The organism is Pseudoneobacillus rhizolycopersici (assembly GCF_054786815.1).
Map to the genome: position 1 here is coordinate 173,015 of NZ_JBTOOE010000002.1, position 166,615 is coordinate 339,629.

General features: G+C 37.4%; 189 protein-coding genes, 1 pseudogene and 1 riboswitch (1 of these 191 only partly in view). Of the genes and pseudogenes, 163 read left to right on the forward strand and 27 right to left on the reverse strand.

The window, feature by feature from the left end; all coding sequences use genetic code 11:
* Positions 1-342, reverse strand: the 5' portion of a protein-coding gene (locus ACX9YW_RS03450) for an S-layer homology domain-containing protein (protein WP_460341793.1). Its footprint begins 2,532 nt before the window's first position; only the first 342 of its 2,874 coding nucleotides appear in the window; the start codon lies at positions 340-342; the stop codon falls past the left edge of the window.
* A gap of 69 nt (positions 343-411) precedes the next feature.
* Positions 412-1,212 (reverse strand): S1 family peptidase, encoded by an 801-nt coding sequence (locus ACX9YW_RS03455; protein ID WP_460341796.1) that lies wholly within the window; start codon positions 1,210-1,212, stop codon positions 412-414.
* A 192-nt stretch (positions 1,213-1,404) separates the two neighbouring features.
* Between ACX9YW_RS03455 and ACX9YW_RS03460 the strand changes: the two genes are divergently transcribed.
* The 13 genes from ACX9YW_RS03460 (at position 1,405) to ACX9YW_RS03520 (ending at position 11,087) form a co-directional block, all read left to right on the forward strand.
* A complete protein-coding gene (locus ACX9YW_RS03460; RefSeq protein WP_460341800.1) occupies positions 1,405-1,857 on the forward strand; it encodes a PCYCGC motif-containing (lipo)protein in 453 nt (150 codons plus the stop codon).
* 9 nt (positions 1,858-1,866) lie between these two features.
* Complete coding sequence (locus tag ACX9YW_RS03465; protein ID WP_460341802.1) at positions 1,867-2,517, forward strand: c-type cytochrome; 651 nt, start codon at positions 1,867-1,869, stop codon at positions 2,515-2,517.
* A 251-nt stretch (positions 2,518-2,768) separates the two neighbouring features.
* Positions 2,769-3,812: a hypothetical protein gene (locus ACX9YW_RS03470; protein ID WP_460341805.1), complete on the forward strand. Its 1,044-nt coding sequence runs from the start codon at positions 2,769-2,771 to the stop codon at positions 3,810-3,812.
* A gap of 13 nt (positions 3,813-3,825) precedes the next feature.
* The gene (locus ACX9YW_RS03475; protein ID WP_460341808.1) at positions 3,826-4,302 is read left to right on the forward strand and encodes a cytochrome c maturation protein CcmE; all 477 of its coding nucleotides are present in this window, start codon (positions 3,826-3,828) and stop codon (positions 4,300-4,302) included.
* A gap of 10 nt (positions 4,303-4,312) precedes the next feature.
* The gene (locus tag ACX9YW_RS03480; protein WP_460341811.1) at positions 4,313-6,295 is read left to right on the forward strand and encodes a heme lyase CcmF/NrfE family subunit; all 1,983 of its coding nucleotides are present in this window, start codon (positions 4,313-4,315) and stop codon (positions 6,293-6,295) included.
* A 1-nt stretch (position 6,296) separates the two neighbouring features.
* Complete coding sequence (locus tag ACX9YW_RS03485) at positions 6,297-6,848, forward strand: cytochrome c-type biogenesis protein (RefSeq protein WP_460341814.1); 552 nt, start codon at positions 6,297-6,299, stop codon at positions 6,846-6,848.
* A 12-nt stretch (positions 6,849-6,860) separates the two neighbouring features.
* Complete coding sequence (locus ACX9YW_RS03490) at positions 6,861-7,229, forward strand: hypothetical protein (RefSeq protein ID WP_460341817.1); 369 nt, start codon at positions 6,861-6,863, stop codon at positions 7,227-7,229.
* Between the two features lies 1 nt (position 7,230).
* A complete protein-coding gene (locus ACX9YW_RS03495) occupies positions 7,231-8,253 on the forward strand; it encodes a hypothetical protein (RefSeq protein ID WP_460341819.1) in 1,023 nt (340 codons plus the stop codon).
* A 13-nt stretch (positions 8,254-8,266) separates the two neighbouring features.
* Positions 8,267-8,971, forward strand: coding sequence for a heme ABC exporter ATP-binding protein CcmA (gene ccmA / locus ACX9YW_RS03500; protein WP_460341822.1), 705 nt, complete (start codon positions 8,267-8,269; stop codon positions 8,969-8,971).
* Positions 8,968-9,648 (forward strand): heme exporter protein CcmB, encoded by a 681-nt coding sequence (locus ACX9YW_RS03505; protein ID WP_460341825.1) that lies wholly within the window; start codon positions 8,968-8,970, stop codon positions 9,646-9,648. The genes ccmA and ACX9YW_RS03505 overlap by 4 nt, the downstream gene beginning before the upstream one ends.
* Positions 9,649-9,651: 3 nt before the next feature.
* Positions 9,652-10,398, forward strand: a complete 747-nt coding sequence (locus ACX9YW_RS03510; RefSeq protein ID WP_460341828.1) for a cytochrome c biogenesis protein — start codon at positions 9,652-9,654, stop codon at positions 10,396-10,398.
* Positions 10,399-10,411: 13 nt separating this feature from the next.
* Positions 10,412-10,537, forward strand: coding sequence for a CcmD family protein (locus ACX9YW_RS03515; RefSeq protein WP_460341831.1), 126 nt, complete (start codon positions 10,412-10,414; stop codon positions 10,535-10,537).
* Positions 10,538-10,574: 37 nt separating this feature from the next.
* Complete coding sequence (locus tag ACX9YW_RS03520) at positions 10,575-11,087, forward strand: TlpA family protein disulfide reductase (protein ID WP_460341834.1); 513 nt, start codon at positions 10,575-10,577, stop codon at positions 11,085-11,087.
* 84 nt (positions 11,088-11,171) lie between these two features.
* Here the strand turns inward: ACX9YW_RS03520 and ACX9YW_RS03525 are convergent, their stop codons facing one another.
* Positions 11,172-11,840: an SIMPL domain-containing protein gene (locus ACX9YW_RS03525; protein WP_460341837.1), complete on the reverse strand. Its 669-nt coding sequence runs from the start codon at positions 11,838-11,840 to the stop codon at positions 11,172-11,174.
* Between the two features lie 174 nt (positions 11,841-12,014).
* Here ACX9YW_RS03525 and spoIIIAA point away from each other — a divergent pair, with 174 nt between their 5' ends.
* The 23 genes from spoIIIAA to ACX9YW_RS03640 all read left to right on the forward strand — a co-directional run bounded on the left by spoIIIAA (position 12,015) and on the right by ACX9YW_RS03640 (position 32,322).
* The gene (gene spoIIIAA / locus ACX9YW_RS03530) at positions 12,015-12,938 is read left to right on the forward strand and encodes a stage III sporulation protein AA (protein WP_460341840.1); all 924 of its coding nucleotides are present in this window, start codon (positions 12,015-12,017) and stop codon (positions 12,936-12,938) included.
* A gap of 1 nt (position 12,939) precedes the next feature.
* Positions 12,940-13,455, forward strand: a complete 516-nt coding sequence (spoIIIAB, locus tag ACX9YW_RS03535) for a stage III sporulation protein SpoIIIAB (protein WP_460341843.1) — start codon at positions 12,940-12,942, stop codon at positions 13,453-13,455.
* Between the two features lie 18 nt (positions 13,456-13,473).
* A complete protein-coding gene (gene spoIIIAC, locus ACX9YW_RS03540; protein WP_460341846.1) occupies positions 13,474-13,680 on the forward strand; it encodes a stage III sporulation protein AC in 207 nt (68 codons plus the stop codon).
* Positions 13,681-13,694: 14 nt separating this feature from the next.
* Complete coding sequence (gene spoIIIAD / locus ACX9YW_RS03545; protein ID WP_460342330.1) at positions 13,695-14,084, forward strand: stage III sporulation protein AD; 390 nt, start codon at positions 13,695-13,697, stop codon at positions 14,082-14,084.
* A gap of 24 nt (positions 14,085-14,108) precedes the next feature.
* Positions 14,109-15,308, forward strand: coding sequence for a stage III sporulation protein AE (gene spoIIIAE, locus ACX9YW_RS03550; RefSeq protein ID WP_460341849.1), 1,200 nt, complete (start codon positions 14,109-14,111; stop codon positions 15,306-15,308).
* A 9-nt stretch (positions 15,309-15,317) separates the two neighbouring features.
* Positions 15,318-15,953: a stage III sporulation protein AF gene (spoIIIAF, locus tag ACX9YW_RS03555; protein ID WP_460341852.1), complete on the forward strand. Its 636-nt coding sequence runs from the start codon at positions 15,318-15,320 to the stop codon at positions 15,951-15,953.
* The gene (spoIIIAG, locus tag ACX9YW_RS03560) at positions 15,943-16,611 is read left to right on the forward strand and encodes a stage III sporulation protein AG (RefSeq protein ID WP_460341855.1); all 669 of its coding nucleotides are present in this window, start codon (positions 15,943-15,945) and stop codon (positions 16,609-16,611) included. Before spoIIIAF ends, spoIIIAG begins: the two co-directional genes overlap by 11 nt.
* Positions 16,612-17,154, forward strand: a complete 543-nt coding sequence (locus ACX9YW_RS03565) for a SpoIIIAH-like family protein (RefSeq protein ID WP_460341858.1) — start codon at positions 16,612-16,614, stop codon at positions 17,152-17,154.
* Between the two features lie 191 nt (positions 17,155-17,345).
* Complete coding sequence (gene accB, locus ACX9YW_RS03570) at positions 17,346-17,843, forward strand: acetyl-CoA carboxylase biotin carboxyl carrier protein (RefSeq protein ID WP_460341861.1); 498 nt, start codon at positions 17,346-17,348, stop codon at positions 17,841-17,843.
* Between the two features lie 14 nt (positions 17,844-17,857).
* Entirely contained in the window at positions 17,858-19,210 is a 1,353-nt protein-coding gene (accC, locus tag ACX9YW_RS03575; RefSeq protein ID WP_460341864.1) for an acetyl-CoA carboxylase biotin carboxylase subunit, read from the forward strand.
* Positions 19,211-19,231: 21 nt separating this feature from the next.
* Entirely contained in the window at positions 19,232-19,639 is a 408-nt protein-coding gene (locus tag ACX9YW_RS03580) for an Asp23/Gls24 family envelope stress response protein (protein ID WP_460341867.1), read from the forward strand.
* 135 nt (positions 19,640-19,774) lie between these two features.
* A complete protein-coding gene (gene nusB, locus ACX9YW_RS03585; protein WP_460341870.1) occupies positions 19,775-20,167 on the forward strand; it encodes a transcription antitermination factor NusB in 393 nt (130 codons plus the stop codon).
* A 65-nt stretch (positions 20,168-20,232) separates the two neighbouring features.
* On the forward strand, positions 20,233-21,102 hold the full coding sequence (gene folD / locus ACX9YW_RS03590) for a bifunctional methylenetetrahydrofolate dehydrogenase/methenyltetrahydrofolate cyclohydrolase FolD (RefSeq protein WP_460341873.1): 870 nt from the start codon (positions 20,233-20,235) through the stop codon (positions 21,100-21,102).
* A gap of 247 nt (positions 21,103-21,349) precedes the next feature.
* Entirely contained in the window at positions 21,350-22,705 is a 1,356-nt protein-coding gene (gene xseA / locus ACX9YW_RS03595; protein ID WP_460341876.1) for an exodeoxyribonuclease VII large subunit, read from the forward strand.
* Positions 22,698-22,931 carry an exodeoxyribonuclease VII small subunit gene (locus ACX9YW_RS03600; RefSeq protein WP_460341879.1) on the forward strand — a complete coding sequence of 78 codons (234 nt, stop codon included), beginning with the start codon at positions 22,698-22,700 and terminating at the stop codon, positions 22,929-22,931. The genes xseA and ACX9YW_RS03600 overlap by 8 nt, the downstream gene beginning before the upstream one ends.
* A 3-nt stretch (positions 22,932-22,934) precedes the next feature.
* The gene (locus ACX9YW_RS03605; RefSeq protein WP_460341881.1) at positions 22,935-23,822 is read left to right on the forward strand and encodes a polyprenyl synthetase family protein; all 888 of its coding nucleotides are present in this window, start codon (positions 22,935-22,937) and stop codon (positions 23,820-23,822) included.
* A 217-nt stretch (positions 23,823-24,039) separates the two neighbouring features.
* Positions 24,040-25,935 carry a 1-deoxy-D-xylulose-5-phosphate synthase gene (gene dxs, locus ACX9YW_RS03610; protein WP_460342333.1) on the forward strand — a complete coding sequence of 632 codons (1,896 nt, stop codon included), beginning with the start codon at positions 24,040-24,042 and terminating at the stop codon, positions 25,933-25,935.
* A gap of 2 nt (positions 25,936-25,937) precedes the next feature.
* Positions 25,938-26,777, forward strand: a complete 840-nt coding sequence (locus tag ACX9YW_RS03615) for a TlyA family RNA methyltransferase (protein WP_460341884.1) — start codon at positions 25,938-25,940, stop codon at positions 26,775-26,777.
* A 128-nt stretch (positions 26,778-26,905) separates the two neighbouring features.
* Complete coding sequence (ahrC, locus tag ACX9YW_RS03620; RefSeq protein WP_460341887.1) at positions 26,906-27,355, forward strand: transcriptional regulator AhrC/ArgR; 450 nt, start codon at positions 26,906-26,908, stop codon at positions 27,353-27,355.
* Positions 27,356-27,369: 14 nt separating this feature from the next.
* The gene (recN, locus tag ACX9YW_RS03625; protein ID WP_460341891.1) at positions 27,370-29,073 is read left to right on the forward strand and encodes a DNA repair protein RecN; all 1,704 of its coding nucleotides are present in this window, start codon (positions 27,370-27,372) and stop codon (positions 29,071-29,073) included.
* 144 nt (positions 29,074-29,217) lie between these two features.
* Positions 29,218-30,507 (forward strand): SpoIVB peptidase, encoded by a 1,290-nt coding sequence (gene spoIVB, locus ACX9YW_RS03630; protein ID WP_460341894.1) that lies wholly within the window; start codon positions 29,218-29,220, stop codon positions 30,505-30,507.
* A 286-nt stretch (positions 30,508-30,793) separates the two neighbouring features.
* Positions 30,794-31,588, forward strand: a complete 795-nt coding sequence (gene spo0A / locus ACX9YW_RS03635) for a sporulation transcription factor Spo0A (protein ID WP_460341897.1) — start codon at positions 30,794-30,796, stop codon at positions 31,586-31,588.
* Positions 31,585-32,322: a glycerophosphodiester phosphodiesterase gene (locus ACX9YW_RS03640; RefSeq protein ID WP_460341900.1), complete on the forward strand. Its 738-nt coding sequence runs from the start codon at positions 31,585-31,587 to the stop codon at positions 32,320-32,322. Before spo0A ends, ACX9YW_RS03640 begins: the two co-directional genes overlap by 4 nt.
* Here the strand turns inward: ACX9YW_RS03640 and ACX9YW_RS03645 are convergent.
* Positions 32,319-32,567 carry a DUF2627 domain-containing protein gene (locus tag ACX9YW_RS03645; protein ID WP_460341902.1) on the reverse strand — a complete coding sequence of 83 codons (249 nt, stop codon included), beginning with the start codon at positions 32,565-32,567 and terminating at the stop codon, positions 32,319-32,321. The two genes, ACX9YW_RS03640 and ACX9YW_RS03645, sit on opposite strands and share 4 nt — an antisense overlap.
* Before the next feature lie 152 nt (positions 32,568-32,719).
* Between ACX9YW_RS03645 and ACX9YW_RS03650 the strand changes: the two genes are divergently transcribed.
* The 14 genes from ACX9YW_RS03650 to ACX9YW_RS03715 all read left to right on the forward strand — a co-directional run bounded on the left by ACX9YW_RS03650 (position 32,720) and on the right by ACX9YW_RS03715 (position 50,399).
* Positions 32,720-34,783, forward strand: coding sequence for a sigma-54 interaction domain-containing protein (locus ACX9YW_RS03650; protein ID WP_460342335.1), 2,064 nt, complete (start codon positions 32,720-32,722; stop codon positions 34,781-34,783).
* A gap of 133 nt (positions 34,784-34,916) precedes the next feature.
* The gene (gene yqiS / locus ACX9YW_RS03655; protein ID WP_460341905.1) at positions 34,917-35,822 is read left to right on the forward strand and encodes a phosphate butyryltransferase; all 906 of its coding nucleotides are present in this window, start codon (positions 34,917-34,919) and stop codon (positions 35,820-35,822) included.
* Between the two features lie 28 nt (positions 35,823-35,850).
* Positions 35,851-36,948, forward strand: a complete 1,098-nt coding sequence (gene bcd, locus ACX9YW_RS03660) for a branched-chain amino acid dehydrogenase (protein WP_460341908.1) — start codon at positions 35,851-35,853, stop codon at positions 36,946-36,948.
* Positions 36,949-37,066: 118 nt separating this feature from the next.
* Positions 37,067-38,188, forward strand: coding sequence for a butyrate kinase (gene buk / locus ACX9YW_RS03665; protein ID WP_460341911.1), 1,122 nt, complete (start codon positions 37,067-37,069; stop codon positions 38,186-38,188).
* A gap of 15 nt (positions 38,189-38,203) precedes the next feature.
* Positions 38,204-39,625, forward strand: coding sequence for a dihydrolipoyl dehydrogenase (gene lpdA / locus ACX9YW_RS03670; protein WP_460341913.1), 1,422 nt, complete (start codon positions 38,204-38,206; stop codon positions 39,623-39,625).
* Between the two features lie 124 nt (positions 39,626-39,749).
* Complete coding sequence (locus ACX9YW_RS03675) at positions 39,750-40,742, forward strand: thiamine pyrophosphate-dependent dehydrogenase E1 component subunit alpha (protein ID WP_460341916.1); 993 nt, start codon at positions 39,750-39,752, stop codon at positions 40,740-40,742.
* A 15-nt stretch (positions 40,743-40,757) separates the two neighbouring features.
* Positions 40,758-41,741, forward strand: a complete 984-nt coding sequence (locus ACX9YW_RS03680) for an alpha-ketoacid dehydrogenase subunit beta (protein ID WP_460341919.1) — start codon at positions 40,758-40,760, stop codon at positions 41,739-41,741.
* 21 nt (positions 41,742-41,762) lie between these two features.
* On the forward strand, positions 41,763-43,070 hold the full coding sequence (locus tag ACX9YW_RS03685) for a dihydrolipoamide acetyltransferase family protein (RefSeq protein WP_460341921.1): 1,308 nt from the start codon (positions 41,763-41,765) through the stop codon (positions 43,068-43,070).
* Between the two features lie 168 nt (positions 43,071-43,238).
* A complete protein-coding gene (locus ACX9YW_RS03690; RefSeq protein WP_460341924.1) occupies positions 43,239-45,062 on the forward strand; it encodes a methylmalonyl-CoA mutase family protein in 1,824 nt (607 codons plus the stop codon).
* Positions 45,052-47,238, forward strand: coding sequence for a methylmalonyl-CoA mutase (gene scpA / locus ACX9YW_RS03695; RefSeq protein WP_460341926.1), 2,187 nt, complete (start codon positions 45,052-45,054; stop codon positions 47,236-47,238). Before ACX9YW_RS03690 ends, scpA begins: the two co-directional genes overlap by 11 nt.
* On the forward strand, positions 47,238-48,242 hold the full coding sequence (gene meaB, locus ACX9YW_RS03700) for a methylmalonyl Co-A mutase-associated GTPase MeaB (protein ID WP_460341928.1): 1,005 nt from the start codon (positions 47,238-47,240) through the stop codon (positions 48,240-48,242). The genes scpA and meaB overlap by 1 nt, the downstream gene beginning before the upstream one ends.
* Positions 48,243-48,351: 109 nt before the next feature.
* Complete coding sequence (locus ACX9YW_RS03705) at positions 48,352-48,789, forward strand: BrxA/BrxB family bacilliredoxin (RefSeq protein WP_460341931.1); 438 nt, start codon at positions 48,352-48,354, stop codon at positions 48,787-48,789.
* Between the two features lie 78 nt (positions 48,790-48,867).
* Positions 48,868-49,851, forward strand: a complete 984-nt coding sequence (locus ACX9YW_RS03710) for an aromatic acid exporter family protein (protein ID WP_460341934.1) — start codon at positions 48,868-48,870, stop codon at positions 49,849-49,851.
* Positions 49,852-49,880: 29 nt separating this feature from the next.
* Complete coding sequence (locus tag ACX9YW_RS03715) at positions 49,881-50,399, forward strand: L,D-transpeptidase (RefSeq protein ID WP_460341937.1); 519 nt, start codon at positions 49,881-49,883, stop codon at positions 50,397-50,399.
* A 37-nt stretch (positions 50,400-50,436) separates the two neighbouring features.
* Here ACX9YW_RS03715 and prli42 read toward each other — a convergent pair whose 3' ends face one another.
* Entirely contained in the window at positions 50,437-50,532 is a 96-nt protein-coding gene (prli42, locus tag ACX9YW_RS03720; protein ID WP_460341940.1) for a stressosome-associated protein Prli42, read from the reverse strand.
* Positions 50,533-50,678: 146 nt separating this feature from the next.
* Here prli42 and mce point away from each other — a divergent pair, with 146 nt between their 5' ends.
* From mce to ACX9YW_RS03735, 3 genes are all read left to right on the forward strand, one after another.
* Positions 50,679-51,092 carry a methylmalonyl-CoA epimerase gene (gene mce, locus ACX9YW_RS03725; RefSeq protein ID WP_460341943.1) on the forward strand — a complete coding sequence of 138 codons (414 nt, stop codon included), beginning with the start codon at positions 50,679-50,681 and terminating at the stop codon, positions 51,090-51,092.
* Positions 51,092-52,642, forward strand: coding sequence for an acyl-CoA carboxylase subunit beta (locus ACX9YW_RS03730; protein WP_460341946.1), 1,551 nt, complete (start codon positions 51,092-51,094; stop codon positions 52,640-52,642). The genes mce and ACX9YW_RS03730 overlap by 1 nt, the downstream gene beginning before the upstream one ends.
* Before the next feature lie 76 nt (positions 52,643-52,718).
* A complete protein-coding gene (locus ACX9YW_RS03735) occupies positions 52,719-53,840 on the forward strand; it encodes a tripeptidase T (RefSeq protein ID WP_460341949.1) in 1,122 nt (373 codons plus the stop codon).
* Between the two features lie 107 nt (positions 53,841-53,947).
* Here ACX9YW_RS03735 and ACX9YW_RS03740 read toward each other — a convergent pair whose 3' ends face one another.
* Entirely contained in the window at positions 53,948-54,202 is a 255-nt protein-coding gene (locus ACX9YW_RS03740) for a DUF2533 family protein (protein WP_460341951.1), read from the reverse strand.
* Between the two features lie 129 nt (positions 54,203-54,331).
* Here ACX9YW_RS03740 and ACX9YW_RS03745 point away from each other — a divergent pair, with 129 nt between their 5' ends.
* Both ACX9YW_RS03745 and ACX9YW_RS03750 read left to right on the forward strand, forming a co-directional pair.
* Positions 54,332-54,847 (forward strand): YbaK/EbsC family protein, encoded by a 516-nt coding sequence (locus ACX9YW_RS03745; protein WP_460341953.1) that lies wholly within the window; start codon positions 54,332-54,334, stop codon positions 54,845-54,847.
* A gap of 27 nt (positions 54,848-54,874) precedes the next feature.
* On the forward strand, positions 54,875-55,951 hold the full coding sequence (locus tag ACX9YW_RS03750; protein ID WP_460341956.1) for a DNA alkylation repair protein: 1,077 nt from the start codon (positions 54,875-54,877) through the stop codon (positions 55,949-55,951).
* 51 nt (positions 55,952-56,002) lie between these two features.
* Here the strand turns inward: ACX9YW_RS03750 and pepF are convergent, their stop codons facing one another.
* The gene (gene pepF / locus ACX9YW_RS03755) at positions 56,003-57,814 is read right to left on the reverse strand and encodes an oligoendopeptidase F (RefSeq protein ID WP_460341959.1); all 1,812 of its coding nucleotides are present in this window, start codon (positions 57,812-57,814) and stop codon (positions 56,003-56,005) included.
* Positions 57,815-57,985: 171 nt separating this feature from the next.
* Between pepF and ACX9YW_RS03760 the strand changes: the two genes are divergently transcribed.
* The gene (locus tag ACX9YW_RS03760; protein WP_460342338.1) at positions 57,986-59,251 is read left to right on the forward strand and encodes a DNA polymerase IV; all 1,266 of its coding nucleotides are present in this window, start codon (positions 57,986-57,988) and stop codon (positions 59,249-59,251) included.
* A gap of 24 nt (positions 59,252-59,275) precedes the next feature.
* Here the strand turns inward: ACX9YW_RS03760 and zwf are convergent, their stop codons facing one another.
* On the reverse strand, positions 59,276-60,745 hold the full coding sequence (zwf, locus tag ACX9YW_RS03765; RefSeq protein WP_460342341.1) for a glucose-6-phosphate dehydrogenase: 1,470 nt from the start codon (positions 60,743-60,745) through the stop codon (positions 59,276-59,278).
* Positions 60,746-60,970: 225 nt separating this feature from the next.
* On the opposite strand from zwf, the gene rnz reads away from it, so the two are divergent.
* A complete protein-coding gene (gene rnz, locus ACX9YW_RS03770; RefSeq protein WP_460342344.1) occupies positions 60,971-61,885 on the forward strand; it encodes a ribonuclease Z in 915 nt (304 codons plus the stop codon).
* Positions 61,886-61,897: 12 nt separating this feature from the next.
* On the forward strand, positions 61,898-62,446 hold the full coding sequence (locus ACX9YW_RS03775) for a histidine phosphatase family protein (RefSeq protein ID WP_460341962.1): 549 nt from the start codon (positions 61,898-61,900) through the stop codon (positions 62,444-62,446).
* 42 nt (positions 62,447-62,488) lie between these two features.
* On the opposite strand, the gene namA is transcribed toward ACX9YW_RS03775, so the two are convergent.
* Positions 62,489-63,508 (reverse strand): NADPH dehydrogenase NamA, encoded by a 1,020-nt coding sequence (namA, locus tag ACX9YW_RS03780; RefSeq protein WP_460342347.1) that lies wholly within the window; start codon positions 63,506-63,508, stop codon positions 62,489-62,491.
* Positions 63,509-63,716: 208 nt separating this feature from the next.
* Between namA and ACX9YW_RS03785 the strand changes: the two genes are divergently transcribed.
* The 3 genes from ACX9YW_RS03785 (at position 63,717) to ACX9YW_RS03795 (ending at position 66,329) form a co-directional block, all read left to right on the forward strand.
* On the forward strand, positions 63,717-64,679 hold the full coding sequence (locus tag ACX9YW_RS03785; protein WP_460341964.1) for an MBL fold metallo-hydrolase: 963 nt from the start codon (positions 63,717-63,719) through the stop codon (positions 64,677-64,679).
* Positions 64,680-64,689: 10 nt separating this feature from the next.
* Positions 64,690-65,481 (forward strand): SDR family NAD(P)-dependent oxidoreductase, encoded by a 792-nt coding sequence (locus ACX9YW_RS03790; protein ID WP_460341967.1) that lies wholly within the window; start codon positions 64,690-64,692, stop codon positions 65,479-65,481.
* A gap of 125 nt (positions 65,482-65,606) precedes the next feature.
* The gene (locus ACX9YW_RS03795) at positions 65,607-66,329 is read left to right on the forward strand and encodes a toast rack family protein (RefSeq protein WP_460341970.1); all 723 of its coding nucleotides are present in this window, start codon (positions 65,607-65,609) and stop codon (positions 66,327-66,329) included.
* On the opposite strand, the gene brfA is transcribed toward ACX9YW_RS03795, so the two are convergent.
* The 3 genes from brfA to ACX9YW_RS03810 form a co-directional block, all read right to left on the reverse strand.
* Entirely contained in the window at positions 66,251-66,520 is a 270-nt protein-coding gene (gene brfA, locus ACX9YW_RS03800) for a ribosome rescue factor BrfA (protein WP_460341973.1), read from the reverse strand. The two genes, ACX9YW_RS03795 and brfA, sit on opposite strands and share 79 nt — an antisense overlap.
* 89 nt (positions 66,521-66,609) lie before the next feature.
* Positions 66,610-67,281, reverse strand: a complete 672-nt coding sequence (locus ACX9YW_RS03805) for a DNA alkylation repair protein (RefSeq protein WP_460341976.1) — start codon at positions 67,279-67,281, stop codon at positions 66,610-66,612.
* A gap of 16 nt (positions 67,282-67,297) precedes the next feature.
* On the reverse strand, positions 67,298-67,489 hold the full coding sequence (locus tag ACX9YW_RS03810) for a YqzH family protein (protein ID WP_460341979.1): 192 nt from the start codon (positions 67,487-67,489) through the stop codon (positions 67,298-67,300).
* Between the two features lie 173 nt (positions 67,490-67,662).
* Here ACX9YW_RS03810 and ACX9YW_RS03815 point away from each other — a divergent pair, with 173 nt between their 5' ends.
* Entirely contained in the window at positions 67,663-68,922 is a 1,260-nt protein-coding gene (locus tag ACX9YW_RS03815) for a Y-family DNA polymerase (RefSeq protein WP_460341981.1), read from the forward strand.
* A 14-nt stretch (positions 68,923-68,936) separates the two neighbouring features.
* Positions 68,937-69,269 carry a YolD-like family protein gene (locus tag ACX9YW_RS03820; protein ID WP_460341984.1) on the forward strand — a complete coding sequence of 111 codons (333 nt, stop codon included), beginning with the start codon at positions 68,937-68,939 and terminating at the stop codon, positions 69,267-69,269.
* A gap of 100 nt (positions 69,270-69,369) precedes the next feature.
* On the opposite strand, the gene ACX9YW_RS03825 is transcribed toward ACX9YW_RS03820, so the two are convergent.
* Positions 69,370-69,576 carry a CDGSH iron-sulfur domain-containing protein gene (locus tag ACX9YW_RS03825; protein ID WP_460341987.1) on the reverse strand — a complete coding sequence of 69 codons (207 nt, stop codon included), beginning with the start codon at positions 69,574-69,576 and terminating at the stop codon, positions 69,370-69,372.
* Positions 69,577-69,720: 144 nt separating this feature from the next.
* Between ACX9YW_RS03825 and ACX9YW_RS03830 the strand changes: the two genes are divergently transcribed.
* The 4 genes from ACX9YW_RS03830 (at position 69,721) to ACX9YW_RS03845 (ending at position 72,644) form a co-directional block, all read left to right on the forward strand.
* Complete coding sequence (locus ACX9YW_RS03830) at positions 69,721-70,044, forward strand: iron-sulfur cluster biosynthesis family protein (protein WP_460341990.1); 324 nt, start codon at positions 69,721-69,723, stop codon at positions 70,042-70,044.
* Between the two features lie 151 nt (positions 70,045-70,195).
* Entirely contained in the window at positions 70,196-70,936 is a 741-nt protein-coding gene (locus ACX9YW_RS03835; protein ID WP_460341993.1) for a GTP cyclohydrolase II, read from the forward strand.
* A gap of 14 nt (positions 70,937-70,950) precedes the next feature.
* Positions 70,951-72,063: a bifunctional diaminohydroxyphosphoribosylaminopyrimidine deaminase/5-amino-6-(5-phosphoribosylamino)uracil reductase RibD gene (ribD, locus tag ACX9YW_RS03840; RefSeq protein WP_460341996.1), complete on the forward strand. Its 1,113-nt coding sequence runs from the start codon at positions 70,951-70,953 to the stop codon at positions 72,061-72,063.
* 14 nt (positions 72,064-72,077) lie between these two features.
* Positions 72,078-72,644 (forward strand): 5' nucleotidase, NT5C type, encoded by a 567-nt coding sequence (locus tag ACX9YW_RS03845; RefSeq protein ID WP_460341999.1) that lies wholly within the window; start codon positions 72,078-72,080, stop codon positions 72,642-72,644.
* 32 nt (positions 72,645-72,676) lie between these two features.
* On the opposite strand, the gene ACX9YW_RS03850 is transcribed toward ACX9YW_RS03845, so the two are convergent.
* From ACX9YW_RS03850 to ACX9YW_RS03860, 3 genes are all read right to left on the reverse strand, one after another.
* Positions 72,677-73,612: an alpha/beta hydrolase gene (locus ACX9YW_RS03850; protein ID WP_460342001.1), complete on the reverse strand. Its 936-nt coding sequence runs from the start codon at positions 73,610-73,612 to the stop codon at positions 72,677-72,679.
* 93 nt (positions 73,613-73,705) lie between these two features.
* Positions 73,706-73,837 carry a hypothetical protein gene (locus tag ACX9YW_RS03855; protein WP_460342004.1) on the reverse strand — a complete coding sequence of 44 codons (132 nt, stop codon included), beginning with the start codon at positions 73,835-73,837 and terminating at the stop codon, positions 73,706-73,708.
* Positions 73,838-73,893: 56 nt separating this feature from the next.
* Positions 73,894-74,796 (reverse strand): hydroxymethylglutaryl-CoA lyase, encoded by a 903-nt coding sequence (locus ACX9YW_RS03860; protein ID WP_460342007.1) that lies wholly within the window; start codon positions 74,794-74,796, stop codon positions 73,894-73,896.
* 150 nt (positions 74,797-74,946) lie between these two features.
* On the opposite strand from ACX9YW_RS03860, the gene ACX9YW_RS03865 reads away from it, so the two are divergent.
* From ACX9YW_RS03865 to ACX9YW_RS03880, 4 genes are all read left to right on the forward strand, one after another.
* Positions 74,947-76,128 (forward strand): acetyl-CoA C-acetyltransferase, encoded by a 1,182-nt coding sequence (locus ACX9YW_RS03865; RefSeq protein ID WP_460342010.1) that lies wholly within the window; start codon positions 74,947-74,949, stop codon positions 76,126-76,128.
* Between the two features lie 19 nt (positions 76,129-76,147).
* The gene (locus ACX9YW_RS03870) at positions 76,148-76,837 is read left to right on the forward strand and encodes a CoA transferase subunit A (protein ID WP_460342013.1); all 690 of its coding nucleotides are present in this window, start codon (positions 76,148-76,150) and stop codon (positions 76,835-76,837) included.
* 25 nt (positions 76,838-76,862) lie between these two features.
* Complete coding sequence (locus ACX9YW_RS03875; RefSeq protein WP_460342016.1) at positions 76,863-77,516, forward strand: CoA transferase subunit B; 654 nt, start codon at positions 76,863-76,865, stop codon at positions 77,514-77,516.
* A gap of 155 nt (positions 77,517-77,671) precedes the next feature.
* Positions 77,672-77,926: a YqkE family protein gene (locus ACX9YW_RS03880; RefSeq protein WP_460342019.1), complete on the forward strand. Its 255-nt coding sequence runs from the start codon at positions 77,672-77,674 to the stop codon at positions 77,924-77,926.
* A gap of 60 nt (positions 77,927-77,986) precedes the next feature.
* Here ACX9YW_RS03880 and ACX9YW_RS03885 read toward each other — a convergent pair whose 3' ends face one another.
* Together ACX9YW_RS03885 and mciZ are read right to left on the reverse strand one after the other, a co-directional pair.
* A complete protein-coding gene (locus ACX9YW_RS03885; RefSeq protein ID WP_460342022.1) occupies positions 77,987-78,910 on the reverse strand; it encodes an aldo/keto reductase in 924 nt (307 codons plus the stop codon).
* A gap of 71 nt (positions 78,911-78,981) precedes the next feature.
* On the reverse strand, positions 78,982-79,110 hold the full coding sequence (gene mciZ / locus ACX9YW_RS03890) for a Z-ring formation inhibitor MciZ (RefSeq protein WP_460342025.1): 129 nt from the start codon (positions 79,108-79,110) through the stop codon (positions 78,982-78,984).
* Between the two features lie 82 nt (positions 79,111-79,192).
* On the opposite strand from mciZ, the gene ACX9YW_RS03895 reads away from it, so the two are divergent.
* From ACX9YW_RS03895 to ACX9YW_RS03985, 19 genes are all read left to right on the forward strand, one after another.
* Positions 79,193-79,741, forward strand: a complete 549-nt coding sequence (locus ACX9YW_RS03895; protein WP_460342028.1) for an NUDIX hydrolase — start codon at positions 79,193-79,195, stop codon at positions 79,739-79,741.
* A 2-nt stretch (positions 79,742-79,743) separates the two neighbouring features.
* Positions 79,744-80,910 carry an endonuclease Q family protein gene (locus tag ACX9YW_RS03900; RefSeq protein WP_460342030.1) on the forward strand — a complete coding sequence of 389 codons (1,167 nt, stop codon included), beginning with the start codon at positions 79,744-79,746 and terminating at the stop codon, positions 80,908-80,910.
* Positions 80,911-81,025: 115 nt separating this feature from the next.
* Positions 81,026-81,676 carry a stage II sporulation protein M gene (gene spoIIM, locus ACX9YW_RS03905; RefSeq protein WP_460342033.1) on the forward strand — a complete coding sequence of 217 codons (651 nt, stop codon included), beginning with the start codon at positions 81,026-81,028 and terminating at the stop codon, positions 81,674-81,676.
* A 107-nt stretch (positions 81,677-81,783) separates the two neighbouring features.
* Entirely contained in the window at positions 81,784-82,254 is a 471-nt protein-coding gene (gene fur, locus ACX9YW_RS03910; RefSeq protein WP_460342036.1) for a ferric iron uptake transcriptional regulator, read from the forward strand.
* A gap of 153 nt (positions 82,255-82,407) precedes the next feature.
* Positions 82,408-82,638 (forward strand): YqzK family protein, encoded by a 231-nt coding sequence (locus tag ACX9YW_RS03915; protein ID WP_460342038.1) that lies wholly within the window; start codon positions 82,408-82,410, stop codon positions 82,636-82,638.
* 8 nt (positions 82,639-82,646) lie between these two features.
* Positions 82,647-83,540, forward strand: a complete 894-nt coding sequence (xerD, locus tag ACX9YW_RS03920; protein WP_460342350.1) for a site-specific tyrosine recombinase XerD — start codon at positions 82,647-82,649, stop codon at positions 83,538-83,540.
* A 195-nt stretch (positions 83,541-83,735) separates the two neighbouring features.
* A complete protein-coding gene (gene deoB, locus ACX9YW_RS03925; protein ID WP_460342041.1) occupies positions 83,736-84,920 on the forward strand; it encodes a phosphopentomutase in 1,185 nt (394 codons plus the stop codon).
* Positions 84,921-84,938: 18 nt separating this feature from the next.
* Positions 84,939-85,760, forward strand: coding sequence for a purine-nucleoside phosphorylase (locus tag ACX9YW_RS03930; protein ID WP_460342044.1), 822 nt, complete (start codon positions 84,939-84,941; stop codon positions 85,758-85,760).
* 39 nt (positions 85,761-85,799) lie between these two features.
* Positions 85,800-87,104: a pyrimidine-nucleoside phosphorylase gene (locus ACX9YW_RS03935; protein ID WP_460342047.1), complete on the forward strand. Its 1,305-nt coding sequence runs from the start codon at positions 85,800-85,802 to the stop codon at positions 87,102-87,104.
* 184 nt (positions 87,105-87,288) lie between these two features.
* Positions 87,289-88,434: a D-alanyl-D-alanine carboxypeptidase family protein gene (locus tag ACX9YW_RS03940; RefSeq protein ID WP_460342353.1), complete on the forward strand. Its 1,146-nt coding sequence runs from the start codon at positions 87,289-87,291 to the stop codon at positions 88,432-88,434.
* 133 nt (positions 88,435-88,567) lie between these two features.
* Complete coding sequence (spoIIAA, locus tag ACX9YW_RS03945) at positions 88,568-88,918, forward strand: anti-sigma F factor antagonist (protein WP_460342050.1); 351 nt, start codon at positions 88,568-88,570, stop codon at positions 88,916-88,918.
* Entirely contained in the window at positions 88,918-89,358 is a 441-nt protein-coding gene (gene spoIIAB, locus ACX9YW_RS03950; protein ID WP_460342053.1) for an anti-sigma F factor, read from the forward strand. Before spoIIAA ends, spoIIAB begins: the two co-directional genes overlap by 1 nt.
* Before the next feature lie 12 nt (positions 89,359-89,370).
* Positions 89,371-90,129: an RNA polymerase sporulation sigma factor SigF gene (gene sigF, locus ACX9YW_RS03955; RefSeq protein WP_460342056.1), complete on the forward strand. Its 759-nt coding sequence runs from the start codon at positions 89,371-89,373 to the stop codon at positions 90,127-90,129.
* Between the two features lie 111 nt (positions 90,130-90,240).
* Positions 90,241-90,861 (forward strand): stage V sporulation protein AA, encoded by a 621-nt coding sequence (locus tag ACX9YW_RS03960; protein ID WP_460342059.1) that lies wholly within the window; start codon positions 90,241-90,243, stop codon positions 90,859-90,861.
* On the forward strand, positions 90,851-91,273 hold the full coding sequence (locus ACX9YW_RS03965) for a stage V sporulation protein AB (protein ID WP_460342062.1): 423 nt from the start codon (positions 90,851-90,853) through the stop codon (positions 91,271-91,273). The genes ACX9YW_RS03960 and ACX9YW_RS03965 overlap by 11 nt, the downstream gene beginning before the upstream one ends.
* A 33-nt stretch (positions 91,274-91,306) precedes the next feature.
* On the forward strand, positions 91,307-91,879 hold the full coding sequence (gene spoVAEA, locus ACX9YW_RS03970; RefSeq protein WP_460342065.1) for a stage V sporulation protein SpoVABEA: 573 nt from the start codon (positions 91,307-91,309) through the stop codon (positions 91,877-91,879).
* Positions 91,869-93,347, forward strand: a complete 1,479-nt coding sequence (locus ACX9YW_RS03975; protein WP_460342068.1) for a spore germination protein — start codon at positions 91,869-91,871, stop codon at positions 93,345-93,347. Before spoVAEA ends, ACX9YW_RS03975 begins: the two co-directional genes overlap by 11 nt.
* Positions 93,348-93,496: 149 nt before the next feature.
* On the forward strand, positions 93,497-94,816 hold the full coding sequence (lysA, locus tag ACX9YW_RS03980; RefSeq protein ID WP_460342071.1) for a diaminopimelate decarboxylase: 1,320 nt from the start codon (positions 93,497-93,499) through the stop codon (positions 94,814-94,816).
* A 330-nt stretch (positions 94,817-95,146) separates the two neighbouring features.
* The gene (locus ACX9YW_RS03985) at positions 95,147-95,494 is read left to right on the forward strand and encodes a GNAT family N-acetyltransferase (RefSeq protein ID WP_460342074.1); all 348 of its coding nucleotides are present in this window, start codon (positions 95,147-95,149) and stop codon (positions 95,492-95,494) included.
* A 32-nt stretch (positions 95,495-95,526) separates the two neighbouring features.
* Here the strand turns inward: ACX9YW_RS03985 and ACX9YW_RS03990 are convergent, their stop codons facing one another.
* Positions 95,527-96,057, reverse strand: a complete 531-nt coding sequence (locus ACX9YW_RS03990) for a DUF309 domain-containing protein (protein WP_460342078.1) — start codon at positions 96,055-96,057, stop codon at positions 95,527-95,529.
* Between the two features lie 193 nt (positions 96,058-96,250).
* Here ACX9YW_RS03990 and ACX9YW_RS03995 point away from each other — a divergent pair, with 193 nt between their 5' ends.
* The 15 genes from ACX9YW_RS03995 (at position 96,251) to ACX9YW_RS04065 (ending at position 110,313) form a co-directional block, all read left to right on the forward strand.
* Complete coding sequence (locus ACX9YW_RS03995; protein WP_460342081.1) at positions 96,251-97,018, forward strand: segregation/condensation protein A; 768 nt, start codon at positions 96,251-96,253, stop codon at positions 97,016-97,018.
* Positions 97,005-97,595 carry an SMC-Scp complex subunit ScpB gene (gene scpB, locus ACX9YW_RS04000; protein WP_460342084.1) on the forward strand — a complete coding sequence of 197 codons (591 nt, stop codon included), beginning with the start codon at positions 97,005-97,007 and terminating at the stop codon, positions 97,593-97,595. The genes ACX9YW_RS03995 and scpB overlap by 14 nt, the downstream gene beginning before the upstream one ends.
* Before the next feature lie 55 nt (positions 97,596-97,650).
* Positions 97,651-98,070: a hypothetical protein gene (locus tag ACX9YW_RS04005; protein WP_460342087.1), complete on the forward strand. Its 420-nt coding sequence runs from the start codon at positions 97,651-97,653 to the stop codon at positions 98,068-98,070.
* A 104-nt stretch (positions 98,071-98,174) separates the two neighbouring features.
* Positions 98,175-99,068 (forward strand): superoxide dismutase, encoded by an 894-nt coding sequence (locus ACX9YW_RS04010; RefSeq protein ID WP_460342090.1) that lies wholly within the window; start codon positions 98,175-98,177, stop codon positions 99,066-99,068.
* Between the two features lie 86 nt (positions 99,069-99,154).
* On the forward strand, positions 99,155-100,306 hold the full coding sequence (locus tag ACX9YW_RS04015) for a D-alanyl-D-alanine carboxypeptidase family protein (RefSeq protein ID WP_460342093.1): 1,152 nt from the start codon (positions 99,155-99,157) through the stop codon (positions 100,304-100,306).
* On the forward strand, positions 100,299-100,886 hold the full coding sequence (locus ACX9YW_RS04020) for a nucleoside recognition domain-containing protein (protein ID WP_460342096.1): 588 nt from the start codon (positions 100,299-100,301) through the stop codon (positions 100,884-100,886). Before ACX9YW_RS04015 ends, ACX9YW_RS04020 begins: the two co-directional genes overlap by 8 nt.
* A 5-nt stretch (positions 100,887-100,891) precedes the next feature.
* The gene (locus ACX9YW_RS04025) at positions 100,892-101,428 is read left to right on the forward strand and encodes a spore maturation protein (RefSeq protein WP_460342098.1); all 537 of its coding nucleotides are present in this window, start codon (positions 100,892-100,894) and stop codon (positions 101,426-101,428) included.
* A gap of 145 nt (positions 101,429-101,573) precedes the next feature.
* Positions 101,574-102,299, forward strand: a complete 726-nt coding sequence (gene rluB, locus ACX9YW_RS04030; protein WP_460342101.1) for a 23S rRNA pseudouridine(2605) synthase RluB — start codon at positions 101,574-101,576, stop codon at positions 102,297-102,299.
* Positions 102,300-102,387: 88 nt separating this feature from the next.
* Positions 102,388-102,912 (forward strand): thiol-disulfide oxidoreductase ResA, encoded by a 525-nt coding sequence (gene resA / locus ACX9YW_RS04035; RefSeq protein ID WP_460342104.1) that lies wholly within the window; start codon positions 102,388-102,390, stop codon positions 102,910-102,912.
* Between the two features lie 42 nt (positions 102,913-102,954).
* Positions 102,955-104,583 carry a cytochrome c biogenesis ResB family protein gene (locus tag ACX9YW_RS04040; protein ID WP_460342107.1) on the forward strand — a complete coding sequence of 543 codons (1,629 nt, stop codon included), beginning with the start codon at positions 102,955-102,957 and terminating at the stop codon, positions 104,581-104,583.
* A 3-nt stretch (positions 104,584-104,586) separates the two neighbouring features.
* Positions 104,587-105,774, forward strand: a complete 1,188-nt coding sequence (gene ccsB, locus ACX9YW_RS04045) for a c-type cytochrome biogenesis protein CcsB (protein ID WP_460342110.1) — start codon at positions 104,587-104,589, stop codon at positions 105,772-105,774.
* A 140-nt stretch (positions 105,775-105,914) separates the two neighbouring features.
* On the forward strand, positions 105,915-106,631 hold the full coding sequence (locus ACX9YW_RS04050) for a response regulator transcription factor (protein WP_460342113.1): 717 nt from the start codon (positions 105,915-105,917) through the stop codon (positions 106,629-106,631).
* Positions 106,628-108,418: an ATP-binding protein gene (locus ACX9YW_RS04055; protein ID WP_460342116.1), complete on the forward strand. Its 1,791-nt coding sequence runs from the start codon at positions 106,628-106,630 to the stop codon at positions 108,416-108,418. The genes ACX9YW_RS04050 and ACX9YW_RS04055 overlap by 4 nt, the downstream gene beginning before the upstream one ends.
* 169 nt (positions 108,419-108,587) lie before the next feature.
* On the forward strand, positions 108,588-109,160 hold the full coding sequence (gene sigX / locus ACX9YW_RS04060; protein WP_460342119.1) for an RNA polymerase sigma factor SigX: 573 nt from the start codon (positions 108,588-108,590) through the stop codon (positions 109,158-109,160).
* Positions 109,135-110,313, forward strand: coding sequence for an RsiX family anti-sigma factor (locus ACX9YW_RS04065; RefSeq protein WP_460342122.1), 1,179 nt, complete (start codon positions 109,135-109,137; stop codon positions 110,311-110,313). Before sigX ends, ACX9YW_RS04065 begins: the two co-directional genes overlap by 26 nt.
* A gap of 277 nt (positions 110,314-110,590) precedes the next feature.
* On the opposite strand, the pseudogene ACX9YW_RS04070 reads toward ACX9YW_RS04065, so the two are convergent.
* A pseudogene (locus ACX9YW_RS04070) lies at positions 110,591-111,554 on the reverse strand (transposase).
* Positions 111,555-111,971: 417 nt separating this feature from the next.
* Between ACX9YW_RS04070 and ACX9YW_RS04075 the strand changes: the two are divergent.
* Positions 111,972-112,721, forward strand: a complete 750-nt coding sequence (locus ACX9YW_RS04075; RefSeq protein WP_460342125.1) for a peptidoglycan DD-metalloendopeptidase family protein — start codon at positions 111,972-111,974, stop codon at positions 112,719-112,721.
* Between the two features lie 122 nt (positions 112,722-112,843).
* A riboswitch (FMN riboswitch) is annotated at positions 112,844-112,973 on the forward strand.
* 158 nt (positions 112,974-113,131) lie between these two features.
* On the forward strand, positions 113,132-113,710 hold the full coding sequence (locus tag ACX9YW_RS04080) for an ECF transporter S component (protein ID WP_460342128.1): 579 nt from the start codon (positions 113,132-113,134) through the stop codon (positions 113,708-113,710).
* Positions 113,711-113,887: 177 nt separating this feature from the next.
* Here the strand turns inward: ACX9YW_RS04080 and ACX9YW_RS04085 are convergent, their stop codons facing one another.
* Positions 113,888-114,136 (reverse strand): 4Fe-4S domain-containing protein, encoded by a 249-nt coding sequence (locus tag ACX9YW_RS04085; protein ID WP_460342131.1) that lies wholly within the window; start codon positions 114,134-114,136, stop codon positions 113,888-113,890.
* A 282-nt stretch (positions 114,137-114,418) separates the two neighbouring features.
* On the opposite strand from ACX9YW_RS04085, the gene ACX9YW_RS04090 reads away from it, so the two are divergent.
* The 5 genes from ACX9YW_RS04090 (at position 114,419) to ACX9YW_RS04110 (ending at position 118,816) form a co-directional block, all read left to right on the forward strand.
* Entirely contained in the window at positions 114,419-115,477 is a 1,059-nt protein-coding gene (locus ACX9YW_RS04090) for a YpbB family protein (protein WP_460342135.1), read from the forward strand.
* Complete coding sequence (locus ACX9YW_RS04095) at positions 115,474-116,997, forward strand: RecQ family ATP-dependent DNA helicase (RefSeq protein WP_460342138.1); 1,524 nt, start codon at positions 115,474-115,476, stop codon at positions 116,995-116,997. Before ACX9YW_RS04090 ends, ACX9YW_RS04095 begins: the two co-directional genes overlap by 4 nt.
* Positions 116,990-117,580, forward strand: coding sequence for a CPBP family intramembrane glutamic endopeptidase (locus ACX9YW_RS04100; RefSeq protein ID WP_460342141.1), 591 nt, complete (start codon positions 116,990-116,992; stop codon positions 117,578-117,580). The genes ACX9YW_RS04095 and ACX9YW_RS04100 overlap by 8 nt, the downstream gene beginning before the upstream one ends.
* A 6-nt stretch (positions 117,581-117,586) precedes the next feature.
* Positions 117,587-118,273: a LysM peptidoglycan-binding domain-containing protein gene (locus tag ACX9YW_RS04105; protein WP_460342143.1), complete on the forward strand. Its 687-nt coding sequence runs from the start codon at positions 117,587-117,589 to the stop codon at positions 118,271-118,273.
* 84 nt (positions 118,274-118,357) lie between these two features.
* Entirely contained in the window at positions 118,358-118,816 is a 459-nt protein-coding gene (locus ACX9YW_RS04110; RefSeq protein WP_460342356.1) for a DUF2663 family protein, read from the forward strand.
* Between the two features lie 33 nt (positions 118,817-118,849).
* Here ACX9YW_RS04110 and ACX9YW_RS04115 read toward each other — a convergent pair whose 3' ends face one another.
* Genes ACX9YW_RS04115 through ACX9YW_RS04125 form a run of 3 tightly spaced genes read right to left on the reverse strand, consistent with a single transcriptional unit; the run spans position 118,850 to position 119,941 of the window.
* On the reverse strand, positions 118,850-119,419 hold the full coding sequence (locus ACX9YW_RS04115; RefSeq protein WP_460342146.1) for a manganese catalase family protein: 570 nt from the start codon (positions 119,417-119,419) through the stop codon (positions 118,850-118,852).
* Positions 119,420-119,453: 34 nt separating this feature from the next.
* Positions 119,454-119,714 carry a spore coat protein CotJB gene (locus ACX9YW_RS04120; RefSeq protein WP_460342148.1) on the reverse strand — a complete coding sequence of 87 codons (261 nt, stop codon included), beginning with the start codon at positions 119,712-119,714 and terminating at the stop codon, positions 119,454-119,456.
* On the reverse strand, positions 119,714-119,941 hold the full coding sequence (locus ACX9YW_RS04125; protein WP_460342151.1) for a spore coat associated protein CotJA: 228 nt from the start codon (positions 119,939-119,941) through the stop codon (positions 119,714-119,716). The genes ACX9YW_RS04120 and ACX9YW_RS04125 overlap by 1 nt, the downstream gene beginning before the upstream one ends.
* A gap of 149 nt (positions 119,942-120,090) precedes the next feature.
* Between ACX9YW_RS04125 and ACX9YW_RS04130 the strand changes: the two genes are divergently transcribed.
* The 6 genes from ACX9YW_RS04130 (at position 120,091) to ACX9YW_RS04155 (ending at position 125,217) form a co-directional block, all read left to right on the forward strand.
* Entirely contained in the window at positions 120,091-120,723 is a 633-nt protein-coding gene (locus tag ACX9YW_RS04130; RefSeq protein WP_460342154.1) for a CBS domain-containing protein, read from the forward strand.
* Between the two features lie 50 nt (positions 120,724-120,773).
* On the forward strand, positions 120,774-121,136 hold the full coding sequence (locus ACX9YW_RS04135) for a hypothetical protein (RefSeq protein ID WP_460342157.1): 363 nt from the start codon (positions 120,774-120,776) through the stop codon (positions 121,134-121,136).
* Between the two features lie 20 nt (positions 121,137-121,156).
* Positions 121,157-121,921, forward strand: coding sequence for a metallophosphoesterase (locus ACX9YW_RS04140; RefSeq protein ID WP_460342160.1), 765 nt, complete (start codon positions 121,157-121,159; stop codon positions 121,919-121,921).
* 162 nt (positions 121,922-122,083) lie between these two features.
* The gene (locus ACX9YW_RS04145) at positions 122,084-122,668 is read left to right on the forward strand and encodes a genetic competence negative regulator (RefSeq protein WP_460342163.1); all 585 of its coding nucleotides are present in this window, start codon (positions 122,084-122,086) and stop codon (positions 122,666-122,668) included.
* Positions 122,669-122,893: 225 nt separating this feature from the next.
* Positions 122,894-124,171, forward strand: coding sequence for a Glu/Leu/Phe/Val family dehydrogenase (locus tag ACX9YW_RS04150; RefSeq protein WP_460342166.1), 1,278 nt, complete (start codon positions 122,894-122,896; stop codon positions 124,169-124,171).
* 68 nt (positions 124,172-124,239) lie between these two features.
* Positions 124,240-125,217 carry a YpdA family putative bacillithiol disulfide reductase gene (locus tag ACX9YW_RS04155; RefSeq protein ID WP_460342360.1) on the forward strand — a complete coding sequence of 326 codons (978 nt, stop codon included), beginning with the start codon at positions 124,240-124,242 and terminating at the stop codon, positions 125,215-125,217.
* A gap of 11 nt (positions 125,218-125,228) precedes the next feature.
* On the opposite strand, the gene ACX9YW_RS04160 is transcribed toward ACX9YW_RS04155, so the two are convergent.
* Complete coding sequence (locus ACX9YW_RS04160; protein WP_460342169.1) at positions 125,229-126,200, reverse strand: asparaginase; 972 nt, start codon at positions 126,198-126,200, stop codon at positions 125,229-125,231.
* 99 nt (positions 126,201-126,299) lie between these two features.
* Here ACX9YW_RS04160 and prsW point away from each other — a divergent pair, with 99 nt between their 5' ends.
* The 8 genes from prsW (at position 126,300) to fni (ending at position 133,328) form a co-directional block, all read left to right on the forward strand.
* Entirely contained in the window at positions 126,300-126,989 is a 690-nt protein-coding gene (gene prsW, locus ACX9YW_RS04165) for a glutamic-type intramembrane protease PrsW (protein WP_460342172.1), read from the forward strand.
* 149 nt (positions 126,990-127,138) lie between these two features.
* On the forward strand, positions 127,139-127,969 hold the full coding sequence (sleB, locus tag ACX9YW_RS04170; RefSeq protein WP_460342363.1) for a spore cortex-lytic enzyme: 831 nt from the start codon (positions 127,139-127,141) through the stop codon (positions 127,967-127,969).
* 12 nt (positions 127,970-127,981) lie between these two features.
* Positions 127,982-129,328, forward strand: a complete 1,347-nt coding sequence (gene ypeB / locus ACX9YW_RS04175; RefSeq protein ID WP_460342175.1) for a germination protein YpeB — start codon at positions 127,982-127,984, stop codon at positions 129,326-129,328.
* 79 nt (positions 129,329-129,407) lie between these two features.
* Entirely contained in the window at positions 129,408-129,584 is a 177-nt protein-coding gene (locus ACX9YW_RS04180; RefSeq protein ID WP_460342177.1) for a YpfB family protein, read from the forward strand.
* Positions 129,585-129,736: 152 nt separating this feature from the next.
* Positions 129,737-130,417, forward strand: coding sequence for a (d)CMP kinase (gene cmk, locus ACX9YW_RS04185; RefSeq protein ID WP_460342180.1), 681 nt, complete (start codon positions 129,737-129,739; stop codon positions 130,415-130,417).
* Entirely contained in the window at positions 130,414-130,998 is a 585-nt protein-coding gene (locus tag ACX9YW_RS04190; RefSeq protein WP_460342183.1) for a lysophospholipid acyltransferase family protein, read from the forward strand. Before cmk ends, ACX9YW_RS04190 begins: the two co-directional genes overlap by 4 nt.
* A gap of 131 nt (positions 130,999-131,129) precedes the next feature.
* Positions 131,130-132,266 (forward strand): 30S ribosomal protein S1, encoded by a 1,137-nt coding sequence (rpsA, locus tag ACX9YW_RS04195; protein ID WP_460342186.1) that lies wholly within the window; start codon positions 131,130-131,132, stop codon positions 132,264-132,266.
* Positions 132,267-132,278: 12 nt separating this feature from the next.
* Positions 132,279-133,328 carry a type 2 isopentenyl-diphosphate Delta-isomerase gene (gene fni / locus ACX9YW_RS04200; protein ID WP_460342189.1) on the forward strand — a complete coding sequence of 350 codons (1,050 nt, stop codon included), beginning with the start codon at positions 132,279-132,281 and terminating at the stop codon, positions 133,326-133,328.
* A gap of 647 nt (positions 133,329-133,975) precedes the next feature.
* Here the strand turns inward: fni and ACX9YW_RS04205 are convergent.
* On the reverse strand, positions 133,976-134,122 hold the full coding sequence (locus ACX9YW_RS04205; RefSeq protein WP_460342192.1) for a YpzI family protein: 147 nt from the start codon (positions 134,120-134,122) through the stop codon (positions 133,976-133,978).
* A gap of 102 nt (positions 134,123-134,224) precedes the next feature.
* Here ACX9YW_RS04205 and ACX9YW_RS04210 point away from each other — a divergent pair, with 102 nt between their 5' ends.
* From ACX9YW_RS04210 to ypjB, 28 genes are all read left to right on the forward strand, one after another.
* On the forward strand, positions 134,225-134,833 hold the full coding sequence (locus tag ACX9YW_RS04210) for a YphA family membrane protein (RefSeq protein WP_460342195.1): 609 nt from the start codon (positions 134,225-134,227) through the stop codon (positions 134,831-134,833).
* Positions 134,830-135,732, forward strand: coding sequence for a YIEGIA family protein (locus ACX9YW_RS04215; protein ID WP_460342198.1), 903 nt, complete (start codon positions 134,830-134,832; stop codon positions 135,730-135,732). Before ACX9YW_RS04210 ends, ACX9YW_RS04215 begins: the two co-directional genes overlap by 4 nt.
* Positions 135,722-135,907, forward strand: a complete 186-nt coding sequence (locus ACX9YW_RS04220; RefSeq protein WP_460342201.1) for a capping complex subunit for YIEGIA — start codon at positions 135,722-135,724, stop codon at positions 135,905-135,907. The genes ACX9YW_RS04215 and ACX9YW_RS04220 overlap by 11 nt, the downstream gene beginning before the upstream one ends.
* 118 nt (positions 135,908-136,025) lie before the next feature.
* Positions 136,026-137,336, forward strand: a complete 1,311-nt coding sequence (der, locus tag ACX9YW_RS04225) for a ribosome biogenesis GTPase Der (protein ID WP_460342366.1) — start codon at positions 136,026-136,028, stop codon at positions 137,334-137,336.
* A gap of 38 nt (positions 137,337-137,374) precedes the next feature.
* On the forward strand, positions 137,375-138,433 hold the full coding sequence (locus ACX9YW_RS04230; RefSeq protein ID WP_460342204.1) for an NAD(P)H-dependent glycerol-3-phosphate dehydrogenase: 1,059 nt from the start codon (positions 137,375-137,377) through the stop codon (positions 138,431-138,433).
* A gap of 213 nt (positions 138,434-138,646) precedes the next feature.
* Positions 138,647-138,844 (forward strand): DUF2768 domain-containing protein, encoded by a 198-nt coding sequence (locus ACX9YW_RS04235; protein ID WP_460342207.1) that lies wholly within the window; start codon positions 138,647-138,649, stop codon positions 138,842-138,844.
* 23 nt (positions 138,845-138,867) lie between these two features.
* A complete protein-coding gene (locus ACX9YW_RS04240; protein WP_460342210.1) occupies positions 138,868-139,590 on the forward strand; it encodes a YphF family lipoprotein in 723 nt (240 codons plus the stop codon).
* 263 nt (positions 139,591-139,853) lie between these two features.
* The gene (gene spoIVA / locus ACX9YW_RS04245) at positions 139,854-141,332 is read left to right on the forward strand and encodes a stage IV sporulation protein A (protein WP_460342213.1); all 1,479 of its coding nucleotides are present in this window, start codon (positions 139,854-139,856) and stop codon (positions 141,330-141,332) included.
* Positions 141,333-141,685: 353 nt separating this feature from the next.
* Positions 141,686-141,958, forward strand: a complete 273-nt coding sequence (locus ACX9YW_RS04250; protein WP_460342216.1) for an HU family DNA-binding protein — start codon at positions 141,686-141,688, stop codon at positions 141,956-141,958.
* A 189-nt stretch (positions 141,959-142,147) separates the two neighbouring features.
* The gene (folE, locus tag ACX9YW_RS04255; RefSeq protein WP_460342219.1) at positions 142,148-142,714 is read left to right on the forward strand and encodes a GTP cyclohydrolase I FolE; all 567 of its coding nucleotides are present in this window, start codon (positions 142,148-142,150) and stop codon (positions 142,712-142,714) included.
* Between the two features lie 43 nt (positions 142,715-142,757).
* Positions 142,758-142,991 carry a trp RNA-binding attenuation protein MtrB gene (mtrB, locus tag ACX9YW_RS04260; RefSeq protein WP_460342222.1) on the forward strand — a complete coding sequence of 78 codons (234 nt, stop codon included), beginning with the start codon at positions 142,758-142,760 and terminating at the stop codon, positions 142,989-142,991.
* Positions 142,992-143,185: 194 nt separating this feature from the next.
* Positions 143,186-144,025: a heptaprenyl diphosphate synthase component 1 gene (locus ACX9YW_RS04265; protein WP_460342224.1), complete on the forward strand. Its 840-nt coding sequence runs from the start codon at positions 143,186-143,188 to the stop codon at positions 144,023-144,025.
* Positions 144,026-144,030: 5 nt separating this feature from the next.
* Complete coding sequence (locus tag ACX9YW_RS04270; protein ID WP_460342227.1) at positions 144,031-144,738, forward strand: demethylmenaquinone methyltransferase; 708 nt, start codon at positions 144,031-144,033, stop codon at positions 144,736-144,738.
* Between the two features lie 34 nt (positions 144,739-144,772).
* On the forward strand, positions 144,773-145,735 hold the full coding sequence (gene hepT / locus ACX9YW_RS04275; protein ID WP_460342229.1) for a heptaprenyl diphosphate synthase component II: 963 nt from the start codon (positions 144,773-144,775) through the stop codon (positions 145,733-145,735).
* A gap of 92 nt (positions 145,736-145,827) precedes the next feature.
* Positions 145,828-146,271 (forward strand): nucleoside-diphosphate kinase, encoded by a 444-nt coding sequence (ndk, locus tag ACX9YW_RS04280; RefSeq protein ID WP_460342232.1) that lies wholly within the window; start codon positions 145,828-145,830, stop codon positions 146,269-146,271.
* Positions 146,272-146,554: 283 nt separating this feature from the next.
* Positions 146,555-147,727, forward strand: coding sequence for a chorismate synthase (gene aroC / locus ACX9YW_RS04285; RefSeq protein ID WP_460342235.1), 1,173 nt, complete (start codon positions 146,555-146,557; stop codon positions 147,725-147,727).
* Positions 147,727-148,800: a 3-dehydroquinate synthase gene (aroB, locus tag ACX9YW_RS04290; RefSeq protein ID WP_460342238.1), complete on the forward strand. Its 1,074-nt coding sequence runs from the start codon at positions 147,727-147,729 to the stop codon at positions 148,798-148,800. Before aroC ends, aroB begins: the two co-directional genes overlap by 1 nt.
* Positions 148,801-148,823: 23 nt before the next feature.
* A complete protein-coding gene (gene aroH, locus ACX9YW_RS04295; RefSeq protein ID WP_460342241.1) occupies positions 148,824-149,186 on the forward strand; it encodes a chorismate mutase in 363 nt (120 codons plus the stop codon).
* Positions 149,187-149,230: 44 nt separating this feature from the next.
* Positions 149,231-150,529: a 3-phosphoshikimate 1-carboxyvinyltransferase gene (gene aroA, locus ACX9YW_RS04300; protein WP_460342244.1), complete on the forward strand. Its 1,299-nt coding sequence runs from the start codon at positions 149,231-149,233 to the stop codon at positions 150,527-150,529.
* Positions 150,530-150,616: 87 nt separating this feature from the next.
* Complete coding sequence (locus ACX9YW_RS04305; RefSeq protein ID WP_460342247.1) at positions 150,617-151,528, forward strand: hypothetical protein; 912 nt, start codon at positions 150,617-150,619, stop codon at positions 151,526-151,528.
* Positions 151,529-151,572: 44 nt separating this feature from the next.
* Positions 151,573-152,829: a tetratricopeptide repeat protein gene (locus tag ACX9YW_RS04310; protein ID WP_460342249.1), complete on the forward strand. Its 1,257-nt coding sequence runs from the start codon at positions 151,573-151,575 to the stop codon at positions 152,827-152,829.
* Positions 152,830-152,869: 40 nt separating this feature from the next.
* Positions 152,870-153,412 (forward strand): ReoY family proteolytic degradation factor, encoded by a 543-nt coding sequence (locus tag ACX9YW_RS04315; RefSeq protein ID WP_460342252.1) that lies wholly within the window; start codon positions 152,870-152,872, stop codon positions 153,410-153,412.
* Between the two features lie 245 nt (positions 153,413-153,657).
* A complete protein-coding gene (locus ACX9YW_RS04320; protein ID WP_460342255.1) occupies positions 153,658-154,122 on the forward strand; it encodes a YpiF family protein in 465 nt (154 codons plus the stop codon).
* Positions 154,123-154,243: 121 nt separating this feature from the next.
* The gene (locus ACX9YW_RS04325; RefSeq protein WP_460342258.1) at positions 154,244-154,750 is read left to right on the forward strand and encodes a QcrA and Rieske domain-containing protein; all 507 of its coding nucleotides are present in this window, start codon (positions 154,244-154,246) and stop codon (positions 154,748-154,750) included.
* Positions 154,751-154,753: 3 nt separating this feature from the next.
* Positions 154,754-155,428: a menaquinol-cytochrome c reductase cytochrome b subunit gene (qcrB, locus tag ACX9YW_RS04330; RefSeq protein WP_460342261.1), complete on the forward strand. Its 675-nt coding sequence runs from the start codon at positions 154,754-154,756 to the stop codon at positions 155,426-155,428.
* A gap of 40 nt (positions 155,429-155,468) precedes the next feature.
* Positions 155,469-156,233, forward strand: a complete 765-nt coding sequence (locus ACX9YW_RS04335; RefSeq protein WP_460342264.1) for a c-type cytochrome — start codon at positions 155,469-155,471, stop codon at positions 156,231-156,233.
* A gap of 62 nt (positions 156,234-156,295) precedes the next feature.
* Positions 156,296-156,883, forward strand: coding sequence for a lipoprotein heptaprenylglyceryl N-acetyltransferase LhaT (gene lhaT, locus ACX9YW_RS04340; RefSeq protein ID WP_460342267.1), 588 nt, complete (start codon positions 156,296-156,298; stop codon positions 156,881-156,883).
* A gap of 78 nt (positions 156,884-156,961) precedes the next feature.
* Positions 156,962-157,756, forward strand: a complete 795-nt coding sequence (gene ypjB / locus ACX9YW_RS04345) for a sporulation protein YpjB (RefSeq protein ID WP_460342270.1) — start codon at positions 156,962-156,964, stop codon at positions 157,754-157,756.
* Between the two features lie 36 nt (positions 157,757-157,792).
* Here ypjB and ACX9YW_RS04350 read toward each other — a convergent pair whose 3' ends face one another.
* On the reverse strand, positions 157,793-158,668 hold the full coding sequence (locus ACX9YW_RS04350; protein WP_460342273.1) for a YitT family protein: 876 nt from the start codon (positions 158,666-158,668) through the stop codon (positions 157,793-157,795).
* 180 nt (positions 158,669-158,848) lie between these two features.
* Between ACX9YW_RS04350 and dapB the strand changes: the two genes are divergently transcribed.
* The 9 genes from dapB to panD all read left to right on the forward strand — a co-directional run bounded on the left by dapB (position 158,849) and on the right by panD (position 166,518).
* Positions 158,849-159,649 (forward strand): 4-hydroxy-tetrahydrodipicolinate reductase, encoded by an 801-nt coding sequence (gene dapB / locus ACX9YW_RS04355; protein WP_460342276.1) that lies wholly within the window; start codon positions 158,849-158,851, stop codon positions 159,647-159,649.
* A gap of 11 nt (positions 159,650-159,660) precedes the next feature.
* Complete coding sequence (gene mgsA, locus ACX9YW_RS04360) at positions 159,661-160,080, forward strand: methylglyoxal synthase (protein ID WP_460342279.1); 420 nt, start codon at positions 159,661-159,663, stop codon at positions 160,078-160,080.
* Entirely contained in the window at positions 160,073-160,771 is a 699-nt protein-coding gene (bshB1, locus tag ACX9YW_RS04365) for a bacillithiol biosynthesis deacetylase BshB1 (protein ID WP_460342282.1), read from the forward strand. Before mgsA ends, bshB1 begins: the two co-directional genes overlap by 8 nt.
* Positions 160,772-160,789: 18 nt before the next feature.
* Positions 160,790-161,926, forward strand: coding sequence for an N-acetyl-alpha-D-glucosaminyl L-malate synthase BshA (bshA, locus tag ACX9YW_RS04370; RefSeq protein ID WP_460342369.1), 1,137 nt, complete (start codon positions 160,790-160,792; stop codon positions 161,924-161,926).
* Complete coding sequence (locus ACX9YW_RS04375; protein ID WP_460342285.1) at positions 161,923-163,116, forward strand: CCA tRNA nucleotidyltransferase; 1,194 nt, start codon at positions 161,923-161,925, stop codon at positions 163,114-163,116. The genes bshA and ACX9YW_RS04375 overlap by 4 nt, the downstream gene beginning before the upstream one ends.
* On the forward strand, positions 163,101-164,090 hold the full coding sequence (locus ACX9YW_RS04380) for a biotin--[acetyl-CoA-carboxylase] ligase (protein ID WP_460342288.1): 990 nt from the start codon (positions 163,101-163,103) through the stop codon (positions 164,088-164,090). The genes ACX9YW_RS04375 and ACX9YW_RS04380 overlap by 16 nt, the downstream gene beginning before the upstream one ends.
* Before the next feature lie 295 nt (positions 164,091-164,385).
* Complete coding sequence (gene panB, locus ACX9YW_RS04385; RefSeq protein ID WP_460342291.1) at positions 164,386-165,216, forward strand: 3-methyl-2-oxobutanoate hydroxymethyltransferase; 831 nt, start codon at positions 164,386-164,388, stop codon at positions 165,214-165,216.
* A gap of 1 nt (position 165,217) precedes the next feature.
* Positions 165,218-166,069 (forward strand): pantoate--beta-alanine ligase, encoded by an 852-nt coding sequence (gene panC, locus ACX9YW_RS04390; RefSeq protein WP_460342294.1) that lies wholly within the window; start codon positions 165,218-165,220, stop codon positions 166,067-166,069.
* A gap of 62 nt (positions 166,070-166,131) precedes the next feature.
* Entirely contained in the window at positions 166,132-166,518 is a 387-nt protein-coding gene (panD, locus tag ACX9YW_RS04395; protein WP_460342297.1) for an aspartate 1-decarboxylase, read from the forward strand.
* Positions 166,519-166,615: the final 97 nt, after the last annotated feature.

Below are 166,615 nucleotides of genomic sequence, written 5' to 3' on the forward strand. Positions count from 1 at the left end.
ACTTTCACGATTTGCCGCTACATCAGGGAATATTTGACTTTGATTTAATTCTGCTGCATAGGCCTTATTATCGGTACCTTTGAAAAGTCCTGTTACCGCTGGTGAGAAGGCAAAAGAAGTTAGTAGCATAGATCCTACCATTACTTTTACGGTTGCATTCTTAAGATTAGGTAGTTTGTGTTGTATGTAGCTACTAACACTATTATTTAATTCTTCCTTTGTTTCATTATCTGGGCTGCCTAATTCACGAGCAAATTCAGTTGAATGATGTTGAGCTAAATATACAATTAAAACATTCTCATTGCCTTGTTTTTGAAGTTCATGTCTAATAATTTGAACCATCTATATACCCTCCTTATTGTTGATTCTTTTGTATAATTTCCAAGATGATTAAAAATTATTTACCGTTTTTTATTTTTTATCAATTAATTCCAAAAGCTGCCTAACATTCTCAATTGGCACAGCTAGTCCAGAAGCCTTTTCATCTGCCGTCATTTTAGGGACTGTGGTAGCGTAAACCACAGCGACAACCTCATTTTTTTCAGTTAAGACAGGACTGCCACTGTTTCCACGATAGACAGGGGCGGAGATTTTCATAACAGGAGTCGTACGGTCAGCTATTAACCCAATTCCTTCAATTTCTCCTTCGTTGGCAATTTGCGAAAAGCTGAGAGGATTACCAATAACATAAATATGTTCCCCTTCTGTCCAGTTTCTTGATGGTTGTAACTTTAGTGTTGGTAAATTTTTACCATCAATTTCAAGAATGGCGATATCCAATTCAGGATTATTCGTTACAATATCACCTCTAAAAACCTTACCGTTTGGAAAATAAATTTCAATCGACTTCATGTTTTCAATCACATGCGAATTCGTTACGATTAATCCATCTTTCTCTATATTAAAACCAGTTCCTTTATAACCATCACCTTGAATCGTGACGACAGCTTGTTTTGCTAATTTGATGGTATCTCTTTGCGATAAACGATACGAAGTTTTAACAAACTCTAAAGCTGGAATGTTTATCACATTTGTCCAAATAGCTAAAACATTAATTAATAGAAGAAATGTCAAAAAAGTTATCCCAATTTTTAAAACTCTTTTTTTTCGTTTTTTTCTTTTTATGTCTTTTTCTGATTCTTCCTCAACAAGAAAAAAATCCTCTAATGGTGGGTCTTCGATATCATTTTTTTCATTTGGTTCTTGATTCATAACACTAGTCCTTTCCCAAACATCTTACGTTATTAATAAAGTTGGCCTCATCTCATTCAATTATGTAATGGATTATTTCTATTTACAATTTAAAAACGTCACTAATTAGTAATAATTCACATCATAAGAAGGCTATTTTATCTGCTAAAATGATTTTGAAAATACTATTTTTATTAGGAAGGGGTGACAGTAGTGAAAAAGTTAAAATTCACTTCACTCTTACTGACAGGGATTTTGACGGTAGGATTTGTTTCTGGGTGCAGTTCCAATAAAGAAGAGTTAAAGCTGGACCCAAAACATAAACCATTACCTGACTATGTGTTGAATTCATCAGCAAAAATTATTGAAACTTATACGATGGCAGCTACTTATCCGGAGGTAGTAGCGTCAGTCCCGTGTTACTGTGGTTGTTTCGAGCAAGATGGGCACGTTAGTAACTTAGATTGCTATATTGATCAACTTGGTCCAGATAATGCTGTAACTGAATGGGATTCCATGAGTATATCCTGAGACATCTGTATAGACATCGCCCGTGAGGCGGTAAAGATGCATCAGGATGGAAAAGATTTAAAGGATATTCATCGTTTAATAAAGATGAAGTACCAAGATTTTGGAGAGCCGACCCCAACACCTGAACCGAAGTAGGGGATAAATATGAAAAAATTATTAATTGGTATTTATATTCTTATCACTTTAGGAATCATTTTTCTACTTGTTCAAATAATTCCTAAAGAAGAGAAAGATTTTGAGGCAATCCAAGCAGGAGAAAAGCTGTATGTACAAATGTGTGCTGCCTGTCATGGAAATACTGGTTTTGGTGAAGGTGCCAAGGAAGGTACTGCCCTAAATAATCAACAGTTCCTAAATTCGGTATCAGATCAAGATTTGTTTAATTATGTAAAGTTTGGTCGAGAAGGAACACTTATGCCTAATTATATGCACCTAAAAGATGATCAAATTAACAAAATCGTTGCTTTTATGCGTAATTGGCAAACGGAAAATATTGAATTTGAAGTACCGGAAGCAATTGAAGGTGATATGGTAAACGGCGAAAAAATCTACGGGCTATATTGTTTAAGCTGCCACGGTGTTGAAGGAGTAGGGAAAAAGAAAATGGGGACAGCCCTTACAAATCCACAATACTTAAAATACACTACTGATCAGCAAATTTGGATTGGAACAGCCTATGGTCGGGATAAAACGAGAATGGCAGCATCTTTAGAAGGCTTAGAAGGAGTACGCCAATTAAGTAAGCAAGAAATATCGGATGTTATTACCTATATTAGATCGATAGAGAAGAAGTAAGGACCTTGTAACGATTACAAGGTCCCTATTTTTTTAGTTTGAAATTATTACTTTCAAATCCATCTTTGGGTAAATGTGAAATTTTTTTGAAAAATTTATGGCAAATTGGAAACGATTTCTCCCCTTTAACAAAATGTTCAATACTGGTTCAACTATGAATAGGTCTTTGAGATTATATTTATTTCAAAGAGGACTATAGTGAAAAGGTTAGAAGACCAATGTTGGGGAGTTTTCTAATGAGGAGGATTTACATGTTGAAAAAAATGATGGCTTTTCTATTAATGGCAGTACTTGTAACTAACATATCATTGCCAAATATTAATGCGGCTGAGAATTTTCCAGCCGAGAAATTTCCGTATCAGGAAATGCAGGTCCAAGTTATGCCTGAATTTGACTATCCGGAGAATTGGCCGAAAGATAAACCAGCACTGCTGATTGGGTACTTTGGAACCTTTGTTAATAAAAGTGGCGCGAAATATGATGGAGAGATTTCCTTTCCGCTTCCAGTTGATGAGCCGGATTTTGAAGTCTACTTAGCTGCAGAATTTCCAAAAGAAAATCAACCAGAAGTTCAAGTCGATTACCGGATTGATAAAGAACAAAAGATGATTTACTGGAAACCTACGAAACCTATTGAAAAAGATGCCATCTATAAATATGTCATTGAATATTATTCAAATCCGATAGATGTACAGGATCAAAAATCGTTTCGTTACTCCTTTAACTCACCTGCCGATATGGAGCAATTAGATATCGTCGTTTATGCACCAATTAATGCTAAGGATTTTAAGATGGAACCGAAAGCGACCAGTGAGACGAATAGTGAATATGGAGAAGAGATTCATTACTATCAACTAAAAAACATTAAAAAAGGTGCTGATTTGGCATACAAGGCCACCTACATTAAAAAAGATCATACATCATCAATGTCCGTTATTAAAACACAACAACCTCCAATAGATGAAAATCATCAAGGTGTAACCGCCACCGAGCAGGTACTTAAAAATAGTAGTGGTTCTAAAAATACGAACAATCGACCAATCATTGATACAACAGGGGCAATCATTATCGGGATATCTTTAATCATCATGGGTGTATTTATCTTCTTTGGCTTTAAGGGAAAAGGAACAGCACCTACACCAAAAGGGCGCAACACTCAACCTATTGTGAGAACTTCAAAGATAAATAATAAACAAGATCCGAAGCTTGAAGATAAAAAACAACTAAGAAAAATGCTATTGTCAGGTGAAATTGATCAACAAACGTACGATGAAAAAATAAAAAAATTAGGTTAGGAGAGATAGGAACATGAAAAAAAATACTATGGTTTCAATAGGTGGCTTGGTTATTACAGGTGCAATTGTATTTTTATTAATGGCTGCTACTCCTGGTTCGAGTGGTGTGGAAATTACGCTTAAGGAACTTACAGAAAATCAACAAAAATATGAAGATAATTTCGTCACTGTAGAAGGATTTTTAATCGAGGACTCAATCGAGTGGGATGCTGACAAAATTGAACTTCAATTTAAGGTAATAGATAACAATGGTAATACTCTCCACGTTATCCATAACGGAGTAAGACCTGATAATTTCACGGATGGTGTCATAACCATCCTTCAAGGAAATCCTTCGAAAGAAAAAGGTGAGTTTATCGCTGAAACGGTAAAGACTAGATGTCCATCTAAATATGAAGGTCAGGATATGGAAAATTATGATCCGGAAACTCATAAGGACAAATTAAATAAACCTTCTTCTGAGACTGAAGGAGAAAATACGTCAAAGTAGGTGACTCAAGATGTACTTAGTCGGGAATTTAGCGATATATTTCGGTTTTGCCATTGCCATTTACTCTTTATTGGTAATTATTGTTGGAATCTATAAGCAAAATCAAAAGTTAATTAATAGCGGTAAGGGTGGGGTATTAGCTGGTTTTATTTGCACAGCGGTCGCTTCGGCAGTCCTTTTGTACTTACTTGCTACGGAGCAGTTTCAATTTCAGTATGTACATGACTATACGAGTAGTGAATTACCACTAATTTATAAACTAACTGCATTTTGGGCGGGTAACTCTGGTTCACTGTTATTGTGGTCATTCTTTCTTAATATGTATACGGCCATGATTGTGTTTTCAAAGAAAATGAAAGGAAATCCGATGGTTCCTTACATTGCTGCTATTTTACTAACTAATATCATTTTCTTTTTCTTTATTTTAGGATTTGTAGCTAAACCGTTTGTGTTACTGGATGAGGTTCCAATTGAGGGGAAAGGCTTGAATCCAATGCTTCAAAACCCCGGAATGATCGTTCATCCGGTTACCCTATATCTGGGGTATGTTGGTTTAGCCGTACCATTTGCCTTTGCGATGGCTGCGCTAATTATGAAAAATATGGATGATTTTTGGATTAAGATGACTCGCCGCTGGACGATTCTAGCATGGTTATTCTTAAGCTTAGGGAATATTCTTGGTGGTCAATGGGCTTATGTGGAATTAGGATGGGGAGGCTACTGGGCCTGGGATCCAGTAGAAAATGCTTCATTTATGCCTTGGTTAACAGCAACTGCCTTTCTGCATTCTGTAATGATTCAAGAGCGCAAAAATATGTTAAAAGTGTGGAACGTTAGCTTAATTGTTGTTTCGTACGCCTTGACTCTTTTTGGAACTTTCCTTGTTCGAAGTGGAGTATTAACATCTGTTCACGCATTCGCAGATTCAAATCTTGGTTTATATTTCCTCATTTTCATGGCATTTGCCGTATTAGGCGGTCTTTATGTATTAATGAGTCGCTACAATTTAATTAAGCGCGAACAAGGGCAGTTTCATTCTTTCTTATCTAAGGAGAGTAGTTTTTTAGTTAATAACTTACTATTAGTCGGGGCAGCGTTTGCCGTTTTCTGGGGAACTATTTTCCCTCTAGTATCGGAAGCTGTTCGTGGAACGAAAGTTACTGTCGGTATTCCGTTTTTTAACGCAGTACAATCGCCGATCCTTTTATCTATGATGTTTGTAATGGCCGTTTGTCCATTAATTGCATGGCAACGCTCTAGTGCAAAAAATTTAAAGAGAAATTTCCTATATCCATCAATCGTTGCAGTAATCGCGATGGTTTTAATGGTTGTTTTAGGGATTAGAAAAACATGGGCAGTCATTGGTTACGGAGTTATTGCTTTCTTATTAATTACACACTACCTCGAGTTTTACCGTGGCGTGAAGGCTCGCAGAAAAATGACTTCTGAGAGTATCCCAGTAGCTTTATGGCGATTAATGGTTCGCAATCGTAGACGCTATGGTGGATATTTAGTACATTTAGGAATCGCCTGTATCGCCATGGGGATTATCGGTTCACAAAACTATGATCAAGAAACAATGAAAACAGTTGAGTTTGGAAGTTCAATTGAAATAAAGGATTATAAAATTGTCTATGAAAAATTAGACCAAAAAACCGAAGGTATCAATGACATCATTTATGCAGATTTAAGGGTATTCCGAAACGGGAAACCACAAGGAGTAATCCAACCAGAAAAGGTTTTTTATGGAAATTGGGATCAACCATCTTCAGAGCCTGCCATCATTAGTTCATGGAAAGAAGACCTTTATATTGTTCTAAGTGCTTGGGAAAATGATGGTCGTGCAACTTTTATCGTAAAGGTTAATCCAATGATGAACTGGTTATGGATTGGATCAATTATTTTAGTAATTGGTTCACTGTTTGCCATTTGGAACGGGAAGTATGGAAATATTACCCCAAGATATCTAGGTTCAAAAAGAGAGGTGTCTTAATATGAAGTGGCTCTATCAATCTATTACTCTTTTTGTATTACTGATATTACCTTTTACCACATGGCAGCAAGTTTTTGCTGAAGACCAAAGCAAGAACACGGAACAAACAAAGGCTAAAGCTGAATTTGATTACAAATCACCTGAATTCAAAGCGGTTGCATCCCAGTTTAAATGTACCTGTGGATGCGGCCAAGATCATTATGAATGTGATCCCAGTACATGTAATTTAACTACTGAATGGAAAGCTGACTTTGTTGAAATGATGAATCAAGGTATGGATAAGGATGAAATTCGGAAATATTACGTTGATATTTATGGTGAAGAAATCCTTACTGCTCCGGAAAAAAAGGGCTTTAGCTTAACAGCTTGGGTATTGCCATTTGCTGTATTAGCAGGAGCAGGTTCAGGCGTCTTCTTTGTAATCCGTAAGTGGGTAAAGAGAAGAAACATTGACGATGATTCTAACATTTTCGATGAAAGCTCAGTAAAAGATGAAACCGAAAACGAGATTCTTCAATCGATGATCGATGAGGAACGTAAAAAGTTCTTTTAGGATGTGAGTGAAATGGAAATTTCAGTGCTATCAATGATTACTTCAGCTGTTTTAGTGCTAGTTTGTATGTTTCTTGTCATTTCACCATTTTTTAGAAATGAAATGAACCTTTTTCATACGGCACCTGATTTAAAGGCACATGAGAATAAAGCAGCTTTAATGACAACCCTTAATGAAATTGAATTTGAACATAAAATGCAAAAAATATCAGATGAAGACTATAAAAAGCTAAAAAGACAATATGAGATTCTCATTTCTGATTTGATGAAACAAGATGAGCAGCTGGATAAAAATAATATTAACCACAGTGCTCTAAAAGAAGTAGAGGCGGAAATCGAGGAAGAGCTCAAACGAAGACAACTGGAGCAAAGGAGGAAATAAAATGAAGAAGTATTGGTTTAGTTTAATCATTTGCTTCCTTCTTGCTCCTTCATTGATGGTTTCTGCGTTTGGTAATTCATCAGTGTACGTAGAAATGGAATATGTCATCATTCGACCTGGGGATGATGGTAAGACGGCAGTCATGCATATGACAACTGTAAAAAACCTACTTGAAGAAGATTATATCGGAGAGAAAAACTCGAATAAGGTATTAACCGTCCATATCCCAAAAGGTGCTACTAGTTTACAAGTTCACGATAATTCCTTAGGAATGGCTGAAACCGATTTTGGCTTTACTACAACAAAGGCAATCCCAGCCAAGGAGTCTATCGTCATTCCTTATAGCTATTGGTTAGACAAACAACAGAAAGAAATTGAACTAAAGTATTCTTATCCAGTTCAGGGATTGCAACTACTCGTACCGGAGAATTCGGGCAGTTTAAATATCGAAGGTTTAGATTACACCATTGAAGGTTTATTTGAATTCGAAGGACAAAATTATTATGGCTATAATCTTAGTGGAATTGATGCAAACGAATTAGTAAAAGTTGTTTATGATTCAAGCAAGCAGCCTTCGCCTGATGAAATACAGCCATCTGTTGATAACGAAGCAACCAATGAAGGCACGGGAACAACAAATTCAGCTGTAGGAAATATTACTCATCAAGCACCGGTTTTCCATAATCCAGGCCATATTCGAATGTGGTATCAATCACCTTTAAGCGGATTTGAGCCGCATGTTTTAATGGGTGTTCTCGTAGCAATCCTTATTGGCGGAATTAGCTATTACTCTTATTTTAGATGGAAAAATAAATTGGCTGAGGATCAAAGGCTTTCGGATAAGGAAGAACAAGCTTTCTTACAATTAATTGCCAAGCGTAAGGCAATAATGGATAAGATCGTTGAATTAGAAGAGAACTATTCCGGAGGTCAAGTTTCGGATCATGATTATCAAACGAAATTAGAGGCATATAAGTATCACCTCCTACAGGTCAAATTGAACTTACAAAAATATACCGAGTAAGGAGGGAAATAAATTGATTCAAACAAATCAGCTTATCAAACGAGTTGGCGATAAAGTCATTCTTAGAGGAGTTAATTTATCAATCGAGCAAGGACAAACGGTTGGAATTTTAGGGCCCAATGGCGCTGGAAAAAGTACAATATTAAAAGTGTTGGCTACCTTAATAAAACCAACAAGTGGGGAAGTAATCATAAACAATAAGGATTTAAGGAAGAACCTGTTAGAAACTAGGTTTCTTATCGGTTACCTTCCCCATGCAAGTCTTTTGTATGATCATTTGACACCTTTAGAAAATCTAGTTTTCTTTGGAAAGCTCTATGATGTTAAAAATGTTGAGCAACGAGCTAAGGATTTAATTGAAAAGGTAGGTTTATCGTTTTTCATCCATGAACCTGTTAAAAGCTTTTCAAGGGGGATGATACAAAGGATTGCCATTGCACGGTCGATTATTCATCAACCGCAAATTTTATTGCTGGATGAACCACATACAGGTCTTGATCAACAGGCTATCGCTATTTTAAATAAGGTCATTTTAGAAATGAAAGGTCAGGGAACCACAACGGTTATGGTTACCCACGATTTTAAGCAAGCAGCTGAAATTTGTGACCGGATTATCATCGTGAAAAACGGTAAGATTGTTGATGATTTTATAATAGAAGAAAATAATATAGATTTTGTTTTTGAACAATATGCTCGACAAACGGAGGGGGTATCATGAGCCTTTTCAGGAATGCTTTCTCTATCGCATGGAAGGATTTATATTCGGAGTGGAAGACAAGGCAAGTCCTTACCACGATGATTATTTTTGCTGGGTTAGTCATAATTGTTTGCAGCTTTGCATTCGATCCCGCAAATAATACTACAAGAGCAGTAATCCCAGGGGCGATTTGGATCATCATTGTTTTTTCAGGCATTCTGGGGCTAAATCGCTCGTTTATATCTGAACAAAAAAATGATAACCTTCATGGTTTAATAACAGCACCATTAGACCCGGCAAGTATTTATTTGGGGAAATTTCTAGCGAATTTTATCATGTTATTGATAGTAGAAATAGTGGCAATCCCCTTCCTATTTTTACTATTCGATTTTAGGCAAATGGGAAGTTTTCCTTATTTTCTACTAGTTTTATTGATTGGTAGTTTCGGTTTTGTAGCGATTGGTACTTTTTTAGCAGCATTAGCTGCCAATTCCCGTAGTAGTGAAATGCTATTGCCAATTATGTTATTTCCGCTTGTAAGTCCCATTCTAATTGGTGCTGTTCAGGCAACAAAAATCATTTTGACGAGTATCGATAAGCTGCCAAATGCTATTTCCTGGATGCAATTAATCAGTGGATATAACGTGATATTCTTTGTTCTTTGTGTTTTATTATTTGAATACGTTTTGGAGGTGTAGAGGATGAAGATGGGGTCAAATTTAAGCCAAGAACCATTATCAAAGTTAAATGATTCAAATGTACACCGTTTCCTTGTTTGGGCTACAGTATTTTCCCTTTTTACTTCCCTTTATTTAATTTTTATTTATGCACCACTTGAGAAAACGATGCGTGAGGTACAAAAGATTTTTTACATCCATGTGAGCTCTGCTTGGGTAGCTTTCCTAGCGTTCTTCGTTGTATTTATTTTAAGTATTCTGTTTCTCGTTACTAGGAAAAGAATTTATGATATTTATGCAGGTGTTTCTGCTGAGATTGGGGTAGTTTTCACAACCATTGTAATGACTACAGGTCCCATTTGGGCGAGATCTTCTTGGAATACTTGGTGGGCATGGGAACCGCGACTGACAACATCTTTAATTCTTTGGTTCATTTATTTAGCGTATATCATGATCCGTCAAATGGATGGCGCATGGGATAAAAAAGCAAGACTATCAGCAGTCTTTGGGATTATTGGTTTCATCGATGTTCCAATCGTCTTTATGGCCATTCGTTGGTGGCAATCCAAATTCCATCCAATCGTTTTTGGTGACGGACCAAGCCAAAAAGGTGGAGGGGTTGAACCTGAAATGCTAGTGGCGCTAATTGCTATGACATTTACTTTTACATTATTTTATGTTGTTCTTTTACAAAAAGGAGTTACTATTCAAAAGGCAAAAATCAAAGTGGAAAATTGGAAAGAACAATTAAGAGAAAAATTGGTGAGCTAAGGAGGAGTTTGAAATGGCTTATATGTTAGCTGCTTATTCAGTTGCTTGGGTGATTATCTTTGTTTACTTGTTATCGATTGGGAAACGGCAAAGTAAGATTGTAAAAGAAATGGAATTTATAAAGGAAATGAATAAGTAAGGTTTATGTTAAAGCCCATTTATTTAGGGGGATGCGTATGAAGAAAGAAACAATTATTAAATTAGTTGTCTTAGCGGGAGTTATGGTCGTATTTATCTTCTTTTCCATAGGTTTACGCGAGCAAGGAGCCGCAAAAGCGGGAGTTGGAGACCCGGCTTTTAACTTTGAACTAGAAGATTTAGATGGAAACTTACAAAAATTGTCCGATTATAAAGGTCAAGTGGTTGTCGTAAATTACTTTGCCACCTGGTGTGCTCCTTGCGTTGAAGAGGCACCCGAATTAGAATCCTTTGAAAAGGAGTACGGGGATCAATATAAATTGCTAATCATTGACCGTGGTGAAACAAGAGACCGTGTCAAGAAATATGTGGATAAATATCAAACTACTTCCACCTATTTATTTGATTACAACCACAAGGTTTCCAAAGAATATAATGTAGTCGCACAACCTGAAACTTTTATTATCGATAAAGACGGTATTATCCGGGAGCATTATATCGGACCAATTAGTAAAGTTGACCTTTATGCATTAGCTTCTAAATATCATTAGATGAATCTAGTAAAAAAGCAAAAGATGCCTAAATCTTTTGCTTTTTTATTCGTTTTCATGTCATTTATCCTCGAAACATAAAAATTAAGTGTATCGGTACTTTACTAATACTTCCGCACTAAACCGAAGAATTCCTGGCTGAAATTGTTCTGTAGATGCTCCTTTTACAAAGGTCATTTGGGGTTCTATCAGGCCAAAGGATCTTTTAACCTCTTCCACACGCAGCGGTGTTGAATTCCATTTTACTTTTAATTCATTCACGATTGTTTCAGCCTTTTCATGAGCATTTCGTAATGCTTCTTTAAGGGCAAGTAAATTAAACTGTTCGGGTTCTAATACTTTAAATTGAACATTTGAAACATAATTGGCTCCAGCCTCTATAACTCTATTAATTATTTGCCCTAATTGATTGACATGATTAATCATCACCTTTAGCAGTGTTTGAACTCGATATCCTCGAAAAACTTGTTTCCCGTCAATATAATCGTATTCACTAGTTACTTGATAATCAAAAGTCTGAACACTTTTTGAAGGGACTTGAAATGAAGTTAACACAGAAATGATACGAGAAATTGTTTCCGAATTTTCATTTTGTACGGTATTTAAATCTTTTCCTTCTGAAATAACCCCGAAGGTCGCTGATACTACATTCGGAGTTGCCGTAACAGCTCCTTCTCCCATCACCTTTATAATCTTTTCTTTCTCGATGTTTTGATTTCGATAGACAGTTGAATATGGATAATCATAGTACATGTATCTTCCTCCCTATTTCTTCCTATTTAATATGTATTGTCATCTTCAAATAATCATTCAGGAAAACATAAACCTTTTAAAACTATTAACTTGAAGATAATTGTTACAATTGATAGTCATAATGTGGCCAAGCGTACCATACATTTTAAATAAAAGTACTGCAAGGAGGATCATATGGAAACTGTCCTATCCTTTTTACCAAAAATGATTGTCGAGCAATTAAAGCCGATTCCTCCTGATCAGCAAAGTCAAATTGAGGAAATTCGGATTAGGATTAATCGCCCGATTGAGGTAACGATGGGAGAAAAAACGATTTTTCTCCCTTATATTGTGAAGAACGAAGATGCTTCTCAATTATTAAACAAAATTAGTCACCATTCCATATATGCCTTAGAGGAGGAATTAAAAAGAGGCTATATTACCATACCAGGTGGCCACCGAGTTGGATTAGCGGGAAAAGTAATTTTGGATATGGGAAAGGTCAAAGCATTAAGAGATGTGTCATCGTTTAACTTTCGGATTGCTAAAGAGAAAATTGGTATTGCTGCCCCCCTTATCACAACTTTATTTGATCAACAGTGGCAGCATACGATGATTATTGGTCCGCCACAAACAGGAAAAACAACGCTTCTACGCGATATAGCTAGAATTATCTCAACTGGTGTTACATCTAAAGGCATACCCTCGCAAAAAGTTGGGATTGTTGATGAGAGGTCTGAAATTGCAGGATGTGTCCAAGGGGTTCCACAGCTAACTTTCGGCCCGAGGGTGGATGTATTGGACGCCTGTCCAAAGGCAGAAGGAATGATGATGATGATTCGTTCAATGAGTCCAGATGTATTAATTGTCGATGAAATAGGGCGCATAGAAGATACTGATGCCATATTGGAAGCTGTTAATGCCGGAATTAAATTAATCATGACTACTCACGGCGAAACATATACAGAGATTCAAAAGCGGCCAAGCCTAAATCAGATTCTGAAACTTGGAATATTCACCCGTTATATAGAATTAAGCCGAAGCAAAGGTCCAGGCACTATAACTACCATCAAGGATCAAAATGGCCAAGAGATTTCAAGAAAAGTGAGAGTGACATAAAATGATGAAAATCATCGGCGCGATATTCATTATTATCGCAACGACTTGGACAGGCTTCGAAGCATCAAGACATTTAAGTGAAAGACCTAGACAGTTAAGGCTATTAAAATCTGCCCTACAATCTTTAGAAGCAGAAATCATGTACGGACATACTCCACTTCATGAAGCAGCAAGGAGGCTAGCCTCGCAATTGGCCAAACCAATTTCTTGGTTTTTTGAGTCCTTCGCAAAAAAACTAACTGAAACGGATACTACAGTTAAGGCCGCATGGGAGGAAAGTCTTCAGGAAATTTGGAAATTAACGGCTTTTAAACAAGCAGAATATGAAATTATGAGGCAATTTGGTGAAACACTTGGACGTCACGATCGCATTTCCCAACAAAAGCATATTATGCTGACCCTCTCTCATTTAGAAAGGGAGGAAATGGAGGCTAGAGATAGGCAATCCAAATATGAAAAGATGGCAAAAAGTCTGGGTTTTCTATCGGGATTATTACTGATCATCTTGCTGATGTAGCACTTAGGAGGAGTAACGATGGGGTTAGAGGTTGATATCATTTTTAAAATTGCCGGTGTGGGAATTGTAGTAGCATTTTTACACACGATATTAGACCAAGTTGGAAAAAAAGAATACGCCCAATGGGTAACTTTATTCGGGTTTATATACATTTTGTTCATGGTCGCTTCCATTGTTGGCGATTTGTTTCAAAAGATTAAATCAGTCTTTTTATTTCAAGGATAAAGGGGGCAACTACCATTGAAATTTTACAAATTATTGGTATTGCATTAGTAGCCACCTTTTTAGCTTTAATCATTAAAGAGCAAAAACCAAATTTTGCGTTTCTTCTCATTTTATTTGTTGGATGTGCCATTTTTTTATTTTTAGTTGACCAAATTTATGCGATTATTCAGATGCTCCAAAGGATTGCTGCAAATGCCAATGTCAATCTTATTTATGTTGAAACCATCTTAAAAATCATAGGTATCGCGTATATAGCGGAGTTTGCCGCACAGATCACGAAAGATGCTGGACAGGGGGCTGTTGCCTCGAAGATTGAATTAGGTGGGAAAATTTTGATTTTAGCAATGGCGATACCGATTCTAACAGTCATGATTGAAACGATTATTCAGCTAATTCCAAATTAATTATTCCAAAACTTGAGGTGTACCATGAAACAAAGGCTACCTACCATCCTACTCTTACTAGTCCTAATTTCTTATTTTTTCACACCAGTTGTCCAAGCTACCGAAGAAACAAGCCCAGTGGAGTCACCCAAAACACCTCAGCAATTGGTGGAATCTCAATTAGATTCTTTAAACCTCGATGAACTAAAGCAGTATTGGGACGACGTTACCCATCAGTACGGGGGATTTTTACCTGAGAGTCAAAAAGGAAGCCTATATGATTTTATCAAAGGGGAAAAGGAATTTTCCTTCAAGCAATGGTTTTCTGGATTGACCAAGTTTGCCTTTCAAGAATTTATTATGAATGGGAAATTATTAGGATCTTTAATCCTGTTGACAATACTAAGTATGTTCTTGCAAACATTGCAAAACTCGTTTGAGCAAGGAACTATTAGTAAAGTTGCCTATGCGATTGTCTTTATGGTTCTAATGATTATTGCCTTAAACAGCTTTCATGTGGCGATTGACTACGCTATGGAAGCGATAAACACCATGATTTCATTTATTTTGGCATTAATCCCGTTACTTCTCGCATTGATTGCTTCATCTGGCGGGCTAATTTCAGCAGCATTCTTTCACCCAGTGATTCTATTTTTAATGAACATGAGCGGGGTGTTTATCCAGTATGTAGTTTTGCCAATGCTTTTCTTATCTGCACTTCTAAGTATCGTTAGTACCTTAACAGAGCATTACAAGGTTACCCAATTAGCTAATTTATTGCGAAATTGGAGTATTGGTTTACTTGGGTTGTTTTTAACGGTTTTTTTAGGAGTTATTTCAGTCCAGGGTGCCTCGACGGCAGTCACAGATGGAGTGACCATTCGAACAGCAAAGTTTATTACTGGAAATTTTATTCCGGTCATTGGACGGATGTTTACAGATGCCACCGACACGGTGATTAGTGCATCGGTTTTGCTTAAAAATACTGTCGGAATTGCTGGAGTTGCGATCCTTATTCTAATCTCTGCTTTTCCGGCAATTAAAATATTAATGATTGCCTTTATCTATAAGTTTGCAGCAGCAATTTTACAGCCGCTGGGTGGTGGTCCTGTCATTTCTTGTTTGGATATTATTAGTAAAAGTGTGATTTATGTGTTTGCCGCCTTAGCAATTGTCTCCTTAATGTTCTTTTTAAGTATTACTGTCATAATTGCAGCAGGTAACTTAACGATGATGATGAGGTAGGTGAAATAGATGCAATTTTTAATAGAATGGGTCACCAATATTATTATCTTTATCTTAATAGCAACAGTCATTGATATGCTTCTTCCGAACTCTAGTTTACAAAAATACACGAAAATGGTGACTGGACTATTACTAATCGCCATCATTCTTACACCTGTATTGAAGTTGATTTCGAAAGACTTTGAAACGACATTGCAATCAATTCCTATTTTTTCGAGTGCAAACGAAAAAAATATGGAAAATTTAATAGAAATGAAGAAAAAAGAAATACAAGCCTCCAATCGTGCATATATTTTAGAAACAATGGCTGTCCAACTAAAAGAGGGCACGAAAGAGGAGTTGATGAATCAATACGGCTTAGAGGTTGCAAATATTGAGATTCAGTTTGATGAGACAAACAACGAGTCTTTCCCTGATAACCTTCAAAAGGTCATCGTTCACATGAAACAGAGTGTAGAGGAAACGAATGTTGTTGAAGTCATCCAGCCTGTAGAAATCAACACGTATCAACCCCGTCAGGAAACAAAGCAATTACCAGCCGAAACGAAAGAAATCGCCTCGCTTCTAGCTGATAAATGGAATGTAACAGAAGACGCAATTGAAGTTTTGATTGAAGGGGAGGTGACAAGAAGCAATGGATCATAAAGGACCTTTTAACTGGATTAAGGAATGGCTATCCAAAAAAGAAAGTCATAACAAAAAGAATACAAAGTACCAATACTTACTGATCGTCGGGCTTTTCGGAGCAATGATCATGCTCATCAGTAATATGTTTCTATCAAATTACCCTAAACCAAATGACTCGATAACAACATTTCAAAGTCAAACTGTTCAAGGCGAAGATATAGAAACATTCGGTTCAAAATCAAATGGCGGTGGAAATTCATCCATTGTGGATTATGAAAATGCTTATGAGGCTGAATTAAAAGAAGCGCTAGAGCAGATGCTTGGCGTAAATAAGGTGGCAGTTGTAGTCAATGTTGACGCAACTGATCGAAAGATATTAGAAAAAAATAAAAACACCACACAGCAAACAACTGATGAAACTGATCGAGAAGGTGGAAAAAGAAAGGTTGAAGAAACCTCCATAAATGAGGAGTTGGTCATCGTTCGTGGTGGCGATAAGGAAGGACCAATCCTCATCGAAACGAAAAAACCGGCCATCCGTGGAGTTCTAGTTGTAGCTGAGGGTGCCGAAAATATTCAAGTAAAAAAATGGATTATTGAAGCAGTTACGAGAGTACTGGATGTACCAAGTCATCGAGTAGCTGTTATGCCAAAAAAATCTAAGGGGGATTCCTAAATGTTATTGAAAAAACAAACAGTCTGGTTATTAACAATGCTTAGCCTAGTGGTCGTATTATCGGTCTATTACATTACTTCTCCTGAGCAAAAGATGACGGAAATGACAACAGTTGAAGAAAATCAACAAGGTACTAAAAATGAGGACCTAAATAAGGCTGGAGAGGTAACATCTTCTACTACGACTGATGAAGCATTTGAAGTTATTCGCATGAATTTAGAAGATAAACGCAGTCAACGAAAAGAAGATTTAGAGAAAATAATGGCTTCTACTGATTTACCGGCAGAGCAACGTAATAAAGCCGTAGCCGAATACAATCAACTTGATGCGATTTCTAACAATGAGGAATTGTTAGAAACAATGATTACTGCGGCTTTAGGATATGAAGATGCTTTAGTTCGCTTTACCGATGATGATAAAGTTTTGATAACTGTAAAAGCCGAAGAAAAATCTGCTAAAGCTGCTAATGATATTATGAAACTAGTTCGAGATGAAGTAGGTTCACTACAGTATGTGACAGTTGATTTTAAAATTGTTCAATAAATGGATTAGGAAAGTCAGAGATGACTTTCCTTTTTTTGTTTCAGTAAGGCTAATTATGTGTATACATAAAATATCGAGTTCTTTATTGAACTTTGATAAGAAATTATCGTATAGTATTAGTAGCTAGTCATAAAATTTTACGATGAAAACAAATATGCATTTTGATTAACAGTAGATAAGGAGTGTTTTTCGTGTTAAAAGTTCAAGAAATTCGTGAGCTCATTAAATTAGTCGATCAATCAAGTATTGATGAATTTGTTTATGAAACTGAAGGTTCTAAAATAAAAATGAAGAAAAAGGGTACTGAGGTCGTAACAGTTAAAGAGACCCAGGCAGTAGTGGCACAGCCAGTTCCAGTCCAAAGGGTTGTTGAACCTGTTGCTAGTGAAACAGTTCAAGCTGCTTCGATTCAACCTGAAAAGGTAACTGTAAATGAAGATACAGCTAACCTACATAAAATTACTTCGCCAATGGTAGGAACGTTCTATCAAAAACCATCCCCGGATGCGGACAATTATGTGAAAGTTGGTTCTAAAGTTTCAAAGGATTCTGTCGTTTGTATAGTAGAGGCAATGAAACTGTTTAATGAAATAGAAGCTGAAGTAAATGGTGAAATTGTTGAAATACTTGTGAAAGACGGACAATTAGTTGAATACGGCCAACCACTTTTCTTAGTAAAGCCTGAATAAGGAGAAATCTGCGTATGATTAAAAAATTATTAATTGCTAATCGAGGAGAAATAGCTGTACGGGTCATTAGAGCATGTCGTGAATTAGGGATTGATTCGGTAGCCGTATTCTCTGAAGCCGACCGTGAATCATTGCATGTTCAATTAGCCGATGAAGCTTATTGTATTGGACCGACCTCTTCCAAAGATAGTTATTTAAACTTTACAAATATTATTAGTGTAGCAAAATTAACCGGTTGTGATGCCATTCACCCTGGTTATGGATTTCTAGCAGAAAATGCTGACTTTGCTGAGCTTTGTCGTGAAGTGAATATTACTTTTGTAGGTCCTAGCCCAGAAGCGATTACGAAAATGGGAACAAAGGATATTGCAAGAGAGACGATGGCAGAAGCTGGTGTGCCCATCGTTCCAGGTTCGAAAGGAATTATCAAAAATATCGAAGAAGCGATTGAACTATCTAATAAAATTGGATACCCTGTCATTATTAAGGCAACAGCCGGCGGTGGTGGTAAAGGGATCCGGGTTGCCAAAAATGAGCAAGAATTAATCAAAGGCATAAATATTACTCAACAAGAAGCGGCTACCGCATTTGGAAACCCTGGAGTGTATATTGAGAAATACATCGAGGACTTCCGCCATGTTGAAATTCAAGTGATGGCAGATTCCTTTGGTAATACCATTCACTTAGGTGAACGTGATTGCTCCATCCAGCGTCGTTTACAAAAGCTGTTGGAGGAAACTCCATCTCCTGCACTTGACGGGGAGACGCGTGAAGAAATGGGTAACGCAGCTGTTAAGGCTGCAAAAGCGGTTGAATATACAGGTGCAGGAACGGTAGAATTTATTTATGATTATCGTAATCGCAAATTCTACTTTATGGAAATGAATACCCGTATTCAGGTAGAACATCCTGTCACTGAAATGGTAACAGGTGTTGACCTGATAAAAGAACAAATCCGTGTTGCATCTGGTGAAAAGCTATCATTGACCCAAGATGAAGTAACATTCAATGGTTGGGCTATTGAATGTCGAATTAATGCTGAAAACCCTGAAAAGAATTTTATGCCATCACCAGGAAAGATACAGATGTATTTACCACCGGGTGGATTAGGGGTAAGAATTGATTCGGCTGCTTATCCAGGCTATTCGATTCCACCATATTATGATTCAATGATTGCAAAGGTCATTACTTATGGAAGTACTCGGGATGAAGCAATTGCAAGGATGAAACGTGCCTTAAGTGAGTTTATCGTCGAAGGAATTCATACGACCATTCCGTTCCATCTTAAGTTATTGGAGCATGATAAATTTGTTGAAGGTCAGTTTAATACAAAGTTTCTTGAATTATATGATGTCATGAAATCATAAAATTTAAAGGAGAGAACGAACATGAGTGAGAATCATATTTTAGAAATGGATCAAGAGAATGCAGGTCTTGGTAAGGTGGAAATCGCTCCTGAAGTTATTGAGGTAATTGCCGGAATTGCAGCATCTGAAGTAGAAGGAGTTGCCTCAATGCGTGGTAACTTTGCCTCTGGGGTTGTCGAAAGACTAGGGAAGAAAAATCATGGGAAAGGTGTTAAGGTAGAACTTTCCGATGAAGGAATTAAAATAGACGTCTATTGTTCAATGAAATTTGGAATTTCAATCCCTACTGTTGCTGGGAAAGTACAGGATAATATTCGCCAAGCTTTATTCAATATGACAGCTTTAGAAGTAGAAGAAGTAAATATTCACGTTGTTGGTGTTCAATTTGAAAACCAAAAGCCTGAGGTTGAAGTAGAACAAGAAATGTAAAAATGAGGTACCAAAGACAAATGTCTTTGGTCCTTTATTTTTAATGGGAAGTTTGTCATAATATATTAGAAAGAATGTGACAAAAATTATAGAAAAAATCTGCTATAGCTAGTAAGGTAAAGGAGTTATCACCTAATGAAACGTAGAACCGCAAGAGAAAAGGCATTACAGGCTTTATTTCAAATAGATATCAGTGATATTAATCCAAAGGATGCCATTGAACATGCCTTGGATGATTCACCGTCTGACCCTTATTTAGAAAAGTTAGTTTATGGTGTTTTAGAGCATCAAAACGAAATTGATGAAGCGATCAAAGGTCAACTTGAAAAATGGTCGCTCGAAAGATTAGCAAATGTCGATAGAAGTATATTAAGGATTGCCATCTTCGAGTTGAAATATTGTTCTACTGATGTACCAGTCAATGTCATACTCGATGAAGCGATAGAAATTTCAAAGGTATATGGAGACGAACAATCTAGTCGATTTATTAATGGGGTCCTCGCAAATATCAAACAACAATTAGCGTAATTCACCCTTTTTAGATTGGTTCCTCTCTATGGCAAAAACGGGAGAAGACTAGAGGAGGAAAAAGGATGACTGCAACAATTATTGATGGAAAACAGATTGCGAAAAAGAAGCATGAAGAAATTGCCCGAGAAGTGGAAAAGCTTAAAAGGGAAAACATTATTCCAGGATTAGTTGTTATTTTAATTGGCGATAATCCTGCCTCAAGAACCTACGTTAAAAGCAAAGAGAAAACCTGCAAGGATTTAGGTATGAACTCAATTCTTATTGAATTGCCAGAGACGGTAAGTGAAGCTGAGCTATTAATGAAAATTGAAGAATTAAACCAAGACTCCTCTATTCACGGAATTTTAATTCAATTACCTTTACCAAAACATATTAATGAAAAAAAGGTCATTGAAACGATTGTTCCAGAAAAAGACGTCGACGGTTTCCATCCCATTAATATTGGTAGAATGATGACTGGTCAAGATTCTTTTCTACCATGTACACCTTATGGAATTATGGTGATGCTCGAGGAAATGAATATCCCCATAGAGGGGAAACATGTAGTCGTAGTTGGAAGAAGTAATATCGTTGGAAAACCTTCAGGGCAGCTTTTCTTAAATGAAAATGCTACAGTTACATATTGTCACTCTAAGACAAAGGATTTAAAGGCTATCACAAAACAGGCTGATATATTAGTTGCTGCTGTTGGTAAGGTTGACTTTATTACCGCCGATCACATTCAAGAAGGTGCGATTGTGATTGATGTTGGTATCAATCGCAATCAAGAGGGGAAACTTTGTGGTGATGTAGCCTATAATGAGGTAAAAGAAAAGGCTGGATATATTACACCCGTTCCTGGTGGGGTCGGCCCGATGACGATTACCATGCTAATGTATAATACATTAAAATCGGCAAAAAACGTAAAACGCAGTCTCCAAAATTCACTCTAGATCTGAATGTATGTCAATGCCAATGACTAAAATGGATAATGGTCATTGGCTTGAATGTTTTTTAAGGTATGGCTATTTTCGCATAGATTTTTGCTTTCCGTATTCGTTTTTTATCCCGTATAACGTACTGTTTCGGGGCATCTTTTCGTAAGAACTTATGCGAAAATCGCCTATAGACCAAGCAAGTGACCTTTATTGTGCTCCGTAAGCTACTAGGTTTACGAAAAGAGCCTAAGGAGTTAAATAGATGAATAGTGACCGATATTTAACCGTTAATGCTTTAACTAAATACATAAAAAGAAAATTTGATGCAGACCCTCATTTACAAGATGTTTATGTCAAAGGGGAAATATCCAATTATAAACAGCATTCCAGTGGTCATATGTACTTTACATTGAAGGATGATAAAGCAAGGATATTAGCTGTGATGTTTGCTAGTAATAATCGTAGCATGAAGTTTTCTCCGGAAAATGGCATGAAGGTGCTTTTACGAGGTGAAATTTCTCTTTATGAACCGAGTGGGCAATACCAAATTTATATAAAGGAAATGCAGCCTGATGGTATTGGAGATCTGTTTCTTGCTTATGAACAATTAAAAAGGCGTCTGGAGGATGAAGGACTTTTTTTGGCGAAACACAAAAAAAAATTGCCGCTTTATCCCCAAAAAATTGGGATTATTACTTCACCTACCGGTGCTGCGATTCGCGATATTCTAACAACCATTAAACGTCGATATCCCATTGCTAAAGTTTTAATATTACCCGCTTTAGTCCAAGGTACCCAAGCAGCCCCTTCCATAGTAAAAGCTATCGAAAAAGCTAACCTGTTGTCAGACATGGACGTCTTAATAGTCGGCCGTGGAGGAGGATCGATTGAGGAATTATGGCCTTTTAATGAGGAAATGGTTGCGAGGGCGATTTTTCACTCGATGATTCCAATCATATCGGCTGTAGGTCATGAGACAGATTTTACGATAGCTGATTTTGTAGCAGATTTAAGAGCACCTACACCAACAGGAGCGGCGGAGTTAGCAGTCCCACATTTAGATGAATTACATGAAAGAGTATTGCAAAGACAGGCTCGCCTAATCAGAGCAATGCGTGAAAAATTAAGCACGCGTAAGGCAAAATTAGAAATAATAGAAAAATCATACGCTTTTCGATATCCTAAAAGGTTATACGAACAGAAACTTGAACACATTGATCGTTTATCAGAAAGACTGTCAAGAGGCGTTGTTTTTACTAATAAACAAAAACAAGAAAGCTTGTCGGCTGTAACAAAGCGATTAAACCGTGTGTCGCCTTATCAACTATTATTGAATGAGCAAGAAAGTTTAGTTCGTATCCAGAAACGGCTTAATCGGGCAACCATAAATATCCTTCAACAAAAACAAAGTGAATTTCGTAATAGATTATCTACTTTAGATGCACTTAGTCCATTAAAGATAATGGATCGTGGATATAGCCTTGTGTATTCGAAGGAAAAAACACTCATCAAAAATATTGACCAAATTGAATCAAATGATTTCCTGAAAATTCAACTCAGTAATGGAAAAATCGATTGCCAAGTAATCAATATAGAAAGAAGTGAACCACGTGACTGAAAACAGCACTTTAACATTTGAAGAAGCGATCCAAAAACTTGAGGTCATTGTCGAGCAATTGGAGGAGGGGGACGTTCCTCTTGAAGAGGCTATCGAGATCTACAAACAAGGAATGAATTTATCCAAACTGTGTCAGGATAAATTAAAATATATAGAAGAACAATTAGCAGAAATGTTAACGGAGGATGGACGGATGGTTCCTTTTTCAGTCCGTGAGGAGGAATAATTTTTGGAGAACCCTTTATTACCGCAATTTTCTCTCAAATATCGTACTCGATTAGAAGAAGAAATGCGAAAACAAATTAGCCTTTTACAGGCGCCAGTTATTATTAAAGAAGCGATGCTATATTCATTGGAAGCGGGTGGGAAACGGATTAGACCGTTATTAACCTTTGCTACAGTCGATGCTTTTGGAAAAGATGCCTTAATAGGTCTTCCAGTTGCTATGGCAGTAGAAATGATCCATACCTATTCTCTCATTCATGATGATCTTCCAAGCATGGATAATGATGATTTGCGCAGAGGTAAACCAACAAATCATAAGGTGTTTGGTGAGGCGATGGCAATATTAGCTGGAGATGCCTTGTTAACCTATAGTTTTCAATTAATAACCGCTGCTAATGAAGTGACAGCAGATAAAAAAATTGAAATAATCCGTGAACTTGCCAGAGCTGCTGGAGCAGACGGAATGGTTGGGGGGCAAGTAGCTGATATCGAAGCGGAAGGCAAAAAATTAGACTTATCTGAGTTAGAATATATTCATATTCACAAGACGGGAAAACTCCTTGAATTTAGTGTTCTTGCTGGAGCGATACTTTCAGATGCTAATGAAAAAACCAAAGCAGTTTTAGTGAAATTTGCCCAACATTTAGGTTTAGCCTTTCAGATTCAAGATGATATTCTTGATTTGGAAGGTGATCAAGAACTAATTGGTAAACCGGTTGGTAGCGATCAATCCAATCATAAAAGCACCTATCCTGCTCTTTTAAGTATGGAAGGAGCTAAAAAGGCTTTAGGATATCATATAAATGAAGCCAAACGAAACTTGGCAAATAGCGGCTTAGACACGAGAATTCTTGAAGAAATCACTGATTTAATTGCCTCAAGAAATCATTAATATTTTTTTTCAATAATTTCTCTATTTGAGGGAAAAAAATTAGTATGTTATAATTGGACTTATTACTTTGAAAGTAAATGTCACTTTTGGCCGTTATCACAATAGTGTTAGCGGCTATTTTTTCAATAAAAGTTACGTCTCATTAGGTCTAAACCGTATTATAATAATAAGTAATGATCGAGGAAATGAATAAGTGATGAAAGTGAGTGGTCCATACATGGATCTTTTAAAAATAAAAGACCCTTCTTTCTTAAAAGGAATGACAATTCCGGAATTAGAACAATTAAGTAGCGAAATCCGCCAATTTTTGATTGAGAAACTTTCTGTTACAGGAGGACATATCGGTCCTAATCTTGGGGTAGTCGAGCTAACCATTGCATTACATACTTGTTTTGAAAGCCCAAAGGATAAGCTCATTTGGGATGTCGGACATCAGTCTTATGTGCATAAAATCCTAACCGGAAGAGCATGTCAGTTTGATACGCTCCGGCAATTTAAAGGATTATGTGGCTTTCCGAAAATGATTGAAAGTAAACATGATGTTTGGGAGACAGGACATAGCTCAACCTCATTATCGGCGGCGATGGGAATGGCGATTGCCCGTGATTTAAAGAAAGAATCTTCTTACATTGTTCCCATTATCGGTGATGGCGCATTAACAGGGGGAATGGCGTTAGAAGCATTAAATCATATTGGTCACGAAAAGAAAAATATGATTGTTATTTTAAACGACAATGAGATGTCAATTGCTCCTAATGTAGGAGCCCTTCACTCTGTTTTAGGCAGACTTCGAACAGCTGGTAAATATAACTGGGTAAAAGATGAATTAGAATACATTTTAAAGAAAATCCCTGCTGTTGGTGGTAAATTAGCTTCCACGGCAGAAAGGGTTAAGGATAGTCTGAAATACCTTTTTGTATCGGGAATGTTTTTTGAGGAATTAGGATTTACCTATCTAGGTCCGGTTGATGGCCATAATTTTGAAGAACTTTTCGAGAATTTTAAGTATGCCAAAAAAACCGAAGGACCTGTTCTCCTTCATGTCATTACGAAAAAAGGTAAAGGGTACCATCCTGCGGAAAATGATAAGAAGGGTACATGGCATGGTACCGGGCCATATAAGATGGAAACAGGCGACTTTGTAAAACCAGTAGGAGCCACACCACCAGCCTGGAGCAGTTTAGTGAGTGAAACGGTCCGTAAATTAGCACGAAAAGATGATCGAATTGTTGCGATTACGCCTGCAATGCCGGTTGGGTCAAAACTAGAAGGTTTTGCAAGTGAATTTCCTGAACGAATGTATGATGTCGGAATTGCCGAACAGCATGCAGCAACTGTAGCAGCAGGATTGGCTACACAAGGAATGAAACCATTTTTGGCTATTTATTCCACCTTCCTACAGCGAGCTTATGATCAGGTTGTTCATGATATATGTCGTCAAAATTTAAACGTTTTTATTGGTATTGACCGCGCTGGTTTAGTTGGGGCTGATGGAGAAACCCATCAAGGTGTTTTTGATATTGCCTTTTTAAGACATATACCAAATATTGTACTTATGATGCCTAAAGATGAAAACGAAGGGCAGCATATGGTTTACACAGCAATTGAATATGATAAAGGTCCGATTGCGATGCGTTTCCCAAGAGGGAACGGTGTAGGGGTGCCATTGGATGGAATGATGAAGCAGATTCCATTAGGTACTTGGGAGGTATTAAGAGAAGGGGAAGATGCAGCGATTCTAACCTTTGGAACAACGATTCCGATGGCATTTGAAGCAGCAGCCATTTTAGAAAAGGAAGGAATCAGTGTTAAAATTGTCAATGCCCGTTTTATTAAACCACTTGATGAAAAAATGCTAATCGAAATATTCGATAACGAGATACCAGTTTTAACAATTGAAGAAGCAGTTCTCCAAGGTGGATTTGGTAGTTCTGTTTTAGAATTTGCATTAGACCATGGTTTTAAAGGTGCAAATATTGATCGAATGGGAATTCCCGACCAATTCATTGAACATGGAAATGTTGATAAACTCTTAAATGAAATTGGATTAACACCGGAAATGGCTGTTGAAAAAATTAAAAATCTTGCGAAGTTAAAAGTTAAAAGGATTTAATTATGAAAATAAAAAAAGAACGACTGGATGTTCTATTAGTTGAAAGAGGTCTCGCCGAAACCCGAGAGAAAGCGAAGCGAGCTGTCATGGCTGGTCTTGTCTATTCCAATGAACAACGGTTAGATAAACCAGGTGAAAAAATTGATGCTTTAATGCCCTTGACCATTAAGGGAAATGCATTACCCTATGTTAGCCGTGGTGGTTTAAAGCTGGAGAAAGCATTAAAAGAATTCGATATTGACATTCATGGAAAGAAAATGATTGATATTGGTGCGAGTACAGGTGGTTTCACAGATTGTGCTTTGCAAAATGGGGTATTAATGTCTTATGCCCTTGATGTTGGCTATAATCAGCTTGCTTGGAAATTACGCCAGGATGAACGAGTTATCGTTATGGAGCGAACAAATTTTCGTTATGTTACCCCAGCTGATTTAACGGACGGCTTACCTGAATTTGCGTCGATAGACGTTTCGTTTATTTCCTTAACGTTAATTTTACCTGTTTTAAAAACCTTACTAGTGGTTAACAGTAATGTTGTCGCATTAATTAAACCTCAGTTTGAAGCGGGAAGAGACCAAGTTGGAAAAAAGGGAATAGTCCGCGATCCTGATGTTCATCAATCGGTGATTGAAAAAATCATTCAACATACACTAACACAAGGTTACCACGTTTTGAATCTATCCTTTTCACCAATAACTGGCGGAGACGGAAACATCGAATTCCTTATTCATTTAAAGTGGCCAGGTCTTGAAGGGCAAGGGGAGAATTATCTAAAGACAAGCCCCGCCGAAGTTGTAAAAGCAGCCCATTTAGAATTAAAAACAAAAAAAGAAGAGGAGTAAGGGAGAAAGTGACCCCTTACTTCTCTTTTTTCATAATATTAGGTTGTACAACAATGACAAAATCGGCTAACATATGAGTAGATAAGACAAATTACTACATAAGGAGTATGTAGGTCGAGGTGACTTAAATGAATAAAGGACAACGACATATAAAAATTCGCGACATAATTACGAACAATGATATTGAAACACAGGATGAGTTAGTAGATGCTTTAAAAGAAGCTGGAGTAAATGTTACTCAAGCAACGGTATCTCGTGATATTAAGGAGCTTCATCTAGTAAAAGTTCCACTTTTAGACGGCAGATATAAGTATAGTCTTCCAGCTGACCAACGCTTCAATCCTTTGCAAAAGCTTAAGCGGTCTCTAATGGATTCATTCGTAAAAATTGACATGGCAGGTCATTTACTTGTCATGAAAACACTTCCCGGAAATGCAATGGCGATAGGTGCTTTGATTGATCACTTAGATTGGGAGGATATCTTAGGGACGATATGCGGGGATGATACTTGTCTCATTATTTGTCGAACACCAGAGGATACCGAAAAAATCACAAACCGATTCCTGGAGATGCTCTAAAGGGGGAAAAGGATTTGTTAACTGAATTATCAATAAAAAACTTTGCTATTATTGAAAAACAATCAATTTCATTTGACAAAGGACTTACCGTTTTAACAGGAGAAACAGGTGCGGGAAAGTCGATATTAATTGACGCCATTCATTTATTAGTTGGTGGGCGGGGTTCACACGAATTCGTAAGGCATGGAGAAGAAAAGGCAGAAATTGAAGGGCTTTTTCAAATCGAGGAACAAGAACATCCCATTATTAAAAAAGCGGCAGAATTCGGCATAGAGATTGAAGAAGGAATGGTCGTTTTTAGAAGAGAAATCTCAAAAACGGGCAAAAGTGTTTGTCGAATCAATGGCAAACTAGTGACGATTACCACGTTGCGTGAAATTGGATCTACAATAGTTGATATCCACGGACAACATGAACATCAGGAATTAATGAATGAGTCGACTCATCTTCCATTATTAGATCAATTTGGTGGCGAGGCGATAGGTAACGCGCTAAAAGATTATCAATCCATCTATAGCCAATACGAACTTACAGCTAAAAAATTAAAAAGTCTTAGTGAAAATGAACAACAAATGGCTCACAGACTAGATTTAATTCAGTTTCAATTAGATGAAATTCAAAAGGCTAAATTGAAAGCAAATGAAGATGAAGAACTTTTTGAAGAAAAGAAGCGCCTCCATAATTTTGAACGACTGTTTAGTTTAATTCAATCATCTTATTTAAATCTTAACGGTGATCATAAAGGGTTAGATTCTGTTGGCTCCGTAATGGGATACCTTGAGGATGCTGCAAATTTAGATTCTCGTTATAAAGAAATGTTTGACTCCATTTCCAATATTTTTTATTCCTTGGAGGATATGAATCGAACATTACGTAGTGAATTAGATAATCTTGAGTTTGATCCTAATCGTCTTCATGTTATAGAGGAAAGATGGAATGAAATTAATGGGTTAAAACGAAAGTATGGCAAAACAATTGATGCCATCTTAGCCTACGCTGCCTCAATTGAAGAGGAAATTGAAACATTGCAAAATAAAGAAACACACATTGGCCAATTAGAAAAAGAACTAACGAAATTACGACAGGAATTAGACATAAAGGCTAGCATTTTAAGTTCACTAAGAAAAAAGTGGGCTGACCAACTTACTTCACTAATACATAAAGAATTAAAGGAACTATATATGGAAAAAGCGGTCTTTGAGATCCGCCTCGAGTATAATACAGATCATTTTACTAGCTATGGGGCCGATAGAGCAGAATTTTATATTTCGACCAACCCAGGTGAACCATTAAAGCCTTTAGTTAAAATTGCATCAGGTGGAGAACTTTCAAGAATCATGTTAGCTTTAAAAAGTATTTTCTCAAAACATCAAGGGGTAACCTCTATTATCTTTGATGAAGTGGATACAGGAGTTAGTGGCCGGGTGGCTCAAGCAATTGCTGAAAAAATTTATCAAGTGGCAGTAAATTCTCAAGTCTTATGTATTTCTCATCTTCCACAGGTTGCAGCCATGGCTGATACACATTTGTTTATTTCTAAAGAAATGTTAAATGGACGTACCAAAACTACGGTAAAGCCTCTAGCATTGAAGGAAAAAGTTAGTGAAATTTCGCGAATGATTTCAGGAAAAGAAATAACGGAGCTGACTAAACAACATGCAGAAGAATTATTAATTATGGCTGGAAACATGAAAATGCCAAAAGAAACCGTCCGATAGGATGGTTTTTTTCATATTTGGGCGTTTTCTCTTTTCTTTTATGCTTTTCTTTATCTTCCAGTTATAAATGCACTGTTTCAAGGCAAAATTATAACTGTAGCCAAATAGACGTTTGTGGACTAGAAGCGAGGAGAGTGAAAAAAATTGTTTATTGAAAGTTTAAGAAAAATTATAGGTGGAATTCTCCTTGTTTCATTAATTTCAATCGGTTTTTCCTCGTCCTTCAGGGAATATATAGATATTCCGAAGAGTATTACTGTCTTTGAAGGACAGCAATATCAATTCGAAAAGAGTGTCCCTGTTTCAGTTTCCTTAAACGATAACAATTCAAGTGTTTCCCTGAAAGCTGAAAACAATACAGTTAAAATCAGTGGGAAAGAACAAGGGAACAATGAGATGCTACTTGAATTAGCCGGTTTTCCAATTAAAAAAGTGGATGTAAATGTTTTAAAGGATTTTAAAGTGTATCCTGGTGGGCAGTCAATCGGTGTTAAATTAAATTCCGTAGGTGTACTTGTAGTAGGTCATCATCTTGTTAACACGGATGACGGGAAGAAATCTCCAGGTGAAATCGCGGGAATTAAGGTCGGAGATATCATAACCAAAATCAATGGTCAAAAAATTGAAAAGATGTCCGATGTGGCTCCGTTTGTGAAAGATTCAGGTGAAAATGGTAAACCTCTTGAGGTTGTGATAAGTAGGGAAAATGGTGAATTTACCACAAGCCTACTACCGCTAAAAGATGAAAATGAAGAAACCTACAAATTAGGTCTATATATTCGAGATTCGGCAGCAGGAATCGGCACGATGACTTTTTATGAACCAAAATCAATGAAGTATGGTGCTTTAGGGCATGTAATTTCTGATATGGATACGAAGAAACCCATTGTTGTGGAAGACGGCCAAATTGTTCGTTCAACGGTAACATCCATTGAAAAAGGTAGTAATGGTGACCCGGGAGAAAAACTAGCTCGTTTCTCAGCGGACCGAGAAATTATTGGCAACATTAAACGAAATAGTCCTTTTGGAATATTTGGTGAACTGCACAAAGACATTACCAATGGGGTATTAGATAAACAACTACCGATTGCCTTATCTCACCAAGTGAAAGAAGGTCCAGCACAAATTTTAACGGTTGTTGATAATGACAAGGTAGAATTTTTTGATATTGAAATTGTCAGCACGATCCCGCAAAAATTTCCAGCTACAAAGGGAATGGTTTTGAAAGTGACTGACAAAAGCCTCCTTCAAAAAACGGGCGGTATCGTTCAAGGAATGAGTGGAAGTCCAATCATTCAAAATGGGAAATTAATCGGTGCCGTTACACATGTTTTTGTTAATGATCCAACTTCGGGTTATGGCGTTCATATTGAATGGATGTTAAACGAGGCTGGGATTGATATATATGAAAAACCACGACAAAAAGCGAGTTAATATAAAAATGGTTAAAAATAGGCGGAAAGTCCGCCTATTTTTTATGGATAAAAAATGCTATGATTAAGAAATATAAAGAATATTCGACAAAACTTCTTTGAATAAATTGTCAACTAGCGAAATTAGTCGAAATTACAAGAAAAACGGAGTAAAAGAAAGATTTTCGGTATTTTTTAAGAAAAATTTAAAAAAGAAAAGGAATTTTAGTTGCATTGTCGAATTAGTCATTTAGAATAAGATTATCAGTAAATGTAATTGGCATTGAAAATAGGGGAGGAAATGGTTTGTGAGGAAAATTAAAGTTTGTATTGTTGATGATAATAGAGAGCTTGTAGGCTTATTAGAAGAATATCTTTCATCACAAGATGATTTAGAAGTGGTCGGTGTGGCCCATAACGGACAAGAGTGTTTAACGATGCTTGATCAGGTAAATCCTGATGTGCTTGTTTTAGATATTATCATGCCTCATCTTGATGGATTAGCTGTACTTGAAAGATTACGCGACATAAAGAAACTTTCATTACCAAATGTCATTATGCTAACTGCCTTTGGCCAAGAGGATGTCACAAAGAAAGCAGTAGACCTAGGAGCCTCTTACTTTATTCTTAAACCATTTGATATGGAAAATCTAGCTAACCATATTCGCCAAGTAAGTGGCCAATCCAATCAGATATTAAGAAAGCCGGTTGCAACGGGGATTCGTCAACCGATGGAAGCGCCAAAAACAAAAAATCTTGATGCCAGTATTACCAGCATTATTCATGAAATTGGTGTTCCGGCTCATATTAAAGGCTACTTGTATCTCCGTGAAGCAATATCAATGGTTTACAATGATATTGAGCTACTCGGTTCAATCACAAAGGTACTTTATCCTGATATCGCAAAAAAATATAATACAACCGCAAGTCGTGTAGAACGTGCGATTCGCCATGCGATTGAGGTAGCATGGAGCCGAGGTAATATAGAATCGATATCAAGTCTATTTGGATATACGGTAAGTATGTCGAAAGCTAAGCCAACCAATTCGGAATTTATTGCCATGGTTGCTGATAAATTACGATTAGAGCATAAAGCGTCATGACATTAATATTTGCCCATCGTGGCTACTCTGCAGCTTTTCCGGAAAATACGATGAAAGCCTTTTATGAGGCGGAAAAAGCAGATGCAGATGGCTTGGAAATTGATGTTCAAATGACAAAGGATGGAGAAATCGTTGTCATTCATGACGAAAAGGTAGATCGTACCACGAATGGAACTGGATTTGTTAAAGACCTAACATTAAATGAAATCAGAAAACTTGATGCAAGCTATCAGCAAAAAAAATTCTTAAAAAAAGAACCTATTCCTACTTTTCAAGAATTATTGGAATGGTTAAAAACGAATACCTTGGTTTGTAATGTGGAATTAAAAAATGGGATTTTTCCTTATCAGGGGATGGAAGAAAAAGTCATTTCGTTAATTCGCCATTACCAGCTTGAGGATCGAATCGTTCTTTCCTCGTTTAATCATTATAGTATTGTGTACTGTTATCAATTAGCTCCAGAAATTGAAACCGCACCTTTATATTCAGAAGGTCTATTTATGCCATGGGTATATGCCCGATCGATAAGAGCTAAAGGAATTCATCCTAATTTGCTTGCTGCTCCCAATGAAATAATTTTAGGGGCAATGGAGAATGGTATTGCGGTAAGACCTTATACTGTTAATAAGGAAAAGGATATGAAACGCTTATTTGAGATTGGGTGTACTGCGTTTATTACAGATGATCCTGTAAAAGCCTTAGAAGTCAAAAAAAGAGACTTTAGCACGAGCTAAGGTCTCTTCTTTATTTGCTGAAAACGAGTTTGAACTTTATTTCTTTTCCGATCACGGTGAAGGATAAATCCTGCGACAAAACCAAGTCCTGCAATAAAAAAAACTAGGCCAATAACAAATTGCAGCCATAAATACGGAATTGGAGCGTGGAGAATACCGAAAAACATATCCCGCATAAATTTAATCCCAAGGGCTGCTAAAAATCCAGGAATAAGCAAAATGATTAAAGCAAATATTCTAATCATGAAAAATCATCCATTCCATTATATTCATATAAAAAATGATACCCCTTCAAAGATATTTGTCAAGAATTCTATTTAGGTATAAAATAAAAATGAAAAATATTTCATACTTTACCAAAATTTTTTGAAAGTTTTTTCTATAGGGGATTGGTATGATGCAAAACGTGATGATTGTCGGGGCTGGAAAAGGCGGTACTGCAATTTTAAAAATTTTAAAGGAAACGGCAGTATTGGATGTGAAAGTTGTTATTGATCATAATGCTACTGCCCCTGGTCTAAAATTTGCAAATGAAGAAGGGATTCTTACAGGAAATGATTGGCGTCCGTATTTGACCGAGGATATCGATATTATTATTGAGGTGACAGGAAAACAGCAAGTATTTGAAGAACTTCGTGATGCAAGAAGTAAAAATACCGTGCTAATCCCGGGTAGTGTTGCCTTTTTGATTGCAAAGTTGATGGAGGAAAAGGAGGATTTAATTGAAACCCTTAGAAATGAGACATATAAACATGATTTAATCTTTAATTCGACTGATGATGGTATGATTGTCATAAATGTTAAGGGTGAAATTATTTTCTTTAATAAAAGCGCCGAGAAAATTGTGGGATATCCGAAAGATGAAGTGATTGGCAAATACATAAAGGATGTAATTCCTAACACAGAATTAATTAGAGTATTAGAATCGCGGCGGGTTGAAAGTAATCAGGAACAAGTTTTGGTAAATGGTTTAAAAATTATTACGACCAGAATTCCAATGTTCGACGAGCATGGTCGATTATTTGGAGCATTTGCTGTTTTTAAGGATATTACCGAAGTAGTGAATTTGGCTGAAGAAGTAACCAATCTAAAAGAAATTCAAACGATGCTTCAGGCAATTATACAATCCAGTGATGATGCTATTTCAGTCGTTGACGATGAGGGCCGAGGCATCATGATAAATCGTGCCTATTCTCGGATTACGGGTTTAAAGGAAGAAGAGGTTATTGGAAAACCAGCCACTGCTGATATTTCCGAAGGTGACAGCATGCATATGAAGGTTCTTCAAACACGGAGGCCAGTCCGTGGAGTCGCGATGAGAGTCGGTCCAAATAAAAAAGAAGTCGTAGTGAACGTTGCTCCGATTATTGTTGATGGGAAATTAAAGGGCAGTGTTGGGGTAATCCATGACATGTCAGAAATTCAATCGTTAAACCGTGAACTTAACCGTGCGAGACAAATTATTCGCACTTTGGAAGCGAAATATACATTTGAAGATATTATAGCTGTATCTGACGAAATGAAATTAGCGGTAGAACAGGCTAAATTAGGCGCAAAAACACCTGCCACTGTTTTATTGAGAGGAGAATCGGGTACAGGTAAAGAGCTTTTTGCTCATGCCATCCATAATGCAAGTGATCGGAAATTCAATAAATTCATTCGAGTTAATTGTGCGGCCATCTCAGAGTCCCTATTAGAAAGTGAGCTATTTGGATATGAAGAAGGAGCATTTTCCGGGGCTAAACGCGGTGGCAAAACTGGCCTTTTTGAAGAAGCGAATAATGGAAGTATTTTTTTAGATGAAATTGGTGAACTTCCCGCCGGAACACAAGCGAAGCTCTTGCGAGTATTACAAGAACAGGAAATTATTCGCGTTGGGGGAACGAAACCAGTGCCGATTAATGTCAGAGTAATAGCCGCAACGAATGTAAATTTAGAGAAGGGAATGGCAAATAAAACTTTTAGGGAAGACTTATACTATCGATTGAATCGAATGCCTATTCATATTCCACCTTTAAGAAAAAGACTTGAGGAAATACCTTTATTGTGCGATCGTTTATTGCACAAAATCAATCGTGATTATGGGCGAAATGTAGAAGGGGTTACCGACGTAGGTCTTCAGCAATTAATGGTTTACGAGTGGCCAGGGAATGTTAGGGAATTAGAAAATATATTAGGACGAGCAATTATTTTTATGAATTACAATGAAACATTAATTGATGTCCATCATTTACCAGAATTAAAAAGTGTTAAAAAAACAGAAAATAACACTTTGTATTCCATCGAAAACAGCAAAACGTTAATCGATATGGTAGAGGATTATGAATCTAAGCTAATTATCCATACGCTGACAAAGTTTAATGGAAATAAGACATTAACGGCCAAGTCCTTAGGATTATCATTGCGGAATTTGTATTACAAAATCGAAAAATATCAAATTGCAAATAATAGCATGCAATAATTTTCATAGTGTGAAAAATATTGCATGGATAATGTTTAAAATAAAGCGTTTTCATAACTTTTTTATTTTGGCACGGTTCTTGCAAGTTAATAAATAGTGTTTGTTGTAAAAGAAAGGGTTGAGCATTGCATTCATGAAATTAGACGAACTTATCCACAAGGCAACCCAACAAAAAAATAAAACAGTAGCAGTTGCAGCGGCTGAAGATGAAGAGGTGTTGGAAGCGGTAGCGGCAGCGGCTAAAAAAAAACTTGCTAATTTTATTTTATACGGTACTAAGGAGAAAATTAGTAGCCTAATCGCTCTAAATCATCCAGAATTAATTAACCATTCCGCTATTGAAATAAGGAACGCGCCCTCATCACTAATAGCTGCAGAAAATGCAGTAAAAGCGGTAAGTCAACTTAAGGCCGATGTTTTAATGAAAGGTAATATTCCAACTGCATTGATTTTGAAGGCGGTATTAAACAAAGAATATGGATTAAGGACAGGGAATGTCTTATCACATGTGGCTGTATTTGAAGTTGAAGGGTTTGAACAATTTATTATCCTAACAGATGCAGCAATGAATATTGCTCCTGATTTAGATCAAAAGGCACAAATAGTGAAAAATGCTGTTAGTATTGCCCTTAAAATAGGGGTAACAAATCCGAAAGTTGCACCTCTTGCCGCCGTTGAGGTAATCAATCCAGCCATGCAGGCTACCTTAGATGCTGCTGCTCTTATGTTAATGAACAAAAGAGGCCAAATAAAAGATTGTGTCATTGATGGTCCACTTGCATTAGATAATGCAATTTCTGCAATCGCTGCCGAGCATAAAGGAATTCAAAGTGAAGTGGCAGGACAAGCAGATATCCTGTTGGTTCCAACAATTGAAGTAGGTAATGCCCTTTACAAATCATTAGTTTATTTTGCAAGAGCAAAAGTTGGAGCCGTTATTGCCGGCGCCAAAGCACCAATTGTGTTAACCTCTAGAGCAGATACTGCTGAAAGTAAGCTATATTCACTAGCTTTAGCACTTTGCTCTACTTCAAAATAGATTTTTTAATATCCGGGGAGGAATAATAATGGAAATCTTCAAGTATTTAGAACAATATGATTATGAGCAAGTTGTATTTTGTCAGGATAAATCATCAGGACTTAAGGCTATTATTGCCATTCATGACACTACTTTAGGGCCTGCTCTTGGTGGTACTCGTATGTGGACGTATGAATCTGAAGCCGCAGCAATTGAAGATGCTCTTCGTCTTGCTAAAGGAATGACATATAAAAATGCTGCAGCTGGTTTAAATCTTGGCGGTGGAAAAACAGTTATTATCGGTGATCCACGTAAAGATAAGAACGAAGAAATGTTCCGCGCCTTTGGTCGTTATATTCAAGGTTTGAATGGTCGTTACATTACGGCAGAAGATGTGGGAACTACTGTAGCAGATATGGATCTTATTCATGAAGAAACTGATTATGTTACCGGAATTTCTCCTGCATTCGGATCATCAGGTAACCCATCCCCGGTTACGGCTTATGGAGTATATGTGGGGATGAAAGCGGCTGCTAAAGAAGCATTTGGATCCGATTCTCTTGAAGGTAAAGTAGTTGCAATACAAGGTGTAGGAAATGTCGCTTACACCCTATGTCGTTACCTACATGAAGAAGGGGCTCAGTTAATCGTAACCGATATTAATAAAGAAGCTGTTCAACGTGCTGTTGATGAATTTGGAGCTAAAGCGGTTGATCCAAATGAAATATATAGTGTAGACTGTGATATCTATGCCCCATGTGCATTAGGTGCTACCATCAATGATGACACGATTCCTCAATTAAAGGCAAAGGTAATTGCAGGGTCTGCAAATAATCAATTGAAGGATACTCGTCATGGGGACATTATTCACGAAATGGGAATTGTTTATGCTCCTGACTATGTTATCAATGCAGGTGGAGTAATAAATGTAGCTGATGAGTTATATGGATATAATCATGAGCGAGCAATGAAAAAAGTTGAGCAAATTTATAATTCGATTGAAAAGGTTATTGAAATTGCAAAACGAGATCGTATTCCAACTTATGTTGCTGCTGACCGTATGGCTGAAGAAAGAATCGCAAAAATGCGCAATTCACGAAGTCAATTCCTGCAAAATGGTCATCATATTTTAAGTCGTCGTAAGTAATTTGTCTTTAGAAAGAATGAAAGGGACTAGTCAACTAAGGATACTACTTTCTTGACTAGCCCCTAAACCTATTTTATGATGAAAATTTCTCGAAAAAGAATGATTGGTTCTTTTAAAAATGGAGGAATCTACGTTGTTAGAACAAGAATATCGAATACTCGTTATCAACCCGGGGTCGACATCTACGAAAATTGGGGTTTTCGATAATGAAATCTCTATACTAGAAAAAACAATTAGACATGATTCCGAAATCATCAATTCGTTCGATAATATTATTGATCAATACGAATTTCGTAAAAATACGATTCTTGAAACTCTAGATCAAGAAGGGATTAATGTTTCCAAATTAAACGCGGTTTGTGGCCGTGGAGGACTTCTTCGTCCAATCGAGGGTGGAACCTATGCGGTAAATGAGCTAATGCTTCAAGATTTGCGTTCTGGATATTCGGGCCAACATGCCTCTAATTTAGGTGGAATAATTGCATTTGAAATTGCAACAGGTTTAAATATTCCATCCTATATAGTTGACCCTGTTGTTGTTGATGAGTTAGATGAAATAGCCCGTATTTCTGGATTTTCTTTAATTGAGAGAAAAAGCATCTTTCATGCTTTAAACCAAAAGGCAGTTGCAAGAAGAATTGCAAAGCAACTAGGAAAAAAGTATGAAGAGATGAATATAATTGTCACTCATATGGGTGGTGGAATTACAGTTGGAGCACATCGCCAAGGTCGAGTTGTTGATGTGAACAACGGGCTTCATGGGGATGGTCCTTTCAGTCCAGAACGTGCCGGAACGGTCCCAGTTGGTGATTTAGTTTCGTTATGTTATTCCGGTGATTTTTACCGTGAAGAAATCATGAAAAAATTAGTTGGTCAAGGCGGTTTAGTAGGTTATCTGGGTACCAATGATGCGGTTAAAGTAGAGCAAATGATTGCAAACGGGGATGAAAAAGCTAAACTTGTCTATTCGGCGATGGCTTATCAAGTGGCTAAAGAAATTGGCTCTGCAAGTGCGGTTTTACGCGGAAAAGTGGATGCCATTATTCTTACTGGTGGTTTAGCATACGGGAAAGAATTTGTTAAAGATATTAGCGAGAGAATTAATTGGATTGCCGATGTAATTGTTCATCCGGGGGAAAATGAACTTCAGGCATTAGCCGAAGGAGCACTTCGTGTCCTTAAGGGAGAAGAACAAGAAAAGGACTACCCAGGAAAAATAAAAAAAATGACTTCAGTATAAGGTGGAGATAAAGCGATGGCACGTGAATATGATTTAGTCATTCTAGGCGGCGGCACCGGCGGCTACGTTGCCGCTATTAAAGCTGCGCAACTTGGGTTAAAAACAGCAGTTGTAGAAAAAGGAAAGTTAGGCGGAACATGCTTACATAAAGGCTGTATTCCAAGTAAGGCATTACTTAGGAGTGCAGAAGTTTATGCGCAAACCAAACATAGTGAAAATTTTGGTGTTATTACAAGTGAAGTATCGGTCGATTTCATCAAGGTTCAAGAGCGTAAACAAAAAATCGTCGATCAGTTACATAAAGGTGTTCAAATGCTAATGAAAAAAGGAAAAATTGATGTTTTTGATGGTATTGGGAGAATCCTTGGTCCATCGATTTTTTCACCCATGCCAGGAACTATTTCGGTTGAAATGAATGATGGCAGTGAAAACGAAATGCTAATTCCAAAAAATGTAATTGTTGCTACCGGTTCACGTCCAAGAACTTTACCTGGTTTAGAAATTGACGGTAAAGATGTGTTAACTTCTGACGATGCTTTAGTTATGGAGCAGTTACCAAACTCGATGATTATTGTTGGTGGTGGAGTTATCGGTATTGAATGGGCTTCGATGCTATCGGATTTCGGTGTTGAAGTAACAGTTATAGAGTATGCAAATCGAATTATCCCTACTGAAGATGTGGAAATTTCTAAAGAAATGCAGCGCTTGATGAAGAAAAAAGGTGTAAAAATCGTGACGGGTGCAAAGGTTCTTTCAGAGACACTTGTGAAGGATAATGGCACCAGAATATCTGCGGAAATCAAAGGGGAAGTGAAAGAATTCCAGTCAGAGAAAATTTTAGTTTCTGTTGGGCGTCAAGCAAACGTAGAAGGAATCGGTATCGAAAACACGGATATACAACTTGACCGTGGTTTTATTGTGACAAACGAATTCTTCCAAACAAAGGAATCACATATATATGCCATTGGTGATGTCATTGGTGGACTTCAACTGGCCCATGTTGCATCCCATGAAGGTATTGTGGCAGTAGAGCATATTGCTGGACATAAGCCTTCGCCAATCAATTATGATTTAGTTTCTCGCTGCATTTATAGTACCCCTGAAGTATCTTCTGTAGGAATCACTGAAGAACAGGCTATTGAAAGAGGTTATAAGGTAAAAGTCGGCAAGTTCTCCTTCCGGGCAATTGGTAAAGCTCTTGTTTTTGGGGAGAGCGATGGTTTTGTTAAAATCGTAGCAGACGAAGAAACGGATGATCTATTAGGCGTTCATATGATTGGGCCACACGTAACCGATATGATCTCTGAAGCTGGACTTGCGATGGTTCTAAATGCAACACCTTGGGAAATCGCACACACAATTCACCCGCACCCAACACTATCAGAGGCAATTGGGGAAGCGGCTCTAGCTGTAGATGGAAATGCTATTCACGGATAATGGATGTCATTTAATAAAAATGAGTTTCTTTTTAAAGGAAAACGAACTGTTAATATAGAATAGCCATATGGGGATATGGGGAAATCTCGTTAAGCTAAATGTTAAAACATAGGAGGTAGAAAAAATGGCGGAAAATCGTCATCGTGATTTAGGTTTAAGTGATGATCAAGTATTAAAAATGTATGAAACAATGCTATTAGCACGTCGAATTGATGAGCGTATGTGGTTATTAAATCGCGCTGGAAAAATCCCATTTGTAATCTCTTGCCAAGGGCAAGAAGCTGCACAAGTAGGAGCCGCATTTGCGCTTGATACGGACAAAGATTATGTATTGCCTTACTACCGTGACATGGGCGTTGTGCTAACATTTGGAATGACGGCTAAAGAATTAATGCTTTCCGGATTTGCAAAAGCTGAAGATCCAAACTCAGGTGGTCGTCAAATGCCTGGTCACTTTGGTCAAAAGAAAAACCGCATTGTCACTGGCTCTTCCCCTGTTACGACTCAGGTTCCGCATGCAGTTGGAATCGCACTTGCAGGCAAGCTGGAAAATAAGGATTTAGTAACTTTTGTTACTTTTGGCGAAGGTTCTTCTAACCAAGGAGACTTCCATGAAGGGGCAAACTTTGCAGGAGTGCATAAGCTGCCAGTTATTTTTATGTGCGAAAATAATAAATATGCGATTTCAGTCCCAATTGAGAAACAATTAGGCTGTGAAAAGGTTTCAGACCGTGCAATTGGGTACGGTATGCCTGGATTTACTGTAGATGGTAACGATCCTTTAGAAGTTTATAAAGTGGTGAAGGAAGCTGCGGACCGTGGTCGACGTGGCGAAGGACCAACTCTTATCGAAACGATATCCTACCGCTTAACACCTCATTCATCTGATGATGATGATCGTGCTTATCGTGAACAAGGTGAGGTTGCCGAAGCTAGAGCGAAGGATCCGATTCCAATGTTTGCTTCTTATTTGAAAACGGTTGGTATCTTAAATGATGAGCTTGAAAAAACAATCAATGACGGTGTGATGTCTTTGGTCAATGAAGCAACTGACTATGCTGAGAATGCGCCATATGCAGATCCAGAACATGCCATGAAATATGTTTACGCGGAATAGTAGGGGGGAACAAAGATGGCGGTTATTTCATATATCGATGCAGTAACAATGGCTATTCGTGAAGAAATGGAAAGAGATCCGAGAGTTTTTGTTCTCGGGGAAGACGTTGGAAGAAAAGGTGGCGTCTTTAAGGCGACACAAGGATTATATGATCAATTCGGTGAATACCGAGTTTTAGATACACCACTTGCCGAATCAGCAATTGCTGGAGTAGGTATCGGAGCAGCAATGTATGGAATGCGTCCTATTGCAGAAATGCAATTTGCTGATTTCATTATGCCTGCTGTAAACCAAATCGTATCAGAGGCGGCTAAAATCCGTTATCGTTCCAATAATGATTGGAGCTGTCCAATCGTCATCCGTGCACCTTATGGCGGCGGAGTTCATGGTGCTTTATATCATTCTCAATCTGTAGAATCAATGTTTGCCAGCACTCCAGGATTAAAAATTGTTATGCCTTCTACACCATATGAAGTTAAAGGATTATTAAAAGCGGCGATTCGTGATGAGGACCCAGTATTGTTTTTCGAGCATAAACGTGCATATCGCTTAATAAAAGGTGAAGTACCTGAAACTGATTATGTTCTTCCAATTGGAAAGGCTGATGTAAAACGCGAAGGTGAAGATATCACCGTAATTACTTATGGCTTATGCGTTCACTTTGCTCTTCAAGCTGCGGAAAAATTAGCGGCTGACGGAATTTCAGCTCACATTCTTGATTTACGTACAGTTTATCCATTAGACAAAGAAGCGATTATTGAAGCGGCTTCAAAAACAGGTAAAGTCCTATTAGTGACTGAGGACAATAAAGAAGGTAGCATCATGAGTGAGGTGGCAGCAATCATTGCTGAAAACTGCCTATTTGAACTAGATGCCCCAATCAAACGTCTAGCAGGTCCTGATGTACCTGCAATGCCTTACGCACCGACCATGGAAAAGTACTTTATGATAAATCCAGATAAAGTGGAAAAAGCGATGCGCGAACTAGCAGAATTCTAATATATTAAGGAGGACTACCCCTTGGCTGTTGAACAAATCAAAATGCCCCAATTAGGGGAGAGTGTTACAGAAGGAACGATTTCGAAATGGCTCGTATCCATCGGCACGAAAGTAAATAAATACGACCCACTTGCAGAAGTGATGACCGATAAAGTAAACGCAGAAATTCCATCGTCTTTTTCTGGTGTTATTAAAGAGCTTATTGCTGGCGAAGGTGATACTTTAGCAGTTGGGGAAATCATTTGCACAATTGAAGTAGAAGGCGGGGACGCCGAATCAGCAGCACCAGCACCAGCAGCTGAAGCATCTTCTGTTGCGGCAAGTGCTCCAAAGGTTGAAGAAGAAAATGCTCCGAATAAAGGACGTTATTCACCTGCTGTATTAAAGCTTTCCCAAGAACATGGCATTAACTTGGCTCTAGTGAAAGGTACGGGTGTTGGTGGACGAATTACTCGTAAAGACTTATTAGCGATAATTGAATCAGGGAATGTTCCAACAGCGGTCACTGCACCTTTAGCTGAGCCGGTTGTGGAGATACCTGTGACTAAACAAGAGACAGTTACCACAAGTCCAGTTGTTGCTGAAAAATCAACAGCACCTACTCCGGTTAATATTCCAACAATGCCGGGAGATATCGAAATTCCTGTCACCGGAGTTCGCAAGGCTATCGCAACAAACATGCTTCGCAGTAAGCATGAAGCACCGCATGCTTGGACGATGATGGAAGTTGATGTCACTAACTTAGTGGAATACCGTAATTCAATTAAAGATGATTTCAAGCAAAAGGAAGGATTCAACCTAACTTTCTTTGCTTTCTTTGTAAAAGCTGTTGCGCAAGCATTAAAAGAGTATCCACAAATTAACTCCATGTGGGCAGGAGATAAAATCATCCAAAAGAAAGATATCAACATCAATATCGCAGTTGCAACTGACGATGCCCTTTTCGTTCCAGTTATCAAGCACGCCGACGAAAAAACAATCAAAGGCATTGCTCGTGAAATTACGGAACTTGCAGGGAAAGTTCGAAAAGGTCAACTAAAATCAGAAGATATGACAGGCGGTACCTTTACTGTTAATAACACGGGTTCATTCGGCTCTGTACAATCGATGGGTATCATTAATTACCCACAAGCAGCCATTTTACAGGTGGAATCGATTGTGAAACGCCCGGTTGTCATGAACAATGGCATGATTGCCGTTCGTGATATGGTTAACCTATGTATGTCGCTTGACCACCGTGTTCTAGATGGACTAGTTTGTGGCCGTTTCTTGCAGCGTGTGAAAGAAATTTTAGAAAATACGTCAAAAGAAAATACTTCGGTATATTAATAGTGTAAAACAAGAGTGGCTACATTTTGGTGGCCACTTTGTTTTTTCATTGCTGTTTCTTTATTTCTTTCTTACCTAATTTATACTAAAATAATAGAAGGATAATTTAGAATCTTGCCATCAATTTTTATAAAGGAGGGGAGCTGTTAGTTTTTTAACAGCATAACTATGCCAATCAATCAAATGAAAAATGTTCGTTTTTTACCTCCGACCGACCAGGAATGGAGAGAAAAAGTCGAAGAGTCCTTAAAAGGCAAGAAGTATGAAAGCCTACTAAAGAATACATATGAAAACATTGTTTTGAAACCGCTTTATTCAAAGGAAGATGCCACAAATGGAACAGGATATCCTGGTTCTTCAAATTACCGAAGAGGAATCCATGCCCTTGGTCACCATTCAAATTCTTGGAAAATTGTCCAAAAGGTCCGCTATCAAACCATTGAACAATTAAGGGATAGCCTTAATGAAGCCTTTGAAAGAGGGCAAACAGCGATATCTTTTGAATTAAAAAAGTCGTTACTTGACCAAACCGAGGATTTCGAAAGATTATTAAATGAATTTAGTTCAAGAGCGGCTTTAGCCATTCAATCCGATGGCCAGCAAAAGCCATTCTTAGCTTTGGTTAATAATCACACGGCAACTGGATTCGTCGCCGAAGATCCCATCGCTTTATTAGCTAAAATAGGCTCATTACCATTTGAATTAGAAGAGTATTTTTCGAATTGGGCAGAAACAATTAAAAATGCAGATGTGAAGTTACCAAATCTAAAAACGGTAATGGTCGACCTCACTCCTTACCATAACGGCGGTGCCAATGCAGTACAGGAGTTAGCGATTGCGCTAGCAACCGGGGTCAATTTTATAGAAGAATTACGGGCTCACGGTATTGAGCCGGACAAATTATTTAAAAAGATTATTTTCAAATTCCAAATCGGCGCCAACTTTTTTATGGAGCTAGCGAAGCTTAGAGCAGCACGCGTTCTATGGGATAAAATTGGCGAGGCATATGGAGTCCTAAGTGAAAATCGCGGTATGAACATTTTTGCGGAGACTTCCAATTTTACAAAAACATTAAATGACCCGCATGTTAATATTTTGCGTGCTGGTAACGAGGCATTTGCGGCTGTTTTAGGTGGTGTTCAATATTTGCAGGTTCATGCCTATAATGAGCTGGAGGGGCATACTCCATTAGCCGAACGCTTGGCCCGCAACTCACAGCTTATTTTAAAAGAAGAATCATTCCTACAAAATATTGTCGACCCAGCAGGAGGCTCATGGTACATCGAATCACTCACCAATGAGCTTGTTACAAAAGCATGGGAATATTTCTTAACGATTGAGGATCAAGGTGGTTTACTGAAGGTTCTTGAATCAAACTGGCTACAGTCGGAAATTGCTGCCATTTTAGAAAAACGCCAACAGGATAGTTTTTCAAGAAAACAAAGCATTGTCGGAACCAATGTTTATGCAAACCTTCAAGAAGCTCACAGAGTGCTTGTAAAAGAGGATGCAGTATATGAAGTGGGTGTTCATAAAATTCAGCCAATCCGACCACAGCGTCTGTCGAAAAACTATGAACTACTTAGACAACGTGCCAATCAGTTGAAAAGTAACCAAATCGGCTTGATTTGTTTAGGTGAATTAAAAGAGTATAAAGCACGTGCAGATTTTATGACAGGGTTTCTAGCAGCGGCTGGGCTTCAAGGTGTGCGTAGCCAAGGTGATGCTTCATCTTTTATTAAAGATACCCAATTCAATCATTATGTCATTTGTAGCTCAAATGAAAAATATGCCGAAACCGGTCTACAGATTTTAAAAAAGTTAAAACAGGAGTTTTTACACGTTACTTTTTATTTAGCTGGCATACCGGAAAACCAAAGTGAATGGCTTGAAGCAGGCATTCGTGAATTTGTTCATATCAAAACGAATTGCCATCAATTTAATAATTCCATCATCACAGAGCTTGAGGGGGTGAACGAACATGACGAATAAACCTGATTTTCGCAAAAGTACCGTAAATACTGAAATAAAGGTATCAAAAGCGGATTGGCAAAAGAAGGCTGAAACAGAGGTTAATCATAAGATAGAAGATCTATTATTTGAAACCAATGAACAAATTAAATTGAAGGCCCTATATACAGAAGAAGATATCCAGGATTGTGAGCATTTAGACGGAAAACCGGGAATGGCCCCATTTACACGCGGACCTTACCCAACGATGTACGTCAACCGTCCATGGACCGTTCGCCAGTATGCTGGTTTTTCAACCGCGGAAGAAAGTAACGCCTTCTATCGTCGTAATTTAGCGATGGGGCAAAAAGGCTTATCCGTTGCCTTTGACCTTGCGACCCACCGTGGTTACGATTCCGACCACCCTCGAGTCGTTGGCGATGTTGGAAAAGCGGGTGTGGCAATAGATTCAATTGAAGATATGAAAATATTATTTGACGGAATCCCGCTAGATCAAATGTCCGTTTCGATGACGATGAATGGAGCGGTCCTACCGGTACTTGCCTTCTTTATAGTTACTGCTGAAGAACAAGGGGTCAGCAGGGAAAAGCTATCAGGAACGATTCAAAATGATATTTTAAAAGAATATATGGTCCGTAACACTTATATTTATCCACCGGAAATGTCGATGAAAATCATCGCGGATATTTTTGAATATACGGCTAAATTTATGCCGAAGTTTAATAGTATTAGTATTTCGGGATACCATATGCAAGAAGCGGGAGCACCGGCTGATATTGAATTGGCCTACACGCTTGCGGATGGACTGGAATATGTAAGAACTGGTTTAAAAGCAGGAATAGATATTGATTCGTTTGCGCCAAGATTATCATTCTTCTGGGCAATCGGAATGAATTATTTTATGGAAGTAGCAAAAATGCGGGCTGCACGTTTCATTTGGGCGAAAATGATAAAAACCTTTGAACCCAAAAATTCGAAGTCATTGGCCTTAAGAACCCATTCGCAAACATCCGGATGGAGCTTGACCGAACAGGACCCATATAATAATGTGATGCGTACGTTAATTGAAGCCCATGCTGCAGCAATGGGCCATACCCAATCGCTTCATACGAATGCTCTGGATGAAGCAATTGCCCTACCAACTGATTTTTCGGCAAGAATTGCTCGCAATACGCAATTATTTTTACAAGAAGAATCAGGCATTACTAATGTGATTGACCCATGGGGCGGTTCGTACTATGTGGAGGCATTAACGAAGCAGTTAATTGACCGTGCTTGGGAGCATATCGAAGAAATTGAAAGTCTTGGTGGAATGGCTAAGGCGATTGAGACCGGCTTGCCGAAAATGCGTATTGAGGAAGCGGCGGCTAGGAGACAGGCACAAATTGACTCGGGTAAAGAGGTTATTATCGGTGTCAATCGCTACCGGTTAGAGGAAGAAGAATCTATCGAAATTTTAAATATCGATAACACTGCTGTTCGGATGAAGCAGTTAGAGAAGTTAGCGAAATTAAAGGAATTCCGCAATGATAAGGAAGTCGAGATTGCTCTAACAGCTTTAACTGAAGCTGCACGAAGTGGAGAAGGGAATTTATTAGACCTTGCTGTCCAAGCAGCTCGTGCTCGAGCAACGTTAGGTGAAATTTCTGACGCGATTGAAAAAGTAGCCGGTAGACATAAGGCGGTGATTCGTTCGATTAGCGGTGTGTACAGCAGTGCGTTTTCAAATGAAGAAGAGATTAAGACTGTTAAAGAAATGACCGATGAATTTTTGGAGAATGAAGGTAGACGACCGCGGATATTAATTGCGAAAATGGGTCAGGATGGTCATGATCGTGGGGCTAAGGTCATTTCAACTGCGTTTGCCGATTTAGGTTTTGATGTTGATATCGGTCCTTTGTTCCAAACTCCGGAAGAAACCGCCCGTCAAGCGGTAGAAAACGACGTTCATGTCGTCGGAATGAGCTCACTAGCCGCTGGTCATAGAACGTTGTTGCCTCAGCTAGTAGAGGAGCTTAAAAAACTTGGACGTGAAGACATTCTAGTCGTAGCTGGCGGAGTCATTCCATTCCACGACTACGAATTTCTTTACGAAAATGGCGCAGCAGCCATTTTTGGACCAGGGACGGTTATTCCGGTTGCTGCCCAGAAGGTTATTCGTGCCATTTATCAACAATTAGGTTATGAGGAAGTATAATGAGCGGTCGATTTAAAAAGCGTGAGGGTGGTTCATCAATATCGGTTTCAGAATTATTTGAAGGAATTTTACGAAAAGATCGTAGTAGCTTAGCAAGGGCGATTACCTTAATCGAAAGCAATGCGGAAAAGCATTTTACGTTAGCCCAAGAACTGCTACATATGCTGCTCCCATTTACAGGGGGAGCTTTGAGAATAGGGATAACTGGAGTGCCCGGGGCAGGAAAAAGTACTTTTATTGAGGCCATTGGTATGCATTTATGCAATCTTGGACTGCGGGTGGCGGTTTTGGCCGTTGACCCGAGTTCAAGCATAAGTGGGGGCAGTATTCTCGGCGATAAAACAAGAATGGAGCAGCTGTCTAAGCAGGAGAATGCGTTTATTCGCCCGTCACCTTCTGAAGGGAAACTTGGCGGGATTCACCGAAAAACAAGAGAAACGATGTTGTTATGCGAAGCGGCCGGTTATGACGTGATTTTAGTAGAAACTGTTGGTGTTGGCCAAAGCGAAGCGCTTATTCGTGATATGGTTGACTTCTTCCTAATGCTGGTTTTAACAGGGGCTGGTGATGAGCTCCAAGGGATGAAAAAGGGGATTATGGAACTGGTTGATGCGATAGTTGTGAATAAGGCAGATGGGGATAACAAACCACTCGCTCTTAAGACCAAAAAGGAATACACTCAAATTCTGCATTTTCTTCATCCTGTGACTCCTGGCTGGACAACGAAGGCTTTCACTTGCTCGGCGTTGCATTTTGAGGGAGTTGCGGAAATTTGGGAAGTGATTCTTGAGTTTGAACAAAAGACGAAGGCTTCTGGTATATTTGATGAACGTCGTAGGAAGCAAGTGCGTGAGTGGTTACATGCGATGATTAGTGACCAGCTTCATTTGCAGTTTTTCGGGCGACCAGAGGTAAAAAATGCTCTTCATGGGATAGAGCAGGCTGTTATGGATGGTGAAAAAACCGTTACCACTGCGGTAATGGAGTTGTTTAATGATATTTAAGCCTATCCATGATGAGTGGATGGGTTTTTATGAAAATACTCTTACATTGAAATTCTATCTAATAAATTGGTATGATAATGTTAACTACATATAGAAAGGGGATTTCATCATGAATATGGATTTTAATTTGTTTATGAACGATGTCGTTCGCCAAGCTCGCCAAGAAATTACGGCTTCTGGATATGAGGAATTGAAAACAACTGAGGAAGTGGATCATGCTTTAACAAAGTCAGGCACGACACTGGTTATGGTAAACTCAGTTTGCGGTTGTGCAGGAGGAATCGCTAGACCGGCTGCTGCTCATTCTCTCCATTATGACAAGCGTCCTGATCACCTTGTAACAGTTTTTGCTGGGCAAGATAAGGAAGCAACAGAAAAAGCAAGAACCTACTTTACTGGTTTTCCACCATCATCTCCATCGTTTGCGCTTTTAAAGGATGGAAAGCTAGTTAAGATGATTGAAAGACATGACATTGAGGGTCATGATTTGATGTCAGTCGTAACTAAATTACAAAATGCATTTGAAGAGCATTGTGAGGAAGTTTAATAATAATTGATAAGGAAATGCTAATTAATAGATGGTCATTAAACTGATCATCTTTTTTTATTGATATAGGAGCTGCTTATGAAATATCAAATCGGATATCGAACCATCAAAACGGCCTTAGGTACCACCCTCGCTATCATGCTAGCTCATCAACTTGGCTTAAAAAGCTTTGTATCTGCAGGAATCATTACGATTTTATGTATCCAAGTAACAAAACGCAAAACACTCAGAACCTCATGGGACCGATTTATGGCTTGTACGTTAGCAATGCCGGTTTCCTATTTATTTTTTGAAGGTATAGCCTATCATCCGATAATGATTGGCTTGATGTTGTTATTATTTATTCCATTATTAGTAATGTTAAAATTAAAAGATGGTGTGGTCACTAGTACGGTTATTATCTTACATATTTATACTGCTGGAAAAATTACCTGGCCGATGATTATTCAGGAGTTTGGTATCATCATAACCGGTATTGGCGTAGCATTAATTATGAATTTATACATGCCAAGTGTGGATAAAAAGCTTGAGGAATACCAGGTGAAAATTGAGGACTATTTAAGAATCATTTTCAAGGAAATGGTGGAATACTTAAAAACAGGAAATAGTGAATGGGACGGTAAGGAACTCGTTGAAGTTGACAAGGTGATAGAAGAAGCCAAAGTGATTTCTTTTCGAGAAATTGAAAATCGATTTTGGAGAAATGAAAATCTTTACTTTCATTATTTTAAAATGAGAGAAAAACAACTAGAAATTATCGAGCGAATTCTTCCTTTAATTACGAGTATCCCACTTACAACTAACCATAGCCATATGACAGCTGATTTTTTTGAAGAACTTTCTGAGCGAATACATCCTGGAAACACAGCTTCGATATTTTTAGGAAAATTAAACAACCTGAAAATAGAATTTGAGGAAATGCCATTACCGACAACGCGTGAAGAATTCGAAGCGCGGGCAGCATTGTTTCAAATTATTAGAGAAATTGAACAATATTTAATCATAAAAAGTTCGTTTAAAGGCATCCATAAGAATCAAAAAATGGTTACCGAGGCAAACTAAAGAAAATGACTCTCTAATAGGGTGATAGTATGTTTAAAACATTTTCAACCTTACTACTTACATTTTTCTTTACTTCACCAATTTGGCCATTAGGACCAAACCCATTACCAGGTGATCCGTTTGTCATTGTTAATAAAAAAACAAATGAATTGGCATTTGTGAATGAAAATCGTATTCAAACAGTGGTAAGTGTGGCGACAGGTGCAACGGAGGATTTAACTCCAGAGGGGACTTTTACAATAACGGTAAAAGCAAAAGATCCTTACTATCGTAAAAAAGATATTCCAGGAGGAGCACCGGATAATCCACTTGGAACAAGATGGATTGGATTTGATGCCGAAAACACTGATGGACGTATTTTCGGGCTACATGGGACAAATCAGCCTGAATCGATTGGTAAAAATGTCTCGCAAGGCTGTATCCGCCTCCAAAATGAAGCGATTGAATCTTTATTTGATTATATCCCCATTGGAACGAAAATTGTCGTAACGACCTCTTCGAAAAGTTTCGAAGAAATCGCCAAAAAGCATAAAGCAATAAACTACTAAAAGGGACTGCTCCAACATGGAGCAGTCCCGCCACTTTTTATAAGAATGATGAAATTCCAATAAGAATAGTAGATGCAAGCATCGCACCAAGCATGAGATACACAATGATTTTTTGCCTTTTTTTGTTGGACATAGAGATTCTCCTTTCTACGAATCCAATTAATTAACTCTATTTTACCTAGAAAACGCCTTTTGAACAACTCCTCAAATTAAGAAGGATTTATGACATTTTTGTCGAATTATAAGGATTATTGAAAATGATAGATGGAGAGGTTATAAATGGTAAAAAAAATTGATCATATCGGGATAGCTGTTCGTTCCTTGGAAAACGCTCTTCCGTTCTATACAGATGCCTTGGGACTTCCATTATTAGGAATAGAGGAAGTTGATAGTGAAAAAGTGCGAGTGGCATTTTTGAAAATTGGTGAATCCAAATTGGAATTGCTTGAACCTACCTCATCCGAAAGTCCGATTGCCGCTTTTTTGGAGAAGCGTGGCGAAGGAATTCATCATTTAGCCTTAGCGGTGGATTCCATTCAAGAAAGAATTGACGAAATCAAGGAGAAGGGAATACGCATGATTAATGAAACCCCGAAACCTGGGGCTGGAGGAGCAATGGTCGCCTTCATGCATCCCAAATCAACGGGTGGCGTTCTAGTGGAATACTGCGAAAAGAAAGGATTGGACAACTAATGACAGACATCTATGAAAAAATAAATGATCTCTATGACCGAAAACGGGAAATTGAGCTGGGTGGCGGTGATGAGCGCATTCAGAAGCAACATGAAAAGGGGAAGCTTACTGCACGAGAGCGAATCGAATTGCTAGTCGATAAAGGTTCATTTGTCGAACTAAATCCCTTCCTTGAGCACCGATGTACGGATTTTGGTTTAAATGAACAGAGGGCTCCTGGGGATGGAGTTGTTACAGGATACGGGAAAGTGAACGGTAGACCAATCTATTTATTTTCACAAGACTTTACTGTTTTTGGCGGAGCTTTAGGGGAAATGCATGCGAAAAAGATAGCGAATGTAATGGATCTTGCGGCTAAGAATGGTGCTCCTTTTGTTGGCCTTAATGACTCAGGTGGTGCTCGTATTCAGGAGGGTGTTGTTTCTCTCGATGGATATGGCCATATCTTTTACCGAAATGCGATTTATTCAGGTGTGATTCCACAAATTTCGGTTATCATGGGACCGTGTGCAGGTGGAGCTGTTTATTCGCCGGCGATTACTGATTTTGTTTTCATGGTCGAAAAAACAAGCCAAATGTTTATTACTGGTCCAAAGGTGATTGAAACAGTTACCGGTGAAAAAATTTCTGCAGAGGATTTAGGAGGAGCACTCGTTCATAGCTCGATTAGTGGGAATGTTCATTTTCATAGCAAGACGGAAGAGGAAATTTTATTGAAGGTCCGTCAGTTGCTAAGTTATTTGCCGCAAAATAATGAGGAAAAACCACCACGTTTGGAAGCTGATATGGAAGATGATTATCGTCCCGACTTAACAGATCTCGTTCCTTTCGATGCGGTGCGCCCATATGACGTTCGCAAGGTAGTCGAGCAAGTGGTTGATCGTGATACATTTATGGAGGTTCATCAGGACTTTGCGAAAAATATTGTGGTTGGTTTAGCAAGAATTAAAGGAGAAGTAGTCGGTCTTGTTTGTAATCAGCCTAAATTTATGGCAGGTGGACTGGACATCGATTCTTCTGATAAAGCTTCCCGCTTTATCCGTTTCTGTGATTCTTTTAATATTCCAATCATCACATTTGAAGATGTGACAGGTTTTTTCCCCGGAGTAAAGCAGGAGCACGGCGGAATCATCCGTCACGGTGCTAAGATTTTATACGCCTATTCTGAAGCAACGGTACCAAAATTAACGGTGATTTTGCGAAAGGCATATGGTGGGGCATATGTTGCGCTGAACAGCAAATCGATTGGTGCTGATTTAGTATTTGCGTGGCCGAATGCGGAAATTGCCGTTATGGGTCCTCAAGGTGCTGCCAATATTATTTTTGCTCGTGAAATCGAAAATAGTGATAATCCTGAAGCGGTTCGTCAGCAAAAGATTGAGGAATACCGTGAAAAGTTCGCCAACCCGTATGTTGCTGCAAGCCGTGGTATGGTTGACGATGTGATTGATCCACGCGATACTAGGATTAAAATTATTCAGGCACTAGAAATGCTGCGTCATAAAAAGGAAACTAGACCTGCAAAGAAACATGGGAATATACCGTTGTAAGAGAATCTATTCCGTTTGTAGATAAAGATCATTCTATATTATACTGAAATAGAATACATATTTGGAGGTTTAAAAAATGATCAACGAGCAGCGCCTTTTAGACGAGTTTTTAGAACTTGTTCAAATCGATTCTGAAACAAAATTTGAAACAGAAATTGCTAAAGTTTTAAAACAAAAATTTACCGACTTAGGTGTGGACGTGTTTGAAGATGACACGACTGCTAAAACTGGCCACGGTGCAGGCAATTTAATTTGTACCTTAAATGGTACAAAAGAAGGTGTTGATCCCATTTATTTTACTTGTCATATGGACACGGTTGTCCCCGGAAAAGGCATTAAACCATCTATTAAGGATGGATATGTTGTGACTGATGGAACCACCATTTTAGGTGCTGATGACAAAGCGGGATTGGCAGTACTTTTTGAAGTTATCCGTGTTCTAAAAGAACAGAACCTACCCCATGGTTCAATTCAGTTTGTCATTACGGTCGGGGAAGAATCCGGTCTAGTGGGGGCAAAAGCGATTGATCCTAGTCTATTAAAAGCTAAATTCGGCTATGCCCTTGACAGCGATGGCAAGGTTGGAAATGTTGTCGTGGCAGCACCAACTCAAGCCAAAGTAAAAGCGACCATTCTAGGTAAAACGGCTCATGCCGGAGTAGCTCCAGAAAAAGGAGTTTCAGCGATTACGATTGCGGCCAAGGCAGTAGCTAGAATGCCACTAGGACGTATTGATAAAGAAACTACGGCTAATATTGGACGTTTTGAAGGCGGCACACAAACCAATATCGTTTGTGATCGAGTTGATATTTTAGCGGAAGCACGTTCGCTAGTTCCTGAAAAAATGGAAGCACAAGTGGCAAAAATGAAGGATGCTTTCGAAAGTGCAGCAGCGGAGTTCGGTGGAAAAGCAGAGGTTGATGTTCAGGTAATGTATCCTGGCTTTAAATTCGCAGAAGGCGATCATGTTGTGGAGGTTGCTCGAAAGGCTGCCGCTAAGATTAATCGCAGCTGTGAATTAATGCATAGCGGTGGTGGCAGTGATGCCAACGTGATTGCAGGTCATGGTATTCCTACGGTTGTTCTAGCGGTCGGATACGAAGAGATTCACACAACCAATGAAAGAATGCCTATCGAAGAATTAAATAAGTTAGCTGAAATGACATTAGCGATCATTGATGAAGTTACAAATAGCTAATCAAAAAGGAGTGTTCCCTTAGCGGGTAGCACTCCTTACTTTTTATTTTATTTGTATAATTTTGTAGACTTCATTTTAAACCACTGCTCTATTACAGATAGTTACCTTTACTTTAATTTATTTACATATTCTTGGACCATTTCGGTTGTAACATTTTTGCGGAAGGGTACGAAACGGATATTCATTTTGTTCATTTGATTGGTAATTTCATTAATTTTATCAGTAGAGAAAGTTTTGCCCTGTTTACATAATTCTACTGCTTCCTCTATGTAAGACTCTCTCATTTGGTCTAGTTGTATGAATTGCTGATACAGCTTGTTTTGTTTTTCGGCATGTTGGGCCAGTTCTTTATGAACACTCATGGGTTTCACTCCTTAGGATATTACTACCATGTATTATAGCAATAATTTTAATCCGATAGAAAATATTTCTTTTTCACTATGTTAATGTGTTATTATTTACGATAATAAACTGACGGAGGGATGAATAGTATGTCTTTTGAAAGTGTTAAGGAGCATTTTAAAAAGTGGAATCGTGAAGCCGATATGATGGAGTTTGAGACTACAAGCGCAACTGTTGAGTTAGCCGCTGAAGCCATTGGCGTTATGCCTGCACGAATTGCTAAGACTTTGTCCTTTAGAGGAGACGAAGATAAAGCCATACTCGTTGTCGCTGCCGGTGATGCTAAAATTGATAATAAAAAATTTCGTGAAGAATTTGGTTTTAAAGCGCGAATGCTTTCTCCTGAGGAAGTAGTCGAGCAAACAGGGCATGTTGTGGGTGGAGTTTGTCCATTTGGCTTAAAAAATGATTTAACCGTATTTTTAGATGTTTCAATGAAACGGTTTGAGACATTGTTCCCGGCATGTGGTAGCACCAACTCAGCGATTGAATTAAGTTGTGATGAAATTTATGAATATTCATTTGCTGTTAAATGGGTCGACGTTTGTAAAGGGTGGGGAGAGGAAGAACTGACAGATTCGCAAGTTTTAAGTAATTTAGGGTAATCAGGGTAAAAGTGGAGGTACATATATTTGGCGGAAGAATTAAGATATATTTATAATGAGGAGTTTGTTGCGAAGTTAGGTAATGCGTTCCTAATGGTCTATCCCCCATTTGAAACTGAAAAATTTCATGAACTTGTCATTCAACTTGATTGGAATGAACTTGCCTTAAAGGAACGGATGCGCCGAATTACGGTGTCCATGCATGAAACATTGCCAAATGACTATACGGAAGCTCTTAAGATTTTGTATAAAGTAGCCCCTCAATTCACTGGACTTGCTGGGATTATTTTTCCTGATTATGTGGATCAGTATGGATTAGAATATTGGGATGTATCAATGGAAGCGCTAGCCTTTTTAACACCATACTCAACCTCTGAATTTGCGGTAAGACCATTTCTATTAAAAAATCAAGACAGGATGCTTAAACAAATGCTTGAATGGTCTAAGGATTCCAATGAACATATAAGGCGGTTGGCAAGCGAGGGGAGTAGACCACGGCTTCCATGGGGGCAATCTGTCCCGTCACTCAAGAAAAATCCGGAGGTAACTCTTCCGATTCTCACTAACTTGAGGGAAGATGATTCCCTCTATGTTCGGAAAAGCGTCGCCAATCATTTAAATGATATTTCTTATATCCATCCTGAGTTGGTATTGAACCTGGCAAGTGAGTGGTTGGCAAAGAATAAGCAAACTGATTGGATTATTAAACATGCCTGTCGGTCATTACTGAAAAAAGGGAATCCTCGCACGTTGGCGTTATTTGGATTTAAAGATGATGAAGCCATTGAATTGGGCCATTTTTCCTTAGATAAGAAAGTGGTCTCAATTGACGATTCCATTCAATTTTACTTTACTCTTTTTTCTAACAAAACAATGCCTGTGCGAGTTGAGTATAGTATTGATTATGTAAAAGCTAATGGTAAAAGATCCAAGAAGGTATTTATGATAAGTAGTTTTGAAATAAAGGAAAATGAGAAAAGAACTTTTGTAAAAAAACAATCCTTTAAAGATTTAACCACTCGTAAGCATTATCGGGGGATACATACCATTTCCGTTATCATAAATGGAAGTGTAAAAGATTCATTGGACTTTGAAGTCATATAGGCAAAAAGCATCGGAACGCAAAATTCCGATGCTTTTTTTGAAGATTCAATATTAATAAGATTGCTCCAATTCATCCACCAATGATCCAACAAATGATACGGCTTTTTTGATTGGCTCCGGTTGTGACATATCCACACCAGCAAGCTTTAATAAGTCAAGTGGTTTCATTGTACCGCCTGCTTTTAGAACCTCTAACCAACGATCCACAACTGGCTGACCTTCCTCTTTTATCATCTGTGCCACAGCTGTCGAAGCAGTTAATCCAGCAGAATACGTATAAGGATATAGACCCATGTAATAATGTGGCTGGCGCATCCATGTTAAGCTTGCACCCTCATCAATCTCAACGGAGTCGCCCCAGAACGTTTTTAGAACATCTGCTTTTGTTTCGCATAATGTCGTAGCTGTTAATGGTTTACCTTGTTCCGCAAGGGCATACACACGGCGTTGATATTCGCCCTCAAGCAGATGTGTAACAAAGTTATGATAATACGTTCCTAGTAATTGCAGAATAACCCAACGCTTCATTTGTGGGTCGTTCGTATTTTTCATTAAATGCTGACCTAATAATAGCTCGTTCATCGTTGACGGAGCCTCAACAAAGTATGTTGAAGGTCTTGTGTTAAAAATGCGTTGATGCTTGTTTGCTAGATAGAAATGTCCAGCATGGCCAAGCTCATGGGTAAGAACGAATGCGCCACGCATCGTATCCGTCCAAGTGATTAAAATATAAGGATGGGCACCGTATGGGCTTAAGCAGAATGCACCTGTTGATTTTCCAACATTATCGGCTAAGTCTACCCATCTTTCAGTAAGTCCCTTTTCCATGATTTCGCAATATTCAGGTCCCATAACCTTCAATGACTCCAGAATTACCTTGCTTGCTTCTTCATAGGTTGTTGCCGGATTGAAATCTGGATCTAAAGGTGCTTTTAAATCCACAAATGTCATCTTATCAAGCCCAAGCACACGCTTCTTTAATTCTGCGAAACGTCTCATATGTGGAGCAAGTTCATTTAAGATAATATCTAGTTGATTGTTGTACATTTCAACGGTCACTTGTTGCGGATCAAGAAGCATATGAGTGACGGATTCATAGTTTCTTAACCGGGCTAAGGCAACTTGTTTTTTCACCTCAGTAGCATATACAGTAGCAAAAGTATTTTTATATTGCTTTAAGCCAGCAACAAACGACTCATATGCCTTTCTGCGAACATAAGTGTTTGGTGAAAATTCATATCGATCTTCGAATAATGCAAATGAATTTGGCAGTTCATTTCCTTCTTCATCAAGGAAGGAGGAAAACTGCATGTCAGCAGATTTACTCATTTCATAGATTTTATAAGGGGCTCCTTGAACTTCCCCCAATGAAGCTAGAGCCATTTCGGTTTCTGGAGACAGCTTATGTTTCTTTGAGTCTAATAATTCTGTTAGGTTTTTTCGAAAAGGTTCTAACCCAGGTTCCGCTTTTATGTATGTGTCAACTGTACCTTCAGGAAGTGCAAGGATCTCTGAAGAAACAAAGGCTAATGAAGCATTGACTTTTGTTGCTAAGGCAGCAAATCTAGCGGAATTGGCTTGGTTAACCGGATTAGTTCCATCTTCAGTTTGTCTTAAGCCTGAATACGCACTTACAAGGACTAACCTTTGTTGCAGATTTTCTTGAGCTAATAGGCATTCGTAAAAGCTTTTAACACCTTCACCAAGGCGACCTTTATATTTTGTCACTGAAGATAGGTCGGTTTCAATGGAGGATAACTCCGCTTCCCAAGCTTCAACATTTGGAAATAGATCTTTAAGATTCCATGTTAAATGCTCGGGTACCTCTGAACGCACATAACGTTTTTCTGCTGTTTTACTCATGTTTTTACCCCCATTATTCGTTAATCTAATATTTCGAAAAACTAATAAATATTATAAATCCTATTTACTTATTATGATAGTATTTTTTTCTGAATCTTTCCACTTTTAGCTTATTAACGTCTTTTTGTATTAAAATAAATCTAGCAGATAATTTAGAGGAGTGGCCTTATGATGAAGCAGTATTACCCGAAAAATGGCAGAGTCATTTTACATGTCGATATGAATAGTTTTTACGCTTCTGTTGAAATGGCATACGATTCCTCGCTGAAAGGAAAACCGCTTGCGATTGCCGGTAATGTCGAGGAGCGTCGGGGGATTATTATCACTTGTAGTTATGAGGCGAGAAAGTATGGTGTGAAAACGACAATGCCCCTTTGGGAAGCTAAAAAGCTTTGTCCTGGACTTATTGTGATGAAGCCTAATTTTGACCGATACCGTGCTTCCTCCTTGGCGATGTTTGATATTTTACGACAATACTCGGATCTCGTAGAGCCTGTTTCGATTGATGAAGGCTATATGGACATTACCGAGAGCTACCGATTTGGCAGCCCTTTGCAAATTGCTGAAATTATTCAAAAGAGACTAAAGGAACAACTCGATCTTCCGTGCAGTATCGGTATTGCTCCGAATAAATTTTTGGCCAAGATGGCCTCCGATATGAAAAAACCGCTAGGAATTACGGTATTACGAAAACGAGATATCCCTAACGTGCTCTGGCCGCTACCTACCTATGAAATGCATGGGGTCGGTAAACGGACCGCTGAAAAATTAAAAACGATTGGCATTGAAACGGTTGGTCATTTAGCTGTTGCTTCAGATATTCAGTTAAAAGCTTTATTAGGTATCAATGGAATCCGGATAAAAGAACGGGCTAACGGAATCGACCCAAGGCTGGTTGACCCGGAATCGGTGGAGGATTTTAAGTCGATTGGAAATTCCACTACCTTACCAAGGGATACGACAAATCAACATGAATTGTTCCATGTTTTGGAGAACCTTTCTGATACAGTTTCGATTCGAATGAAACGAAAAAAGGTTGTTGCCAGCTCTATTGGGGTAACAATTCGCTTTAAAGATAGGAAGACGATTACCAGAAGCAAGAAAGTAGATAATCCTTTTTTTCAGAAAGAAGAGATTTTTTCATTGGCTAAGCAGTTATTTTTAAAGAATTGGAATGGAGATCCGATTCGACTTTTAGGGATTACGGCTTCGGAATTAACCGATCACGGTCATGCAGTCAAGCAACTTGATCTTTTTTCTTATGAAAAAGAAGCTAAAAAAGAACCGCTCATTCAAACGGTCGAGATGCTAAAGGAAAAGTTCGGAAAAAATATTATTGAAAACGCTAGTGAGAAGGAAATCAAAAAAAATCAAGCTGGTACATTTACGAGCTTTAATCGCGATTTTCTACAAATAAAAGGGGAGGATGACTCGTAAATTTGAGTAACCCTCCCCTTTGAATTAACAAGTCTCAACAACTAAATCTGTAATTGGCCACCAGAAAAAGCCTTCCTTTTCCAGTAATTCGTCAGCAGACTTTGGCCCCATTGAGCCTGATTCGTAATTAGGAAAACTTTCAGCCTTCTCATTTTCCCAGACCTGTGAAATTTTATCCACGAAGCTCCAAGAAAGGGCAACCTCATCCCAATGGGTAAAATTGGTCGCATCACCATGCATACAATCATACAATAGTGTTTCATATGCTTCCGGCGTATTCATCGCATCGCGACCCTTTACCGCAAAGTTTAATCGAATGGGAGTAGCATCCATTTTCTGACCTGCTTTTTTGGCATTTAAATAAAGGGTTATTCCTTCTTCTGGCTGGATATGGATAACAAGAAGATTCGGGTTCAATGATTCCTCCTTTTGGTAATAAAGATTCATCGGAATATCTTTAAATTGCACAACAATTTTCGTTGACTTGGCTGTCATTCTTTTCCCTGTTCGAATATAAAATGGAACACCAGCCCAACGGAAATTGTCAATCATTAGCTTTCCGGCAACAAAGGTTTCGGTATTAGAAGTAGGGTCAACCATTTTTTCGTCACGATAAGCTGGGACTTGGACATCCTCCACCGTTCCTTGCCCATATTGTCCCCTAACAAAATATTGTTTTACTTCTTCACCCTCTAATGGTCGCATGGCTCGTAACGCTTTCACCTTTTCCGAGCGAATTTCATCCGTTGTCAGTTTAATTGGTGGCTCCATGGCAAGCAAGGCAACCATTTGAAGCATATGGTTTTGAACCATATCTCTTAAGGCGCCGCTTTTTTCGTAATAGCGACCACGTTCTTCTACTCCAAGCGTTTCACTCGAGGTTACTTGAATATTGGAAATATAACGGTTGTTCCACAGCGGTTCAAAAATCGCATTGGCAAAGCGAATGACTTCAATGTTCTGCACCATTTCTTTTCCAAGATAATGGTCAATTCGATAAATTTCATTTTCAGAGAAAGCTTTGCGAATTTGTTCGTTTAGTTCTTTGGCTGATTCCAAGTTATGGCCAAATGGTTTTTCAATCACCAGGCGTTTAAATCCACTAACGTCTGTTAAGCCATCGGATTTTAAATGCTGAGCTATTTGGCCAAAAAACTCTGGCGCCATTGCCAAGTAGAAAATTCGGTTACCAGCCAAGCCGTAATGCTGATCAAGTTCTGCTGCTAAATTTTTTAGGGTTGCGTATGAGCTTGGATCAGCAATATCGTGTGATTGATAGTAAAAATGAGACGCAAATTCCTCCAATCTATCTGTATTACCAAGGAAAGTTGTAATAGATTCTTTTACATTTTCTTGAAATTGTTCATTAGTAAGGGATCTTCTCGCCACGCCAACCACTGCGAAACGTTCGGAAAGCTTTCCTTTGATAAACAATTGATATAAAGATGGGAATAGCTTTCGATTTGCCAAGTCCCCTGTTGCTCCAAAAATCATCATTAATGCTGTCGGTTTGTGTACCACGATTTAGAACCTCGCTTTTATGTAATTGTTAGAAAAGTTTCACCCAAATTCAAAATTTTATCTTTTCTTTTGTATTTGTGCAATGAATTGTTTTTGATTAGCTTTTGTATTTGCTAGTGGGTCTATCCATATTATTGGTAGTATTGGAAATATGCTATATTGGAAGATAGAACAGTTTGGATGAAGGAGATGGTTGACTTGAAGCTGAGCTTTTTAGGCACAGGTGCTGGAATGCCCGCGAAACAACGGAATGTCACCTCGATTGCTCTTAAGTTATTAGATGAAAGAGGATCAGTTTGGCTATTTGATTGCGGAGAAGCCACACAGCATCAAATTTTACATACATCGATTAAACCACGCCGACTTGAAAAAATTTTTATCACTCATTTACACGGAGATCATATTTACGGTCTGCCAGGTTTGTTATCTAGCCGTTCTTTTTTGGGAGGCGATTCCGAGCTAACGATTTATGGACCAAAAGGATTAGGAGAATATATTCGTGTAAGTTTAGAAGTAAGTCAAACGTATTTGAAGTACATACTTCAAGTAGTTGAGGTTGACGAAGGTATTATTTTTGAAGATGAGCAGTTTTTGGTTGAGGCCCGTTTGCTAGAACATGGGGTACCTTCCTATGGATACCGTATAGTTGAAAAAGATAAGCCTGGAACACTATTGGTTGAGAAACTGCAGGAACTGGGGATAAAGCCAGGGCCAGTCTATCGAAAGATAAAAAATGGCGAACCTGTTGTGTTAGAAAATGGAGATGTTATGGCTGCAAGAGAATTTATGGGACCTCCCCTACAAGGAAAGGTTGTTACGATTTTAGGGGATACACGTAAATGTGGTAATGCCTATATTTTGGCCAAAGATGCAGATGCTCTTGTTCATGAGGCGACGTTCGCTAAAGATGAAGGTCAATTGGCTTATGACTATTTTCATTCTACAACTGCCCAAGCGGCTGAGATTGCTTCTGCTGCTAACGTTGGACGGCTCTACCTAACACATATTAGTTCACGATATGACCGCGATGCTGCGCTTGTTTTAGAAAGAGAAGCACAGGAGATTTTTAGGGCATCTATAGTGGTAGATGATTTTCAGGAATTTTCAATTTAAAGGGGGATTTTGGTGAAGACGATTTATTTTGTGCGACATGCCAAGGCTCAGGGGCAGGAAATGGAGGCTGCTTTAACGGAAAAAGGGGTGGAACAGGCGGGGAAACTTGTGGACTTTTTTGAAAATCGGCCCGTTGAAAAAATATATTCCAGTCCGTTTAAGCGGGCAGTGGATACCATTCAACCACTGGCAGATGTGAAAGGGTTGAAGATTCAAATTGATGACCGTTTAGGAGAACGGGTTTTGAGCAGTTTGATGTTTGACGATTGGCAGGAAAAATTGAAGGCAAGCTTTGATGATTTTGATTTAGTGTTCGAGGGTGGCGAGTCGCATTCTGAGGGGATGAGTCGTGCGGTTTCGATCATCGAGGAAATGTTGGCATTGCCTGAGAATCATATTATCCTGGTGAGCCACGGCAATTTAACAACCCTTTTGATCCGTTATTTTAACGAAAGCTTCGGCTTTGATGATTTATTGGAAATGAGCAATCCGGATGTATTTGAACTTGTCGTGAGTGATGAACGTCCCGTTTTGAGACGGATTTGGGATGAGCCAGTGTAAGCGGAAAGACTCCAATCCGATGGATTGGAGTCTAAATATGGGTTAAATCCACCCACGCTCATACTGTTTTGGCGCGTTGATTTTTGCTCCAAGTTCTTTTGCTGCTGTTCGCGGCCAATACGGATCACGCAATAACTCTCTAGCAATAAAAATTAAATCAGCACGCTCATTTTGTAAAATTTCCTCAGCTTGTATGCCGGTTGTAATTAAACCAACTGCACCTGTCGGGATACCTGACTCATGTTTGATTTTTTCTGCATACCTTACTTGATAGCCGGGATAAGCATGAATGGCTGCTGGTACAACCGCACCGGAGCTAACATCAATTAAATCGATACCTTGTTCCCTCATCCAGTGACTATAGGCAACATAATCTTCTGGTGTTAATCCCTCTCCATGGTAGTCATTGGCGGAAACACGGACAAATAAAGGACCTTCCCAAACCGTTTTTACTGCTTGAATAACTTCACGAAGGAAACGGTAGCGGTTTTCAGCTGAGCCACCATATTCATCATTACGTTTATTTGTCAGAGGGGAAAGAAATTCGTTTATTAAATACCCGTGAGCCCCGTGGATTTCAATGACATCAAATCCAGCCTTTTTTGCACGTTCTGCTCCTGCTTTGAATGCAGTAATCGTTTCTTCAATATCTTTTTTGCTCATTTCCAGCGGTGTTTTCATTTTGTCATTAAATGGAATGGCTGATGGGGCGATAATGTCTCCTTCAATAACTGCCTTACGACCAGCATGAGCAATTTGAATTCCTGTAGCTGCTCCGTGTTCCTTCATTAGTTGAACCAATTTTGACAATCCTTCAATATGTTCATCGCTCCAAATGCCTAAATCCTGAGGAGATATTCTTCCTTGGGCAGTTATCGCTGTGGCCTCTAGAATAATTAAGCCAACTTGTCCAACAGCACGACTCACATAATGGGTATAATGCCAATTTGTGGCCTTGCCATCTTCGTTATGGCAGGAATACATGCACATCGGCGCCATTACAATCCGATTTTTTAAAGTCAAATTTTTAACCGTATAAGGTGAAAATAACTTTGTTTCTATCATCCAAAAATCTCCCTTCTGTCAATCTACTAAACATCCACCTATATTATATTCGAAAGCAAAAACTAAAGCTAAAAACAAGAATAGAGTTATGTGAAAATAATGACATTGGCTGAAAAAGTAGGTAAACTTAGTTGTAGGTTTTCGTATTTTATTAGTGTTCTTCCAACTTTCCTTCTATTTGAAAATAATTTGAGGTGCTATTGATATGACTGTGTGGATAAATGGAATTGCTAAATTAGTGTTGCCAACTCCTTTTAAGGTTGGTGATGTAAATGCATATTTGATTCAAACGAATATATTAACGCTAGTCGATTGCGGGGTTAAGACGGAGGAGGCATGGCATGCCTTTCATCAGCAACTTAACGATTTAGGTTTGACCTCAAATGATATTGATCAAGTTGTCCTAACCCATCATCATCCTGATCATGTCGGATTGCTGGATTATCTCCCTGAAACTCTACCTGTTTACGGCCATCCTAAATGTGAACGCTGGGTGCAAAGAACAGAGGAGTTTTTTAGGATACATAATGAATTTTATCAGCACTTGTTCGTTGAGTTGGGTATCCCGGATGAGTATTTCCCTTTAATTGGCCAGTTAACAAGGTCGTTGCGATATTCTTGTAATCGATCTCTTTCAAATGAAATAAAAGAAGGAGACATCATCCCAGGTCTTGAGGAATGGCAAATCATCGACACCCCCGGCCATGCTCAAAGTCATATCGTCCTGTTTAGAGAAAAGGATGGTGTATTAATTGGTGGGGATCATGTCCTAGCCCATATTTCACCTAATCCATTGCTAGAACCGCCAATCAACGGGCAAATGGATAGACCAAAACCTTTACTCCAATACAATGAGTCTCTGATTAAACTTCTTAACTATCCAATTAAAACAATCTATACCGGTCACGGGGAAGAAGTCTATGACCTTCCAGATTTAGTAGACAAAAGATTGAAGCGTCAACACGAGCGGGCGATGTCAGTTAAAGAATTTCTACAAAAGGAACCGCTTACTGTATTTGAAATTTGCCAACGCTTATTCCCAACCGTCTATCAAAAGGAGTTTTCTCTAACGATTTCAGAAACGGTTGGTCAAGTAGATTATTTAATTTCTATAGGGGAAATTAATAAGATAAAGGATAATAACACGATTCGCTACAGAATGATTTGAGGTGAAGGAATTGCCGTCAATACAAGGTAAAAATATCGTGATCACCGGTGCATCCGGTGGAATTGGCGCAGAAATCGCCAAACTTTGTGCCAAAAGAGGAGCGAACCTAATCCTTCTCGCACGTAGTGTGGAGAAGTTGAACCAACTTAAGATGAATCTAGAGGCTAAATACTCCATTAATGTTCACGTGCATCGACTCGATGTGTCCAATACCGATGAAATCCAACGTGTCTTTCAGACTATTTTGAAAGAAATGCCGACAATTGATATTTTGGTTAACAACGCAGGATTCGGCGTGTTTCGAGAGGCCCATGTGGCAAGTGTCCAGGAGATGAAATCGATGTTTGAGGTGAATGTTGTCGGTTTAATGGCGTGTACAAGTATGATACTTCCAAAAATGCGCGAGCGCCGCTTTGGTCATATTATTAATATTGCTTCCCAGGCTGGGAAAATCGCCACACCTAAATCGAGTGTATATTCTGCTACCAAGCATGCGGTTTTAGGGTATTCGAATAGCCTTCGGATGGAGTTATCGGAGCATCAGGTATTTGTTACCACGGTAAATCCAGGTCCGATTGCAACGAATTTTTTTAACATAGCTGATGAAAAGGGCACTTATGTTAAAAATGTTCAAAGATTTATGCTGCAGCCTGAGTATGTCGCTGAAAAAGTGGTCAACGCGATGCTAACGAAGACGCGGGAGATAAATTTACCGCGCTGGATGAATTTCGGAAGTGTGTTTTATACTCTCTTCCCAAGAACATTTGAAAGATTAGGCCGCAAAGCTTTTAACCAAAAGTAACTGATAAAGAGCTGACCTATTTCTAGGTCGTAGGTCTTAGTGGAAATTCATTCCAAAGCCGTTTTAGGTAATCCCGTTATTTCCTTACAATGAAAGTAAGTTAAAGATAACGGGAGGAAAACGAAATGAACAAGAAAATAGTTGTGGGTTTATTAATTTCAGCAAACTTAATGTGGATGGCGGGCTGTAGCTCTATTGCCCTCAGTAAAGAAAATGATTCAAAGATTCATATTAAAAAAGACAAAGCAGAACAATTAGACATTACTTTGAATGTAGGTGCCGGTGAGCTCAATGTTTCAGAAGGAGCCAAAGATTGGGTAGAGGGAGAAATTATTTATAGTGTTAAGGACCTTGAACCAAAAGTAAAATATAAAAAATCAGGTAGCACGGGTAAAGTTACGATTGAGCAATCGAAAAAGAATTTTAATGGCATTAAATTTGGCAATCTGAAAAATGTTTGGGATCTTGAGCTAACTGATGATGTGCCAATTGATTTAGAAGTAAATGCGGGTGCGGCTGATACGAACCTAGATCTATCGGGACTTCAGCTTAAAAATCTTAACGTTAATGCTGGTGTGGGTGATATTACCGTTGATTTGAGTGGTGATTGGGATGAAAGTTTTGATGTTAATTTGGAAATGGGTGTCGGGGAATCGACGATTATTCTCCCTTCAGATATCGGAGTGAGAATTAAATCAACAAAGGGAATTGGTACAGCTGACTTTAAAGGCTTTATCTCTAAAGGAAATGGCATTTATGTCAATGAAGCTTATGATTCTTCTGATGTTACCATTGATGTCACTACTGAGCTTGGTATTGGGAAAGCCAATTTTGTTTTAGAAAAATAACCTGATAAATAAAAAGAACCATCACCTCTTAGTGGGGTCGAATGGTTCTTTTTGTATAAATAATCCTTTTTCGTTTTTGTTTTCCGCGTTCTCATATCGGTAAAAGCAAAGGGACTTCTCATGTCCTCTGGGTTTCTTCTGCCTTCACGAACTAATTTCTCGCGCAGCTTTTTTGCCTTTGATTTAGCCATACTATTCACTCCTAATCGTTTTATATCAGTATATACTACAATTTAGGATTATGAATAGCCAAAGTGTCCAGTAAAAGTCATTATTCATCTTATTTCAAATGTTTCATTGCTTCGCGCGCGCTTAGTTTCGGTAGCGTATGGGATTCTACATATTTCTTTACAAACTCAGGATTCGTCTTCGCATATTCCCGCAACGCCCAGCCTATCGCTTTTTCAATAAAGAAATCCTTGATATCCTTGGAGCGTTCAATCATCTCCGCAAGCAGTTCGGCATCTGTTCCGTCTTTATATCCTAACTGAAAAAGGATGCAGCTTCTGACGAGCCAGAGATGTTCACTAGCTAACCATTTTTCTAATGTCGTCCGTTTCATCTCGGGATACATTTGAAAATAACTGCCGACTAGATGCTTAGCTATATGGTCCACCGTGTCCCACCAAGATTTTTCTCGAATGATTTTTTCTAATAATTCAATGTCCGCCACTGTAAATTGCTTTCTCATTTTAGTCAAGATGCTAAGCGCCGCCATCTGTAATTCGCGCTCTGGATATTCCCATAATTCTTGAATGACTTCAGGCAGGTCCTCGTGCTTCGGCAGTCCTTTTTCAGCAGTATATTTCTTGAATAAGTCTCTCATTACCGGTGCTTTTAATCCGATAAACTGGAATTGATTGCGCATATATTTTTCCATCTGACGCGCATCCTGTTCGTTTTGATGTTCTAACAGAAGCTCTCGTAGCTCTTTTGCATATATATTCATCATCGTCCTCCTCTTTTAATCAATTTGTCAAAAATTCATAAATTACATCATTCACAATATCATGTAAATCGGCATTGGTTTCTTTTCTCAAAGTTAAAATTTGCTGATAGAGTTCTTCATACTCGTCTTCATGTAGCGGGTTCGATTCTAAATCTCGGTGATATTGCTTAAAGCTATTTTGAATCATTTTTTTAATGAAATTTTTATCCATTTTTTGCACCTCGTCTCCCTGATTATATCGCGTTTTTAGTCGATTTCCACTTGAAAAAGTCGAACAAATCCCTATGAATCGACTAAAATCCCTATTGAACACGAACGTATATTCGCTTAGAATAAGGGTACACTAATAGAACTAATGTTCTATAAAAGAGGCGAAGAGCAAAAATGATTGATTACAACGAGATGCCACATCAACAAATTCTATGTATCGATATGAAAAGCTTTTACGCTAGCTGTGCCGCGGTTATCGAAGGGTTAGACCCATTAGAATCTTATATCGCAGTGGTCGGGGATAAGGAGCGCCAGGGAAGTATTGTTCTGGCCGCTTCGCCGCGGATGAAACAGGAATTTGGAATTAAAACGGGTTCGCGTATGTTTGAAATCCCAAAGGACCCACGGATTCAGCTACTTGAGCCAAAAATGGCGACTTACTTGCGCATTTCTACTGAAATCACTCGATTATTTCATCGATATGTCCCGAAGGAAGCAATTCATACGTACAGTGTTGATGAAAGCTTCATTAAGGTCGATGGTGCTACCGAAATGTGGGGGGATGCAACAACCATTGCGCGAAAAATGAGAAGCGATATCCAACGGGAATTTCAGCTGCCATGTGCGATTGGCATTGGTCCGAACATGCTGATGTCAAAGCTCTGTTTGGATTTAGAAGCAAAAAAGAAAGGTATTGCCCAATGGACGTATACCGATGTTCCGAAAAAACTTTGGCCGGTCTCGCCATTACGAGAAATGTGGGGGATTGGTCGTCGTGTTGAAAAAACGTTAAATGGAATGGGGATTTTTAATGTTGGTCAGCTTGCGCGCTATGATTTGGAAAAATTAGAAAAGAAATTTGGCATTATGGGAAATCAACTTTATCACCATGCTTGGGGAATTGATTTATCTGAAATAGGCGCTCCGATTATGGCTGGGCAGATTAGCTTTGGTAAAAGTCAAATTCTGCTTCGTGATTATAAGGAGGAAGAGGAGATTAAGCATGTGATTTTAGAGATGTGTGAAGAGGTGGCGCGCCGAGCAAGAACCCATCGCAAAGCGGGGCGGACGATTAGCTTTGGGGTCGGCTATAGTCAGGATGAGTTTGGCGGAGGCTTTTACCGTTCACGAACGATTGAGCAGCCAACCAATGTGACAATGGACATTTATCGCGTTTGCCTTGAGCTTTTTTACGAACATTACACCGGGAAAACCGTCCGGCAAATTTCGATGGCTATCGGTAATTTGGTTGAGGATGATCAGCTTCAATTAACTCTGTTCGATTTTAAAGCAGATAAACGGCGTGAGCTCGGTTATGTTGTTGATTCGATTCGCCGGCGCTACGGCTCGGGTTCATTGCTGCGGGCTGTATCCTATACTGCTGCTGGAACAGCGAAACATCGATCGAAGCTCGTTGGCGGACATAAAATGTAAAGGGGGGAAAGTGCATGATACGCGACCGCGGGCGAATAAAGTGGACATCAATGATGCTGCCGGAACACGTCAAGTTACTCCGTGATTGGGCTCACGAAGATACGTTCGAGCAGGAAAAGGAAATCGATGAACAAAAGTTGGAGGAAATGAACAGCTTGTTAGCCAGTGCTATAGGGGAGCACAAGCCATTAATGATAACATACTACCGAAATCGAAAGTATGAGCTTGTTATCGGTCACATCCATTATTGGAATGAACTCACACACAAGCTTCATATCATCGACCACTTTGAAGAAATTCATCGGGTTTCGGTTGAGGACATTGCGGATGTTCAGTGGAAGGAGTAGAGCAATTTCTAGGGGATGACAACCGTTTTAAGTTTCTCGCGAACAAAGAGGAGTATAGTAACAAATAAAGAGTCCCGAGAGTAAGGGACTCTTTTCACCATTATTCAGCCTTCGTGGCTCTCACTACAGATTCGAAGTTTCCTTTATGGGAACCGTCGCAAAATGGCTTGTTTTTTGAAAGCCCACAGCGGCATAATGAAAATGCAGGCTTGGTTTCGATTACATTTCCCTCTCCATCAAGCAATTCGACATCTCCTGATATACGTAAAGAACCATTGTCATTCACTTTAATTTGAACCTTCGTCAAATTAACCACTCCTTCACAAAAATGTCATAATTCTCCTTAGATGTTAAAAGAGAAATATAAAAAAAGCAATTAAAAGCACCTAATATCTAGTAAACACTATAGATGTGTTAAAATAATCATGGACGAGAGGTAGGGAGGATAAATATGGAAATACAAATAACTGAAGAAGCAACACAAAAATTAAAGGAAAAAATCGCCGATAAACAAGGATATATAAAATTAAAATATGATAATGAGGGTTGCTGTGCAGTAAGCGGGGTTCCGGTACTCTGGTTTGTGGACAAGCTTGAGGAGGGCGACGAAGTAGTAAAAACAGACGGATTAACGATATATATTGAAAAATCAAAAACAATTTTTTATGACGAAAAAATGAAACTTGATTTTTCGAAAGACTCCTATTGTTTTCAATTAAAAAGCCCCAATCAAATTTTAAACGGCCATATGAGCTTTGTTGATAAAACAATCTAAACAAAAAAGCCCCCCCTTGGCTATCTAGGGGATTTTTTATCAAGCTAAGATTCCATTATATTTACAGTATTTACTTGACATAACATGATTACAAACATATACTAACTTACATAAAGTAAGTAATATAATTTCATAAAGAATAGGTGAAAATATGATAGCAAATGATGTGAAAAATATATTAAAAGATAAATTGACAATCATAAAGCAAGATAATAAAAATGACCTTTGTCTAGTAGGGCCGGTTCAACTACCGGTACAATTGTTTGACGAAACGTTCATATTCCAATGGTATTCATGGTTAGAACTAAATGGTACGTTATCAATTGACGAAGTACTTGATGGTTTAAATCATGCCAATTTAGCAGCCATGCAACAGTCCTCTGTATTAGTATATGGTGATTTTGAGCAAGATGATAATGCCTTTATACGTATGCACAGCATTTGTCACACTGGCGATATTTTTGGTAGCAAACGCTGTGATTGCGGCTATCAATTACGTCAATCCATGAAAATGGTCGCAGAACATGGCTGTGGGGCCATTTTTTATCTCGCTGATCATGAGGGTCGAGGAATCGGTTTATTTTCCAAGTCGTTGGCATACTTGCTTCAACAGGAGGGCTATGACACAGTTGAAGCCAATCATGCATTAGGTTTTGAGGATGATATGCGTTCTTACGAGGAAGCGATTCGGGTATTAAAGCAGATTCGCCAAAAGCCTGTAACCTTAATAACAAATAATCCTAAAAAACTGGAAGCATTAAGAAAACATGGTTTGACAGCTGAAGATCACATCTCGTTATGGGGGGATGTTTCGGTTTATAACAAGCATTACTTAGCCACAAAGGTTGAAAAATCAGGGCATATTCCAATCAATCAACGAATGTCAGTATAAGGGAGACTAAATGGATGAATATGGACCAACATTTTATGAAAATGGCTCTTGACTTAGCCGCAACGGCAAAGGGAAAAACGAATCCGAATCCAGTCGTGGGTGCAATTCTTGTTAAAGACGGCTTGATTGTCGGCTCTGGTCTACACCGAAGGGCCGGTGAACCACATGCAGAGGTTCATGCATTTCGCATGGCAGGGGAACATGCCAAGGGTGCAACCTTATATGTTACCTTAGAACCATGTTCTCATTACGGAAAAACGCCGCCGTGCGCCAACCTAGTTAAAGAATCAGGGGTTAGTCGGGTGGTTGTAGCGACCCAGGATCCAAATCCCCAGGTTGCCGGACGAGGAATTGGCATAATCCGTGAGGCAGGGATAGAAGTCGAAGTAGGTATATTAGAAAAAGAGGCAAGGCTTTTAAATGAACGGTTCATTCATAACATGCTAACGAGAACGCCCTTTGTCATCTCTAAAGTTGCCATGACTTTAGATGGTAAAATCGCCACCAACAACGGTCATTCAAAATGGATTACAGGGGAAGAATCACGCTACAATGTTCACCGCTTACGAAATGAAGTCGATGCTATTTTAGTCGGAATTGGGACGGTATTGGCGGATAATCCGATGTTAACGACTCGATTAGAAACGGGAGGCAAGAATCCAATAAGAATTGTATTGGATACAGCTCTTCGAATGGACGAAAATGCCAAAATAGTAGATTGTTCGGAAGCGAAAACCTGGATCGTAACTGCTGCAGGTAATGTCGATGTTTCTGAAAAGATTAAGACATTAGAAAAGAAGGGCGTTGAGTTTATCTATGTCCCTGTTTCCAAAGTAGGTCTAGATTTATCAGTCTTAATGAATACATTATATGAAAAAGGGATAACGGATATATTAGTGGAAGGTGGAAGTGAAGTGAATGGATCATTCCTTCGAGCTGGCCTTATTAATAAATTTTTTATCTATATGGCACCTAAGGTTTTAGGTGGTCGAGATTCACTCACTCCTTTTGCTGGGGAGGACATTGATACAATGGATCAAGCGTTGGATGTTTCCATTCATTCGATTGAAAACTATGGCGATGATATTCTTATCACTGCCTATCCAAAAGTTGCAGGTCAATCATAAATGGAGGGTTTAGTTTGAGACTTGGATTTGATATTGATGACACACTTATTCAACTAAGACAGCATGCCTTTCATATTTATAATTCTAAATTGAACAAACAAGTCGGTATGGATCAATTTATTGAATTGAAGACACTTGAAATACATGAACCCTTTGGGCTGAATGCGGAAGAGGGGGGCAAACTTTGGAGAAGTCTGGCTGAAGAAATCTATTTTTCTGAGTGTCCTCCATTCCCACATGCTATAGAGGTATTGAATCGTTTGGTTAACGAAGGGCATGAAATTTACTATATTACTGCTCGGGATAAACAATACGGGGAAAGAACAAAGGAATGGATGATAGCAAATGGATTCCCTGTTGACGAAGATAAATTTTATTATGGGATGAAGGACGAGGAGAAAATCCAAATTATCAAGGACCTTGAATTAGATTACTACTTTGATGACAAACCAGCAGTACTAGAGACATTAATGGAATTGCCTTTAAAAGTAATAGCAATCGACAATTCTTACAATAAACATATGGATGTAGAGCGGTTGAGTAGTTGGTTGGAATTAGAGGATATTTTGAAAAAACCATGAGAGCGATGTAAATCGCACTCATGGTTTTTTTATCAGATATATGCCTCATCTTCATTGAATACAAATTCTTTCAAAAATTCATCTATGGCTTGCTCGTATCCCTCTTTATTTTCATTAAGGGATTGAGCATGAACACCGTTTTTTGCTAGGAAAAGCTTTTTTGGCCCCGTTTTTTTTTCAAACAAGTCCACTGTCATCGATGGCAGAATGTAGTCATCCTTTTTGCTATGAATAAATAAGACTGGATTTTTAATGTTCTCAATAACAGCAATCGGCGATACTTCATCAATTGAATAGTTGTCACGTATTTTTAAAAACAAATCTCCAAGCGGTAGGAAAATCTTTGGCGGTAACTTCATCTCGGCTTTTAACCGATAAGCTAACTGTTCTTTAAAATTGGAATACGGACAATCGGCAATGTAAAAATTTGCTCCATCCTCAACCATTCCTGCATATAAGAGCATAGTGGCAGCTCCCATTGATTCACCGTGAATACCAAGTTCAAGCGTCGGACCAATCTCAGCGCGTAGCCAGTCGACGACTGCTTTTAAATCGAATTTTTCATAATGACCATAACTTGTCGTATTGCCACCTGATTCCCCATGCCGGCGATGATCATAAATTAAGACGTTAAATCCACGCTTCAAAAACAGATTCATATATTTAATCGAATTGGTCTTATTTACAGTAACACCGTGGCAAATGATAATATAACGGTTGGTCCGATGCGGTACAGCTAAAACCGCTTTTAAAAGATAACCAAATGGAGACGATATTAAGACCTCTCGTTTTGGCAAACGTTCAAAATCTAGGGAGTTGAAACGACCGGCAGATAATTCCTGTTCTAGAATTACCTCATCATTTTTCTTTTTGATATACATCAGTCGATTCGAAAAATAGACACCCAAGCCTGCAATGGCAGAAAATATAGCAACAAGTGAAATTAAGGGAGCGAAAAATTTTCGCATAAGACCCCTCCTTATAAAAGGAAATATTATATCAATATTTTACCACTAAAAATGGCAAAAAGCCGCAAAATTGCGGCTTAAGTAAAAGAAAAATTACTGTTCTGAGTTCTGTCTTTTGGTCGGATGAAGGGCTATTTCTAATTCTTCTGCTGATATTAATCGTTTACCTGTTTCGGCATTTGGTCTTCCTTTTTGACTATAACCTTTTTCGCGTTTTTGACTCATTAAAATCGACTCCCTTCCATCATGTTCATTATTAAGATGGATAAGATAGTCATAGGTTATGCATGATTTAAACGGTAATAAGTGCTATCTATTTTTCGTGAAAGATGTGGTACCACGACATCAATCGCCCCAATTAATTTCTCCAAATCAATTCCAGTTTCAATCCCCATTCGCTGTAGCATATATACGACATCTTCAGTTGCCACATTACCGGTCGCCCCAGGTGCAAAAGGGCATCCGCCTAAACCACCGGTCGATGTATCAAATCGGTCAACCCCTGCCTGTAAGGCGGCAAAAATATTTGCTAGTGCCAATTTCCTAGTGTCATGAAAGTGTGCAGTTAACATTACTTTGGGAAATGCGTCTTTAAGCTTTTTAAATAGAGAGTAAGATTCATCCGGGGTTGCCATGCCGATCGTATCGGCCACACTTAATTCATCAGCACCTGCTGCGACAAATTCAGAACATAATTGGAGTACATCTTCTTCGAGTATTTTCCCTTCATATGGACAATAAAAAGATGTCGAAATACATGCGCGCACAAAAAATGGCTGTTGTTTTAAATTTTTGATAATTGGCTTGAGTTCTTCTAAGCTTTCTGCTGTTGACTTATTAATATTCTTTTTATTAAAGGTATTGCTTACTCCAACAAAAACGGCCACAGCTTTACAATCGGTTTCCAAGACCCGATCAATACCTCGTTGGTTTGGTGCCAAAACGATATTTCGTGTAGCTGTATCAAGGCATTCAGCGACAATTTCCCCGGCGTCGCTCATTTGCGGAACCCATTTGGGTGAAACAAATGAGGTAAGCTCCATTTCTTTTAATCCAGCCAGCTTTAGAGCGTTTATAAACTGTTTTTTAACCTCCGTTGGAATAAACGTTTTCTCATTTTGTAAGCCATCTCTCGGACCAACCTCAATAATCGTTACTTTGTTAGGCAAGTTCAACGTCGTCATTTTTTTTCCCTCCCATATACATATAGTTATTGTAGTGTTTATAATTTTCGAAAATCAAGAATTTATGAAATTTTGTCAAAATAAAAGGAATTTTGCTATTTTGCTCGAACTATTTAGGGGTAACCATCGTAAGGAAAGGAAGAGAAACGAATGACTGAGGTAGTAATTGTAAGCGCTGTCCGAACAGCGATTGGAAGTTTTAGTGGAAGTTTAAAGAATGTCTCTGCTCCTGAATTAGGTGCAGTTGTGATTAAAGGCGCATTAGAAAGAGCAGGTGTCAAGCCTGACCAAGTGGATGAAGTCATTATGGGGAATGTATTGCAGGCAGGTTTGGGGCAAAACCCTGCTAGACAAGCAGCAATTAAAGCTGGAATCCCCGAAAGTGTTTCCTCAATGACCATCAATAAAGTGTGTGGTTCAGGATTAAAAGCAGTACATCTGGCGACACAAGCCATTTTAGCTGGGGATGCTGATATTGTTGTTGCGGGTGGAATGGAAAACATGAGCCAGGCCCCGTATATATTAAAAAATGCTCGCGAAGGTTTTAAAATGGGTGATCAAAAGCTGATTGATACAATGGTTGCTGATGGCTTAACCTGTGCATTTAACAACTATCACATGGGAATCACTGCAGAAAATCTTTGCGACAAATACGAATTGACCCGAGAGGAACAGGACCAATTTTCAGCATGGAGCCAAGAAAAAGCAGCGAAAGCCATTGTAGAGGGTAAGTTTGTCGATGAGATTATGCCTGTTGTCATTCCTCAGCGTAAGGGAGAGCCAATCGTCTTTGCCCAGGATGAATATCCAAAAGCAGGAACGACGGCTGAAAAGCTTGCTGGTTTACGCCCTGCCTTTAAAAAAGATGGTAGTGTGACAGCAGGAAATGCATCTGGAATTAATGACGGTGCAGCGGCAGTTATTGTAATGAGTAAGGCGAAGGCGGATGAATTGGGCTTAACGCCATTAGTAACGATTAAAGCGAATGCGAGCGCTGGTGTTGATCCAAGTATGATGGGAATCGGTCCTGTCAATGCAGTAAAGAAAGTGCTTGAAAAAGCAAAAACAAGTCTTGAGGAAATCGAATTAATTGAAGCGAATGAGGCATTTGCTGCGCAATCCTTAGCGGTAGGACGTGAGCTTCAATTTAACAAAGATAGATTAAATGTAAATGGTGGCGCGATTGCTCTCGGACATCCAATCGGGGCAAGTGGTGCAAGAATTCTAGTAACCTTAATCCACGAGATGAGAAAGCGCAATGCTAAAAAAGGTCTAGCGACACTTTGTATCGGCGGCGGACAAGGCGTTGCCACAGTGGTTGAATTAGCCTAATTGATAGGAGGGAACGGTTGTGAAGAAAATTGGCCAAACGTTTAGTGAAGCAGTGGCGGACATTCATGATGGGGCTACCTTAATGGTAGGTGGATTCGGACTTTGTGGAATCCCGGAAAACCTAATTTTAGCACTTGTTGAAAAAGGTGTAAAAGACTTAACCGTCATTTCGAATAACTGTGGAATCGATGACTGGGGACTCGGTTTACTTTTACAAAACAATCAAATCAAGAAAATGATTGGATCTTACGTTGGTGAAAATAAAGAATTTGAGAGACAGGTGCTTTCTGGTGAATTAGAGGTAGAGTTGCTTCCGCAAGGATCATTAGCGGAAAAAATTCGTGCAGGTGGTGCTGGAATTCCTGCATTTTATACGCCAGCTGGAGTTGGGACCCCGATTGCGGAGGGCAAAGAAACACGCTTATTTAATGGTAAAGAGTATTTGCTTGAGGAAGCTTTAACTGCTGACTTTAGTCTAGTACGTGCTTGGAAAGGCGATAAAATGGGGAATCTAGTTTATCGAAAAACAGCACGCAACTTCAATCCGATGATTGCCGCCGCAGGTAAGGTGACGATTGCTGAAGTGGAAGAGTTATTGGAAATCGGTGAATTAGATCCAAATCAAATTCATACTCCAAGCATATATGTCCAAACGATTATCCAAGGAAAACAAGAAAAACGAATTGAGCGATTAACGGTTCGTAAATAATCTTGATTTGGAAGGAGAGAGACGAATGAATAATCGTGAAAAAATTGCCAGAAGAGCAGAGCAAGAAATTGAAAATGGCTTCTACGTTAATCTGGGAATTGGTATGCCAACGTTAGTAGCCAACTTTATTTCAGAGAATAAACAAGTTGTACTTCAATCAGAAAATGGACTTCTTGGCATCGGGCCATACCCAAGTGAAGAGGAAGTTGATGCTGATCTAATTAATGCCGGTAAAGAAACCGTCACAGCAATCCCTGGTTCAGCCTATTTTGACAGTGCTGAATCTTTTGCAATGATTCGCGGGGGACATGTGAATATCGCTATCCTAGGCGGAATGGAAGTTTCCGAAAATGGAGACCTCGCCAACTGGATGATTCCAGGAAAGATGATCAAAGGAATGGGTGGCGCAATGGACCTCGTTCATGGTGCGCGCAAAATCATCGTCATAATGGACCATGTCAACAAGTCTGGAGAATCGAAAATATTAAAACAATGCAGCTTGCCACTTACTGGTAAAGGGGTGGTTAATCGCATCATTACTGAAAGAGCGGTAATGGATGTTACTGAAAACGGTCTAAAGCTAGTTGAAGTTGCAAGAGGATTCACTGTAGAAGACGTAGTTAGTTCAACGGAAGCTGCATTAATCTTTGATGAGAATGTGAAATTAGAAGCTTATTAGGCTGGAAGAGGCAGGGGGAATATTCCCTGCTTCTTTTCAATTCAAACAAATGAAACTTTATCACTTTTGGAAAAGCCGCCCACTTGGAAACTGAAGTTATTTTCCTTTAATAAAACCATGATATAATATTTCCAAAAGAAAAAGAGGGGACAAGTATGAAAAAACGTCAACAACACCCAGTTAAGGCAACAGCTAAGAAAGATGAGGCGGCAATAACTCTTGGAGATTTTATTAATCAAGATTTAATGAAACAGTTAAAAGATAAGCAAAATGAACTAAAGGCTGCAGAGGAAAAGAAGATTCAAGAGGAAGAGGCGCGAAAACGCGAGGAAAGAAGATTAAAAGAAAAAAATAAATCTTTTGAGGAACTGTTAAACGAAAGCTCGACTGACTGGAGAAAGTTTAAATAATAAGCAGGGAAGAGAAAAATTAGGTCAGTCCCCGAAGTTGGGAACTGACTTAATTTTGATTTAGCGATGTTCTTGATAAACCTGCTTTTTAGTTAATTCCTGAAGAAAATGGATTTCCTCATCAGATAAACGACTAGAGCGTACTGCGCTAGCATTCATTTTCACTTGTTCAGGCGTACTAACTCCAACGACAACTGCAGCGACAGCGGGATTAGCTAGACAATACTGAGTAGCAATCTCTGTCATCGTACGCCCATTGGCAATTCTATGCTTTAAAGTGTTGATTAGTTCCTTTAATTCGTCAGCTGAATAGTCTAAATACCCCTTTGTTTTAATCGAATCTGAGAACGTATCCCAATTTTTCTCGGAAAGTAACCCTTTTGCTATTGATCCGCGACAGACAATACTAATATCATGCTCTTCTAAAAGTGAAAGTGCCGTTTCCTCTGGACGGCGATCAAGAAGGCTATACTGCATCATCACTGAAACAATATTTGAACGTTTCGCATATTCCCTGATCACGTTTGGACGAATCGAAGAAATTCCATAGTACCTAATCAAACCCTCTGTTTGGAGTTCTTCAAAAGCTTCAATCGTTTCATCCATTGGATCCTTAATGGTTCCACCATGCAGCTGATACAAGTCAAGATAATCCGTATTCAGCCTTTTTAAGCTACTTTTAATCTGTTCCTTGATATAGGACTTTGAAGGGTCCCAGCTCCAACCATCCTTCCCCTCATTCCAGCGGTTTCCTACCTTAGTGGCAATAAACACTTTATCACGGACCGGTTTAAGAGCTGTGCCGACAATTCGCTCATTTTCACCAAAGTCGTATAAATCAGCTGTATCAAAATAATTAATACCTTCTTCCAATGCTGCCTCAATCACACGATGTGCCTGACGTTCATCCGTCCCTAGTGACATACAGCCTAAGGCCAATTCGCTTACAAGTAAATCCGAAGTACCTAATTTTCGCCTTTGCATTTGTTCCCTCCTACTCTGTTGCTATAAATATCATTTTACGAAAAAGAAAGATAATTAACCAACTAAAGAAACTATTTATTCTTTGTATCTAACCATTCTTTAACTGTCTTAAAATGACGTGAGTATTCCGTTAGTTTTTGTTTGATTTCCCAGGCTTTACCAACCATTATGACTCGTTTTTCAGATACATACACTTTCATTTGCTTCCACTCTACCTCTCTAAGATAAGTATGGTAAAATGTATGAGCATGTCACATTGGATTAGAACAGGAGTGGTCCAAGATGAATCATTTAGAGGAAAAAACAGTTAAATCTGAACAAATTTTTACCGGTCGGATCATTAGTTTGCAGGTAGATGAAGTCGAACTGCCTAATGGCAAAACTTCTAAACGTGAAATTATTAAGCATCCTGGAGCAGTTGCGGTTATACCAATTACCAATGATGGGAAAATTGTAATGGTAGAGCAATATCGGAAAGCGCTTGAACGAACATTGGTGGAAATTCCCGCTGGAAAATTGGAAAAAGGAGAAAATCCACAAGATTCTGCTAGAAGAGAACTTGAAGAAGAAACAGGTTATGTTTGTGAAAATCTCAAATGGCTGATATCTTTTTATACTTCGCCAGGTTTTGCGGATGAAATTGTCCATTTGTATCTGGCTACAGGCTTATCTAAAAAGGTAGATGCAGCAGGACTTGACGAGGATGAGTTTGTTAACATAATAGAACTTTCGCTCTCTGAAGCGAAACAATCTATTTTAGAGAAAAGAATCTATGATGCGAAAACAGCCTATGCGGTTCAATACCTTGAATTAAAAGAGGGACTAAAATAACCATGCAAAACTATTATGTGGATTTACATATACATATCGGTCGAACGCGCTCAGGTAAAGCGGTGAAAATAACCGGTGCAAAATCGTTAACATTCACTAACATTATTCATCATGCGCGTAATGAAAAAGGATTAAATATGATTGGAATTATTGATAGTCATTCACCAGAAGTGATTATTGAAATGGAGGAATTACAATCAGAAGGAGTGCTTACGGAGCATCCGGATGGTGGGATTTTATTTGGGGACTTAACAATCATTCCTGGATCTGAGTTGGAAATCTATGATGAACATTGTCACGGTCCGATTCATGTTCTTTGTTTTTTTCCGACCATCGCAGTTACGAAAAACTTTTCTATTTGGTTGTCAAATCATCTGAAAAATATACAGCTTAGCTCACAACGGATTTATGTTTCTGGTAAGGAACTCCAAAACAAAGTAAAGGAATTAGGTGGACTATTTATTCCGGCACATGTTTTTACCCCGTTCAAAAGCCTATATGGTAAAGGGGTTGTGAGAAGTTTGACGGAGGTATTTGATCCAAAATTAATAGATGCTATTGAATTAGGTCTTAGCTCCAACACAATGATGGCCGATGAAATTGGCGAGCTTCATCATTATACTTATATTTCTAACTCGGATGCCCATTCACTCGCTAAAATTGCCCGAGAATATCAAGTACTTGAATTGGTGGAGCCATCGTTTAAAGAATTAGAGAAAGCTTTAAAAGAGATAGATGGTAGAAGGATAGTGGCTAATTATGGACTAGACCCTTATCTGGGGAAGTATCATAAAACAGCTTGTGCGAATTGTTTTCAACCAATTGATTTAGATATAGAAGCTTGTCCTGAATGCGGAGAAACGAAATTTACGAAGGGTGTTGCAGACAGAATTAGGGAGCTGCATTCTTCAGTAGAAAGTCCAAGAAAGCGGCCACCTTATGTTCACCAGGTCCCCCTGGAATTTATTCCAGGTCTTGGTCCAAAGATGCTCAATAAGCTTTTGGACCACTTTGGAACGGAAATGGCGATTCTCCACCAAGTTCCACTAGAGGCACTAAAAACGGTCGTACCAGATACAATCGCCGAACTCATCTGGAAGGCCCGTCATGGCAAACTTCAACTCCAAGCCGGCGGAGGCGGAAAATACGGAAAAATCGCCGACCAATAACAATACAACAAAAGACTATAACGCTTTAAAGCGTTATAGTCTTTTATTTTTTGTCATACTGTTTTAGGACAAGCATAGTATTTAGTAATGAGTTTCGTGGGAGGTTGTGCTTGATATGAGGAAGAAAATGTACCAGAGTGTTGCGGCAGGATATATGCGAGAGAACTCCTCTTTGTATTTATTTGTAATAGTGTTATTTATGATGGGGGTTATTTTTGGTGCGGTCATTGTAAATAGCTTAAGTTTTGCGCAAAAGGAAGATTTATTTTATTATTTAAATCAATTTTTTGGACAAATGGAAAGTGGGAAGCTGGCTGAACAATCAGATCTTTTTAGGCAAAGTTTTTTGCACAATCTTAAATTCATAGGACTCATGTGGATATTAGGAATATCCATTATTGGTTTACCGGTTATTCTTGTTCTATTGTTTATGAAAGGGATGGTCATTGGCTTTACAGTCGGATTTTTAGTCAATCAAATGGGTTGGGACGGTTTCTTTTTGGCATTTGTCTCTATACTTCCGCAAAATTTTATTATCATTCCGGTATTTATTATAACGGCATCAGTAGCTGTGATGTTCTCCCTAAAAATGATTCAGCGCCAATTTTTAAAAAAGTACGGACAACCGTTTTTGCCACTGTTTAAAAATTATATAGGGACTTTTCTTATTGCAATTATCTGTATTATTGCTGCAGCGGCAATTGAGGCATACTTATCACCAGTATTTATGAAGTCAGTTATAAACACGATTATCATTTTAAATTAATTATTAAATGATATTAAATATAATCAGTTATTTATAATAATTTTATTTTGAAATGCTCCTTCTATACTGTTATAATGAGAATGACAGTGCGAGGGAGGGACGGACATTTGGAAAGTAGAATTGAAAGAATAAAGAAACATTTGCACTCATCCAGTTATAAGCTCACTCCACAACGAGAAGCAACTGTGCGTGTGTTGTTGGAAAATGAAGAGGATCATTTAAGTGCGGAAGATGTATACCTCCTCGTGAAAGATAAGTCTCCTGAAATTGGTTTAGCAACTGTATATCGGACGTTAGAATTACTCACTGAGCTTAAAATTGTCGATAAAATAAATTTTGGTGATGGAGTTTCTCGATATGACTTGCGTCAAGAAGGAGCAGCCCATTTCCATCACCACCTTGTTTGTATAGAATGTGGCGCTGTGGACGAAATTCAGGATGATTTGCTTGAAGACGTTGAGGCGATAGTAGAGCGGGATTGGAAATTTATTATTAAAGATCATCGTTTAACATTCCATGGAATCTGCCATCGTTGTCAGGACAAACCACAAGAAAAGCCAACAGAAGAAACGATATAGTAGGCCTTTTATAGGGCCTTTTTATTATGCTTAAAAGAAATCTCTATGAAACCTCAATGAACTAGCCTTTAAGGGTATAAAATCACCCTATTTTGGCATACCTTGTACTAGAGACTTAAACAAGTAATGCTTAAATCGATGGGGGCAGACGAAATGAGCTCATTTTTTAAAACAATCTTACAAACGATTAAGGTGTTTCTGATATTTACAGGATGCACAATTCTTTTTTATTATGGTATCATTTGGGTAAATCAAGAGTATCAAGATTATCACCGATATGATGAACCAAATGGTGCTGCCATTAAGGCATCCACTACCATAGAGAGCAACGACGACATGTCTATCGTCGATCGGTTAATCTTGTTTTACTTAAATGGGGAGTAAGAGAAATGATAGAGGATCATTTGAAGGATTTCCTTCATTTTTTAATCGTTGAAAAAGGATTGGCTGATAATACAATCATTTCATATAAAAGAGATTTAAATAGCTACCTGCTTTATTTAAAAAATGTTGAACAAATGAATGATTTAAATGAAGTAAAAAGAGCTCAAATTGTTCACTTTTTAAAATATTTAAAGGAAAATGGGAAATCAGCGAAAACATTAGCAAGGCATACTGCTTCGATCCGTGCCTTTCACCAATTTTTAATCAGGGAAAAAATTGCTGAACATGACCCTTCCGTACATATCGAAACTCCTCAGTTAGAAAAATCACTACCAAAGGTTCTTTCAATGGAAGAGGTAGAATTACTACTTGAGTCTCCAAAATTAATCAACCATTATGGATATCGTGATAAAGCAATGTTAGAACTGTTATATGCGACAGGAATGCGGGTAAGCGAGTTAATTGGTCTCAATAGCGGTGACGTCCACCTAACCATGGGATTTGTTCGTTGCATCGGAAAAGGAAATAAAGAAAGAATCATCCCAATTGGTTCGACAGCCCAAAATGTCATAAGGGATTACCTAGAAAAATCGAGATATAAGTTTTTGTCAAGTAAACATAGGGAAGATGCCTTATTTTTAAACCATCATGGAAAACGTTTGACTAGACAAGGGTTTTGGAAGATATTAAAAAAGTTAGTCGTGGAAGCGGGAATTCAAAAGGAACTGACCCCGCATACATTAAGACATTCATTTGCCACTCATTTATTGGAAAATGGTGCTGATTTACGAGCTGTTCAAGAGATGCTGGGGCATGCAGATATTTCTACGACACAAATCTATACGCACGTTACTAAAACTCGCCTAAAAGAGGTCTATACTAAGTTTCATCCAAGAGCATAAATAGATTCATAGAATTGTCACAAAGCTGTCTTAATTTGGACAGCTATTTTTCTTGTAATTTCCAACACATTTAGTAAAATAAAAGATGTCAGACTTCTGACATTTATGAAAACAAAGATGATAATCCCAAAATTGGGGGAATATTATGTTTAGATGGTTTGAGAAATAAATTTTAATTATACGAGGAGGTATTATATGGAAAAGCATACATATAAACGTATTTTTCTTATCGTAATGGACTCGGTTGGTATTGGAGAAGCGCCTGATGCAGAAAAATTTGGTGATAAGGGATCCGATACATTTGGCCATATTGCAGAAAAAATGAATGGCCTAAAGATGCCAAATATGGGAAAACTAGGGCTTAGCAATATTCGCGAAATTCAGGGTATTGAGAAAGCTGAAAGACCGTTAGCTTATTATTCAAAAATGCAAGAAGCATCGAATGGAAAGGATACGATGACCGGACATTGGGAAATCATGGGTTTGAATATTCAAACTCCTTTCCGTGTATTTCCTGATGGATTCCCAGAAGAACTAATCTCCGAGCTCGAGTCTAGAACAGGTAGAAAAGTAATCGGCAATAAGCCTGCTAGTGGGACGGAAATATTAGATGAACTTGGAGAACAGCACATGAAAACGGGTGCCCTCATTGTTTATACTTCAGCTGACTCTGTCCTACAAATTGCTGCTCATGAAGAAATTATTCCGATAGAAGAGCAATATAAGATTTGTCAAATTGCAAGAGAACTTACACTGGATGAAAAATATATGGTCGGCCGCATCATCGCAAGACCATTCATTGGACAACCAGGAAATTTTAAACGGACGGCTAATCGTCATGATTATGCATTAAAGCCATTCGATCGAACAGTAATGAGCGAACTGAAGGATTCTGGATTTGATGTGATTGCTATAGGGAAAATCTCTGATATTTTTGATGGGGAAGGAGTTACACAATCGTTAAGAACAGTGTCCAATATGGATGGGATGGATAAACTAGTTCAAACGTTAGATATGAATTTTACTGGTTTAAGCTTCTTGAACTTAGTTGATTTTGATGCCCTTTTTGGCCATCGTCGTGATCCTATTGGGTATGGAAAGGCTTTAGAAGAATATGATGCAAGACTTCCGGAAGTATTTGCTAAAATGCAGGAAGAGGATTTGTTAATCATTACAGCCGATCATGGAAATGACCCAGTTCATCCCGGAACAGATCATACAAGAGAGTATGTTCCCCTACTTGTTTATTCGAAAAAAATGTCAGAAGGAAAAGAACTGCCAGTCCGTGAAATGTTTGCTGATATCGGAGCAACGGTAGCTGAAAATTTCGGTGTGAAAATGCCAAACTATGGGAAAAGTTTCCTAAACGAAATAAAATAATTTTTAAGGAGCACAGAGATGAATTTTGAAAAAATCCAGAATGCGGCCCAATTTTTAAAAGATAAATATTCGAAAACACCTAAAATCGGATTAATCCTTGGCTCAGGACTAGGGGTTCTTGCTGAAGAAATTATAAATCCTGTAAAAATTCCTTACAATGAGATTCCTGATTTTCCTGTATCAACTGTAGAAGGTCATGCCGGACAGTTAGTATTTGGGGCAATTCAAGATGTCGAAGTTGTGGCAATGCAGGGAAGATTTCATTATTATGAAGGCTATAGCTTTGAAAGAGTGACGTTTCCGGTGCGGGTAATGAAGGAGCTAGGTGTTGAAATATTAATCGTCACCAATGCGGCAGGTGGAGTAAATGAATCTTTTGAACCAGGAGATTTAATGATTATAACGGACCATATTAACAATATGGGTACAAACCCGCTAATTGGCCCAAATGATTCTCTTTTAGGCGTTAGATTTCCGGATATGTCAGAGGCATACAATAAGGAATTACGCTCTTTAGCTAAAGAAATTGCCGGGCAACTGAGTATTTCTATTAGAGAAGGTGTTTATGTAGGAAATACCGGCCCTTCCTATGAAACACCAGCAGAGGTAAGGATGATTCGTGCTTTAGGTGGGGATGCTGTAGGAATGTCAACTGTTCCGGAGGTGATTGTTGCACGCCATGCGGGGATGAAGGTAATGGGCATCTCTTGTATTTCCAATATGGCAGCGGGAATCCTGGACCAACCATTAAATCATGAAGAAGTAATTGAAACAACCGAGAAAGTTAAGGCAAACTTTCTTAAATATGTGAAAGAATTAATTAAGCAATTTGGTGTATAGACAGCCAAACCATAATATGACGAAAATGTGGTGATTCCAATGAGAATGGTAGATTTAATCGAGAAGAAGCGTAATCATGAAGAATTAACAACAGAAGAAATCCAATTTATTATTAAAGGGTACACAGATGGGTCCATACCTGATTATCAAGTAAGTGCTTTTTCGATGGCTGTATTTTTTAATGGTATGACGGAAAGAGAAACAGCGGATTTAACCATGGCGATGGTTTACTCAGGTGATCAAATTGATCTTTCGCAAATCCAAGGGATTAAGGTTGATAAGCATTCAACAGGTGGTGTTGGTGATACAACGACACTTTGCTTAGGGCCTCTTGTTGCAGCGGTTGGTGTGCCTGTTGCGAAAATGTCAGGTCGGGGATTAGGTCATACCGGTGGAACGATTGACAAATTAGAATCAGTAAGTGGTTTTCATGTCGAAATTGAAAATCAAGAATTTATAGATTTAGTCAATAAAAATAAGATTGCCGTTATCGGTCAAAGTGGTAACTTAACCCCAGCCGATAAGAAACTATATGCTTTAAGAGATGTGACAGCGACAGTTGATAGCATTCCGATGATCGCAAGCTCGATTATGAGCAAAAAAATTGCTGCTGGTGCTGATGCCATTGTGCTTGATGTGAAGACGGGTGCTGGTGCTTTTATGAAAACTCTTGATGATTCAAGAGAACTGGCTAAAGCAATGGTGCGAATTGGAAATAATGTTGACCGAAGAACGATGGCAATTATCTCTGATATGAGCCAGCCTTTAGGATATGCAATAGGAAATGCCCTTGAAGTGAAAGAAGCGATTGATACATTAAAAGGCGAAGGTCCAGAAGATTTAACCGAGCTTTGCCTAACTTTAGGCAGTCATATGGTATATTTAGCGAAAAAAGCAAATTCCCTTCAAGAAGCAAGAGAGTTGTTAGAAAAGGCAATCAAAGACGGTTCGGCCCTTAATACATTTAAATTATTTTTAGCTTCACAGGGTGGCGATGCAAGTGTAGTAGATCATCCAGAAAATCTACCTCAAGCCAAGTATATTTTCGAACTAGAAGCGCAAGCGGATGGTTACGTCAAAGAAATGGTAGCAGATGAAATTGGAACAGCTGCCATGTTGCTTGGAGCTGGTAGAGCAACAAAAGAATCTGCCATTGACTTAGCAGTTGGATTAATGCTCCGTAAAAAAATTGGTGATCAAGTGAAAAAAGGTGAATCAATCGTTACTATTTATAGTAACTTTGAAAAAATTGAAGAAGTAAAACAAAAGCTTTACGAAAATATCATCATTTCTTCTGAACCAACACAAGCACCAACTCTCATTTATGAAGAAATAACAGAATAAGAATAGCCGAAGCACCTATTTAGCGCACGACAGGACTGGAGCTAGACAAAAAATGCCTTAGGATTTTTCCTAAGGCATTTTTTTGTCCCTTTTTAGAAATATTTGTATAAAGATGTTTAATTTGGAAAAAATGTAGCATATAAACAATAGGAGGGTTATGGACATGTACCGATATATTTCAATAATGTTAATCTTTATTTTAACGCTATCATTACTAAGCCAAGTCGTTTCAGCCCAAGAAACCACGAAAACAGAATTAGTCAATGAAGTGGCTTCAGCGATTTTAATTGAACGAGACACTGGAACTGTTATGTATGATAAAAATAGTCATGAAAAATTACCACCTGCTAGTATGACAAAAATCATGACAATGTTGTTAATTATGGAAGCCATCGATGAAGGTAGATTAAAGCTAGATGAAAAAATTCGAACTAGCGAATATGCAGCCTCGATGGGGGGGTCACAAATTTTTCTAGAACCTGGTGAAGAAATGACAACTAGTCAATTACTCAGTGGAATTGCAATCGGGTCAGCAAATGATGCATCGGTTGCCTTAGCTGAGCGCATTGCTGGGTCAGAAGAAGCATTTGTGGAAATGATGAATAAAAAAGTGAAAGACCTCGGATTAAAAAATACTAAATTCCAGAATACAACAGGCCTTCCAGCAAGTGATCATTATAGTACAGCCTATGATATGGCAATGATGGCAAAGGAATTATTAAAGTATGAAGGAATAACAAAGTTTACAGGCCAATATGAATCGTACTTAAGAGAAAATACCGATAATAAATTTTGGCTTGTCAATACTAATAAGCTTGTCCGTTTTTACCCAGGTGTAGATGGATTAAAAACAGGATTTACAAGAGAAGCGATGTATTGTTTAACGGCTACAGCAGAGAAGAATGGCATGAGAGTGATTGCTGTAGTATTTGGTGCACCAACGTCAAAGGTAAGAAATGCCCAGGTAACAAAATTATTAGATTTTGCATTTAGCCAATACCAAACACACCCGATGTACAAAAAAGGTCACACTTTAGGAAAAGTTGTTATCAGTAAAGGCGACAAAAAATCGATCAATGCTGTTACAAGTGAATCCATTTCACTTCTAACCAAAAAAGGCGAAAGCATCGATAAAGTAAAAAAAGAAATTAATATAATGAAAAATTTGAAAGCACCTATCTCTAAGGGTGATACAGTTGGTACGATAAAACTGGTAAGGGATGGAAAAACCTTATCAAAAAGCCCGTTAGTTGCTAATGAAGATGTAAAAGAAGCCAACTGGTGGAAACTATTTAAACGTTCCTTTAGTATGTTTACAAAATCAAGTTAATTAAGACTAATGTCGAAAAGATGAAATCTTTTTCTTCTTTTGACGAATCAACACTAGTTTTGTCTGATAGAAGGAAAAAGCATGATAAAAGGCGAATTTGACTCACTATACCAGATGAAGGAGGCTGAGGATAGTGAGTCTTAACATTGACTTAGAAGTAAAAAATGATGTTCTATGCATTCGCTTGAGCGGAGAACTAGATCATCATACTGCTGAGGACTTACGCGAACTCGCTACAAATGCAATTGAAAAACATCAAATTCGTCATATTCTATTAAATTTGGAACATCTATCTTTTATGGATAGCTCTGGATTAGGAGTTATTCTTGGGCGATATAAACAGATAAAACAAAATCATGGTGAAATGGTGGTTTGCGCCATTTCCCCTGCTATTTCAAGGCTGTTTGATATGTCTGGTCTATTTAAGATTATTCGTCTTGAGCCGACAGAAGAATTTGCCTTACAGAGTTTGGGGGTGGCGTAATGAAAAATGAGATGCGACTTCAATTTAGTGCACTGAGTCAAAATGAATCTTTTGCCCGCGTCACCGTTGCTGCATTCGTTGCGCAACTAGACCCAACAATGGATGAACTTACGGAAATTAAGACTGTCGTTTCTGAAGCAGTGACCAATTCCATTATTCATGGGTATGATAACGACCCTTCAGGTACTGTTTATATTGAAGTTAAGATTGAAGGCGGAACGATAGATTTAATGATTAAAGATGAAGGTATTGGAATCGTAGATGTAGAGGAAGCGATGCAGCCATTATTCACAACAAAACCTGACCTGGAAAGATCCGGAATGGGCTTTACGATAATGGAAAATTTCATGGATGAGGTGGAAGTCTTTTCACAACCGGGACGAGGAACCGAAATCAGATTAAGAAAGCATTTATTAAACAGCAAAATGCTATGTAACTAAGGAGACTTGCCAATGGATGTGGAGGTCAAAAACGAAAAAACGATAAATTACTTAAAGGACCATGAGGTAAAAGAATTAATTAAGAAAAGTCAAGACGGTGACCAAGAAGCAAGAGACATGATTGTTCAAAAAAATATGCGGCTAGTCTGGTCGGTGGTTCAACGGTTTATTAATCGAGGCTATGAACCTGATGATTTATTCCAAATCGGATGCATTGGATTGCTTAAATCAGTTGATAAATTTGACCTATCTTATGACGTAAAATTCTCTACTTATGCAGTCCCGATGATTATTGGAGAAATACAACGTTTTATTCGCGATGATGGTACAGTAAAGGTGAGTCGTTCTCTTAAAGAAATGGGGAATAAAATCCGCAAGGCAAAAGATGAGTTATCAAAAACATTGGGGCGCATCCCAACTGTTTCAGAGTTATCTGAATATCTAGAGTTATCGCCTGAGGATATTATACTTGCTCAAGAGGCAAGTCGAACACCTACTTCCATTCATGAAACAGTATATGAAAATGATGGAGATCCCATCACATTACTCGATCAAATTGATGATGGGAATGAGGGGAAGTGGTTTGACAAAATCGCCTTAAAAGAAGCTATTCGTGAGCTTGATGAACGTGAACGACTAATTGTATATTTACGTTATTATAAGGACCAAACACAATCAGAAGTCGCTTCAAGATTAGGCATATCCCAAGTCCAAGTATCCCGACTTGAAAAAAAAATACTGCAACAAATGAAAGACCGTATGGATTTGTAAATCCATACGGTTTTTTTTGATAATTTGTTCCATATTTTGGTCTTCATGAAAAATATGTCCTTTACAAATAATACTTTATACAAGGAAATCAATGTGTGGGAAGTGATTGTTTTGGAAAAAACAGTTTACATTCGCCTGAGACATCGTGTAATAGTGAATCCGGAAATCACAGTAAAGTTAAAGGATCTTGCCCTAGTCATAACCGATGATGATTACTATCAAAAACTTGTGGACATTCCCATACACAAAATCACCAAACAAGACAATAATATCATAGTCATTGATGTAATGAGGATTATACAACATATTACGGCTCTTTATCCAAAAACCGATATCCAAATCATTGGCCCCAACCAAACAATTATTGAAGTAGCATATAAGAAAAAAGGAGTTTCGATTCCTCTATTTATTTTAATATGGCTTCTGCTTTTCTTTGGTGCTGCTATTGCTCTAATGAATTTTCACGAGGATGTCAGTATGAAACAGGTTCACCAACACATTTATCAAATTATTACTGGCCGGTTTAACCCCCATCCACTAATCTTTCAAATCCCATATTCGATTGGATTGGGGCTTGGTATGATTTTATTCTTCAATCACATTTTTAAGAAACGTCTAAATGAAGAGCCAAGTCCACTGGAAGTTGAAATGTTTAATTACCAGCAAAATCTCGATCAGTATGTGATTATGCATGAAAATAAAGAAAGTATGAAAAAAATCGATGATCGTTAGTATATTATTTGCGATATTTTTAGGTTTTGCCGCAGGTTTAGCGGTTGGAACGGGGTATGTAGCATTTCTTACCGTATTAGGGGTGATACCTAGGCTGACGCAGCTTAGTAAAACCATGAAAATGATTCATTGGTATGAATGGGCCGTTGTGTTGGGTGCGCTGGCAGGCGCAATTGTTAGTTTAGAAGATGTCTATTTGTATCTGTCATCATATTCATTAATTTTTATTGGTTTAGCGGGTGGTATTTTTTATGGCATGGTGGCTGCTGCTTTAACGGAAGTATTAAATGTTTTGCCGATATTAGCTAAAAGAGTTGGTGTGGATGGGAAAATTACCATTTTATTAATGGCGCTTGTGCTGGGAAAAATTTTCGGATCCTTGTTTCACTGGATTTATTTTGTTCGATTATAAAAGAATAGTCAATTTACCGAAAGGAATCCTTATATGGAGAAACAGAGACAAGTGATATTAATTACGGATGGCGATGACTATGCAAGGCGAACAATTGAAAAAATAGCTAGTGAAATTGGCGGAAGATGCATCACGATGTCACATGGAAATCCGACAACCCTTACTGGTCCGGAAATCGTTCGCTTAATTAAAAGAGCAAAAAATGATCCTGTGTTAGTCATGTTCGATGACAGTGGTTATATGGGGGAAGGTTCAGGTGAAAATGCATTGAAACATGTAGCTAACCATCGGGATATCAATGTCTTGGGAATTCTTGCAGTAGCTTCCAATACTCATCATAGAGAATGGACAAAAGTAGATGTATGCATTGATCGTGAAGGAAATCTAACTCCATATGGTGTTGATAAGTATGGTTTACCTGATATAGAAATTGGTAGGATAAATGGCGATACCGTCTATTGTTTAGATGAATTAAACGTTCCTATTATAGTTGGGATTGGCGATATTGGTAAGATGGCAAAACAAGATTTGTTGGAAAAAGGTTCTCCTATCACTAAAAAAGCAATTGAACTTATTTTAGAAAGGAGTGGCTACAATGGCAGGTAAAACTAAATCGAAGAAGCCGATACCTGAATCCCTCGATTATTTAGAACAATATATGGAAAATCGGATAGGATTAAATAAAAGTTTTGATTTAGGTTTAAGAAAGTTAAAGGTATTGAGAAAGGATGTCCATGTTTATTATGTAAATGGACTATGTGATACGGCATTTATCATTGAAATATTAGAAGAATTAGTAGAAATAAATGATCATGAAAAATTGTCAACCAATTTATTTTCAATCGTTGAAAATCGGCTTGTTCATCAGTCGGTAAGTAAGATTAAGACCGTTGATGAATTAGTAGACCAAGTTCTATGCGGTTTAATAGTTGTTGTCGTAGAAGGAGTACCAGAAGGACTCGTCGTTGATGTAAGAAGTTATCCTGGAAGAAATCCTGAAGAGCCGGATACGGAAAAGGTAGTTAGAGGAGCAAGGGATGGATACACAGAAAATATTATCATCAATACTGCCCTAACAAGAAGAAGAATTCGCGATGAAAAACTGCGCTTTGAAATTATGAAAGTAGGGGAACGGTCTAAAACGGATATTGCCATAGGTTATATTGAGGATGTCGCTGACCCGGATTTAGTTGAAGTAATCAAAAAGGAACTAAAAGCGATTGAAACAGATGGATTAACGATGGGTGATAAAACGGTGGAAGAATTTTTAGTTAAACAAGGCTACAATCCTTTCCCACTTGTAAGATATTCAGAACGTCCAGATGTAGTCGCGGCACATATTTTAGAAGGGCATGTTGTTATATTTGTTGATACATCCCCGAGTGTGATGATCACTCCTACAACTTTCTTCCATCATGTCCAACATGCGGAAGAATATCGTCAATCACCAACCGTGGGGACTTTTGTAAGGTGGGTTCGCTTTATAGGTATTTTTTGTTCTATTTTTTTTCTACCGTTATGGTATTTATTCGTGTTAGAACCTCAGCTTCTACCTGAACAGCTAGAGTTTATCGGTCCTAGTAAGAAAACGAATATCCCGATTATTGTCCAATTATTTATCGCAGACTTTGGTATTGAGTTTTTAAGAATGGCTGCTGTTCATACACCAACATCATTATCCACCGCAATGGGATTAATTGCAGCCGTATTGATTGGACAAATTGCAATCGATGTTGGATTATTCGTACCTGAGGTTATCTTATATGTAGCTGTAGCAGGGATCGGATCCTTTATGACCCCGAGCTATGAATTAGGGATTGCAAACAAGATTGCCAGGTTGATTCTTTTAGCATTAGTGGCGGTATTGAAGGTGCCTGGTTTTATAATTGGTGTAACCCTCTATATTTTATTTTTATCAAGCGTACGTTCCTTAAATATTCCATATTTTTGGCCGTTTTTACCATTTAGCCCAAATGCATTTCTGAAAATACTCGTCCGAAATTCTGTTCCTGGCTCCAAAATTCGTCCTAGTATTACACATGCAAGGAATCGCTATCGTCAACCAAGTAATTAGGAAATTTAGAGTTGCGAATTAATTGGACATGTGTTAAAGTCTTTTTAAAATTAAATTTTATACTGAAATTTGATTATAGACAGTTTCTTTTAGAGATTCTGTCTATTTATTTATTAAAAAATATGGCCAAATAGAAACGAGGGAAAGTAATGCATTTTTATGGCACCGCAGCAGTCAATAATAAAGGACATTTGGAAATCGGTGGTGTCGATACGATTGAATTAGTCGACACGTTTGGAACACCCTTGTACGTATATGATGTAGCGTTAATCCGTGAACGAGCCCGAGGCTTTAAAAAAACGTTTGAAAAGTTTGGCATAAATGCTCAGGTTGCGTATGCCAGTAAAGCATTTTCAACGGTTGCAATGGTGCAGCTAGTAAACGAAGAGGGTTTATCTCTAGATGTTGTTTCAGGTGGGGAATTATATACAGCCATCGCAGCAAAGTTCCCTCCGGAAAAAATTCATTTTCATGGCAATAATAAAAGTATGGAAGAATTAGAAATGGCCATAGATTTCCAAATCGGTTGTATTGTGGTAGACAATTTTTTAGAGTTATACAGATTAATACAATTGTGTGAGCAAAAAAATGTAAAAACGAAAATATTATTACGGGTCACACCTGGGATTGAGGCCCATACCCATGATTATATTTTAACAGGCCAAGAAGATTCTAAATTTGGCTTTGATTTACAAAATGGACAGGCTGAACAAGCATTAAAACTAGCATTAACATCTGATAAGATTGAAGTATTAGGTGTTCATTGTCATATTGGTTCACAAATATTTGAAACAACGGGGTTCATCCTCGCGGCAAGAAAAATATTTGAAAAGTTAAATATGTGGCATGTAGAATTAGGATACACCCCAACCGTATTAAACTTAGGTGGTGGCTTTGGAATTCGTTACACGAATGAGGATGAACCTATTCCTGCTTCAAGATATGTAGAGGAAATTATTACCGAGGTTAAAAGCCAAGTTGAAAAATTCAATATGGAACTACCGGAAATTTGGATTGAACCAGGACGCTCGCTTGTTGGAGATGCTGGAACAACCCTATATAAAATCGGATCACAAAAAGATGTCCCTAATGTCCGGAAATATGTTGCAGTTGATGGGGGAATGAGTGATAATATTCGTCCTGCCCTTTATCAGGCTAAATATGAAGCGGTACTTGCTAACCGCCCACTTGATATAATTGAGGAAAAAGTATCAATTGCCGGAAAATGTTGTGAGTCTGGCGATATGTTAATTTGGGATCTTCCTTTACCAAAGGTAGAAAATGATGAAATTTTAGCCGTATTTTGTACCGGTGCCTACGGATATTCAATGGCAAATAATTATAATCGCATCCCACGACCTCCAGTGGTATTTGTTGAAAACGGTGTCGCGCAGCTTGTAGTAAAGCGTGAATCCTTTGATGATTTAATTCGTCTTGATGTACCTTTAAAAGCGCATGTAACCTTATAATGAAGGAAAAGGTTAACCTTGGGTTAACCTTTTTCGTTGATATCTTGGAAGGGAGATGGTAATAGTGAGACAAAATAATTGGATTGTGTTTATCATTCTATTGCTTATAGCAATTATTTGGGGTGTTATTTACGCAGTTTTTATCCTCCCGTCGAAATAACATGATTGAAGTCTTTACGTTTATGTAATATGATAACTTTTAGATATATGCAACAAACATTGTTCCAATACATATAATATCAAAAATGTTTAGTTGTACATTAAGTTGGAGAAACTAATACATTAGTAGAAAGAAACTTGTTTGTCTATTTAAATTAATGAGGGATCTATATGCTAATTCGTTACAAAAAAACATTTGAGAAAATCGCTATGGGACTTTTATCCTTTATGCCAAATGAAAAGGATCTAAAAAAACTGCAACAGTCCATGAAGAATTATGAAATGGATGATTCATGGCAGCTGTTTTTATGGAAAGAAGAGGATATCATAGGATTGATAGGGGTAACTCTACTGAACGAAAATTCCTACGAGATTCAGCATATTTCTGTCAATCCTTCTCATCGAAATCAAGGAATTGGTAAGAAAATGGTTTATGCGATAAAGGAATTGTATCCTGATAAATCAATTCTTAAAAATGAACTAACTGAATCGTTTATTAATAAGTGCAATAATTGTTAATAAAATAACCAAAACCCGAATAAATTTAGTCATTATTCGGGTTTATTTTTATTTCGTTCCAAAAGTGCTTTTTTTCGCTCTGCAATAACATCTGAACGATCTCTTAGAGCATGTCGATGAATGATTTCAATGTTGGAAAGATCACTTTTTTGCCCCCAATTCATGTTGGCAATTTCCCTCTCAGAAAAACATTTTTCTAGTTGATTTTTGTTAATCTTAATTGGTAAAGAATAACTTTGATAATCTTTGTTTTCCTTTAGTCTCTTTAGGTGATTTTCAAGCAGTTCATAAAAATCAATCACCTTGAATCCAAGGGTCTCAACTTCCCTTCTTTGATTCATAAAAATAGTAAGAGCTTTTTGTAAAGTTCTAGATGCACCTGACAAATTATTCCTTCTGTGATGATAATTTGCTACAGCTAAAAGAATAAAACCAACCCAAACTGAATTTTTTTGTTGGTCCGTTTCTTTCTTCCAAAATTCCTCAAGAATCTCATGGCATTCAAAGTAATCTCGGTCTACATGAAAGTGATACAAATATTTGATAAAAGCTATTGGAATCAACCGATTCCCCCCTTTATAATATTAGATTCATGTTATTTCTCATTAGTTTACATGAATGAAATCACTATGGCTAATGTTTTAACTTTTACACCACTATACGAGGGAAAGATTTTTAAGTAAAATAGATTTATTAAAAGTAATGATGGCAGCAAGAGAAAATGCTGATTAACTAATAGAAATTTTGGTGAAAAATATGCATTATCAAGTGAAATTAGATACCTTCGAAGGACCTTTGGATTTATTGCTACATTTAATTCACCGCTTAGAAATCGATATTTACGATATTCCTGTAGCGGTTATTACTGAGCAATATTTATTATATATTCATACGATGAAAGAATTACAATTAGATATCGCAAGTGAATATTTAGTCATGGCTGCAACTTTGCTCGCGATAAAAAGTAAAATGCTCCTTCCGAAGTATGAGGAAATCCAGGATGAATCTGAACTAGAGTTTACCTTTGAAGAAGACCCACGCGATGAGTTGGTCGGAAGGTTGGTTGAATACAGAAAATATAAAGAAGCGGCATTGGACTTAAAGAATCTGGAAGAGGAACGAAATTTAATCTTTTCGAAACCTCCTAGTGATTTATCAGAGCTTTCAAAAGAAGTTCAACAGACAAAGTTCGATGGAAATGTAAGTATCTACGATATGTTAGGTGCTCTACAAAAGCTCATGAGGCGAAAAAAATTACAAAAGCCACTCAACACAAAAATTACTAGGCAAGAAGTTTCGATTGAAAAACGGATGAACGAAATATTAGGGGAATTAAAAAGGTTTAAAGGCCGAAAAAGCTTTTCGGACCTCTTCCCCGTTTCTAATAAGGAACATATTGTCGTCAGCTTCTTAGCAATATTGGAGTTAATGAAGCGTCGTGAAATTCAAATCGAGCAGGAAGGAAATTTTTCAGAGATTTTTGTAATGACTTTGGAAGGAGTAGAATTAGTTGGAAATCATTAATTGGACAAGTATAGTTGAGAGTCTCCTGTTTGCAGCAGGTGACGAGGGGCTGTCCTTAAAACAATTATCTAGTGTGCTAGGAATAGAAGAGCACTTTGCAAAGGAAATTATTGAGGAATTATTTATAGAATTGGAAAAGCCAAATCGAGGAATTTCGATTGTTCAATTAGCTGGGACCTACCAGTTGGCCACCAAAAAGGAAAATGCTCCATATTTAAAAAAATTAGTAGAAACACCTAGCCAGACAAGTTTATCGCAGGCAGCATTAGAGACCTTGGCCATTATCGCTTATAAACAGCCAATAACCCGGATAGAAATTGAAGAGATTCGTGGTGTGAAATCTGAAAGACCAATTCAAACTTTGGTTGCTAGAGCGTTAATAAAGGAAGTTGGTAGGTCTGAAGGAACGGGAAGAGCTTACTTATACGGAACTACAAAGGAATTTTTAGATTGTTTCGGATTGAAAAATCTCGAAGATCTCCCTCCTTTACCTGAAAAATTAGATGAGGATTTTGAGCAAGAAGAAGCCGACTTATTTTTTGAAAAATTTCAAGAATCGTTGGAATCTAACAGATAAGCGGATTATTTTTATGATAAGATAGAGTTACTATTATATTTGGAGGGTCTTTACTGTGATTATTAAAGAATGTAAGGGATATGAACTTGTAAAAGAAAAACCAAATACTTCCGAAGATTATTTTAATCGAAGTGAAATTACATATGTTGAAGATGGTGTCCAAAAAAATCTTCATATTTTATTTGTTCGATATTATGAGGAAAACTATAAAAGATTAACTCCCTTTGAGGTTAATCCAGTTTTCCAAGTAAATGGAAATGATTTTTATATACGCGATTTTATGGCCCTTATTTGTTTATTGAAAAATCCAGGACTACGCCATCGTAAACGACTTTACATTAATACGGAAAAGGAGTTTCAATATTATTTTCAGGACATAGATTTTGATAAAGTGAAGCAATTACTAAGTGATTTAACGCGAAATCAACAGGTTGAAATTAAATCTCCAATTCATTTTATTATCCAGCCAAACTAGGGGGAGGGTGAGCGGTTCATAAGAACTGCTCATTTTTTTATGACCACTTTGGGCTACCATTCATATGATGTTGATGGTGACATAAGAGTGGAAAGAGGGATAGAATGAATAAGTTTAAGAAGTATGTAGAGGACGTATTAGACTGGAATGAGGATATGAAATCATTTCTCCAATCAGAGACAATTGCTGAAGAATCCCATGTTTGGCAACACTTAGACCGATTTACAGAGTTGATTCAAACGGTAAATGGTTCGATTGACCAAGAAGGAATCATAACTATTCAAAAAATGGCAGAAAGCTTGCAACAAGAGGTAGAGGAATACATGGAACAAAGGCAGGATTTAGGTGCAATTTGGATGCCGAAACAAAGCTTTGTTCGGCCAGGAAAACATAAGCTCCCAGCTCTACCATATCCCTATACAGCACTTGAACCGTATATCTCCGAAGAAATCATGCGCTTGCATCATGATAAACATCATCGTTCCTACGTCGAGGGATTGAATAGAGCAGAATTAATGCTTGTTGAGGCAAGAGCGAAAAATGATTTTTCTCTAATTAAACATTGGTCAAGGGAACTGGCCTTTCATGGTTCTGGACATTACTTACACACGATTTTTTGGAATAATCTGTCACCTAATGGTGGTGGGAAACCATCGAGGAGTCTTTTGAAGGAAATTAATCTATATTTTGGTAGTTTTGAAAACTTCCAAAAACAATTTACTGAAGCAGCAAAACAGGTAGAGGGTGTAGGTTGGGCAATCCTGGTATGGTCACCTAGGTCACATCACTTAGAAATCCTCCAATCTGAACGACATATGCTATTAACGCAGTGGGATACGATCCCGTTACTCGTCCTTGATGTTTGGGAGCATGCCTATTACTTACAATACAAAAATGAACGGGCAGATTATGTGAAAAACTGGTGGAATATTGTTAATTGGGAGGATGCTGAGGAGCGATTTGAAAAGGCCCAAAATTTAAAATGGAACCCATTATAGATTAGACTCAGAACCAATTAATAGTCATAAGACTCTTTGTCCAGCATAAACTTGTACAAACGCTAGAGAAGGGGACTTATAACTACATGGAACGTTTTAGAAGGTTATGGATCATTATTCTTGCAATCATAATCGCATTTCTACCAAATTCGGAAACAAAAGCTTCTGGTGTTTCTGTTAGTGCAAGTGCAGCTGTGCTTATGGACCAAGAATCTGGGCGTGTTTTATTTGAAAAAGGGGCCCATGAAAAAAGAAGAATCGCAAGTATTACGAAGATTATGACCGCTATACTAGCAATAGAGTCTGGTAAACTTGAGAATACTGTTACGGTTAGTGATAAAGCAACAAGGGCGGAAGGATCTTCTGTATATTTAAAACCAAATGAAAAAATCAAGCTAGAGCATCTTGTCTATGGACTCATGTTAAGGTCCGGAAATGATACTGCAGAGGCAATAGCAGAATATGTAGGTGGAAGTCTAGACGGATTTGTCTATCTAATGAATCTAAAAGCCCAGGAAATAGGCATGGCAAATACCCATTTTGCCAATCCACACGGGTTGGATAATTATGAAAATCATTATTCAACAGCCTATGATATGGCTCTCTTAACTAGATATGCGATGCAAAATGAAACGTATCGCGTGATATCGGGAACTAAGGTTTATAAGGCTCCAAATCCAAATGAGAAGTGGGATAGGGTTTGGAGAAATAAAAATCGGATGTTAACCAAATATAAGTATAGTACAGGCGGCAAAACAGGTTTTACAAAAAGGGCGAATAGAACTCTCGTCTCAACAGCCAAAAAAGGTGATATGGAATTAATATCTGTTACCCTAAATGCACCTGACGATTGGAATGACCATATATCAATGTTCGAGTTTGGCTTTCAAACTTATGATCTCATTGAGGTGGTTTCAAAGGGAGCTATACTTAAAATAAAAGATAAGGCCTATAAAAACCGAATTTACTTTAACCGATCATTCTCTTATCCAGTTACTAATAAAGAGAAAGATTTAATTTCTGTAAAATATACACTATTGAAACCATCAAAATTAGCGGATATTTCACACGAAGAAATTGTTGGTAAAGCAGTGATTTACCTAGATTATAAACCCATTGAAGAAATACCGGTTTTTTACAAACCTGAACAGCAGGAGCAAAAAGAAACGAGTAGCCTGTTAAACCTAATAAAAACTATTTTTGTATCGTTCTTAACTGTGGGGAGTTCCGATGGTTAATTACATTTGGGTAGGTTTAACATTAATAGGGTTAATTTTTGCAGCTGTAAACGGAACGATGAATGAGGTTAATGAAGCCATTTTTAGAGGGGCTAAGGAAGCTGTTACGTTATGTATTGGACTTATTAGTGTATTAGTCTTTTGGCTTGGAATGATGAGAATTGCTGAAGATTCAGGACTTTTGAAAAAACTCGCAAAACTGTTTAAGCCCTTCGTTAAACGAATTTTTCCAGAGGTGCCTTCTGACCATCCGGCTTTAGGGTATATCCTCTCCAATATGATGGCGAATATGTTTGGCCTTGGAAATGCTGCTACTCCTTTAGGGATCAAGGCAATGGAGCAATTAAAGATGTTAAATGGCGGAAAGACGGAAGCAAGCCGCTCGATGGTTACGTTTTTAGCTTTAAATACGGCAAGTGTTACCTTAGTGCCTACAACTGTTATCGCAATAAGAATGAATTATAATTCTGTTTCACCAACAGAGATTGTTGGTCCCACGCTTGTAACAACGATTTTGTCAGCGATTGCTGCTATCCTAATAGATCGCTATTTTTATTATCGCCGAAGCCGAAAAGGATGATTAGTATGGAGCTAATATCAGCAATTTCATTATGGATTATCCCTTGTATTATTGGCTTTATATTAGTGTACGGAACGTATAAGAAAGTCCCTACTTATGAAAGCTTTGTTGAAGGCGGTAAAGAAGGAATAAAAATAGCGGTATCCATTATACCATTCCTAGTAGGGATGTTAGTATCAATATCAATCTTTCGTGCCTCTGGAGCATTAGAATATTTAATGAGTTGGATTGGTCCTACCCTTCTTGCAATTGGGTTTCCGCCGGAAATCGTCCCACTTGCAATCATTCGCCCATTATCGGGTACGGCAGCATTAGGAATGACCAGCGATCTAATCGCTACCCATGGACCTGATTCATTTTTAGGAAGACTAGCTTCCGTTTTACAAGGTAGTACCGACACAACATTTTATGTATTAACCGTTTATTTTGGGGCTGTTGGAATTCGGAAAATGGGAGATGCATTGAAGGTTGGTTTATGGGCTGATTTAGTAGGAATAATCGTGGCAATCTTTGTCGTGACATTGTTTTTTGGATCGAAATAAGTACTAATAAAGAACCCACTAATGGCGGGTTCTTTTGGTTTTTCTCAAACACTTCTTTGAAAATGTGACAACTTATGTCATAATTCATATGAAGTAAAAAGTAAAATTGCGATTGATTTTTTTGATATTGACAGAGGTGAAATAGATGGAAAGACTGCAAAAGGTAATTGCACATGCAGGTGTAGCGTCGAGAAGAAAAGCAGAAGAATGGATTAAAGAAGGTAGAGTAAAGGTAAATGGGAAAGTTGTAAAAGAACTGGGCTTGAAGGTTTCCTCTAACGATAAAGTAGAGGTTAACGAAATTCCACTCGAAAGAGAGGAGCCTGTTTATTATTTGTTTTACAAGCCAAGAGGAGTTATTTCGAGTGTAAAGGATGAAAAAGGTAGAAAGGTCGTCACGGATTTTTTTACTTTTACTGAAAAGAGAATTTATCCTGTTGGCCGGCTTGACTATGACACTTCAGGGCTCCTTATCGTTACAAACGATGGAGAATTTGCACATCTTTTGACACATCCACGACATGAAATTGATAAAACGTATGTGGCAAAGGTAAAAGGTATCCCTTCAAGAGAGATGTTGCGAAAATTAGAAAAGGGGATTCAACTTGAAGATGGAATCACAGCTCCTGCGAAAACAAAATTATTATCTTTAGACAAGAAAAAGCAAACGGCCATAATTGAAATCACTATTCATGAAGGCAGAAATCGTCAAGTTCGGAGAATGTTTCAAGCAATTGGACATGAAGTCATGAAATTAAAAAGAGAAAAATATGGTTTTTTAACCTTACAGGGTCTAAGTACCGGTGAAATAAGAGAGCTCACTCCACATGAAGTCAAACAATTGCGAACATTAGCATCAAAAAGTTCATAGAACTGTCACATTTACAAATAGGAAAACAATGTGAGGATATTAATAAATGATATAATATTAGATGTGTTTTTACCTAGGGGGGATACATATGAAGAAAAATCGTCTAATTATGAGATCCATTATTCTTGTTCTTTTGCTAAGCGCTGTCGGCTATACATTATATGCCAATTTTACAAAGGATAAAGTGTCTGCCTTAAAGGTGGGCTCCGAAGCACCTGATTTTGTCTTAGTTGATTTAAACGGTCAGAAACATCAGTTGTCCGATTATAGGGGGCAAGGGGTGTTTTTAAATTTTTGGGGTACTTGGTGCAAACCTTGTGAAAAAGAAATGCCCTATATAAATAATAGTTACCATCATTTTAAAGACAAGGGTGTCCAGGTGTTAGCTGTAAATATTGGGGAATCGGACGTTGCTGTAACAAAATATGTTGAGCGTAAAAAATTAGATTTTACCAATATGATCGATAAGGATCAACAAGTTCAAACAGCCTATAATGTTAACCCTTTACCGGTCACTTTTTTAATTAATCCAGACGGTAAGGTTGTAAAAATCCACACGGGCTCATTAACTCAATCTATGGTTGATGATTTCATGAGACAAATTCAGCCTTAGAGAAAACAGAATCTAAACTTTCTAGAAACAGGAGTTTTTGCTATGAAAGAGGTAAAATGTGAATGCGGACATGTGAATCCACATGGAACCATTTTTTGTGAAGCGTGTGGAAAAGTGACAAATGAACACGATGAAAAACAACTGCTGGACATGCGTTATGAAGGAAGTGCCCGCAGGTCCCAAACGTATAATAAAACAATCGTTGATAAAGTATGGAATTTTTTTTCCTCAGTAAAAGTTGGAGTCTGGTTAATTGTAATTACCTTAGCCGCTTCAGCATTGGGGACGATTTTACCCCAGGAAATGTACATACCTCCAACGATGTTAGCTTCTGAATATTATCAAGAACAGTATGGGTGGTTTGGTAAAGTATATTATCAACTAGGTTTCCATAATCTTTATAGCTCTTGGTGGTATTTAATATTAATTGCATCTATAGGTATTTCCCTTGTGATCTGTAGTTTAGATCGGGTCGTACCGCTTTATAAAGCCTTAAAACAACAACGTGTAACAAGACATGAGGGTTTTATCAAGCGTCAACGTGTCTTTGGTGAATCTCCCTCATTAAGCAATGATGAAATTGCCCAGATGAAGCAGAAGTTAATCAGAAAACGTTATAAGGTCCGCGAGGAAAATGGGAATCTACTTGCTGAAAAAGGCAGATTCTCAAGATGGGGCCCTTATGTTAACCATGTGGGGTTGATTATTTTTTTATTTGGAGCAATGCTTCGTTTTGTTCCTGGGATGTATGTAGATAAAGTTCTCTGGATTAAGGAAGGTGAAACAAAAGTTATTCCCGGTACTAAAGGGGAGTATTATTTATCAAATGAAAAATTTATCTTAGATATCTATGATAAAGAAAAGGATAATGAAGCTTTTGGTGAAGCACTAGACCGTGTAGGAATGGTAGTAAAAAATTACCAATCCGATGTTACTTTATTTCAAAAGGTTGGCGACACTTTACCTGGAGAAAAACCACAGTTAGAAAAAGTAAAAGATTTTCCAATACAAGTAAATAAGCCTTTGAAATTTGAAAATTTTGCTGTTTATCAAGTTGATTACCGATTAAATGAATTAAGCAAAATGTCTTTTAAATTAACAAAAAAAGCAACGAATCAATCAGTAGGGGATATTACAATTAATTTATATGAACCGGAAAAAGTCTATGATTTAGGAGAAGGCTATAAAGTTGAACTTAAAAGCTATTTCCCAGATTTTGCTTTTGATGAAAATCATGAACCCTCTACTAAATCAAGGGTTCCAAATAATCCAGCGTTTGTTTTTAACATTCGATCTCCAGAAGTTCCTGATGGCGAAATGAGTTTCGTTGCGATCCAACAAACAATTGAAACGCAAGGGGAAAATCTTTATAAAATGGCATTTAGCGGTGTGGATACAACAAATGTCGCAGGGTTAACGGTCAGAAAAGATTTAACTCTGTGGATCTTGGCACTTGGTGGATTTATCTTTATGGTAGGCGTTATTCAAGGGGCGTATTGGAATCATCGTCGAATTTGGATTCAACAAACTGATGGGAAAACATGGATGGCAGCACACACTAATAAAAATTGGCATGGTATAAAAAGAGAAATTAGTCAAATCATTGAAGGTACGAAGCTAGAAGAGCCAGAGGACCAATTAATCAATGAGAAAAATGAGCAGGGGGTCTAACGTTTGGTATCTTTAAGTTCAAATCTATTATATATTGCCTTTATTCTGTATTTAGTTGCAACATTGTTTTACGGTGGGGCAATTAAAGCAAAGAAACCAGGTGGAGAAAAGAAACAAACAAACGCTTGGGGGAAAATTGCTACATTTCTCACTATAATCGGATTTATTTCTCAAGTAGGATACTTTATTACTCGGTGGATTGCCGCAGGGCATGCACCTGTAAGTAATTTATTTGAGTTTACGACTTTCTTTGGAATGGCATTGGTAGGGTCATTTATTGTGATTCATTTTATTTATAAAACTCCTTTACTTGGCTTGTTTACACTACCAGTTGCTATATTAATCATTGCATATGCGAGTATGTTCCCGCGTGAAATTTCTCCGTTAATTCCTGCATTACAGAGTGATTGGTTACATATTCATGTCACTACAGCAGCATTAGGAGAAGCAATTTTGGCAATAAGCTTTGCCGCAGGTCTTATTTATTTGGTGAAATTTGTTGACCAATCAAAATCAAGTAAACGAACACTGTGGTTAGAGATAGTACTATATGGATTAATTGCCACTTTAGGCTTTGTAGTGACAGCCACTACGTTTTCGGCAATGGATTATAAAGTAGAATTTACCTGGACTGATAAGAGCGGTAAAGAAACCGTAGAAGAATATCATATGCCAGCCATTACCGGGCCTCACAATTGGGAGTTGAAAACAGACGGGGCATTGGAGCCAATTATTGAAATGCCAGCTATTATTAATGCAAAAAAATTAAATACAGTGATCTGGTCATTATTCTCAGGTTTAGTATTATATCTCTTATTTAGATTAATATTAAGAAAAAGAATTGCTGCTGCATTGCAGCCATTGGTCAAAAATATTAATTTAGATTTAGTCGATGAAATCAGCTATCGTTCTGTATTAATTGGTTTTCCGGTATTTACATTGGGAGCACTTATTTTCGCAATGATATGGGCGCAAATAGCATGGACCCGATTTTGGGGCTGGGACCCTAAAGAAGTATGGGCACTAATTACATGGTTATTTTACGCAGCCTTCTTACATTTAAGGCTATCAAAAGGATGGCATGGTGAAAAATCAGCGTGGCTCGCTGTTATTGGATTTGTTATCATTATGTTTAACTTAGTAGCAGTTAACTTAGTCATTGCCGGGTTACATTCCTATGCTGGATCATAGAAAACATAAAGCCTTCTTTAAATAGAAGGCTTTTTTTCAAAAAAACAAAATAAATTACCAAATTTGCAACATATTTAACTGAAAAAGCATGGAAAATTGTTTGCTTATTTTGTAAAATTACCGCATGGAGGGGATTTTTAATGGAAAAAGACGTGAAAATTCTTGTTGTAGATGATGAAGAAAGAATTCGTCGCTTATTAAAAATGTATTTAGAGCGTGAAGAATATAAAATTGATGAAGCGGAAGATGGGAACGAAGCATTAGCCAAAGCGATCAATAATGATTATGATGTCATCCTGTTGGATTTAATGATGCCTGGTAAGGATGGAATAGAAGTTTGCCGTGAATTAAGGGAGAAGAAAGCAACTCCTGTGATTATGTTGACAGCAAAAGGTGAGGAAGTAAACCGGGTACAAGGTTTTGAGGTTGGTACAGATGATTATATAGTTAAACCGTTTAGCCCACGCGAGGTCGTATTACGCGTAAAAGCTTTATTGCGTCGTTCCTCTCAAACAAGTTATTTACAAACAGACACATCTACAAAAGATGTTATAGTTTTCCCTCATCTTACCATAGACAATGATGCACATCGTGTATTGGCAGATGGAAAAGAGGTTAGCTTGACACCAAAGGAATATGAACTTCTGTATTTCTTAGCAAAAGCTCCTGATAAGGTTTTTGATCGCGAGCAATTACTAAAAGAAGTTTGGCATTATGAATTCTTTGGTGATCTTAGAACAGTTGATACACATGTAAAACGTTTAAGAGAAAAGCTTAATAAAGTATCCGAACAAGCCGCAAGAATGATTGTAACAGTATGGGGAGTGGGCTATAAGTTTGAGGTCGTAAATGAATGACCGTCCTTAGAAGTGTAGTAGGAAAACTTTGGATTACCATTCTTTTACTTGTTTCATTTATTTTGTTCATTTTGACTGTGATGCTTTTGCAGTTTTTTGAAAATTACCATATTGATACAACCGAAAAAGGGTTGTTGAATACGGCTAATAAAATTGCTGGAATATTAGAAGAACACGATGATGAAGAATTATCTCTAGGACTTGAAGTGTCTTGGAATCTTATTGATGAGGTGACTAAGGTACTGATTGTTGAAAACGAGGATCAATTGTTTTATTCACCAAATACAGAAGCAAAGGAAAGGCTTTTGTTAAACGAAATAGAGCATGATTCCTTGTTATCCAAAGTCATTAAGGAAGGAAAAGTCGAAAAGAAAGTCTCTCCTCTTCCTATTTCGGATTCAGGCGACGATAAAAGGGTTAATCATGTTATCATTGGCGTTCCCTATAAGAAATCAGATTCAAGTTACGGAGCAGTCTTCATTTATCAATCACTAGAAGTAATTGAACAAACTTCCAATCATACGACAAAATTTATTCTGTTAGTAGCTGGAGTTGCCATTATTCTAACAACAATTTTTGCATTCTTTTTATCTACTAGAATAACTGCACCACTTATGAAAATGCGGGAAGCGGCATTTGAAGTAGCTAGGGGGAAATTTGATACAAAGGTTCCGATATTAACTCATGATGAGATTGGCGAATTAGCAACAGCCTTTAATCAAATGGGTAGGCAACTAAAATTTAATATCCACGCACTTAATCAGGAAAAAGAACAATTATCAAGTATTTTAAGTAGTATGGCGGATGGAGTTATTACCTTTAATCGGGATGGAACAATTCTGATAACAAATCCCCCTGCAGAACGTTTCTTGCAAAATTGGTATTATGAACAAGGGACTTCTCCGGGTAAAACAGAATCCCTTCCACCTAAAGTGGAAGAATTATTTCAACTTGTTGTTAGCACGGAACAAGAGCAAACTAGTGAAGTCTCATTTCAAGGAAGATATTGGGATATTGTTATGACACCGCTTTACAATAATAAATTTATTCGTGGTGCTGTAGCTGTTATTCGTGATATGACAGAAGAGAGACAGATGGATAAGTTAAGAAAGGACTTTATTGCCAATGTTTCGCATGAGCTCCGGACACCAATTGCGATGTTGCAAGGATATAGTGAAGCAATTGTAGATGATATTGCCCAAACAAATGAAGAAAAAAAAGAGATGGCTAAGGTTATCTATGATGAATCACTAAGAATGGGTCGATTAGTCAATGAACTTTTGGACCTAGCGCGAATGGAAGCAGGACATTTATTGCTTACTTACGATAAAGTTGAAATTTCGCGATACCTAGATCGGATCATTAGAAAATTTCAAGGCTTGGCAAAAGAAAGAGAAATTGAGTTAACTCTTTCTATGACTAGTGAAAATGATTTTTTCTCAATTGATCCAGACAGAATTGAACAAGTCCTAACGAATTTAATTGATAATGCGATTCGCCATACTCCAAGTGGTGGAAAAGTAGAAGTAACGGAAATGACGGATACAAAGGGTATCTTATTTGAAGTGAAGGATTCGGGTTCTGGTATTCCCGAGGAAGATTTACCATTTGTCTTCGAACGTTTTTATAAGGCTGATAAAGCGAGAACGAGAGGACGTTCAGGTACAGGTTTGGGCCTATCGATAGCCAAAAATATTGTCGATGCCCATAAAGGAAATATCTCTGTTCAAAGTAAACAAGGACAAGGAACGACATTTTCCTTCTTCATTCCGCATCGAAACGAATAAAACAAAGAAAAATGCCGAAAATTCTTGATTCACGGGAAACATTTCTATCAATAGATATTTCATAGTCTTTTACTTGGAAGGTGTTTTTACATAAAATACCTTCCTTTTTATTTTGAAAAAGTCTATAGTAAATAGTGTAACTTTTTCTATCCAAATATCGACTAATTAAATGAACGGGGAGGGGAAGATAGTGGACTCCGTTTTTAACGAACTCTATGAAAAATACCACCAAGATGTTTTTCAATTTCTTTTTTACATGGTGAGAAATAGGGAACAGGCGGAAGATTTAATGCAAGAGGTTTACATTAGAGTATTAAAATCATACCAACATTTTGAGGGTAAAAGCAGTGAGAAAACTTGGTTATTCTCAATTGCTAGAAATGTTGCCATCGATTCCTTTAGAAAACAAAAGGGCTGGAAACAAAGAATTATTGAGAAATTTGATTGGTCTGAACGGCAGGTAAAGGATGAATATCCAATTCCTGAAGAGATCGCACTCCAACGTGAGGAAATTCAGATTATGTATAAGGGTTTAGAAAGCTGTACAGTTGATCAAAAGATGGTCATCATTATGCGCTATATTCAAGAGCTTTCCATAACTGAAACTGCTGAAGCACTTGGTTGGACAGAGAGCAAAGTAAAAACCACTCAGCATCGAGCCCTTAAAGTCTTAAAGAAATACATGGAAGAATTGCTTGGAAAGGAGGAAAGCATCGATGAAAAAGTCAGAGTGGAGCGATAAAGAACTCGAAGAATTATTGCGTCAAATGCCTAAAATGAAAGATCATCGCGATCCTCGTGACATCTATCAAAGTCTTTCTTTAAAAGCAAAAAAACGTAAAAATAAGGCCTGGATTGTTCCTTCTATCGCTTCCGTAGCGGCTGCCTTATTATTATTTATTTTAGCGCCACAGGTTTGGCAAGTGGTCTTTCAGGATTCGTCTGAAAAACAAAAAAGTGAAATTAATGTAGCACATGAGGATGCTGGTGAACAATTTAATATGGCAAAGATTGCTCCAGATGTGAAAGATAACATTGAACCTAAATCTGGAGCAGAACAAGGAATTTCGATTATGTCTACATCATTTGAAACAGCTCTTTACGAAGATGAACTTGTCGATCAAGATGTTATCACCTATACCATCCCAGATCAAAACGCTCAATTATTGGTCCCGGTTTCGATCATGGTTCCAAAGGACGGGAAATCATGGCTTGATCATTACCTAGATTATCAAGGGAAATTAACCGAAGAGCAATGGGGTTTAACGGAATACTATCCACTTAATGCGAAATTAACAATGGTTGATGACCGGACATTAAATGTTGATGTGAAGGAAGGCCATCGATATTTAGAAGGGTCAGCTAGTGAAGTATTATTTTTTGATACAATGAAGGGATTATTACAGAATTATAATCTTGATAAAATAACCTTCAGTACGAATGGTAACCCTGGTATTGTAGGTGGAAATACTGGAGAAACACAATATTTATCAAAACAAAATGAATTAAAACATTCTTATTTTGTCTTTCAGCCTAACAATCAAAATTCGCCATTTATCGTACCGGGAATTGATACTTTTACGGATATTGAATCTGCTCTATCCTCAATGAAGGTTGGTTATGAAGCTTATGGCCTCCAACCCTCACTTCCAGCCGATTTTAATTTTGAAATTGATAGTAGTTTAGGTGATGTTTTGCTCATCAAAGTAGCTGATGGCTATCCATTTACCGAAGAACCCAAGAATATTTATGCTATCGAAGCAATTTTGTTAACTTCTAAGGAATTTGGTTACAAGGCGGTTAAGTTTGAGAATACCAATGTCCAACAGATTGGAAGATTCAATTTACAAAATGAAATAAAAGTTCCTATTGCACCAAATAAAGTATATTATTAAAGCCTGATTTTATCAGGCTTTCAGATTGTTGACAAAAGGCATTGAGAATACACACTCTCGATGTCTTTTTGTCATTTTTAATTGAAATTTCAGGTGAAATCGTTGATTTCCGCTCCAGGCGCTTGCTTTCCGGGGGGCGTTCGCCGAGCCTCCTCGTCGCTATCGCTCCTGCGGGGTCTCGCCTGAACCGCTAATCCCCCAGGAGTCAAGCGCCTTCCGCTCCAATCAACTTAGCGTACTGCTAATAATGACTCAAAAACCTGCTAATGAGTTCACTTTAAGCGACTTTCCATGTCCAAATCGCTAATTTCTTTAAATTCATAGCAGCAAAAGTAAGCATCGCCTGCATAGACAAGTTTTTTAGCCCGCGTAGGGTTGTCCATCGCATACCATGCTTTTCCTTTGCATCTGCAATAACACGTTCAATTGTTTCTTTGCGTTTAGCATATATCTGTTTTATCTCTTCAGTGTGCCGTAAATGCTCTGCGTCTTCCACATAGGATTCCCAAATATGACGTTGATAACACGAATCCCTTTTCATCGGTAGCTGTATGAAACGAATAAGCAAACTGTTTGTTTCGTTCATCCTTTACATAGTACCCACTCTCAGGATCTGTCGTACTTTCCTTAATTTCCTTCCATTCGTCTTTTTCAAATTTCTCTGGTGGAAATGGCTTTTTACCGTGTTCCTCATGATCTAGATTAAGTTCTAATTGGAGTTTCTCTTCATAAGCACGAGCTTCCTTACGAACTAGTTTCTTATCATACTTGCGTTTATTAGCACTCGCTTTTACATGTGTGGAGTCAACGAACACATGGTCAGCAGACAGCAACCCTTTGTCTATAATCTCATTCAAAATATGAAAGAAGATACCTTCGAACACCGCCGTTTCATGATATCGACGTTCATAATTCTTACCGAAGGTAGAGAAATGTGGGACCTCCGTATAGAAACCAAATTCCAAAAACCAGCGATATGCCATGTTAGTCTCAATTTCTTTAATAGTTTGACGCATGGAACGTATTCCAAATATGTATTGAATGAATACCATTTTAAACAAAACAACAGGATCAATACTTGGACGACCTAGCCCCGAATAAAGGTTTTGAACCAAGGGATAGATGAACGAAAAATCAATGGCTGACTCAAGTTTACGTACCAAATGATCTTCAGGAACTAATTGGTCTATAGTCAGCATTTCTAATTGATCACGTTCATTGGATTGGTTTTTGGTCATCATGGTACGTCACCTCATAGTTTTTTTTCAGGATACTAGTTGATTGGAGCGAAGGGCGACGACTCCTGCGGGACTAGTGTGCGCCTTGAGACCCCGCAGGGAGCATAGCGACTGAGGAGGCTCAAGGCACACCCCGCGGAAAGCGTTCGCCCTTCGCGGAAATCAACGATTCTTTAGCGTATAAATTTATTTTAATAGAAAAAAGACTGTAGCACACTCGAAACTCTCCGAGTTTGTCTACAGTCTGAAAGCCTGATTTTATCAGGCTTAATTTTTTTACCAAATTCTTGTATAAATTCAACTTTCCTGCCTATTCTAAGAAATGTGTCATTAAAATGATCTGTTAAATCGGAGGTTCTAAATTTCAATAAATGTTCATATGGTGGATAGGGAGTAATGTTGAAGGAGGAGCAATGGAGAATGCTTGACTATTTAAAGCGGTTTTTAATCGCAGGGATTGTGGCTCTTTGCGTAAGTTTATTGTTTTTTGGAGGAAAGCCACAAGCCGAAAGCCTAGATGAAACAATTGATTGGATCTGGCCGACAGACGGAATTATATCCGATACATATGGAACGAGGTATGGGCATCATAAAGGAATTGATATTGCAGGGGACCTAAATTCCCCGATTTTTGCAGTAGACGATGGACAAGTCAAAAAGTCTTATTATTCAGATACTTATGGACATGTCATATTTATCAAACATAGCAACAATAATTTGGAAACCGTATATGCACACTTAAACAAGCGTAATGTAGAGGTCGGACAAAATATTCTAAAAGGTGAAATTATCGGTAGAATGGGTAATACCGGGGAATCTAATGGAGTCCATCTTCATTTTGAAGTTCATGAAAATGAATGGACCTTCGATAAGGAGAATGCCCTTAACCCCAGCATAGTATTGGGGAAGATGGCTGTTGGCAATATAGTACAAGCCTTATCTGATGAGCAAGCTTTATCAGTAGTAAAAAACATAAAAACTGGAGAATCAGAACAAGTCAACGATAATATTATGAATAAACTAGAAACCAAACAACATATTGTTCGCTCTGGTGAAACCTTATGGTCTATTTCGCAAAAATATTCGACAACCATTGAAACGATTCAACAAGCAAATTCGCTATCAACGACATTGATTTATGAAAATCAAACTTTAAATATACCAAAATAAAGAGAAAAGACTACCCTCAAAATACTATAGGTAGTCTTATTTTTTTGGCCCTAATATAAACAAAGCAATAATCTTCACAAATTCCATCATTTCATTTATAATATAAACGTATAAAAAAATAGATCTATCTTCGGGGCTGGGTGAAATTCCCGACCGGCGGTGATGAGATTTATCTCTAAGCCCGCGAGCCGTAAGGCAGGATTTGGTGCGATTCCAAAGCCGACAGTAAAGTCTGGATGGGAGAAGATGGAGGTTCTGCGAACGTTTAAAAAACAATGTTTGTTTAAACGTTTATTAGGCATGCCTTTAAATTTTCCCTCAAGAATTTATTCTTGAGGTTTATTTATTTGTGCCGCCTTTCGCTGGACCTTTCTCTTTGTGAAGATGATCACAAAAGGAGAGAGGAAGAAATGAAAAGATTTTCAGTAAGAGCATTTGTTACCATTGGGATGATGAGCAGTTTATCGTACATTTTGATGTTGTTAAATTTTCCGCTGCCGCCATTTCCAAACTTTTTGATGATTGATTTTAGTGACATTCCAGCTATTATCGCCGCTTTGATATTTGGCCCGCTGGCTGGTGTACTAGTCGAACTGATTAAAAACACCCTAGATTATTTTATGACAGGTAGTGCAACGGGTGTACCTGTTGGGCATGTTGCTAATTTCATCGCAGGAACATCATTTGTCTTAACAACCTACTTTATTTTTGTTCAGCTTAAGTCAAAAAAAGGGATGACCTTCGCTCTTTTAGGCGGGACAATCTTGATGGCAGTATTAATGAGCGTGTTAAATTATTTTGTTATTTTACCAGCCTATACTTTCTTTTTAAATATGCCTGCGATGTCTAATCCTGAAATGAAGCAGATGGTAGTCGGTGGAATACTTCCTTTTAATATCGTTAAAGGATTAATTGTCACAGCTATCTTCATGATTATTTATACTCGTATGCACAATTGGATTGGAAAACAAGCTGCTTATAAAATATAAATAGAAATCATAAATATCGAACGCATCGGTTCCCAATGGCCGATGTGTTTTTATTTGGAGAGGGTAAGTTGGTGGATTTTTGATCCAATACCAGGTGCTATATTAACATCGTCCATTTACACATTGAAAAAAATAAGCCCCTTCATTAGAAGGGGCAAGTAATTAATCAAATAGGAATTATTCGAATTTCGTAGGGTTGCCGTCGAATGGCTCATCTGCAACTTTGATAGAATCAGTTGGGCAGCCTTCAAATGCATCCATCATGTCATCGATTAAAACATCTGGAATTTCAACGATACCAGCATTATCATCAAGTGTTACAAATGCAATGCCATCATCATCGTAATCATAAATATCTGGAGCTGCTGCTCCACATGCACCACATGCGATGCATGTTTCTTTGTCAACAATAGTGTACTTTGCCATGAAAAAACCTCCCAATATTTAAACAATGATTCATGAAACGCTTCATGAGAAAATCATGGAAACGCATTCCTCATACCCTATTGTAAAACTGAATCCATAACTTTTCAATAGTAAATGTAATGAGAATGCTTATCATATAAGGGTTTCGTGGAAGAATCACTACCTTTTTAGGCACCTTTTTGTCCTGTAATAAGCTAAACATGTTAAAATAAAAGTAGGATTTTGTCGACTTGGATGTAAAACTAATTTCAAATATTTAATTGAACGGTTGTGAACGTCTGAATGGAAAAATACCTTCATTTAATCATCCTATTTTGTTTAGATAAGTTAAATGGTGAGAGAACCATCTATTCTGTTTATCATTTATTAAAAGGAAAAAAATCATCACAAACTATCCAAGACGCTCACTTATTTAAATTGGCCATTTTATTTCAAACATATGCAAATTTAACTCGTACAAACTTTGATCATATAATTAACGACTTACATCAAGATAACTTAATTAATAATATAGAAGGTGAAAAATTCAAACTGACATCTAATGGTGTTGCATACTTAAATAAGAATATTAGCCAACATCCAATTCCAAAACATTTAAATGGTTGGAAACATCATTCCGAGCAAGTGGATTTTTGGAAAAGGCTATCTTTATTTATTCAGGTTTGCTCCAACCTAATTAATTATGAGTCTTCCTTCATACCGATTTACAATGATATTGAATCATCAACTTGGGTTAAAAAAACATTAATTAATTTAAAAAGAAATCGTGAGGACCTAGTCGATTGTTTGATACAGGAACTTTTACATTGTTTAAAAGGTGGAGATGATTTATTTCCCGAGATATTAATCACCCGATTAACCGGTTTTAAGCATATCGGGCTAACATCGGCCCAAGCGTCTGAAGAGTTAAGAATGGACCATAATTATTATCAGTTACTTTTTTTAAATCATCTTCATTTTATGATTGAAAATATTTCTGACAATATTACCGATTATCCGATACTTCAAAGTTTATTACCGAATAATCAAACATCAAAAGCGATTACAAAATCATCTTTCCATACCTATCAATATTTGCAAAAAGGATATTCAGTTGAGGAAATTAGCGCGATTCGAAATTTAAAATCGAGTACGATTGAGGATCATATTGTTGAAATTGCCATATTGGATACGGAATTTCCATTAGATTCGTTTATTGACAAACATACCGAAAAGATAATTGTTCGAACAATAAAAGAACTAAGGTCAAAACAATTAAAACTGATTCGAAATCATTTGAATGAGCAGGTAAGTTACTTTCAAATCCGCTTGGTTCTCGCAAGGTTAGGTGATGTCATTTGAATCTTGAGAAACTTCTATATGAACATTTTGGGTTTATAGAATTTAGGCCAGGACAAAAAGAAATTATTTCTTCTTTATTAGATAAGCGAGATACAGTAGGGGTTTTACCAACTGGTACTGGAAAATCTTTATGTTACCAGTATATGGGCCATCTCCTTACTGGCCATATTTTGATTATTTCTCCGTTACTTTCTCTTATGCAGGATCAGGTCGAGCAAATGAAAGTAAGTGGAGAAAAACGTGTTATTGCCATTAATTCATTTTTAACAACGATTGAAAAGAACATTGTGTTAAATTCACTTGAAAATTATAAATTTATCTTTGTTTCCCCAGAAATGCTTCAGGTTGAATTTATTATGCAAAGGATTTGCCAATTGCCAATAGATTTGTTCGTTGTGGATGAAGCTCACTGCATCTCACAATGGGGATATGAGTTTCGAACTGATTACTTTAAACTTGGAACGGCTAGAAAGCGGCTTGGATGTCCACTTACACTTGCATTAACGGCAACAGCAACTCCTGAAGTAGTAAATGATATAAAAACAATACTTGGAATAGAGAATTGTAATCTATATAAATCAAGTGTTGATCGGCCCAATATTGCGTTAATGATTGATAAAATAGACGACATGTCATCCAAACAGCGGGCCCTATTGTCTCATCTTCAGCGATTACAAGGACCTGGGATTGTCTATTTCTCCAGTAAAAAGCTCGCTGAACAAACGGTAACTTTTTTAAAACAAAATGGTATTTTAAAAGTCATGGCTTATCATGGCGGTATGAGCCATGAGGAACGGATGCTTGTACAACAGCAATTTATTTATGGACAATTAGATTATATTTGTGCGACCAGCGCTTTTGGAATGGGAGTAAATAAAAAAAATATTCGCTTCGTTATTCATTATCATTTGCCCTTGCAATTAGAATCGTATTTACAGGAAATAGGCAGGGCAGGAAGAGATGGTAAACAAAGTATTGCCATCCTCCTATATGCTAAAGGCGATGAGTATCTTGCCTCGCAGCTAGTAGAAGGAGAATTGCCTTCAGAATCGCAAATAAGATGGTTGGCAGATGAATTAACTCGGAGTAATAATAATCAAATAACTAGCCTTTCAGATGAATTAATGGAATATGGTGGATTTACTGAAAATCAGTGGAGGTTTACTAAGGAATTTATTATGACAAAATCTCAAATATCTAACTCATTAAATGATACCATGCTGGAATTAATATCATTTATTCAATTGAGAAAAAGAGTTAAGATAACGAAAATATATGAAATGCTGGATTTTATAACTCAAGCTGATTGTCGAAGACTAGGAATATTAAAATACTTTGGAGAACATCTAAAATTCGATAGTATAGTGCCTTGTTGTGATTATTGTGGTATCAATCTTAACGAATTTATTACTAATAAAGAAGTAAACGTTGAAGGAAAAATAAAAAGGGACTGGGTGTCACAATTAATCAGCCTATTATCCCCGGCAGTTAACCAGTTGGGGGATGATAACCATGAATAATCGATATCGAGACATTATTAAACATTTATCAGATAAAGAATTAATGTTTCATTTATACACAACCCAATTCATAATTTTAATGATCTCATTATTGTTAGGTTTTTTCATTTATCATGATGTTTTATTTATTACAAACTTAATGAACTGGAATGATTTAAGGATCTTAACCATCGGGGGAGTTGCTGGATTAGTGGTTGTCAATATAGATATTATATTGACTAAAAGGCTTCCGAAATCTTTTTATGATGATGGTGGGTTAAATGAAAGGATTTTTGCTAATAAAAGTTACTTACAAATTGCCTTTATAGCACTCCTAGTTGCTTTCTGTGAAGAACTACTATTTCGTGGGATTATTCAAACTCAATTTGGTTTGTTCATCGCTAGTTTAGTGTTTGCATTTGTTCATTTTCGTTACCTATATAATTGGTTTTTATTTTTAAATATCATTTTTCTTAGTTTTGTGATTGGTTTGATTTATCTTTATACGAATAATCTGGCTGTCACATTTACTATGCATTTTGTAATAGATTGCGTACTTGGCATCTATTTAAAGAATACAGTCAAAAAGTCGGAATGGAAGTGATTTTTCATGAGCCAAGAATTCACACCAAATAATCAAGCTGAAAGATTACGACAAAAGATTGAAAAAATTAAAGAAGAGGGAATCGGGTATGAATCCACTGCTTTACCAAGCCGTGCAGATATCCATCGGAATAAAAAAAATAAGACAAAGTGGAAAATAAAATTTCCAGTCATCCGATTATTAGTCTTATTTTTTATTTTATTACCAATCGTAATCATTAGTGTCTATCATTCACTTGGAACTAAAATCCTAAAGACAAACGAAACTCTGACTACTCAAGATAATGATGGTTATGAAGAAATTAATTTAAATGTAAATAAAGATGTGGAAGAAACGGAGACACCTGTTAAGGAGGAAGTTTCACAATCCCCTTCTAACCCTAGCGAACATAATGATGAAACCTTTCCTAAACCAGTTGTCACTGATTATGTTGAAGTGGAATTAAACGGAAGTGATACCTCAATTGGAAACCAACCTATTGAAGGAAGTAAAGTGGGATCCGTAAAACAAACTGATCAGGGAAAATCTAACTCGGAAAATCTTATCTATCATACCGTAAAAGCCAATGAAACTCTATTCAGGATTGCGATGAATTATTATCGTTCGCAAGAGGGTATAAAGATCATTCAACAAGCAAACCATTTACAAGGTAATGAAATAAAAGTTGGACAGGTATTAAAAATTCCTAAATAGATTGTTATTTCTAATCATTCCTAATTCGCTCTTAACATATAATGTGGACAAGAGATATTTTAAGAAGGGGGATGAGTGGATTTGATAGAAGAGTCAATTGATTTACTCGATGAAAATACAGATCCGGCAACTAAACAAATGCTGAAAAATGTTGTAAAGAAAAAGAAGAAATTTGATACCTATAAATTTGCCCATAATTTATCGATTACTATGACATTAGCCATCACTGGCTGGTTCTTAATGTACTTGTATCATTTTATTAGCATTCGGTCAGGATCTTCATTTTTGGACGTTTTTGCATATTTTTTAAGCCAGGATAAAAATCTTTTTGTATTTCTTCTTTTATTAGGATCTTTTTTCGGTATGAATATTCTTAAAACGCAGCGAGATAAATTCGATAAGGAATTTCATGGTTTACGATGTGAGATTGTTGATCGAAGTAAGGACCTTTGGAAAAAGGAGGAGGAATGGAAGAGCCGACATATTGTTTTTGAATTAATGAAGAAAAAATATGATATAAATTTATACCATGAGCAAAAGTAAGGTTTGGTTCCATTTGGAACCAAACCATACAGATTAAAAAAATTGTCTTTTACCTCTTTCATCTTTTAATATTTCAACTGCTTCTCTAAATCTTTGGGAATGGACAATTTCTCTTTCTCTGAGGTATCTTAAACCGTCGTTTAAATCAGGATCGTCACTTAAATTAATTAACCATTGGTAGGTTGCCCGAGCTTTTTCCTCTGCGGCAATATCCTCATACAAATCTGCAATAGGATCGCCTTTAGCTGCAATATAGGATGCTGTCCATGGAACACCGGCGGCATTATGATAGAAGATGGCACTATCATGATTGGCATAATGTTCTCCTAAACCAGCGGCCTTTAACTGGTCGGGAGTTGCGTCTTTCGTTAATTTATAAACCATGGTGGCAATCATTTCTAAATGTGCGAATTCCTCTGTTCCAATATCAGTTAATAAGCCTATCACCTTATCAGGAATTGTATATCGTTGGTTCAAATAACGTAAAGCTGCGGCTAACTCCCCATCCGCACCACCGTATTGTTCAATTAAATACTTCGCTAACGTGGGATTACAGGTGCTAACCCTTACTGGGTACTGTAATTTTTTTTCATAAATCCACATATGTTTCCTCCTACCCTTAACTATTTCTCTATCTCTAAAGTTGCCATGGCCATGGAGAATCTTTCCAATCCCATGGATAACCGGAAAAGCTATTTCCAAATTGCTGAAGAGGGCCGTAAATACTTTCAACCGCTTTCTTTAGCTTTTTTCTTTCTTTTGCGTAATGATTAAATTGATTAATTGCTTCTAGGTCTTCCGGATGTGTATCTAGATACAATGTTAATTCGACAAGGACAAAATCAACTGACTGAAGCTGTTCCATTAAAGGGTAAAATTCTGGAGGTAACTGTTTCATTACGCATTTTCCTCCTTCCTATTTTCATAAGGATTAAAATACGGATCATAAAATGCTTTCCAAAGTGTCCCTGCTCGTAAAGCCTCTTCAGGAGTAAATTGTGGTAGGTTTGGTGGTTGGAAACCGATATAAAGGTGAGGTGGTGTGGAATAAACTTTTGCTCCTAATGGTTTACAAGGGTCAAAGGGACTTGTATATGGGGTATAGGTTTTATAAAGCGTGTACATAATAGCCCTCCCTTATTAGAACAATCACTCAAATATACGTTTATTCCTTTAAAATTATGTCAAAAGTTTATGTTGCAGGAAAAAAGAAGGTGTTTTTCCATTCTATAGAGAATATAGTAAGTGAGTAATTAAACGGATGAGGTGATAAAATGTTTGTAAAAAGTATTATGCTTCCGAAACATTATTGTGTCACAATTCAAGCAGATGAGCCCCTAAAAAATGCACTATTAAAATTGGAGGAAAAATCTATCGATGGCCTTCCAGTTTTAAATGGGGAACAGTACGTTGGGGTAGTCACAAGATTCGGCATTTATGAAAACTATTTTAAGTCTAACCAATCAAAGGATGAATATCTTGAATCAACATTGGTAAAAGATATTGCCAAAAATCAGGATAAGTATCTTGAAGGTAGTGAGATGTTTGAAAATACGCTAGTTGATTTAAAGGATTTCCCATTGCTAGCTGTTGTGGGAACAAATATGAAATTTCTAGGAATCGTTACTCGATTCGATGTCATTGAGCAATTCCAAAGTGCGTTCGGAATGAATCGTCCTGGAATAAGAATAGCCTTTACTTCTGTTGAGACGGAAGGAAGAATTGCTCGTTTGTCGGAGATCGCTCATCAATTCCATGAACATATCATTTCGTTAGTGACATTTGATGAAACAGACAAGCTTGTTCGTAGAATTGTAATGAAAATCGAAAAGAAAGATAATATTGATAAATTTATCAAGAGATTGGAAGAATCCGGTTTTAGAATTTTAAATATAGAAGAAGTATAACTAGGAAATAAAAAAAATCCCTCTCATACATATATATGGGAGGGATTTTTTTGCCAATATTTTTGTTATTAATCGGGTCCTTTATTAATTCTTATTTGTACATTCATTGGTTACCTACTCCTGACCACTGTACTTTCTACGATTTTTTATTAGAATCTGTCCTAAATCCGATTGAAGTGGTCGCTTCAGCATTTACCTTTTTCCTCGGGTTTATTTCAAATGGAATTTTTTTAAAAAACACTATATTTAGCTTAAAAGTAAAACGTAATAAAAATGGTCCCTATCATTCCTTTATTCCTGCGATTCTGTTTATGATAATAGCCTTGTTTTTATTATCTATTGGCTTTTGGCAAATGGTGTTATTTTTCAGTTTTTCTATCGTCTATGGTATGATGACAAATATAAAAATCTAATGACAGGTTTAGGAGGAAAAATGGAGTTTATTGTAATTGCCATCATTTTAATTATTGGGATTATTTTATATATGGTAAAAGAAGCTTTCCGTAACAAAGTAGTCCTAAACGTTATTGAATTTTCCGATTTCCCAGAGACCTTTGGGGAAGTTTCGATTTTTTTTATATCAGATATCCATCGCCGAAAAATCCCAAGAAAATTAATTTCTAAGATTAATGAGAAAATTGACTTAGTGATTATCGGTGGAGATTTAACTGAAAAGGGAGTTCCATTTACAAGAATAGAGCATAACTTAAACCTACTAAAAGAGTTAGGACCCGTATACTTTGTTTGGGGAAATAATGATTATGAAATGGAATATCATGAACTTGATGGGTTGTTAATAAAAAAAGGTGTAAAAATTCTCGATAATACAGCAGTAACTTTTGAATCTGCAGAAGGGGAAAAGCTGATAGTGTTGGGAATTGATGACATGAACAAAAAGCGGGACAGATTAGATTGGGCTTTAGAGGATGCTGGAGAAGAAGGGTTTAGAATTCTAGTTTCACATGACCCACGAATCACAACTAAAATAACTCCCGAGCAAAATATTCGTCTTGTATTAGCTGGACATACACATGGAGGTCAAATTCATATACTTGGATATAGCCCATATGAAAAAGGTGGCATTAAAATACTGGAGCATACCATTTTGCTAACGAGCAATGGATATGGTACTACTGCCATTCCTCTTCGTCTAGGAGCAAGTGCAGAAACACATTTAATTAAACTTAAAAGAAAATAATCAAGTCAATAATAATGGATAATGATGGAAAGGTAGACAATTCACCATCCTCCTAAGCTAAGCATACACTGTAAAAAAGACTAAAAGCTTTTTCTTCCGCACATAATTTCGAAAATGGCAAATTCTTAGCAGTGAAGAGTATTGTCTTCAGGAGGCATTAACATGCGCTTAGAGCGAATTACGATGAATAAAATTAAAGTCTCCCTTAGTTCTGACGATTTATTTGATCGGGGAATCTCAAATGAGGATATTTGGATAGACTCAAACAAATGGCATCAGCTTTTTCATGAAATGTTGGATGAAGCTTCTGATGAGTTTGGGGTTGATATACGCGGTCAAGTTGCAGTAGAGGTATTTTCTCTTCAAACACAAGGAATGATCATGATTATCACAATGGAAAATGATGAGATTGAAGAGGACCATTTCCATGCAGAAGGTTTTATTGAAATGCAGGTGACTCTTGGTGACTGTGAGGATATTGTATTTGAATTTACCGATTTAGAAGAGATCATTCAGCTTTCAAAACGTTTAGTATCCTTAAATGTATTGGATGGAAGTTTATTCTTAAAGGATAAAAAATATTATCTTCATTTTAACTCGACTGGGTTTCTGGAATTGGAGAAGCTGGGCTGTATATTATCAGAATATGGCCAACCGTCATTAGTCAGTATCCATATTTTAAAGGAATACGGAAAAGAGATTATGAACGCAAATGCAATTGAAACAATCAATCATTATTTTAAATAGATGATAAAAGTGAGGTGAGCTTCACCTCTGTTTTTTATGAAATGAATGATTTTTATTTATTTTATACTTATAGTTTCTTCTTTCTACTATCTATACCAATACAAATTACATATAATATTCAATAATGCTGAGTCGTTTAATTTCTCTTGCATAAAAAAAACAAAGGTGTATACTATGTCATGGAAGCGGTTTCGAAACCGTATTAGTGATTTGGGAGGTTTACAAATGGTAGCCGATACGGGTGCTAATCATAAACTAAATGAAGATAAACATGATGTTCTAAAATCAACTCAAACTGTCATTCATAAAGCATTGGAAAAGCTTGGGTATTCTGAAGAAATGTACGAGCTTCTGAAAGAACCTCTGCGAATGTTAACGGTGAAAATCCCTGTACGAATGGATGATGGGACTGTTAAGGTATTTACTGGGTACCGAGCACAACACAATGATTCCGTAGGTCCTACAAAAGGCGGAATTCGTTTTCATCCAAACGTTACTGAAAAAGAAGTGAAAGCTCTTTCTATTTGGATGAGTCTTAAATGTGGAATAGTTGATTTGCCATACGGTGGTGGTAAGGGTGGAATTATATGTGATCCACGAGATATGTCATTCCGTGAATTAGAGAGGTTAAGTCGTGAATATGTTCGTGCTATTAGCCAAATCGTAGGACCAACAAAAGATATTCCTGCACCTGATGTATTTACAAATTCACAAATTATGGCTTGGATGATGGATGAATACAGCAGAATCGATGAATTTAATTCCCCAGGATTTATTACCGGAAAGCCGCTTGTTTTAGGTGGTTCACACGGTCGGGAATCGGCAACAGCAAAAGGTGTAACTATTTGTATTCATGAAGCTGCTAAAAAGCGTGGAATCGAACTTACAGGTGCGCGTGTAGTTGTTCAGGGATTTGGAAATGCAGGCAGTTATTTATCCAAATTTATGCACGATGCAGGTGCTAAGGTAGTTGGAATCTCGGATGCATATGGAGCTCTGTATGATCCTAATGGTTTAGATATTGATTATCTACTTGATCGCCGTGATAGTTTTGGTACGGTAACAAAACTATTCGACAATACGATCACAAATAAAGAGTTGCTTGAATTAGATTGTGATATTCTAGTACCTGCGGCTATTGAAAATCAAATTACAGAAGAAAATGCTCATAATATCCGAGCTAGCATTGTTGTGGAAGCAGCAAACGGGCCAACAACACTGGAAGCAACTCAGATTCTTACAGACAGAGGAATTCTATTGGTACCTGATGTCCTTGCTTCAGCAGGAGGAGTAACTGTTTCATACTTTGAATGGGTACAGAATAACCAGGGTTATTACTGGTCAGAAGAGGAAGTTGAAGAAAAGTTAGAAAAGGTAATGGTCAAATCCTTTAATAACATTTACGAAACCTCCCAAAGCCGAAAAGTAGATATGCGTCTAGCCGCCTATATGGTAGGAGTACGCAAGATGGCAGAAGCGAGCAAGTTTAGAGGTTGGATTTAACAGATGCTTCTTAATTGAATTAAGGAATCAAATCTCCTATCATTAGATAGGAGATTTTTATTTAGGAGCTGGTAAGAGTGGAAGATGTCATTATTGTCGGTGGTGGACCGTGTGGGTTGGCTGCTGCTATTGCATTAAAAGAAATTGGGAAAAATCCGTTAATTATCGAGAAGGGTAATATTGCTAATGCCCTTTATCATTTTCCTACCCATCAAACATTTTTTAGTACAAGTGAAAAATTAGAAATCGGTAATGTTCCGTTTATGACAGAGGACTATAAACCAAAAAGAAATCAAGCATTAGTTTATTATCGTGAAGTTGCAAAACGCAAACAGTTGCGAATTCATTCATATGAAAAAGTTCTTGAAGTAAATAAACCAACTGATTATTTTGAAGTTGTCACGGATAAAAATAAATATTCAGCCAAATATGTAGTGATTGCGACTGGATATTACGATAACCCAAATAAATTAAATATCCCAGGTGAAAACTTAGAAAAAGTCAACCATTATTTTAAAGAAGCCCACCCGTATTTTGATTTAGACGTAGTTGTTATCGGTGGGAAAAATTCTAGTGTCGACGCCACGTTAGAATTAGTGAAAGCAGGAGCAAGGGTTACCGTGCTTTATAGAGGAGAAAAATACTCATCAAGTATTAAGCCATGGATCCTACCTGAATTTGATGCATTAATCCGTAATGAAATTGTCAAAATGGAATTTAATGCTCACCTCAAGGAAATTACCGAACAGGAAGTAATTTATTCCGTCCAAGGAATAGAAAAGCGAGTTAAAAATGATTATGTATTTGCCATGATTGGATATCATCCTGATCATCTATTTTTAAAGGAAATCGGTGTAAAAATCGAAGAAGAAACAGGGAGGCCGTCATTTAACTCTGAAACAATGGAAACGAATGTAAACGGGATTTTTATAGCAGGTGTCATTGCAGCAGGTAACAATGCAAATGAAATATTTATTGAAAATGGTAGGTTTCATGGTGGGTTAATTGCACAGGAAATTTTAAACAAAGAGAAAAACCAGGGATAGCATTCCCTGGTTTATTTATGGAAAATTTTCTCGATTTCATGAAGGTTATTCGTATAAGACAAGGCAATCAATAGTTTAAGACGCGCTTTTTGTCCATTAAGTCCGTTAGAAAAAATACATCCAAGTTCTTTTAAGTTTTTACCCCCGCCATCGTAACCATATATATCCTCGACAACTCCATTAAAACAGCGCGACACTAAAACAACTGGTATTCCATTTTCGATTAATTTATTTATACCATCTAAAGTATTTGGAGGTAAATTACCTTGTCCAAGTGCTTCGATGACAACACCGTCATACCCTACGTCGTAAATGACGTTTAGCAAAGTCGAATCCATTCCTGCAAAAGCTTTTAACAGTATAACTCTTTTGTTTATACCATCTATACGATACGATTCCCGAATCGTAGGGGTATGGTGGAAAATAATCCCCCTTTTCGTAATCATGCCTATTGGACCGGTTTGAGGGCTTTGAAAGGTTCCTACATTACTAGTATGAGTCTTAGTTACACTTCTGGCTGTATGGATTTCATCATTTAAAACAACAAGTACCCCTTTATCTTTAGACTCATTTGAGCAGGCGACCCTGATTGATTCCATTAAATTATAGAGGCCGTCTGAACCAATTTCATTACTTGATCTCATTGCCCCAGTTACAACAATGGGAATATTAACTTGTACCGTTAAATCCAAGAAGTAGGCGGTTTCTTCTAAAGTGTCAGTTCCATGGGTAATGACAACACCTTCAATTTGATTCATTTTATAATGATTTTCAATGATATTTTTTAATATATACATTTCGTTTGTTGTAATGTGAGGGGAAGGTAAGTTAAAAGGTTCCTCAATAAGAATATCAGCTAGATTATTTAATGCCTTCGTATTTAATGTTAAAGGATTATATTCACCTGGTTTCACAGCACCTGTAGCGGCATCTTCACTCATTGAAATGGTTCCGCCAGTATGGATAATTAAAATCTTTTTCATATATGTACCTCCATAAACAAATGTTAAGCACAATTCTTCATTTTCAATCTTACTATAACATGATACGATTAAAGAAACCGATTGAAAAGAGGATTTCTCATGATTGCGATATTGTCTGCAGGTGTAGCACCAGGACTCGCGTTATTAAGCTATTTTTATTTAAAAGATGAATATGATAGTGAGCCAATTTCCTTTGTGATGAAAACCTTTATTTTTGGTGCACTTTTAGTATTTCCGCTTATGTTTATTCAGCATGTTTTTGAAACGGAGATGGTGTTCCAATCAAGATGGTTAAATGCCTTTATTTCTTCTAGTTTACTTGAGGAATTTTTCAAATGGTTTATTTTATTTTATACAGTATATAAACATCTTTCCTTTGATGAGCCATACGATGGGGTTGTTTATGGGGCTGCTGTCTCTTTAGGATTCGCAACAGTAGAAAATATTTTTTACTTATTGGCTAATGGTTTTGAACATGCCCTTGGGAGAGCCTTACTTCCAGTTTCAAGTCATGCCTTATTTGGTGTCATAATGGGTTTTTACTTTGGAAAAAGTAAATTTTCAATAAGCAAAAGCAAAAAGTGGATTATATTGTCTTTATTAATACCATTTATTTTACATGGAACATATGATTTCATATTGTTGTCTAAAACGAATTGGATCCAAAATATTGTGCCATTTATGATTTTTCTTTGGTGGTTTGGCCTAAAAAAGGTCAAGAAAGCTAGAATATTATCCTCAAAACATATCGAAAATAAATTAAGTGTTCAAAAAACTCTTCCCTACTAGTATAGGTGAAGAGTTTTTTTCTACATTTCTTCCTAATACAAACTTTATGAATAAAATACCATCAGCTACAAAAAATAGAGATAATGTAAATTCATTTTATTAATGGAGGGCGTTCCATGAATAGGAAGGTATCAAAATTTAGTACATGGATGTTAATTATCTCCTTGGCATTTTCTATGTGGCCATTTATGGGTAATCATTCAAAGGTTAATGCTTTTTCTAACCAAGTTATCCAACAAGGTGCAGTAGGTGATGATGTTATTGAATTACAAGCGAGACTTCAATATTTAGGTTTTTATAATGGGAAAATTGATGGTGTTTTTGGTTGGGGAACTTATTGGGCACTAAGAAATTTCCAGTATGAATTTGGATTGCCTATTGATGGTCTTGCTGGTCCAACAACAAAGGCAAAATTAGTAAAAGCATCGAAATATAATGCGGCATTTGTAAAGGATCAAATAAACAAAGGAAATAAATTTACTCACTATGGAGGAGTTCCAGTTGAGAACCAGTCAAAAAACAACAAAAACAATACGACAGCTACTAATCAAGCAAAAAAAACGACTCCAAAACCTGCCGGTAATTCAAGCACAAAACCAACTGCCGCAAATGTTCCTAGTGGGTATTCACAGAATGATATTCAACTAATGGCAAATGCCGTGCATGGGGAAGCTCGAGGTGAGCCGTATATCGGTCAGGTAGCAGTTGCAGCTGTCATTTTAAACCGAGTTCAGAGTGCCTCATTTCCTGATACAATTTCTGGAGTCATTTTTGAACCTAGAGCATTTACCGCTGTTGCAGATGGACAAATTTGGTTAACACCGAATGAAACTTCAAAAAAAGCAGTCATAGATGCGATTAATGGTTGGGATCCTACCGGAAATGCCATATATTATTTTAATCCGGCGACAGCAACAAGTAGTTGGATTTGGGGCAGGCCACAAATTAAACGAATTGGTAAACATATTTTTTGTAAATAAGGGGGGAATCCTTTGATTAGAGGAATCTTAATCGGTTTATTATCCTTGGGTGTTGCGGGAACAGCTATTTGGGGATACCAAGAGCACCGTGAAAAAAATGCTGTATTAATAAATGCTGAAAATAATTACCAAAGGGCATTTCATAACTTAAGTTATCGCATTGATTTATTAAATGACAAAATTGGGACAACTTTAGCGATGAATTCTAGAAGCTCCCTTTCCCCGGCATTAGCAGATGTATGGAGAATTACTTCAGAAGCACATAGTGATGTAGGGCAGTTACCGTTAACCTTACTGCCATTTAATAAAACCGAGGAGTTTTTGGCGAAAATTGGTGATTTTAGTTATCGTACAGCCGTTAGAGATTTAGACAAGGAACCATTAACGGATGAAGAATATAAACATTTAAAAACCTTATATAAGCAATCAGGTGAAATACAAAATAGTTTGCGAGAAGTCCAACATTTAGTCATCAAAAATAATTTGCGTTGGATGGATGTTGAGCTTGCCTTAGCGACAAATGAACCGGGGGACAACACCGTTATTGATGGCTTTAAAACGGTTGAAAAAACAGTTTCGGAATATGATGAGGTAAATTTAGGACCAGCATTTACTAATTTACAAGAAAAGGATGAGAATTTTAGAAACCTCAAAGGGCCAACCATTAGTAAAAAAGAAGCGCTAAAAATAGCCCAAAAATATTCAAATCTCAAAAATGGCAAGGTACAGGTTGTTGAAAATGGTGATGGCTCCAAATATGGTTTCTACAGTGTTTCTATTCTTGAACAGAAATCGGGTTTAGCAGCCAATATGGATATTACGAAAGTAGGAGGATATCCAATTTGGTACATTATGTCTAGAGATATTAAAAAAGGGACGCTTGGTTTAAATGAAGCCTCACAGAAAGCGATAAAATTTCTAGGTGATAATGGCTTTAAAGACTTAGATTTATTTGAAAGCTCACAATATGACCATATCGGGGTATTTACCTTTGTTAGTAAAGTTGGCGATGTGCGGGTTTATCCAGACTCTATTAAAGTAAAAATTGCTTTAGATAATGGTGATATGATCGGGCTAGCTGCTGGTGAATACTTGAAATCTCATCGAGAAAGAAAAATTCCCCAGCAGCCATTAATCTCTGAAAAAGTGGCCAGAACAAAAATAAATCCAAATCTTGATATACAACAACACGGCTTAGCAGTAATAATGAATGATTTAAATCAAGAGGTTTTCTGTCATGAATTTCTAGGTACTTTGGGGGACGATACTTATCGGATATTTATCAACGCTGAAACTGGATTTGAAGAGAAAGTAGATAAGCTTCAAAATGCAGAACCAATCTATGAGGATGTTCTATAGAAAAAAGAAGGATTTTAGGTGATTATAAAAAGAGAACTTTCTCCATAATGGTATTAAAAGATACTGGAGTGAATAACGGATGAAAAATTTAGAGAGGATATTAATTAAATTAATTGCGATACAATTTATTTTTTTAATCATCTCGCAAATATTCTTTCATCATTATAATTTTCTTCCTGAACTAAAAGTAATTACCCAATATGAGGGTGTGGGGAATGGACAATATGGAGAAGTACTCGAAACTCTCGGCAGGTAATTTTACCTGCCGTTTTTATTTATTTAAATAGTTATTTCACAAAAAAAGGTTCAAAATGAAGAGAGTTTTACTAAATATATGATAAAATAAAAAAGATGACTGTTATCGATTTGTTAGTAGTCAAGATTTTTTGTGGAATAGTAGGAGGAAATATGACAAAGAATATCTCGATTGCGATTGATGGGCCAGCGGCAGCAGGAAAAAGTACTGTTGCAAAAATCGTCGCGGAAAAATTTTCATACATATATATTGACACTGGTGCCATGTATCGATCCATTACCTATAAAGCACAATTGGATGATATCAATTTAGACAATGAACAGGCGCTTAATCAATTACTAAAAAATACGAAAATTGAACTTTTCCCTGGGACAGACGGGCAACGCGTGATATTGGATGACAATGATGTCACAACTGAAATTCGCACATCGGAGGTAACTAATTGTGTTTCCATAGTTGCTAAACATAAACTAATCCGAGAGGAAATGGTTAAAAGGCAACAGGAGTTAGCAGCTAATGGTGGAGTTGTCATGGATGGAAGGGATATTGGTACTTTTGTTTTACCAAATGCAGAAGTAAAAATTTTCCTTCTGGCTAGTGTGGAAGAAAGAGCTCAAAGGCGTCATCTTGAAAATATTCAAAAGGGCTATCCGTCTGATTTAATAAAGCTAAAAGAAGAAATTGCTACTAGAGATAAAATTGATTCAGAGAGAGAAGTTGCTCCCTTAAAGAAAGCAAAGGATGCAGTAGAAATTGACACGACATCTCTTTCCATACAGGATGTAGTTGATCGAATTGTCAAGATATCCCTTGAAAGGATGGCTGCATTATGAATCTATATCCGATTGTTAGATCAATTGTCAGTGGATTTTTGAAACCTTATTATCGAATTGAGACAATTGGTATAGAAAATTTCCCGAAGGATGGTGGGGTTCTTCTTTGTGCAAACCACATTGATAATTTAGATCCCCCAGTAGTAGGGATTACTGCTCCCAGACCCGTTTATTTTATGGCGAAAGAGGAGTTGTTCACATTTCCGATTATTGGGAAAATCGTTCCTCATTTAAATGCTTTTCCTGTTAAACGAGGGATGAGTGATCGGGAAGCATTAAGAAAGGGGTTAAATGTCTTAAAGGAAGGTAAAGTCTTGGGCTTATTTCCGGAAGGAACTCGAAGCAGAGATGGTCAATTGGGTAAGGGGTTAGCAGGTGCAGGGTTTTTTGCTTTGCGTACCGAAGCCCAAGTAGTTCCGTGTGCTATTGTAGGTCCCTATCGTGGGTTTAAACGGTTAAAGGTTATATATGGAAAACCTATTCCAATGGAAGAATTGCGAACTTCTAAAGCATCTGCAGAGGAAACGACAGAAGTAATAATGGGTACCATTAAGGATCTAATCGAAAAACACCAAAAGTAATTAACCCTATTGCTTGACAAAAACAACTTTTTGTAAGAAGTTAATTAATGAGTTATTTAAAAATTCTTATTTTTTTAGCAACAGCCTTAATATATAAACATTAACCTGGTTTGAGATTAGGAGGAGTACTAATGACTGAAGATTTAAACCAAGTAGAAGTAAGAGAATTTCAAGTAGGAGACAAGGTAAAAGGTCAAGTAACAAAAGTGGAGGAAAAGCAGGTTCTAGTAAACATTGATCATTGCAAGCTTGATGGAATTATACCAATTAGTGAATTATCTAGTCTACATGTTGAAAAAGCCTCTGATGTAGTTGAAGTTGGGGACGAGCTTGACTTAGAGGTAACAAAAGTGGAAGAGGATGCATTAGTTCTTTCGAAACGAAAAATTGATGCAGAGAAAGCTTGGGATGATTTAGCTGATAAGTTTGAAAAAGGTACCGTCTTTGATGCACAAATTAAGGATGTTGTTAAAGGTGGCCTTGTGGTTGATTTAGGTATTAGAGGATTCGTTCCTGCATCTTTAGTAGAAGCTCACTTTGTTGAGGATTTTACAGACTATAAGGATAAAACACTTTCATTTAAAATCGTTGAATTAGATAAAGAAAAAAATCGTGTCATTCTTTCCCACCGTGCTGTTGTTGAGCAGGAAAAGGGAAAACAAAAACAAGCATTATTGGACTCCGTTCAGCCAGGAAAGGTTGTAGAGGGGACTGTACAACGAATTACTGATTTTGGTGCCTTCGTTGATATTGGAGGTATTGATGGCCTTGTTCATATTTCTCAACTATCCCATCAACATGTAGACAAGCCTTCTGATATTCTTGAAGAAGGACAAAAGGTGAAAGTTAAGGTTTTGAGTGTTGACCGTGACAATGAGCGTATTTCTCTTTCTATAAAAGAAACGCTGCCGGGACCATGGGCAAACATTGTTGAAAAAGCCCCAAAAGGAAGTATTTTGGAAGGAACTGTGAAAAGACTTGTATCCTATGGTGCATTCGTCGAGGTTTTCCCTGGAGTAGAGGGATTAGTTCATATTTCACAAATTGCTCATAAGCATATTGCCACACCTTTCGAGGTTTTAAAAGAAGGGCAAACAGTAATGGTAAAAGTCTTAGAGATTAATGAAAATGAGCAACGTATTTCGTTAAGTATAAAAGAATTGGAAGAAAAAGAAGAAGAATTTGAAAAGTACGAACTTCCAGAAGAATCCAAAGGATTTCAGCTAGGTGAAGTAATCGGTGATAAATTAAAGAATTTACGAAGCTAATATGGTGATAGAATGACCAGGGCTAGAAGAAAATGGGAACATATTAAATATGCTCTAAGAGAAAATGAAATCGTTCATGGTTTAAATGATGTTTCATTTGTTCACCAAAGCCTGCCAGATTCATCCTTTAAGGATATTAGTATTGAAAATCGTTTTGGCGAACTTTCATTAAGTTCGCCAATTTTTATCAATGCTATGACAGGTGGCGGTGGCGAAAGAACGGCAGAGATTAATGGTAAATTAGCCCTTATTGCGAAGGAATTGGGTCTCGCTATGGCTGTAGGCTCTCAAATGGCTGCAATAAAGGACCCATTTGAAAAAAACAGCTACCAGATTGTTCGGAAAGTAAATCCCTTTGGGCTTATTTTTGCAAATCTAGGAAGTGAGGCAACTGTTGAAGAGGCAAAGTATGCCATCGACATGATTGAGGCAAACGCCCTTCAGATTCACTTAAATGTGGTTCAAGAAATTACGATGCCAGAAGGGGACCGAGATTTTCAGGGAGCATTACAAAGGATTGAAAATATTGTTAAGCGCATTTCGGTTCCGGTCATTGTAAAAGAAGTAGGGTTTGGCATGTCAATGGAAACAGTAGAAAAGCTATACTCCATTGGAGTTTCTTATGTTGATATTGGCGGATTTGGAGGAACTAATTTTGCATCAATTGAAAATTCTCGTCGTGAGGAACAACTTATATTTTTTAATGATTGGGGTATTCCAACTGCTGTTTCAATCGTAGAAGCCAGAAGTGTATCAAGTACAATCGCAATATGTGCTACTGGAGGGATTAATAGTAGTTTAGATTGTTTGAAAGCACTTGCTTTAGGTGCCGATGCAGTTGGAATGGCTGGTTTCTTTTTGAAAAATGTGATCCAATATGGAATCGAAGAAACCATTTCCAAAACAAGAAGTTTCCAAGATGAATTGAAATTCATGATGCTAGCATTAGGTGCCCAAAATATAAAATCCTTACAAGCAACCCCTATAATCATTTCAGGCAAAACGCATCATTGGCTAAATGAACGAGGTATCGACACAAAAAAATACAGCCAAAAAAGATAAAAAAACTCTCTAAAATTAGAGAGATTCAGACTGTAGACAAACTCGGAGAATTTCGAGTGTGCTGCAGTCTTTTTTCTATTAAAATAAATTTATACGCTAAAGAATCGTTGATTTCCGCGAAGGGCGAACGCTTTCCGCGGGGTGTGCCTTGAGCCTCCTCAGTCGCTATGCTCCCTGCGGGGTCTCAAGGCGCACACTAGTCCCGCAGGAGTCGTCGCCCTTCGCTCCAATCAACTAATTTTCTGAAAAAACTTTGTAAAGGATAAACAAACCAAATAGTTTGCTTATTCGTTTTCATACTGCCACCGATTAAAAGGGATTTGTGATAGGTTAAACAGGTTTTTGAGTCAATTATTGCAGGATACTAAGTTGATTGGAGCGGATGGCGCTTGACTCCTGGGGGATTAGTGGTTCAGGCGAGACCTAGGTAAAATGCTCCTCAAAGAGGGAGCATTTGTACCCCGCAGGAGCGATAGCGACGAGGAGGCAGGCGTTCAGCCCCCCGGAAAGCTAGCGCCTGGAGCGGAAATCAACGATTTCACCAGCAATTTCAATTAAAAATGACAAAAAGACATCGAGAGTGTGTATTCTCAATGTCTTTTGTCAACAATCTGAGCTCTCTAAAATTAGAGAGTTTTTTGCCTTCTTTAAAAGCTATCTTTTCCATCGTTTAATCTTCGAGCTTCTTCTGGACTTTGTAGTTTAGTTGCGCCATCGAAATGAAGGGCTTGGTCGCGGTCAGACTCTACTCTACGACTCTTTTTCAGTTTTTTTTCTTGACGATCTTTTCCCACCGTAACACCTCCTATCTTTAAGATGATAAATTCTTAATAAATTATGCGTAAAACGATTAAATTACCATGCTATTAACCATACTTAAAGTGAGGAGGGCTGTTATGGAAGGCTTGTATTTTTATGGCTTTGTTTGGTCTGTTTGGATTGTTATGACATTTTTAATAAAAAAACAAGTGAAATATCGATTGCCACTTGCATGTTTCACGCTTATTGGAATCACGATTTCACCGTTTTATTTTAAAATTGGTAATATTTCCATAAGTTATATCTCTATTTTTATTCTTTTAGCTATATTTATTAGGGTTGGATTCTTTTCTTTCAAAAATAAATCATATTTTTTTATTTGTTCACTTATTATCGCAATAGGGTATGGTGCTTTTTTATTACTTGAGTTATTTGATCCGATTTGGGTTATCTTCAAAAGAGAGTGGTTACTAGCTTTTTTAGTCTCTTTCCTTTCAGTTCTTCTCCAAGATAAACTTCCATGGAGACTTACGATTGTTTTAACAGGTCCTATTTATGGAGATATTTTATTTGCTATTGTTATTAAACAATTTTCTTTTCCATACTTGATTGGATCGATGGAAATGCTAGATGTATGTTCTTTGGCTGCAATGATTATTCTTAGTTGGGAAGGAATAAAAATATTAATTACCTACTTTGAACATCTTTATCAATCAATTGAAAAGGGGAAACAAAAAACAACATGAACGAGTATACCTATCCAATTTTGTTTGGGGTTATTGTCGGAACTCTAAGTCGAATTTACATGTTACGTACTGATTATCGCCAATATCCTACTTACCTTCATGGGAAAATTATTCATGTTGCATTAGGATTCATTGCCGCGGGATTGGGTACGGTCGCCATTCCATCCATAATGGAGCAGGAATTTACGGCGGTTACCTTTTTAACGTTGGCTGCATCTCAATTTAGAGAAGTCCGTAATATGGAGCGTAATACATTGACTCAACTTGATGGTTACGATCTTGTACCGCGTGGAACGACCTATATAGAGGGAATTGCAGTTGCTTTTGAAAGCCGAAACTATTTAGTTATTTTCAACTCATTTGTTTCAACGTTTGCCTATTTAGTTTTTAATATTTGGGTGGCGATTATTGTTGCTATTGTGGCAATGCTAATTTCGCAAAGATTAATGTCAGGAGGAAAACTGAGTGACATTGTTGAGATTGAGCATGTACCATTGAGATTTGAAGGTGCAGGACTATATATCGATAATATCTATATCATGAATATTGGACTTCCAAATAGGCAAAAGGAAGTGCTTAAATATGGAATGGGTTTTATCTTAAAACCGAAAAACTTCAATGCTCGATCAACAATTGCAAATTTAGGGCAACGCCAGGCCATACTCCATGATGTTTCGACTGCTTTAGGAGTTTATCGAGACTCAGGTACTCCAGCATTGGTTCCATTAGCGAAACGTGATTTAGATGATGGAAGAATCGGTGTATTTGTTCTGCCACAAGAAAAAAATATTGAACTAGCAATGAAAATCATTGGTGATGTTCCAACCTTGGAAAATGCTATTCGAATGCCAACGGAAAGGAATAAAGAAGTAAAAAGAGGCGAGGCAAATGGTGATTGAAAAATACATTTTAGCAGTAGTTACGACCAACTTAAAAAAAGCCCCGATGGCACCTGCAGTTTTTCATTGTGATACGAATGTAGAAATGGAAACACTTGCGGCTAGTTTAGAAGCAATATTAGATGGAATTGCTCACGCTTTATCAGAAGAGTTGTATATTATCGTCAAACACTAACGGTAAAGATTGCATGTTATGGATTTCATTGATAAACTAGTATAGTTGTGCCCTTCTAATATGGAAGGGTTTCTTTTTATAATTGAAATAATAACCTTTATTTGAGAGGGTGAAGATGATGGTAAAACCTGTAGTGGCGATTGTTGGACGTCCGAACGTAGGGAAATCGACTATTTTCAATAGAATTGTTGGAGAGAGAATATCGATCGTGGAAGATATTCCAGGTGTTACACGAGACCGAATTTATAGCTCGGGTGAATGGTTAACCCATGATTTTAATATTATTGACACAGGCGGTATTGATATAGGGGACGAGCCTTTCCTGGAGCAAATACGCCAGCAAGCGGAAATTGCTATTAATGAATCAGATGTAATCATTTTTTTGACAAACGGACGCGAAGGGGTTACAGCTGCTGATGAAGAAGTAGCAAAAATCCTATATAAATCAAAAAAACCAGTAGTTCTAGCAGTGAATAAAATAGATAATCCCGATATGAGGGATCAAATCTATGATTTCTATGCTTTAGGATTCGGTGAACCTTTTCCAATTTCCGGTTCACATGGATTAGGTCTAGGTGATTTATTAGATGAAGTAGCGAAGTTTTTCCCTAAACAAACGAAAAATGATTACGAAGATGATATGATTAAATTTAGCTTAATCGGCAGACCAAATGTTGGAAAATCTTCGTTGGTAAATGCCATTTTAGGTGAAGAACGAGTCATTGTAAGTGATGTAGCAGGTACAACTAGAGACGCGGTTGACTCTGTTTATACCTATCATGGACAAAAATATGTCATTATTGATACTGCGGGAATGAGAAAAAAAGGAAAAGTATATGAAAGTACCGAAAAGTATAGTGTACTACGAGCTTTAAGGGCGATTGAACGTTCTGATGTTGTTCTAGTCGTAATTAATGCAGAGGAAGGAATTATTGAACAAGACAAAAAGATAGCCGGTTATGCACATGAAGCTGGCAGAGCAGTAATTATTGTCGTTAATAAATGGGATGCTGTAGAGAAAGATGAAAAGACGATGAGTATCTTCGAGGAAAAGATTCGTGATCATTTCCAATACCTTGATTACGCTCCAATTGTATTCCTTTCAGCAAAGACGAAAAAACGCGTCTTGAATTTATTGCCATTGATTAACACTGTGAGTGACAACCATGCTTTACGAGTTCAAACGACAGTTTTAAATGATGTCATAATGGATGCAGTGGCTATGAATCCAACGCCAACGGATAATGGACGTAGGTTGAAAATTTACTATACAACTCAAGTTTCCGTAAAGCCACCGACCTTTGTCGTATTTGTTAATGAACCTGAGCTGTTGCATTTTTCTTACGAGCGTTTCCTTGAAAATCGCATCCGTGATGCCTTTGGTTTTGAAGGAACACCAATCAAAATTTATGCGCGTGAAAGAAAATAGAAAATCTTTTCTGAAAAAAATTTAAAGGTTGTGATTTTATGCAGCAAACCAATAAGAAAGTCGCTGTTCTTGGAGCGGGAAGCTGGGGTACAGCTTTAGCGATGGTACTGGCTGATAATAATCATGAAGTACGTTTATGGAGCCATAATCCATCTCAAGTTGAGGAAATAAATACCAAGCACCAAAATCACAAGTACTTACCAAATATTGAATTACCAATAGGAATAAAGGCCTACTCTTCTTTGGATGCAGCGATAACTGATACTATCAATGTTGTATTAGCAGTTCCTACTAAAGCGATTCGTGAAGTGGTTAGTAAGTTAAGGGATTTACAACCGAAGGAGCCGTTAACAATTGTTCACGTTAGTAAGGGGATTGAGCCTGATACACTGTTAAGAATTTCAGAAATGATTAAAGAGGAATTACCAAGGGAATATTTAACTGAGGTTGTTGTACTTTCAGGACCAAGTCATGCTGAAGAAGTCAGTTTAAGACACCCGACAACAGTAACGGTTTCTGCCGAAAATATGAAAATTGCAGAAGAAATTCAAGATTTATTTATTAATCATAATTTTCGTGTCTATACGAACCCGGACGTCATTGGGGTGGAAATCGGTGGTGCCCTAAAAAATATTATAGCCTTAGCTGCAGGGATTACTGATGGTCTTGGTTATGGCGATAATGCAAAAGCCGCCCTGATGACTAGAGGGCTTGCTGAAATCGCCAGATTAGGAACCAAGATGGGAGCAAGTCCACTTACATTTTCAGGCTTAACGGGAATTGGAGATTTAATCGTAACTTGTACGAGTGTCCATTCGCGAAATTGGCGTGCTGGTAACCTATTGGGAAAAGGCCAAAGCCTTGATGAGGTACTCGATAATATGGGAATGGTTGTAGAAGGAGTGCGCACTACTAAAGCAGCCCATCAACTTGCCAAAAAGTTTGATGTAAAAATGCCGATAGCCAATGCTTTGTATGATGTCTTGTTTAATGGTGTTTACCCAAAGGATGCCGTTGATCATTTAATGGCTCGTGATAAAACAAATGAAATGGAAGATCTAGTCATTGCTCTTGGGGTACGAGGGAATGAAGAATAGAAACATTTTTTATCGTTTTATAGGCATTAGAGGATACGAAATAGGGTTCCCATGCATACAATGCAACGAAGCACACTGGTAACTTGAACCGTGTGGGTCATTTAGTCATAATAGGCCGAAGAAAAGTAAACGCCCCTTCTTTTCTTTGGTCTTTTTGTTTAAACCTTTTCTTACCTATGATATAATAACCAATGCATTAAAAGGGGGATTAGTATGTCAGAATCTTTAATGAAAATGTGGATTTCCCTTGCAGGTATGGGATTCATGTTTTTAGCTCTTATATTAATTTATTTTAGTCGGTTCAAGCTAAAAGGCTTTTTTAAGATTATCACCGGAATACTAGCTTATTTATTTATGATTCTTTCAGGGATTATCATATTATATGTTGTATTAAGTGGTCCTACTGGATAACAACTTTTAAAGGATTGAAAAGAATGAAAAAGAAGCTTATTATGTTGTTGACTATCTTTAGTGTTTTATTAACCGGTTGTATGTATCCTGAAGGCGAATTAACTAAAAATCAAGTTCCATACGCTGATCAAATTTCAGTAGTTCAAACAGCTGTTAGTCAATTTCAAAAGGATAATGATGGTATTTTGCCAATAAAAACGAAAGAAGCGAATACTCCAATATATCAAAAATATCCGATAGACTTTGAGAAAATTGTTCCACGCTATTTGGCAGAATCTCCGGGAAATGCCTTTGAAAAAGGTGGTATTTTTCAGTATGTCTTAATCGATGTCGAAACAAATCCGACAGTTAGACTTATTGACCTGAGAGTTGTGGATACGATTAGAGAAATTAAAATGCGTATAAATGCGAATGGGGGATACCCACCGTATAAGGATGAGGTCGGTAAAAATGTTTATTCCCTTGATTATACAAAATTAAACTATAAGGAAGAACCTTTTACAGTTAGTCCATTTACAAATGTCAATTTACCGTTCGTTGCTGGTTCAGATGGGGAAATTTATGTCGACTATCGGATGGATTTATATAAACTGATTAAGGAACAGAAACCAAAATTGGAAGTAAATCAAGATATTCGCCATATCCTAGTAACAGATTCTATGTTTGTACCTGCTTATTCCTTACCCTATACATACGATGAGGAAACTAAAGAACCTATTTTTTATTTTGATGGAATCAAGAAATAACCGTGATTTCACATTTTAATTTTGTCATAACCCTTCAACTACAAAATATATTGTAGGAGAAGGGTTTTTTCTTTTTCTTATGAAATACCATTGTTTGGTAAATGTTGTCTAGTAATTAAATAATTATTAATCATAGGGAAGAAAAAATTTTTTCAAGTTTAGTCATAAGAACATAGGACAACATCATAAGTATATACTGTCCAACAATACCTAAAAGGATATAGTTTATCCGTGATTTTAGTAGATGATCGGGAGGGGATCTCTTGGAAAAGGTTGATATTTTTAAAGATATTGCTGAGAGAACAGGCGGCGATATCTATTTCGGAGTAGTAGGTGCCGTTCGTACTGGAAAATCAACATTTATTAAAAAGTTTATGGAATTAGTAGTATTACCGAATATGTCAAATGAAGCCGAACGAGCTCGGACACAGGATGAACTGCCGCAAAGTGCTGCCGGCAAAACCATTATGACGACTGAGCCTAAATTTGTGCCAAACCAGGCTGCTACCGTTCATGTAAGTGAAGGTTTAGACGTTAATATCCGATTGGTGGATTGCGTAGGATACACGGTTCCAGGAGCCAAAGGATATGAGGATGAAAATGGTCCAAGAATGATCTCGACCCCATGGTATGAGGAGCCAATCCCTTTTCATGAAGCGGCTGAAATTGGTACTAGAAAAGTGATTCAAGAGCACTCCACAATTGGTGTAGTGATTACAACTGATGGTACAATCGGTGAGCTTCCTAGAAGCAGTTATGTTGAAGCAGAAGAACGTGTTATTAACGAACTGAAGGAAGTCGGAAAACCGTTTATTATGATTGTGAATAGTGTACAGCCTCATCATCCAAATACTGAGGCACTACGAACGAATTTAGCTGATAAATATGATATTCCCGTAGTTGCAATGAGTGTTGAAAGTATGAGGGAATCAGATGTATTAAACGTTCTGCGTGAAGCCTTATATGAATTCCCGGTTATTGAAGTGAATGTTAATCTTCCTAGCTGGGTAATGGTGTTACGAGATAATCACTGGTTACGCTCAAGCTATCAAGAAGCTGTAAAAGATACGGTGAAAGATATTAAGAGGTTACGTGATGTTGATAGAGTTGTCCACCAATTCAGTGATTATGAATTTATAGAAAGAGCTGGGTTAGCAGGCATTGAAATGGGTCATGGGGTTGCTGAAATTGATTTATTTGCCCCAGATGAATTATACGATGAAATTCTGAAAGAAATTGTTGGTGTTGAAATAAGAGGTAAGGATCATCTTCTTGAGTTGATGCAAGACTTTGCACACGCAAAGACTGAATACGACCAAATTTCAGATGCCCTAAGGATGGTAAAGCAAACAGGTTATGGGGTTGCCTCGCCGTCGCTTGCTGATATGAGTCTAGAAGAGCCTGAAATCATTCGCCAAGGAGCAAGATTTGGAGTTAGATTGAGAGCCGTTGCCCCGTCCATTCATATGATTAAGGTCGATGTGGAATCGGAATTTGCTCCAATAATTGGAACAGAAAAACAATCCGAAGAATTGGTTCGATACTTAATGCAGGATTTTGAAGATGACCCACTTTCGATTTGGAATTCTGATATTTTTGGGCGTAGCCTTAGCTCCATTGTTCGTGAGGGAATTCAGGCAAAGATATCCTTAATGCCGGAAAATGCAAGATATAAATTAAAAGAAACATTAGAGAGAATTATTAATGAGGGTTCTGGTGGATTAATTGCCATCATTTTATAAAAATCTTCCGGTTGAAGCTTCCAAAAGGAGGCTTCTTTTTGTTTATATACCCTGAAAAACCATGTATTAATCTGTAAATATTTCACAAAAATGTTTCAGTTAAGAAAAGATTGCCATTATTTCTTGAAATTTTCTTGATAACCTTAAATGATTGTGATAATCTACTAACAGAATTAGTGCTAGAAACGTTTGAAAGCTTGTTGTGAAAGGGTTTTTGCCCTTTTTATTATATTTTCTCCAAAATTAGCACAATAATTCTAGTGTAAGGTATAGAAATATGAAAAAGTGTTTAGAAATGTAGGTAGATACCTATTTTCTGATTATGACCCTTTTTTTGGGAGGAGGTGAATGGCATGAACAAGACAGATTTAGTAAATGCAGTGGCTGAAGCTAGTGAAATTTCCAAAAAAGACGCTACTAAAGCGGTTGATGCTGTTTTTGACTCTATTTTAGAAGCACTAAAAAATGGAGATAAGGTACAATTAATCGGTTTTGGTAACTTCGAAGTTCGTGAGCGTGCTGCCCGTAAAGGCCGTAACCCACAAACAGGTGATGAAATTGATATCCCTGCAAGCAAAGTACCAGCATTCAAACCAGGTAAAGCGCTTAAAGATGCAGTTAAATAATTACATACCTACTGCTTAAGCCAGGATGAAGCTAAAAAAGGCCATGGAGACCATCCTGGCCTTTTTCCTTTTATTATCCTTTTATTAAACAAGATTAATACAAATGGTTTTTCTTTTTGCTACATTTCTGTAGGTTATGTTAATATGAAATAGTGATTAAAAGGCGTTATTTTCGTAGGGGGCACAGTCATGGTTCAAATAAATCTTACCCAAATAGAAGAAGCTGTAAGAATGATACTTGAGGCTATAGGTGAGGATCCGAATCGCGAAGGTCTAATGGATACACCAAAGCGAGTAGCAAAAATGTATGAAGAGGTTTTTGCTGGATTAAACCAAGATCCCAAGGAATATTTTGAGACGATATTTGGAGAAGAACATGAAGAGCTTGTATTGGTTAAAGACATCCCCTTCTACTCCATGTGTGAACACCATTTAGTTCCATTTTTTGGTCAGGCCCATGTTGCTTATATACCCCGCAATGGAAAAGTAACCGGATTAAGTAAATTGGCTAGAGCGGTTGAAGCTGTTTCGCGAAGACCACAACTTCAGGAGCGGATTACCTCAACCATTGCTGATTCCATCATGAAAACTCTCGAACCACATGGTGTCATGGTAGTTGTTGAGGCTGAACATATGTGCATGACGATGAGAGGGGTAAAAAAACCAGGGGCTAAAACGATAACTTCGGCCGCAAGAGGAGTTCTAACTAATGATGCACAAGCTAGAGCTGAAATTATTAGCCTTATAAAAAAGTAATTCTTCCTTGAAATGATCATAACCTAGGGGTTGTCTATATCTTATGGAAAATAAAGTATTATCTGGAGATTATATTGTTATTAAGGCAAATGATGACGGGGTTAATGTAATTGGTCTTACAAGGGGATCAGATACAAGATTTCATCATTCGGAAAAACTGGATAAAGGTGAGGTCTTGATTGCCCAATTCACAGAGCACACCTCAGCAATTAAAATTAGAGGCAATGCTAAAATTTATACTTCTTATGGCGAAATTGAAAGTGAAGCAAAAAAATAAAAACAAATTAAGCGCCTAAAATAGGCGCTTACGCATTTTTTTTTTGTCAAAACGGAAAACTAGGGTAAATTCAAATTATGTAACTTTTAGTAAACATACCAAACATAGATTTTTTTATGGTATAATGAGGACTGCCTTATTGTGAAAGGCTTAAATAAAATACTTGGCAGATTTTTCGCTCACTAAAAGCAAGGGTGATATTATTGCAACAAATACAATCAATTATAATGGATATGAAGGATACGATATATCAGAGAATCTCTCTACCATATTTACAACAGTATATTCACACCCCAACTCTTGATGAAGATAAGCTTCTATTTACTATTTCAGTGCTTAGCAATCATGGTTTAACAAAAGAACAAATGGAAGAATGTGTAGTTACATCAATGTTGGTTCAAATTGCCCTTGATACCCATGAACGCGTCACAAATTCCTCAATTGGTGAAGAGAAAGAAAACTCCTTAAAACAAAGACAGCTAACGGTACTTGGTGGGACCTATTTTAGTAGCCTATATTATAAAATATTATCTGAAACGAGTAATATTACGATGGTTAGGGTTCTTGCTGAAGGAATAAAAGAAATTAATGAACATAAGATTATTTTTTACAATAAGGATTCTTTAGAAATAGACAAATTAATGAATTCTGTTATGACTTTAGAATCAGGATTAATCAATAAATTGGCTGACTACTTACAAGAAAGTATCTGGAAAGAAATCGCCTCCCATTTTCTTTTTATTAAGAGGCTTTTGCATGAAAAAGAACGCTTTGACAAGAGCGAGGATTCATCTGTATTAATTGATGGACTAAGAAAAATTGTTTTTCCAAAAACAAATCAAGTAGCTGACCTTTCAACTGAACAAAAAAAATATTTACTTGCCATTTGTGATCAATACATTGAGCATTCCATTCATATTTTTGAAAAGGGAATAAATAAAATCCCACTTATTAATGATTATGTGAAAACAAGATGGTTTCATTTAATTAAACAATATGCACCCATTGCAAAAACATTTGTGGAAGAGGGTTAGAATTTATGCAACAATCCAAGGAAGAACGCGTCCATCATGTATTTGAAAAAATATATGATAATTACGATAAGATGAACTCTGTTATTAGCTTTAAACAGCATATTCGATGGCGGAAAGATACAATGAAACGTATGGGTGTTAAGCCCGGATCAAAAGCTCTTGATGTTTGCTGTGGTACGGCTGATTGGACGATTGCACTTGCTAACGCTGTTGGACCAAAGGGTGAAGTAATAGGTCTGGATTTTAGTGAAAATATGTTAAAAATTGGTCAAAAAAAAGTAGAAGAATTAAATTTAAAACATACAAAGCTTATTCATGGTAATGCGATGGAATTGCCCTTTAAAGATAATTCCTTCGACTATGTAACAATTGGTTTTGGTCTTAGAAATGTTCCTGATTATCTGGAAGTTTTAAGAGAAATGAACCGAGTGTTAAAGCCTGGTGGTATGGCCGTATGTCTAGAAACATCTCAGCCAACCATGATTGGTTTTAGACAGCTTTATTATTTGTATTTTCGTTTCATTATGCCAGCTTTTGGTAAAGTTTTTGCGAAAAGTTATCAAGAATATTCTTGGCTACAAGAATCTGCAAGGGATTTTCCCGGAATGAAAGAATTGGCGAAAATGTTTGAAAATGCAGGTTTTAAAAATGTCTACTTTAAACCATATAGTGGTGGAGTAGCTGCCGTTCATATAGGTTATAAGGAAAAGTAATGTTAATAGTTAAAGGTAAAGCTGGTGAATTCACATGAAATTAAAAATGAATTATTCATTTTTGAATTCGGATTTTAATATTGTCGAAAAAGAGCTTGAAGCAACCATTCAATCAAATTCACAATTATTGCGTCAAGCCTCTTTACATACCTTGCAAGCAGGTGGAAAACGAATTCGACCAGTCTTTGTATTACTTGCCGGTAAATTTGGTAATTATGATATTAATATAATTAAGAATGTAGCAGTTGCCCTGGAACTTATTCATATGGCGTCCCTTGTGCATGACGATGTCATCGATCATGCTGAACTTAGAAGGGGTAAGCCGACCGTCAGTGCCAAATGGGATAACAAAATTGCCATGTACACAGGCGATTACATTTTTGCCCTTGCCATCCAATTAATGACAAAGATTGAAAATCCAACTGCTCATCAAATTTTATCTAATGCCATCGTCCAGTTATGCGTTGGTGAGATTGAACAAATAAAAGATAAATATCGCTTTAACCAACATTTAAAAGATTATTTACGGAGAATTAAAAGAAAGACCGCTTTACTTATAGCTGTAAGCTGCCAACTTGGAGCTGTCGCCGCAGGCGTAGAGCCACATTTACATAAAAAACTGTATAGATTCGGCTATTTTGTCGGCATGTCTTTTCAGATTACCGATGATGTGTTAGATTTTATCTCGACCGAAAAAGAGTTAGGGAAACCTGCTGGTAGTGATTTAATACAAGGCAATATTACTTTGCCTGCCTTATTTGCCATGCAGGATGACCGTTTAAAGACTAAAATAACGAAGGTTCATGAGAATATGGACAAGTTGGAATTAGCATCTATCATCGAAGATATTAAAGCATCCGGAGCGATTGATAGCTCTATTAAAATAAGTGATCAATACCTTGATAAAGCACTTAAGGTACTGGATGAACTTCCAGATAATAAAGCGAAAAAGGCATTTACGGATATTGCAAAATATATTGGCCGTAGAAAAAGTTGAATAGTTGCGAATTTTTCCAAAGAATGTTACTATTTTCCTCGGGATTGTCTTTTGGCTAATCCTTGATACATATTTGTTTAGGAGTGGAATAAATGGAAAAAACGTTTTTAATGGTTAAACCTGATGGTGTACAACGGAACTTAATTGGCGAAGTTGTTGCTCGTTTTGAAAAAAAGGGCTTTCAATTAGTTGGTGCTAAATTAATGCATATTTCTAAAGAATTAGCTGAAGAGCATTATGGGGAGCATAAGGAGCGTCCTTTCTTCGGTGAATTAGTGGACTTTATTACATCTGGTCCTGTTTTTGCGATGGTATGGCAAGGTGATAACGTTATCTCTACTGCTCGTACAATGATGGGTTCAACTAATCCTAAGGATGCTGCACCAGGTACAATTCGCGGTGATTTCGGATTAACTGTTGGGAAAAATGTGATTCACGGATCTGATTCACCAACTAGTGCTGAACGTGAGATTGGTTTATTCTTTAGCGAAGGTGTAACAGAATATTCTAAACTTGTTAACGAGTGGATTTACTAATCCCTTATAGACGCTGCTTTTAAGCAGGCGTCTTTTTTTATACTACTTTTATTAAGGCTCTTTTCGTAAACTTTGTTGCTAAAGGTGCACTGTATAGTTTCATTTGTAGTGTTTCCTGGCGATTTTCGTATACTATATTACGAAAAGATGCATGAAACAATATATTATACAAGTTAAAAGAACTTAAACGAAAAGCATCAATGTATGCAAAAATAGCCTTTATTAAAAGGCATATGCTATAGTGATACATAATCCTTTTTTGAGTTGATTGGAGGAAAAAATAATGAGATATTTAACCGCAGGGGAATCACATGGTCCTCAGTTAACTACTATCATTGAAGGTTTACCAGCAGGGATGCCGTTAACAATCGAGGATATTAATGTTGAACTTGAAAGACGACAAAAGGGTTACGGCCGAGGCAGGCGCATGCAAATCGAAAAGGATCAAGTGCAAATGATGTCAGGAGTTCGTCACGGATTGACTCTGGGTTCACCCATTGCGCTAGTCGTTGAAAATAAAGATTGGAAACATTGGACAAAAATCATGGGGAATGAACCAATTTCGGAGTTAGAAGAGGATGAGATGAAGAGGGTTATTACAAGACCTCGACCGGGCCATGCGGATTTAAATGGTGCCTTAAAATATGGTCACCGCGATATGCGAAATGTCCTGGAACGATCATCAGCGCGTGAAACAACTGTTCGAGTAGCAGCTGGTGCAGTTGCCAAAAAAATGCTTTCTCTTCTTGGAATAAAAATTGCTTCTCATGTGATTGAAATTGGTGGCGTCAGAGCAAAGTCCATTGCTTACGAAACCCTTGAGCAATTAGTAGCTGTTACTGAGAAATCAGATGTTCGCTGTTTTGATCATGAATCTGAAGAAAAAATGAAAGAAGCAATTGATTTTGCTAAAGCTAGCGGTGATTCGATTGGTGGGATTGTCGAAGTCATTGTTGAGGGAATGCCTCCTGGGATTGGCAGTTATGTCCATTATGATCGCAAATTAGATGCGAAAATTGCAGCTGCAATTGTTAGTATAAATGCATTTAAAGGTGTAGAATTTGGCATTGGTTTCGAAGCTGCTAGAAGACCTGGGAGTAAAGTACACGATGAAATTGCGTGGGAAGAAGAAAAAGGCTATTACCGCAAAACCAATAACCTTGGAGGTTTTGAAGGTGGTATGACCACGGGGATGCCGATTATTGTAAGAGGAGTAATGAAACCAATCCCGACCCTTTATAAACCACTTCATAGTGTAGATATTGAGACAAAAGAGTCATTTTCTGCAAGTATCGAGCGTTCAGATAGTTGTGCCGTACCTGCAGCTGCTGTTGTGGCTGAGCACGTAGTTGCTTGGGAAATCGCCTCCTTTATGATTGATCAATTTTATAGTGACCGTTTTGATACCCTAAAGGAAACAGTCCAAATGCAGCGAAACTATGCGAGGGGTTTTTAATGGAAAAGATTCAAATAATAACTGAGTCCAAGGAGTATCCTGTTATTATTGGAAAAGATGCGGTATCTCAATTACCTGAGATTCTTGATGGGATCACATCAATAAGTAAAATCGTTGTGATCACTGATCAGCAGGTACATGATCTATATATCTCAAGTATAATTGAGCTTATAAAGCCCTATGAATTCACAATATTTATAACCCCAGTTGGAGAGGCTGCCAAAACTTTTGAAGTATATTACGAAGCACAAGGGTTCCTTCTCGAACATAAATTGGATCGAGATTCATTACTTATTGCATTTGGTGGAGGAGCAATCGGAGATTTAGGTGGCTTTATCGCTTCTACGTTTATGCGTGGGATTAGGTTTATACAAGTTCCAACTACGATTTTGGCACATGATAGCGCTGTAGGGGGAAAAGTTGCAATCAATCATCCAGTTGGCAAAAATATGATAGGGTCATTTTACCAACCCGAAGCAGTAATATATGACGTATCATTTTTCAATAGCCTATCATTAAGTGAAAGACAATCTGGTTTTGCGGAATTAATTAAGCATTCTCTTATTGCGCATGTTCCTTTTTATGAACAACTGAAAGCCGATATTCAGACACTAGAATCTTTTAATCTTCAAGTGTTTCAACGATACTTAATAGACGGGATAAAGGTTAAATCTGAATTCGTTGCATTAGATGAAAAGGAGAAAGGGCAAAGAGCTTACTTGAATTTTGGTCACACATTAGGCCATGCTATTGAGGCTGAGGCGGGTTATGGAAAAATAACTCATGGGCAAGCTGTTATTTTCGGGATGATTTTTGCTTTACACTTAAGTGAGGAGCTTGAGAACCTTAGCTTTGAATTAAATCAGTTCACCAATTGGCTTGATAGGTTAGGATATAGGACAAAAATTCCCTCTTTCTTTTCAAGAGAGGTATTAATTAATCGAATGAGACAAGATAAGAAAGCATCCAAGCAGGAGATTCGAATGGTACTTCTTTCAAAAGTAGGTGAACCAATAACAAAAACTGTCTCGGAAGATATCTTGTTAAGAACCCTTAATAACATGTATGAATAGGTTCAAGGAAGGAGGGGGTATTTGTGATTAGAGGTGTAAGAGGAGCAATAACGGTTGAAAAAAATGATAGTAATGATATTATCTTAGGAACGGAAAAGTTATTAACTGAGATGATTAAGGCGAATAAAATTGAACCGGAAAATGTCGCTTCTGTGTTTATTTCAGTCACAGAGGATATTACCGCTGATTTCCCCGCTAAGGCTGTTAGACGTTTCGAGGGATGGTCTTTCGTTCCAGTTATGTGTATGAGAGAAATGCCAGTTCCTGGTGCACTTGAATTATGTATACGTATAATGATTCATGTAAATACAATGAAATCACAGAATGATATTCACCATATATACTTAGAGAAAGCAATCGTGTTACGTCCAGATCTGGTAAAATAAAAAATCGTTTGCTTGACCTCTGCTGAGAAAGAGTGATATAGAGAATGGAAAAAATGCTATCATATAATGCAGAAAAACTAGTAGGAGAAATTGAAGTTCCTGGAGATAAATCCATTTCCCATCGAGCAGTTATGTTTGGTGCTATTAGTAAAGGAACGACAACAATCCAAAATTTTTTAACAGGTGAAGATTGTCTAAGCACGATTAACTGCTTTCAAAAATTAGGTGTAAATATTGAAGAAAAAAATGGAATAATTATAATTGATGGAAAGGGTTGGGAGGATTTAATCGAACCAGACCAAGTGTTAGATGTAGGAAATTCCGGAACGACTATTCGACTTATGCTTGGACTTCTATCGGGAAGGCCTTTTCATTCAACCTTTGTTGGCGATGACTCGATTGCAAAACGGCCGATGAAACGTGTGACCAATCCTCTGAGAAAAATGGGTGCGACGATTGACGGGCGACAGAACGGTGAATTTGTCCCAATCACATTAAGAGGTGGTGGACTAAAACCAATTACCTATTCACTGCCTGTAGCCAGTGCCCAAGTGAAATCTAGTTTACTTCTGGCTGCATTACAAACAGTAGGTACTAGTAAAATAACAGAGCCAGTGGCAACAAGAGATCACACGGAAAGAATGATAAAGAAATTCGGTGGTCAAATCGAAGTGGAAGACTTAACCATTACGATAACAGGACCACAAACTTTAGTGGGTACGCATATTAACGTTCCAGGAGATATTTCGTCAGCAGCATTTTTTCTTGTTGCCGCAGCGATTGTACCTAATGCAATAATTCGTATTAAAAATGTGGGTTTAAACCCTACACGGACTGGTATTATAGACGTGTTAATCAAAATGGGTGCGAAGATGGAAATTATTCCAAACGAATCCGAAGTTTTTGAACCTGTCGGTGATATTGTGATAGAAACCTCAGCTTTAAAAGGAATCGTAATTGCAGGGGAGTTAATACCAAAGTTAATAGATGAGGTGCCGGTTATTGCCTTACTTGCAACACAAGCAGCAGGCAAAACGATTATTAAGGATGCTCATGAGCTAAAGGTAAAGGAAACGAATCGTATTGATACAGTAGTGGGGGAACTGAAAAAACTTGGTGCGGATATTGTTGCAACCGAGGATGGCATGATTATTAATGGACCTACCAAACTGCAAGGGGGACATGTTTCTAGTCACGGCGATCATCGGATAGGTATGATGCTTTCAATTGCAGCCTTAATATGCCAAGAGAAAGTTATTTTGGATAAATCGGGAGCAATAGGAGTATCTTACCCTCATTTTTTTAGAGATCTTCATAATCTTATCGAAAAAAATCCGCATTAATCTGAGCGGATTTTTTTTGCTATAATAATAGCATTTTTTTTCTAACAATAACATAGCTTGTCTTAAGACCAATAAAAGGGTGGTTTTATGACATATATTATTGAAAATGCAAATATTCTCAAGGATTCAGAGCTCGTAAAAACTTCTTTACTTATTAAAGAGAAGAAAATCACCTATATCAGCAAAAACTTTAATAGGTATTCGTTTATGAAAATGAATGCAGAATCCTATATTATGACACCAACCTTCGTACTATTTGATTCTTTAAAAGTTTTGCTGGATAGTTCATTCCAACAAAAAAAGGACTATTTTTTAGAGAACTTTATAAAGCAAGGTTCAACCACATTATTAACTTTTGCCTCAATTCGTTACGAAAATGAGTTAATGACGAAATTAAGGGAAATAAAACGAGAGTTACTTAACTCCCCAATTGACTACTTGATTGGTGTTAAAGTACCATTAAACTTATTAAATCCAGGGTTTATACGAAAATGTAAAAAAGAAAAAATACCGGCAATTTTTATTGAGTTAGAAAAAGATCATCATTTATCAGCGATACCATGGGGCTGGATAAGGGAAGCGATGTTTCCGTTTAACAGCCCGTTAATTCCATTTATTGTAGAAGCCGATTCAAAGTATCATAAGAAAATTCTTCAAGAATGGAAAACCATAATGGAGTCTGAAAAAATTCCTCATCTACCTACAATGCTAACTGAAAGGATACCATTATCTTTAAATGTAATTGGCAAACTGGGAATTTATCCACAGAAAGCTTGTATCCTCCAAGGGGGAGAAGTAAGTTATAATTTATTTAAAATAAATAGAGAGCTTAAACATATGAATATTAATAGCTTGTACCAAGAACACCGTGATAAACTCATTGTAACTGTTCATAAAGGTAGTGTGATAAGAGCCGGGGACGGTGGAGTCATTTTTAGGTCAGGTTTTGGCGAACATGTTAAGGTAACCCTACCAAGTTTCTTTCAGATAGAAGGGTAGCAACAAATAAAATAAGTATATGGTTTTAAGAAAGGAAATGCTCGATGCAAATAGTTACTGAAATAATATCTCTTTTAGAAGATGGTCATGTAGAATCGGCTATGAAGAAATATACAAATGTATTGAAACAAGAAAATGCGGAGATACAATTTGTTCTTGGCGAAGAATTGTTCCAATTAGGATTTCTTGAGGAAGCAAAGGCTTTGTTTGAAGTATTACTTAAAAAATATCCGGAAGAAGGAGAAATTCTTGTTAATTTAGCTGAGATTAATCTTGATTTAGGAAATGAGGATTTGGCTTTAGACTTTCTGGAGAAAATCTCGGAATATGACGCAAGTTTCCCTCAAGGCTTATTATTGCAAGCAGATTTATATCAAATGCAAGGATTGTATGAGGTCAGTGAACATAAATTATTAAAAGCAAAAGAAATTCTTCCTAATGAAAAAATAATCGATTTCGCTCTTGGAGAACTGTTTAGGGAGCAGGGCAAATTAATAGAGGCAATTCAAGCATACGAATTAGTTTTAAAAGAAAAAACGGAAATTGTTGGTGTGAATATGCACCAAAGAATTGCAGAGATACTTAGCTTGTCCGGTCAGTTTGAAGAAGCACTTCCTTATTATGACAAAGCTCTACAAGAAAAGTTGGAAATTAACACATTATTTGGATATGCGTTTACAGCCTTTCAAGCGGGATATAATCGAACAGCAATAGAAAAATTTAATGAATTAAAGGAGCTAGATAAAGAATACCATGCCATGTATTTGTACCTAGCAAAGGCACATGAGCATGAAGGTGAGCTCGAAGAAAGTTATCAAGTGATTACTGAGGGAATAAAACAAGATGAATTTAATAAGGATTTATACTATTATGGTGGAAAAATTGCTTTAAAACTTGGTAAGGAAGAAGCTGCAGAGCAATTGTTTAGAGAGAGTCTTGTCTTAGACCCTGGTTTTACAGAGGCGGCCTTAACCTTAAATAAATTATTTCTGCAATTGGAGCAATACGAGGATGTACTTGATTTAGTCAAGCATATCGAGGCAAATGAGGAAGAAGAGCCACAGTTACTTTGGGATGCAGCCATTGCATTACAAAAAACAGAAAAATATTTAGAGGCATTAAACAAATATGAGCGTGCATATACTTTCTTTAAGAAAACACCAGATTTTCTAATAGATTACGGATATTTTTTATTAGAAGAAGGAAAAACGAAGCAAGCTGCCGAAATTTTTAATCAGTTGTTGAAAGAAGACCCTAGTAATGAAGAGTATTTATCGATACTCGACCGCTTGACCCAATAGGAATAATCATTTGGAGAAGTCTGCTCAAGGAGGGATATAGATGGCAACCCCTGTATCTGTCAACGAGAAGAAGGACTTTATTCGTTGGTTCTTAAATCACTATCAGTTGAAACGAAGAGAATGTGTGTGGATTCTAAACTATTTAATGAGTCATGATCAATTAATGGAAAAGGTTCATTTTGTCGATCAAGCACAATATTGCCCTAGAGGGTTGGTCATGTCAACACATTGCATTGACAAGGTGCCATTCAGGTTTTATAAAGAAAACGTCATGACAACGGATGCCGAAAAATCTTTTCATGACATTCGTTTAAACCGCGAAGAAGAAATTTATATACAATTAAATTTCCATGCCGCCAATCAATCCCACCAATATATAGCGGTCCTAGAAGAAAATCCTTTTATGCCAAAACATTTGCAATTAAATGATAATGACAGAATTTTGGCCGAACAGTTCTTAAATGCTAGTATTAAGCGATTTCAAAGAGAAAAGCTGTTAGCTTTAATAGATGAGGCACTTGATCAAGGTGATCGCTCACAGTTCTTACTTTTAACAGAACAATTAAACAAACTCATAAAATAAATTAGGGCTCAATCAAATCGGGATTAAGATTTGATTGAGCCATTTTTTGATATCCAATCCTATATTTCCGAAGATTTTGTGACGTTTTTGTGAACATTATAAGAGGTTGCCAAGAACTGTGATAAAATAATGAACGTGCCTGAAATCCTAGGATAATTTTAACAAAGATTCCTATAATAATGATAAGATAATAGAGGATGATTTTTTTGGGAATGATGAAAAAGAAGGAATCGGAGTGAAGGAAGTTGAAATGGATAAATGAAGATATAGAAATGTATATGAAAGCCAAAGAGTATCTCGATACAATCGTCATCCCTCTTTATCCAATATCTTTTGGAGATGATGCAAAACAGACGGCAAATATGACTGAATTTATTCAATTAATGACCACTCAATTGGAAAGACAATTTAAAGGAAGGCTCATCCTCCTTCCAGGGTATACATATTTTAAGCGAGAGAACCAAGATGAACTGATTGATGGTCTAAAACGATGGGAGAACATCCTAATCTCTGAACAATTTAAACATATATTTTATGTTACCTCTGATAGCGATTGGAAATTGAAGGAACAGCATTTATCTGGAACACTTATTTGGTTACCGGCACTCCCATTAGAGATAATGGATGCAAAATATAAAAATTCGATGATTGAAGACCAGGTTAAGCAATTAGTAAATTTATTTGTAAAACGTTGGCATGACGAATTGTGAAGGGTTTGTGAAGTATGTTATTGACCTTCCCTAAAGATTGATATATCATGGTTATGTCCTAGTTTTAAATGTATGAAGTTATGTCTAAATGATTATAGTTTCTCATAGAGGGGGGAAAAAAATGAGCAAGAATCAAGTTTCTAGACGCCAATTCCTAAGCTACACTCTAACTGGTGTAGGCGGCTTTATGGCTGCAGGTATGTTAATGCCGATGGTTCGTTTTGCAATTGATCCTGTATTAAAGGCAGATGCTGCTGGGGATTACATACCGACAACCCAAAAGATAGCTGATATCACATCTGAACCTAAACGTGTTGACTTCACGTTTACACAAGTAGATGCATGGTATGAATCTGAAGTTACCAATACAGCTTGGGTATATAAGGATGAAAGCGGCAACATCGTAGCCCTTTCACCTGTTTGTAAACACTTAGGTTGTACAGTTGACTGGAATACGGATGCGAAAAATCCAGAACATTTCTTCTGTCCTTGTCATTATGGATTATATACAAAGGATGGTACAAACGTACCTGGAACTCCACCGTTGGCTCCACTTGATGTCTATCCGTATATAGAAAAGGATGGCTTCTTACATTTAGGTAAAGCAAAACCACGAAAGGAGGCGTAATAAGTGTTAAACAAAATTTATGATTGGGTAGATGAACGTTTAGACATTACGCCTTTGTGGCGTGACATTGCCGACCACGAAGTTCCAGAGCATGTTAACCCTGCACACCATTTTAGTGCATTTGTTTACTGTTTTGGTGGTTTAACGTTCTTCGTTACTGTAATTCAAATTCTATCAGGTATGTTCTTAACCATGTATTATGTACCCGATATTGAAAACGCCTGGCGTTCTGTTTGGTATTTACAAAATCAGGTTGCATTTGGACAAATTGTTCGTGGAATGCATCACTGGGGTGCAAGTTTGGTTATCGTAATGATGTTCTTACATACGTTACGCGTGTTTTTCCAAGGTGCCTATAAAAAACCTCGTGAATTAAACTGGATAGTCGGAGTATTAATTTTCTTCGTCATGCTTGGTTTAGGTTTTACTGGTTATTTATTACCTTGGGATATGAAAGCATTGTTTGCAACAAAAGTAGGTCTTCAAATTGCTGAAGCTACACCATTAATCGGAAAGCAAGTGAAGATTTTACTTGCGGGACATGCTGATATCGTTGGTGCTCAAACCTTATCTCGTTTCTTTGCGATTCATGTATTCTTCTTACCTGCAGCGTTATTTGGTTTAATGGCAGCACATTTCATGATGATTCGTAAACAAGGTATTTCAGGTCCACTATAAGATATGATGACCTTTTGAATAAAGGAGGGGGATTTAAACCATGCATCGAGGAAAAGGGATGAAATTTGTCGGTGACTCTCGTGTACCTGCCGAGCGGAAACCTAATATTCCAAAAGATTATTCGGAATATCCTGGTAAAACAGAAGCATTCTGGCCTAACTTTCTATTAAAAGAATGGTTGGTAGGAGCTGTTTTCTTAATTGGGTATTTATGTTTAACAGTAGCTCATCCATCTCCGTTAGAGAGAATTGCGGATCCTACTGATACCGCATATATCCCATTACCAGACTGGTATTTCTTATTCTTATACCAATTATTAAAGTACTCTTACGCTTCAGGTCCATATACGGTTATTGGAGCATTTATTATGCCAGGCTTAGCGTTTGGAGGACTATTATTAGCGCCATTTATTGACCGTGGTCCACATCGTAGACCATCTAAACGTCCTTTAGCTACAGGGTTTATGTTAATGGCTCTTGCATCAATTTTTTACTTAACTTGGGAATCTGTTGCTACTCATGACTGGGAAAAGGCAAAGGCTCAAGGGAAAATTGTTGCGGAAGTGGAAGTTGATACAGAAGCAGAGGGTTACAAAATTCTTGAAGCAAATAATTGTTTGTCTTGTCATGGTACTGACTTAACAGGTGGAGGGGGTCCAGCACTTGTTGATACTGGCCTAACACCGGAAGAAGTAATGGATATCGCAGTTAATGGTAGAGGCGGTATGCCTGCTGGTATGTTTAAAGGTACTGATGAAGAACTTAAAAAACTTGGAGAATTTATTTCAAGTCTAAAGCCTGAATAAGGAAGAAAAAGCTGACGATTGCTCGTCAGCTTTTTACTATATTGAAAAATCGAGGTGAATAGATGAACTATCTCTATGCATTTTTAGCGAATCGGAAGATCTTAGCATTATTGTTTATCGTAAATCTTTTAGGAACGATATATGGATATTATTGGTATGGTTGGCAACTATCTGAAACCCCTGGAAAGTTTTTGTTATTTGTTCCTGATAGTCCAACAGCAAGCTTATTCTTTGTAATAGTTTTGATTGCATTTTTATTGCGTCGTAATTGGGGGCTAATTGAAGCTCTGGCCATTGTTACTCTATTCAAATATGGAATATGGGCTGTGGTTATGAATCTGTTAGTGTTAGTAGAAACAGGTAAACTGGAACCAACTGGTTATATGCTCATGGCTTCTCATCTGGCAATGGCCATACAAGGGATTCTCTATTCTCCATTCTATCGGATAAAAATATGGCACCTCATAATAACCGCTATCTGGACTTTACATAATGATGTGATTGATTATGTGTTCTTTATGCTACCTAGATATCCTGTGCTGGACTTATATACTCCTCAAATTGGCTATTTTACTTTTTGGTTATCTGTTTTATCCCTGTGGTTAGCCTATTATTTTGGAATCAGAAAAAATCGGTTAAAATTAGCCTAAAAAAAGAAAAATCCTAATAGTGGTCTAACCTTGTCCTACCTTTCATACATTTTAGTAGTAATTAGAGGGGGGACAAGGATGAAATCGAAGTTTTTAGGTGTTTTTCTAGCTGTTTTTTTACTTTTTCCATTATCTACTCACGCTGAGGAGGTATCACCTTTATCAGAATTGGATAGAATCTCCGATGATGCCTTAAAAATGGTTAAGCTTAATCGCTTTGATGATGCTAAAAAGTTATTAGAATATTTTTCAAAACAATTTGGCGTATTGAATCGGCATGGTCAATCTTTTTCAATGGATGAATTAAGAATTGTTACCATTTCCCATAATGATGCTTTGGAAGCAGTAACTAGTCCTAGTTTAGAACAGCCAGAACGAATCAATCGAATGACTAAGTTTCGACTTGTTATCGATGCCGTTGCTTCTACCCATCAACCTTTATGGACAGAAATGGAAGAGCCAATTATGACTGCCTTTCATCAGGTCCAAGAGGCGGCAAATAGTGGGGATGCAATCGGATTTCATGAAAAATTTAATACTTTTTTAGCTCTATACGAAATGGTGTACCCAAGTATTAAAATTGATATTCCTGCCAGTCGTGTACAGGCTCTTGATGCAAGAATTGGTTTTATCGATGAATTTCGTCCGCAAATAATTGAACAGGCAACAAATCAAAAAGAACTCCAAGCATTGGAAATGGAATTAGAATCCATTTTCGACGATATGACAGAGGACGAAGCAGATCCTTCTTTATGGTGGGTGATGATATCTACTGGAAGTATCATTATTATGACCTTATCTTATGTAGGATGGAAAAAATATAAAGCTGATAAAGAAAAAACAAAGGATTACAAACGGGATTATAAAAAATAAAGCAAAGGGGTGTCCGAAAATTTGGACAGCCCCTTGTTATCTTTCAATAGGTCTTTTGTTTTCATCCAAGGTAAACCCTTCCCCTAAAACATCATGTACCTCGCTAACAGATACAAAAGCATGTGGGTCTACAGAGGTTATGACACTTTTTAATCGAATGATTTCGTTTTTACCTACCACACAATATAATACTTCTCTTTCGATTTTGGTGAAATATCCATAGCCCTTAAGAACCGTTACACCACGTTCCATTTCTTGCATAATTTTATCAGCAATCTTACTATTGTGTTCTGAAATGATCATGGCTCCTCTAGCAGAATAGGCACCCTCTTGAATAAAATCAATTACTTTAGCCCCGACAAAAACTGCCACCAGTGTGTACATAGCTTCCCGATATTCTAAATAAAAAATGATTGAAACGGTAATAACAATCGCATCAAACATAAACATCGTTTTACCAATATTCCAACCAGCATATTTTTGCATTAAGCGTGCGATAATATCAACGCCACCAGTTGTACCACCAAAACGAAAAATAATCCCTAACCCAACACCAATAAAAACTCCAGCAAATAAGGCTGCAAGTGCTAAATCGTCATGTAAAGGAATTTTAAATGTGCTATATCTTTGAAAAATCCATAGGAATAAAGATACTCCTACTGTACCAATAATGGTATAAATAAAAGTGCTCCTTCCCAAAAACCTCCAACCTACAAAAAATAGAGGAATATTTAACAATAGGTTGGTATAGGAGGGATCCCATTTAAATAGAAAAAATAAAAGCAAAGTAATACCTGTAAAACCGCCTTCAGCTAATTCATTTTCCATATTAAAATGTACAAGTCCAAATGAAAAAATGGCTGCTCCTATTAAAATAAAAAAAATATTTTTAAATTTAAGGCCAAAGACCAAAATTACCCACCCTTTCCACAAGTTTTCAGCGATACCTATTATATAGGATATAAAAAAAGAGAGCAATCTAGTCAACTATTCAATAGGCTATCTAAATTATTGTAAATGATGAAAAATTTAGCTAACATGGTAGAGAAAAAGTATAATGAAATTATTGGATGATAGAGGAGTGTTAGTGTAGTGGAAAATATTCGGATTGTAATTGCTGGACCTCGTGGTCGGATGGGGCGTGAGGCTGTTAAGCTAGTAAATGATACGGAGCAATTTCAGTTAGTGGCGGTCATCGATCGAAAAAATAATGGGATGAATTTATCTGACCTTGAAGGGTTTAATGGGATTAACGCTCCGATTTATAGTAGTATTGAGGAATGTTTTCTGACATCACGTGCTGACGTGCTGATTGATTTAACGACTCCTGAAACAGGGATGCATCATGCTAGAACAGCTTTAAATCATGGTGTAAGGCCTGTTGTGGGAACGACTGGCTTTACCAAAGAGGAATTAGAGGAACTTCAGAATTTATGCGAAGAAAAACAGTTAGGATGTATTATTGCCCCAAACTTTGCTATAGGTGCTATTTTGATGATGAAATTTTCCCAAATGGCAGCTAAGTATTTTCCGAACGTGGAAATTATAGAGTTACATCATGATCAAAAATTAGATGCTCCTTCAGGTACCGCCGTTAAAACAGCGCAAATGATTTCGGAGGTTCGCCCAGTCCACAAACAAGGTCATCCAGATGAAAAGGAAACGATGGTAGGTGCTAGAGGAGCTGATTTCGAAGGGATGCATATACATTCCGTTCGGTTACCAGGATTAATTGCTCATCAACAAGTGTTATTCGGAGCAGAAGGCCAAAGTTTAACCATTCGACATGATTCTTATAATCGTGCTTCCTTCATGTCGGGTGTTAAAGTAGCTGTGGAAACAGTTATGAAACTGAATCTATTTATTTACGGATTAGAAAATATTTTAGAATAGGGGGAACTTATATGAATATTGCCTTAATAGCACATGATCGTAAAAAGGATGACTTGGTTGCTTTTGCAACGGCATATAAACCAATATTTGAAGAGCATCAATTATTTGCTACTGGTACGACAGGACTTCGGATTGCGGATGCTACCGGGTTGGAAATTACTCGATTTAATTCTGGTCCATTAGGTGGAGATCAAGAGATTGGAGCAATGGTTGCCAAAAATCAAATGGACATTATCTTTTTCTTTCGCGATCCATTAACGGCTCAACCTCATGAACCTGATGTTACTGCATTAGTACGTCTCTGTGATGTTTATTCTATCCCTTTAGCCACGAATATGGGGACAGCCGAAATGTTGATTAGAGGACTTAAAGAAGGTCTCTTGCAATGGAGAGAAAATAGAACCGGCCAACTTGGTGAGAAGAATGAGTGAAATTTCATTAAAAATATTAGCATTTGGAGCCCATGCTGATGATGTGGAAATTGGTATGGGTGGAACAATCGCCAAATACACTGAGAAAGGATTGTCAGTAGGTATATGCGATTTAACGAATGCAGAATTATCTTCAAACGGAACTATAGAGCTAAGAAAACTGGAAGCTCTAAATGCATCTGAACTCTTAGGGGTGACAGTGAGAGAAAACTTAACAATGCCGGATAGAGGGTTGTTTTTACAAGAAGAATTTATTCTAAAAGCTACAGAAATGATTCGGAAATATAAACCCGAAGTTGTTTTTGCTCCCTTTTGGAAAGATCGTCATCCTGACCACGGAAACTGTGCACGTATTGTTGAGGAAGCAGTATTTAATGCTGGAATAAAAAAATATGTGACTAAAAATTTTAACGAGGCTCATCGTGTCAATCAGCTTTATTTTTATATGATAAATGGTTTTCATAAACCGGATTTCGTTATTGATATTTCCAAGCATATGGAGAGGAAAATTGAGAGTCTAAGGGCATATGAAAGCCAATTTACGAAAACAAATGGTAGTTTTGAAACACCATTGGTTAATGGATATATTGAAACGGTTGAAGCGAGAGAAAGATTATTTGGCAAAGAGGTTGGCGTATTATACGCCGAGGGTTTTAAAACCAATAGACCTCTGTTATATGATCTCGATTAAGGAGAAATAGAAATGAGGATGAAGAAATTAAAGATAGGGATAACCTGTTACCCAACGGTTGGCGGTTCAGGGGTTGTCGCAACAGAACTGGGAAAATTATTGGCTGAAAGAGGACATGAAATTCATTTCATTTCTTCCAGTCTACCGTTTCGTTTAAATAAAATGTACCACAATATTTACTATCATCAGGTTGAAGTGAATCAATATTCAGTATTTCAATATCCACCCTATGATATTGCTTTAGCCAGTAAAATGGCCGAAGTAGCCAACCGTGAAAAGCTAGATATATTACATGTTCATTATGCTATCCCCCATGCCGTTTGTGCTATTTTAGCCAAACAAATGTTAAATCGGGATATTAAAATTGTCACTACGCTTCATGGGACCGATATTACCATCCTTGGAAATGATTTGTCACTATCAGGGGCTATCAAGTTTGGAATAGAAAAATCTGATGTTGTGACAGCCGTTTCTAATTCGTTAGCCAAACAAACTTACGAGCTTTTACAACCAGAAAAAGAAATCCAAACGGTCTATAATTTTATTGATGTTCGTGTTCATAAAAAGGGACATTCAAAGGTTTTAAGAAGTAAATTACATATCCATAATGATGAAAAGGTTATTATTCATGTATCCAATTTTCGCCCGGTTAAAAGAGTTTCAGATGTCGTAAAGGCATTTGCGAAAATGGCTCAACATATTAAGGCTAAGTTACTTTTAGTTGGAGACGGACCGGAAATGTCAGTAGTTTGTAATTTAGTATCTAAACTAGGATTACGTGACAAAGTATTACTTCTGGGAAAACAGGATAATGTTGAGGACCTATACAATTTAAGTGACCTCATGTTGTTGCTTTCTGAAAAAGAGAGCTTTGGTCTCGTTGCCCTTGAGGCAATGGCATGTGGTGTACCCTGTATTGGTACAAATATTGGTGGCATCCCAGAAGTCATCGAAGACGGGGTGAATGGCTTTATTTGTGAAGTTGGCGATATTAATCGGATTGCAGATAAAGCACTTGGTTTACTTACAGACCCTATAAGCTACGAGAATTTTTCTAAAGAGTCGATTCGTGCGGTTCACGAAAAATTTCACGCCGATATTATTGTGAATCAATATGAAAATATATACTATCGCCTACTGGGAGATGCGAAATGACAAATCCTTTTAAACAAGCACGGCCGCTGTTGGAGAAAATAATTGCGGCTGGACACGAAGCTTATTTTGTCGGTGGATGCGTTCGAGATTTTTTGTTAAAAAAAGAGATCCACGATGTGGATATTGCTACCTCGGCGACACCAATGGAAATTAAAGAACTTTTTCCACGAACTGTTGATATTGGAATCGAACACGGAACTGTTCTAGTGCTTTACAATGGGCAACCCTACGAAATTACTACCTTTCGTGCTGAATCTGATTATGAAGCTTTTCGCCGACCGAAGGAAGTTCAATTCATAAGAAATTTGTTTGAGGATTTAGAGCGAAGAGATTTTACCATGAATGCGATCGCAATGAGTGTAGATGGTGCCATTATAGATCCATTTCATGGTCAGGAGTCGATTCATAATAAACTGATACAAACAGTTGGCAACCCCGATAACCGTTTTCAAGAGGATGCTCTAAGAATGATGAGGGCAATAAGATTTGTTTCACAGCTAAACTTTACGATATCGAATGAAACACTGGAGGCAATCAAAAGAAATAAACATTTATTAAGTAAGATTTCAATCGAGCGGAAGATGATGGAGTTCGAAAAGCTATTGTGTGGAAGTAATCGAAAAAAAGCGATTAAGCTATTGATGGATAGTAGGGCCTATTCATATATTCCAAATTTGGAAGTTGATTCCTTAATTACATTTCAAAAATACGATAATCAGAAACTTGATTTGTTAGAAATGTGGGCTTTACTACTCTTTACTCTTGGTTTGTCTGAAAAGAAAGCTAAATCGTTTTTGAATGACTGGAAACTGTCAAATAATAAAATAAATTCTGTTATCAGTAGATTGCGTTTTCTTAATATACGGTTCAATCGAGAATGGTCCGAACTACTCCTTTACAAAGCTGGGGAAGAAATTAGTGTGAGTACGGAAAAAATTTTTCAGGTCATAAAAGGAATCAACGAAAATATAACTTTGAAGCACATCAAAGATAACTATCAAGCCTTACCTATTAAAAACCGTAAAGAGATGGTCGTTACCGGTGAGGATATTATGAGATGGGTTAATAAAGATGGGGGTCCATGGTTAAGAGAAATAATTGAATCAATTGAAGAAGAAATTGTACAAGGAAATGTTGTCAATGAAAAAGAGGCAATAAGGGAGTGGCTTACTAATTGCAATCTGAACTAAGAAAGAAATTATTGGATGCTTTTTCAACCCAAGAAGGAAAATATATATCTGGTCAAGGTTTAGCAGAAGCGCTTGGATGCTCGCGGACGGCTGTTTGGAAACATATTGAGGAACTGAGAAAAGAAGGATTTGAGGTAGAAGCGATACGTAATAAAGGCTATCGGCTAATGAAGACCACAGAAAGTGTAAGTGCTGACGAAATACGTCTAGGACTGAAAACCTCCTTTATCGGCCAATCTATATACTATGAAGATAAAGTTGAGTCCACGCAGATTATCGCTCATCGGTTAGCATATGAGGGAGCCGACGAAGGGACCATTGTGATTGCGGAAGAACAAACTGTAGGGCGCGGACGGCTGGATCGGAAATGGTATTCTCCAAAATATACGGGTATATGGATGAGTATTATCTTAAGACCGAAGATCCCCCTTCAAGAAGCCCCACAGCTGACCCTTCTCACAGCGGTAGCGGTTGTTTTAGCGATTGAGGAACTGACGGATTTATCACCTCAAATCAAATGGCCTAACGATATATTAGTCAATGGGAAAAAGGTAACCGGTATATTAACTGAGTTACAAGCGGAATCTGACCAAATTAATTCCGTCATCATTGGAATCGGAATAAATGTAAATCAAAAACAAGAGGATTTCCCGATTGAACTTCATGAGTTGGCTACCTCAATAGCGATTGAGCAGGGGAGTGTTTTCAAAAGGGCTGTATTTATTCGATCAGTATTGACTCATTTGGAAAAGCTTTATTTATTATTCCTTGAAAAAGGTTTTTACCCTATAAAATTATTGTGGGAGAGTCATGCAATAAGTATAGGAAAGGTAATTAGAGCAAAAACGTTAACCAATGTTATCGAAGGTAGAGCATTAGGAATAACTAATCAAGGCGTTTTACAAATTGAAGATCAATATGGAAAGGTTCATTTGATATATTCAGCTGATATCGAACTGGGAAATGAAAATTAATAGCCAAATAAACATTTGCTTGTTATAATGCTTATTGGGCAGTATCCATGTGAACTGCACCTTATGGAAGTTAAGAAAATCGACAAGATTAATTATGTAGTTCTGCCTAGATCCAGAAACGGACCGGGACAGAGGGATGAAACGTAAGTTAGGGAATTGCAGGATCCTTCTGAGGCTAAGAAGTGATCCTTTTTGTGTTGGATAATTCTCCAACCGTTTCAGTAACTCTTTTTCGTTGTCTAGCTTAATGTGTCAAAAGACTACAAAAAGCTTAACAGTAAAAGGAGGAATTCAATTGAAACAAACAACTGATTTTTTGAAAATGAAAGCGAACGAAAAAATTGCTATGCTAACAGCGTATGACTATCCTTCCGCCAAACAAGCAGAAGAGGCTGGAGTGGACATGATTCTAGTTGGAGATTCTCTTGGAATGGTTGTTTTAGGATATGATTCAACGTTACCGGTTACATTAGCGGATATGATTCATCACTCCAAAGCAGTAAAACGTGGTGCAAAGGATACATTTATAGTCGTTGATATGCCGTTTTTAAGTTACCATACATCTATTAAGGACACATTGCTAAACGCAGGTAAAATCATTCAGGAAACCGGAGCCAATGCGGTGAAACTAGAAGGTGCTGATGAAGTTTTAGAACATATTAAAGCACTTACAAAGGCAGGAATACCCGTAATGGCCCATTTAGGACTGACCCCACAATCTGTAAATGTATTAGGCGGTTACAAAGTACAGGGTAAAGAAACGCAAGCTGCATTAAAGTTAATTGAAGATGCAAAAAAATGTGAAGCGGCTGGAGCATTTTCAGTGGTTCTGGAATGCGTTCCAAAACAATTATCAAAGGAAATAACAAGGTCGATATCCATCCCAACAATTGGCATAGGTGCAGGGGTTGAAGTAGATGGTCAAGTACTCGTTTATCATGATATGATTGGCTATGGTGTGAGCAGGATACCTAAATTTGTGAAACAATATGTAAATATTCATACTAGTATGGTTGAAGGAATTAAATCATATGTAAACGAAGTAAAAAGTGCTGTATTCCCGGAAGACAAGCATTCATTTTCAATGAAAGAAGAGGAACTGAAAGGGTTATATGGGGGAAAATAACATGAAAATTATTGAAACCATCAAGGAAATGCAGCGAATTACCACAGATCTTAAAAATCATTCAAAGAAGATTGGTTTCGTACCAACAATGGGTTTTTTACATGAAGGGCATCTAAATCTGATTAGACAGTCCAAAAAGAATAATGATATTACCGTATTAAGCATATTTGTTAATCCGCTTCAATTTGGACCAACTGAGGATCTTTCAACTTATCCGCGTGATTTTCAACGAGACTCCGAGCTTGCTCGTGTAGAAGGTGTAGATTACATTTTTTATCCAACTGTAAAGGAAATGTATCCTTCAGAACCTTCTGTTACCGTTAAGGTTCACGATCGAACGGATGTGTTATGTGGAATGGCAAGACCCGGACATTTTGATGGGGTAGCTACGGTTCTAGCAAAATTGTTCCATATTATTCAGCCAAATCGAGCTTATTTTGGTTTAAAAGATGCCCAGCAAGTAGCTGTTGTTGAAGGGTTAATATCAGACTTTCATTTTCCAATTGAACTAATTAGGGTTGAAACCATTCGTGAGGAGGATGGACTGGCCAAAAGCTCACGGAATGTATACTTAAACGATCGAGAAAGAGTAGAAGCTACTCATCTTTATAAAAGTCTACGGATAATAAAGGAAAAAATCTTGTCAGGGAATAGAAATTACCACGATTTAGTTGAAACGATGAAGGATTATATTCAAACAAATACAAGTGGTGTAATTGATTATATTGAAGCATATTCCTATCCGAAATTGAAGCCGGTCACTGACAATGATAATACGATTATTGTTGCCTTAGCCGTAAAGTTTTCAAAGGCAAGGCTTATAGATAACATCATTATTCAATTAGATAAATAAGACTTATAGATAACATCATTATTCAATTAGATAAATAAGAGAAAAAATGAGGGGGGTAGCGTATGTTTCGCACCATGATGAATGCCAAAATACACCGCGCCAGAGTGACAGAGGCAGATTTAAATTATGTAGGCAGTATTACGATAGATGAAGATATCTTAGATGCCGTTGGTATGGTTGCTAATGAAAAAGTGCAAATCGTTAATAATAATAACGGGGCACGTTTTGAAACGTATATTATCCCAGGTGAGCGGGGCAGTGGAGTAATCTGTGTTAATGGTGCTGCTGCAAGGCTTGTGCAAAAGGGAGATGTTGTCATTATTATTTCTTATGTCATGATTTCTGATGAAAAAGTGGCAACCCATAAACCAAAGGTTGCAATTATGAGTGAGGATAATCAGATTAAGGAATTAATTGCTGCTGAGCCTGCTCATACGGTAATGAACTAAAATCCCCTTTTTTGTACTGCACCCCAAAAGTTAGAGTAAAGGATCTAACTTTTGGGGTGTTTATTTTTGTCTAAATATAGTGAGAAATTTAAGGTTA

Coding starts and splice junctions, on each gene's coding strand:
- ACX9YW_RS03455 (WP_460341796.1), bottom strand. CDS start 1,212: ATGAATCAAGAACCAAATGAAAAAAATGATATCGAAGACCCACCATTA.
- ACX9YW_RS03465 (WP_460341802.1), top strand. CDS start 1,867: ATGAAAAAATTATTAATTGGTATTTATATTCTTATCACTTTAGGAATC.
- ACX9YW_RS03470 (WP_460341805.1), top strand. CDS start 2,769: ATGTTGAAAAAAATGATGGCTTTTCTATTAATGGCAGTACTTGTAACT.
- ACX9YW_RS03475 (WP_460341808.1), top strand. CDS start 3,826: ATGAAAAAAAATACTATGGTTTCAATAGGTGGCTTGGTTATTACAGGT.
- ACX9YW_RS03480 (WP_460341811.1), top strand. CDS start 4,313: ATGTACTTAGTCGGGAATTTAGCGATATATTTCGGTTTTGCCATTGCC.
- ACX9YW_RS03485 (WP_460341814.1), top strand. CDS start 6,297: ATGAAGTGGCTCTATCAATCTATTACTCTTTTTGTATTACTGATATTA.
- ACX9YW_RS03490 (WP_460341817.1), top strand. CDS start 6,861: ATGGAAATTTCAGTGCTATCAATGATTACTTCAGCTGTTTTAGTGCTA.
- ACX9YW_RS03495 (WP_460341819.1), top strand. CDS start 7,231: ATGAAGAAGTATTGGTTTAGTTTAATCATTTGCTTCCTTCTTGCTCCT.
- ACX9YW_RS03505 (WP_460341825.1), top strand. CDS start 8,968: ATGAGCCTTTTCAGGAATGCTTTCTCTATCGCATGGAAGGATTTATAT.
- ACX9YW_RS03510 (WP_460341828.1), top strand. CDS start 9,652: ATGAAGATGGGGTCAAATTTAAGCCAAGAACCATTATCAAAGTTAAAT.
- ACX9YW_RS03515 (WP_460341831.1), top strand. CDS start 10,412: ATGGCTTATATGTTAGCTGCTTATTCAGTTGCTTGGGTGATTATCTTT.
- ACX9YW_RS03520 (WP_460341834.1), top strand. CDS start 10,575: ATGAAGAAAGAAACAATTATTAAATTAGTTGTCTTAGCGGGAGTTATG.
- ACX9YW_RS03525 (WP_460341837.1), bottom strand. CDS start 11,840: ATGTACTATGATTATCCATATTCAACTGTCTATCGAAATCAAAACATC.
- spoIIIAA (WP_460341840.1), top strand. CDS start 12,015: ATGGAAACTGTCCTATCCTTTTTACCAAAAATGATTGTCGAGCAATTA.
- spoIIIAB (WP_460341843.1), top strand. CDS start 12,940: ATGATGAAAATCATCGGCGCGATATTCATTATTATCGCAACGACTTGG.
- spoIIIAC (WP_460341846.1), top strand. CDS start 13,474: ATGGGGTTAGAGGTTGATATCATTTTTAAAATTGCCGGTGTGGGAATT.
- spoIIIAE (WP_460341849.1), top strand. CDS start 14,109: ATGAAACAAAGGCTACCTACCATCCTACTCTTACTAGTCCTAATTTCT.
- spoIIIAF (WP_460341852.1), top strand. CDS start 15,318: ATGCAATTTTTAATAGAATGGGTCACCAATATTATTATCTTTATCTTA.
- spoIIIAG (WP_460341855.1), top strand. CDS start 15,943: ATGGATCATAAAGGACCTTTTAACTGGATTAAGGAATGGCTATCCAAA.
- ACX9YW_RS03565 (WP_460341858.1), top strand. CDS start 16,612: ATGTTATTGAAAAAACAAACAGTCTGGTTATTAACAATGCTTAGCCTA.
- accC (WP_460341864.1), top strand. CDS start 17,858: ATGATTAAAAAATTATTAATTGCTAATCGAGGAGAAATAGCTGTACGG.
- ACX9YW_RS03580 (WP_460341867.1), top strand. CDS start 19,232: ATGAGTGAGAATCATATTTTAGAAATGGATCAAGAGAATGCAGGTCTT.
- nusB (WP_460341870.1), top strand. CDS start 19,775: ATGAAACGTAGAACCGCAAGAGAAAAGGCATTACAGGCTTTATTTCAA.
- folD (WP_460341873.1), top strand. CDS start 20,233: ATGACTGCAACAATTATTGATGGAAAACAGATTGCGAAAAAGAAGCAT.
- xseA (WP_460341876.1), top strand. CDS start 21,350: ATGAATAGTGACCGATATTTAACCGTTAATGCTTTAACTAAATACATA.
- dxs (WP_460342333.1), top strand. CDS start 24,040: ATGGATCTTTTAAAAATAAAAGACCCTTCTTTCTTAAAAGGAATGACA.
- ACX9YW_RS03615 (WP_460341884.1), top strand. CDS start 25,938: ATGAAAATAAAAAAAGAACGACTGGATGTTCTATTAGTTGAAAGAGGT.
- ahrC (WP_460341887.1), top strand. CDS start 26,906: ATGAATAAAGGACAACGACATATAAAAATTCGCGACATAATTACGAAC.
- ACX9YW_RS03640 (WP_460341900.1), top strand. CDS start 31,585: ATGACATTAATATTTGCCCATCGTGGCTACTCTGCAGCTTTTCCGGAA.
- ACX9YW_RS03645 (WP_460341902.1), bottom strand. CDS start 32,567: ATGATTAGAATATTTGCTTTAATCATTTTGCTTATTCCTGGATTTTTA.
- ACX9YW_RS03650 (WP_460342335.1), top strand. CDS start 32,720: ATGCAAAACGTGATGATTGTCGGGGCTGGAAAAGGCGGTACTGCAATT.
- yqiS (WP_460341905.1), top strand. CDS start 34,917: ATGAAATTAGACGAACTTATCCACAAGGCAACCCAACAAAAAAATAAA.
- bcd (WP_460341908.1), top strand. CDS start 35,851: ATGGAAATCTTCAAGTATTTAGAACAATATGATTATGAGCAAGTTGTA.
- buk (WP_460341911.1), top strand. CDS start 37,067: ATGGAGGAATCTACGTTGTTAGAACAAGAATATCGAATACTCGTTATC.
- lpdA (WP_460341913.1), top strand. CDS start 38,204: ATGGCACGTGAATATGATTTAGTCATTCTAGGCGGCGGCACCGGCGGC.
- ACX9YW_RS03675 (WP_460341916.1), top strand. CDS start 39,750: ATGGCGGAAAATCGTCATCGTGATTTAGGTTTAAGTGATGATCAAGTA.
- ACX9YW_RS03680 (WP_460341919.1), top strand. CDS start 40,758: ATGGCGGTTATTTCATATATCGATGCAGTAACAATGGCTATTCGTGAA.
- ACX9YW_RS03690 (WP_460341924.1), top strand. CDS start 43,239: ATGCCAATCAATCAAATGAAAAATGTTCGTTTTTTACCTCCGACCGAC.
- scpA (WP_460341926.1), top strand. CDS start 45,052: ATGACGAATAAACCTGATTTTCGCAAAAGTACCGTAAATACTGAAATA.
- meaB (WP_460341928.1), top strand. CDS start 47,238: ATGAGCGGTCGATTTAAAAAGCGTGAGGGTGGTTCATCAATATCGGTT.
- ACX9YW_RS03705 (WP_460341931.1), top strand. CDS start 48,352: ATGAATATGGATTTTAATTTGTTTATGAACGATGTCGTTCGCCAAGCT.
- ACX9YW_RS03710 (WP_460341934.1), top strand. CDS start 48,868: ATGAAATATCAAATCGGATATCGAACCATCAAAACGGCCTTAGGTACC.
- ACX9YW_RS03715 (WP_460341937.1), top strand. CDS start 49,881: ATGTTTAAAACATTTTCAACCTTACTACTTACATTTTTCTTTACTTCA.
- prli42 (WP_460341940.1), bottom strand. CDS start 50,532: ATGTCCAACAAAAAAAGGCAAAAAATCATTGTGTATCTCATGCTTGGT.
- mce (WP_460341943.1), top strand. CDS start 50,679: ATGGTAAAAAAAATTGATCATATCGGGATAGCTGTTCGTTCCTTGGAA.
- ACX9YW_RS03730 (WP_460341946.1), top strand. CDS start 51,092: ATGACAGACATCTATGAAAAAATAAATGATCTCTATGACCGAAAACGG.
- ACX9YW_RS03735 (WP_460341949.1), top strand. CDS start 52,719: ATGATCAACGAGCAGCGCCTTTTAGACGAGTTTTTAGAACTTGTTCAA.
- ACX9YW_RS03740 (WP_460341951.1), bottom strand. CDS start 54,202: ATGAGTGTTCATAAAGAACTGGCCCAACATGCCGAAAAACAAAACAAG.
- ACX9YW_RS03745 (WP_460341953.1), top strand. CDS start 54,332: ATGTCTTTTGAAAGTGTTAAGGAGCATTTTAAAAAGTGGAATCGTGAA.
- pepF (WP_460341959.1), bottom strand. CDS start 57,814: ATGAGTAAAACAGCAGAAAAACGTTATGTGCGTTCAGAGGTACCCGAG.
- ACX9YW_RS03760 (WP_460342338.1), top strand. CDS start 57,986: ATGAAGCAGTATTACCCGAAAAATGGCAGAGTCATTTTACATGTCGAT.
- zwf (WP_460342341.1), bottom strand. CDS start 60,745: ATGATTTTTGGAGCAACAGGGGACTTGGCAAATCGAAAGCTATTCCCA.
- ACX9YW_RS03785 (WP_460341964.1), top strand. CDS start 63,717: ATGACTGTGTGGATAAATGGAATTGCTAAATTAGTGTTGCCAACTCCT.
- ACX9YW_RS03795 (WP_460341970.1), top strand. CDS start 65,607: ATGAACAAGAAAATAGTTGTGGGTTTATTAATTTCAGCAAACTTAATG.
- brfA (WP_460341973.1), bottom strand. CDS start 66,520: ATGGCTAAATCAAAGGCAAAAAAGCTGCGCGAGAAATTAGTTCGTGAA.
- ACX9YW_RS03805 (WP_460341976.1), bottom strand. CDS start 67,281: ATGATGAATATATATGCAAAAGAGCTACGAGAGCTTCTGTTAGAACAT.
- ACX9YW_RS03810 (WP_460341979.1), bottom strand. CDS start 67,489: ATGGATAAAAATTTCATTAAAAAAATGATTCAAAATAGCTTTAAGCAA.
- ACX9YW_RS03815 (WP_460341981.1), top strand. CDS start 67,663: ATGATTGATTACAACGAGATGCCACATCAACAAATTCTATGTATCGAT.
- ACX9YW_RS03820 (WP_460341984.1), top strand. CDS start 68,937: ATGATACGCGACCGCGGGCGAATAAAGTGGACATCAATGATGCTGCCG.
- ACX9YW_RS03830 (WP_460341990.1), top strand. CDS start 69,721: ATGGAAATACAAATAACTGAAGAAGCAACACAAAAATTAAAGGAAAAA.
- ACX9YW_RS03835 (WP_460341993.1), top strand. CDS start 70,196: ATGATAGCAAATGATGTGAAAAATATATTAAAAGATAAATTGACAATC.
- ribD (WP_460341996.1), top strand. CDS start 70,951: ATGAATATGGACCAACATTTTATGAAAATGGCTCTTGACTTAGCCGCA.
- ACX9YW_RS03850 (WP_460342001.1), bottom strand. CDS start 73,612: ATGCGAAAATTTTTCGCTCCCTTAATTTCACTTGTTGCTATATTTTCT.
- ACX9YW_RS03855 (WP_460342004.1), bottom strand. CDS start 73,837: ATGAGTCAAAAACGCGAAAAAGGTTATAGTCAAAAAGGAAGACCAAAT.
- ACX9YW_RS03860 (WP_460342007.1), bottom strand. CDS start 74,796: ATGACGACGTTGAACTTGCCTAACAAAGTAACGATTATTGAGGTTGGT.
- ACX9YW_RS03865 (WP_460342010.1), top strand. CDS start 74,947: ATGACTGAGGTAGTAATTGTAAGCGCTGTCCGAACAGCGATTGGAAGT.
- ACX9YW_RS03875 (WP_460342016.1), top strand. CDS start 76,863: ATGAATAATCGTGAAAAAATTGCCAGAAGAGCAGAGCAAGAAATTGAA.
- ACX9YW_RS03880 (WP_460342019.1), top strand. CDS start 77,672: ATGAAAAAACGTCAACAACACCCAGTTAAGGCAACAGCTAAGAAAGAT.
- ACX9YW_RS03885 (WP_460342022.1), bottom strand. CDS start 78,910: ATGCAAAGGCGAAAATTAGGTACTTCGGATTTACTTGTAAGCGAATTG.
- mciZ (WP_460342025.1), bottom strand. CDS start 79,110: ATGAAAGTGTATGTATCTGAAAAACGAGTCATAATGGTTGGTAAAGCC.
- ACX9YW_RS03895 (WP_460342028.1), top strand. CDS start 79,193: ATGAATCATTTAGAGGAAAAAACAGTTAAATCTGAACAAATTTTTACC.
- ACX9YW_RS03900 (WP_460342030.1), top strand. CDS start 79,744: ATGCAAAACTATTATGTGGATTTACATATACATATCGGTCGAACGCGC.
- spoIIM (WP_460342033.1), top strand. CDS start 81,026: ATGAGGAAGAAAATGTACCAGAGTGTTGCGGCAGGATATATGCGAGAG.
- ACX9YW_RS03915 (WP_460342038.1), top strand. CDS start 82,408: ATGAGCTCATTTTTTAAAACAATCTTACAAACGATTAAGGTGTTTCTG.
- deoB (WP_460342041.1), top strand. CDS start 83,736: ATGGAAAAGCATACATATAAACGTATTTTTCTTATCGTAATGGACTCG.
- ACX9YW_RS03930 (WP_460342044.1), top strand. CDS start 84,939: ATGAATTTTGAAAAAATCCAGAATGCGGCCCAATTTTTAAAAGATAAA.
- ACX9YW_RS03935 (WP_460342047.1), top strand. CDS start 85,800: ATGAGAATGGTAGATTTAATCGAGAAGAAGCGTAATCATGAAGAATTA.
- ACX9YW_RS03940 (WP_460342353.1), top strand. CDS start 87,289: ATGTTAATCTTTATTTTAACGCTATCATTACTAAGCCAAGTCGTTTCA.
- spoIIAB (WP_460342053.1), top strand. CDS start 88,918: ATGAAAAATGAGATGCGACTTCAATTTAGTGCACTGAGTCAAAATGAA.
- sigF (WP_460342056.1), top strand. CDS start 89,371: ATGGATGTGGAGGTCAAAAACGAAAAAACGATAAATTACTTAAAGGAC.
- ACX9YW_RS03965 (WP_460342062.1), top strand. CDS start 90,851: ATGATCGTTAGTATATTATTTGCGATATTTTTAGGTTTTGCCGCAGGT.
- spoVAEA (WP_460342065.1), top strand. CDS start 91,307: ATGGAGAAACAGAGACAAGTGATATTAATTACGGATGGCGATGACTAT.
- ACX9YW_RS03975 (WP_460342068.1), top strand. CDS start 91,869: ATGGCAGGTAAAACTAAATCGAAGAAGCCGATACCTGAATCCCTCGAT.
- lysA (WP_460342071.1), top strand. CDS start 93,497: ATGCATTTTTATGGCACCGCAGCAGTCAATAATAAAGGACATTTGGAA.
- ACX9YW_RS03985 (WP_460342074.1), top strand. CDS start 95,147: ATGCTAATTCGTTACAAAAAAACATTTGAGAAAATCGCTATGGGACTT.
- ACX9YW_RS03995 (WP_460342081.1), top strand. CDS start 96,251: ATGCATTATCAAGTGAAATTAGATACCTTCGAAGGACCTTTGGATTTA.
- ACX9YW_RS04010 (WP_460342090.1), top strand. CDS start 98,175: ATGAATAAGTTTAAGAAGTATGTAGAGGACGTATTAGACTGGAATGAG.
- ACX9YW_RS04015 (WP_460342093.1), top strand. CDS start 99,155: ATGGAACGTTTTAGAAGGTTATGGATCATTATTCTTGCAATCATAATC.
- ACX9YW_RS04020 (WP_460342096.1), top strand. CDS start 100,299: ATGGTTAATTACATTTGGGTAGGTTTAACATTAATAGGGTTAATTTTT.
- ACX9YW_RS04025 (WP_460342098.1), top strand. CDS start 100,892: ATGGAGCTAATATCAGCAATTTCATTATGGATTATCCCTTGTATTATT.
- rluB (WP_460342101.1), top strand. CDS start 101,574: ATGGAAAGACTGCAAAAGGTAATTGCACATGCAGGTGTAGCGTCGAGA.
- resA (WP_460342104.1), top strand. CDS start 102,388: ATGAAGAAAAATCGTCTAATTATGAGATCCATTATTCTTGTTCTTTTG.
- ACX9YW_RS04040 (WP_460342107.1), top strand. CDS start 102,955: ATGAAAGAGGTAAAATGTGAATGCGGACATGTGAATCCACATGGAACC.
- ACX9YW_RS04050 (WP_460342113.1), top strand. CDS start 105,915: ATGGAAAAAGACGTGAAAATTCTTGTTGTAGATGATGAAGAAAGAATT.
- ACX9YW_RS04055 (WP_460342116.1), top strand. CDS start 106,628: ATGACCGTCCTTAGAAGTGTAGTAGGAAAACTTTGGATTACCATTCTT.
- sigX (WP_460342119.1), top strand. CDS start 108,588: ATGAACGGGGAGGGGAAGATAGTGGACTCCGTTTTTAACGAACTCTAT.
- ACX9YW_RS04065 (WP_460342122.1), top strand. CDS start 109,135: ATGAAAAAGTCAGAGTGGAGCGATAAAGAACTCGAAGAATTATTGCGT.
- ACX9YW_RS04075 (WP_460342125.1), top strand. CDS start 111,972: ATGCTTGACTATTTAAAGCGGTTTTTAATCGCAGGGATTGTGGCTCTT.
- ACX9YW_RS04080 (WP_460342128.1), top strand. CDS start 113,132: ATGAAAAGATTTTCAGTAAGAGCATTTGTTACCATTGGGATGATGAGC.
- ACX9YW_RS04085 (WP_460342131.1), bottom strand. CDS start 114,136: ATGGCAAAGTACACTATTGTTGACAAAGAAACATGCATCGCATGTGGT.
- ACX9YW_RS04090 (WP_460342135.1), top strand. CDS start 114,419: ATGGAAAAATACCTTCATTTAATCATCCTATTTTGTTTAGATAAGTTA.
- ACX9YW_RS04100 (WP_460342141.1), top strand. CDS start 116,990: ATGAATAATCGATATCGAGACATTATTAAACATTTATCAGATAAAGAA.
- ACX9YW_RS04105 (WP_460342143.1), top strand. CDS start 117,587: ATGAGCCAAGAATTCACACCAAATAATCAAGCTGAAAGATTACGACAA.
- ACX9YW_RS04115 (WP_460342146.1), bottom strand. CDS start 119,419: ATGTGGATTTATGAAAAAAAATTACAGTACCCAGTAAGGGTTAGCACC.
- ACX9YW_RS04120 (WP_460342148.1), bottom strand. CDS start 119,714: ATGAAACAGTTACCTCCAGAATTTTACCCTTTAATGGAACAGCTTCAG.
- ACX9YW_RS04125 (WP_460342151.1), bottom strand. CDS start 119,941: ATGTACACGCTTTATAAAACCTATACCCCATATACAAGTCCCTTTGAC.
- ACX9YW_RS04130 (WP_460342154.1), top strand. CDS start 120,091: ATGTTTGTAAAAAGTATTATGCTTCCGAAACATTATTGTGTCACAATT.
- ACX9YW_RS04140 (WP_460342160.1), top strand. CDS start 121,157: ATGGAGTTTATTGTAATTGCCATCATTTTAATTATTGGGATTATTTTA.
- ACX9YW_RS04145 (WP_460342163.1), top strand. CDS start 122,084: ATGCGCTTAGAGCGAATTACGATGAATAAAATTAAAGTCTCCCTTAGT.
- ACX9YW_RS04150 (WP_460342166.1), top strand. CDS start 122,894: ATGGTAGCCGATACGGGTGCTAATCATAAACTAAATGAAGATAAACAT.
- ACX9YW_RS04160 (WP_460342169.1), bottom strand. CDS start 126,200: ATGAAAAAGATTTTAATTATCCATACTGGCGGAACCATTTCAATGAGT.
- prsW (WP_460342172.1), top strand. CDS start 126,300: ATGATTGCGATATTGTCTGCAGGTGTAGCACCAGGACTCGCGTTATTA.
- sleB (WP_460342363.1), top strand. CDS start 127,139: ATGTTAATTATCTCCTTGGCATTTTCTATGTGGCCATTTATGGGTAAT.
- ACX9YW_RS04180 (WP_460342177.1), top strand. CDS start 129,408: ATGAAAAATTTAGAGAGGATATTAATTAAATTAATTGCGATACAATTT.
- cmk (WP_460342180.1), top strand. CDS start 129,737: ATGACAAAGAATATCTCGATTGCGATTGATGGGCCAGCGGCAGCAGGA.
- ACX9YW_RS04190 (WP_460342183.1), top strand. CDS start 130,414: ATGAATCTATATCCGATTGTTAGATCAATTGTCAGTGGATTTTTGAAA.
- rpsA (WP_460342186.1), top strand. CDS start 131,130: ATGACTGAAGATTTAAACCAAGTAGAAGTAAGAGAATTTCAAGTAGGA.
- fni (WP_460342189.1), top strand. CDS start 132,279: ATGACCAGGGCTAGAAGAAAATGGGAACATATTAAATATGCTCTAAGA.
- ACX9YW_RS04210 (WP_460342195.1), top strand. CDS start 134,225: ATGGAAGGCTTGTATTTTTATGGCTTTGTTTGGTCTGTTTGGATTGTT.
- ACX9YW_RS04215 (WP_460342198.1), top strand. CDS start 134,830: ATGAACGAGTATACCTATCCAATTTTGTTTGGGGTTATTGTCGGAACT.
- ACX9YW_RS04220 (WP_460342201.1), top strand. CDS start 135,722: ATGGTGATTGAAAAATACATTTTAGCAGTAGTTACGACCAACTTAAAA.
- der (WP_460342366.1), top strand. CDS start 136,026: ATGGTAAAACCTGTAGTGGCGATTGTTGGACGTCCGAACGTAGGGAAA.
- ACX9YW_RS04230 (WP_460342204.1), top strand. CDS start 137,375: ATGCAGCAAACCAATAAGAAAGTCGCTGTTCTTGGAGCGGGAAGCTGG.
- ACX9YW_RS04235 (WP_460342207.1), top strand. CDS start 138,647: ATGTCAGAATCTTTAATGAAAATGTGGATTTCCCTTGCAGGTATGGGA.
- ACX9YW_RS04240 (WP_460342210.1), top strand. CDS start 138,868: ATGAAAAAGAAGCTTATTATGTTGTTGACTATCTTTAGTGTTTTATTA.
- ACX9YW_RS04250 (WP_460342216.1), top strand. CDS start 141,686: ATGAACAAGACAGATTTAGTAAATGCAGTGGCTGAAGCTAGTGAAATT.
- folE (WP_460342219.1), top strand. CDS start 142,148: ATGGTTCAAATAAATCTTACCCAAATAGAAGAAGCTGTAAGAATGATA.
- mtrB (WP_460342222.1), top strand. CDS start 142,758: ATGGAAAATAAAGTATTATCTGGAGATTATATTGTTATTAAGGCAAAT.
- ACX9YW_RS04270 (WP_460342227.1), top strand. CDS start 144,031: ATGCAACAATCCAAGGAAGAACGCGTCCATCATGTATTTGAAAAAATA.
- hepT (WP_460342229.1), top strand. CDS start 144,773: ATGAAATTAAAAATGAATTATTCATTTTTGAATTCGGATTTTAATATT.
- ndk (WP_460342232.1), top strand. CDS start 145,828: ATGGAAAAAACGTTTTTAATGGTTAAACCTGATGGTGTACAACGGAAC.
- aroC (WP_460342235.1), top strand. CDS start 146,555: ATGAGATATTTAACCGCAGGGGAATCACATGGTCCTCAGTTAACTACT.
- aroB (WP_460342238.1), top strand. CDS start 147,727: ATGGAAAAGATTCAAATAATAACTGAGTCCAAGGAGTATCCTGTTATT.
- aroA (WP_460342244.1), top strand. CDS start 149,231: ATGGAAAAAATGCTATCATATAATGCAGAAAAACTAGTAGGAGAAATT.
- ACX9YW_RS04305 (WP_460342247.1), top strand. CDS start 150,617: ATGACATATATTATTGAAAATGCAAATATTCTCAAGGATTCAGAGCTC.
- ACX9YW_RS04310 (WP_460342249.1), top strand. CDS start 151,573: ATGCAAATAGTTACTGAAATAATATCTCTTTTAGAAGATGGTCATGTA.
- ACX9YW_RS04315 (WP_460342252.1), top strand. CDS start 152,870: ATGGCAACCCCTGTATCTGTCAACGAGAAGAAGGACTTTATTCGTTGG.
- ACX9YW_RS04325 (WP_460342258.1), top strand. CDS start 154,244: ATGAGCAAGAATCAAGTTTCTAGACGCCAATTCCTAAGCTACACTCTA.
- ACX9YW_RS04335 (WP_460342264.1), top strand. CDS start 155,469: ATGCATCGAGGAAAAGGGATGAAATTTGTCGGTGACTCTCGTGTACCT.
- lhaT (WP_460342267.1), top strand. CDS start 156,296: ATGAACTATCTCTATGCATTTTTAGCGAATCGGAAGATCTTAGCATTA.
- ypjB (WP_460342270.1), top strand. CDS start 156,962: ATGAAATCGAAGTTTTTAGGTGTTTTTCTAGCTGTTTTTTTACTTTTT.
- mgsA (WP_460342279.1), top strand. CDS start 159,661: ATGAATATTGCCTTAATAGCACATGATCGTAAAAAGGATGACTTGGTT.
- bshB1 (WP_460342282.1), top strand. CDS start 160,073: ATGAGTGAAATTTCATTAAAAATATTAGCATTTGGAGCCCATGCTGAT.
- bshA (WP_460342369.1), top strand. CDS start 160,790: ATGAAGAAATTAAAGATAGGGATAACCTGTTACCCAACGGTTGGCGGT.
- ACX9YW_RS04375 (WP_460342285.1), top strand. CDS start 161,923: ATGACAAATCCTTTTAAACAAGCACGGCCGCTGTTGGAGAAAATAATT.
- panC (WP_460342294.1), top strand. CDS start 165,218: ATGAAAATTATTGAAACCATCAAGGAAATGCAGCGAATTACCACAGAT.
- panD (WP_460342297.1), top strand. CDS start 166,132: ATGTTTCGCACCATGATGAATGCCAAAATACACCGCGCCAGAGTGACA.